This is a genomic window from Citrobacter sp. B72 (assembly GCF_016894305.1).
GTDB lineage: Bacteria > Pseudomonadota > Gammaproteobacteria > Enterobacterales > Enterobacteriaceae > Citrobacter > Citrobacter portucalensis.
The window spans coordinates 1-229,138 of the sequence record NZ_CP069802.1 but is presented as its reverse complement, the minus strand read 5'-3'; the positions used below and the strand labels follow the sequence as shown (position 1 = coordinate 229,138).

Sequence of the window (229,138 nt, the reverse complement as noted above, 5' to 3'; positions counted from 1 at the left end):
GACCAATGATGAAATGAACGATATCATCAATGCTCATGCTGACCTGAAAGAGTACCTGCGTAAGCATGCTGAGAAGATGAATAAGGGACAGGCATGATTTTCTGACCGACCCCTCCATCCGGACGGGTCGGTAACTTTTTCAGGACAAGGGGAAACAGGGCAATGAAGAAGGCTTTTATCAACGTAGACAAGACTAACCCACTGCCAGTCCTGACGGATTCGGTGACCCGGGTAAGTATTCAGTGCACGGCAAAAGATGAAAACGGGGCAGGGATCGAAGTGAACATCCTCGACCTGATTCAGGATCATGATACGGATGAAGTGAAAGTGCAGTTTGGGAGCTCGCCTGTTCAGGCTCTGGCGATGCTCCGCCGGGTTATGACAGCACTGGAAAAGCAGGCAAATGCAGAACTGCAACAGAATTCCTGCTCGCGTATGCAGTAAACGGTAAAAGCAGAATGTTCCCTACTGGATAAACCCGGTGGACCTCACGGAGAGCAAGTCACCGAATGGTTCACTGTTAAGTGATATACATCCGGATTTATAAGGTTTTGCAGCATCCGAATAGGCAATAAATAGAATTATTTTGATTTATCTCAGCAAGGAAATGGAAAGCTACCAGATTTTAGGATAGCGAAATGCCTGTATCGCTACTCTGCTGAATTAGAAATGATTTTAAACGCAATGCATAATGATAGAATAGCAATGCCTTTAATTATTTGTCACGTCTGAATTATATGTAGACTTACGGAGAGGATATGGTAATTACTTATTCATTATCGGAAACGTTTAATATGTTTTTACGCGAGATTATTGCATCTGGACTTGCAGTTTTTTGCGCATGGTGCGTTTTGTGTCTTTTCTCTGATCAGGAACGAGGTAAAGAGGTTCCTGTTTCTATGAAAAAAATAACTTCAAAGTCAGCTTTCTCCTACTTTATCAGTTCTCAAATTGCCGCTTTTATTATCTCCTTGTTGGGTTCAATCTTAAGCACGAAATGGGACAACATCGTCTGGAATGATGAAATAAGACAGTTTTATCTGCATGTAGGATTTGGGCTGGTAGCTTGTGTATTCTGTCTGCTTGTAATCTTGCATGAGAAATTTATCAAAAGAAATTTAAATGTTTATTCTGGTTATTGTGGTTCACTGGCAGTTAGTCTCACAGGAATCTTTGTACTTTGTGCGTTATATCTGACATTTTCATTACCATTTCATTATGAAGAACGTCTACTTAATGATGCATCCTTGGTGGCTTCGGATGGCGTTGAAAATTCAGTCGTTTTTGCAGACGGTCGTTACTGGGTTTTTGAACTGGGCTTACCATATTTCAAACAGTCATTGCTCAAAGAGGTAAGAAGGGGCAGGTACCAGCTAATCTGCACTACAGAAAAAAAACCAACATGCTGGTCTGGCAAAAAACTTCCCGAAAAACCAACCTCTTTGAAAGCTAGTTCATAAAGATTTAAACTGCTCGCTTAAATCCACACTGGTCCAATTTTGAAAATTTATTGTGTTTTTAAAAGAAATTACAGTGTGGGTTATTAGCCAGTAGGTCGGAGTTTTATATAATACCCAAAAACACAGGAGGTATTATGAAAACCAATCTGGCCTATGCATCTAATTGCTCCGATTCTGTCTACTCCTATATTTATCAGGCACTGCAACAACGCTCTGGTGCCGAGAATGAAAGCCTTTATCAGCAGGCCATTTCCAGCTGCTGCACAGATAAACAAAAAAAGAAACTGGCCGGGTATTATGCCGGTCCATGGCAGCTGCTATTCAACGCGTGGTGTAACAATCGCGTCCCTAACACAGCGGTGCTGGCCCTTTTACTCCAGCAGTGCTTATCTCATTTCCAGTGCGAAGAAGTGATCGCAGCCTGGCAGTAACCCTATCAAGCCCCTTCGTATAGCGGAGGGGCAGGAGATATCTCATGTACAGAAACGACAGAAACGTGGATTCCTTCAACCTGGTTAATGCTCTTCAGCCGGTCTTTCGTAACACCGGCTGTGGGATGTTTGAATATGATCGTAAAAAGCAGAATGAAACCGCTGATTCAATCTTACGAGCGTTGGCGTTAAATGCCGATTTCGCGAGGGCCTTAAAACAGTACGTCCGGATTAATTCTGTACGACGGGTTGTTCAGTTCGATGACGGCTCGGTTCGCTATGGTATTCATGCCGAATTTGAAGGGCATAATAAAATTAATTCCTTCCGTATTTTTAAAGATGAAGATACAGACGCATTTGACTCCTATTTTTATTCGGTTTGCGATAATAAAGCTGAGCTGGTGGATTTTAAAATGGACTCTCTCGATATTCAATTGCAGGCAGTTTTTGAAAAGGTGACAGGTATTTTTCTGTCACATTAAATATTCAAATTTTCAATCCTCGGGCTGATAGACAAAAAACGCACTTTAGAATATAGATGAGATGAATATGAAAAACGTAAATATTTTGGATACCGATATTGCGGCCATTAATGCTCTTTCTGGCGTAGAACTGACTGACTTTCTCACTGCCGGGTATCAGGTAAACTGGTTAGGAGAAAGGGAGGTTTCGCTGGTGGGCTTTCCGTGTTTAGCAAGCAACAAGCAGCCGGTAGAAGTTGGTCCCGGCATTTTCATTAATCGCGTGTACAGCAGAGACAGCCAGTCTCTGAGCGGGAAATTGCGCTATGACCTGTCTAATGGTCTGGCAACGAGTGCATTTTCATTTTTCTCCCAGTCAGGCTGGTATGGGGGATTCCGTGTCGTATCTTTCCGTGACAACGGGCCAGCTGCGTTAATCAACATTGGTATTGTCCATGAGAATGTTTTGAATGCATTTTGTGCTGACTTCCCCCGGGCCAATGTGAGCGTAACCCGTTTTCATTGTGGCATGACGCTTGAGCAGATCCGAATGTTCATTTCAGACACTGCTTACGATATGCCGCTTTATAACAACGAGTCTGACTTTCGCAGGCTCGCCAGTTAGCATGGAGGCTGACTTCAGTGCTTACGCCTAAAAGCCGGTGAGCGAGGTGGCGGAACCGGTTGGCTTCGCCCAGTCTTACTTACTTCTCTCAAGGTACTGCGCTGCAAGCGTACGTAAAAAAAGTAAGTAGCTAAATGGCGTGAGCGATTAGTTCTATACGGGAAGAAGTCATAGTATTCTGAAATGATAGTTATCTCATACGAACGATAGTAATGGAGTTTCTTAATGGGCGTTGATATCTGCTGGCGATTTCAAAGGGAAGAAAAGCCTGGTAAATGGATTAATTTATCAAGCAATTATAAAGGGGACCGATCATATCTCCACTTTGCCTGGCTCGGATTTGATGTAGATCGTGAAAGGGCGAGCACATCAGCAGTTTTTATCCACGCATTACGCGGATTACCTGATGATATACCGTCCGAAGATGATGATTTATTCGGTGAACATTCATACTCATGGCTGACTTCGGAAGAAATTTTGTCAGCCATACCACCCGATAACGCCGGAGAGGTGATCCAGGAATTTGTCGAAGAAGTAAAGCGTCTCCACGTGGAGAACGGCAGCGTCCGTTTCGTCTTTGGATTTGAAGGGTAACCCGTAAGAAAGTAGCTATCTTACCCGGCTAGGTCTCCAATCTCTCAGATGCTCAAAGAGGGCCGGGCATGGTGCCCACACATCCCCTACCATTCCGATTTGATATTCGTCTAATACACCCTTTAAAGAAAACAAGCAGACGGCAATGAGACGTCGGATTAGCGTCAGCAAATATGAGACGTCAGTAGTCGATGTTTGTCCTGCGGAACGTGAATCTGTTTACAAGGGGTAAAGCCGTACCATCCATGAGGGCTCAGAGAGCCGGGGTCTCCTCCAGATCACTGGAAGTTATTGACTCTGGCAGGCCTATCCCTATGACTTTTTCCCGGATGGCAAATTAAGAGCGAACAGGGCCAAATTAGTACTCTTTTCTAAACGGAAATACTGAATCACCCTGATATAACTGGTCTCTCACAAGACAGGAGATCATCAATGGAACGTGTAATATTTTCAGTAATCTTTTTTATGATGCTGGGCGTACCTTTTTACCTTCTTTATAAAATTGCCCGGGACATTTTTGGTACCGCCGGTGCTGGTGAGCCTGCACAATTGCCTCAGGGCAAGCAAAGACGCTCAGGAGGCGCTGGTTCGGGTTCGATCTGGCAAGGACACCATCTACAGGGGAGCAGCCATTTGAACCCCCTCGGAGGTGATTGTAATGGTGAAAATAGCATAGCTGGTGGTTGTGATGGTGGCGGTGGAGGAGGTGACGGAGGTGGTGGTGGTGACTGATAGCCTGCAACTTTAACTATCAGGATGAAACCTATGTCCAGCAACCGGAAAAAGAATTCATTTCAACCGAAAAGCCCTGCCTTAAAGTGAAGCGTATTAAACGTGAAGGATGCTGAATTAGAGGGTATCGGTTTTATACTGAAGCGTAACTGGAAGAAGGATCTGAAATTAACTATTACGGAAAAGTAACTTTCTGACTCACCACGTACGCCCCTCGGTTATGCCATACAGTTTGATACGAAAACAGATCAGTAAGTAGATTGCTATACGCCGGAGAGAAGTCTATTTTTCATGCACCGAACCTGTTTGGCCTGCAATGGAAGCAGGTATAATAATCACATACAAAGGAGGGCATTATGAATACATTTTTATACGTGCTTTTGGCCTGGATTGTTGTGCTTTTTATCGCCAACAAACTGCTCGCAAGACGTAAGCCCAATACGGTTAAAATCCTGGTACAGCGCAACGGGAAAGCCGCAGAGGTTGATGCTGTAGTGGTTCAGGGTTCAAAGAGAGCTAACAACAGTTCTGTTGCGGACAGCGACGCGGTAGATAGTTATTTTGAAATGAATCCTTACTCCCGCGAAAACCAGGCGAATGGTTGGGCTATGCTGGCCAGAGACGATGACCAGCTTAAATAATCAGTTGAGTGTGATGTGTAAAGCAGCTTAAAACTCTAAATGGACGAACAGGGGAGGTGACAAAGATGACAACCAATACAACAACGACCACCTACCGCTCAGAAGAAATCGTGCCGTTCAGACGGCCCAAAGGGGATCTGGATAGTCGGTATATGCCTCAGGTGTATGCAATGGTGCGGAACTGGGCAAGTAACCCTGCTCAATATGGTGAGGGTGTACTGGCCTCCTACCGCCAACCGGCAGTAAACCTTGCCTACCAGGTAAAAGGAACTCGTGTTGTTTTAATTCTGGTACCAGTAGAGTGCGAGCCACCTGGAGTGATAATGACGGAAACAGTCCTGTGGCCGTCACTATCACTTGTAGAAGTCTTGCAGACCTTGCAGGAGGCCTGGCAAAATATTCCGGCGTTAAACCCCTGACGACTTCTGTCAATATCACCGGCTAGTGATTTACCTCTCTGCTGGTGGTCAGCCCGCCTAAGTTCAAATTATCTCTTTCTAAATTAGCCCGGATAAAAATCGGTCCCTCTAAAATAGCCTGCCCTGAGTAGGCTACGTCATACAAAGCGTTGGCCAGTCACCAGCTGGCTGGTGGCCATAATGCTCCACAGGATAAACCGTATCAGAACTACGCAAAGAAAAAGCCCCAACAATTTACCGATGGGGCCTTTTGCAGACATTTTACAGCCTTACCAATGATAGAGCGCTAAGGCTTCTGCTTAGTGAACAGACTTGCCCACAGATAATGGATAAAGTTGAGCAGAATGTATGTTACTCGTTGCTCGAATTTCATCGGGGCTTTGTACTTTGTCGTTATGTTATGAATATGAGTAAGGTCCGTATAGAGCCCTGGCGACTTCCTTGTTGACTTCAACACCGAACAGATGTGCTGAACAGACTCCGGTGTGAACAACCGTAGCCCTCGTCGTTGTTTGACTTTATGGATAAAATCGTCCATCCCCATACATAACCATTCCGGCTTGATGCCATCAAACTTACAACGTCCGTTTATGATGACGACATTGATACATTCCAGTTCTCTAGCCTTAAGAGCAGACTGAATAGCCCTGATGTGCCCCTGGTTTTGCTTAAACGGGTTCTGCAACTTGAGGGTTCGGGACTGAGTCCATTTCCGCCAGTGGCTTTCCTCCAGAGTACCGTAGAGCTTGCCTACGTAGTTTTTCTGCTCTATGACGTATATACCATGTGGGGCTACGAGAATGTGATCAACCTGCGTAGTGCTATGAGCCGACAACTGAAAGGTGAGATCACTAAGTAGCCCCTGAGCTTCTTCAGGAAGCCCAGATTCAATTGCCTTTGCAGTCCGCCGTTCCGCTATGGCAGAGGTCATAAATCCCAACAGACACAGCAACACGACGAAAATAAGGATAATGAAAGCTACCCCCGTAATGCTCCACAGCAGATTGAAAGCATCCATGTTACCTCACAGAGGGGTAGCTGGTGGCATTAACAGATTCTACTAAGCGGGTAGTGGTACCGGTAAGGCTCTCAATATTTGAAGACAGGCTCATCAGCATGCCGAGTGCAGAACGGAGATTACGATGAGGCTCATTGTAGTTTTTGAACGTGTCAGTGGAGTACATTTTTGAAAGACGTGTACGGATCTCTACTGACGTAAGATCTCCATCCACCAGGCCGTACTTAACTGCCTGAGGTGTTGGCCATACACGGCCTGAATAGAGAGAAACAGCATCGGCATCATGACGCGAGAGAAGCTTTTTACCCCGTCCAAGTTCAACATCAGTTATAAATTTTTCATGCATCGTGTTCAGGATCTCCTTCTGCATGAACTCCCTCGTTGAATCGGACAATGGGTGGAAGGGGTCAAGAGCATCTTTGAACTCACCGGCCGTAAGGGGCTCATTCTTGACGCCTACTGTGCTCATGATCTCTGACAGATTCCAGTGGTCCATACGCACACCGATAGAACCGATCAGGGCATTACTGTCGGCATAAATTGCATCAGCGGGCGATACCGCGTAATAGCATGCGGATGCGCATATGCCTTTCACACTAACGATGATTGGTTTATATGAGTCTGCGATATCAGAGAAAAAACGACCGGTACCGCTGGAGAGTACTTCGAGGGAGTTTTGCTTCGACCGTGCTTCATCGCCACGTTCTGTGCTCCCGGTTTTGTTACTCTTGTCAGCGGCTACAGATGAAAGAGAGCCACCGGCATCTGATACGCGTTCAATCTGTGGCTGGTGGTTTTTAAGCGCGTTTATCTGGCGGTAAATAATGATGGCGTCAGAGGGACCACCACCACCTGACTCTGCCTCGATAATAACTGCTTTGGCATGGGGATTATTGTAAGCTTTGGCAAGAGCTGTTGCGATCACTGTTCCATCGCCCGTTTCCGAGCCGGTACCCATCTCGCCAGAAATCCGTATTACAGCTATATGGTCTTTCTTCCCTTCAGCGTCCTGCCATTGTTCGTAAAGATTGTAGAAAGAAAACCCTACAGCGGTCATGGCAATTAGCGACATAGCAACTTTTGCCGTGGTATGAATGCGAAACATCTTATAAAAACGGTCAGCGTTATCATTGAGCGATTCTTTGATATTTGTAGGGGACTTCCTTTTTTTACTGCTTAACATCTGACCACCTTTACATGAGTTTTTGAAAGTTAGACCACAAGCGATTCAATGCAATTCCCAGTATCAATAAAGCGACTGGTGGGAAAAGTTGAGCGATATTGTTAAATAGTGACATATTTGGCATGACCAGGTAGACCATCGTTAAAGCACTGATCACCCAAAATGCTCGAAACCAAATACGATAAAACTGAACTGTAACCTTACCAAATACGTACCTCTTCAATTTCCACTGGTACATTCCATCTGCTAGCATGGCAAATAGATAGGGCAGAAAAACGATTAGCCACCCCAGGATTAAGTTCCACCGGAAAATGGACTGATAAAGTAAGAGGGGTATGTTTTTGGCCATAGTGTAATTAATAGAGGTAAATTTTTCAGCAACAATGTTAATACCTCTGGCTGGTTTTTTGGTGTCAGGGATCAGAATAGTATTCAGATAGTCAATTAACTTATAGTCATGTACCAACCAATTTAAAGTCGCTTCACTATTTGCAATGACAGACTTCCAACGGTCATTTGATATGATGGACCGGCTTGCATTAACCTCCTGAGTAATCTGATATTTGAGCTCCTCAGTATTCTGGAAAGCCAAGCTGTAACCAAAATAAATGACCATGCCAAAAAAAAGCATTGTTCTGAGCACTGCTGCCCTGCTTGTATTATCCGCAGCCATTGCTTTCCCTCCATTCACGAAAAAGAGCTAGCCTCTGATCGTGATTGCAATAGTTGTTACGCCACATCGTCGGGATACCCAGGAGCCAGTGGTACTGTTTAGGTATGATTTGGTCGATGAGGCTTAACTCCGCCAGTTCTTTATGCTCTGCGCTTTTCCACTCGATCTGTCCCACATCAGGAACAAATACAGCGGTCCTTGCTTTTGCGGCCTGGCGGGAAAATTCTATAAAGTTGATGCCCCACGGCGTCCAGTATCTGTACTGCTCGTTTAGGCCGATGTTAAACACCGGCAGAGAAAGAGTTGAGTCGGCAAAAGCCGAAATCACATTTTTGCAGACTCTTGGACTATCTATTTTTTCCTGTTCGGTTTTGAGATGAGTCAGCAGTGCACGGTCAATAATGCTGTTAAAGGTGTTTGTATAAAGGCCATTAGGGTCAGGAAGCTGATCTATGGCAGTAATGATTTTAAATTTTAACCGAGAAAGAAAGGGAGAGTCCTCAATAGTAACTATATGACTATGTGTTGTTTCTGGATGAATCTGGGGTTTGATGCGCTGTACTTGTTTAAAAGAGACACTACCTGGCAAATTAATGAATGCGCCCACCGTGCGTGTTAAATCGACGAAATAAGGCAAAAGATAACAACCAAGCATACGGGCATTCTTTTTTACAAGATCACACCGTACGTCATTGTTATCGAAAGAAATACGGAAACTAACGAATTTACGTTCAGGACCTTCGCTGGTGGTCAGTGATTGAATCCATTCATGGCATGATCCTTGTGGTACCGACCAGTAGCTGGTTTCACGGTCCCCAAAGGGATCAGTCGTGATCAACTCTCCCTTTAAAAGGAAAAGCTCAGACAGGGTATTTGCCATGGAGAATAGGGAATCGATATCGTTGCTCTGACAAAATTTTCCCAAATGATGAAACGCGTTTTTTTCTATCATAGTTAGCCGATCTCGAACTTCCTGAGAATCTGCGTACTTTAAACCCAAAGACTGAAAGCGCCTTTTTACGAGCGAGCGACATTTGCTGACTTTTAGTGCAGAGCTTAAAATTTGCTGGCGCGTCAGGACAATTTTTTCATCCATCAATGCAACTTCCTTAGAAATTTATTAAGATTTTTGATATCGAGATTTTGACGCAAAGTAACTTTTCCGGCCTTCTTGAAAAGCATTTCCGACAGAGTTGTGTTTGGCTTCATTTGTTTCTCAGCAACAGCAATAGGGATTTGGCCTACAACCTTCCTGCCATCTTGAAGCCTGGCAACTATGTGAAACATAGGGACCTGACCCAAGAGATCCTTTGGAATACTCTCTTCTAAAGTTGTCTGCTTTCTTTCTGAGATTGAACCTGAGAAGTTATTATGCGGCAAAGATGTTTCTGAACCGGTCGTATAAGTGACCATATTTGTGCTTATCGCACTCTTACCAAAGTTCTCTACAACAAGCGTCTGAGTAGGAGTATCGTTGACTCGCAAGCTTATATAATTGTTGCAGAGCCCCGTAATTCGATTGGCAGTTTCAACACTTGCCGCAGCAATAAAGTCGGAGATGGTTTGGGTGCAAATAAACAGTGCAATTTTCGCTGCACGACCCTGCGCCAGAAGGTTAATCATAGGGTTGTTAATGGCTGAGTGTGCCTCATCAACAAAAATACTTATCCTGGAATTAGCTGACATATCACCATCTTGAGCGTTGTAGCGACTACCGGCACAGGAGGTCAGATCTGACATTATTAATTGAGAAATAGCAGCTGCTGTATCGGGGTTTGAAAGGCCATCAAGCGAAATGTATAGCACCCCGCCAGTGCTGAACATCCCTTCGCTTGTTACAATTTCTCTTGATGATACTGAGTTCGGGTTAGGAGATAAAAGCTCATTTAAAGGTTTTTCAATGAGCATATCGAAAACAGGCATAATACCTGCGGTCATTTTAGCCATATGCTCTGGGTCGGACATTGAGTAATCAATAAGCTGGGAAACAGTATCTAACCAGTCTATTTGTTCGGACCCCTCGTAATTCATGAAATGAGCCGTAAACCATTCAGCGAGACGCTTGAAACGTACCGGCAAGGTATCGTTAGCGACGTACTTAACTTTTTCGGTCCAGACATCGTAACCATAATATCTCGCGTAACATGACTCCATTACCTTGACTGTAAGATTCACAATAGACATGTGGCTTTTCATGTTCTTGTGAATCAGATAAATAGAAGGCTTTTTCTCTATGTAAGAAAGCCCGGAAATCACATTGGAAACGAGAGCCTTGGCATACTGAACGAATGGGTTAACCTCACCGGGAACTGTCACCAAGCTCAAAAGACGAGATGTTAGGTCAGAAACATTAGTATAGGTGTTGCAGACATCAATACAGACCGAAGATGCTGGCTGGCCAGGATGAAATTTATAGAAAGGAAGACCGAGGGTCTTAGCCTCTTCCATTAGAGATTCTCGCCACTCTGCATCGTTCTTTGGATCTATGACAACAACAACATGACCAAGATGAAGCATGCTAATGCTTAGTAAACGCTGTAGCACCGTTTTCCCGGTACCCACGTTTCCGGTTATCAGAGTATGACCAAACCAATTGTCTTCAGTTACAAATATGGGTTCCCTACGTTCCACAGCAAAAATTGCATTGCTGCCGCCCATCTTACGAGCCATTGCGTCAAAATGTCTCTTAATTGGGTTGAAGACGAATGGCAACTCGATCTCACGTTTATCACTGGAGAGGTTAGCTATTTGATATGCCCGATCCGCATGTTCCGGACCCCACTCAAACCCATCACAAAAATAGGACTTTCGCTCGGGTATATCCTTATTTTTATTTTGATAATCCTGAACCAGTTGACGATACTTTCGCTCATTGGAGAAAAAGTTACTTTTGTTAATTACACGCAGTGAATCAAGACTAACGAACATGAAATGTCGCTTGAATACACGCCAATGAGCCATCAAAAATGGCGCTGCTGTTTTGCAACGATAAAGGCACAGCAAAAAAAGCAATATTGAGGTGAACAGAACTATTGGGGCGATGTCCAGTCCGTCTGAAGAAAGTCCCATATAAAGCATAGAAACCGAACAAATCAAAAGTATTGAGGCACTACGATACTCAAGAATAGGCCGATAAAAATTCTCTTGTGCATGGAGGTTAGTCCTCTTCGAATCTGACATTATAGGTTCCCAGCCTCTTTCAGGTTATTGATAATTCGTTCAATGTCCACTTTCGCCCGGTCTGATGCGGCCAGCAAAGTAGGCATGTTAAATGCATGGCATTTTGTATTGATCACAGCACCAGAATTAACGAGGTACTGAGGAAGCTTATTGAAAAGATCTTGAGCCTCTAACTGCGACCCAAATTTTTCCACGCAAGATTGGGTCAGATAGAGAGTATTAGGAGTACTTACCATAAATCTGTTTTTGCGCTTTCTTTTAAACGCCACCTCCATTTTGGACAGAATTTGATGCAGTACTAACGCAATTTCTACAAATTCAAGCTCTGTAACGTCACCTTCGCTTATAAGCGAGAATTCACCATTTTGGTCTGATTCAGTAGATGCAAAGACTTTACTGTTCAGATTGTGACCAGAAACAGGTGATGCTGGTTTTTGTACTTCTGCTTTGTCCGATGATTTATTCCGGTTGCGCTTGGGATTTTGTTTTTCTACCGGTGCTGTTGGGGCGAACAGTCTGGCCAGTGCTGGCGAAAGATGATGCCCCTTAGCGTCTGTGGGCGCATGCTCTCCATTTGATTCTTCAAGTACAGGAGGTAAGGCGGGCTCTTCACTTGCCATCACACTGGTTGCGGCTGCTTCGGTCTGGGAATACACAACTTCAGCTGGTGGTGGGCAGTTACCCTCAGTATCTGGTTCTGAGTTTTCTTGTCCTACAGAAACATCCATAGAGCGTTCATTCGTACCCTGGGGATCAGCGTTCTGTTCTCGGTTAAGTTCTGGTAATTCTGACGGCTCGGAGAGAAGCTTTTCATTATGGACCGAAGAGCTTGTTGCACAACTACCGACTTCTGGCCGAGAAACACTAAGCTGTGAGAAATCGGTATAATCAATGATCTCATGCTCTTCATCTTCTTTCTCAAAAAGATGTTGATAATGTTCATATTCCACAGCCTCAGTTTTCAGCGGACCAGTCGCGGATGCACTATCGGTTCCATGATATTCCACGTCGCCAGAATGTTCTTCGACTGCATTTACACGTGGGGGAGGCAGCTCAAGCGTTTGCTTTGGACGTGGGGCAGAGTTTTCAACAGAAGACTCATCATTAATCACTAATGCCTGATACATAGAAGTATTGAAAAGTGACTTTAAAGTTGTTGGCCTTCTTGGCTCATGATAGGTGAGCTGGAACCCGGCGCAGTTATCGCCGAGCTGGACTAAACGCAGATCGTCAATGTCCCTTACTATCCACATTCCATCGAGAGAGCCTTCTCTGAATGTCAGTTGGAAATAGGGCTCTTCACTGAATGCTTTTTCATCTAATCCCGGCAGCAATGCCATAGTGGTATCTATGTTGAGGTAGGGGACAGCATCAACACACACTATATAGTCATTGGAAAGTGGAGCGCTTAAAAGGAGTTCATGAAGTTGGTTGACCAGGACATGGGATTCCGTGTCCTTTGCCGATTCATCTTCACTTTCTTCTATATCAGGAATGACAGGATCAGCTGCTTCCTCACCCTCAGATTTAACTATCTGCGTGTCATTATCAATTTCATTATCACTTTCGGCTTTCTTCTCAAAATCGTCGGATGAGCCTTCATTTTTCTTAGAATGTATATCAACATCAATAGAGGCAGAGGAGCGGCCTAAATCATTAACCTTAAGAACAGCCGTCTCAACAGTATCAGTAATTTTAGTTATAACGTCCCGACCGGGCACTGGTCTTCTGTATTCAGTAACTGTTTTTTGCTCGTCAATGTAAATAAAGTCTTTATTGGCATTAACGCTAAAAAGACCCGGCACTGAGTCAGGGATTTTATAGGAATCAAAGATTAAACCAATCCACCTTAGCTTAAGAAGGTTATAGAATTCTAGTTTCCCTATCCCATTTCTAAAGATGTTTGATATTTCGTTTTCCGAATAGATACCCGGAATGAAGTAGTGAACGACACGCTCATCATCATAGGGCTCGACGTAACCACGTTGAACTAGGGATTCTACCAATACGGTCTTACCAGCCTCTCCCTGAGGGAAGTTATATTTATGTAATTCGAAATCATTGAGAACAAAATCAAGGAATGCGTTCTCGTTAAGGTATACCTCACCATTTACGATAATGATGTGCATAGGCTTAGCATTGTAATTGTTGATATTGATACTGGTAAAGTTGTGCTTGATGGTACTAATGGCCCTTGCTGCTGCATCATTAGAACGCAGACCCATGATAGGGTCACGTAAAACATTAAGGTCTGTACCAGTAGAATAGAAATCAGCGGTCCTCACGCATTTAGACAAAAAGTCATTCCCATCAGTATAAACGTTTAGGGCGGTGATCATTTTTGAATAAACACGTTCTTTATTTACCCGATCCAAAAATGCAAGACATACCGGGTTTAGGATTCGCTCAAGGAAAACGCTGGACCAGATATTATGTTGATTATGAATACGCTTTCGCCAGTGGATTTCGTATTCAACCACGTCATTTTCACGTGCCCAGTCAAGAAGACTTTGTGAGCTTGGCGTCCAAATGATCGGACTAGCTAAATTCAGGCTTACAATGTCGAGATCGTAAACCTTTCCGGCATCATGGACTAAACCACAGATAAACGCAGCATAGAGATATACTTTTCTACGGACTACTTCTTCATCTTGATATCCGATTGGTCTCAGTTCTGAGTGATGCGCATTTTTTAAAGAGAGTATGGCCACTTCCAGGCTGTGAGAAAGTAACCCACCAATACCATTATGATGATGATTTTCGGAAGCTGGCAAAAGATGTATCCAGCGAACATATTCAACCAAGGGCTTTAAAACTAAATTAGTAAATGTATATGCATCGTCCCTGATGTCGCTATCGCTGATAGCTAACATCATTGAAATTGAGTGCAGCTTTTCCCGATACAGAGACAGGATTGACTGTTCATTAAATGTCTGTATGCCCGTCGGACGAGTTGGATACTCGATGAATTTCAGGACTTCTGGATTTGGATGATCAGGAACAGTGTACTTCTGATCTCCTAGAATCTGCGCAAAAGGAGAGAGGCTTGATATATCCTCAATCATTACAGAGGTTGCATCATTCTCCTGAGATGAGAATATCCCCAAAATCCGTTTAATACATAAATACAGCGCCCTGAAATTCATCATCATACCTTATCGACGTTTGCCTGACAGTTCGGCTGCAATGTATGCCTGCACACTTTTATATTGCATTACTTTGGTGATGAACTCTGCTGGACTGTATGGCCCATCCTTACGGCGAGAAACATTCAGAGTCTTTTTCACATTCTCAACATATAAATTAATACTCTTTATAATGTTGTGAGACATAACCGGATAGTCGCTTACAGCCAGTAAACCCAATGAGTTGTACTCATACATTGTGTTCATGAGCTGGTTCATCTCGAAGATGTACTTGTAAAACCTTATGGTGTTGTGGTTATTGAAGTTGAGTTGTACTGGTTCAAAACTGAAAGGTACAAACTGAGTTGATGACATGAATGAGTCATTCTTGTCGAACTCAATTGACTTAATATAAGCAACAAGATTTTCTTTCATCTTATTGTTTTCTTCATGCAGCTCGTTGAACCAATCCTGAATAGCCTGAACAAGGTCAGGATGTTTAACTGCATCAACCGTTTTAAAGAGAGAGGAAATAGCGATACTCACATCATCAAAACCTCTGATGACTGCTCCATTTCTGGCAGTTAAAAACCGGTTAAAGTCTGGGGTGCCGGGGTTAATAATAACTTTGGCCATACCCTGGTGCTCTGGTCTACGTTGAGTAGAAGTTTGAGCGTTTACGCCTTGCTTTTTATTTGAACCTTTTACCATTACATCTTTTGGTTCAATGTTAATACGCTCATTGTCCGTGATAATTGCGTCGTTCATTGTGCCACCTTAGTTTTTGAGTATTGACGGATTTTTCGTCCAAGTTCGATATATGCTGAATGATAGAGCTCAAGCATTTCTCTGTAAGGCTCCAGCAATGCTTCCGTTTCAGAAATCATTTCGTATTCCCAGCTGGCATGGTTTACAAAACAGTTCTTAGAATATTTTCCACTTTTCATTGGTTGCACCCGTTTTGACATGTGGCTAGGCGCTCTTGTTTTATAAGGGCTGAACTGATGCCAAGTGATCGTTACTTTTCTGGCATTACCAATTAGCTCAACTTTTGGTGCGTAAGAACCCAGGTACTCCCTCTTTGGAACTTTGCTATGTCGGGTAAGGTTAATCTCTTGGTGGTTTCGTTCCTTCCACTTGATCCAGTATTTTGTAATGAGATCTTCAGCCTCAACACGCAAACCTTCAATCTGAGCACGTAAATTTTTACGTGTTAGCTCTATAGAACTTATAAGATTTGAATTACTCATGACGCCTCCTGATGTGAAATTACTATACCGGAGGAAATTTCCGTTTTTTTTCACGAACAGAAGATTTTTGAATGCTCTTTGATGAGGGAATTGAACAGATGTAATGCACTCGCTGTTTCCCCCATTCGGGAGGGGCCTTCAGAAACAGTAACAGCGAGTTTAGCCTCACTTCCATCGCTACCCCCTAAAGTTACTTTTGACAGAATGACCATTGTGGATTATTGCTTTTGATAATGTGCATTGCTCTATTAAAGTTATACATATATCTAGTGCCACTTTTCCAAAAAAAATGACCCTATGGAACTTTGTCCATAGTGACACTTTTATAAAAAGTGACCCTATGACGACATTACATAGGGTCACTTTTCAAACATAAGTGACCCTATGTGAGGCATTCATAGGGTCACTTTTCTTTGTTTAGTGATCCTATGTAAGCATGAGGTTGATGAAAAGTAAAAATGTCAGTTTATGACGGTCAGTGAAAGACGTCGTTATTCTAATCCAACGTTGGGAGGGGCTGGATTTAGGTTTTTTTTTAATCGCTTCACATTTCGTTAGCATGCGCAGGAATTTTTGATAAAATTCTGGTTAGTTTGGTTAAAAAGTGTTACAAGTAAGCGGTGTGGTTGAAGGGATAGATTTAAGGCTTATTCAAGCCTTAAGAAAATACTAAAAGTTACTTTTCACCCTACCGAACACCTAACAAAAAATCCATGTTGAAGATTTGAACAATTGTAATGGCGCAAGGACAATCAGCACATGTCAGAATCTGATAATTTAACTCGTAGCTTACTCGGTAAACTTTTCCGCACTGAGATTTCGCTTATTCGTAGTTACCGTGCATTTTTAATGTTATTGCCTGTGCATGGATCTTCTGCATATCAAACTGGGACTCCTCTTCTCCAGCGTCGCCTATTTGGGAAAGGATTTAGTACAGCCGCTGATTTAGCTTTTGAAGTGGAAACACGTCCAGGTAGTTTTTTGGTTCCGCGTACACTCGGAAAGGAAATTACATGGGAGAGGTTTTTTTCTGCGGTCTTGGACGGTGATTCCAATGTAATTCGTGAATATGATACAAATGATATTGACTATGGTATTTACGATGCCGGTGAAAAAGTGACTTTTCTGAATGGTACAGTGGATATCTATAATCCCAAGAAGATTCATGAGTTGCGTTCTAAATGTGTTGATATACAGAATGACTACTTTATGCAGGTGTTCTTTATCTCAATGCTCGCACCAGAGTTTGTAAGTATTTTCTTTGGTTTAAAACCAACTACAGCTGATGCTATTAAAGACATTGGTTATTCATCGTTAAAAACAATTAACGATGTCGTTCTTTTCCCACGTACAATTGCTTTCTCACAAGGGCATATTGAAGAGAGTGTTTCACTTAAAACGAAAGTTTTTGCCTGGGCTTATGAATTGTCTGCTGACATCCGGTTAGGAAAAGTTAGTGATGATTTGATGGAACTATTACGTTATGACACTATGTTCACCAGTCACCGTCAGGATGTGTTCAACACTTTAACAAATAAAGTTATGTTAAAGGATTATTGATATGGCAAAGGTCGATCAAACAAAAGCTAATGCTCTATTGCGAGCAGCAAGAACTATGTCGCTTGGGGCAAATAAAAATACAATACGAATTTTGTACGGTAATCATGTTGCTGAAAATATCGATTTTGAGCCTGGTGCAAAAACAAAACTCAAAAAAGGTATCCGGGGCTGGAGCAAACGCACAGATAACCGCCGAGCCTTTTCTGCTGTTATTGATGTCGCAGTTAACTATTTTGGTTTTGATCCAATAAATCCGGAAGCGAGTTTTCGGCAAATTGACTTCAACCGAATAATGAGTGTCCTTCATAATCTGGGATACTTTGTATGCGCACCGGAAGTTAATAAAATAATAGAAATCCTTACTTCTATGAAAGAAATTGAAGAACTAGGTGCCTGCGAAAAATGTAAACGCCCATACATTGTGCCAGTGACAAATGATGCTCATTGTCCACGTTGCAGATTATCTTCAACTGCTTCAGCCATAGAGAGGTATTCTCAAGAAGAATTAGATTAAATTTAAAAAAGATATCGCGAAACTTGCCTTGTCTGAATCTAAATATTGACTTAAGTCAAATTCTGTTGTTTGCTTTACAATCAAATATTAGTTACAACTTAAATATCAACTCTTGACAAGTAAAGATATAATTTGATTTTTCTTTATTCAGTTTTTCTTCGTTCCAAAAATGTGCACCTTTTTTTCTGTTGAAAACGTAAAACTACTTAGGTTCTCAAAACCTTCTATGCATGACGACTTCTTAATCGCTTTCAATTAATATATTTTATATTCTTGTCTAAGTTCGCTTCTTTGATCCTTAGCTATTCCTTTTTTGAAATATAGAAACAGCATTACTTGTGATGATTTTTTTCAGCTCTAAATACACCTGTTTTCAAAGCAATATTTGCTTTTAGATATTCGATAAAACCATGTTTTTGTTACACCGGATTTTTGACAACGTGCAAGATGGATGATCTTTCCATCACCGAGACTATCTTCTTAGTCAGCACTCCTTTTCCGTCCTTTTCAACATAAAAACGACCATGCTATACGAGCTCTAACCTTTTTTTTGTATGCCATCATAACCGCATCAGAAAAGGAGAACGGTCTATGACTCGTATTGCATTAGCGCCTTCAAAGATGGTTTTGCTTATGTCTTTGGTAATTACTGGTGCCCACGCCAGCCCTGAGCAACCCCTAATAAAAGATACGCCCTTTGTATCTGGCCAGGCTTATAAGAAGGGTTTCTTCTGGTATGACGATCCTGCTAAAAAAAGCGAAGCTGAACAAGAAGAGGTTTTGCCACCAACCGGTGCTGCTAGCTCGCCTTCAAAAGAGGAAATGGTAGATTTAAATTCAAAATGGCTAAAAGAGAATATGCCTCGACTGTTAACGCAGGCAATGGATAACCCTACCGCAGAAAATCTATCACGTTATTACACGGCGCAAAGGTTAATGCTGGATATCAGTACGCGTTTTTCTGACAAATCAAAAGATTATTTTCTTAAAAACCCGATGATGTCTGAAAAACGCAGGCAACCAGTGGAAAAGGTGGCACTGGATGCTCACCGCACTGTTGTTGAAAAAAATCAGCAAACGGTAATGAAAGATATCTTTACTAAGTCAGGTTTATTTTTCTTTTTCCAGAGTACTTGCCAGTTTTGCCACGAAGAAAGCCAAATACTTCAATTTATGCAGAACTATTATTCGGTAGATATTCTTCCAATCAGTATGGATGGAAGGCCATTGCATAATGGCCTTTTTCAGGATTTTAACATCCCCAACGCACAAATTATTGATCAATTTAAAATTCGAGAGGTACCTACAATTTTCCTGGTTTCAAAGGATGGGACATCAGCTCAGCGCATTAGTGAAGGCATGATCTCCGCTGATGAATTAAAGAACACTATTATACTTGCCGCGAAGGGCATGAATCTGATCGATGACGCTTCGTTCCAGTCAACTCTAGATATTAAAAGGCAATATACCATCGGCGATGATGGCGTTATTACCGTTAATAAATCCGAAATGGAATCAGACCCATTCCTACTTCAAAAAATAATGGACCAAAAACTCGAAGGCTATGACATGCCTACGGCCGATCCGGTCAATTATCTCAATGCTGGCGGCAGTTTTGGAGGCACTTATGCGCAGTAATGCCGTTTTCAACTTCAAAAAGTTACTTTTGTCTCTTTCTGTTTGTGCTGCAATTTTAGCCCCGACTGCAAATGCAGACAACGCAATGCGTAACATTTTCAATGGCATGATGACGTCTACCAGCCCGGCCACCTTTTCCACAGCAACCCGTACAGGCATAGTTGGCGGGTCAATGTCTTACCGAACAACAAACGTTAATACCAACCTTGTTTCCATGTCGTTTCCAAAAGCTTCTGTCGGTTGTAACGGTATTGACGTTTTTCTTGGGTCCTTCAGCATGATCAACGGGGACCAGCTTGTGCAGGTGGCCCGTGGTATTGCCCAGGGTGCGGCTATCTATGCTTTTAACGTTGCTGTTTCAGCTATTTGTGCTGACTGTGCTGCAACGATTAATGACATCCAAAACAAACTGCAAGCGCTAAATAAATTTGCGAAAGATTCATGCAATGCAACTTACTCTTTCCTTTCTGAAAACGTGGGTACGCCAAGCCAGTTCGCTAACTCAGTTAGCTCTGGACCAGCCTCAATTCTGGGATCGATTAATGGTCTTATTCCTGATTTTGGCTCATCGATGACAAAGTCACCTGAAGCTGTCACTTCTCAGGTTAAAGCAAAGGATCCCGAAGAGTTCGCTGAAAAATTCAGTGGTAACCTCTTCTATATGTCGTTCATGGATATTGATAAGGGAACGATGAACATCGGAGGGGTAACGGAGTTATCCGGTTATAAACTGGCAGAACAACTTATGTCTCTCGTAGGTACTGTCATTATCAACTGGGATAGCAAAGGCGAAAAAGCGGGAATGGAAGTCCGCCCGTCTACCATGACTGTCACGGATTACATCATGGGGCCACCAGCTGGCGGATCAATTAAAATGCTCAAGTGTTCTCCGGCACCAGATCCATCATCCCCACGAAAGGCTCAGTGCCTTGTCATGTCAGAAGTTAATGACGGTGGTTTTAAGGGATTGAAGGATACCATTTCTGATCTTCTTTTAAACGTACAGAAAAAAATCATCAACGACGTTCGTGTTTCAGATGATGAATTACGCATTATCTCCTATATCGGCATCCCGACCATTATCGACTCTTTGCAAACATTCGAAGCACCGGAAGGGTACGCATACATTCAGGACATCAGCACTATTGCTGCGACGAGCCTCGTAATCAACATGTTGCGCCAGGTTGAGGCCAAAATTTCAACCATGAGCATACCGAGTGAGTCGCTGTCGGGTAAAAGGGATGATCTCAACCGATTAACAGACAATCTCTCAAAACAGGTTAAAGCCGCCTATGAGCTATCGCACAGCCAGGTCGGTACCAGCTCGGACGTCATTTCAACCTGGGATAACCGTCGCCTGCAACGGAAGGCTTTCACTGAAAGTATTCGTGGCACACGTAACTGAGGTCTGACATGGATTACAACATATATACCCTGGGTGATATTGATTTTGTCTGGTCGGCTTTTACCGGTATTGCCCTGATCTTTTCTCAATATACTGGTGTAAAAGAGTTCCTGACCACGGCCGCCGTTGTAGCAGGTGTGAGCCTATTCTATAAAACGTGGCTATGGCTTCAGGCTCCGACCAAAAATGAATTACCGTTTTTCTCCTGGTTTTTGGGGTTGATCCTTTTCATGATGGCAATGGTTCGAGTGGATGTAACTATTGAATCTGTAAAGTCGGGAGAGGTCAGAAACGTCGACGGAATTCCAATTTTTATTGCTGCGATGGCAACCGTCACCACTAACTTAAGCCAGGGTTTGCTGAAGGATTATAAAACAGCGTTTGATCCGCTTTCTCCGGTGGACCTGTCTGCAACAACTCTGGACGATGACATCACCCTCGGTCCGATGATCCGATTCGTGAAGTTTTTGCAATGGGGCGGCGATAGCCAGGGCTACTGTTCCGCATTTCCTGAACCGGCCAGCGGGCTAGGGCCAATGAACGTATGTGCTACCGTTCAGTCTCTTGCATACAACTGCCTGAAGGCTACCCAAAACTCAAGCGCAAATATTGCCGGTAAAGAAACTATTTTTAACGATATTTTCTCAGCTAATCTGGCAGATAGCATGGACCGGATTAATCAGGCGATGAAAGGCGCACTGAAGAATGCCTCTGCCAGTATTGTTGGCGCTAACGGTTCAAAATCTGGTACGTGTGATGAGGTCTGGTCAACTGTGAAACAGGTTACCAGTACAGCTGAAGCTCGCCAGACTATTTCCCTTATAGGACAGACAAACGGCATCCTTACTCCAGACGAAGCAAATGGTGCACCTACCGGCGCAAGCTTTACTGATGTTATGGCGTCAGCAAATGGTATGTACGGTAAGGCTATTGGTTCGTATGACGCCACCCTGAACCTGTTCATTATGAATGAGCTCAGAAATGGCGCAAGCAAATATAAGACCCCACTCGGTCTGGCTTCCGATATGCAGTTGTTTGAGGCTTCTCTGAAGCGAACCAACACAATGGCTTCACAGGGCCAGTTGTGGTTACAACTGTCGGGAGCAGCAATCGCATTCCTTGAAATGTTTGCTTATATGGTTGCTCCATTTGCTTTGCTTATGCTGCTGGCGTTAGGTGGTAATGGTGTTGCCGCTGCGGCGAAATATTTGCAACTTATCCTCTTCGTGAATATGTGGCCGCTTACGGCAGTAATGGTCAACGCGTATGTGAAGAAAGTCGCGACGGCCGACTTGGATACCTGGAGCACCCTCAACAGCCAGAATAATGCCGTCACGTGGATGGGACTCCCAGGGCTTGCGGAAACATACAGTTCATACCTGTCTGTTGCTTCCGCCCTCTATGCTCTGATTCCGGTACTCACATTATTCCTGATGACACAGTCGATTCACCCGATGATGAATGCGGTTAAGGGAGTGACCCCCGATGCGCCGGTGGATACTGGTCATGTAACGCCCAAAGTATGGGATGGCCCTAACAGCGGTAAATCTTCATTTGGTGACGTGACACGAACCGCCTTAACCAGTACCGGTCAGGGATACAGCGATGGCGGCGCAGTTGATTCAAGTAATTTCCGTCTTGGAATGTGGAATGCTGGTTCAAGTATCGCTAACAGCCAGGGACAAGGATCAGCTGTAACCTCATCAGTTATGAGTGCGGCAAGTAATTCATTCCAGGCTGGTTACAGTCAGATGAGCGAAATTGGAAGGTCAGGACAGTCGAGCCAGCAGTTCTCAACCAACCTGCAAACAATGAAGCAGATCTCGGATAAGATTGGTGCCTCTGTAGCAGAAGGTATTGCAACGAAACATGGGGTGAGTGCGTCTCAGATGGCCAGCATTGCTTCAAATGTTATTCTCAACGCTGGGCTTAATGGAGGTGTTGGAACTGGCAATGGAGCCGGGCTGAAAGCGGCTGTAGCAGGGCAATTGAGTAGCGGTGCATCTAAGACCAATACAGGCAGTGACTCGCTTTCAAATGACCTTTCAAAAGCAATCACGAATCAGCTTAGCCAGGATTCTGCGTTAACTGACCAGTTCAGTAAAGCGGCGTCTCAGGTAAGCAGCGATCAGATATCCAATACTAATGCGTTTAAAGAAGCATCGTCGAAAATGAACCAGGCGACACAGACGATGGCGCAAAATATTTCTACATCGGTTTCGACTAACGCAAGCTCCAATAGTGGAATGAGCCTTGATTCTAAACAAAGCATTAACCTGGACAGGTTCTCCGATTCTATTCGCAACAAAAACTTCAGTGATGATGATGTAAGGAATTTTGCTCGTAAGAATGGGCTGGATGAGAATGCGTTTATGGAGAAATTCAACTCCTATAACGATACCTTCAAGGCCAGTAATCAGCTTGGATCGCAGCTTCAACGTACTGACGCGCTTGTGGCTGCAACCCGAGATTTCAGTGAGCAAAAAATTGCGATTGATACCGCCCGGGGAGAGACGGCCGAAAGTAATAAACAGGATCTCCGTGAAACCTCCAGCCTGCTTAAAAGTCTGGTTTCCGACTTCGGTGGTAATGCACAGCAGCTGCTACCTATCACCAATCAGCTCGACAGAATTTCAGGTGACGGGTCAGGAATTAATACTATCACTCAGGCACAGGATAGAACTCCTGACAGCGTAAATACGTCTGGCGTGATGAGTGCGTCACGCGTAGGGGAACTGGGTGGAAGTGTAGATTCGCAGGCTAAACTCGGTCTTTCCTCCAACGCTCAGGACGCGACACAGCATGTCCCTGGAAAAAGTGAAGCTGGCTTTACTCCGTATAACCTTGATAACGCGGGCAAAGGCGATATTCAGGGAATACATAACAACAACGTGGGCCGCACTTATTCTGATGAAGAAAGGAATGTGCTTAATTCTCTCGAAAAGAATGGACCTGTACTGAATAATCAGGGTGTAGAGAAAGTCGTCAATTCGGGTCAGGATGTCAGAAATGCAGAAGGCACATTTAACGATCTGGAAAAGGTTGGAGGTCGGGTGGTTGGTGATGGAATGGATCAACGAGCCACTGCTTTGAACAGTATGTATCAGAGCGGGCAAGTTCGTGGCTTATCTAATAACACTGATAACTACTTTAGTCGTGTTGCCAACAACCCGAACTTAAGCCGGGACGATAAGCGAGCTGAATTGGCACAGCAAGCTGTCTTTACCTATGGTGCCAGCACCATGGCTACCGGTGCCGAAAGAGAGCAGCTCAAAGCGGATACCCAGAAGATCCTTAATGAACTGGGTAACTATAACGTTAACTGGAGTATGAATGACGTTAAGAGCATCCATAGCAGTTTCAACACTCATAACAGAGCTGATGGTTCACTTGAGTCAGTCGTACGGGCAAACCTGGGAGAAGGTGGGTCGGGCGGTGGTCTCGTTGGTAACCGCACTCAGACCGTCACAGATCGCTTGGTTGGGGAAAAGATAGAGGCCAACACTGAGCGGGGCGCGATTTCTGGTGCGCTACTCGGGGGCCAGCAATTTGTTTCGGATACGCTAACCAGCGTTGGGGCGAAACCGGTAAATGAGATGCTTACGGGAGCGGGCATCCTTCAAACCCAGACATCGATAGCAAATGATGCCTCTAACCCTGCAAATATGCCTGATTCTCTCCAGGGTAAAGTCCTTAATCACATGCAGATGTCTGATGGCGTCGCAGCTGTAAGTGACCGGTATCAGAGTATTAGCAGCGACGGCGTTTCGACTTATGCGAATGCAGCGCAGAACTCTGAAAGGGCTATCCGGCAGCAATTGACGGATGACCCACGCTTTGGGCCTCAGAAAGCAGATGAATTCATTCAGTACATGAAGTCAGAGCTGAGCAACACAAATGAGCCTTACCAGTCACGTGTCGATAAAGCGGATCAGTGGCTTAATGAAAATAAAAAATAAGGGAGGTTGAATATAACCTCCTGAAATGACTATCAATAGATTGTAAATTACTGCTAAACAATTAAGGCCGCAAAGTATGTGTTTGCGGCCTTTTTTTCAGAAGTACCGCTCTTGCGGAACATTCAACTGACGGTTTGAATCAGTGAAGACAAAAATCTATCAAACTCTGTATGAGATTCAATAACATAATCAGTAGATGCTTTGTCTCTTATCTGAAAGCAGTCGTCTGCAAAACTATAAGCGAAAAGTGACATGCCATCTTCTCCGATTAACACCTTATCAGTGAGATTTGGGTCAACGTAGATTTCATTGTCTCGTGCTTCAAAGTTGCGTATGTAAATATTTGACCACAATAGATTTTCGTTCTCTGCCTGAACAAGGTTATAAAACGTAAGTCCGTTGTACTCAAAACCATCCATAGCATTAAACACTTGGGCATAATCAAGCCTGGTTTTAATGAGTTTCTGTATATCTATATAGGCGCTCTTTTTGTGATCTGCCCACTCCACTGGAGGCGGATTGCAGATTAAGTCTTTCAAGACTTCCGGGGCTACCGGGCTGGCTAAAGGGTAGTGATCTGCAACCATCAACCTCTTTAAGCTGCTGAGTAGTTGAGTTAAATCTTTCATGAGCGCCTCTTACTTTCCTACCGGGTAGATAACACCGTTCGGCGATGGCCATAGAACTTTGGTGCTTGAATTATACGGTAGATCCTTCGTAATGATGGATTGTGCTTTCGACAGTGCTGAATGGTATGGTGAATTCTGAATAAGTACCAGGTTGTCTATAGCGTTTGTGCCACCATCATCAAGAGGGATCTTGTGGTGAACCTGCCACCCAGAGGGGACCTTGCCTGTTGCAAGTTTCATCAAATCGTTAGGTTCAAACGTAGCCAGGGCATCTGGGTGGTCTGAAAGTGATTTAAGGAAGTTAGGGCGTACAGTATTGTTGAATTGTCCACGGAGAGCTAAATATTCAGCTCTGTCTCGGCGCATGTAGTTCAATTCGCTAACATTCATATCATCGAGCAAAACGTGTGCTTTTTTGTACTTGCCGAGATAACTTGTCAATTCATCCGCAGACCTTGGATTTCGGATAACCAGAAGTGAAGCCGCTGCAACCAGCATACCTGAAGTTGTTTCGTTCAATACCTGGTCATAGCCTTCAACAGCTTCGCCGCCAAGTTGTTCAGCCGTATGTCGAAATCCCTCCACATTTCCATTATAAAGCCCGCCAGCTGCGAGAAGACGACCAGCCGCTTTGGAATTAATGGTTTTTGTTGATTGGGCGTGCTGTGCTGGTGTCGTTGATCGAACGTAATACCCCGGGCGTTTCAACTGACGAGAGATGATATCGCGCAGACGGGTAAAGAGGGACAGGGGCAGGTCATTGCGTAGGTTGCCATTTGATATAACCCCCGGCCCGGCATTGCCGGTTATGTCTTTTCTAAGCAGAACGATCTTACCGTATCTGATGTCGTCAAGCGTATCGCGGTAAGCGAGCCAGGGGCGTTGATGGTGGAACTGGTGATACCGGCTGACAAACTGTGTATATCCCTGCGGTAAATTCCATTCCTGAATAATCCGGTTTGGCAGGGCGGTATCTTCGAGGTCATGTACCGCCGTGGCCGGATGTATGATGTGGGGAATATCCTCAAGGTATATGTCATCCAGTGACTTAGCCTGACAGTGATGCAGCATAATGTCCCTTTCTTGTCGAATTCATATGAGACATTATTGCGTATGGTATAAAACAATCAATCCTAAAGTGGATGGGCGTACGAGATCAGCAGTGACAGGGTAAAAGGAAAGTTACTTTGTTCATCAGCGTCCCATGAGCTGATGGTACCTTGCGTTAAGAGCTGCAAGGTCAGATTCGGTGAGGCCCGTGTAATAATCGGTTTTGTGCAAATGCGGATAACCGGCCGGAAATAATGATTCGTCGTCATCAAGGCAGATAAATGCTTTAACTCGATGTGAAAAGACAAAGTCCTCACACTCGGCAGCCCGCACACCAGTCTGTCCGTGTTTTAAATATACCGAACCGGTTGCACCTATGATTTTGTCTCTATAAGGCACCCGGAACAGAGATTTCAGATAACTTGTATTAGCGCACTCACGCCATGAGCTGGAGATAACAATCACCATGGCAGGGCAGTTATCCAGCAATTTCTCTAACAGTGGCATTCGCTCAAAGGTTTCATTTTTACACCTGTGGCAAACCCCATCGAAATCTAAGAAAAGCACGACATGCGAATCAGGGAGAGGGGCCCATAAACCAGCTGTTGTTTCTTCATGAACACATACTTCTTCATGATGAGGGTTTTTCTGGATCAAGAAAGAAGAGAGAATCTTAAATAAATTTCTTGCAGAAGAAGACAATATATTACTCCTGAGTCAGTGTGAAATATTTGTGGTGGTTTACCCAAGCCACTCGATGATCTTCTGTAATATCGGGTTGTATTTATTTAACAACAGGAGTCGGGTTTTGCTCCGGGACATTTTTAGCTATATGGCCATTGTATCGAGGAGGTTGCTGGGTCCATTGATAAAGCTCACCCATCCCGTTACGCTGCTGGATCCGGCGATTGTACTTTACCATGAAGTTAAATATGTACTTTGCACGTACCTTTGGGGTTTTGCTGTTGTAATCTGCAATCCCTTCAAACACATTGCCCTTGCGATCAACAATTTTTCTATAGAGCCACCATGTTCCAACCCAGAAACTTGCGCAAGCATCGTAAGCCAGAACCCGCCACGTTACCGTCGGGAAATGCTTTTTTATTTCAGGTAGATTGGATGAGTTGATCTGCATTGGGCCAATATCATAAGTGCCGTTAGTATTCCTGCTGAAAGTACCAACCTTACCGCCTTCATTGTCAAACAACGTAAAAACCAGTTCAGCATCAATTCCGAAGTAGCGGGCGGCATCCGTAATGCACTGAGTGTAAATCTCATCAGGAACGGGAATAGGTTTCACATCATCTGCTGGTGGTGTAAACACAACGATTTCTCCACTGAATCTACGTTTTATCTATTCTCCCATATATCTATCGACTTTCTTTCGGCTTTACCCGTTGATTTAAGCGTTTAAGCAAAATTCTGGAATTTTGGGGCGTGATAATATTAGTGCTCGATTTAAGGAGCGGAAATGAAAAAAATTATTAAGGCATCGGTATTACTTCTTTCATTAAGTACCGCCTTCACGATGAATGCCGAGCCGGTTAATACAATGGTACTGCCAGATGCAGCCCGGGATAAGCTCAAAGCCATTGGGCTTTCAATCGAGCACGTCGAACCCTCGCCAGTAAAAGATATTTTTACGGTGATTTCCAGGGAGGGGGTAAGTTACGTGAGCAAAGACGGAGATTACATTTTTACCGGAAGCTTATTCCACGTGAAAGGTAAAGATGTGGTAAACACCACTGAGCAGGCCATTTTAATGGGCGTCCGGGAATTCGCATCCAAAACAAAATCCATCGACTACAAATCACCAAACGAAAAATACCGGCTTGCTATCTTTACCGATATAACCTGTGGATACTGCCAAAAACTGCATCATGATCTGAAGTCTTATCTTGATGCCGGTATTTCGATTAAGTTTCTTGCATTCCCACGTGCAGGACTGAACTCGGTAGTAGCCGGGAACATGGCCAAAATCTGGTGTTCAGCAAAGCCAAACGAAGCTCTGGATGCAGCGATGAATCCGGTTTCAACTATCCCGGAAGGACGTCCTGATGAGGCTTGCTTAAACATTATCAAATCGCATTTCCAGGTGGCCTCAACAATCCCGCTGCAAGGTACTCCTACCATGGTGACACTAAGCGGCAAACCGCAGTTATTTACGGGGTGGCTGAGCCCGGAAAACCTGGTGACCCAAATGGGCGCTGCGCAAAAGTAACTTTTCCGACTGTAAGAGGTGTGTATGAAATCTACTTTACTGAGTACGTTAATGCTGGTTGCTGTAGGTGTACAGCCCGTTTTCGCTGCACAATGTCAGTACGGAGCCTGTGGAACGGAAAACGATCCCGGAATCGGATTTCTGATGTCATCGGTACAAATGGATAAAGGTGAACATCTAAAGGAACTCTCTGGTGTTGCGACCACAGGTGACACCATCTCTAAAAAGATGGAAAGCTACCTGGGAAATAAAAAGCTCAAGGTAAACACCGACAGTACCCGCAAGGGGCCGGGTAATACCACCATCAGGCCTACAGATGAGCTCGCCCCAACGAGGCAACTAAAAGTTATCCGGCCCGAACTGGTAAAAAATCCCGATTCGCAGCTCGTGGTAGCTTTCAATGAGCGCCTGGCCTGATTTATTGACTGAGAGCGTCCAGAAGGAAAAAAGATGTCGATACTCAGTAGCTTCGTCATCAGAGCAACGGGGATACCTGACAAAAAGTATCTCCGGGATCCCGTAATAAAACGTTGTTATAAACGTCTGAGTCGTAGGGTGCCTGCTCTAATGACGGGGTGGCTTCTGTGCATTCTGGGTTCAGGGTATGTCAGTATGGCACTGGAACAGCCTGATAGCACTGTATTACTCAGTCTGCTGCTGTTGTATGTTATGTCAGGCATTTTACTGATGCAGTTCCAGTATATGTATTCAGAGCGAAGCATAGGCTACAAGTTCTACCTGGAAGTGCTTATGAATGCAGCTGCCAGTACTCAACATAAAGAACAGTTACAGTATCTGTTCATTAATAAGCCCAATTCCATCACGATGGGCGATCTTTACCGACTTTATGATTTTAATGGGGGAGGGCGATAGCCACGTTAATGTGCGTGTCCAAAAGTCACTTTTGAACATTCTCTTCCCGCCGTCTGCTTTCAGTTCCAGGGGATCACTGCAACATAATTTCCGGAACGCAGCGGCGCATCAAATTTATCAGTAAAGGCGTCGATCATTGCTGAATAAGCAATGCTGTCTGACGGCACAGGTGCATTGCTTTGCATACTCACTTTCAGAACCTGCTTTGCTCCTTTCGCTGACGGGTATACCTCGACATCCAGCTGTCGCATATAGTGCATCTGCGACATCGTCTCAGTGCCTATTACCCCATCGACTGGCTTGTAGTCATAGTCAGTATGCAATTCGCCATGCTTGTCAGTTCTCGTTGTCTTTTTATCTACAACGTAGCCTGTCACCCCAGTAAGAAGCTGCTCGCTATACTGCATGTTCTCCTGTGAGCTGCTGATTCGGAACCTGAGCACATAATCTGGCTGGTGAGTGGAAATAATGACTCCTTTTTTTGCTAATCCATCAGCAAAACGGCCTGAAAACATTCTGGACTGAATACTTTCGTCCGGAGGGACTATCTGAAACCTTTTATTTGTAACAGGACGAGGCATTAGATCGTACGCATCTACCTGGTTTGCGAAATGATATCCGCATCCACTCAAAAGCATTGCGGTTGTGAGTATAAAGCCCTGCCTAATCATCCTTTAATCTCCAAAAAGCATTGTTTCACGAATAATTCCGATTTACCGGGCCAGTATAATCCATCGCAGGTTAATAACTAACAGGCTGAAAAGCATAAAGGTAGCTATGTCTAAAGAATTTTATTTAAAACCGATGGCCACGATTTTAATTTCTGCGGTTATTGCTACCGCTGCCTCGGCGTTAATCACGGCAACTTATTTTAAACCGAAGGTGCTCAGTGAGGAAGAAATTGGCAAAATTGCCGCTACTTACCTGGTAAAAAATCCCCATTATTTAGTGGAAGCAGGTAAGGCGCTGGAAAATCAGAACGTGAGTGCCTCAGTGGAACGAATAATTCCATATGCGCCAGCTCTGCTGGATACCAAGGAGACGCCAAACATCGGCCCTGATGACGCCGACGTCGCGGTAATCGAGTTCTTCGACTATCAGTGTATTTACTGCATGCGGGTTACACCTGTTGTTGAATCGGTAATGAATCAGAGCAAAGATGTAAAATTCTTCTTTAAAGAATTCCCGATTTTTGCCGGTTCAAAACCTGTATCTGCCATGGGGGCCGCTACGGGTCTGCACGTCTATCAGAATTTCGGTGCTGAAGCCTATCGTAAGTACCACAACAACCTGATGGCTGTGGCTCATACCTTCATGACCTCTCAACGCAAATTCGAACTCACTGACTTTAATACTGTGGTGGAAAAGTCAGGGTTTAACAGCACGTTTTCTGACAGGGAAAAAAACCGGTATGAAAACGTGATCTCCGGCAATATGCAGCTGGGCGAAGCGCTCGGGATCACCGGCACACCCGGTTTCATCATTATGAATATGAAAAAGCCGAATGCGGCGACTACCACATTTATCCCCGGGGCTATGGACGCAGCAACTTTGCAGGGCGCAATCGAAAAAGCTCGCGGGGCCTAAAGTTACTTTCACATTTGATGAGTACGGCCATGCCGGTCATGGCCGCTACGCTTTTACAACGAGTAATTCATCCCAGCGGGTCGTATATCTCGGTGATAGCATGGCCTGCTTCATACGAAAATCCTGTTGAATGCCTTCCCCCAGTAAAAACAGAGCTCCGCGCTTTTCTTTATTGAACCGGTCCATAACTTTCATCAGTGCCTGACTGCCAGGCCTGGCCGGGCGAGTATCAAACAGGCTGAGTTGCTCTGTGCCGTCAGTCATAGCGGAGAGCATTACCCCTGCTTTCGCATACGCTATCCCGGGTCTGTAAATGCGGTTCAGGATGGTCATGGCTGCATCAACCAGATCGCGGGTGTCCTGTGTAGCGGTAAGCGGCTCGATACCACAATTGCTGTAGCGGTTTTCACCTTGCGCATAATTGCTACTCTGAATGAAGACTGTGATTTGACGGGTCCACGAGCCATCCTTGCGCAGCTGCTCTGCCGCCCGGGCGGTAAAAAATGAAACTGCCTCATGTAGCTTGCCTATCTCATTAAGGCGCTGACCAAAACTTCTGGAAACGATAATCTGTTGCCTGACAGGAGGAGACTCGTGCAGCCGGAAACATGGTTCGCCATGCAGTTCCCGCCAGGTACGCTCGATTTCAACGCCAAAGCTTTTACGTAAAAAGCGAACGTCGCTATTATAAAAATCACCGGCAGTGATGATCCCGAAAGCCGACAGGCGTTCACTAATCTTTCGACCAATACCCCATATTTCTCTGGTACTGATCAGGCTCAGGAGCTTCCTGATCCTGGCCTGATCAGTCAAAACTACAACCCCGCCTGTAGCTGCCCATCGTTTGCTCGCATAGGTGCATAATTTAGCGAGGGTTTTGGTGCTTGAACAACCCACACCACAGGTAAGGGACAGATTATGAAGAAGTGTACTTCTGATCAACCGGCCGTAATCTTCATAATCTATTATCTTGTTCATGTTTTTCAATAACATGAAATTTTCATCTATGCTATATCGACTCGATTGAGGCGCGAAGCTTTCCAGCGTTTCATGGAAGCGATTTGAGTAGTCTTCATACAAAGTAAAGTTAGAGCTCCGGACTTCGATCCGGTGTTGCTGAATCAAATCCCTGCACTTAAAAATTGGGGTCCCACGCTTAATACCAACGCTTTTAGCCAGTTTATTCATTGCAATGACGGACGAATCGTTATTGCTGGCTATGATGAGCGGCTTTTTTGACAGCTTGGGATCCATCGCACACTCAAATGCCGCATAGGCTCCGTTAATATCAACGTGCATGTACATGGCTGAACTGATTCAGTGCAAAGGTGACGACGCCCCATATCTCAAGGGATTCAGGATTTACACGTATCGGCTTATAGGCTGGATTAGAAGGCATCAAAAGCAGCTCAGGATACGTGTGTAAGATCTTTACCGTAAACTCTCCATCCACCAGCGCAACGACGATAGAGCCGTGTCGTGCTGTTAAAGACCGATCCACAACCAGTATTGCTCCATCATTGATACCGGCATTGATCATACTGAGGCCCGCCGCCCTGACAAAGAAGGTTGAGGGGCGGTTGCGGACTACATATTCATGCAAATTTAATTCATTATCTTCATGCCCGGCGCACGGACTCATCACTCCACAGCTTAGTAAATCACTGAAAAAAGGTGCCATTTCGTAAGGCTTGTTGCTAATGTGCTCAAGGATAACAGACATAGCTACACTCGAATTCTTGTACTGTATGTATAAACAGTATTGCGAGTTGAAGAGAAAAGATCAAATCTCTCCGGTAACGCTATCAAGCCTGACGAAAAATTAAGCTTTATCATAAACATCAAAAACCATCTTTTACCGATAATGGCGAGCTGGCCTACGAAGAAGGTATACAAGCTAGGATGAAAGGATTCTGATGCTCCTCCCACCAAATTTTTTATCTCCTGAAGACCAGGCTGAGTACGATGCTTATATGGCAAGGTTCAGCGAGGTAAATCACTATTATGAGCATTGCACTGTCCCCGTGATTGACTGGTTTTTTAAACAAGCAACCGAGGCGCTGCATCATGGTCTATGGTTACCGGCCTGTACGAGCTTTCTGAATGGGATCGAAACATCACTCAGGGTTACGCTGAAGTTGAAATCAACTGTTAACGTTCAGCAGTCAGTTCCTGTACTGGTGGACTTAGATGGTACGTCAGTAATGAGTAACGCTTTAATGCGAAAGGCTAAGCAGGAAGGGATGCCGATAGAATTACTGTCATTTCCAGCCGAGAAGAATATGTTGGCAAAGATAGACGCTGGTAAAAAACCTGAAGCAGATATCGTCAGGCTTAGAAATAGTCTATGCCATGGCAACATTCTGGAGTTCATTATGAGTGTTAAAGTCGGTTCTCCAGATCCCATACGAATTTTTACTCCTGGTAACTGCTGTGGTTTAGCGCTTTTACTTTCGGCCTTATCGAAGAAATGGACGGTAGGCTTGCATCAATACTGGATCGACAACAATCTGACGTCCTGCTGAAACCTCATAAATCATGCCTACTAAAGTCACGTGCAAAAAAACGTTGTAGCATGATATGTTTAAAGTCAAAACAGTGGGTTCTATGTTTTGACGGCAAACATGATATAACTAATACTTCATAAGTAGATATCAATAGTCATAATGGAGTGAACTATGAAATTAAAAAATATTCTGCTGTGTGCGATGATGTCAGTCGCTTTTGGCTCCTCTGCTAATACTACACATAAAGTTGAAAACGAACCTATCCCAAACATTATTCTTGATGGTAAGGTTGATGATATTTGTAAAGATGCAAGCATCCGAACTGAACTTAATCATGATAAAGCAAAGGAACTGGTAACCACCAACCTGAAGCAGGCATTACCATTAAATACGGTACCGGATAAGTTGGATGAAGTTGCAGAAGCCTTTGTAAACCGCGACAAAGGCGCTTCAGAAACAGCAGACCATTGCCTTGTTAATGTACGTAATAAATACTGGGAAATGTATCCCTCTGAAGATAAGTAGCATTTATTATTAAAGGCTTCACTTAAGAAGCCTTTTTTAACCCTTTGCGAAACCTGCTTTAAAAGCAATGCGCTATTCATATCTAAGAATCTATTTAATTAATGAATAATAGTGGACGGATTCATTTCTAGTGAATGCCGAAGTTGGTGTTTTTTGAGTTATTAGACGGTAAGTGCAATCTGGTATGATTCACCTAACATACGAATCTGGAAGGAAAGGTATATGGGTGACCTGGTCAGCAAAAATAACATTGACCGTTTAGAGCGATTTCATTCTTTGCTGGCGGGTCAGTACTGGACGTCCACTGACAGCATCCCTGAAGAGGGTATTGTGGCAGGGGATACGCTGCTCATTACGTCTTTGCGTTACGTTGAAGATAAGCTGCACACAGTGATTCTACGCGCCCATCCCCGCGTTTACGGTCAGACTGTAGCTATTGTCACTGAAGACAGCAGCGGCAACCGTAGGGAACGTGGCAAAGAAATGCGAGAGCATCGCTTCCTGGTTAAGGATTTTCTGTCCAGTTTTGTATTTGAACCCGACCATAAGGTAATCCGGGATGCTGAACTCAGACAAGCTCAGGAAGAAGTGAATAGCCTACAGGCATCGCTTACAGCCCTCGTGAGCGATGCTCAGGGGCTCCGTGACCTTGCGATTGAGCAATTAGGTACAGATGACCGTGAAAACCCTGTGACGGGCCTTAGCGTTGCGTTAGTGCCCCCACAAGAGCAGCAGGCGGTAACCTCACTGGCGATTGGATCAGTTCAAAATGCTCTGTCCTCTGGTATTTCAGATACCCGCATTGAACAAATCAGAGAAGCGGCCTTAAAAGAAGGGCAGATCAGCACAGCCATCAGCAAAATCATCACACAACGAACGCAGGCAATCGCTAATGCCAGCAAAAGAATGCTGCCCTATTTCGAGGAAGTTGCAGCGGCAAGTCTGGCCACTACAGAAGAAGCCATGGAATATGTGAAGAAAATCCACGATGGCGTTGGCAGTCTGGAACTGTATACCGGCAAAGACGTTGAGGTAGTGAATATCGTGAAGGGTGAATCCGCTCCATCACACCTCCCGCTCCAGGTCGTTCAGGCAAAGCTGATGGTGGATGAAGAGCTGGCCGTATGGTGCGATCTCGATAGCTGGTTCGACTTCTCTGATATGGAAAAATTTCATGAAACTTTACGAACCAGCCCCGGGCTGGTGGAGCAGATTTTTCCGTCCGAACGTTCCATCGTATGTATGGCCACAACACGACGTTATATCGATTACCGCGATCCCTGGGAAAATCATGTCCGCAATGACAGGAACCGGGTTGTATTCCTTCTGGTCCGGGACGGTCAAAATATTCATCAGGTTTACTCTTCGGTAGAAAGCCATCTTGGGGCTTCGCAGCTATTCCCTTCCGCCAGCGAACAGGAAGCACATTTCCAGGGGATTGATGGCAGCACCATAAAGTTTGAGGACGTCAGTTATACCGACCGACTGAAGCAGCATGATCTTATGGCACTTCACTACCGTCGTTTCCTGATCCTTATCTGCGGCCTCGATCACCGGCTCAAACTATTTGGTGATTTCTATGATACCAATACCCCTTACAGTTTTCTGAGCCTTGAGTTCCAGGAACGGTACTTCCAATTTCTGCACGACAAAGACGGTTCTGGCCTTTTGGGTATGGCTGAGACACGGCCGTCTCTGCAAAGTTATCTTGAACAGGCAAACTCATGCCTTCAGTCCGGATCCCGGGTAATGTGCAACTGGGATTCGTTGATGAACCCAGTGACAGCACCAGGAGCAGTTCAGGAAGACAACAGCTACTCTGGCTATAAATGGCTTGGGAGAACCCATAAAAACTATGAGCCGGTTATTGCATTCCGTCAGGGAGACGATATCTGTGTCAACGCAACAGTAAACAGATACTCAACGGATCGAGATTTCAATTGTAAGGTGAATTTGTCTTTATTTAAGGAGTCCAGCAGGAATGATGCTGAACTGGGTTTCCTGTGCATGGATACCATTAAAGCGGAGGAGCTCGAATGGTACATTCACAGACGTAAATTCAGGTCTAATCACCTGTTTTACATTCGCTTCTTCAAGATGGCTTTAAATTATATTCGTGCCGAGCGTGAGGCAGAAGAACCTTACCGGCAGATGCTGAGCCAGGCTCTGGCCGATGGAAATATTGGCCAGCCTAATCTGAGATCAGAGTTGATAGATCGATGCATTGTAGCCTGGCGAGCTGATAACAGGGGGGCGACGCTGGAAGCTGCCATGAGTACAGAGAAGGGCTCCAAAGAGCTCCTGAACCAGCTCTATATGCTCGCTGATGTGGGGCTCAAACATCTTCCCGGGGTTCGTAATTTTATTAGCAGCAAAGGCTATGAGCTGGTCAGGTTATCGGTAAATGCTTCAGGGAAACTTGTTGCATATGCCGCACCAGCAAATTTTGAATGCGACAACCGGATGGAAGGGCATGCCTGGGTTCATCGAATGGTACTTGCTACATCCCGAAATGTCTTAAACGTCACTCATCAACGTTTTGCGAAAATGAAACACTTCTTACCAGCTGAAAACACCCTGTTCGAAGATGAACAGCTGGTGGCCACATGGTCGGGCAAAAAGACTGCTTTCAAAAGCTTCGAAGAGAAGCAGCGTTATTTTGATACATGCTCCCGTGGCGCTCAGGCTCTTAAGCAGTTTTTAAAGCTGAACGATCCGGTGATTTACACCAATCTGCTTGGCCAGTGGATTGAGGCCTATGAAAGTATCAATGAAACCAGTGAGTACGTACAGCAAGTAAGCCTAATGGCTCCTGTTGCGGTCAAGAGCGAAAAAGGTAAAGCCAGCCTCATCTATATTGGCACTAAAGACCTGGCCGACTGGTTTTATCAGAAAGCGCCGACACCCGAGTTGCAGGCGCTGTTCCTTGAGGAATACCTGTCCAAATTTGAAAATAAAGAGGTCAATAAAGAAAAGCTACTTTCACGCAGAAATACCGCTCTGTCTCTCAGTTTTTACACCATGGACAACGGGGAAGTACCAGATGAAATCCTCGTCACCAAATCAGTTGATAATGCCAGACGGTGGTATTCAGGAATGTTCACAAGCATGCCAACGATGTTAAATGACCAGTGGTCCTGCCATGTTGCGCATTTTTCCCGTAACGGAAAACTCTATTTGACGCCTGATCTGGTCACTGATGAAGGGGAACCTGGTTTTGATGAAATACTCGGGTATCCGCGCCCGGAGGGGCTGGTACCGGTAACCGTGTGTGAGTTTGAAATTGACCACTTTAACCGACGTGGCATTGATGCGAATGGTGATAAGGTGAATATTACACAGTGGGTCGATATTTATCAGGGTGAGCGTGAGGTTACGGAACTGCTGGGGCCTATTTCTGAAGAAGGGGTGAACATCAAAACCTACAGGATGGACACTCTTGAGCAGGCGATGAAAAACATCTCCCGGGGCTCGACGCGCCTCAGACCGTCAACGGAGAATAGCGAGTGGCAACAGCCAGCAGAAGGTGTGAGCCGCTATGTACTTCGGTCATGGTAAAACGCGGGGGCAGGTGCCATCAAAACATCAAACAAAAAGCCATTACAGGCTCAAAGACCCCTTATCGCTCAAATTTGAAAGAGATAAGGCTTTATGATGGCAACGAGGATTATCACCCATCTCGCCGGAGTAACTGGCATAAAAATTGTTTAATCTTTATGCCAGCGCTTCGGCATTTGCTGGCAAGGAGACAGTGTTGAAAGACCATATCGTACCCCCACGAAAAACTAGCGCGAGTTTATCTTATCAACTCAAACGTATTGGGCGCATGCTCCTTCTTTTACTGAGCTTGGCTTTTATAGTTTACGGATTCGTACTGGCTTTCCATCCGCCGCTAACAACCTGGCTACTTCAACCCGGTGGACACTTTGCCCCAGATGACCGATTCATACTGGTTAGTGTTAAGGTTCAGTTTACAACCGGAATAATGGGGCTAATTGTTTGGCGCTTATGGTAAAAGTGGCAAGCAATGATGGGAGAAGGATAACGTTGCTCAGCTCAATCCGGTTTACTGATTGCTTAAATAGAAGGCAGTCATGCCTACATCAGAAAGGAGAAGCATAGATGGTAGAAGCACGTTATCAAGGCAAGCCTGTTAGCAGTCTTCCTGAAGAAGCTTTTGCTGAAGGGTTATCGCGATCCGGTTTAAGCCCCGTTCTGCTACTGGCATCCCCGACCACAGTACCCGTTACCACGGATGAGCGCTGGTGGCTCGCAAAGGAAAACGTGTCAGGACATTACGGCAGGATTTTTTATGCTGCGGTGCGGGAGTTGGTCATAAGGTCGGATATCATCTCAGTAGTGAGAAGTATTGCAGATGAGAATTTCACGTCCGAACATATGGGGTACTTCGAGCGACTTACCTCTGATGAAAAAGAAGTCGTGTTTAGTGATTACCTGCGCACTCTCGCTGAAGGCGGTCTTACCTGCACTGAGAAGAATCTCGTCAAACTGACGCAAGATTTATACCCGATTGATGCAACTCCTGACAACATTAGAAAGCTATCCACGGACAGGGATGCACTGAACGAACTACACATCGATGGTATGGTACTTTTTATTACCGGCCCTGCGCTTTGATTATGGAGATAATACATGCGGTGTTATCCCTGTTAAGGGTTAAGGTAACATTCTTCTAGAATTACAGAAAAATAGAGGTCTAACATGATAGTAAATAAAAACAGGTTTATGCATAAAAACGGGAAAAGGTTTAAGTCCATCGGAAGGTATTTAAGATTTTGGCAAGCAGTAGCGTCCTCTGGTTTACCCATGGACATGGTAATACGGGAAAAACCATATCAACTTATGGTCGCTTTGATTGCTTTATATACGGCCATCCCTGTTGTTACAATAGTAATTTTATCTGGTCAGCAATCGCATAAGTTGGAACTAATTGCTGTGCATTTCAGTACAATTATCACGATGGTGTTTGTTTTGCGTCGAAAGATGGGGAAACGTTGGCTGGATTTATTTGAAGAAAAATTAGCCATTTATAAACCTAATGATAAACTCGCGCTTAGCGAATTACACGAAAGCATACGTGAGAAAAATGGGCTAGACTTGCAGGATTTACAAGATTGGTACTGGAAAGAGAAGATGACATATGAGTATCACAAAGAACGTAAAACAACTATAAGCTATCAAAAATTCAAGTAGCGTTTTAAAATGACAGGGGAGGGCTATTGTGATTTATTAAGTCGGCAAGGTTATTAGGTAGGGGTGTTCAATATGATAAATTCTTCGAGTGAGGTTATTTCAAGAGTTGTTCTGGGCCTTTGAGATAGCTAATTATCATTACAGACTTTATCGAAAGGTATGAATTATGAACATTACCGACAAAGAACTTAGCTCAAATACAGTGAGACAGTATGGATGGAACTTAGGAGAGTTCAATCACTCAACGCCTTTTACATCTCATTTTATTTATATCACCGACTATCATAAAGATAATACATGGATGATTTCACTTTCGCAGGAGGATTTTAATACAACCAAAATTTTAACATCGTTAAGTCTAGGGAAGGTGCGAACAAGTTCCTGATATGAGATCATCATATTCATCCGGAGCGCATCCCAGAGGGACATCATGAGCCATTAACTCACCTTCGCCGATAGTGAATTCAGCACTAAGCGCCGTCAGACCCGAAAAGAGATTTTCCTCTCCCGCATGGAGCAGATTCTGCCATGGCAGAATATGACCGCTGTCATCGAGCCGTTTTATCCCAAGGCGGGCAATGGCCGACGGCCCTATCCGCTGGAGACCATGCTGCGTATTCACTGCATGCAGCATTGGTACAACCTGAGCGACGGTGCCATGGAAGATGCCCTGTACGAAATCGCCTCCATGCGCCTGTTTGCCCGATTATCCCTGGATAGCGCCCTGCCGGATCGCACCACCATCATGAATTTCCGCCACCTGCTCGAGCAGCATCAACTGGCCCGTCAATTGTTCAAGACCATCAATCGCTGGCTGGCCGAAGCAGGCGTCATGATGACCCAAGGCACTTTGGTGGATGCCACCATCATTGAGGCACCCAGCTCTACCAAGAACAAAGAGCAGCAACGCGATCCGGAGATGCATCAGACCAAGAAAGGCAATCAGTGGCACTTTGGCATGAAGGCCCACATTGGTGTCGATGCCAAGAGTGGCCTGACCCACAGCCTAGTCACCACCGCGGCCAACGAGCATGACCTCAATCAGCTGGGTAATCTGCTTCATGGAGAGGAGCAATTTGTCTCAGCCGATGCCGGCTACCAAGGAGCGCCACAGCGCGAGGAGCTGGCCGAGGTGGATGTGGACTGGCTGATCGCCGAGCGTCCCGGCAAGGTAAAAACCTTGAAGCAGCATCCGCGCAAGAACAAAACGGCCATCAACATCGAATACATGAAAGCCAGCATCCGTGCCAGGGTGGAGCACCCGTTTCGCATCATCAAGCGGCAGTTCGGCTTCGTGAAAGCCAGATACAAGGGGCTGCTGAAAAACGATAACCAACTGGCGATGTTATTCACCCTGGCCAACCTGTTTCGGGTGGACCAAATGATACGTCAGTGGGAGAGATCTCAGTAAAAACCGGAAATAACGCCAGAAATGGTGGAAAAAATAGCCTAAATAGGCTGATTCGATGTGTTTGCGGGAAAAAAATCGGCCCAGATCCGCGAAATTTTAATCAGCGAGTCAGCTTGGGAAGAAATGGGCTTTGTTGAATAAATCAGATTTCGGGTAAGTCTCCCCCGTAGCGGGTTGTGTTTTCAGGCAATACGCACGCTTTCAGGCATACCTGCTTTCGTCATTTTGTTCAGCGCTCGTACCAGGGCCATAGCCTCCGCAACCTGACCATCGTAGTCACGCAGCGTCAGTGAACCCCCGAACAGCTGTTTTACCCGGTACATCGCCGTTTCCGCTATCGAGCGACGGTTGTAATCTGTTGTCCATTTCCACCGCGCATTACTCCCGGTCATTCGCTGATTAGCCACTGCACGGTTACGGTCTGCATATTCACCGGGCCAGTAACCCGCACCTTTTCGGGGAGGGATAAGCGCGCTGATTTTCTTACGCCGCAGTTCATCGTGACAGAGCCGGGTGTCGTAAGCGCCGTCTGCCGATGCTGCCCTGATTTTTCTGTGAGTCTGCCGGATAAGACCCGGGAAGGCTTCTGAGTCCGTCACATTGTTCAGCGACAGGTCAGCGCAGATGATTTCATGTGTTTTACTGTCAACGGCGAGATGCAGCTTACGCCAGATACGGCGGCGTTCCTGGCCATGCTTTTTGACTTTCCACTCGCCTTCACCGAAGACCTTCAGCCCGGTGGAATCAATTACCAGGTGTGCGATTTCACCCCGGGTGGGCGTTTTGAAACTGACGTTAACCGACTTTGCCCGCCTGCTGACACAGCTGTAATCCGGGCAGCGTAGCGGAACGTTCATCAGAGAAAAAATGGAATCAATAAAGCCCTGCGCAGCGCGCAGGGTCAGCCTGAATACGCGTTTAATGACCAGCACAGTCGTGATGGCAAGGTCAGAATAGCGCTGAGGTCTGCCTCGTGAAGAAGGTGTTGCTGACTCATACCAGGCCTGAATAGCTTCATCATCCAGCCAGAAAGTTATGGAGCCACGGTTGATGAGGGCTTTATTGTAGGTGGGCCAGTTGGTGATTTTGAACTTTTGCTTTGCCACGGAACGGTCTGCGTTGTCGGGAAGATACGTGATCTGATCCTTCAACTCAGCAAAAGTTCGATTTATTCAACAAAGCCTCCATTTTGATAAAAAGCAGTCAAACCATCAGAACCAACTATTCCTTTATAATAGTAGGTTGAGTCGGGGGAAGCATACGTATTTGAAAGCGTATTATACATTCCCGATAGAACCCAAACAGACTCACCTGGAGCTAGAACATTATCACATACTGGAAGCTTCCAATTAGGTGGGGCTTTGACAATAGTATTTTTTTCTACTTTTAAAAGAGCGAGGTCCCGGTTCTTAGGATCATCAATATTGATAACTGTTGCTGGTTGGCTCCCATTCCTTGTTATTATACTTAGACTATAATCCTTGCTTGCATCAAGCCATAAATGTGAAGCTGTAAGAATATGTTGTTCATCGATCCAAGTACCTGAGCCGGAGATTGTCTTATTTCCAGACTTGATTTGAATTTTTACAGCTGAGTCCGAAAGCTCAAAATCATTGTGGTGCATACTTTGTTTATGAGGATTATCGGTGGAACAAGCAGAAATCAGTAAGGCTGAAAGAGCTAAAACCTTTCTATACATAGTCAGTTTCCTTCGAATAAGGCGAGTTTGGTTTCTAGAATATTTTATCCAGCGAGGAATTCTTCTAACGTGCTATCTTGGTACTGGGGATATATCTGCTTCATCATGCCAAAAGCAGCAACCGCTACGCTTTCTAAGTCGGAATAGAATTTAGGCTCCGTATTAAGATCATCACCATTCTTCAGAACGCCCTCGAAGCAGCTATAATCATTTCCGAACTCTTGAACAATAATCCAGCGCCCATCACGGAAACCTACGAGCATAACCGCTGAATTAGGATAGTCGCCAGCAGGCGTTAGCCAATCAAAGTGATAGTGCTTTATCGTATCATATTTCAGATGTACATTCATTATTCCTCCGTTGGCGATTACATTATTTGAGTTTTTTCATGGACTCTAAAGAAGCGAGGTAGGAATTATAGCGATCACCAAATTTTTCTTTCGCACGCTTAACGCGCATTTTCTCCGCGAGCTCAGTCTTGTTTTCTGCCTGGTAGGTCCTATTATTTTGCGTCTTTACTTCGGCCCCTGGGCCTGCTGCGTACGTTTTGTTTTTCTCGCTAATACACGCTCGGCATTTACTCTTGAGGCCAAACTTGCCCTTGAGCTCTTTTCCAAACTGTTCAAAGGGTTTAACTTGCTGACATGATTTGCATTTTTTAAAGCCCGGGGGGAGGTAGGTGTCAGCCATGAGCTGCTCCAGTAGGTATTGATTATAGGTGATTTTAACTTAAAGACGACGTCACTTTCAAATAAATCGACTACTTAACGCTGATCTTACATAATCATGATTATGCGCACTAACATGTGTAATGGCTCAATAGTAATGTCCGCCTGTGGCTCAATTCAGATGTCCGCGCTATGGTAAGCTTCACTGGTCCGTTTAAACTACCGGGAGGCATATCATGAGCGCAGAAAGCTCAGGAGTGTTTACTTTGAAAGAGATCAACCGGATCAAGATTATACAGGACGTCATTGAACGTCGCATCACAACGCGCCGTGCGGCCGAGCACCTCGGTATCAGCGACAGGCAATGCCGCAGACTTCTTGCCCGTTACCGTGAAGGCGGACCGCTTGGTATGGCCAGCAGACGATGTGGCATGCGTGGTAACCGCCAGTTGCCACCCGGGCTCGCAGATCAGGCTCTGGAACTGATCAAGACGCGTTATGCTGATTTCGGTCCGACTCTGGCGCGTGAAAAGCTCGAAGAACTCCACGGACTGTTTCTTGGCAAAGAAACTGTCCGGCGCATCATGGTGCGGGCTGGCTTATGGGTTCCCCGTAAACAACGTGCCGCAAGGATCCCTCAACCACGGTACCGGCGTCCGTGTACTGGTGAGCTGATACAAATAGATGGCTGTGATCACGACTGGTTTGAAGGCCGTGGCCCGGCCTGCACCGCGCTGGTCTATGTTGATGATGCAACCAGCAAACTGATGGAACTGTTGTTTGTTAAATCGGAGTCCACGTTTTCTTACTTCGAAGCCACGCGGCGCTATATCGATAAGCATGGTAAACCGCTGGCACTGTACAGCGATAAAGCCGGTGTTTTTCGTGTTAACAATAAACACGCCACAGGCGGAGACGGGCATACTCAGTTTGGGCGAGCCATGCATGAACTGAACATCCAGACTATCTGTGCAGAAACCAGTCCCGCCAAAGGGCGTGTAGAACGAGCTCACCTCACTTTACAGGATCGTCTGGTCAAAGAGCTGCGGTTACAGGGCATTTGTTCAATGGAGGCTGCAAATGACTTCGCTGAGGCCTATATGGCTGACTATAACCGCCGTTTTGGCAAAGTACCGCGACATGATTTTGACGTACACCGTGCTGTAGAACATGATGAGGACCTGGGGCTTATTTTCACTGTTCGTGAAAAACGTAAAGTCTCAAAATCGTTGACGATACAATATGATAAAATGTTGTACCTGATTGAAGACAGCGAACTGAGTCGCCGTGCAATAGGTAAATATATCGATGTGTATCACTATCCTGATGGCAGAAAAGAGCTGCGCCTGAACGGTACGCTACTTCCCTACTCTACCTACGACCGACTGTCAGAAATCGACCAGGGCGCGATTGTCGATAACAAGCGTCTTGGCCGAACCCTGGAGTTTATCAGTCTGGTGCAGAGCAAGCGGGATAACACGCGCTCTCAGTCAATTCCCGCTGGAGATGGCCCTTCCCGACGACGGCCAAAGCAGGAAGGGAAGAAATCCCAGCGCTCACTGGATAATGATGACATGCTCGAAGCACTCAAACAGCTTCAGTCACGTTCAGAGGACATTTTTGGTAAAAGAGCCCGCTGATGGTACTCACTGGCCGGACAGTGGTTGCTCACCAGTTGATATTGTCCGGCCAGACCCATGATGTATTATTCATTTCGTTCAGCATCTTTATGTCCTGCTTTTCACGGGCATACTTACCCCATAATGAATGAAAAGAACGAACAATACTGATTAACTGCTTTTTTCTTTGCTCCGGAGATAGGCTGATAAAATAGCAGCACCTGCTGTCAATATTATCCTCAATGAAATTAAAATCAGAGTCTGATGCATATTTTACTGTTAGCATAATATCATTCGACGTTGTTCTCTCAGACTCTGTTAATGCTGATTCTATCAGGTATTCAAAGGCATACATGACAGACAGCTGGTTTTTGTCTGTCTGAATATAACCCATTGAGTTTCTGAGTATTGAGGACTGTACCAGGACCAGAGGCCATAAAAGCTCAACACCATAAAGCTTATATGTATCATGTTGATCATACTGATGTTGCTCAACACGACGATTACCTTCCCGTGCTTTACGAATATCATAGGCAAGGGATAACATAAATCCGTCTTTAACTTTAATCAGTGGGCTTTCATCCACGATGTAATGAATGAGTTCATGTAATTCATTCAGGGCTTCTGAATCTCCCCACAGTATAAAACCTGCATTGTTCGGCGTTAACTCGTATCGAAGCATGGGCTCAATCATCCTGTTGTTTCAGTCGGAGGAAAGTCTATCAGTAAAGAGAATGAGAGATCAAAGTGGTCATTTTAATTGAGCTGGATAACGGACATTTCAATTGAGCCTTGACAAACATGTGTAGTAGCAAAGTTGTAATGTCCGATAATGGCTAAGTTAAGATGTCCGGCGTGTATAATCAAGTAAGGATTACCATGACGGCTCTCGCAGCGGAGTTTTTCACTTTGGATGAAGTTAACAGACTCAAGATCATTCAGGACGTCATCGACCGGCGTCTGACAACACAGATGGCAGCTCAGCAGCTTGGTATCTCCGACCGTCAGTGCCGCCGTCTGCTTGCGCGTTATCGTGAAGATGGTCCGCTTGGCATGACCAGCCGCCGTCGTGGTAAATCCAGCAACAATCAGCTGCCTCTGGGACTGGCCGCATACGCGCTGAATATTATTCGCGAGCGCTACAACGATTTCGGTCCGACACTGGCCTGTGAAAAGCTGTCTGAGGTTCACGGTGTTCATCTTTCTAAAGAAACCGTCCGTAAACTGATGACTCAGGCCAGTCTTTGGGTCCCACGTAAGCAACGTGCGCCAAAAATTCAGCAGCCGCGTTTCCGCCGTGCCTGTGCCGGTGAACTCATACAAATCGACGGCTGCGACCACCACTGGTTTGAAAACCGGGGACCTAAGTGTACGGCGCTGGTTTACGTTGATGACGCAACCAGTCGTTTAATGCAGCTTCTTTTCGTGAAATCTGAGTCTACTTTCACCTATTTTGAAGCGACCCGGGGCTATATTGAAAAACATGGCAAGCCGCTGGCACTGTACAGCGACAAAGCCAGTGTATTCAGGATCAACAATAAAAACGCAACCGGCGGCGACGGCGATACCCAGTTTGGCCGTGCGATGCATGAACTGAACATTCAGACCATTTGTGCAGAAACCAGTGCTGCCAAAGGCCGCGTTGAACGGGCGCACCTAACGCTTCAGGACCGCCTGGTCAAGGAGCTCAGGCTCCAGGGTATCAGTTCCATGGAAGCTGCGAACGCATTTGCCGAAGAGTTCATGAACGATTACAACCGACGTTTCGCAAAAGCGCCTCGCCAGGCGTTTGATGTTCATCGGGAACTGGATGTCGATGATGATCTTGATATGGTATTTAACTGGCGTGAAGCTCGTAAAGTGTCGAAATCACTCACAGTGCAGTACGACAAAGTCCTTTATCTGATTGAAGACAGCGAATTCAGTCGTCGGGCGATTGGTAAATACATCGATGTCTGGCATTACCCGGATGGACATAAAGAGCTCCGGCTTAATGGCGTGTCACTTCCCTACTCCACCTATGACAAGCTTTCTGAAATCGATCAGGGGGCCATTGTGGACAACAAACGTCTGGGGCGGGCCCTGGAAATGGCGCAGCTGGTCCAGGCCGAGCGGGATAATAACCGGTCGCAGTCCGTTCCATCCGGCGACGGTCCTTCACGCAGGCGTAAAGCCCCCACAACGAAGAAATCTCAGCGCTCCCTTGATCAGGACGATATGTTCAATGCCCTGGTGAAACTTCAGTCACGCTCTGAAGAGATATTTGGAAAGAAACCGATTTAAAGCCCGGTAATCCATCCGGGCATGCCTGGCTGTCAGATTTTGGCCTGATTGACCCGTGCCGCGAGCTCCTGATGACTCTCTTTCCTTTCGCTGTAGCGGTCGGACAGGTAGGCTGTGTGCCCTTTCAGGAGTAACGTCATTTTGAACAACTCTTCGGTAACGTCGACAATCCTGTCATACCAGGGTGAGGGTTTCATGCGCCCTTCATCATCAAATTCCTGCCATGCCTTTGGCACTGACGACTGATTGGGGATGGTGAACATCCGCATCCAGCGGCCAAGTATCCGCATCTGATTGACCGTGTTAAACGACTGTGAACCACCACAAACCTGCATGACGGCCAGCGTTTTACCCTGGGAAGGACGAACAGCACCTTCACTCAGGGGTATCCAGTCAATCTGGGCCTTCATCACCGAGCTCATGGCGCCATGTCTTTCCGGAGAACTCCAGACCATTCCGTCACACCACCTGACCAGCTCGCGGAGTTCAAGCACTTTGGGGTGACTTTCGGGCGCATCATCGGGTAACGGCAGACCGGATGGGTTAAATATTTTCACCTCAGCCCCCATCTTTGCCAGCAACCGCCCGGCCTCTTCCGCTGCAAAACGACTGTAGGACCGCTCTCGTACTGAACCGTACAGGATGAGAATTCGCGGCATGGTTTCGTTGTTGCCCGTAAGTTTGCTGGCAAGCGCATCATCAAAATAAGCCGGTTCGATTGCTGGTAAGTCGGTCATAAAAAATCTCCATTTCATAAGCTATGCTTTAAAAGTTATCACATATGAAATACCATATGTATTGTTATTTTTTTACGAGGTTAAGCATGCTACAGCCTGTTCAGCTTTTTAAACTGCTCGCCGACGAGACCCGTTCAACTATCGTGATGCTTCTCAGGGAGTCCGGTGAAATGTGCGTCTGTGACATCTGTGCGGCAACCGCAGAGTCTCAGCCAAAAATTTCTCGCCATATGGCCCTTTTACGTGAAGCCGAGCTGGTCATCGACCGTCGCGAAGGAAAATGGGTGCATTACCGACTGTCGCCACACATGCCAGCATGGGCTGCGGGTATTATTGATACAGCCTGGAACTGTGAACGAGAAAACATACGCAACAAGCTCAGTAGCGTGGCATCTGTCTCCTGCTGATGGCGATATATATATCCGAATAAACAAATGTGAATGGAGTTTCTGATGTTACTGGCTGGTGCTATCTTTTTATTCACGCTCGTCCTGGTTATCTGGCAACCCAGAGGGCTGGGGATTGGCTGGAGTGCCTCACTGGGCGCAATTCTGGCATTGCTGACTGGCGTCGTTCATCTGGGGGATATTCCGGTGGTCTGGCAGATAGTGTGGAATGCGACCGCCACCTTTATCGCCGTGATCATCATCAGTCTTCTGCTCGACGAATCCGGCTTCTTTGAATGGGCCGCGCTGCACGTTGCCCGTTGGGGGAATGGCCGGGGGCGGCTGCTCTTCACCTGGATCGTCCTGCTTGGTGCGATGGTTGCGGCACTGTTTGCCAACGACGGTGCGGCACTGATCCTGACACCTATCGTTATCGCGATGCTGCTGGCGCTGGGATTCAGCCGGGGGGCAACCTTAGCGTTTATCATGGCCGCAGGGTTTATCGCTGACACGGCAAGCCTGCCACTGATTGTCTCAAACCTGGTGAATATCGTCTCGGCGGATTTCTTTAAGCTTGGTTTCTCAGAATATGCCGCCGTGATGGTCCCGGTTAACCTGGCCGCGATTGCGGCTACGCTGGTGATGCTGCATCTGTTTTTCCGTAAGGACATTCCCGCCGTTTACGACGTTTCTCTGTTGAAAGAACCGAAAGACGCTATACGTGATATGAATACCTTTAAAACCGGCTGGCTGGTTCTGGTGTTGCTTCTGGTGGGATTCTTCGGACTGGAGCCGCTGGGCGTACCGGTCAGTTTGGTCGCAGCCGCTGGTGCATTGCTTCTGTTTGCTGTTGCGAAAAAAGGGCATGCCATTAACACCGGTAAGGTGCTGCGTGGTGCGCCCTGGCAAATCGTTATCTTCTCGCTGGGGATGTACCTGGTGGTCTACGGCTTACGAAATGCCGGTCTGACCCACTATCTCTCTTCCTTGCTGAATCAGCTGGCAGAGCAGGGATTGTGGGCGGCAACGCTGGGTACGGGCTTCCTGACGGCCTTCCTGTCATCAGTGATGAACAATATGCCGACCGTGCTGGTCGGGGCGCTGTCGATTGATGGCAGCACAGCGACCGGTGTTATCAAAGAAGCGATGATTTACGCCAACGTCATCGGCAGCGACCTGGGGCCAAAAATTACCCCTATCGGCAGTCTGGCAACGTTACTGTGGCTGCACGTTCTGTCGCAGAAAAATATCAAAATTACCTGGGGATATTACTTCCGGGTGGGCATTGTCATGACAATCCCCGTGCTGTTTGTCACGCTTGCAGCACTGGCGCTTCGTCTGTCTTTCACTTTGTAATGAGATACTGATATGAGCAACATTACCATTTATCACAACCCGGCCTGCGGCACGTCACGCAATACCCTTGAAATGATCCGCAACAGCGGTACAGAGCCGACCGTTATTCATTATCTTGAAACCCCACCATCACGAGCTGAGCTGGTAAAACTCATTGCGGATATGGGGATCACGGTACGAGCGCTGCTGCGTAAGAATGTCGAACCTTTTGAAGCGTTAGGGCTGGCGGAAGACCGCTTTACTGACGAGCAGTTAATCGATTTTATGTTGCAGCACCCTGTTCTGATCAATCGCCCTATCGTGGTAACGCCGCTGGGTACCCGGCTATGTCGCCCTTCTGAAGTCGTGCTGGATATTCTTCCCGATGCGCAGAAAAGCGCGTTCACGAAAGAGGACGGTGAGAAGGTAGTTGATGAAAAAGGTAACCGGCTGAACTAAACGTGTTCTTGTGACGAAGGGCGAGAGAACTCGCCCTTTTTTATTTAAGATAATCAGTGCTAACGGAGGATAAGAAGCGGTTGTTGCGTCTTTTGCAGCATTTCGGAGGTATGACTACCGATAAAGAACTGCCGCAACCTGGAATGACCGTAGGCCCCCATCACTATCAGATCGACAGCATTTTCCTCGGCGTAACGAATAAGCGCGTCCCCGACTGATTGCCCGGTAAGATGTGTTGTGCTGTTTTCTATATCCGCGTCACGTAAAATTTGCTGTGCGGTCAGCAGCTCTTCCTTCTTACCGTTTACCATGACAAGGTGGCACTCCAGCCCCCTGAGTAAGGGACTCATCGTCAGACGTTCCAGGTTACTCCTGCTTTCTTCACTGCCATCATAAGCCAGCATGACTCTGGAAGGCACTGAGTAGTTCTCCGGAACAACCAGTAGGGGTTTCTTTTGCAGACGAATAACGCTTTCCAGATGAGAGCCTACCGGATGCTGGCTACCCCGACGCCCCAGCACCATGAGACGAAGGTCGCTCAGCTCTGCCAGAACTTCATCCGGTGTACCGTGTTTTTGCATCAAAAGCACATCCGGGCTTCCCTGTTTTTGAAGCAGTTCAGCACAACTTTCCAGTATTGCTTTCCCCTGGGCCATCAGCAGGCGATTACGTTGCCCTTCAATTTCTACCAGCTCATCGGTCAGCAATTGCTGACTGTCTATGCCGAGAGTGCCGGTCAGGTCTGACACTACCGGGGTGCTGTCTTTTTCGATAACGTGCAACAGTGCTAGCTGTGATTGCAAAGTGCGGGCTGCCCACGCCGCATATTCACACACTGACCGCGTTGAAAGTGAACCGTCCACACAGGCTGTAACAGTATTATTCATAGTTTTCCCTCCAGTCTGTTAATGACCGCCCATCAGTTTTTCGACTTCTTCAGGTTTATCGTGAACACCAAACCGGTCAACGATGGTGCGGGTGGCTTCATTCATCCCACGTACTTCAACCCCGGCGCCCTCTCTGCGGAACTTAATGACCACCTTATCCAGGGCGCTGACGGACGTGATGTCCCAGAAATGGGCATGTGAAACGTCTATCACCACATTCTCAATCGCTTCACGGAAATCAAAGTGGCTCGTAAAGCGGTCTGCTGATGCAAAGAATACCTGGCCGGTGACGGTATACGTCCGGCTCGTCCCCTCCAGAACTGAGGTTACACGCATGAACCGGGATACTTTAGTGGCAAAATTGAGCGAAGCAATCAGTACACCGGTCAGCACACCGAAGGCCAGATTATGTGTTGCCACCACAACCGCGACGGTGGCAAGCATGACCACGCTGGTTGAAAGGGGGTGTGTCCGCAGGTTGGCAATGGAGCGCCAGGAGAATGTCCCGATGGAAACCATAATCATCACCGCGACCAGCGCTGCCATCGGAATTTGGGAGACCCAGTTGCGCAGGAACACAATCAGGCAAAGCAGCACCACGCCCGCCGTGAGGGTTGAAAGTCGTCCGCGTCCACCGGATTTTACGTTGATAACAGATTGCCCAATCATCGCGCAGCCTGCCATTCCTCCGATAAAGGATGTGCAGATGTTCGCGATGCCCTGAGCTTTGCACTCCCTGTTTTTGTCGCTTGGCGTGTCGGTCATGTCATCCACGATAGTGGCGGTCATCATCGACTCAAGCAGGCCAACCACCGCAAGCCCCGCAGAATATGGCAGGATGATGAGCAGCGTCTGAAGATTTAAAGGCACGTCCGGGAGCAGGAAGACCGGCAGACTGTCGGGAAGTTTCCCCATATCCCCGACGGTTCGCACATCCAGATGCAGCCACATGGCAATCCCAGTCAGCACCACGATGCACACAAGCGGTGAAGGAATGGTTTTGTTGATATAAGGGAAGAGATAGATGATCCCCAGCCCTGCCGCAGTCATGGCATAAACATGCCATGTCACATTGGTCAGCTCAGGCAACTGGGCCATAAAAATCAGTATTGCCAGTGCATTAACAAACCCCGTGACCACTGAGCGTGAAACAAAACGCATCAGCCCGCCAAGCTTCAGATATCCGGCTATCAGCTGGAATACCCCGGTCAGTATGGAGGCAGCCAGTAAATACTGTAAGCCATGATCTTTCACCAGCGTCACCATCAGGAGAGCCATTGCACCGGTGGAGGACGAAATCATCGCCGGACGTCCGCCAAAGAAGGCCATAACGAGAGGAATACAGAACGCCGAGTAGAGGCCCACCTGGGGATCAACACCGGCGATAATGGAAAAGGCGATCGCTTCTGGAATGAGTGCGAGCGCGACAACAATACCGGCCAGAACGTCACCACGGACGTTACCCAGCCAGTCCTTACGCGTCGAGGACAGCAACATAGTAATTTCTCAGTTTTTAGATACAGTCAGCCCTGGAGGGCTACATTTTTACGTACGGTAAAGCACATCCGCAGACGGGATGTTATTGAGTGCGTGCTGAGGCTTGCTCAGTACGACAGAGGAAGGAAAAACTCAGGGTGGCGTAATACGCATAGCGGTTGTCAGATTCTCCATAGCGGATGTGTATATATTGTCGGCTCTGTTGTCAGGAAGAACTTACAGAACACGTCGCGTTTGAACATGAAACACTTCAAAGCAGCCCAATACTACAAATAAAGCGAATACGGGGTCAACCCAACAAGGTACTCAAACGAAGAGGTTAAGATGCGATTTTTATCCAGGAATTCAATATTATCAAAGGACATTTGAACTTTGCCCCACCCCGGACATCTCTACTTAGCTTTGACAAACATGTGTAACAGCAAAGTTGTAATGTCCGCCTTGGGCTAAGTTAAGATGTCCGGCGTGTATAATCAAGTAAGGATTACCATGACGGCTCTCGCAGCGGAGTTTTTCACTTTGGATGAAGTTAACCGACTCAAGATTATTCAGGAAGTCATCGACCGGCGTCTGACAACACAGGTGGCAGCTCAGCGGCTTGGGATATCCGACCGTCAGTGCCGCCGTCTTCTTGCTCGTTATCGTGAAGATGGTCCACTTGGAATGACCAGCCGTCGCCGTGGTAAAGCAAGCAACCATCAGTTGCCTCAGGGACTGGCTGCTTACGCGCTCAATATTATTCGAGAACGCTATAACGATTTCGGCCCGACGCTGGCCTGTGAAAAGCTGTCTGAGATTCATGGCGTACATCTTTCCAAAGAAACTGTGCGTAAGCTGATGACTCAGGCCAGTCTGTGGGTCCCACGTAAGCAACGTGCGCCAAAAATTCAGCAGCCTCGTTACCGTCGTGCCTGTGCCGGTGAACTCATACAAATCGACGGCTGTGATCATCACTGGTTTGAAAACCGGGGACCTAAGTGTACGGCACTGGTTTACGTAGACGATGCAACCAGTCGCTTAATGCAGCTTCGTTTCGTGAAATCTGAGTCTACTTTCACCTACTTTGAAGCGACACGTGGTTATATCGAAAAACATGGTAAACCGCTGGCACTGTACAGCGACAAAGCCAGTGTATTCAGGATCAACAATAAAAATGCAACCGGCGGCGACGGCGATACCCAGTTTGGCCGTGCGATGCACGAACTGAACATTCAGACCATCTGTGCAGAAACCAGCGCAGCAAAAGGTCGTGTTGAGCGGGCGCATCAGACCCTTCAGGACAGACTGGTCAAGGAACTCAGGCTTCAGGACATCAGCACCATGGAAGCTGCAAACGCATTTGCCGAAGAGTTCATGAACGATTACAACCGACGTTTCTCAAAAGCGCCTCGCCAGGAGTTCGATGTTCACCGGGAACTGGATGTCGATGATGATCTTGATATGGTGTTTACTTGGCGTGAAGCCCGCCGCGTGTCGAAATCACTCACGGTGCAGTACGACAAAGTGCTTTATCTCATTGAAGACAGCGAATTCAGTCGTCGGGCAATTGGTAAATATATTGATGTTTGGCATTACCCTGACGGACATAAAGAGCTCCGGCTTAATGGCATATCACTTCCCTACTCTACCTATGACAAACTATCTGAAATCGATCAGGGTGCCATTGTGGACAATAAACGTCTTGGCCGTGCGCTGGAAATGGCGCAACTGGTGCAGGCCGAACGGGATAATAACCGGTCACAATCAGTGCCATCCGGTGACGGCCCTTCACGCAGGCGCAAAGCCCCCACGACGAAAAAATCCCAGCGTTCTTTGGATCAGGACGATATGTTCAATGCGCTTGTAAAACTTCAGTCACGATCTGAAGAAATATTTGGTAAGAAACAGATATGAAAACCCGGAGGATAACTCCGGGTATATTAACTATCGGGGTAAAATTTTCAAGTTCTCTTCAAAATAATCATCATAAATAGCCTCATTATTCTTCCGCATGAATCTGTGGAGACAATTGGGCACAGGATTCGAGGTCGATCGATGGGCATAAACCTCATCCTGAATCGATCTTAAATCATGAGATAAGATGTCATCGTTTATAATGCCACTTATCTTTATATTCTGTATTTTTTTCTCAATAAAATCTTTAACACGCATAATTCGATTAATAGATTTGTTGTTTTCAACGTATAACATTATCACATGTCTAAAAAACGGGAGCATGAAAACAATATAAAACAAAAAATCTTCCAGCGAGGATTTAGACCATAAACCATATGCAAGAAGTACCAAAAAGGAAAGTAACATAGTGATAAAATATATTTTACTCATTACATCGCGCTGTGCCTTATCCCAGCCAAAATTTTTCGCATGACATAATAATGCCAATATGTTTTCATTAGCATGATAATCTTTATTTAGATACCAGTTAATAAACTCATCATTTTTGTTTCTTTTTTTGTAATACCTTGAAGCCTTAAAGACATTTTCTCTGCCAACCGGCTTCCCTACTTTTAATTCACTCCATGGAATGTGTAAGACATCACAGTCAAACATTTCCTGAATTGTGGCTGCACATTTTTTCATTGAGGAAATCATTGTGGAAAAAATAATTGTGATGACCAACACGATTATACCGTAATAACCGAGATAAGGAGCTATAGTCAAATGAGGGAATAGCCCCATTTTCTTTATCACTGTAGTAAATATTACAATAGCGACAGATATTACGACACTAAGAAAAAACACTACCCAGTTAACAAATTTAACCTGTGAGTAAGTCCGCCTCATTGCCATTAGTAACTCAATGTTTTTACTATCATTTTGGCGCAAAAATATTTGACTCATTTTTCATCCGTATGATGGGAAGTTGACACCAAAAACATCCTGCCATTTGTTAATGGACGCTCTGTGGTTATTTTGACTTTCGTAATTACGGGCTTCCGTTGCTTTTCCTTGGTCAAGATAACAGCGGATAGATATCTTTAATTTATCATCATAACTAAGGTTGTTTATGTTTCCTTGTATGCCTTTGTGATCGTATACCGGACTAAATATAGCAGAGGCTAAGTAACCTAAAACATTGACAATCTCTAAATCGACCCATTGATAACATTCTGATCGACCGTTGAAGTAGTTAAGTAGCATTGTCTCTAACAAGTAACTACTCATTGAAGGCATGGTGGGACGTTTTTGCCAATATTTTATTACACGAATGACATTTAACATGTTTCCTGAGAGTTTAACATTAAGATCAGTAACTTTTTGCTTGTCAATTCGTGGATCTGTCTTCTTCCAATGACCATTCCCATCTGGTATTAAATAATATGTCTTGCCAAATGAATCTGGAGTAGTAATGAATGCAGGAACTATATCAAAATTCCAGTCATAGGATTTTAGCTTCAGAGTAGCTGCTTCCTGATTTCTTTTTACATCAGCCTTATCATACTGCGGAATTTGATTTAGGCTTGAGATAAAACTGTTTATTATTTTTCTAGAGTTAATAAAATTTGTGCCATCATGCTTATAGTATTTTAAACGAACGGTTCCTTCACGCGCAGTGATTATTATTTTTCCATCACTCTCGCTGTATACACAATCATCACCATCGAGACCAAACATAAGATCTATATCATCTAAAGGGCGAATTTTTGTGCGTCTAGCAAAGGAACCAAAACCTGTATGTATATCAGGGTATATTATGGGGAAATAAACATCATTATTTGGAAAAGTGTTCATTCTGCCCAATAACCAATCTCTACTGGCTCTGGCTCGATCAGTCTGAGAGCTATCTAGATTTACAATATTGCGCTGAAACTCGTTAAACGCAGCAGTCACCGTAAGAGCCATAGCATCCCTCTTCTAACAGCTAAAAGCTAATTTTACCATTAGGTTATAGGCTGTCTCCACATGAATTTACTTCTGCAATCTACTGAGTATTGGAGGACATTTGAACTTTGCCCTGCCCCGGACATCTTAACTTAGCCTTGACAAACATGTGTTAGGACCATTTAGTAATGTCACTTTTTATCCAGATAGAAACGTCACCTTAGAGTAAGCTAAACTGAATGCAATTCTAAGGGACTCAACGGATGTTGGTCACCATGTCAGATAAAGAGATCCACCGTTTGCCGGTAATACAGGCAGTTTGCGAAAAGCGTCTACGGCGTCGCGATGCAGCTTCACAGCTTGGCATCTCGGAACGTCAGGCGCAACGGCTTATCAATCGTTACCGGGTTTCTGGTGCTGAAGGACTTGTCAGCCGTAAACGCGGCCAGCCAAGCAACCGCCGGTTGACCGAATCGCTTAAACTACGCGTCCTCAAACTGATACGTGAAAACTACAGTGACTTTGGACCCACGCTGGCCGCTGAAAAACTCAGGGAACGCCATGATATCCGGCTTTCAATCGAGACCGTCCGCAACTGGATGACGTCTGACGGACTCTGGGTCCCGCATGCTCGTCGCAAGTCACGGGTTTATCAGCCCCGACATCGTCGTGATTGTCTCGGAGAGCTTGTCCAGATAGACGGCTCCCATCATGACTGGTTTGAAGGTCGTGCGCCGAAATGCTGCCTGCTTGTATTTATAGATGACGCTACTGGCCGCCTGATGCATTTGCGGTTCAGCGAGTCAGAAACAGCCTTTGATTACATGCTGGCAACCTGGGAATACATTGAGCAGCATGGGAAGCCGGTATCGCTGTACAGTGACAAACACGCAATATTTCGTGTCAGCGGTCCGGAGAACCGCAATACCACCGTTACCCAGTTCGGACGTGTGCTTTATGACATGGCAATTGAGCTCATTTGTGCCAACAGCTCGGAAGCTAAAGGCCGCGTGGAACGTGCTAATCAGACACTTCAGGATCGACTGATCAAGGAAATGCGCCTTGAAGGCATTACCGGCATTGAAGCCGCAAATGCCTGGCTTTCGAATTTCATCGAAGACTTCAACCGTCGTTTTTCGCGTCCGCCAAAGTTCCCCAAAGATTTGCATCGTCCGGTACAGGAAAGCCCCGATGAGTTAAGAGACATCTTTGCCTGGCATGATGTCCGTACCGTGTCGAAATCACTGACATTCCAGTACGATAAGATCCTTTATCTCATGGACCCAACAGAAGAAAATAGCCGTCTTGCCGGTGAAAAAATTAAAGTACTGGATTATCCCGATGGCACCCTCGCCTTCCACTATGGACACCGGATCCTCAAGTGCCAGGCATTTGATAAGCTGGCCTGTGTCGACCAGGGGCAGATTGTCGATAACAAACGTCTCGGGACTGTACTCAGACTGGCTCAGGTAAAACAGGATGAGCGGGAAAGCGAAGGCAAACGGGAACGAAGCAAAAAATCGCCCAGCCGTAAGGCTCAGGTGCGCGTCCAGGAACAGCTCCGGGCTATCAATCCCGTTCTGGCAGACCCGAGCTTGTTTGTGGCAAGTTCAAAGCGGTAGAATCGACCATCAGTGCTACAAAGTACCGGAACAGTGAGCACCCAAAAGGATACTTGAGATGATTAAATTCCCGACTAAAAAGCGCATTGATTTGTATAAAAATGCTGTCAGTTCTGAGCAATTACAGCTGGATCTGGCTGCGGCTCAGGAGTTTATGTTCGATGCCTGGGAAACTGATGACCTGGACGTTGTGCTGAAACTCATCAGAAAAGCTATCAAGAAATCCCCGCTCTGTGCTGACGCATACTCATTCTACTGCGAGATATCTCAAGAACCTCCTGAGTCAAAAATCGTTAATCTGGAGACGGCTTTGTACGCAGCCAGCATTGCTCTGGGCGAGGATTTTCAGGAATTCGCAGGCCGTTTCTGGAGATGTGTCGAAACACGCCCATATATGAGAGCAAAAGCTGCTTTGGCTGATGCCTTGTGGGTGTCAGGTAACTTCCACCCGGCCATGGCTCACTGTCGCGAAATGCTTAAGCTCAACCCAAACGATAACCAGGGGATTCGTCATTTATTAGCGAACTATTACCTTGAGCTTGAAATGGTGGATGATCTGGCCTTCCTTTTAGACGATTATCCTAGGGATATGCGACCGTTCTTTCAGTATACACGCGCCCTACTCGCCTACCGACAGTCATCCCAAGATGCTGATGATATCGCTAAAGCTGCAATTGATTCTAATAGACACATCCCGGGGTTGTTATCGAAGTGCAGATTGCAGCCCAAATCTAACAGTGGATTTATCACGTTAGGTGGAATGGATGAAGCCATTTATTACGTGAATAATAATATAAAGCCTTGGATTCGCACTCCTGGTGCAATTGAGTGGATAGTTGGATATTAACAACTGGAGCGAAAGAGGGCGTTGCTAATGACAGAGTTGGAGGTGTCGCTAAATCGGATTTATCAAAGTTTTTGGATAATGGAAGGCCTCATTGAAGAAACCGAATCCCTAATCAATAAATCCTTGCGCGACTTCGAAAAATCAGGCCCGAGAATATGCTCTTACGACCACGACTTTGGTAGTGATGAGTATTATAAATTTCGAGGTTTTGCAAGTTATAATTTTGACGAGGTTGTTGAAAATTACGCTACCTTAATGCCAAGCAGGCTTAGAGCCTCAGCATTTTTAACAATGTTTGGAATGTTTGAGTGTAATATTGAATCACTCACACAAGCGATTTTAAAATTCAACGATCAAATTTGGAGAGTTTCGGATTTTAACCAAAAGGGCTTAGAACGTTGTAACTTAATTTTAAAAAAGTTACTTCCCATCACTCATTCAGAATCAAGAAACTTGATATCTTGTATTGTTAAATTAAGAAACCTATGTGCACATAACAATCGGTATGTAAGTGATCATATTTTAAAGGATGGGAACATAAAACGGTTAATTTCAGAAAGCGGATGTATTGATACAAAAAGGTTAAATGGAGAGCATGAGTTGATTTTTAAGAGAAGCTCGCTTCACTTTATTTTAGAATGTTTCATAAACTTTCATAATGAAGTAATTAATTCTTTGAATGGCCCCGGATTTATAATGAACTATAAATTCAGACAGCTTTAAAAAATTAATTTTTAAATGGATATGCTATAAAAGGTTAGATTATGAATAATAAATTCAACCGTGCAATTGAGCACTTGATTAAATCAACTTCCTCAGAAGAGGTCATCAATGCAATTCAGGCAGTGGAAGATCTTTTTAGTTTAGCATGGCTGAGTAAACAAGAAGGACATAGACTACAAAAGTTATGGGCCAGGCGGGATGTCCTGTCCACATCTGAATTATACTCTTTAGGGAAATCTATAATTAATTTGAGTGTTAACAATAAGAAATGGCTTGATGGAACTGCTAAAGAGATAAAGAAGGATACTGATAGTTCACATGGTTTGCTTACCGAAATGATAATAATCGGGTCTTTGTCAACAAGCAACGGGACAGTTTCCCCTTGTCCTAAATCATTTAAAATATACGATTATACAGTTGATTTTGAAACTGGATTTAGACATAAGGTCTCTATAAAAAATTATGACATAACCAAACATGAAAAAGACTTCAATACAAGAAGTGAAGTAATTCGGTCCACGTTCAAAAATCATCTTAAAGCTAGGAGGTTGTCTGGAAGATTAACGATTCTACTAGAGCATGATATCCTAACAGATGAACTTACAAGAGAAATATGCTTTTTCATTGCATTTCAAATGAAAGATTATGGTTTTTACCCATTTAGTAATGGAAGCGGAGGTATTGGATTCCATGAAATAACTGAGTTTGATAAGAACAGACTAGTTAGTCCTTCCGATACAATACTTATCATTGCAAAGCACCACTTCAATGAACAGAGGAATATCATCGATAAAATAGGTAATGACTCCAACTTATTGATAGTGTTTTATGTTCAGATAATGCCCGATGACTTTGTCATGCAGCTCCACCGATTTTGAGAACGACAGCGACTTCCGTCCCAGCCGTGCCAGGTGCTGCCTCAGATTCAGGTTATGCCGCTCAATTCGCTGCGTATATCGCTTGCTGATTACGTGCAGCTTTCCCTTCAGGCGGGATTCATACAGCGGCCAGCCATCCGTCATCCATATCACCACGTCAAAGGGTGACAGCAGGCTCATAAGACGCCCCAGCGTCGCCATAGTGCGTTCACCGAATACGTGCGCAACAACCGTCTTCCGGAGCCTGTCATACGCGTAAAACAGCCAGCGCTGGCGCGATTTAGCCCCGACGTATCCCCACTGTTCGTCCATTTCCGCGCAGACGATGACGTCACTGCCCGGCTGTATGCGCGAGGTTACCGACTGCGGCCTGAGTTTTTTAAATGGCGGAAAATCGTGTTGAGGCCAACGCCCATAATGCGGGCGGTTGCCCGGCATCCAACGCCATTCATGGCCATATCAATGATTTTCTGGTGCGTACCGGGTTGAGAAGCGGTGTAAGTGAACTGCAGTTGCCATGTTTTACGGCAGTGAGAGCAGAGATAGCGCTGATGTCCGGCGGTGCTTTTGCCGTTACGCACCACCCCGTCAGTAGCTGAACAGGAGGGACAGCTGATAGAAACAGAAGCCACTGGAGCACCTCAAAAACACCATCATACACTAAATCAGTAAGTTGGCAGCATCACCATAAAATAGATGAAGCAAATGACAAACTCTTATCTGACCCAGACGACTCAAAATCATTAAAACAATTAGTAATTCGGTTGGGTTCGACAGCTAACATAGAAATGATCAATGACCACTTGACCAACTTAGGGGCTGATTGGGAGAGATGTGGGTTTGACATGTACTTTCTGTTTCAACCTCAGGTTGTATCCGATATTGAAAAAAATAGCACAATGATCACGACATCAATTAAGAGTGGGGTCAAAGGTTTTTTTCCTTCAACCTCAGATATTAAAAATAAGCTTGAAAATATGAAATGTCTAAAAATGGAATTTGGCATTGGTGCAATAAGCTCTGAAAGTTCACCCATGATTCTAATGATTAATGATACTCAAACAAATGTTTCGATACAATCACACTATGTATTTCAGAAAGGTGATGTATATCTCCGGGCAGAAAAAAAAGGAAGCGGTTATGAAGGCAGTCTAGCTAAGATGGCTCCAGGTATTATCACACATGCTGTATTTGATAATATGACAATATCTCCAATTTGTTACTCACAAGATGATAGAGTATTAATCATATAAACGAATGTTATGTAACAACAAAAATTAATACTTATTGACAGCGATTTGTGAATAGACGACTTCCAATCTTTAGCAAAGTGCCACTTCTATCTTGCAAATATAGGTGACACTTTAAAACCGCATTGACATATTGATTTATAAGGGTAAGTTGCTCATTTTTACATGAAATACGCACTAATGAATGCGTTTTGAGTGATTGCAGGAAGGCACCTAAAACCTAATAAAATAGCCCAGCCATAAGGCTCAGGCACACGTCCAGAACATAAATCCCGGTCGCAGACCCTGGTTTGTTTGAGGCAAGTTCAAAGCGGTAGAATCGACCATCAGTGCTACAAAGAACTGGGTACACTAAAATTTAAGAGCAATGAATCCGGCCATTGTTAATCTAAGTGCCAGTATGATTAAAATTTACTCGCATGGATAACATCCATTATAAATACAACTAAAGTATGAGATGCATTAACTGCGAGTCTAGCTTCGGCAACTACTATCTGCGGAGGATTTTGACCACGCCCATGAGCACTCCCTATATGTGACCGGAATGCGCCAATACCGTCGATTAGTGATGAAATTCCTTTTAAAATTTTGTGCTGGTCACCCGCTAAAGTGGGATCGGAATTAAGGTCCAAGTCTGGCTGTACGACAGACCAAAGTGGTGCAACATTCAATTTTTGTGGCATAGGTAAATTGAATTTTTCTATGTAGCATTTTAATGCAGATTCAATTATAGCGCATGCGGCAGTGACTGATGCATGTGGATCGGTTTGAATATTCTCCACTGCACGAAGAAACTCATTTTCAATGGATGAATAGTCACCAGACTTTAGATAATCCTCTAACGTCTTAGAAATCGGAGTAGACCCAGACTTAGTTATAAATCCATTGAGTCTGTAGACTAATTGGTTCTTGGATAAAGCATCAATTATTCTTTTTTGTCCACTTTCGACTGTAGACCCAGCTCCTGCCCTAGAGAATGAATTTGGAGGTAAATCCATATATTTTTGGATAATTATCCCCAGTACTGAAATTGCATCTACTGAGTCATCTTCATTGCAAGCTTTAAGCCAATTGCTGCATTTTGTTTCACAGTTTCCTAGAGGCACCTCACCAGGTGCGCCCGATTCCATAAACAGTGAATTTAAAGTTGAATGGCTAAAATAATGCTCACCCAGTACTGAAGACACCGCGCCAATTACATTGTTAGGTATTTTATTATTCATTCTTTCCTACGGGATTATTCTATTGTTAATTTCAATTAATTATTATAACCGAAAAATGAGGTACGATAAATGCCTGGTTTTTTACATAACCACATTGGCAAGCTGTTCCTGATAATTAATGCTCTGGACAAGTCCGATTGTCAGGTGGGGTTTGAGTACCTGGGCAGTCATATGACCGCCCAGGATTTGTTTAGAGATAGCCGAGGTACTTCGTAACAAGAGTCAAAAGACCAGTAATGGACACAATGACCGCCGCTACATCCACTTTTATCTCAATTTTCAGATCGATATTCATCGCTTATGCTCTGATATGATCTGGGGCCCCAGACACGTAATATCTGGCGTATTTATACTGCCGCAGCCTTGGACAGTTCGTGGTTTACATAACCGGTATTGTTCCCACGTTCCGAGTTTCCTGAAACGCTCTTTAACCCTCACCATCAGCCCTGCCAATGATAAGTTTGCCCACAGGGCAGTCTCCGAACGTCTTTTCGACCCATCAGCAACTTATGCCTAAGTCACCGGAGGCGTGCGAGCCACACATTGAACATTACAGATCTATTAGCAGCTTGTCACCGGGTGAAGATGTAAAGGTTTTGTATTAGTTCGAAGAAGAGGTTTTGATCATGAAAAGATTGGTGGCTGGCGAGGACTCGAACCTCACATCCCCTTCCAATAGATTCAGTACCTAAACCTATTGGAAGGCCCTTCAAAATTGCTTATGAAGGGACCCAGGGAGCTCTACCAACTAAGCTAACCAGCCATTAAATGCATTCCGGATTCTATCAACCTCATCTTTATCTTGCAAGTAATTGTTGATTAATGTCTTTGTGATTGCATTGTCTTTACGAGGACCAGTAAGGTGTTTATATTTTATGCAAAGTGATTTTGCGATTTTTTCAATGTCCAACATTTTTTGGCAGATATGGTGGGCGACCTGTTGGCATACCTGAGAATACAGAATTACATCACGTATTGTTAATTCAGCTTCTTTATTAACTTCATGCTTGTATTTTTTACGCATTTTAATTAAGTCAGATTCTGAAAACATTTCTTCCCAAAGATTAGTGTTTTCTCGGCTATGTGCGTTAATATTACGAACAAGTCTAAAGTAATCCAATAATTTTAAATCAAGTTCATCTATGTAAATTGACAACTCATTATGGTTTAATTTAGGATGCGTAATCTTACCATTTATTTTGTTCACATGAGCATGGTGAATTGCTCTACGTAGTATGTCTACATTATCAATATTGAATGACCGTTCATCACTATATATTTTTTTTGACAAGGAAATGTAGTCTTTCAAAAATGATTCTAGGCAGCTATATATAAATGCAATGTGACTTTGTGTTACGTAGAGAGATGTTTTGTAAATCTCTAAATGTGCAACTTTTAGTTTTGCATTTTTATGCTTTTTAGTTACGTCTTCAATTCGATTAATGTTAATGCGGCCAGATTCATCTTTGCAAAGGAGTTCCTTTACTGCTACATCAATCAGAATTAAATGTGGGTTTACTGTCCCTAAAAGTTTTCTGAATTTTGTCTCAATAGATCGTGGCTGCATATCTTCTGTCATAGGTAACGCCTCCTGTGTTGAGATTGATTTTATAAAATACACGGCAAAGATTAACTATCACTTTGATAGTCAGAGACCGTTTAAGCGAGTTGTGGGCTAAAGATAAATTATTAATGGTCTGAATCCTCAGGCCATTAATATTCAACGATATCTTGCTTCACGGAACTTAAATCAATCTCTGGCTGTAAAATCAGGACAGTATAACCCATACTCACAGGCAATTTCTCAGTTTTGAGCCCGCACTGCTCCAATAATGGAAATATCCCGTCTGGAACGCCAGTTACACGCACCTCAAGTGGCAATATAAGATTTCCTGATTCTGTAAATGAGCTATGGAGTTGAGATTTCTGTGTATACACAGCCGATACATCTGTACCGCATTTCCAACCATCCTGCCACTCGGTATCGGATAATAGGTGATCCTGCCAGCCCATTGAACGTAGCGTGTCAATCATGCAGGTGAATCTAAACAGCGTGCTCTGATTGGCTAACTCACCAGAGCTTGCCAGCCAGATATACTCCACCTTGCTGTAAAGCCGTGCTGATGGCCCTTTCAGTTTCCCTTGTTCCTGTAACCAGATTATGTCAGGCGCCAGAGATTTAGGAAAAACCTTGCGTTTCTGAGCTGTTGAAAGCCACTGCATTATGAACATGTGTGTTTGAAGAGACGTGAGAGATCTTCCCTCTTTCCGTGCAAGCTTTACCGCTACGATGATGCACCAGGCGAGATGAGCTAGTTCAGTATCAGGGCGCTTAGTAGTTAGCTCAGTCAATACTTTCTCCACGACTGTTAAGGAAAATTTTAAGGCCGGAGATTATCATGAAATTGGTTGTTGGCGAACCGGCGAAATGAGGTCAAGTTTCGAGTTTCGAAGTAGGTAGGGATGAGGTGTATGAAGCCAAACCGGCGCGTCTTCATCATTACCTGGTATGTCTAACCCAAAATCTATTTTTGGTTGTTTGACGTGGCCATGATGTAGGAGTTATTCAGTTGCCTGAGCTGTAGATCTGCCCGGTTGAGCAGGTCTCGGGACAGCGGTTGATCCTGCGGGGAATTTTGCAGTTGCCGGATTAATTCTTCAACTGGCACGCTTTCGTTTAAGGACTTTGATATAGAGAACACAGCCGTTTTAAGCTCACTAACGGTCAGGTATTTGCCCTTCTTCTCATCGAGTTGATTAAGTCTGTCCTGAAGCGTCTGAAGCTCAGATACTCCCCTGTACCAACCTGAGATGGTGGCATTGGGCAAACTGTTGGCTTGCAGCTTTGATCGCCAGTCCGCCGACAACTCCTCTGCAAATTTGGCGTTAGGGTAAAGATGGCGAGTTTGTTCTACCAACTGATTACCGTATTGCAATGGCCAATACGGTGAAAGAGTGCTCAGTTCGTTCAGACGGGAAGTTAATTGTTTGGCGTAGGTATCACTGGATTCAAGCCACGTCGGAGCGTCCTGGCGTAGCTGATCGACAGCCGGAAGAGGCATGCTGGTCGGTAAAGCTGCGAGAGAGTTGTTCAACGCATCTTCTCCGGGGTGGCTGAATACTATTGGCGTGAAAATATAGGTGACTATGCCCAGTACGGCAGCTGTTAAAATACCGCCGAAATAAGCCACTAATGGAGTGACCCTTGAGGCTGATTTTCTGATTACTTCAACTTCAACTGCTGGTTCAGAATTCACCACATATACCCAGCGCTGACTATTCTGCCTTTCTGCCTTAACCGGTAGTGCTACGTCAGTTAGATTGCTATCCGTCTGGCTTGACGTGACATCACTATTTTCCAGCCTGATAATTGTGTTTTGCAGCATCTGACGAAGCGGCTCAAAACCACTTGCTCTGTGCAGTTCGAGCCGTTGCAAGGCTTCACCAGTTGAGCTCAAAAGCCTTATTCCCTGGTTCAGGCCTAAATAGCTGCGCGGAATAGTAGATCACTGAAAGGGAACTCAGCCCGGATTGCGCGATCTGATCATTCGCCAAACCAACCAAAACCACCAACCGGACTGAGCGATGCCGATCATAGCACCAATACCCCGTGGCGAACGACGCCTGATGCAGAAAGCTATTCATAAAACGCGCGATAAAAATCATGCCCGCAGACTCACGGCCATGCTGATGCTTCATCGGGGTGAACGGGTCAGCGATGTTGCCAGAACTCTCTGTTGTGCCCGTTCATCCGTTGGTCGCTGGATTAACTGGTTTACGCACTCAGGTATTGAAGGCCTGAAATCCTTACCCGCAGGGCGCTCCCGACGCTGGCCTTTTGAACATATCTGCACCCTGTTACGTGAGCTGATAAAGCATTCTCCCGGCGATTTTGGTTATCAACGTTCACGCTGGAGCACCGAATTACTGGCAATAAAAATCAATGAGATAACCGGTTGCCAGTTACATGCAGGAACCGTTCGCCGCTGGTTGCCATCTGCGGGGCTTGTATGGCGCAGGGCCGCGCCAACTCTGCGCATCCGTGACCCACATAAAGATGAAAAGATGGCGGTAATCCACAAAGCGCTGGATGAATGCAACGCAGAGCATCCGGTATTTTATGAAGATGAAGTGGATATTCACCTTAATCCTAAAATCGGTGCGGACTGGCAGTTGCGCGGACAGCAGAAACGGGTAGTGACGCCGGGGCAGAACGAAAAATACTATCTGGCCGGCGCACTGCACAGTGGCACGGGTAAAGTCAGCTACGTGGGCGGCAACAGCAAAAGTTCAGCGCTGTTTATCGCTCTGCTGAAGCACCTGAAAGCCACTTACCGGCGGGCGAAAACAATCACGCTGATCGTTGATAACTACATTATCCATAAAAGCCGCGAAACACAGCGCTGGTTGAAAGCAAATCCCAAGTTCAGGGTAATTTACCAGCCGGTTTACTCGCCGTGGGTGAATCATGTGGAACGGCTATGGCAGGCACTTCATGACACGATAACCCGTAATCATCAGTGCCGCTCAATGTGGCAGTTACTGAAAAAGGTCCGCCATTTTATGGAAACCGCCAGCCCATTCCCCGGAGGAAAACATGGTCAGGCAAAAGTGTAGCGGTATTAGGCGCAGCTATTTAGTAAATCCGCCCTATGGAGGGATAAAGTCCGGAACAGCTGCTGAAGACGCTTACTCAGGCTGCTGAGTATTTCTATTCTGGCATGTGCAGAAGCGGGCCACATTGCTGACCATTGATAGCGTATCAGGGCATCCAGAATCGCCATACCTTCATTGAAACCCTGTATACCTGCCTGTTGTGCCCTTGCCAAGGTATACCACGCCGCCGTCTGAAGCTCGACCCCATTGATATCGAAAAGGTTTAACGCCAGTTTTTCAACATTCCCCCAGTTCACATCCGGACGGGCAGGATGGGTGAGTTTAGCTAGTTCTTCACGTAATGATGAATAATCAGGCATTGAGCGCGGATCGTTTCCAGTCTTAAGATGGCGTTCGGTAGTGTAGGACATTGTGAAATCCGTATCGAATGAGGGTATGAGTTGATTAGATAAATTGATGGTTTTCCAGATGCTGCTGTTGTTTCAAGTGCCTGATCATCACTTTTCCCTCTGGCATAAACTCGGTCCCATACCGTACAAGTCCAATACCTCTCAGTTCCGCATCGATGGCGTAACGCAACTCACCTGGTACTTGCTGTTCAAGTAGGGTCACATTGAGTGACTGCAAACGAGGTTCATACTTGAGCAGGACACCGGCCAGCATTTCGATCAGCTCGTGGGCTGTCCCGGGCATGCCTTGCAGAATTTTGGTCATATCCGGCAAACCATAATCTGGTAGATGGGATACGGTACCGGCCCGGGCGTTCAAAATTCGCTGGATGTTATCCAGTACAGATAAAATGACCGGGTCTTCTTCGTTTACAACTTCAAGGGGAAGATCTCCTGTAAAGTTGCCAGTAAGAATTTCATATAATGAAGGTGATTTTCGGTCCATATTGATTTTTTTCCACACTCTATGCTGGTAATGGATAAGGCAAATCAATTTCGGGTGCGTCTGGTAACCAACGGCCTGATTTTTTCATTAAATACCCCAAAATCTCATCATTAGTTAAATTGACGTCAGACATTGAATCAATTTTGAACCAGTATTCAGGATAGTAGAATAGGTCTGAGGCACGTGGCTCTGAGAAATTCAACTCTATCAGGCTAAGAGCATAACCTTGTATCCTCGATGTCTTCAACGATGACTTTGGCATCGCGAAGCGGGTGTGAAGCCTGGAGATCATCGCCCGGATCGGTCATCTCGGTCACCAGACCTTTCACCCAGGTATTGAGCTCCAGCTCAAGCAGGCGACGGTCTTTGGTGGTACCGATATTTTCACGCTGGATGAGCTTCAGGTAGTGCGCGATACGTGACAACAGGAAGATGTATGGCAGACGGGAATTGATGCGGCTGTTGGCGGTCGCATCCGCAGTGTCGTACAACGCAGGCTTCTGGGCGGAGTTTGCGCTAAAGAAACAGGAATAATCTCTGTTTTTATAATAGCTTAGCGGAATGAATCCCAGATTCGAGAATTCAAACTCACGGGTTTCCGGTATCATCACTTCGGACGGGATTTTTACCTGATTACCGGTACCGAGGTCGTACAGATGGATAGGCAGATCCTGAACTGCACCGCCAGCCTGAGGGCCACGAATCTGGACGCACCAGCCATTATTGATAAAACTTTTCACCATATTGGCAGCAAAGGCAAAGGATGCATTCGTCCATAAATACTTCTCGTGATCAGGTCCCTTCACTTCCTCCACATAATTGAAACTGCGCACCGGGACGGTATCCGGACCATACGGCAAACGGCCCAACACACGTGGCATAGTCAGCCCAATGTAGCGGGAGTCCTCAGAGTCACGGAACGCTTTCCATTTGATATATTCAGCTCTGTCAAAATAGTTACCGATGTCTTTGATGGCCGCGACTTCTTCCATGCTGGATTTATGGAAGAATTTTGGTCCTACAGAACCAATAAACGGCATATGAGCGGCAGCTGAAACTTTTGATATATTACGGAGTAACGCTACATCCTGAGCGGAGGAATCGAACTCATACGACGAAATGATTGCGGCAATGGGCTCTCCGCCCGGTTGATCGTATTCCATCGAATAAGTATGGTGATAAAGACCGCTCTGGATAATCTCCGGAGCGTCTTCAAAATCCTGACGCAGATCGTCTTTAGAAACATCAAGTATTTCTATTTTTACATTCTGGCGGAAATCTGTGCGATCAACCGTGTGCTTAAGCCCGCGCCAGAGTGATTCTACGCGTTGAAACTCCGGGTGGTGCATAACTTCATCGAGCTGGCGACTGATTTGATAATCAAGCTCTGCGATATGCGAATCAAGCAATGATTTATCAAGCTTCTCAACTTTTTGGCCTGATTTTGAAATAACCTGCATAAAAACCTGAATGGCTGCGGTCACTCGCTCATCTGCCGAGGCATCGGCCATGACGCTGTCGTCTTGATATTCAGTAATGTCACCCAGGCGAGAAACTGGATTCAGATTAATTTTTTCAAACAGCGAGGCATACACGCTGTCTGGGTTATTCTCAAGTACAGTAGTGTTCCCCTGCACCGATTGTGTTTCAGTATTCACAGACATCAGCATCCTCTCTGTTAATCCATTAAAAAAACATTTTGCTGTTATTCGGCGGGTGCAAGGGCATTCAGCTCTTGTCTTAATTCTTCGCTCAGAGCCGGGTCTTTCAGTATGGTTTCAAGAGATCTGCGGAACTCGGCGTTATCCAGGAGGTTAGACTTTAGGTCTCTAAGGAGATTGCGCATGGCTAACATGGCACGAAGTTGAGGAATTTGCTTTGCTATTGCTTCAGGCTCGAAATCTTTCATTTCAGAAAAGCTGAGTTTGATATTTTCTTCAGAACCATCACCTCTCAGGGTGTTAGCAACATCAATGCTGACCTCTGGGTTAAGCTCGGACAGAACGCTATTAAAGTTGTTTTTGGAAATATTTAACTTACTGCGTTCAGAAAGCGGGAGGGTTTCTTTGCCGTTACTGAAGTCTCCCAACGCGAGAAGTTTTAAGGGCAACTCGACTTTCTTTTGGGCGGAACCCGTGTGCAGGTCAAGCTGGATGTTGACACGTGCTTTTGGCACTTCATTCTGGAAGCTGGAATCTGCCATATCATTCCCTTTGTTGGACAGTGGTGATAGTTACCACAAGGTATCTTTACAAAGCGATGATAGAACATATTGCTCACATAGATCAACTTTGCAGATCAAAGATCTGCAATTGGAATTTTATTAAGAGTTTTCCTCTGTTTTGTAACAGGGTGCACCTCTAGGAATTGGGGAAAAAGTGATCTTGACCCGCCATTTCCGGACAGCTTTTGTATCTTAAGTTAACGATGCCCGCTGCCGCCGGTATTCTCTCGGAGAGTGATATCCCAGCGCACTATGCGGGTGATTTTCATTGTAATGCGTGAACGCCGCTGCAAGGTTTCGCAGGGCTGTTCTCACATCCGGTTTCGGCATGAACGCGATATAGTCTTCCTTCATCGTCTTCACGAACCGTTCGGCCATGCCATTGCTCTGCGGGCTGCTCACCGCTGTTGTACATGGCTCCAGATTCAGCTCTTTGGCGAACCTCCGCGTTTCATGCGCGGTATATGCTGAACCGTTGTCCGTCAGCCACTGCACCGCTGTGTCGGGCAGCCTGTCGCCGAAGCGCTTTTCCACCGACCTCAGCATCACATCCTGCACGGTCGAACTGTCATAGCCTCCCGTGCTTGCTGCCCAGTCTATGGCCTCACGGTCGCAGCAGTCCAGCGCGAACGTTACCCGCAGTTTTTCGCCGTTGTCGCAGCCGAACTCGAAGCCATCTGAACACCAGCGCATATCGCTTTCTGCCACCGCTATCTTGCCCTTATGTTCACGCTTCGGTCGCTCTGGTTTGTGATGCAACAACAACAGGTTATGCTCGCTCATTATCCTGTAAAGCCGTTTGGCATTCACAGGTGGCTGTCCCTCTGTGCGACGTTGCTTGCGCAGGATGCCCCACACGCGTCGATAACCATAACTCGGCATATCGCTGATAATGTTGAGGATAGCCGACAGTATTTCTGCGTCTGCTTCTTCATTACGCCGGTTACAGCGCCTGTCCTGCCAGTCGGCAGAACGGTTAATCCGCAGTGACAGTTGCGCACGCGACACGCCCATGGTCCGGCTGACCATGGCTATTCCCCGTCCTTTGGCAACAAGGGCGCGTGCGCTATCCATTTTCGCGACTGACCGTACTCCACGGCTTCTTTCAGGATCTCAACTTCCATCGTCTTCTTGCCCAGAAGGCGCTGAAGCTCCCGGACCTGCTTCAGAGCAGCAGTAAGCTCAGAAGCAGGAACGACTTCCTCTCCAGCCGCAACGGCGGTGAGGCTGCCTTCCTGATATTGCTTCTTCCACTTAAACAGCAGGCTGGGCTGGATACCATGCAGGCGGGCGACATGGGAGACATTCATACCCGGCTCCATCGTCTGCTGGATAATGGCGATCTTCTCCTGAGGAGTTTTACGTTTACGGACTTCTTGCCCTAACAGGATCCCGGTCATCTCAAAATTGGTGTTAGTGTTAGACATATATTCAAGCCTATCTCTTATCTGGAGATACAGCTACTGTCTGGTGTTTCAGGGGGCTACATCAGAATTGGGGAAAAAGTTGTTTTGTTAACTGCTTATGTCGTCATTTGCAGGGCTATTAACTATAAGTAACTGTCCTGATGGTTGAATGTTGCATATGTGATCTTTTATTGACTTAGATCAATGCAATTGGTGTGGTCCCCACCTGGTGCGGATGTGTGCATTTGTACTGATAACTAACTGTAACAGTTACATTTTTTGTTACATGTCGGTGTGATGAAAAGTCCGAAAACTGACTTATAGGAAAAACATTTTAAGTAATGGAGTGGGCTTTATTTTAAAGATAATTAAGTGTTAAGAGTTGTCTGTCTAACTACCCATGGGTTTTGGCGAACAAAATCACGTACTCCACTTATACATGCGCTTGAGATGATGTCAAAATTCGGGTGATTTGATGAGACCATATTCCCGGTATTATCAAGAAGCATAATAGTACCCAAAGACCGAACCAGTTGATATTCATTAAACTTATGCTTTAGCATAGTTTGTAATCTATAAATTGTTTCACCTGAACTGTTACCTTCTATACCTACAACGGAAACAGTGCAGTTAAGTTCCGCACTATCAGATTGATTGTCGTACCAGAAATTATCGTTATAATTGGTTTTCTTTGCTAAGTCGAGTTTACCAGGCCATTTTACCCAAGCAGAAGAATTATTTTTTGACCGGAAGATTTGCTTCAACTGTTCTATTGGTGCGATCTGTTCAACAGACCATGAAGAATTAAATTCGTTAAGCAATAACTCTGGATCAATAACAGCAATAAAATCAAATTCCTCTTTAGTAATAGAGCTAGCTCGATCTTTAAGATAAAAAAGGCCCAGTTTATAACCCTTGTCACTTTTCCAGTTTGCCCCTACAGGCTGATAGTCTGTATTTATAAATGGCTTAAATGTGTGTGTATCAGGAGAAAAAATCACTGATGGTGCCAGAGTTCGCCCTCGGTTTCGGATTGGACTTACATAAATTTTTTCTCCATCACTTAACATTTCTATGATTGCTTTTGTCACAACTACTGAAATAGAAGGAACACATTTAGTTTGATTTTCGTGCCCGACATGCGACAACCTTCCATCCTCACTCTTCAGTACCTTTGCAAGGCAAGTCGGGCAATACTGTTGGTCTCTATCATGAACAGGCATAGCAAGACGACCGGAATCGTTAAGTACCAACTGAAGTAACGGATGATCCTCTTTCATCATGGTCATTTCTTCTCTTTCACCTTTCTGGGCTTTTCGTTTAACTGTCTCCATTGCCATGGAGGGACAGGGTTGGGGTCTGCCCATAACCCCTTTGCATCCTTGCGTGCTGCGGATTCATACTTGAGGTAGCTCGGGACAATGGCGTTATCTTCGAACCGATATACCCACGCATATCCGCTGTCCACCATAGAAGCGTTAATGTCATAACCATCTAACCAAATGGTCCCTAACATTCGGCCATAGATATCTACACCATGGTCGTTCACGGTAATGATTTTGGTTGCAATAGCTGTGGTTAAGGCCTGCTTTGCTTTTTGCCCAAAAGCTTGTTTGGATTCAGGAGCGTCTATACCATACATCCGTATTTTGATGGTTGTATTTTGAGCATCCAGCGCAGTTATGGTGTCACCGTCAACAATCTTAACCACCTTTGCCTCAAATGTTGTTGAGTTCCCCCAGGACGCCGCAGGGAATACAACGATCATGATTGGCAAAAGTAACTTTTTTAGATAACCCATCATTTCACCTGAATTTGTTGAGTGCAGACATGTATACACAAGGCAATTCACAGGCACTATTTTAACAAGTCATAAATTCCTGGACGGGCTAAAAACATATCATTTTGCAACTTAAAGCCAGAAAAATCACAATGAATTTAGAACCTGTACCAAAAAACAATCCAAATTAAGAGTGTTAATCTATCTCAAAGATATTATTCCTGAGAGAGTTTGGATGAAACGTAACACTCATGATCAAGAAAAAGACCTGAAAGATGTGGGTAAAGCTCCATCTTTGATCCACAAAACATTGTTAATAGCATCGACCATTTATGATCTTAAATATCTGGCTCAGGTTTTAAATGATGAAAATGGCAGTAATTGGTCCCGTGCCTCGCTTAAGCGTCAGGTTAAAGGAAAGCCTGAGCATTGTGAGCTGAGTATCACTGATGGACGTTATCTACAGTCTTTAATTCCTTCCCGACCTACTAATTACGAGGACAGGAAATTTAGCTTTATCGATTTGTTTGCAGGGATAGGTGGACTACGAAGCGGATTCGATGCCATCGGTGGAAAATGTCTTTTCACGAGTGAATGGAATACTTATTCCAGCCGTACTTACCGGGCGAACTGGTATTGCGATGAGAACGAGCACCGCTTCAATTCAGATATCCGTGACATCACGCTTAGCAACCGGCCCGAAGTTTCTGATGAAGAGGCATACAAGTTTATCGATACATCTATCCCGGATCATGATGTACTTCTTGCGGGGTTTCCGTGTCAGCCATTCAGCATTGCCGGTGTCAGTAAAAAGAACTCTTTGGGACGCAAACACGGTTTCGAGTGCGACACTCAGGGTACGCTCTTCTTTGATGTGGCCAGGATCATCCGGGCAAAACAACCGGCAATTTTTGTTCTGGAAAACGTTAAAAATCTGAAGAGTCACGATAAGGGTAATACTTTTAACATCATCATGAAAACGCTGGAAGAGCTTGGCTACGACGTCGCAAACAGCGAAAGCATGGGCGCGGATGATCCTAAAGTCATCGACGGCCGTCATTTCCGACCCCAGCACCGTGAGCGTATCGTCCTTATTGGTTTTCGCCGCGACCTGCGCCTGAAAGACGGTTTTTCTCTAAGAGACATTAAAGACTTTTATCCGGACAAGCGCCCTTCTCTCTCCGATTTACTGGAACCGACGGTAGATAGTAAATACATCCTCTCCCCTAAACTCTGGGAGTACTTATACAACTATGCAAAGAAACATGCAGCAAAAGGCAATGGTTTTGGTTTTGGGCTTGTAGATCCTTCCAATGTTAATAGTGTCACCAGAACCCTCTCAAGCCGCTATATGAAAGACGGATCTGAAATTCTTATTGATCGGGGTTGGTCCCATGAGCTGGGAGAGTCTGATTTCCATAACCCGGACAATATGGATCGTCGGCCACGCATGCTAACGCCACGTGAATGCAGCAGGCTTATGGGCTTCGATAAACCCGGGGAAAGTGTTTTCCGTATACCTGTGTCCAATACACAGGCTTACAGACAGTTTGGGAACTCAGTGATAGTTGATGTCTTTGCAGCCGTCGCTAAATTGTTGAAGTCACGAATTGATTATGTTGCTTCCTTGCGATTGCGGAAGTCATACGATGAAGTGTGCTGAACTAAGCTCATTTATCAATTTAAATGCTTAAGATTGTTGTAATAATGTCAGAGGTCAACCATGACGTATTTCGAATCAGCTGAAGGTGAGACGGTATCTAAAGAACGAGCATTACAAGAACTGTCCAGGCATTGCGTTCCCGAAACAGATTTCGAAGAATTCTTTAGCGACATGGGCGTAAAGGAACAGTATGACGCTCAGGAAGTGTTGCTCTGGTTGGGATATTAAACTTCCTGTTTAGGAGACTACTATGAGCCAAAAATTCGCAGTGATGATTGCTTACGACGACGATCCAAACGTCAAAAGGTATTCACCTGACTTTCAAACGCAGGATGAGTTTGCTAAAGGGTGGCAGTCGGCTCTTAAAAAAGCACACCACACCTCAGGTCAAAAATCAGTCATCACCTGCGGATGTCGTGGAAAAGGAGAAAAGCGACTTTATGTTCGTGCTTTACCGAACGGTGATGCCTTTATTCTCGTCAAAGCCGCTAACACGGGCATTGAGCATGATCCTTCCTGTGTATTCTTCTCCCTTGATGCCCGGCATACCGGCCTGAAAGGATATGCGAGTGGTGTGGTCCGGATTACAACCGAAGGTGATATGGCTGTAAGGCTCGGTATCGGTATGACAGAGAAAGATCCTCCTGAAAAATCAGAAGTGCCTCCCCTGCCCCATCTTCAGCGACCAGAAGGTGGTCAGGCCTCAATGACCCTCCTGGGCTTGCTTAGTCTTTTGTGGACAGAGTCTGGTCTGAATGTCTGGTACCCGAAAATGGCAGGGAAACGTAACGATTCACTGGTACGGTATCGTCTGCTTGAAACCGCTAAACAAATTCGTACCGGCAGAGCCTGCATAGGTGACCATTTATTCATTGGTGTACCTGACCCGAAACAACCTGTCGCTCAGTCGCAGATTCAGCGTCTTTCATCACAGGCGATGAGTGATAAACGTCTCATGCTCCTGTCAGTTTTACCTCGCTACGATGCTGAAAAGCATGAGAAGCCACTTAAATTTTTACCCCTGCGGAATTTTGGGGGGCTACCGCTGATTTTTTTCAATTCAGAAGGCCATTGGGACAGCGTAAAGAAACGATTTTCATCGGAGTACGCAGCATGGAAATCCGGAGCGAAAATAGTTGTCTTTGCGTTGACGTCACCAGCTGCGGTAACCGGCAGAGGCCCTTCTGTAAGAGCTCATCAAATTGTGCTGATGCACGTTAGCGAGAACTGGATACCTCTGGACTCCTCCTATGAGGCGGTTGTTGCAGAAAAGCTGGATGCAGAGCACCGGCAGTACGTTAAGCCCATGCGTTATGATGCGAGTATTAGTGAGGTGTTCCCTGACTTCTACCTGCTCGACACAAAAAGCGATAAGCCGTTCCCGATGGAAGTATTTGGTATGGCCACTCCTGCTTATCTGGCCCGAAAGCAACTCAAAAAAGATTATTACAACCGTGAATATGGGCCTTATGGATGGTGGCACTGGGATGCGACCACAGCATCTGAAACTATGGTGCTGCCTCATTTTCCAGATTCACGCAAACCTCTTTCAACTGACACACCTGCTTAAAATGGAGAAAAAATGTCCTACATGCTTTCGCTAAGCGAACAGACAAAACTGAACGCTTTCCTGTCAGGGATCCTAGATGATTACAAGACTGGGGTTATCACTCAGATACAAGCTGTTGGTAAAATCGGTAACGTGTTTTCTGCTCTGGAAAGTGGAGACTCAAAAAAGGTAGTGCATTTGTTGACTGAAGGACGAAAACTCCTGCCGACGGGCTGAATGTCCGCAGAAGTTCTACTGTGCCAGGGGATACAGAGAAGTGTATCAACCTGGCTTCATTTATCATGATGTTTTTCTGCTACGCGGCTGTTTTGACTTTCCAGTACCTCCCCCTGCCATTGCACCAGTCAATGTATCAATGGTGCCTTTTAGGGATTCTGAGATTGTTTTCTCCGCCTCCAGGGAAGCTTCCAGCTTCATTACTTTGGCCTGGAGCGTTTTGAGTTCATTGATTTGTTCAGCCACTTCCGCTTCATAGCCCTGGCTGACCAAAGTTACTTTATTCAGGTCGGCGCTCAGCGACTCGTTTAGTTTATGGAGTTCAGTAAGCTCGGCATTCACCGCCACCAGGTCACCCTCCTTCCCGGATAGTGCACTTTTCAGCTCAGAACAAAGGGTCTGTGCAGCAATAAATTCCTGTTCAAACCTGTCCCTCTCTGCCTTTGTATCTGACACTGTCTGACTTAACTGGTCGCATTGTCTTAAAAGACCAGCATTATCAGAACGCTGAGAGTTGATCTCTTCGTTCAGTTTTTTTTGATATTCAAGGTGACCAGCGATCTCTGTTTTACGTTCAGCCAGTTGCTGGGAGAGTGAGTCATTAGACTGCTGTGCGAGGCTTAATTCATGCCGTGTGCTATCTAACTGGTGATGGCAGGTTTCGAGTTCTGCTTCGGCAACATTCAGCCTTGTTTCTAACTCCTTGACGGTACTGTCCCGGATCTCTAATCGACCCTGTAGCGCCTGATTCTCAAGTTTCAGCTCATCCATATCGGTAGCGCTTTGCTCAAGCCGCTGTAACAGCTGCGTTACCTCCTCCTCCAGCTGCATGCTACGTGCTTCAGCTTTTTTAACACTATCATTCTGTATTGCGGTATAGCTTCTACGGTAGTGCCAGGTGATGTACGAGATAATATCGCCGAGTGCAACCTTTACCTCATCGGGTATATCCAGGTAACGGGCCTCTTCAGGAACCTCTTTAACATACTTCTGGTACTCCGCGAACATCTCCTGTGACCTTGCAAACGAGCCGCCAACAGCGTTTCTGAGCCAGTGAACTTTGAAGCTCAGATCGATATTTTCCGGGTTAATTTCTTTCTCTTTGCACAGACGTTCGATTGCATTGAAGTAATCGATCATCGCGATAGATGAGTGCCTTGAACGACCCATTTCCTTTGATTTTTCAGTGGATTCGCTGCGGATGTCATTCTGCACCTCTGGCGGGGTAGCATCGTTCAGGCTTTTTTCTTTATCATTTTCGATCATCATTTTTTTCCTGCGGCCGGAAGCTGGTTTGCAAAATAAATGCTGATAAGATCGTTCAGAGCATTCAGAAGCGAGATACTGTCGATGCAAATGTGAACGTTTCCATTCTCAAACAGGCGACACCGCCAGCCATTCTCATCACTGACCTCGCCTGTGAATTCTGTATTTCTCATGGCCGTCAGCCTGTCGACCATACTCAGCCCACCGCCGGTTGCAGGTGTTGGAGTATCAGAACAGATGCATACAATATTCTCAAAGTCGCGTAAACAAAAGTGATTGTCCTGCGAGAAACCGTTGTACCTCAGCACTTTCACACCAGGAAAAATCCCCCGAAGAACAAGCTTTTTTGGCATTGTATATTGCCTGGCATTGCTTTTGAAACTTCGGTCTAGCTTGTTGAGAACATCAACGAAACCTTCTGCAAGCGTGTCTCGTCTGTTAGCCAGTGCATGCTGTAATGTTCCCTTAACAATCTCCAGGGAAGCGACGGGCGGATCCGTACGTAGGGATTCGTTAAAGGCTTCTTTTTGCTTATGGTTCCAGTACCGGTCCATACCTGTTTCTTCAAAGAGCCTTTTCCACGTTTTACGGTCAATTTCCTTACGCCCCTCCTCGATGGTGCGATCCAGTGACGACGGAAGACCAAATGCGTTGGGCTGCATAATTCTGCTGGTGAAGAGAGAGAAACCGCACAGTTCCGACGCTTCCGAGATTAACCGCATCCCTTCTTCGAATTTCTGCATGGCCATATCCCGGGCGCTGATGAGCCGCCCTGTCCGGCTCGCCGGTACTGGCTCAGAACCCTGGTTATGAGTCATTTTACACTCCATTTTGGTATGTTAGAACAATTTGAATTGAGCAAAGGTAGTTACCCTCTAAAACCTATAGAATTTACGTAGAAACGCGTTTAGTAAAGTCTTTACTAATTACTAATGACTAACATATTAGCACTTTCAGATATGCCAGCAACAACCCCAGCCAGTGAAATAATGTGATGAGCCCATTAAATGGGTGTAATCATTCTATCTGGTTGATATTTAAAGTTTTTAATTGTCAGCTTTATGTATGCCTGTGGGATTTACTCCTAATTAAATCCCATAGTATGAAAATTAGGCATTTGTAGGCTTTTACGACGTGACGTTGTCACGTATATCAATGGAATTTAGTCACTAGTAAAGAGTTAACTAGTGACAATCTGTCTGATCGGTGTGCTTGAACGGTGCACTCCAGGCCGGATATAAAAATTGATGAGAGATATACAGAAAATGATGGACTGGCTTAATAAGCCAACCTTTCTTGCGAGGATTGATGCTGTTGAACACGCTATAAAGCGAAAATGCTCCTTTTTAACCTATAGGTAGGGCACTATGAGTAAGATACAATCAAATCGCCAGACAGATGGTTATTACATGATGATCAAAGCGGGCTAATACATGCGTTATCGCTGAGACGAGGCTTCAATGACAAATACACTTGACCCATCACTCGAGCAAATCGAAATGTGGCGCAGAGCTACCGGTTCCGAAGGTGGACTCAACGAATACCGCAACTGGATTCTGGAAAACAGAATGAGATTTACAGCATACGGTATTCATACCGTTATCGTCGAAGGTGAGGCGAAGCATATAACAGCGCTTGATGATGTTACCCTCTGTAACGAGTGGGCGAAGCTTAAAAGAGAAAACAATAGGCTTTACGCAGCAAATGAAAAAATTTGCTCTGGCTGGCGTGGTTTTGTGTTGCGTTTGTTAGGAATAACACTGCCATGCAGAAAACCGGTCATCTTACTGGGGGCAGATGGGAAGAATCAAAATGATGCCGTGAAAGGGGCTGATTTGTAATTTTCAGGCGAACCCACCGTTCTTAGAAAGCTGTTCTATGGGTATGTAAGGTAGATAATGATCTCTGAACGCTCAGTACACTTAATCACTTCCTGTACAAAGGGCAAGAATCATCAGGGCCACGTCTGGCCGACATTGGACATAGATCCAAAACAAACTCCGGACGACGCAGCATATGCCTGGAGTAACATTGTAGACGACGCCAGAAGTAATCAGGCGGTACCGGCGTTGTCCTTGTATTCAGGTAATCACTGGTCTACGGCAAAGGAAATTTTAAACTCAACCAGAAATCTGGAGTTGTGGATAATCTCTGCCGGGATGGGGTTTTTAAATAGTCGAGATCGGGTGCCCTCTTACGAGGCGACATTTCATCAAGTACCATTCAGGCATGATCTCTGGTGGAAAGCCCTTACAAAATCACTAGGAAAGCATAACCGTTGCGCAACTATAAGCCAGTTAATGCAGTCCAGTCCGAATGATGAATATTTGATTGCGGCTTCGCCTGTTTATATTGCTGCCGTCCAGAATGACATCCTGAAGGGCATCGAGAGTTTGACTCATCCTCTTACGCAACTAACGATCGTGACATCAGGGGCATATGCTGGCCCACTTGAAGAATACTTAATTAAGAGTTCTTCAAGAATGATGAAAGACCTGGAGTGCAATATGGTGTGCCTGAATATAAAACTGGCTCAATACATACTTAAAAGTGGTAGTCGTTAGAACTAGCCTGTTAATGATACAATTCTCCTGTATTTTTAGGTTTATAAAAGGTCTTAAATATGTTCAAAAACAGATTCTCTTTCTTGTGTCTTACTGTCGCATCGTCACTTGCGCTTACTGCCTGCGATGTAGTTGATGCAGCTTATGACGAGACTTTCAATGATAATGCACCCGAAATTGTAATAGCTGGAGGATTCAAAATTGATATCCAAGGTAATGCAGTTCCGGTTGAGGGATATGATAATTGCTCTTTGAATACTCTTCAGGGAAGCGTTGATACGGATAAATCAAATTGTATTGTTCTGGATAGAACGCGTAAAAAAGTACCGGTTCTAGTTCATTTGTCATCCGGTCCCGTCAAAGAAGAATGGAAGATCGAGTACCTGGTTGAAAAAAACAAATCCGGAAAAAATTTCATCCAAACTCGTATGATTAGACCTGACGGTAACTTTGTAGTGCCTGCATCCTCAGAACGAGGGATCTTTAGTGGCAAGCATTACAGTCAAGCCAGCTAAGTCAAGTCTGTACGTTCAAACAGAAAAAAGGTTTCTTAAAAATGACGTTATCTGCTGCGTTGCAAGGCACTTTTAAAGAGATGAGGAAAGACAATACAGTAGGCATCTCAGTTCAAACTTGTTCTGATATTTTTGACAGCAATGTTCCTCCGGCTTATGTTTTCTGGCTTTATCGTCTCAAAGCGGGAGAAACTTTGCCGCGCGGAAGGTTTTTCAGAAAAAGAAAGCCAATCATCAATGTCATGGCAGTTGTTCATGATACTGCATCCGAAAAATAAAGGCGCTAGCAGAAAAGTAACTTTTATGAACGTAATTGCAGCTGGGATTTTTTGCTTTATTTTTTACCCTTCAGCTTTCGCTTATGCTTGTTATAAAAAGAGATGGCTAGAGTGGATTTTTCTTACTTTAATTATGATTTTTGCTTCTGCCATTTCGATTCAACAATACAATGATGCGAATTTTGTAAGTGAGTTAAATTACCCTGTGTTTATCTCCTCCATATATGGACTGTCACTGGCATGGTTTCCTTTTCCGGTTGCTTATATTGTTCTGCGCTTCCTTCTTGATGATTTACAGCATGAGTACCCTAAACAGTGAGCAGATTTTAAGACTCATGAACAACATCGAATGCACGAATCAGTCTGCAAAAGGAAGATAAGGAGTATTCTTAGCAAGATATCTTTGTACCTGAAGACATAAAGCTGGCATCTTTTTCCTTATAGAGTGTATTATGATTAAGTAAATCCTTATCAAAGAATTAGAAAGTGAGGTCGTATGTCTGAAGCACTCAAATCGTTAAACAATATTCGTACTCTTCGCGCCCAGGGCCGCGAGCTGCCTTTAGAAGTACTTGAGGAAATCCTCGAAAAGCTTAATGTCATTGTTGATGAGCGTCGTCAGGAAGAATCATCCAAAGCTGCCGAACTGCAAGCTCGTCAGGAGAAACTTGACGCCCTGCGTAAGTTAATGGAAGAAGATGGTATCAACCCGGAAGAGCTGCTGGGCTCATTCCAGGCCAAATCTACGGCTCCCAAGAAAAGCCGTGAGCCACGCCCGGCCAAATACTCATTTACTGATGAAAATGGCGAAACAAAAACATGGACTGGAAAGGGCCGTACCCCCAAAGCTCTGGCAGAACAAATTGCAGCCGGTAAAAGTCTTGATGATTTCCTGATCTAACTTTTGCCACCAGTTTTGAGAGAGGCCACTTCGGTGGCCTTTTCTCATACGGAATCAATTTTCAGGTACAGAAAATATGAAAAATTCAGAACCTAAGAGCTGTGATCCCTATGTGGACAGTTTGATTAGAAATGCAGATGCAAAGGAAGCCCGGTCATTTCTCAAAATATTGAAGCCCTTACCATTCCTTATCGTTATCATCGCTGTATTCTTTTTTTGTGTCTCGTTTTCCCGTTTATTATCCCAGGTCGCGTAAAACCTTTTTAAAGACTCTTCTTTACCAGATACGCTCCCTCACCGGGATGGTTTCAACCTCTTCAGTTTCCCATATTGGCAAAACCGTCAGGAAATAAGACGGTACCCTCCACGCTTTCCATTAAAGCGGGATGACGACGCCCAGTTCTTACGACCAGACTCCACGTTTTCGATTAGGATGCCTTTGGGCCCTTCTAACGAGGCCACCTCAACAACTCGCACTTTCCGGATCAGTCTTGGATCCACTTCTTCCCAGATCTGGCCAACTGTAATTTCTTTTTGGGTTTGCATTTAATCTCTCGCTGTCATTTAGTGAACAAGACTAATCCTCGCCGTGGTTCAGCTTATGGCTTTATTTACGCTGACGATCCTTAGCCTTAAATTTTTGCCATCGTATCCGAAGGTTTTCGATGTTAACCGGAACTTGCATGCGTGTCGTCTCTATCTCATTCCCATGCCATTTCAGGAGATCATCATCCAACTCCCGAGCCTCCCGGCTGAAGTAAATTTTCATAGTGTCAGGGTTTATGGCGCAATGGTCATTGTCGAACAGTGTATGGATATCACGGCGAAGTAAAATTCCGTTCGTTACGTCGGGAATGCCTTCTTCATGACGGGGCGTTAAGTGCGCGGCCTCAGTACGCCAGGGGGACCTTACGCCGGTGACAACACATCGCCCGTAGCAATTCAACCTAACATCCCGGGCGAAAGGGCCTTGGTCAGGACTGGTGACAGAAGTACATTCCTGGCCCTCTTTGTAGATACGCTTCGGGAAGTCGATAGTGGTTTGAGCTGTTTGGGAAAGTGACACATACGTAACCCCTTTATATCTCCTAATCCCCCCATTAAAAGTGGTAGGAATCGAGCTAGTTATGGCCACCAGTTTCACATCGCCCATTTCGACGATCTTTAGGCTCTTATTAGCGGCTACATGTAACTGGATGAATTTACCTACGAACACATCATGGTTCTCATCTTGTCTTTCAACACACAAAACGACATGGTCGAAGGTTCTCTTGTCAGAGATTACCCAGTTGCCGGTTTTCACACGGCCTGCTTCACTCACCCCTGCGGTAAGATCGGGTATGAGCGTCCCCTGCATGCCGTCAGTTCGAATTGAAAGAATTTCTCCCGATAAACCCAGCTCTGCAAGCTCACTAATAAACGGTCTTTTCTTCCGGCTTACCGGTTTTGGCTTCGTCATTTTCATCTTTGCTGTAGCACCTCAGTACCCCATTGCTCGTTCCTGGCGGGACAGCCGTTCATCAGCTGCCTGAAGACGCTCATCACGCCGCCGTGCTGCCAGAACCCGTCGTTCTGAAAAAGACATAGCCGCTACGTTTGGTACGCTGAGCTTACCGTCACCGGCACAAACGTCACAGCGAACATCAAATGCTCCGGCAAAATACTTTTCACGCATTTCTGGCTCCCACTCAGCCATTTCTGATTGGGTGAATCCATTTTCAAAGGCCGGGTTTTCCATGGTCCCGTGGCCTTCGCACTGGTGACAGATTATGTACTTAAATTTGCGCATGTAACGCTCCTGTATATGATGGATGAACCACTCTCGTTCAGGGTTATGGCGAAATGTTATCGCCGCAGCGAGAGATTCACTCTTGCTATCAATATTCCTGAAGGTTGTCCGCCTGATTTCAGGGTAAGCATTCATTCACTGGCCGGTTCTACCTTATTATTCATGCAGATTAAAGTAGTTGTGCATGCTACTGCTGTCACCTTCCTTGACAAAGTAAGCAAAGTTTGAAAAATTTAACACCGACGAAAGGCCATACCTTCGTTAGTGTGCGAAAGCCGCTTGCGAGCGACGGAATAGGTGAAAGCTTTAGTCAGGGTTAATTACCCTGTCTGCGGTGATGGGATGGCTCAGGCGTATATCATCACTCCTTCCAAAGTCCGTACACACTCTTTTAGCCTTTGCAGAAATGCAGGGGCTGTTTCATATCAGACAAGCGCAATGAAATTTTCAAATGCTTTCCAGAAATTCAAAGGCCTTAAGCTTTATCTGTATCTTACGGTCCCCGCACGGAAAGTAACTTTCCTGAACAGGAACCGCATCGCCAGTCTTAACTTTCGAAACGGTTAAAGTTACACCAGGCTGTAAATGGTGAAACGGTTTTTGAAGCCCATGTAACACCGCTGTCAGAAAGATAACTAGCCCCAAGACGTCTAACCTCTTTTTGATGAAGAGCTAATTCTTTCGGATCGGCAATATCCTCCACCACACTCATCATGGCCCTCTGAACTCCGGGAGATGCCATTGAATAAGCTGTCGAGCTTACAACTGCATTTTTCAGGATTGCCACTCTTTCTTTTTCTGGTCGTCCATTGTCAGACGTATTCGCATAAGTTGTACCGGCAATCAACAACGGAAGGCTGGCATTGGCACAGAAATGCATAACGCGTTTTTGCTGGAGCTGTAATTCAGTGGCTGCAAATGCTTTACCACATCCGAGGATCCCGATAATCATCACTAACGCTGCTTTATTCATAAAATTGAAACCGTCCTTATTAAACTTTAAATGTTGCGGTTAACACTGTGTGGAGATGTATGGACTGGATAATACTCACACGCCTGCGCCTGCCAGTATACGGGCTCAGGTATTAAACCTAAGAGATCTGGTGCACCGGTTTTTACCTTTTCATTTCGGTTTTATCTTGAGCCTGGCTCTTGAGTTTAAATTTATAGGTATGGCGCATGCAGGTTTCACTGACGGGTTTTCTCCCATCCTGGTTGTAACCATCATTGTTCCTGAGCCAGGCCCTGGTATCCTGCCCAGCGTACGGCCAGCCGCTCTAAGTCCAGATCGTACACCAGCGGTGTGATTTTACGGCCTTCGAACAGCTCGCCCAGCTCAATGCCTGGCTTAAAATGAACGGTCAGGGTGGCCGGATCTATGCCCATGAGATCGGCATCAAACAGCGCATGCATTGTCGGTGTCATCAGGATGCCGTTAGACGGATTGTACCGGGTTCCATGTTCAATGTGTGCCGCATCCAGGACACCGCCATTAACCCAACCGGTTACCGCACAACGGCCCGCGAAATTCTCGATGAGCAGAGCTTTGAATTTACCCTGTGCCACGCCACTACGTTGCGTCACTATACGCTCGCAGTGCTCACCCATGATATCTACGTCAGGTTTACGCATCGGCTCGTTGGTGGCCGTCTCAGCTTGTTTAAGGCTGGAACGTGGATAGGCCAGGTTATATGCTGCGCCTGTGGTCATTTGCTCGATAACCGCAGGCGCATATCCTTCGGCTTCGAGCTTACGATATGCAGCCCGGTAGTCTCTTTGGGTTTTCAGCGGGTAAATGTTTCCGCCTTTACCATCGAAAGCGATAAACCAGAAATCGTCCGTGCCGGTTTTCAGATTTCTGCAACGTTTCAGATGCCATCCGCCTTCTCTCGCCCAGATGGTACGGTTATTTCTGGCATTCGTTTTGTCATAACCGTTCTCGTCAAGCCAGCTGTCAAAGCTGGTCAGCCCCAGATCCTGAACCTCCAGAGAAGGCACTCGAATGACCTGCAAGGTATGGCGGGGTCTTGGCTCTCTCATCTTGATCTCTTCCTAGCGCTGGTCTGGGAAATACGGATATTGCGGGCCATATTCATAGTCATGCGGGCCTGGCTCAACTTCCCAGAATGGACGGCCGCTAATTGTCTTTGGACCGCGCTCGTTTACGATGTCTTCTACATCCTGAATATTAAATGGCATCGTTGCCAGTAACAGCTGATCTTCGGGTGTCAGCGTCACAGTTGCACCGTCGATACGGCTGTAAAGGTCGGCAAACTGTTTACCTGCACCGTGCAACCGGTGCTCCGCTACACTTCTGATTGCGTGTAAGTCCAGCTCCGCCGCTTCCATGCGATCCACGTATAGTTTCATTTCTTTACGCAAAGCGCTCAGCTCACGGGTTTTAATAAATCCGTAGGCGTACCCACCCAGGGCGATAACTGCAATGATTGCTAAAATAGCCATTTATTTTCTCTTACGTTACTGCGGCCGCCGCTTTAGTCTTAATGTGAAGCCTGGGAATTCGCTGAATGAAGAATACGTTTTCACCCCCAGACCGACAGCTGTTAAGGCGCGATCCCAACACTCCATTTGTAAGTATCAGGCCCATCTTCTCCGCTGGTGGCATCAGCTACAATTTGAGCATAACGTTCTCCAGCCAGTTCTCTTACCATCTGATCCACCACCCAGGGCGAGATCGTGAACATTTTGTTAAAAATTAAAAATAGTTTTTTGCCTACAAAACAAATACTTATAGGCCTGTGATATGCAGTTAACTTTATAGTCAGGATCGCCTTCACACTTTTTAATCGTCACTGCACGTCATTTCAGCTCAAAAAATGCGCATGAAATCCAAAAAATGATAATTTCCATGATTTCCATAGTTAACAATTTGCTCACATCCTCACCCTGAAATTTGACCTGGTGATCCGGCTGTGATCTCATGCTCCTTTTCAGGAGTGCTCTCATGTCTATTGATGCCGTTTTCGCTCAGTTCTTCGACAATATTCACGACCCTCGCCAGCATGCCAAGATTTATTATCCCTTCTACGATGTCCTGTTTCTCACCGTCTGTGCCGTGATCGGCGGGGCTGAGGGCTGGGAAGATATTGAGGATTTCGGCGAGGTTCATCTTCCCTGGTTTCAATCCAAGGGACTGTTTAAAAACGGCATTCCTGTCCATGACACCATTGCCAGGATCATCTCCGGCATCAAACCAGAGCCGTTTCAGGCCGCCTTTGTGCGGTGGACTCAAGCCATTAACCAGCACACCGATGGCGCCCTGGTCGCTATCGATGGCAAAACCCTGCGCAGTTCCTATGACCGTGAGGATCGAACGTCGACCATTCACATGGTCAGTGCCTATGCCGCCGCCAATAAGCTGGTGCTCGGACAGATAAAAACCGACGCCAAGTCCAATGAAATTACCGCTATTCCCGAGTTGCTGGCGCTGCTCGACATCAAAGGCTGCCTGGTATCCATCGATGCGATGGGGTGCCAGACCGAGATCGCCGAGACCATCCTTCAGCAAGGTGGCGATTACTTATTGGCCGTCAAAGGCAACCAACCCAAGTTGTTCGAGGCGGTTCGACAGGCCCTCGCCCCGCTGGCGGCCACCCCGTTATGCGCAGAGACGATGACGCTTGAGAAGGCTCATGGCCGCATCGATGGTCGTGAGTACCATGTCATGGCGGCGGGCGAGTTGGCCGCCCAGTTTCCTCATTGGAAACAGTTGCACAGCATTGGCGTGGCCATCTCCTATCGCGTTGAAAATATGCAAAAAATTACCATAGAGCAGCGTTATTTCATCAGTTCCAAAGCGTTGGTGCAGGATGAGTTTGCGCGAGCGGTGCGTGGGCACTGGGCCATCGAAAATAGCCTGCACTGGGTGCTGGACGTCACGATGGGCGAGGATGATTGCCCGATTTATCGCGGTGATGCCGCAGAGATTTTGGCGTGCATCCGGCACATGGGGCTGAACATGCTCAGGGCCGAGACTTCACGCAAGGCGAGCGTAAGACGGAAGCAAAAAATCGCAGGAATGAGCAGTGAATATCTGGAAACGGTACTCAATGCGGGTCTCAAAAAACTGGGTGAAATTTAACAAAATGTTCACGCTCTCACCCTGATCCACCACCCATTGCAGATGATGCATTTCATCGGTTCCGCCGTAACGACAAGCCAACTCAATAGCCCGCTCTATTCTTTTTTGTTCTTCAGTCATACTGAATCCTCACGCTTACATCAGCTATTCTGAAAACATGCCCACTATAAATTGCGGCTGTTATTTCTCAGCCAGGCGCCTGCATTGCTGCCTCATTCCATCAAAAATACTTTCCGCAAGCTGCTGGGGGAACTGGTCCGGAAGAAGCCCGCTAACACGTTCAATGACACCTGGGGTTCTGGCGATGATTTCCTCTATCATCGCCTCTGTCTGCTGTTTACTCAGGCCGGTTATCTCACCATGTCTGATCCAGTGGCGTCGTTGTATTCGATATATCTGGTAATAGTTGCTACTGCCACGTACGGCCATCGCCAGTTTGCACTTCTGCCAGGATATCTGATTGTTCCCATGACCGATCACCGGCCATGCCGACAACACATCATAGAGTGGTGTTAGGTGATATCGTCCCTGTGGCCCAATAGAAATACTGAAATTTTTAGCGTGGCCATCTGTTGCGGCCATCATCCAGAAAATTATCTGCGCCATAAAAAACTGCGCTTTGTCATGCTCAGCGCGGTCTGAATTACTCAGAACTTCCATAATTTCCGATATACCTGGCCCGCCGTCCGCCTGATATTTTCGTAATGGCGAAACGCCCAGGGCCTGACACATATCTTCCTGGGGTAAACGAATGATCCATTGTCCGTCTCCTGACCATTTTCGGTCAAAACGTTCTACCACCAGCGCTTTCTGATCTTCAAAGTGAGCAATCTGCGTTCTTGCCACGGGGAGCCCGTACTGTTCGAGAAGTACCGAGCAGAGCCATTCATTTTCAACCGACGAGCTCATGTCGGCTTTCATGTTCCCCACAAGTCCGAGCGGTAGCTTGAATATATGCGTCGTTGGTGTATTACCCTCCGGCATACACCACCGATCTTCATGCCACAGTAGGGCTGTTTTCTCCTGAGCACCGGCAATCGATAAACGTAAGTCGTCGTTATCTTCTGGCCTGCCCGGTAGCAATGTCTCCGTGGTATTACGCAAAGTTGCCGCAATTTCTGATTCAGTAAGAGGGTGATACTTCACGGAATATAAATCTGTGGGTTCGTCTCCGTCATGAAGCAGCTGTATCGCGCCCACGCAGTCTTTTCCCAGCTCCGTCAGCAGATCAAAAGGCTCCAGGCTATCGGCCTTGTAACGCATTGCCAGACGTCTGCGTATGCCTTCGCTGTCCGGGAGTAAATTATCAAAATAGTCACGTACCACATTTCCACGCCAGACCTGGTTCCCGGGAGTAAAAGGAATGGACAATGACAGCGGCCTTCCCTGTTCGTCAGCACTCCATTCAGGAAGGTATTGTAAGCTGTCAACCCCTTTACTTTTTTCCCAGTATCCGACTTTGATTCCGTTCATCCAGATTGCCAGACGCTGCTGTTTACGGCTCATATCGTTACCATTTCTCCTGTCGTGCAGGTGAGTTTGATTTAAGCGTTTCTTCCGTCTGCTTACTATCTGAAGAGGTGGCCGTCGAGGAGAAGCTGATTTTTACACCTAGGACGGAAAACACCTTGAATAGCCGTTCAATGCTCGCACTGGCAGGGTTGGCTTCCAGACGTGAGTATGTCTGTTGTGTGACGCCTAACCTTTCGGACAGGTCTTTTTGCGTCAGGCCATTCGCCTTGCGAAAACCAATGAGCAAGGGACGCAGCTGGTTGAGCGTGTTTAACGGGTATTCATTATTGATCATAAGCTGGCCTCGGTAGTTTCCTCTGATACACCTTGCAGGCTGTTTTCTAAACATACACCCTAAAAGCTGTAATATCAAATTAACAGCCTAAAAGCTGTAATATCAAATTAACAGCCTAAAAGCTGTTAAATATAGAATACAACTTTTAGGCTGTTACTAAGTGGCAGCATAGATCTTTATGACGTTTGATATGAGAGAACTATCGATAATAAGCCGTTACGCTCGAACAGCATCCGGTAAGAGAGCTGACAGGTCAGGTTCATCGGTAAACGAGAAGCGGAGTATCTTATGGCCCCTGTTGTTAGCTGTATAAGTAACTATGACCTACTCTCTGCCTCGGGGAGGAGGCAGAGAGAGAATTAAAAGCAAATGCAGACATTTTTAGCAGCTGGTGGGCTATGGGGTTCCAGAGGTGCTTCGGTGAATGTTACTTGACTGGCAAGTTTCCTGCTCTGATGGTCAATGCCTCGATGCTGTCTATATTGTTCTGAAGCCGTTCCAGTTCCGCCTTTTCAATACCGGCCCAAAGCTTTAAGTGTCGCTGATAAAGGGACCACTTGAGTGAGTGAAAACCATTCCAGGCTAACCCCATCCAGGAGGCGTAATTCGCATTGAGAATATTGCCGGTAATATACATTTTACCTGCGTTAACAGCACTGGAAGTTCCATAACCCAGGGCAAGCATCATCCGGAAGCGCGGATTTAGCCGCAAAGGCATGGTATCCAGTAAGGTCTCCCCAAAAGCTCCTTTTCCCAGCGATACCTGTTTCGCCACATAGAAAACCCGCATCAAAACTTCCATTATGGTCATCGGAATACTTGTCACGATAAACTGACGAAAGTCATACCCGTTGACATACATGTACTCTATTTGTTTGCCGAAGTTAGAACTCCCCACAGGGATCCCCTCAAGCATACGAAGTAACCCCATAAAAGGAGCCGGTAAACCCATGCCACGGTTTCCTTTTGCTGAGGGGGCATTAACATCCGATGCCAGGTGTCCAAACATTCTGGCGATGAGCCTGAAAATATTGGTTTCGTCGGTAACGCCTTTACTGGAAGGATAAACCACGATCTGTCCATTCTGAACCACCGTACAGGTCCCGTTCAGCATATCCTTTATGCCGAAAATAATGCCCAGTATGGGGTCGTGTGATAAAGCTCTTAAGCGGTGATTTGTGGGAGACAAAACGCCACCGGCTGCACCCACTAAATCGCTGCTGATCGAACTGTCTGGTGCCCCTATAGGGAACAAATCTGAGAGTTTTGTACTCAGGTCCTCCGGCAAAATGGCATTGAAGGCTTTCTGCACCTGTTTATTGAAAATACCATCCACTTCTGTCGTAAAGCTCACCGTAGGTTTTGGCGGGGCTCTGACGCAAAGTAAATCCAGCATGGATGCTATGAGCCCGCATCCGCAGGCAATAGCATAATCCCAGGCGTCGAGTGCGTAGCGATCATTAAATTCTTTAATATGATTCTGGATCCGGGCATCTACGACAGCCAGGTCATCCGTGGAGAGTATTGTGGCCAGTCCAATATCACCGCATACACGCTGGTTAGCCTCGCTATATATGGTCTTGAGACCAGTAGAATGCATGGCAGTATCTGAGGGGGTCATTTCTCGCAGATGATGTTCTTTAAGCGCCAGATGCTCCGCTTCATCAAGTTCAGTGCCGCTGATTAGCCCGGTCAACTGTGCCTTAAGGCTCTCTATATCACTGTTAATTGTCTCGTGAGCGTTCGTGATATCCTGACCACGGAGCTGAATATAACGGATGGCCCTGAGCTCATCATCATAAGGAGACTGACTCATGTGTTTACCTCACCGCGACCAGGCTACCTTTTGGAGCTTTCTTAGTAAGCATGTCGATTGTTGCCTTGATCCCAGCAATTTCTGCCTTAAAAAACTCCGCATTCGACATTAACCTTTCCTGTACTTCATAGAGCTTTTGAATGGCCTGACTGAGGGCGGCTGTCAGTTTCGTATTTTTTTTGTGTTTCACTATCGCGTACCCGCCAATCCCTAACACAGCTACAGGTGCGGCCAATACCGCAATGCCTGCAACCATACCACCACCGACGATAGACCCTGCTGTAGCGAGCCCGGAGGTTATGCCTGCTGCTGACACTCCCGTTGTACCAAGCGTATAGAGAGCACCGAAGGAAGCCGCAGCGCCTACGCCTGACCCCGCCAATGCTGCTGCGCCCTCAGTAATACCCGGGAACTTATTTTCAAGCGCCTGAAGAGCACTTGTAACTTCATCCATTGCCTTCTTGCGAATTTTTTCGAGCTCTTCAGTTTCGGTAGCGTCCATTACAGGCCTCGTATTCATAACTTGCTGTGTGGTAGGTGAAAAAAAGCACCATAAAAGTGATGAAGAAATCATGACTTACTATTGGTGCACTTTCCAGTTCACGGTGGTCAGATTCAAAGCGTTTTGCTGATAGTAAATGCTGACACCGCATTGCCCGGCCCCGAAAATTATCCAGCCGGGCACCGTCGAAAACTGGTAGTGCTAAAAATCGGTCGATGACTGAACTGACAGGGTTGGAGGTGGACCTGGATGAATTTCACCAATGAGACTACCTATAACATAATACTCACCTTCATCAGATATGATATAGGGCCCCCCTGAGCATCCTTGCTTGTTGTAATGCGAAATTTCAAAACGAGATGTGCAATGCTGGTTAGAGTGTTTAGCGCAGTAGCAGGAAGTGACACTTTGAATTTTCCCAAGGACCGTTGAAAGTGCAGTCTGGCCCAATGGATATCCGACCCCAAATGTTTGCATGTTGCCGACGGGGGGACGGCGTTTAAAATAATGTGATACAGGCTGTTTCATTCCAGATGGCAAAATCATTTTCGTACTATCTACAAACGGCATATTGCCTTGAAAGTTGCTTTGGTCATTACAGTCCTTAAGAATGAATTCAACAGGTACTGGGATGGTGTTTACTGGTCCGAGATGATTGTGGAATATTACGTAAAGCTTTTGGTTGTTGCTGCTGGGGTATTTCTTGCCAAGAACATCCGTCACAACATGGGCTGCGGTGAGAAGGTGTGCACTCGTACCGTCATCGAAGCCAAATGCCGTTGCTTCGCGAAATGAACTAGGGTTTGAATTATCACTCACATAGATTTTGCAAACGTAGTTTTCAAGCATTTTAACTTCTCCTTCAGAAGGCAGGTAACCACCAGGTCATACGACCGAAGTTATGTCTGCTGAACAAGTCAGGGCAAATAAATGCGCTGGGTGATTTCCCGCCAATTCGATTAGTCTGACCCTCTATGGTACTGCCGCTCCCCCGGACGGGTATGCACAACAGCGTAGGTCAATGACGCCCTCTATTTAGAGAGCAACAGACAAAATTATCGGCAATGTACATGAAATCATTAATCCATTTATCGGTGTACCTGGCTCAACGTATGATCTTGAACCAACCGGCGAGGGCAACGGAGTGCAAACAGAGTAGTAACCGTAAATCAGGCAGTCAGACATTCGTCAGGTCCATCGACAACAAATTATCTTCCTTCCCTGTCTGTCACTAAAATCCTCAGCTATCTATTTACTCAGCAAAGTTCTATATATTCAATTAGTTAAATCTTTGAAGAGCTGTAAGTATACAACTTTAATGTCACGACACGAAAATAGCGATACAACTTTAATGTTAGCGATACAACTTTATTGTCTCATCGCTCCTCCTTGCAATCAGATGCATACGATCATAAGTGACACAACTTAAATATGACGCGACAACCATCTGAGCAACCTCCGTCATTTCATATAGTTATCTTATTTGCATGTCCTCATCCCATAAGGGGTGGGGCCTACCCCCGGCATCGAGCAAACCTGACCACCCTGCCCTCATTAAGACCCCACATGCGGCAATGGTGCCCTGTCCACGCCGCCCGCGATTTTTGAGGAAATGGGGAGGAAATAAAAAGAAAACAATAAGTTATCGGCTTAGGTACCGGCGCAGATCGGGAATCAGGCGAAGCCTGACAGCACGTTGAGGCCTGGCAGGGGGCTTGAGGGATGAGGACATGCAATTGTGATAACCTTCCCGCCACGGGGTCGGTTAAATTCGTATCCTGCCGGTGCAATTCCAACGGCCGCGTTACCAGTTCGCCGGGTAGCATGGCCAGCAAAGCCAGGCATCGAGCACCCGGGTTTCACTGACGGCCGCTGCATAGACGCCGGTATCCGGGAAGAAATAAACCGGGGTGGCGTTGTTCAGCTGGTCGCCTTCATCGGCCAGAGCGCCGATCACCTCATGAGGCTTAAGCAGCATATCCGTTAAATATTCATCCGGGTGGATGGCATTCAGCGATATGGCCATCTCCAGAAATTCATCCAGGGTATGGCGGGTACGATACCCCCGGAAAACCTCGTATGAAGGCGTGACGCATTCACCATCCAGGGAACAGGCATCGTAACCGGCCAGCTGCTCTTCGGTGAGTCCGGAGGCATGCTTTGCCACAAGATTCGTAAATTGCTCTTTATCGTCCATCACAATCCTTACGCTGTAGGGGCCTGTTTGTGTTATCACTGCTTCCGGTTTTTACTTCGCACAACCCGGCAGGTATCCGGTCGCCCGGGCGTCCTTTGCGGTCTTGTTCGCCCTTCGCCTGAATTACGTCAAATCCCTTTCACTACCCGGCCGCAGGGTGACACCTCCCCTTTTCTCCGGAAGCGAAAGAGGAAGAACAGTTTAACAGCCCGGATCCTCAATAATTTTCGCGTAACGGACTAAATAACCGGTTTATGCAGCTTCTGATAACCACAGACCGCGATAGAATAAAACGTCTGGTGAGGAACCGGAGTGTTATGTAAGCGGGGGGTTTAACTGGGTATCTGTGTAGTCCTATTTAGCCAGATATCCCGAATAAAAACCTCAACGATTAGGTAAACGAAATGGATGGATTCTGGTCGATGTTCTGTTTGTTTGTCGTGGTAGTTTCACTGCATAAAGCCCTTTCTGTAGCAGCAGCACGAGCAGACGCAGCAAAATTAAATATGCTTCTCAGAATGAGAAAGTTTAAAAAGTAGCTTTCAAGACATCTGAGAATTCTTTTAAATCCTCAGAGGAAGTTATATGTTTAGGCTATTTGCAAACTAAGGTTGGAATTCCATCATTCTAGCCTTAGATCTTTGATCAAGTGAAGTTGCTCACTTGGTTGGATTTTACCGTTTCCTGACGGCTTTTCAGAAGCGAGGGCTGGTTGGAATGCCTTCCAGCTAGAAGTCTTGCAGATGCTCTCCGGGCATTAACTCATTGTCGAATCTGCACCAGTATCACTAGGTTGTTGAGCGGGCGATTAGCTTTTTCACTGAGCCGCTGTACACTCGACTGCTTCAAGAAGCACTACTTACCATTTGCCTGCCGTAAGGTCTGTTCTTAGCTGGATTTTTTTGGGAGGATACGCAGTCATGACAACTCAATCCAGCTCAATACAATACGCTTACGCGCTAGACGGCGAGGGCACCCTCACGCACATTGGCGCTGCCCTGCGCTCACATACTTACACCTGCCCAGGTTGTAAGAGCCCCCTGACCCCGGTAATGGGCGAGTTCAACGCTAAGCACTTTCGCCATTCGGAAGAATGCTGTGCCCTTGAAACCTATCTTCACAAGTGCGGCAAAGAAGCATTCTTCTATCGCTACCAACAAGCTCTCAGCCGTGAAATGCCTATTAGCCTTGAGCTGGAGCGCCGGGTTGCCTGTAATGGTTCTCGTTTAGCCTTGGTTAGAGACGAAGCACGTCAGTGCGTAAAATCCGTGCCTGCACGCTACAACTTGACTCAATTTTTCGATCAGGCAGAGCTGGAAAAACACGATAAGGTCACAGGGCTGCGACCAGACGTGATGTTGTATGATACGACTGGCGAAAGGCGTTGCTACGTAGAGATTTGTGTCACACACCCCTGCTCTCAAGACAAGATCGAAGCCGGTATCCCGATTCTTGAGTTTAAGGTCCAATCTGCCTCTGATATTCAGATGTTGCTTACCGGGGCCTACTCGATCAAGGAGAAGATCCTGAGAGTATTCAACTGGCTTCCCCCGTTTCAATCTGTGGACACCTGTAGCGGCGTCTGCTCAGTAGGTAACGTGGATATGTCTGTCTGGAGTTTAAGTGGTTCCGGCCGACTCAACGAACAAACGATGCCGCTCGCTGAAGTGGATTTAACAATCAATTCTGACGTGAACACATGGCCTAGATCGTTAGGGGCCGCTGAGCTGGCTGATAACTTACGAGCTTTTATCCGTCACGCCGATCCTCATTCACTATTTCCCAACTGCATTATGTGCGAGCAAGCAGGCCGATGGGAGGATGGCTATCTGCAATGTCACAGTAAGGCAAAGATCGTTCCCTACACCGAGGCCCGTCAGTGCGCCAATTACAAGGTTAAGGCATGACCAAAAGACTGACTTGGGAGCAGAAAAGTATTGTCAGCCATGACACCGGACATGCGTTGGTAAAAGCCGTACCTGGTAGCGGGAAAACAACCACACTTGTAAAGCGCGTTGAGCGGCTGGTCAAGACGGGAACTGATCCTCGCTCCATTCTGATCCTGATGTACAACAAGTCGGCGCAGGTGAGCTTCACGGAGAACTTGAAGACGGCACTGATGTCGAGCGTGATTCCAGAAATCCGCACGTTCCACAGCTTGGCCTTAAAGATTGTTGGTTACGGAGAACGCCAACAGATAATCAAGAAGAAAGACCTCATTACTCCAAGCGACTACCGCTATGAGCAACTGGTAAAGCAAGCCTACCGCTATGGCTTTGACCATGAGGCGAATTATATTGACCCCAATGAAATTGAAAACTTCGAGCTGTTTATTGCTCGCTGCCGGGCGGCGGCCGTAACTCCTGTTGATGCTGCCAATGATCCAACGTTCAGCAACATCAAACGGGAGTTTATTCACGCCTATGGCCGCTATTGTGAGCTGCTGGAGGAAAACAGTCTGCGAACCTTTGATGACTGTTTGATTGAGGCTGTCGCACTGTTGCGTAATGACAGCAGCCTTGGTGCCCACTTCAAGCACATCATTGTTGATGAATATCAGGACGTTAACCTGATACAGCATGACATGACCCGCTTGCTATCTAAGTCGGATACGTCGGTTATGGCTGTTGGTGATGTTAACCAGTGTATTTATGAGTGGCGTGGTGCTCGACCAGACTTTATCGGCGGACTGTTTGAAAGGCACTACCCGAATACGAAGGTGTTTCAACTGTCATGCACGTTCAGATTTGGCCATGAGCTTTCCTTGATGGCTAACTCGGTAATTCGGCGCAACTCTACAAAGCTGACCAAGCTTTGTGTCAGTCATCCTAGCACCCCCAAAACAGAGGTCAGATTGCACTTTGATAACTGCCTATCCAAGGTGCTATCAAACCTCTCGGTGAGCAGTGGAACACAAGCCATATTGTCCCGCACTAAGGCGAACCTTGCTGAGGCGGAAATTGCTTTACGCCTGTGTGGGCTACCTTATCGCTACCTCAATGGTTCAAGCGCATTACACACCCGCACCGAAATCGGGATACTGGTAGTTGGCGTCTTGCTGTCTGTGTACGGCGATCTGCGGCTACTGGAAAACCATCCCAACAAACAAGCGATTGTTTACGGCTTTCTGAAGGAGGCTGGTTTTAGATGGCAGAAAGGGCAATTCAAAGCGGCGCTCAGTGGATTGATGGCTCCGCACGCCGACCTATGGTCTGCTCTAGGTCAGTTATTCGAGGGCGCACAATACCAAAAAGATCGGCTGGGCAGGCTCGCCACTATCTGCCAGAAAGACGGAGAGGAAACGCCTGCTATCGATGTGTTACGACGCCTGAGTATGGAGGGTTTCATTGATAGTGTTGGCTCTGAGGGTGTAACTCGCACTGGATCGAACGACCAGCAACGAGGGGTCGTGAGGATCGGGGAGCTACTTGACTCCAGTAAGATCGATTCCCGCACGTTTTTAAACCTTATCTTGAATCCAGGCGAGGCTGCTACTGACTGCGATCCCTTCATCCTTTCCACACTGCATGGTTCCAAGGGGCTGGAGTGGGATAACGTAATACTGATCGGGGTCGTCTCAGAAAACGGAATCTATGGTCACTCCCGTTTTTGCAACACCGATTTTGACGACAAGTTGGCTTGCTTGAATCTATCCGGCGTCTGAATGGGATTTTATTCCCGCGCCTTGATGAGTTCCGCGCCTGATGAACCTCCAGAAAATATACGGCTTCAATGAGCCTTTCCGTTTTACAGGTTCCTCAACAGGCCGGTGGGCCGTTAGTATCATCAATATCAGTATTCGCAAAACCAGATCAGTAATTCTTTAAACCGGTGTATTTCTGCCGTTATGCTACATAAGTTTGCTGTCGTGCCGTTAGGGCCCAGGCTATTCTGGCCAGCTTGTTTGCCAGAGCACAAGTGACGACAAAGTTGCTTTTCCGGCACAGTAAATCCCTGACCCAATCGGCCAATTTGCCAGACTGGTGTTCCAGTTTTTGTATGAATACCCTGGCACATTGAACCAACAAAGTTCGGATCTTTTTATTACCTCGCTTACTAATTCCCAGCAATGTCGTCCTACCTCCCGTGCTGTACTGCCGAGGTACAAGCCCTGTTGCCGCCGCAAAGTCACGGCTGCTGGCGTACTGCTTCCCGTCGCCAATCTCAGTTGAAATAGTACTCGCTGTCAGTGTTCCGACGCAGGGAATGCTCAGCAAGCGCTGTCCAACCTCATCTTCGTCCAACTTTCGTTTCAACTGGGATTCCAAATCTTTAATCTGCTCAACAAGATAGTGATAATGCTGTTGTAATTTCAGCAATAACTGGCTGAGGTAAAGAGGCAAACTATTATCCTCAAGAATGGTACTCAGTCGGCTAATAACGGCAGCTCCTCGGGGAACGCTAATGCCAAATTCCAGCAGAAAAGCATGCATTTGATTGGTTGTTTTTACCTTATCCTGAACCAGGGATTCACGGACACGATGCAGAGCCCGCATTGCCTGCTGAGATTCCGTTCTGGGCTGCACAAAACGCATAGACGGACGCGATGCAGCTTCACAAATAGCTTCGGCGTCGACAAAGTCGTTTTTATTGCTTTTAACGAACGGGCGGACAAATTGTGGTGATATCAGCTTTGGGGAATGCCCCAACTCTTCCAACTTGCGTGCCATAAAGTGAGAACCGCCACAGGCTTCCATTGCGATGGTTGTAGCGGGGCATGTCGCCAAAAATTCGATCAACTTTGGCCGGGTAAATTTTTTACGGTAAACAGCCTTCCCGCGACGATCCTGGCAATGAATATGGAAAGAGTTTTTACCCAGATCGATACCAATGAGCGCAATGTTTTCCATGATAGTTCTCCGAATGAAAGCCTGTCCTCAGCATAGTACCGGGAAGGAGGGAGTGACCATCTCATTAAATAAAGCACGCTAAGCGTGCGTGGAGGCTGGCACCCAGCGGTACAGCGTCGGAATGGACACGCCGAGGTTCTTGGCCACGTCCTTGGGCGGCACCCCGCTGGCCAGCAGCTTCTTGGCCGACTCGATCTTGCTGTCGGTCATCTTCGGCTTGCGGCCGCCTTTGCGGCCGAGCTGCTTGGCGACTTCCAGCCCGGCGCGGGTGCGCTCGACGGTCAGCTCGCGCTCCATTTCGGCAAGGCTCGCCATGACGTGGAAGAAGAACCGCCCGGATGGTGTGCCGGTGTCGATGGAGTCGGTGAGGCTCCTGAACTGGACACCGTGCTTGTGCAGATCGCCGACCAGATCGACCAGTTGCTTGACCGACCGGCCCAGCCGGTCGAGCTTCCAGACGACCAAAGTATCGCCTTCGCGCAGCATTTCGAGCGTCTTGGCCAAGCCAGGCCGGTCTGCCCGCGTGCCACTCACCTTGTCCTCGAAGACCTTTTTACATCCGGCCTTGCTCAAGGCTTCGCGTTGCAGCTCCAGGTTCTGATCCTGCGTCGAGACGCGCGCATAGCCAATCAACATGGCTTGTCTCGCGCCCGGTCGATGCGTTCCTGCATCGCCTGCATCACTTCTTCGTGGGTGTACGATCTGGCGTTGGCGTCGGTGGCTTGCCGCAGGGCTTCCTCAACCTCGCGCGTCATCCGCTCGTAATCCTCCGGCCACAGCGCTTGCTCCATGCGCAGCGACGCCTGACTCAGCAGGTGCAGCAGGCTGAACAGCCGCATGTCGTTGGTGGCGACGATGCGCTCCCGAATCTGCTCCTGAATAGCTTCGCTAGCCCGATGCGCTTGTGGTGTGGCAGTCCCCTCGTAGTCAGCGGGGAATTCCGCTTCCTCGGCAATCCTTGCCCAGGCGCTGGCCAGCGCCTCGATGGTTGACGTGCTCATTTCCGCCGCTCCTGTGCTCTTTGGCGAATCAACCGGCCAAGGGGCCTCGACGCGAAAACCAGCAGCATCACGCCTATCGGATACCAGGTCGAGAAGACCACCAAGGCATCGAAGGCTGGCCGTCCGGTGTTGGTAGGCAGTACGGCGGTCACAGCCATCAACCCGCCGACCGTCCAGATGATGCGCCACACGTAGGGCATCACGCGGGGCACGTAGCCGTCATCGAAAGCGGTCTGGTAGTAGCGGCGCAGGCCGCGCTCGGCAAGCGCCTGGCGCTGCCGCTCCGACAGCGCATCCGTCCGGCCATACCAGCGCCGGAATGGTGGACAGCGCAGCAGCAAAGGGGTGAAGAGGATCATCACCGCCACGATCGCGACACCCCACGCCATGACGGCGCCGGCATCGGGCCGCTTGGCGTTCTCGATCACGGGCGCGAAGACGCCCGGAGCACCGATCATCCAGAACAGCGCAATGTGCTGATGGAAGGAGAGCTTCATTTGCTCATCCACTTGCGCAGCAGGCGCTTTTTCAGGGAGGCGCGTTCTTGCGGGTTGCGTCCCTTGTGATTGGCGATGCGATCCGCCGTGGCGGCCTGGCGCTTGACGGGCCAGTAGGAGCGGCCATCCTTGCCCATCGACCAGACGCTGCTGGCCTGGTTTTCCAGCAGGGGCAGATGGGCGCTCAGGGCTTCGGGCGACGCGCTGGTCAGCGCCGTGCGCTCACGGGTGCGCCAGCGCTGATGCCAGAGCTTCTTGTCCTCGCGCTCGCTGCCGCAGGTCGTGTGCCCGACGATGGGTGTTTTGCGGCGGCTGCGGCTCATAACGTAGTGGTCTCCAAGAACATTCAGGACTGATCCCAGGCGTCGATGGTCAAGACCTGATCGGCAGGACAGGCGGCTACGCGGTCGGGAACTGGATGGTGTTCAGTCTCATGCCGACCCCATTCGATTGATCGCGTCGCTTGCGGCACGCTGCGACGCAAGGAGGTTTGCGACCTGGTTTAGCAGCCGTGTCCGCTGCATGTCTGTTACCTATCTCCCCGACCGCTCATTGGACCAACTCCAGAGATTGGGCTCTATCGCTCAGCCAATACGAAACCGGCATTGGCTGATGCCACAACCGAGACTAACACAAATGGCTCGGTACCTGTATTTCGCGCCCCGTGCACTTGGCCCGGTCTTGCCACGGCTATCTCACCTTCCCTGAGGGCACGAACAATCCCATTGCCCTGAAAGTAATCAGCCATTCCCGACAAAACAGTCCACGTGTCTTGGCCGTGAGGATGAATGTGAGCCGCAATTTCCTGCCCGGGATGGACATGCCAAACCACGATAATTGAGTCTCGGGTTTCAAGCACAACGGAACGAATAGGCTCGCCTTCGGACGGCTGAACATACTCGGCTACAGAAAATATTCTCGATTCAACAGTCATCGGAGATCCCTCTTTCACAGTTGTCGTTACGGTCTTCATCGTCGGCATCCTGACGCACGGCGGGCAATTGCTGGAGCAACGCCGGCAGCCATTCCTGTACCGTCTCCCACACCACATCGAGGTTGATGTCGAAATAGCCGTGAGCCATGCGATTACGCATATTGCGCATGCTGCGCCACGGCACGTCGGCATGCGCCTGGGTGAACTCGACGTAGCCATCCATCACCTTTGTGGCCGCCTCGCCGATGACGATCAGGCTCATGATGACGGCCTGCTGGGTGCGCTTGTCGGCCAAGAAGTCGTCCTTGGCCATCCCTTCCACGAAGCTGCGCGCATCGGTTGCGGCCTGCTGAATGTGGTCGAGGTAATCGGGCAGGCGGTTCTCGCTCATATCGGTTGCGCCTCCGCGAGCACCTTGGCCCGGAACTTCGGCGGCAGGTCGCCGGGAGTCAGCAGATCGACGTCAACGCCGAGCAGCGATTTCAGTTCTTCTTCCAAATCGCCCAAGTCCAACAACGTGGCACCGGGCAGCGCATCGACCAACAGGTCGAGGTCGCTGCCATCCCGGTCGGTGCCATGCAGCACCGAGCCGAAGACGCGCGGGTTCGCGGCGCGAAAGCGGCCTACCGCTTCACGCACTGCGCTTCGCTTCATGTCAAGCACAACAGACGGTCGCATGCGCATCCTTTCTTATCGAAACTCGTTGAGATGATATGCAATCAAGAATAGAATTTCAAGAACTATTTTCGAGAATCGCAATGCCTTGATTCCCGTGCCGCGCTGTCGTTTTCAGAAGGCGACTGCACGAAATATCAGGAGTCGGCTGCACTGCCAGAACTGGCCGCCTGCAAGGCAGCGTAGAGAGCGGTTTTTCCTACCTTGAGGCGTGCGGCGGCCTCGCGGACATTCAAGCCGTTGGCGACAAGCTCCCGCGCTCGTTGCAACTTGTCGGCAGTGACAACCGGCTTGCGTCCGCCTTTGCGCCCGCGTGCGGCGGCAGCGGTCAACCCGGCCTTGGTGCGCTCGCGGATCAGGTCGCGCTCGAACTGGCCCAGCGCACCGAACACATGGAAGATGAGCCGTCCGCCCGGCGTGGTGGTGTCGATGTTTTCAGTCAACGAGCGGAAGCCGACGCCCCGTGCTTCCAGCTTGCCGACCGTCTCAATCAGGTGCGGCAGGGAGCGGCCAAGCCGATCCAGCCGCCAGACGACCAGCACATCGCCATCGCGCAGATAAGCCAGCGCATCGGCCAAGCCGGGCCGGTCTGCCTTGGCCCCGGATGCCGTGTCCTCGAAAACCCGTTCGCAGCCTGCATTGCGCAGCGCATCCGTCTGCAAGGCGGTGTCCTGTTCCGCCGTCGATACCCGCGCATAGCCGATGAGTGCCATTTCCGCCCATTTGTCCGTTATACCGTCCGCCTATCTTATTGTCCGTCATCCCGTTGCGCAAGATGTTTTCGGACAGGCGTCCGGTTTGGCCGCCTAATGATCGTTTGGCGGACAAGGCGACTGGCATCAGCCGAACAGCTCGCTATGGGAGCCAAGCCGCGCCAGTCGCAGGGTGTCGGCGTCGGACTTGCGGTAGATCAGCAGCAGGTCGGGCTTGATGTGGCATTCGCGGTAGCCCGCCCAATCGCCGGAAAGATCGTGGTCGCGGTATCGCACATCCAGGGGCTGATCGGTCGCCAGCGCGACCAGAACCGGCTTGAGGTCATCATTCGTGCAGCGGACTCCTGATACTGTTCGTTCAATAGACGACTGCACAACAGCCTTCAAACCGCGTTGTCTGGTGCAGTCGTCTTCTGAAAATGACAACAGCTGCACACGTCGGCTGACGGTGGATTGCGATATCGATAGGCGCTCCGCCGCTCGGCGGAAGCTGCCGGCCTCGGCGACCTGAACGGCGTACTTCAGGTATCGGAGATCAAGAGTCAGGTCGGGCATGAGACCCGTCCTATCATACCGGCGGTCTCATCGGCGAACCGCCTGCGCCCGGTGAGCGGCACCCATGCACGTCCACTTTCATCGAGCCCACCCCCGCTAGCGCCTGGGGAACGAGCACGTCCGTTGATCTCAGATGTGGAATCCGAGCTGAGCCCCTCAATGAGCATGACCATGTCCGAATCTGTCATAGATGCATGCGGCGGTCATACATTTTCACACGCTTGAAGTCTATGCGCGAAGCATATATTCTTGCGGTATGGAGCCTGAGGTTGCCAAGTACCATTTAGGTGCACTCGCGTTGGCCGTTGCAGACAGCATCGCCAGTGTCTCGGCCTCGTTTTCACCAAGCGGCCCGGGGACCGCCGTGATGGTGTTACTCAGCATGGAGCCCGGACTGCCGATCAGCGTTTTGGCTACCTCGATCGGGCTTTCTCATGCCGGGACGGTGCGATTGATCGAGTGAGGCAGCGAAGCGCGAGCCAGCCGCTCGACATATCTCGCTTATTAGTATATGCGTCGCGCATATACTGCAACGCCTGCCCGAAGCACGTAGACGACGTTCGTGACGTTCCCACGGGACCACTGTTGAGGAATTTTAGATGAGCATTTTCGACCGTTATGAATTTCTTGTCCCCGAGCACGGTCGGAGGGATCTTGGCCTGCTTAGATGGGCTCTCGTGATCGTATTTCTGTGGTTCGGCGCGATGAAGTTCACAGCGTACGAGGCCTATGGTATCGCCCCGTTTATCGAACACAGCCCGATCATGAATTGGCTCGGCATGTTCGGGACGCAGGGGCAAAGCTATTTCATCGGCGTTATCGAGTTATCGACCGGTCTCGTTCTGATCCTTGGTGCATTTCGTCCACTCTTCTCTGCGCTAGGCGCACTAATGTCAGCAGCGACCTATCTGATCACGCTGACCTTTTTCATCACCACTCCAGGTGTCGCGGAGCAGACTGCCGGCGGCTTTCCTGCGATTTCGGCTGCACCAGGGCAGTTTCTACTGAAGGACGCAGTTCTGCTAGCGGCGTCCCTCGTGCTGCTGCGTGCTTCGGTCCGCCACAGAGGGGCGCTTGTGCTCTCGTGACTGTGGTCCTCTCGTGACGGCGGGCGTGCAAATCCTGCAGAACCTCCGCGGGGCATGGATGCTCCGTCGCGATATCGAGCCCGGAGGCGCTCAGCTGCATGGCGACGCGGTCTTCGCCCGTTTCGCCGCAATCCCCGACGTCGTGGAGCACGGACTGTTCCTCAATGGGATTGATACAATCGTGATCGCGCGCGGTGACACGATGGAAGTGCGACGCCGGGGGCAAGCTAGGTCTCGCTGATCTGCACCTGCGCGGCCTGGATGACAGCGCTGACGCGGAGTGATTCTCGGGCGCGACCTACGGCGATTCCGAGCGAAAAGGCTTGCCCTATAGCCGCCAGGTATCAACGGTTCCGCGGCCTTAACGAGCCGGACCCGTTTTTTTCGGCGCGCTCGATCAGTCGAAATCCTCCGAAACCCTTCTAAAACAGGACATTTTCCACAAGCCGCGCGGAGGAAGAGGACCACGGTATGGCTTGCTGTCTATGCTCCGCGCACATATAGATGTGGCAATGGATGGACCTCGAGATCGAAACATTTTCGGGGCGTTCGCACTCATGATCAGCGACGACATCGTTCGCGCTAGTTCATCGCGGGCGCCGGAAGCTGGACCCGCCGCCTCAGCGCTGGCGTTGCTCGCGCACAAGCCCGGGCTCTCGATCCGTATGCTTGCGATCGGGGTGGGCCTTTCACATGCTGGAACTGTTCGCCTGGTGGATAGATTGGTAAGCGAGGGATTGATCGAGCGTAGGGAGCATTCGACAGACGGGCGCGCGCGATCCCTCTATCTTACTCCAACTGGCAAGGTCGCGAGCGACGAGGTCCTGGCCTCGCGCGATCAAGTGATTGCCGAAGGGCTATCGATCCTTAATCCAGACGAACTGAAAACCTTATCGGACATCGCTGAACGCGTTCTCCGAAATCGCTTGGAAAACCTCGAGCAGTCATACCGCATCTGCCGCTTGTGCTGCTACGAGGGCTGCACGAACTGCCCCGTCGATGCCGAATTGCATGAGCGAGGTGTGGACCGCGAGAAGAACGACGACGCGTAGGAGACTCGCAATTGCGGCAGCTCAACGCTGCTCAGATGGCGGGGCTTCATAATGTCAGCGAGCCTACCATCAGCCGCATTCTTTTGGCTACGCGTCAAGCCGGCCGATCGGGCATGGCGGTCTCATTCTAATATGTCGGTGATCGCCCCACTTTTAGCCGCTCAATTGATCGGAACGCGGTTTCGGAAGCGGCCGTTCAAACCACTCGCTGCATTCCCATTTCTCTATGTCCGATAGGTAGTTTCGGGGAAAAGCAGTCGGGAACAGGTTTCGGGAACGCATGCTCCGGCAGGAGCGCAGCGCGCGTCCCAAACGCGTTTTCCCGGTAGAGCTTCCCAATCGGCAAAGTGCGGGCCACCTCAGACTGCGAACGCGAAAAACCGCCTGGCTGGTCACTCAAGGCAGGGTAACGACGATTTTCGCTGCGGATACACCCGCCTTCAGGGCTTCCAAGGCAGCCTGGAGCATTTCAAGGCCCTGGCCCACGATCTTCGCCGGAGGGGCGGGGACGAACGTGCGCGCCGCGAGAGCCTGCGGCAGGAATTCGCGGTAGATCATTGGACCAACCTCGTCATCCTTGAGGCTCGTCCCGGAGATGTGCGTCGCCTCGACTCCAAATGAACGCTCGTCGGGCGGGGCCAGCGTCGCTGCCACCCGGCGCGAGCCCTCGCATCTCGCAACTACGGCAAAACAGTCTTTCATGTGACCGGTCGCGTGAAGCGTTCCAGCGAGACTGCGCCCGCGCATTGCCTCAATCACGTCTTCCACGATGGCTGGACTCGAGTGGTCAAGAACCTCGCTTGCACCCAGCTCCTTCAACAGGCCGACGTTGCGCGCCGAAGCGGTGGCGACGCACCTGTAGCCCGACGCCACCGCGAGCTGGATGGCGTTGCAGCCAACGCTCGACGATCCACCCCAGACCAGAACGACCTCTGGACGCGCGGTCGGCGAGTGTAACGGTGGCGCGAGAGCCAACTGTGTCCGTCCGTAGAGCCCGCTTGCGGCGGTGCCAAGGCCAAGCGGGAGGACTGCCGCATCAGCGAAGGCAATGTTGTTGGGGATCGGCGCCGCCATGTGGTCCAGCACGATCGTGTGGTGCTGGAACGCACCCTGCGCAGGTTGATTTACGGTTGTCCCGACCGCCTGTCCGATGACTCGATCGCCGACCTTGAACCGCTCGACCGCGCCACCGACCGCCGCGACCTCACCGGAGACGTCGCTGCCGAGAATCGCGGGATAGTCGAGCCATGGCAAAAGCGCGACGTCCTGCAGAATCCAGTCGAGTGGGTTGATCGCGATGGCCGCGTTGCGGATCAATATCTCGTTCGCCGCCAGATGCGGCAGAGCGGTGACACCGATCCTCAGTGGCTGCCCCGGCGCTTTCTGCCAGGCGGCCTGATTAGTCACGGTTTCGGTCATCATCAACTCTTTCTGTCAAGTATTACAGCTGGGCGTTCGTCTGAGCGGTCCAACCGCCAGGTCGGGCGCACGAAGTGGCAGCTATAGCCCCCAGGATAGCGCACCAGGTATTCTTGGTGCTCTGGCTCCGCCTCCCAAAAGGGTTCTTCTGGGTTGATCTCCGACACGACCGGGCCTGGCCAGCTTCCTGATGCCTCGATTTCCGCGATGGTTGTGAGGGCGACTTCCTTCTGCACTTCGGTGGTGTAGAAAATCGCCGATCGATAGCTCGGACCGACATCGCTGCCTTGTTGCTCGTAGGTCGTGGGGTCATGTATCTGGAAGAAGAGTTCCAAGAGCGAGCGATAGGCGAGAACGGAAGGGTCGAAGGTCACTTCCACTGCTTCCGCATGGCCGTAATGTCTCGCGTAGGTCGGATCAGGCATTTCTCCGCCTGTGTAACCGACACGCGTCGAAATGACTCCCCTGGCTCGGCGCAGCAAATCCTCCATGCCCCAGAAGCAGCCGCCTGCGAGAATTGCTCGCTCTGTCGCGGCCGCCCTATTGCCGGTAGGCGATTGGCTCACAGTCCGTTCGCCCTCCTCCGTGTGCGCCACGGTCAAGCCAGCCTCGCGGGATCCGCAGCCTGACTGGCGCTCAAGAGCTCGGTCTGCACGTCCGAACCCCGGATGAGACTCAGATCGACGGGACACCGATCAGCGATCGCGAGGATCCGAGCGCGCTGATCATCACTCAGCGGCCCATCGAGGACAATGGTGCGGGTGAACCGGTCGGGTGGCATCATGTCCGGCACCTTCTCGTGCTGCACGGTCGTGCTCGCCCGTTCGAGCGGAAAGCCCTTGCGGTTCGCATAGAGACGCATCGTCATCACCGTGCAGGCTGCGAGGCCGGCAGATACGAGTTCGTAGGGAGATAGTCCGGTCCCGAGGCCACCGACCGATGCTGGCTCGTCGGCGAACAGAGTGTGCTCGCCGCTGCGGACCTTGAGCTGGAACGTCCCTGCAAGAGTTTCGGTGGAGACGACGCCCTCCGCAACCTCGACCTGCGGAAGATCCGCGCTGAGTGGTGGGAGAAAGCGGCTCGCCCAAACCGCCACCATGGCCGCGGCGTAGTTCGCGTCCGCGACGTCGGTGAGAAGGTGATCCGCGTTGTCGAGCGAGATGAAGCTTTTAGGGTGCCTGGACGCGACGAAGATGCGCGACGCGTGGTCGATGCCGACCACCTGATCCAGCGGAGAGTGCATGACCAGCACCGGCCGTCGCAGGGAGGCAATGGCCTTCTCGACGTCGATCCCCTCAACCGCCTCAAGGAACCCTCGGCGAATGAGGAAGGGCCTACCGGCAATCTCCACCGAGGCCTCGCCCTCGCTCGCGATGGTGTCCAGATCATTCGGTCCGAAGAGGCGCAAGATATGCTGAAGGTCGGCCGGCGCACCAATCGTCGCTACCGCCGCAATATCAGGCATGTCGGCGGCGGCTACGATCGCAGCGGTGCCACCCAGGCTGTGCCCGACGAGGAGGGACGGTGACATGCCCGCCGCCGCCATCGCATTTGCGGCGGCCCGAAGGTCCTCGACGTCCGACGCGAAGTTCACAGGTTCTCCCGTCCCACCGCCGATCCCGGTCCCGGCGAAATCGAACCTCAAGACCCCGATGCCCGCACGCGACAGCGCGCGCGAGATGTGAACAGCGGCGCGACTGTCTTTCCCGCACGTGAAGCAGTGGGCGAAGATCGCCCAGCCCCGCGGCGTCCCTTCCGGCGGTTCGAGGTGCCCGGACAGCGGAGAGCCAGCCCCACTGACAAACGTAAATGATCTTCCTGCCATGTCCATCAAACCTCCAGCACGCGGCTTGGCGGTTGCGCTCTCAGAACCTTCGACGGAGCTGAGCGGAGCGCACCGCCAACCGGTAATCGTCATCTCAGGCTATCATTTATATGTCTGGCGCATATAGACAAGCCCCTATACCATGATTATATGCGCCAAGCATACTTCTGCGACCTGCTTTCCAAAGGCGGTCTCACGGAAGAGGTATCAGTCAGGCGCGTGGGCCAAAGGACTATGGAACTCAATCAAGTCAGCTATTTCATCAACTTGGCCGAGACGCTGAATTTCACAGCGGCCGCTCGCTTGAGCGGTGTGTCACAGCCAAGTCTGACCCGCGCGATCCGCCGCTTGGAAGATGAGCTTGGCGGGCCGCTGATCTATCGCGACGGGAAGAACAGCCGCCTGACTGGCCTTGGCCATGACGTCGAGGCAGAATTCCGGCGCATGGTGGTCGCGATGAAGAGCGTTCGCAATCACTCGGAGCACTGGGCGATGGGGGGGCACCGCGTGCTGGATGTCGCCGTCGCGCCCACCGTCGGACCAAAGGAATTTACGGCATTCTTCGAGAGCGCATTGGCGGAGATGCCATCCATCGAAATCAAGCTGCACTCGCTCCAGTCGAACGAGGACACATCGGAGGTGCTTTCAGGAAAATACCACGCGTGCATCATGCCGCGTGAAACAAGACCGGAACGCAAGCTGGATGTGCATCCTCTATTTCGGGAGCGCTTCGTGCTCGGCTGTTCTGCAAACCATCCCTTGGCTGCCAACGAGATCGTGCGCGGCGAAGACCTGCTCGAGTTTCCTTTCGTCGATCGCCTGAAATGCGAGTTTCGCGATCGGATCCTCGATCACTTCGCGCGACGGGACTTGCTCATGCGACCTCGCTTTCGATCAGATCGCGAGGACTGGGTGCAACGGGTCGTCGCTGACGGCCACGCCATATGCATTCTTCCGGAACGATCGCCGACCGTGCAAGGCCTCGTCACTCGGCCGATCGACGGATTTGTCTTGGAGCGCGAAGTCGTGATCGCGACAGTATCCGGCTCCACGGCAACGGTCGAGATACGGAACATCGCGCAGCTGGCAGCCCGGTATGAGTGGAACTGAATCACGACGTGAAGAGCTTCGGCGCTATGGAAACTATACGCGCAGCGTATTGGATAAATCTGGGGCGCACTGCTATAGTCGGCGCAATGACTGCAAAGATAAATGACAGTGTGTCGAGCTCTCTAGATTAATTATTGGAGACTATCATGAAGTTTGAGAAGTCACAGGCAGCAGTTGACCGCCTGACCCCCGAGCAACGCCGGATTACCCAGGATTCGGGGACCGAAAGGCCCTTCACGGGTGAGCACAACGACAACAAGGAGCCTGGCATCTACGTCGACATAGTGTCGGGAGAGCCGCTGTTCGCTTCAACGGACAAGTTCGATTCGGGTACTGGCTGGCCCAGCTTCACCAAGCCGATCGTTCCGGCAAACGTGAACGAGGTGCGGGACAGTGCACACGGCATGGTCCGGACGGAGGTCAGGTCGGTACACGCCGACAGCCATCTGGGCCACGTTTTCCCGGACGGTCCTTCCGACCGCGGCGGTCTGCGCTACTGCATCAACTCTGCGTCCCTTCGCTTCATCCCGCGCGACGAGATGGAGTCCGAGGGATACGGTGAATATCTCGATCAAGTAGAGGAGGCTTAACATGCATCAGCGCGCTGTTCTCGCAGGAGGATGTTTCTGGGGCATGCAGGATCTGATCCGCAAGCGGCCCGGCATCATCTCGACCCGTGTGGGTTACACGGGCGGCGATATTCCGAACGCCACGTATCGTAATCACGGCACGCATGCCGAGGGGATCGAGATTGTCTTCGACCCGACAGTGACGAGCTACCGGCACATCCTGGAATTCTTCTTCCAGATCCACGATCCGACGACGCTGAACCGCCAGGGCAATGATCGTGGGCTCTCCTACCGGTCGGGCATCTATTATGTCGACGAGGAGCAGAAGCGCGTCGCCGAGGATACGATCGCCGATGTGGATGCCTCGGGGCTGTGGGATGGCAAAGTGGTGACCGAGGTCCAGCCGGTCGGCGAGTTCTGGGAGGCCGAGCCCGATCACCAGGATTATCTGGAGAAGCGGCCGGGCGGCTACACCTGCCACTTCGTCCGTCCCGACTGGGTTCTTCCAAAGCGGCATGAGGCCGGCGATGTGAGCCCTGCGGCCGGGGCTGCAGCGGAATAGGCTTCGCTGCCGTTAGTGCCGCGCCGATCCGGTTCGCAACCTCCGACGACCGCGTCAATCGACGCGGTCGTCGAACCCGGCCTTGAAGCAGATCATTCCATTCAGCCGCCGTCGCAGTGCCAGGATCCAGATATGACAGACCTCTCCTCCTTTCCCATCACGCAGCGCTGGCCAGCATCTTATCCGGATCGCTTGCAACTATACGCGGCCCCCACGCCCAACGGCGTCAAGGTCTCGATGATGCTGGAGGAGACTGGCCTGCCGTATGAGCCCCACTTCGTCGACATCTCGAACAACGAGTCGAAGGATCCAGCGTTCGTGTCGTTGAATCCCAACGGCCGCATACCCGCGATCATCGATCCGGCTGGCCCTGACGGCCAGCCCATTGGCATATGGGAAACCGGTGCGATCCTCATCTATCTGGCCGACAAGACGGGGCAGCTCATCTCAACAACACCCGCCCAGCGGTACGAGACTCTGGCCTGGGTGTTCTTTCAGGTGTCGGGCGTTGGGCCGACCTTCGGACAGCTAGGCTTTTTCCTGCGATTTGCCGGCAAGGACTATGAGGACAAGCGACCTCGGCAGCGCTTTGTTGATGAATCCAGGCGTCTTCTCGGGGTCCTGGATCACCGGCTGGAGGGCCGCGAATGGATTGTCGATGATTACTCGATCGCGGACATTGCGACGTTTGGCTGGGTGAATGCGCTGGTCGAATTCTACGCAGCGGGCGACATCCTCGGCCTAAGCAGCTATTCGAACGTGCAGGCATGGCTCGAACGCGGGCTGGCGCGACCGGCTGTACAGCGTGGCCTGCGAATTCCTGCGAGGCCTGCATGACCATTATCGCCGCATATTATTACAACGAAGGTAAGCGAGTCCGTGAAATCAGGCTCGATGAGCACGTCGAACTAAACGAGAATCGCTCGGGCTTCTGCTGGATCGCGCTTAGCGAGCCCACCGCAGACGAACTCAGCGCGATCCAGACGACGTATAACCTCCATCCTTTGGCGATCGACAACGCCATGCACCCGCTGTGCCCGCCCAAGCTCGAGGTCTACAACGATGAGTTGTACGTCGTCGCCCAGACCGCCGAGCTGGTCGGCGACCGGATCAGCTACGGCAAGATGGCGATCTTCACCGGTCACAATCACCTTATCACCGTGCGGCACGGCAATGCCGGAGCGCTGGGCAAACTTCGGGAGCAACTCGAGGCATCGCCGACGCAGTTCGGCAAGGGTGTCGACTATGTGCTGCACGCGATCTTGCACCGAGTGGTCGACCAGTATCTGCCCATCTTCGAAATGATCGAGGACGACGTCCTGGCGATGGAGCGACGGTCGCTGCACGATTTCCTCGGGCCAGAAGAGGTGGCGCGAATCTTCGAACTAAGGTCCGAACTCACGCGGTTCCAGCGCACGCTCGGGGCTATGGCCGAGCTGGTGCGAAAGCTCGTTCGCGGCCACTTTCCCTGCATCAGCGCCGAAATGACACCATATTTCCACGACGTCGCGGACCATGTCCACCGCGTGCAGTCCATGGTCGACGGCCTCCTGCTTATCCTGTCCACGGTCTTCGAGGCCAGCAGCCTTCTGGAAGCGCAAAGGATCGGTGTGGTCACTCGCCAGCTCGCGGCCTGGGCGGCGATCTTGGCGGTCCCGACGGCGATCGCCGGAATATATGGCATGAACTTCAAGCACATGCCGGAACTGGACACGCCATATGGCTACTTCGTCGTGCTCGGAGTGATAGCGGTGTTCTGCCTTCTCCTATTCATGCGCTTCAAGAAGGCCAAGTGGCTATGAGTAACGCACTTCGCGAGCTTCTCCGTCCGCCGAGTCACAGCGCGCTTTGTGCGCGAGCGTGTCCAATCCAGTTCAAGATGAAGGTGCTTCCATGACCTCCCAGGTGACCGACGTTCTAGAAGCAGTCCAGTCATTCATCGCCAAAGGCTATGACCGCGAATACCGCGTCAAGGACGGCAATCTCGTCGATCTCGAACTAGGGTCAACCCTCGATGCATGCAGCATTCGCGTCGATGCGGCGTTGCGCCTCGAGAGCGGGGACGACGGCGAAGATGCCTCCAACATCTACGCGATCACCGATCCGGCGACAGAGCATAAAGGCCTGTTGATCGACGCCTTCGACGTGTTCCACGAAATCTGCCCCCGCGACTTGTCCGAGCGCCTTGTGGCGCATCGGGAAACAGCACCGGCAGGTGACCAGGACGCGCCGAGCAAGCACGGACTACGGAAAGTCTACAAGAGCGAGTTTCACAGCGATCCCGAGCGTTACGTTCTGCGCGAGGGCTTTCCAGACTTCCCGCCATGCCCTTTCGGCCAATCCTTCAGCATCCTCGGCTTCGATACCGCCGAGCAGGAATATGTCTGGCTCGTCACGAGCATCATTCGAGATCCTCGGCTGATCAGGGTTCCATACCAGGGCGAAGACGTCATCAGCGACGAATAGCGGTGTCGCTTAGCCGGAAAGGCTGGCCTTCCTGGCCCACACATCTGCAGGCTGAACTTTAAGAACATCGAAAATTAGGAGGTGATTATGGACTGGAACAAGGACCACATACGAGAAACTATGCTCTTGCTGGAGACAGCAGCGTTGCACAGCGCTCGCGAAAACTACCTGGACTATGTCTCTACCGCTCGGCTCGATCGGAGCGAACCGATCGAAAACGACGAACTAGCTCAGGCCGAGGTCGCGAGCGACTTCGCTGAAGCGCTCGATGACACGCTCCATGACTACGCCAATAAACTCGAAAAGCTCAGGACGATCGATTTCGGCCCCAAGTTGGCCGTCAACGAAGGCGCTGTCGTCAAGCTGTCCGGCCGCCACTTTGTGATCGCGGTGTCAACGAGCAAGTTTACCTGTCAGGGGCGTGAGCTCATGGGCATTTCCACGATGGCGCCGATCTTCGAAGCGATCGAGGGTGCCCGAGCCGGGGAGACCGTGCAGTTCAACGGCCGGGACCTCACCGTAGAAGACGTGGAATAAAGCCCTCCACCGCAGCCGGCGCGCTAGTGCCGAACGCCCTGCATCTCTTTCTGCATGCATACGGTCACTTGCAGCCGCGTTGACCTGGCTCATCAAAGGCAAACTCATGACAACACCTTCATTCTTCATCACCCCCGGATACGGGACGCGCCTGCATGACGCGCTTCATTATTCTCAGGCAATGCGCATTGGTGACCGCGTGGAGATCTCCGGACAGGGCGGATGGAACGACGATCTCGTCATTCCGGAGTCGATTGAGGAAGAGATCGAGCAGGCGTTCAAGAACGTGGAACGGACGCTCGCGACCGCCGGAGCACGCTGGCCGCATGTGGTCCACGTCAATTCCTATCACGTCGGTGGATTCCCTCCCGTGATCAACGAAACAATGGCCAAGCTGTATCGCCACTACATGCCCGACCGCGCTCCAATCTGGACGCAGTTGGGAATCGAAGCGCTGGGGCTTCCAACCATGCGTATCGAAATTCGCGTAACAGCTATCATCGCCTGACCCCGCGGTTCGTGCAGGCGCCGTGCCGCGCTAATCCCGCACGCCCTGCGCCCGCTTCTCCATGCATATCATCGTATCGAGAGATCCGGTTATCATCGGCGTGCTCGGAGAACGGGGGGCCGCCTTGGCCTGGTTGGTGCGCCTCGGCTGCCTGCGGGCGATGGCCAGCACTGCCAGGAGCGTGAGCAACGCCGCCGCATAAAGGAACAGGCCGCCAGGGCCGACGATATTCATTGCAGCTGCTCCTATTAGGGGGCCAGCGGCTGTCCCGATCCCGTTGAGCAACAGAAGCCCGCGCGCGGTGCCGAGTAGCCGACCGGCCGGAAGATCGTCGTTTGCGACGGCGAGACACAACGAATAAATCGGGATGCCAAAGCCGCCGAACAGCGCACCTGCCGCAAGGAGCAGCGGCAGAGGCGCTTCCACCGCCAACGCTACGCCGATGGCAGACGCTGCGGACGCCAGCGCCGCACCGGCGATGACAAGATTCCGGGGCACTCGATCCGAAAGCCAACCGAGTGGCCAATGGAAGGCGAGCGTTCCACCAAGAACCGCAGCCATGAAGGCGGAGATACCGCCCACATCGAGGCCGATGCTCTGGGCGAAGTTCGCGCCCATGCCCCAGAAACCACCGATAGCCAGGCCGGCCAGGAAAGCGCCAGCCGCAGCGAGAGGTGATACGAGGACGAGGTCCCTGAACGCGACCCATTCCTGTTCCACCTGGGCCGGCGGATGACTGGGCAGCAAGGTGATCGGAACCACCGCCGCTGATATCAGCAGCGACACGATGAGGAACAATGTCACGTCGGCGGGCGGTGCGATGTTGAGTAACGCCTGCCCGATTGCCCATGAGCCCATAGAGACAACTCCGAATATCGACAGGAGCTGCCCGCGTGTGGATGGCAATGCGTGGGCGTTGAGCCAACTCTCCGTTGCGAGGATCATGCCCGCGTAGGCGAAGCCGGTAATCAGGCGAAGCGGCATCCAGGCGATCGGCTCCACGAACGCCACATGGAGAAGGGCGGTCATCGAGGCAATGGCCGCGAAGCCGGCGAAGGTTCTGACATGTCCCACGGAGACGATGATCGGTGGCAACACGAGCGCGCCGATCGTGAAACCCGCGAAATAGAAGGACATCATCGCGCTGATCGCGCCGGTCGAGAACCCCTTATGGCCGGCTCTCACGATCAGGAGCGTGCTCAGCAGGCCATTGCCCAGCAGCAGAGCGGCGACGCTCAGCAGCAGCGCCGCCACCGGCGCGAGAACGAGGCCGCGCTTGCCCGCCGACCTCATGGTATCCATCGCCGGGCTCGTTCTCGGGCCTGACTTGAGGGTTGATACTCTGCCGCACTGATGAACTGGTCGAATGCTTCGCACCAGATGACGACCGTGTTGTAGTCACGGACATCGATGCCGGCAGGCACCTCGACGATGAAGCCGTTGAACGTCTTCACATCGCCCACGCGGACTGATCTGTCCTTGATTAGGAGAAAGGCCTCCTTCGTGTCGACGAAACGTGGTGCGAGGTAGAGCTTGTAGTCGGGACCAGGGGCGAGGCGCCCGATATGGGCGATACGGTCGCGCGAGACCCGGATCTCGCCTTCCCCCCAGTGAAGCAGGTCGCTGCCTTTGAGATCGCGGGCCAGACGCCCTGCGTAGAGCGTCTCGGCTGAGATGGTCCGCAAGGCCGCCGCGTCCGGGGCCTGGGGGGCGGTCAGGATCGGCAGCGTGTAGACACCGCCCGCGAAGCCCATGGCGAGCATCGCGAGATGGGTGGCAATCAGGATGACCCAGCGCCGCATCGGTTACACCAGCTCCAGTCCCTTCACGAGCTGATCGGCGTCGAGATGGAAGTCCGAGAATACGATGCGGCCGCCAGCGTCCATCACGGAGAACCAGGGCGTTCCCCGCGTGCGGTAGTCCTCCATGAAGGTGGGAAGCGTCGCGCCGGCAGGTGGCTCGTCCTGACCGAACGCGACAGGAAGCGCATACTTGAGCTGGTTCACGCGCAGCTTCTCGAAGGTGTTCTCATCCGCTCCTTCGAAGACGGTCTGGATCACCGCGAAGCCCACGCCCTTGGCGCTCAATGCACCATGCAACCTTTGTAGCGTCGGAAATCCATGCAAATGGCAGCCACGGCACCAGTGCTGGAAGGCGAAGAGGACTTTCGGGCCGGTGCCGAGATCCGACAGCTTGAGCGGCGCGATGCTTTCTCCATCCGCGCCAATCCATCTCTGCACCCGCAGCTCGGGGGCTTGTCGTTCGTCGACGCTCATCTGATCCTCCAATTCCGATGCAGAAGTCCGATGAGTGGTCGCGTGTGGCGATGGCACGCGAACCTCACCGCCTTGATCCCCTACAGGTTGTAGGATGCGAGTTCGCCGACCGATACCTCGTGGCCAGCCCCGCCGTTCTTCCGTCGGTGTGTCACCGCCGCCCCTCAATGACAAAGGCGCGATAGCGGGAACCGGCAAAACGGTGCGCAGCGATGGTTTGGTAGGCGGGGCTATGATACCAATCACGGGCGGCCTGCATCGTCGGGAACCGCAAAATTACGGCCCCTTCGACGGGCGGCCCCTCCAAATGCTCCATCGCGCCATAAGCGGCGAGAAAGGTTACGTCGTGGCCATCGAACGATGGGCCGACGCCTGCAGAATAGGTTGCGAGTTCTTCCGGATCGGTGGTTTCTTCGCGGGTGAAGACGACGAACGCTTCCATCTTAAAGTCTTTCATAAGGTCGCATCTGCAGGCCACCGCCGCTGGCGATGGCCTTAAAGTCGTCAGGCTGGCAGCTCGAACCCGATTTTCGTGAGTGCCTCGACGCACGCATCCTGATCCTGCTGATAGTTGCCTCCGGAGATGCCGATCCCGCCGATCAACTTCCCGTCTTCCAGGATCGGATAGCCTCCGCCGACAGCGACCATCCGGGGGCGATAGGCCAGCGGCGCCACTTTTGGATCGTTCGAAACATAGTCGTTCCAGACATGGGTGGGGTACCCAAACGAGGCGGAACTCCAAGCCTTGTCGATGGCAACATCGACGGTGAGAAACGGCGCGTCATCAGTGCGCTCGAACGCGCGCAGGTTACCGGTGGCGTCGACGACGGCGACCGCAGCCGGGATGCCGATTGTACGTGCCGCGGCGATCGCCGCGTCGATGAGGGCGACGGCGGTTTCGCGGTTGATCGAGGCGGTGGCAATGGATTTCGTCATGAAATTTCCTTCGCCGTGGCGTAATCCGTCCGGCGTTCTTGAGGTTAGAAAAGACGTTCGGCGGTGGCAGTCATCAGAAGCCTTCGAGGACAATCTTGCCTCTTGCCGCGCCACTTTCGATCAGTGCGTGCACCGTCTTCAGATTGGCGGCATTAATTGGCGACAATTTTTCGGTTAGCGTCGTGCGAATTTTGCCGTCGTCCACCAGCACCGCCAGCGAATTGAGGATCTTGCCCTGCTCATCCATGTCGGGCGTGCCGTAGAGCGACCGTGTGAACATCAGCTCGTGGTGGATCGACACTGCCTTGCGCTTGAACAGCATGACGTCGAGCGCCTTGGGATCGTCGATGAATCCGAACCGTCCTTGCGGGGCGATCAGTTCGGCGATGTCGGATGCATGCTGCTCGGTATGCGTGGTCGAGAACACGAAAGCGGGAGCGCCGATGTTGAGCTCGGCAATCTGTGGCGCGAGCGGCCGAGAGTGGTCGATGACATGATGAGCCCCAAGCCCTTTAACCCACTCCTGGGTTTCCGGCCGAGAGGCGGTGGAGATGACGATGAGATCCGTGCGCTGTCGAGCGATCTGGATGGCGATCGACCCGACCCCACCCGCACCACCGATGATGAGGATCGCCGCCGCCCCGGGAACGGGCTTCGTCACGTCCAGGCGATCGAACATGGCTTCCCAGGCCGTCAACGTCGTGAGTGGCAGCGCCGCCGCTTCCGCCCAGTCGAGCGACGCGGGTTTACGACCGACGATCCGGGCGTCGACGAGATGGAACTCCGCATTGGTGCCAGGCCTTATGAGCGATCCGGCATAATAGACCCCGTCGCCTACCGCGAACTGCGTCACGTCGGGGCCGACCTCTTGCACGATCCCGGCCGCATCCCATCCCAGCACTTTCCAATCGCCATCAGCGGGCGGCGTGCTGCTGCGGATTTTGTAGTCGACCGGGTTGACCGAGACAGCCTTCACCTCAACCAGGATATCGCCTCCTTCAGCGACAGGCCGAGGCAGATCAATGTCGACCAGAGAGGCGTCCTCGGCGATGGGTCCCGGAACCTTGTAACCAACGGCTTTCATCGGTGTCTCCAGCTTGCTGTATCCTGAAGTCTTATCGATCAGATCGAAATTTCTTCCGAAATATACTCAGGATTTAAAGATTTCGCGTGTCAGACTATGAAGGTATGCGCGCAACATATCCAATAGCGGTACGACATAGTTTCCATACCTCGGAGCCGGATTCAGAAGTTTATCGAAAATAGCGGTTTATTGCTGTTCGGCGGGTGAGCATCCGGATGGAGGCGATAAGCGCCCAAGCGGTTGAGGAGTCGACCTCTCAGCGGTCGCGTTGGCAGGGGCGATCTCGCCCGCCGGTCTCACACCAACGTTGGCAAGCGACGGCGTCCGCTCGAAATCCGCTGACGGGGATACGCCTGCAATGCCGATTCGAAGCTATCGAAACTATAGCTACAGGGTATTGGGAAATCATACTGGACTGACGCTATAGTCTTCACGCATAACCACGACTCAAAATGGTCCAACACTTTTCTCTACGCTAATAGGGGAGCCCGCAGAATTCGGAAAAAATCGTACGCTAAGGTTTTCCGGGCATCCGTAAGGGCCGAAACTTCCCGTCTTCCAGTCTGCGGCTCTGCCGCCAGACGTAATCGCCGGTTCATGTACAGGACCTTAAGCGGCGAGTCCATTTAAAACGCCTTCCAAGGTCCTGTTCTGTATCGACTTTCTCTGCTTGGTTCGGCAGGCGTTCTTGGCCAAATAATCGGCAGCCCATTCCAATCTTTCCCTTATTTCTGTCAGCGCCCTATGGGCCACTGCTTCCAATAGCGGTAGCCACCACGTCGCACTGTTCTTCGACGCTTTCAGCATCGATAGCGCCCCACTCATCACACTCTGCGCGACCCGTCTCTTCATCACCAGCGACAGCAGGCTCGTCCACACCAACCCCTCGGCAATCGCTTTCTCGCCCGTCACAAACCCCTTGAGCCGGTTGTGCGATTTCCACTCTTTAAATAACAACTCCACCTGCCAACGGCAGCGATACAGGCTCATCACCTGCTCTGCTGACCATGCTGCTCGCGGTAGGTTCGTCATCCACAGACAGAACCGCTTTTCCTCAGCAAACCAGCGCCGGATCAACCGGTACTCGACCTGGCCGGACTTCACCACCATATCCAGTACCTCGGCCCGACAGCGTCGCCGTCCGGCCTCTCTCAGAGATAGTCCCGCCAGCTTGGGTACTTCCCGTCCATCACCGCGCCAGGCTTGGATTATCTTGGGGTTCAGGCTTTTCGTGCCGCGCACCAGATAAAATCCGCCAGCGTCGTTCACCTGCTCAAACCAAGCCCTGTCAATGTAACCTGCGTCAGCCAGCAGCAGGCAGTTGGTCAGCGTGTGGGCTTCAGGCAGAAATTGCCGTTCCCCTGCGGTATCGGCAGACACACTCATGCACAACGGGCTCTGCTCCGACAGTGACATGGTCATATGGCACTCGATAGCTGCCGGACTGATGGTCTTGAACCGGCCGGGAAAATCAGCAGCAAGGCGCCGATGCACCGCAAAGGAGGTGCCATCGTGCAGTAACACCTGCTTGAACGCGCCGAGGGAGGCTGCTTTGAGTTGATGGTCGATACGCAAGGCGATGGCCCGCTCGACCAGGGCTTTCATAAACAGGGCAAAGCTCTCTTTGCGCAGCTGATTGTGAAACGGTTTGTAAGAAACCTGATGGGTGTTTACCAGTTGCAAGGCATTGAAATGGCGGTGTAAACCGGCAATGTCATTGACCTGGTCGCCTCCCATGGCCCGCAGCAGTGCAGGTACGAGCATGGCTGGGGTAATGGCACGCTGACGCAGACAAAACTTGCAGAGCCGAGCAATGCGCTCGAGTGCGGCGGGAGCCAAGAGTTGCTCCAGATAGTAATTAGCGTTGATAATAGTCATAGGCTTCGCGCGTGTTGATTTTGTTTGGCGATAAAATCAGATCACAAACGAAGCCTTTTTTATATCTATTTCAATTGGTTGCCGCTAAAGATCCTGTACATGAGTGAGGGTTATGGTGGCTATATGCTGGATATTGCTATTCAGATGACAGCCATATGGGGAAGATTACAGGCGCCTGAAATAACAGCAGAGTATGGAGTGACTACCACGGCTGGAGGTTGGCACGGGCTGATCCCCTCTCCCTTTGGGAGAGGGTTAGGGTGAGGGGAGCTGGCTGACCGGGTGTAGCAACCAGGCGGCATTACACCGCTGAATCTTCAGTTATTGAAATTCCACGCGATCGGCAGTTCGACGTCGAAGATAAGTGCATCCCCGTCGAGGCGAAAGGCCAGGCTGGTCTGGTGCTGGTCGTATTCGTTGATAATCAGGCAGCTCTCGGCGAAGTTGGACTCGTAGTTGATATGGGCCACTCCTTCACGGCCGTCAGCGAGTTCGATGCTGAGCACCCGCAGCGGGTTCTCCTGACTGAGGTTGACCCGGGTGTCCCCCACGTCCACCAGCCGTTCCAGCAGAGGGAAGAAATCTTGTCTGTGGGTCGTTATGGCCTGGGTGATGGCCTGCTCCAGCTCAGCCTGGGTGGCGAAGGGGCCGCCGAGTGGGTAGCGGGTCTGGATCCTTTCCTGAGTCATTGCGTTTCCTCCTGAACTGAGATGTGGCAACAGTTTGGCCGCTGCAGTGACCTGTCATGTACAGGATCTTTAGCTACAACCAATTGAAATAGATAGAAAAAAGGCTTCGTTTGTGATCTGATTTAATCGCAAAAAAAAACCGACACGCCCGAAGCCATGACTATTATAAATGCAACCCAGTACCTCAAGCAACTTCTTAGCTCTTCTGAACTCAACCGGATCGGTAAATTTACCGGTTTTTGTCAGCGACTCCGGGATATCCAGCCTGCGAGACTACTCCCGGCTCTGCTCTCAGGGCTTGGTTGCGACAAGGTGGATGGTATTGCTGGTTTGCATCGCCATTTCAATGCGTTGCAGCTCCATGATACTGACCAAATAGCGTATAAACCCTTTCACAACCAGTTACGCAAGCAGGGTTTTCCCTTGTTCATGCGCGCACTGGTTGAACGAGCCATCGCCTTACGCCTCAAGGAGTGTCTACCGGACGCCCACGGACTGGCAGGCTTTGAGCAGGTACTGCTGCAGGACGGGTCGTCATTCGCGTTACATCCGCAATTGGCAGAACATTTCCCGGGCCGATTCAATAAGCACAGCCCCGCTGCGGTAGAGTGTCATATGACCATGTCCTTGCTGGACCAGTCGCCGATATCGATGAGTATCACGGCGGATACCGAATCGGAGCGCAAGCATCTTCCGGCCGAAAATTCGTTAAATAACAAACTGTTATTGGCGGATGCCGGTTACATCAGCCGCGAGTACTTTGCTGATGTGACCAAAGCCAAAGGAAGCTATCTGGTCAGAGGGAGTCAAAATCTCAATCCCAAAGTACAGGCAGCTTACCGACAGGACGGCAGGGAAATGCCCAAGTTACTCGGAAAAAAGCTCAAGGATATCGATCGGAGAAGCTGCAGAGCCGAGGTTCTGGATCTGGATGTGAGTTCGGGAAAGTATAAATATCGACTCATAAGACGTTGGTTTGCAGAGGAAAAACGGTTCTGTATATGGATGACCAATCTTCCGCGTGAGCGATGGCCAGCCGAGAAGGTGATGGCATTGTATCGTTGCCGTTGGCAGATCGAACTGTTGTTCAAAGAGCTGAAATCACATAACCGGTTGAAGGCGTTCGCGACACGACAAAAAGCGATAGCGGAAGGCTTGATCTGGGCTAGTTTGCTGGCCTTGCTGGTCAAACGTCGGCTGGCGCTGACGCTGATTGGCAGCGCGGAGTTATCGATGCTGAAGATTGCCAAAAACAGCGCGCTTTGGTTAATGCGGGGTTCGAGGTCCAATGATGTAAAAAACCACGCTAAGAGGTTAATTCATTGTTTGTATTCAAATTTAATGGTCTTAACTCGCCCTTCAGAATATCTTCCGGTAACGAAAACGTATAATGTCCCAGCATATTTATATGGCCATGTATCAGCGGCGATAATCTTGCCAGATGCTCCTCTTCAGGTGTTTCCCCCGATTTGCGAAGATGTGACAACGCCTCCTGCATGTAAAGTGTATTCCACAGCACAACCGCATTGGTCACCAGACCCAGAGCACCGAGTTGATCTTCCTGCCCTTCACGGTAGCGTTTTCTAATCTCACCACGTTGTCCGTAGCAAATGGCTCGAGCCACTGCATGGCGTCCTTCTCCCCGGTTGAGCTGAGTGAGGATCCGACGCCGGTAATCCTCATCATCGATATAGTTGAGAAGATACAACGTCTTGTTGACCCGGCCCACTTCCATAATCGCCTGAGCCAGACCAGATGGTCGGCTACTTCTCAACAGTGAACGAATAAGCTCTGATGCATGGATGGTCCCAAGCTTCAGTGAGCCCGCCATTCGCATCATTTCATCCCATTGGGATTCTATTTTTGACAGTTCAACACATCCCCGGGCCAGCTCATTCAGGGCACCATAATGTGCCGTTTTATCTGCCCGCCAGAATATCGCCCCGCCTGCATCGGCCAGACGAGGGGAAAACTGGTAGCCCAGTAACCAGAACAGGCCAAAAATGATATCGCTGGATCCTGCCGTGTCCGTCATAATTTCTACCGGATTCAGCCCGGTCTGCTGCTCCAGAAGCCCTTCCAGTACAAAGATGGAATCACGAAGCGTCCCGGGAACTACAATGCCATGGAAACCGGAGTATTGATCGGAGACGAAGTTGTACCAGGTGATACCGCGTCCTGAACCAAAGTATTTACGATTTGGTCCGGAATTAACCGTTTTAACCGGTGTGACAAAACGCATACCATCTGCGGAGGCAACCTCACCACCTCCCCAGTACCCCGCGAGCGGCAGCGTGGACTGAAAATCAACCAGCCGTGCATTAGCGGTGACCAGCGTTTCTGCCCTGAGATAATTTTGTTTAACCCAGCTCAGACGATGGCGAGTAAGCGCGGGAATATTATGCTTTATCAGGGGTTCATGCCCTATATTGCATGCTTCTGCCAGCAGTGTTGCGCACAGACTGACCTGGAGATCCTGCGCCCGAGCACCTGATTCACTGACGTGGCTGAATTCGCGGGTAAAACCGGTTCGGGCATCTATTTCAAGCAACAGCTCCGTCAGATCAACCGGAGGGATCAATTCTCTTACCCGACGATTCAATTGTATCAGTGCCGGTGGCTCATCCAGTTTATCCAGACTGCTAATCGTCAGTGAGGGATGCTTACCTTCATTGCTTATGCTGACCGCTGCGTTGCAGGCAAAACGTGAAGCCACTGATTTCCATGTGTCATCAAGCCGCGTAGCCAGTTGTTCTGCTGCTTTAGTTCCGTCTGATGGATGACCCAGCGCCCGACATACCGGGATGCGTTGTGCCTGCCATTCAGCTCCCTGAAGCAATTTTTGACGCGGGTCCCCCCACCGATCACTGTTCTCCAGCCAGAGATCACGACGGCGCAAAGAATCTTGAAGGCGCTCGAGAAGACACAGCGAGTAACCCGCTCGTAGAATCCTACCATCTCTGTCGTAGACCAGACGTTTCCATGGGCCGGAAATGATTTGCTCTGGTGCATCGTCGAGAATTCGCTTTTTTGAGCCACTCAGTTCGGCCAGATAATGGATTGCTGACAACGTGAGCTCCCCGGCCGGGGCGGCCTGAAAGTGTAAGTCACGCAACATCGCGGACAGGAAACGCTTCACCCGTCCATATTGTTCCACCATTTCATCCTGAAACTGAGTATCTTGCGGGCGCGCCAGCTCATTTACCTTGCCGACGGATTCAGCCAGTTTGTCCTTTGGTATGCGGCGAAAAATAGCCTGCCGCAGAGCTGCTTCATCGGTGTTCTCATCAAGTAATAACGTGCATGCCCGTGCCAGTAATAGCGCGGCACGATCAAGATCTTTCAGGGTCCTGGGTAATGACTCCAACTTACTGATAGTGTTTTATGTTCAGATAATGCCCGATGACTTTGTCATGCAGCTCCACCGATTTTGAGAACGACAGTGACTTCCTGCCCAGCCTTGCCAGATGCTGCCTCAGATTCAGGTTATGCCGCTCAATGCGCTGCGTATATCGCTTGCTGATAACGTGCAGTTCTCCCTTCAGGCGTGATTCATACAGCGGCCAGCCATCCGTCATCCATACCACGACCTCAAAGGCCGACAGCAGGCCCAGAAGACGCTCCAGCGTGGCCAACGTGCGTTCACCGAATACGTGCGCCACAACCGTCCTCCGTATCCTGTCATACGCGTAAAACAACCAGCGCTGGCGTGATTTAGCGCCGACGTAACCCCACTGTTCGTCCATTTCCGCGCAAACAATGACGTCACTGCCCGGTTGTATGCGTGAGTTTACCGACTGCGGCCTGAGTTTTTTAAGTGTCGTAAAATCGTGTTGAGGCCAACGCCCATAATGCGTGCACTGGCGCGACATCCGACGCCATTCATGGCCATATCAATGATTTTCTGATGCGTACCGGGTTGAGAAGCGGTGTAAGTGAACTGTAGCTGCCATGTTTTACGGCAGTGAGAGCAGAGATAGCGCTGATGTCCGGCAGTACTTTTACCGTTACGCACCACGCCTTCAGTAGCTGAACAGGAGGGACAGCTGATAGAAACAGAAGCCACTGGAGCACCTCAAAAACACCATCATACACTAAATCAGTAAGTTGGCACCATTACCCGTGAAGCTGATTCAACTCGTGCCTCAGTTGCTCCTTCGTATATTCCTTTTCGATTTGCTGATGGAGGATGCCATTAGCGTCAATCTGAGCTTTTAACACCAGAAAGAGAAGCACTGAACCCAGAATTTGTACAAATGGGCTTGAAATACCTCCAAGAACATCTCCTATTTCGCCATAACCTTTCAAATATTGCAGCGGAAGAAGAGGTGCAAACAAAGGGATAAGCAGGCAAGCCGCACCACCAATGACTATGACCCAGAAAGCTATTTTGGTAACAGGAGAGTTATAGATATTCATTTTTACACCTTTTCAGAATTTTCTTTTCTGTACGCGCTAGGAGTTTTGCCAATTTTTTTCTTAAACAACTTTTGAAAGTGTTCATGTGCCGGATACCCAATGGCTTCACTCACTTCGGGAACAGACTTACCGGATTCTTTAAGCAGCTGCTTTGCTTTTTCAAGCCGACAATAGGTTAAATAATCAAGAGGTGTCATGCCTGACAGCTCCTTAAATTTGACGCTGTAGTTCGTACGCGACATCCCCGCAATCCCGGCGAGATCGTCAAGACCCCATTTTTTATCGAGACTATGATGAATAGCTTCCAAGGTTTTGCTGAGTTGCGGATTTTCGATCAGTTTGAAGAATCCAGCATTTTTATTGGATTTGTACATGTGGATTCTTAACGCTTGCACGAAGATAATTTCGGTCAGCTTTCTGACTAACGTGTTGCTTCCAGGAAGCCCTGATTTTGCTTCCTGCTCTATAATACTTAAAAGCATGGCAAGCCAAGGCGAGTGGGAGTTATCAGCACTCTTGATATGCACGACATTTGGCAGCGAATTTAAGAATGGATGATCGGGTCCGCCATTAAAACAAAAATGTCCGCAAACGACGTTGGCTTTGAGCTTGCTCTGATCACCGTATTCCAAAACTTGAGCTTCGGTGAGGTTGGCTTTAGCTCTAAATTCGACCGCAGGCTCGGCCTTGATTTTTGGTGCACTGGCCATGGTGTGCTCCATCCCTTTGAAAAAGATCAAAATATCGCCCTGCTCCGCCAATGCTTTAAGTTTAAGTTTTGGCACCTCATACCAAAACTCGCCATGAGTCACGATGTGAAATCTCGCTAGATTCTCTTCCTGCGGGAGGCTGATGCCCCAGTCTCCCGCAAATGAGGTTCTATACCAGTAGCTGCTAGTAAGCTCTACCTTATCTAAAATTTCACTGAGAACATCCATATGTAGCTCCTACGTAAACTGTCCAATAGGTCATGTTATACGAACTATTGAACATATTATATCTATTTTACATGCTGTAAAGTCAGTCTAATCAGTAAGTGGATGAAAACTAAGGAGGCTTTATGAAACTAGATTATGTGATCGTTGCCGGAGGGTGTTTTTGGGGTCTCGAAGACCTCCTTAGGAGTCTGGACGGTGTGACGTCAACGAAGGTGGGCTACTCTGGCGGAGATTTTGATGATCCTACCTACGCCGATATTATAACAGGGAAAACGGGGCACGCCGAAGCGGTTCGCGTGGAATACGACCAAGACGAAATATCTCTCGAAGAGATTCTACATTACTTTTTCAAAATCCATGATCCGACTACGAAGAATCGCCAAGGAAATGATGTTGGCACTTCGTATCGCTCGGCAGCGTTCTATCGTGACGATGCACAGAAAGCGATTATCGAAAACGTGATTGATGAGGTCAATGAGATCGGTCGCTTCGAGAATGAAGTGGTCACGACCGTCACCCTGGAAAAAGAATTCTACGACGCTGAGGCATATCACCAAAACTATTTGCAGAGGAATCCCAGCGGATACTCTTGCCATTTTGAAAGAGACTAAATCATGAACCAAATGAACGAGGAAAAAATGAAAGCACTTAAGAATGTTGTTATTTATACGAAAGACCATTGTCCATTTTGCGCACGCGTGAAGAATTACCTAACTGCTGAAAAGGTCGATTTCAAACAAATTCGCGTAGACGACGATCCGAAGACTTACCTGGAGTTGAAGGAAAGAACAAATCTCCAAACTGTACCGCAAGTTTTTGTGGATGGAGAATTCATTGGTAGTGCTACAGACTTCTTCTCGTGGATTGATAGCTAAAGAGTGAACCCTAAAATAAAGGAGCAAATATATGTTCAATTGGAAAAGCATTTACAACTACCTGGATAACGGCACTCCCGCGCCTCCCAAAAAAGTAGAAAAGAGCGAGGAAGAGTGGAAAGAAATTCTGACGCCAGCGCAATTTCGGGTCATGCGGATGAAAGGCACCGAACGCGCGCACACCGGAGAACTCTGTTCATTTTATGAAGCTGGAAGGTACGCCTGTGTGGGCTGCGACACCGAACTCTTTGACTCGAACCTAAAGTTCGATTCGGGAACGGGATGGCCGAGTTTTTCTGAGCCAGTCGCAGACAACGTAATTCAATATGAACTGGATACGACCTTCGGGCGCAGAATCGAAGTGCTATGCAATGTGTGCGAAGCCCATCTGGGGCACGCTTTTCCAGACGGTCCTGAGCCATCAGGGGTCCGATTCTGTATTAACTCGGAGTCATTGAAGTTTGTAGAATAATTTTTAAATCGAGGGGGTTTATGAAAGTGAACCTTTTGAAAAAAGGAGCCGTTCGTGTTGATTAAGCTGTTCGGTCATAAAGACTGCCATAAAACCAAGATTTACCATTCGTACTTGCAAGAAAAAGGGAGCCAGTTTGTTTTTTTGGATGTTCATGAAGACGACGCGGCTGCTGATGAACTGTGCTCCCTCTATTCGAACGGAAAGCTGAATTTCCCGACAATAGTGGTTGGGACAAAGAAGCTGAGAAACCCCAAGTTCAAGGACCTTGACAGGTGGTTGGAAGCTTCAATGAAATAATGAGTTTTTTAGAATTATTAATAACTTAATAAGCAGTAAGATCAATGATTACAGCAATTTTCCGCAGTTGTGTTACCAAGAAACATGCTGCGGAGTTTTAGCAAAGATACTTCATCAAGCTGGTGTTGGAAAACGTGGTCTTATCGTCGTTTGCACGGCGTGAGGAATGGGAGTGGCTTCAATTTTTGAAAGTTAGGTGAAAAATATGTCGGATCTAAAAATGAATAAAGAAGACGGTGTTGAAAGCTATGAATTTGCAACCCCTGAAGCAATCGAAGAAGCATTGAAAATCGGGAAGCTTAGTCAAACGGTTTTCGGCATGGGTTGCTTTTGGGGACCGGATTCTAATTTTGGAGGGACGCAGGGAGTAGTGCAAACACGTGTTGGCTACGCTGGAGCATCAACTCTGGATCCGAGTTACCGCAACATCAACGGACACGCCGAAGTCGTCAGAGTGATCTACGATAAAGACCAAATCAGCTACAGGGAACTTCTTGGAAGTTTTGAATCATGGTCTGTTCATGGTAGAAAGCAGGGCCAGTATCGCCAGATACTTTTTGTTTTTGATCTGGAGCAAAAACAAGTAGCTGAAGAACTGATTCAAGCGATTGGAAAGGAGAAATCTCCCGAGGTGATTGAGGCCGGAGAACAAAATGGTTATTTTTGGCCCGCCGAAGATTACCATCAAAAGCATCGTCTTCGCAGAAACAAACAGCTTGTAAGTCTTGCAGAAGTAGATTTCGGTCCTCGCTGGGATGAACATCTGTATTTTACTAAATTAAATAGTACCGATAGAAAAGGCTTCAGTCTCTCAAGCTGGCTAAAAAAGTTGTCTCCGGAAATGCAGAAAGCTTACCGAATCGGTTAATCTGAAATTGCAGCTGGCTAAAGAACTCTATTTTCTATATGTAAAGAATGTGACGATCTCCTTCACATGGAGTCCAAGAGAGCATAAAAAATCTGTGTAAGTCGCATTACCCATGTATTTGAAAGGAATAAATAATGCCAATATCAGACCAGCTTATCGACCGAAGCAAGACCTCAGTTTTTATGAGGTCTTGAGATCAGCGCAGCATGAACAGATCTCTTACAGTGTGGCGAACACACTGGTTTGATTGCGGCCTTGGGTTTTAGCTTTGTATAACATCTGATCGGCGACTTCGAGCAACTGCTTTTTGTCGTCAAATAAATCAGCGCTGGCCAAACCTATGCTGACCGTTAATTGTCGTAATAACCACTCATGGTTAGCCACTACCAGCCTTAACTTTTCCAGTGTTTTATTTGCGGACGCTGTGTCTGTGCCTGGCAGGATCAGCACAAACTCTTCACCACCATAACGGGCGAAAAAGTCATAGTTCCTGCTATGGCGCTGAAACAGAGCCGCGACTTGACTCAGTGCCTCATCTCCTGCGGCATGACCATAGCTGTCGTTAAAACTCTTAAAGTGATCAATATCAATCAATGCCAGTACAAAAGATTGTCCTGTTCTTTGCCAGCGAGCAAATTCAGCTTCAAACTTGAGGTCAAAAGCTCTTCTGTTGTTCACCCCTGTCAGCGCATCCGTCATGCTGGTATTATGTAATTGTTCGCCGACTTTTTTCAGCTCCAGTATGGCGATCACTTGTCTGGACAGAGCCTGCAAAGAGCTTATCTGCCGCTGGTTCAGCTGCTTAGGAACATGATCATAGACACAAATAGTACCAATCACTGCACCTTCGGGATCAATCAGCGGCGAGCCAGCATAAAATCGGTAGCCAGGTCCTGAAATCACCATAGCATTGGTACTGAATCTGTGATCTAAAGTAGCGTCAGGGACCACCATTACCGCATCAGGTGTTTCCATTGCATACACGCAAAAGGACTCTTTAATTAATACAGAGGTACGCGAAATACCAACTTTTGCAATTAGATTCAGCTTTGTGTCATCGGTTCGCGTCACCATAGCCACTGGTGCATCACAGATATAACACGCCAGTTCAGTGATATCCCGCAGGTTCTGATCTGCTTCAGCAGGTGCTTTTAGTGTGGTTTCTGCACTAGCTGTTTGAGCTAAACTAAAGGTCATGTACTTCTCCGTTTTTCTACTGCATTTTTCAAAGATCCTGCATAGAAAAATGAATTAAATCGTTGATTTAACTCTAAATAGCTGTTCCGAATAGTAGATCACCGGAGGAAGGGAACTCAGTCCAGTTTGTGCGATCTGATTAGTCGCTAAACAAAACAAGCCACACCCAAAGGACTGAGTTGATGCCTATCCTACCACCTCTGCCACGACCACAACGGCGCCGCATTCACAAAATCATCCATGCCACCCGTGATAAAGGACATGCTCGTCGCTTGATGGCCATCTTGCTGTTACATGAAGGACGCACGATCACCGATGTTCATCACCTTACCGGCGCTGCGCGCTCGACCATCGGTTGTTGGCTTCGGTGGTATCGAGATGAAGGCATAGATGCGCTAGAAGCCTTACCGGCTGGCCGTGCCCCAGTCTTACCTATCGCCAAGATTGTCACCTTACTGGTGCTGCTCATGCAGTTTTCTCCGCAAGATTTTGGTTATCAGCGCAGCCGTTGGTGTACTGAACTATTGGCTATAAAAATCAATCGGTTAACAGGGCTCAATGTGGCAGCCTCCACGCTCCGCCGATGGTTACCTCGTATGGGCATTGTCTGGCGCAGGCCCGTGCCGACCTTGCGGATAAAAGACCCAGCCTATCAGGAAAAAATGGCGAATATCGACGCCGCGCTGGCCCGCTGTGATGCCGATAATCCGGTGTTTTATGAGGATGAAGTCGATATAGACCTCAATCCCAAATTAGGAGCCGACTGGATGTTCAGAGCGCAGCAAAAGCGGGTTGTCACACCGGGGCAGAATGCCAAGCATTATCTGGCAGGCGTTCTCCACGCAGGCAACGGAAGGGTACTTTACGTCAGCGGGATCAAGAAAAACTCATCGCTGTTTATTGCCATGCTGGAAAAGCTGCGCCACCACTACCGACGAGCCAAAACCATCACGTTGATCCTCGATAACTACATCATTCACAAAAGCAAACAGACCGAGCGATGGTTGAAGAAGAATCCCAAGTTCTGCCTGGTGTTCCAGCCAGTTTACAGCCCTTGGGTTAATCACATAGAACGGCTATGGCACAAGTTACATGAAACCATCACGCGCAATCATCAATGCAGAGGGATGGCAAACCTGCTGGCCCGAGTGAAACACTTCATGGATACCGTGTCTCCTTTCCCGGGGAATGGCTATGGCACAGCGAAGGTGTAGCACTATTGGGATCAGTTATTTAGCTGACTGTCAATAAAGCAATCTGCAACCATGTCTTTTAACCCTTCCATCAATTTTGTTTTTTTGTGCATGACGGACGTTAAGCGTTCAATGTGCCTCATTGATTTCCCTGGACGGCACAGAGAGAATTTATCAGCAATATCCTTGAGTCCTGACTGTCGAGCTTTAATCGGGGATAGGTGCGACAAGTTGTGCTGGATAATTGCGCAGTAATCCTTGATGGTTTTGATCTGCCGGGACACTTCTGTTATCTGAGCGATGTCTTCCGAGAGCCAGCAATCAATATTTTCCGCATTATTCAGCTTCATTTTGCTCTGTTCTGTAAATAAAGTGGAATCGGCGTCCCCTTTGACAAACCTGTAATGCAACGTGTTGTTATGTCTGTAAAGCACGACACAGGAGATCTGATCTTGTCGTTGATATTCAAAAATGACAAAACTACGTGCTTTAGAAAGATAGAAATCCAGAAAGGTTTTAGGCTTTTCTCTGACCATATACTGAGGGTCAATCCCATAAAAAACAGGAACCAGAACAAGAGATGAGGTTTTTCCTGCTCCGTTTGTCCCTGAGATGTTGCTATGACCCGTCAAGGATATTTCCGTCAATGAAGGAAACGCGCTCTGGTTGGTGATGATCCGCAGTAGTGCACTTTTCATAAAAATCGCCTGCAAAATATACATTAAATCAATATATATCAGATCAGTGCATATTGGTAGTGTCAAGGTTAAATAATAGGCAATTTTGTACTAGGTAGCGTTTTAATTTGATTATGGACTTTATGCTATACCGATAAATACACAGGAAATTTTTTTCACAAAAGTGTATGAATGTTGATAGAAGCAACAAGCTACCATCGAAGGGCGTTTCCAAAGATATTGGTATAACAGAGCATCGAACAGACTCAGTTGGAAAGGATCTCGCGTAGAAGCTCTATCATCTTCACGGATAACTCGCGTTTCCAACGATAAATTAGTTTGGGATTATGTAGGGTAACGTTGTTGTATCGTTATGTGATTTTACTCACTTAGCGCGGTGTACAGAACTACTGGATCAGATCAGTTTCAACTGACGTTCTGCCGTTGCACATTTTGCCCTGATGAGTTCGTTCATTGTTGTAAGACAGCCACTCATCCTGATCATTTTGCCGCGTCTCCAGCGTTTGATTAACTTGTTGCGAAAAGCCACCTGATAAAACTCGTTCAGGATCGCCTTATCAAACTGCTCGCAGATCCCATTCGTTTGCGGTGACATCGTTTTAGTTTTCGTGTGATCGATGCCACTACTAGAGTTGGTAATCATGACGCTCGAACTTGCAGAGTAGCACAGCCTATATCGATGTTAACTCTACACCTGACTCTGTCAATTTATGCGTATCAACATAGTGGCTGAAACGTGCTAATAAGAAGGTGAGTTTTGGATGAATGTACCTTTGACAAAATGGTCTGTTGGGTGCTGTATAAAAGTAGTCGATAAGCTCAGTTTTATTCGCTTTAAAATCCTTAAAAAAATAAACCTGAGTAATGACTGGCTGCTCAAAATCAGCTCTACAGGCATCTAATATGTTTACAGCCTGGTTATACTGAACCTCATCATAAGCGTATATCGCTGAACGATATTTACCACGCATTGAGTGGTTTGATGTGCTCGCGTGAGTATGTAAATGGGTTTCGATCAAGGTTGATAAAGAAATAACAGTCGGATCAAAAACCACTTCAATGGCTTCGCTGAACTGAGCGTTGTCACCAATTGAGGCGATCCAACCTTGATTGACAGTAGCAATGCCAATAAGTGATGAAAATACGCCTTCGGTGCACCAGTGACAACCACCGCCTAAGCCGATTGTATTAAGGGTGGTTGTCGTATGCAAATTGCAAGTCTGTGTGGGCTGCTGCAAACTCATTGAGATGAGGGCAACTTCCAGTCTGGTCTGGGGAAGTGGCAGGTATAGCCATTTGGTCGGAGTTCCAAATAGTCCTGATGCATAGCCTCCGCTTCCCAAAAATCACTTGCAGGTTCGACTTCAGTCACTACTTTTCCAGGCCATAATCCCGAAGCATCCACGTCAGCAATGGTTTTTACTGCCTCAGCATGCTGTGCCTCAGAGGTATAATAAATGGCTGAGCGATAAGATGTGCCCTTGTCATTACCTTGTCTATTTACTGTACTAGGGTCATGAATCTGAAAGAAAAACTCTAAAATTTGTCGATAGCTGGTGATTTCATTATCGAACATTATTTCAATGCCTTCAGCATGGTTACCATGATTGCGGTAGGTAGCATTAGCCACTTCACCACCGGTATAACCTACTCGGGTTGAAGTGATACCGGGACGTTTGCGGATAAGATCCTGCATGCCCCAAAAGCAGCCACCGGCTAATACTGCGCGTTCAATTGCCATAATTAAATGTCCTCTACTTGGTCTAAATACTCTGCGTAACCTTTACTTGCCATTTCTTCCCTAGGAATAAAACGTAATGACGCTGAGTTAATACAATAACGTAGGCCACCCTGGTCTTTGGGACCGTCTGAAAATACATGGCCTAAGTGACTGTCGCCATGAGTTGAGCGCACTTCTGTGCGGGTCATGCCGTGCGACCTATCAGTGATTTCAATTACGTTGACAGAGTCTATCGCTTTGGTAAAGCTCGGCCAACCACACCCTGATTCATACTTGGCAGAAGACGCAAATAAAGGCTCACCTGACACGATATCCACGTAAATGCCGGGCTTGGTGTTCTTTAGCAATTCACCAGTCCCTGGACGCTCTGTACCATTTTCTTGCGTCACCCGATACTGCTCCTTAGTCAGAGCAGAAATCGCATTCATAGATTTTTGATAGGTATTCATAAATGTCCTCTTATAGAGTAGAGCCATGTGCCTTTCAGATTATAAGAGACCTTCTGTTTACAGAATTTATTTCACTTAGGCCGTTAACCCGAAAAAATGATCTGATCCAGTAGTTCTGTACACCGCGCTAAGTGAGTAAAATCACATAACGAGGTGCCTATGACAGCTAAAAAGAACTGCAAGACCTATACCGCAGAATTTAAGGCCCTCTAACTTATAGTTGTTTCGGATGCGGCTTATTTGTTTTTGTGCTCCAGTGCTGTAAGTGATGTGCCTACGATAAATATAGACACGACAAACAAGCCTAAATCTTTTAGCAAAAACTGGCCAGGAACCACAGAGATCGCAGGAAACCCAAGAGATGCCTCAAAAACACCGGGTGTAGTCAGCATGAACGACAATGTCGTAAAAAAGAGTCCGGTTGAAAGTACACCGCCCAAGATTGCGAGCTTAGGGGAGAAAACTCGTGCAGCGATTAACAGGCCAACTGAAATTTCAAGCACACCCAGAAAATTTGAGAATCCTTGAATGCTGAGGAAACTATACATCCATGAAAGCAGAGGGCTATTACTAACAAAACCATGTATACCGTTTGCTTCGTAGCTAGTGAATTTCATACCACCAAACCACAAATATATTATCGTCATGGCAACGTAGATGCCACCTATACCAAACTTAGTGACTTTTGCACCGAGATTATTACTAAGGATATTGGTAGTCTGGACACCATTTTCAATTTCGGGAATAGTCATCTTATATCTCCAATTATTTTTAGCCATGTGGACTCACTCTATGTAGCCCACTAAAATGATATGACTCTTGAGAAAAACTATATGTTTACTCGAGTCGAACCTAACTTAGGTAATTGCTGTAGTTGAGCACCAATGGATTAGACATCAATGCCTAGTGGTTGAACGGCCGGGAAGTCGACCTCGGTCTGTGTCACTTCGTTAACGTAGTTAGTGAAAGTGTTCAGGGCAACAGCCAACAGAATATCCACTACATGTGCATCACTGTAGCCAGCGTTCAGCACCGCTTGGACCTGGTCATTGCTGACTTGCCCGCGCTGGCGGACTACGGCGGCAGCAAAACGCACGGCTGCGTCGGCCTTAGGGTCATTTGATGCACCGCTGCGGTTGGCAGTGAGTTCAGCATCATCAAGCTTGGCCACCTTACGGCCTAGGAAGGAATGGCCAGCAAGGCAATAATCGCAGCCGTTGATCTCAGCGACGGCTAGGGCAATACGCTCAAGAGTCGCTGTACCCAAGCCGCCCTGTGCTGATGCTGCGCTCAATTGCAGGTAGCCAGTCAGCGCAGCAGGGCTGTTGGCAACGACGCGGAACATGTTAGGAACGCGGCCCAGTTGTTTTTCCACAGCCTTGAGTGAGGTATGGGTAGCAGTAGGCGCGGCGTCGATTGTGGTAGGGGTGTTCAAACGTGACATAAATTTCTCCTAGTGATTTGAAAGACAGCACGCTGTATTGGCGTGGAATAAATTGTATTTAAGAAGGTTCTGCTTGATAATCCGTTGCTATCAGACAGCTCATCTTCACGTCTTGCGCAGTCGCCATTTCAGTGCCACTACACACCTTCGTTGACGTCACGCCGTCCTGATTTCTAAGGAGGTCTTCGAGACTCCAAAAACACCCTCCGGCAACGATCACATTATTTATTTTTCATAAAGCCTCCTTGGTTTTTATCTATTTACTAATGGAACTGAATTTACAGCATGTAAAATAGATATAACATGCTCAATAGTTCGTATAATGTGACTTATTAGACAGTTTACGTAGGGGCTATGTCAGGGTGAGAGCGTGAACATTTTGTTAAATTTCACCCAGTTTTTTGAGACCCGCATTGAGTACCGTTTCCAGATATTCACTGCTCATTCCTGCGATTTTTTGCTTCCGTCTTACGCTCGCCTTGCGTGAAGTCTCGGCCCTGAGCATGTTCAGCCCCATGTGCCGGATGCACGCCAAAATCTCTGCGGCATCACCGCGATAAATCGGGCAATCATCCTCGCCCATCGTGACGTCCAGCACCCAGTGCAGGCTATTTTCGATGGCCCAGTGCCCACGCACCGCTCGCGCAAACTCATCCTGCACCAACGCTTTGGAACTGATGAAATAACGCTGCTCTATGGTAATTTTTTGCATATTTTCAACGCGATAGGAGATGGCCACGCCAATGCTGTGCAACTGTTTCCAATGAGGAAACTGGGCGGCCAACTCGCCCGCCGCCATGACATGGTACTCACGACCATCGATGCGGCCATGAGCCTTCTCAAGCGTCATCGTCTCTGCGCATAACGGGGTGGCCGCCAGCGGGGCGAGGGCCTGTCGAACCGCCTCGAACAACTTGGGTTGGTTGCCTTTGACGGCCAATAAGTAATCGCCACCTTGCTGAAGGATGGTCTCGGCGATCTCGGTCTGGCACCCCATCGCATCGATGGATACCAGGCAGCCTTTGATGTCGAGCAGCGCCAGCAACTCGGGAATAGCGGTAATTTCATTGGACTTGGCGTCGGTTTTTATCTGTCCGAGCACCAGCTTATTGGCGGCGGCATAGGCACTGACCATGTGAATGGTCGACGTTCGATCCTCACGGTCATAGGAACTGCGCAGGGTTTTGCCATCGATAGCGACCAGGGCGCCATCGGTGTGCTGGTTAATGGCTTGAGTCCACCGCACAAAGGCGGCCTGAAACGGCTCTGGTTTGATGCCGGAGATGATCCTGGCAATGGTGTCATGGACAGGAATGCCGTTTTTAAACAGTCCCTTGGATTGAAACCAGGGAAGATGAACCTCGCCGAAATCCTCAATATCTTCCCAGCCCTCAGCCCCGCCGATCACGGCACAGACGGTGAGAAACAGGACATCGTAGAAGGGATAATAAATCTTGGCATGCTGGCGAGGGTCGTGAATATTGTCGAAGAACTGAGCGAAAACGGCATCAATAGACATGAGAGCACTCCTGAAAAGGAGCATGAGATCACAGCCGGATCACCAGGTCAAATTTCAGGGTGAGGATGTGAGCAAATTGTTAACTATGGAAATCATGGAAATTATCATTTTTTGGATTTCATGCGCATTTTTTGAGCTGAAATGACGTGCAGTGACGATTAAAAAGTGTGAAGGCGATCCTGACTATAAAGTTAACTGCATATCACAGGCCTATAAGTATTTGTTTTGTAGGCAAAAAACTATTTTTAATTTTTAACAAAATGTTCACGATCTCGCCCTGGATCTATGCTAAATAACTGATCCCAATAGTGCTACACCTTCGCTGTGCCATAGCCATTCCCCGGGAAAGGAGACACGGTATCCATGAAGTGTTTCACTCGGGCCAGCAGGTTTGCCATCCCTCTGCATTGATGATTGCGCGTGATGGTTTCATGTAACTTGTGCCATAGCCGTTCTATGTGATTAACCCAAGGGCTGTAAACTGGCTGGAACACCAGGCAGAACTTGGGATTCTTCTTCAACCATCGCTCGGTCTGTTTGCTTTTGTGAATGATGTAGTTATCGAGGATCAACGTGATGGTTTTGGCTCGTCGGTAGTGGTGGCGCAGCTTTTCCAGCATGGCAATAAACAGCGATGAGTTTTTCTTGATCCCGCTGACGTAAAGTACCCTTCCGTTGCCTGCGTGGAGAACGCCTGCCAGATAATGCTTGGCATTCTGCCCCGGTGTGACAACCCGCTTTTGCTGCGCTCTGAACATCCAGTCGGCTCCTAATTTGGGATTGAGGTCTATATCGACTTCATCCTCATAAAACACCGGATTATCGGCATCACAGCGGGCCAGCGCGGCGTCGATATTCGCCATTTTTTCCTGATAGGCTGGGTCTTTTATCCGCAAGGTCGGCACGGGCCTGCGCCAGACAATGCCCATACGAGGTAACCATCGGCGGAGCGTGGAGGCTGCCACATTGAGCCCTGTTAACCGATTGATTTTTATAGCCAATAGTTCAGTACACCAACGGCTGCGCTGATAACCAAAATCTTGCGGAGAAAACTGCATGAGCAGCACCAGTAAGGTGACAATCTTGGCGATAGGTAAGACTGGGGCACGGCCAGCCGGTAAGGCTTCTAGCGCATCTATGCCTTCATCTCGATACCACCGAAGCCAACAACCGATGGTCGAGCGCGCAGCGCCGGTAAGGTGATGAACATCGGTGATCGTGCGTCCTTCATGTAACAGCAAGATGGCCATCAAGCGACGAGCATGTCCTTTATCACGGGTGGCATGGATGATTTTGTGAATGCGGCGCCGTTGTGGTCGTGGCAGAGGTGGTAGGATAGGCATCAACTCAGTCCTTTGGGTGTGGCTTGTTTTGTTTAGCGACTAATCAGATCGCACAAACTGGACTGAGTTCCCTTCCTCCGGTGATCTACTATTCGGAACAGCTATTTAGTCAAAGAGCTGTCACGAGAACACCGTTAGCTTAGCGTACGATTTTTTCCGAATTCTGCGGTTCCCCCTGGCAGAAGCTGGTGATGACCGACACCGGCATCGACCGGCGCTACTACGAACTGTGCGCGCTGTCGGAGCTGAAGAACGCGCTGCGCTCCGGCGACATCTGGGTGCAAGGCTCGCGCCAGTTCAAGGACTTCGAGGACTACCTGGTGCCGCCCGCGAAATTCGCCAGCCTCAAGCAGGCCAGCGAATTGCCGCTGGCCGTGGCCACCGATTGCGACCAGTACCTGCATGACCGGCTGACGCTGCTGGAAACGCAGCTCGCCACCGTCAACCGCATGGCGCTGGCCAACGAGCTGCCGGACGCCATCATCACGGAGTCGGGCCTGAAGATCACGCCGCTCGATGCGGCGGTGCCCGATACCGCACAGGCCCTGATCGACCAGACGGCGATGATCCTACCGCACGTCAAGATCACCGAATTGCTGCTGGAGGTAGACGAATGGACGGGCTTCACCCGGCACTTCGCCCACCTGAAGTCAGGCGACCTGGCCAAGGACAAAAACCTGTTGCTGACCACGATCCTCGCCGACGCGATCAACCTGGGCCTGACCAAGATGGCGGAATCGTGCCCCGGCACGACCTACGCCAAGCTGGCCTGGCTGCAAGCCTGGCACATCCGCGACGAAACCTACGGGGCGGCACTGGCCGAGCTGGTCAACGCGCAGTTCCGACATCCCTTCGCCGAGCATTGGGGCGACGGCACCACGTCATCGTCGGACGGCCAGAACTTCCGCACCGGCAGCAAGGCCGAGAGCACCGGCCACATCAATCCGAAATACGGCAGCAGCCCAGGGCGGACGTTCTACACCCATATCTCCGACCAGTACGCGCCGTTCCACACCAAGGTCGTGAACGTCGGCGTGCGCGACTCGACCTACGTGCTCGACGGCCTGCTGTATCACGAATCCGACCTGCGGATCGAGGAGCACTACACCGACACGGCAGGGTTCACGGACCACGTCTTCGCGTTGATGCACCTGCTGGGCTTCCGCTTCGCCCCGCGCATTCGTGACCTGGGCGACACCAAGCTCTACATCCCGAAGGGCGATGCCACCTACGAGGCGTTGAAACCGATGATCGGCGGCACGCTCAACATCAAGCACGTCCGCGCCCATTGGGATGAAATCCTGCGGATGGCCACCTCGATCAAGCAGGGCACGGCGACGGCCTCGCTGATGCTCAGGAAGCTTGGCAGCTACCCGCGCCAGAACGGCCTGGCCGTCGCCCTGCGTGAGCTGGGACGCATCGAGCGCACACTGTTCATCCTGGACTGGCTGCAAAGCGTCGAGCTGCGCCGCCGCGTGCATGCCGGGCTGAACAAAGGCGAGGCGCGCAACGCGCTGGCCCGCGCCGTGTTCTTCAACCGCCTGGGGGAAATCCGCGACCGCAGCTTCGAGCAGCAGCGCTACCGGGCCAGCGGCCTCAACCTGGTGACGGCGGCCATCGTGCTATGGAACACGGTCTATCTGGAGCGGGCCGCGAACGCCTTGCGTGGCCACGGTCAAGCCGTCGATGACGGCCTGTTGCAGTACCTGTCGCCGCTCGGCTGGGAGCACATCAACCTGACCGGCGATTACCTCTGGCGCAGCAGCGCCAAGATCGGCGCGGGCAAGTTCAGGCCGCTACGGCCGCTGCAACCGGCTTAGCGTGCTTTATTTAATGAGATGGTCACTCCCTCCTTCCCGGTACTATGCTGAGGACAGGCTTTCATTCGGAGAACTATCATGGAAAACATTGCGCTCATTGGTATCGATCTGGGTAAAAACTCTTTCCATATTCATTGCCAGGATCGTCGCGGGAAGGCTGTTTACCGTAAAAAATTTACCCGGCCAAAGTTGATCGAATTTTTGGCGACATGCCCCGCTACAACCATCGCAATGGAAGCCTGTGGCGGTTCTCACTTTATGGCACGCAAGTTGGAAGAGTTGGGGCATTCCCCAAAGCTGATATCACCACAATTTGTCCGCCCGTTCGTTAAAAGCAATAAAAACGACTTTGTCGACGCCGAAGCTATTTGTGAAGCTGCATCGCGTCCGTCTATGCGTTTTGTGCAGCCCAGAACGGAATCTCAGCAGGCAATGCGGGCTCTGCATCGTGTCCGTGAATCCCTGGTTCAGGATAAGGTAAAAACAACCAATCAAATGCATGCTTTTCTGCTGGAATTTGGCATTAGCGTTCCCCGAGGAGCTGCCGTTATTAGCCGACTGAGTACCATTCTTGAGGATAATAGTTTGCCTCTTTACCTCAGCCAGTTATTGCTGAAATTACAACAGCATTATCACTATCTTGTTGAGCAGATTAAAGATTTGGAATCCCAGTTGAAACGAAAGTTGGACGAAGATGAGGTTGGACAGCGCTTGCTGAGCATTCCCTGCGTCGGAACACTGACAGCGAGTACTATTTCAACTGAGATTGGCGACGGGAAGCAGTACGCCAGCAGCCGTGACTTTGCGGCGGCAACAGGGCTTGTACCTCGGCAGTACAGCACGGGAGGTAGGACGACATTGCTGGGAATTAGTAAGCGAGGTAATAAAAAGATCCGAACTTTGTTGGTTCAATGTGCCAGGGTATTCATACAAAAACTGGAACACCAGTCTGGCAAATTGGCCGATTGGGTCAGGGATTTACTGTGCCGGAAAAGCAACTTTGTCGTCACTTGTGCTCTGGCAAACAAGCTGGCCAGAATAGCCTGGGCCCTAACGGCACGACAGCAAACTTATGTAGCATAACGGCAGAAATACACCGGTTTAAAGAATTACTGATCTGGTTTTGCGAATACTGATATTGATGATACTAACGGCCCACCGGCCTGTTGAGGAACCTGTAAAACGGAAAGGCTCATTGAAGCCGTATATTTTCTGGAGGTTCATCAGGCGCGGAACTCATCAAGGCGCGGGAATAAAATCCCATTCAGACGCCGGATAGATTCAAGCAAGCCAACTTGTCGTCAAAATCGGTGTTGCAAAAACGGGAGTGACCATAGATTCCGTTTTCTGAGACGACCCCTGATCGGGCTGAATGAGCAGGAATTTCCTGGCGGCAAACCCGATGATGTTTACAGCGTTCGCACATCGATGAACACCCCTCCGGCCGAAGAGGAAATCGAGGAGGAACGTCGGCTGTTTTATGTCGGTATCACTCGCACAAAACAGCAGCTAAATCTGGTGGTCCCTCTTGATGAAGGGCTTGCGCGGTGGCTCAAAAACCGCTGGGATAGCACCCCGAAGAAGTCACCGATAGCTACTCGCTTCGTCTATGAGGCTGGCTGGACTGCTTGTGCGGTTACCAGTGATGCGATCTATAACAGCACGGTAGAGAAACAGAAGGCTGACTTCAGCAAGTTTCACCAATGGTATCTAAGAGATCTTCAGCGGCTAAAAGTCTAGGGCTACCGATACTTTTCGATTTCAGACAGGTGCTCGTTATCCAGATCAATTGTGGCTTTTCTTTCAGAAGCGAGCTTCTTCGCTCGCTTTGCATACTGAAGCCCCTTGGCTGGCTGCTCTCCGCGTAGGATCTGTTCAGCCTGCTTGCTCGTGCTGTGCCCCAGAAAGCGTTCGTACTGCTCGTCAGATACCTCAGTGCCGATCAGTCGTTCGATCCAGCCGCTTTTCGGCGGGTAACTTACGCCCAGCGCAAGCAACTGCCTTTTCTGTACCCACTATTTCCGGCGCGGCCGGCTTCAATCAAGGCTTTGGTTAGAACTACAGCCATTTGGGGACTCTCATACACAAACCTGAACCATGCGGGTCTGATTGGCGGTCAAGATAGCAGCGCATCGAAATCAACACTGAACTCTGCTTCTAAGAACTCAATCGTGGCTGGTTGGCTATCGAGCGATGCTTCCCGTGTAGACTCCAGTGCGCACTCCAATCGACGCAGCAGAGTAAACGGCAAAATGATCTTGCCGAAGTCGGTATGCTTGAAATCCCCCCCCACAGGTCTTCCGCGTTCTTCCAAATGAAATCAGCTTGCGAAGCAGCCGAACCTACGAACTCTGCCATCTTGGCCTCCAACCAACTTTTGCACGAAACGGCACATCTTCCAAAAGAGGGTTGTCAACCAAGTTTTGCACAAAACGGACTTTGATCCATTTCTAACTAAAATCTACAATCCAACCTCAGATTGCAAATAGCCTATGTTTATTACAGATGGTATGGTTCGTGTTTTTGTTTATTCGATGGCAACTGTACTCTTTCTGCCGCTTGGCTTGTTGAAAAGCACGTGGTGGTTTTCACCATTGTTTGCGATAGCTGCTATTGATTACTTAATGTTTCTGCGTCGACAAGGCTAGTTGCTGAACCTCATACCTCAGAGCAATCTGTATGTTTTTTACACCACTGGTTAAAAGGTCAGGCTACGTTCCTGACGTTTTTTAAAAAACAGTTTTATGTTTGATGCGTTACTGGTCTGTCTGGTAACCCAGTGGTACATTACCATTATTAAGGCTGGCTGGCGGTGGTGCATCATGCTTAAACGACCCTCTCTGAGCGTACTTTCCGACAGTCCTGTGCACCGCACCACTTACCCGGCAGGCCTATGTCTTGGTTATTCTTCGTTGTACCTTTTTCTTCAGCTTTATCCCTGACATGTCTGTCTGAACAGTTCTAAGCAAACCGGAATGTTGTCATGGCCAAAGTACAAGGGCTCTTTGTTGGATACCGAAAATTCGCTGTTGATCGCGACTGGCTTCGTCAGCAGGAAGAACAACGTTATCGGGATCGCCAGCGACAATTTGATGAATGGTCCAGGAAATGGGTCACTGTAACCAGGCTCAAAGAGACTCGTTTATGGACTGACGGAGCCATCAGGCGATGGTTGGGTGAACCTCAGCAGCAGGGTAAATATAAAGTTTTCCCCGTTGAAGCGGTTTTGGCTGCTGAGAAGTTGAATGAGTTTCGGCTCTGGCTTAAACCCCGACTGGAAAAGAAACGTGCCCAGCACCACCACTTTTTAATTCCATTTCTGTAAAGTAGAAACAACGGCAGTTCCGGCCGCATTCAAGGCTTCGGCATCTGGTCAGAAATAAAGCGCCATTTTTCAGTATAAGGGAGGTTAGATAGTGGAAGGTATTGAGACACTGAGTTTGCAGCTTGATGAGAATGAAACTATGGCCCTTGCTCAATTAGTTAAACGTCTGAGCTGGAGCGATCTTCGTGGCTGTGCTGTGAGTGACGAAGAAGCCTGGGTAATGAAAAGCGCAATTGAAAAATTACAACAGGCGTTAAGGGAAGAAGGTTATGCGCCTCGATGAGGCTGGCTTCGTTCTTTATTCCGATAACAAATTTGCTTAAGGACTAACTATGAGCCAGCACTGGTATGAGGTGAAAAGCAATCAGGGAATTGTTCAGGTGATTGTTGGGAGAAGATATTAATGTAATGCGTTTCTGCATTACATCAAGCAGATTAGCTTTTTCTGGTCAAAATAGACGATGTGATTTTTCTTTAGCCGAAGTCCATCCGCTCCCCACGCAACCGGTAAAGGTTCGCAGGTTTAATAAAGATAGGTTTCGTATCTCCCTAAGGGTGGGATAGGTAAACTCATAATGGCATCTGTGTTTACTATGTAAGTATTCGGGTAAAATTCATCTAATACAGTAAAGTTTAGTTTCTTACAAAAGCTTAATAAATATGGGTTTTTCACGTCTTCTATTACAACATCGCACCAGGGATTCGATTCACAGCAAAGCTTCAGAAAAGACTTAAACCATCCCTTGTTTTGTATTTCTTCCGGAAGCCGTACCACATGTATGGTCAGACAATCTCCATGATAACGATTAGTACTTTGTCTAAGCCCTACAACAATCCCCTTTTCTTGAATCTGTACACCTGCCTGATGCTCTTTCATGTCGGGCGTATAGTGCCTTGCTCTGTTTAACCAGGCCACCAGCTGCTGAGCCGTACTTGGTGATTCTTCAGCTATCCATTTCAGGTACTTGATGCGGTCCATATGCGCCTCCCTGTACGATTTCCAATGAACAAAGGCTCTACAGTATTAAGCTGCTGTAGAGCTCATTCAACCAAGCTCAAACTGTGCGTATTAAAGGATGCCTAACCTTTTTGTTTCATCGATCCACGGTCTGAATTCTTCCAGTAGATTATCATATAACTTTTCATCGCTAATCGAACCGAAATCATCCATGGCAAAGAAGTGGGTGTTATCAACCCGGCGGTCAGTAAAGTCATCCAGATTTTTGAGGATACCGTAGCTTGAACCACCCAGGCCGACAAACTTCCAGAAGATGGGGTAGTTGGCAGAACGCCGGATTGCATCTTTAATCGCCCGGGTCTTGCTGATCCCGCCATCGGTAATAAATACAACATACACCGGGATTTTCGAGTCCTTAAAGTAGTCGACTATTTCTTCCATCACAGGAGGCTCGTTGTTTGTCCCTCCGAGGCCCGGCAGGTTCTCCCAGGCTGAACGCTTTCCAGCCCCGCGAATGGACTGAATATATGTGTCCAGGTTGTCCAGTGTGACGTTTGGATACTTCTTATGCTTCTCTCCAAATCCCCAGACATCCATTTCACCGTCGTCGTCGAACTGGGCGGCAAGAACGGCGATGCGGTCCAGCACAGACTGAACGTTACCCTTACTGAACTGGCCACTCATTGAGCCGGATGCGTCAAGTACAAATGCAACCGCTGCCTCAAGGGTGTCCAGTTTATTTTTAGTAAGACTGACCGAGGCTTTTTTAGCGAGGCTTACAAGGCGCGGAGATCTGGTTTCCAGTTTCTTTTCCAGACTGATACGAGCAGGCTTTGCTGGCTGCGGAGCTGGCTGTGCGACATCAACGCCATAGCTAATGGCCAGAGGCTCAAGACCACCGTTGAAACCCTGCCCGAGCGCACGAAGCTTCCAGGCGCCATTGTGCCGATATACTTCACCCAGGATAATTGCTTTCTCACTGCGGCCCTGAGTCTCAGCCTGGAACTCAGCGATTCCTTGAGCCTGCATGCTCAACGAACTGAGCCCACTGATGGTATCTTCACCATCAATGACAACTGTGATTGCAATTTTACTGATGTTCGCAGGAACACGATCCAGTGCTATCTCAATGCTGGACTGCTGAGAACCGGTAACGAGCTTTACTGCCCCTTCAGGAGAAGACAGATTATTGTAAAAGATAAAGTCAGAATCGCCGCTGACCTTTCCCTGAGCATTAAGCAGGAACAGGCAGGTATCGGGTTCGCCTTTAAAGCCGGATTTGGTAGGGTACTGAAGATTCAGCCTGATCGCAGATTGCTGAAGTGGTATGTTTTGTCCGGATTGTAGATTCACATTAACTCTCCTGATTTTTGATTATTTTAAAGCGCAGCGTTTATATAGGTTCCCCTGGCTTAGTTCAGGACGCTGGATTTCTGGTGAGGCGTATATATGGTGTGACACCATATTTCATCACGTTGAAGTTTCTATACCTGTTGAATTGGAATTTCCATTGGTCGGGTATTTTATCTTCCAGAACCCGTGCCTTCATAAGTCGCAAACGTAACATATATCAGAGGGGCATGCTGTTGATATAAGGCACGGAATACAGGCTTTAACCAGCAACCAGAGAAAAATCCGTTTCCTGCCTTTAAAAGGCTCACGTCAGAATTAACATCTCTCTGCTTTCTGAGATTCCCGAACCCTTTCTGCCCCCCCCCTCCTGATAGCGGATCGCAACCAAAAAAAACCCCGGCATTGCCGGGGTATGATTCAGCGTTATTTTAGATGTTAACGCCGTGCTGGGAGGCAAGAGCCGCCAGGCCACCGGCAAAGCCCTGACCGACAGCTTTAAACTTCCACTCAGCGCCATGACGATACAGTTCACCGAAGACCATAGCGGTTTCGGTTGAGGCATCTTCAGACAGATCGAAACGGGCAATTTCCGTGCCGTTGTCGTTGTTGTAAACGCGCATGAAGCTGTTGCTCACCATGCCGAAGTTTTGTTTACGCGCTTCTGCATCATAGATGGTAACGGCAAACACCAGTTTTTTGATATCTGCTGAGACTTTGGTCAGATCGATTTTGACCTGCTCATCGTCGCCGTCGCCTTCACCGGTACGGTTGTCGCCCTGGTGCTCTACCGCGCCATCAGGGCTGGTTTTGTTATTGAAGAAAATGAAATGCGCATCTGACAACACTTTACCGTCTTCGCCTACTGCGAACACGGAAGCGTCCAGGTCAAAACCCTGACCATCGGTTACACGGGCATCCCAGCCTAGGCCAACCATAGCAACATTCATGGTTGGTGCTTCTTTGGTCAGAGATACATTGCCGCCTTTTACGAGAGAAACTGCCATTTTTAGCTCCTGCAAACAGTTGAATGAGGGCTGCATTAACAGCCCCGGGTAGAAAAGTTACTTTTTGATCAGGACGCGTTAATGCCGTACTGAGCACATACAGATGCCAGACCACCAGCATAACCCTGACCTACTGCGCGGAATTTCCACTCACCATTGTGGCGATACAGCTCGCCGAACAGCATGGCAGTCTCAGTGGACGCATCTTCGGTCAGATCGTAGCGAGCAACTTCAGTCTGGTTATCGTCATTAACCAGACGAATAAACGCACCGGATACCTGACCAAAGCTCTGGCGACGAGCCTGAGCATCGTGGATGGTCACAACGAAGATGATCTTGTCAACTTCAGACGGGACGGCGTCCAGTTTAATTTTCAGCGATTCATCATCACCATCGCCCTCACCGGTGCGGTTATCGCCGGTGTGCGTTACGGAACCGTCGGATGACGTCAGGTTGTTATAGAAGATGAAATCTGAATCGCCGCGCACTTTGCCGTTTGAGGCCAGCAGGAATGCTGAAGCATCCAGGTCAAAGTCCTGACCGTCTGTTGAACGCGCATCCCAGCCAAGGCCCACCAGGACGTTTTTCATTGACGGAGCTGCTTTACTTAGGGAGACGTTCCCGCCTTTGGAAAGAGAAACACTCATAAAATAACCTCTTCGATTAGTAATTGTTCAGGTTAACACTTAAGGGGATTAACTCCCCTTTTCCTCAGATTCAGGTTTGCCCGGGAACATGACGCTTGCGAGAATGCCCAGCGCCAGTACACCCAGTACAACATACAGGCTGGTTGTTGCCGCGATGCTGTAACCATGATGCCAGATGTGATCGGTCGCATTCAGGCCGAGTTTTGCCGCGATGAAGAACAGCAGCACGATAACGGCCTTCTCCAGATGAACCAGGTACTGTTTCAGTGCCTCAAGGACAAAGTACAGAGTACGCAGGCCCAGGATAGCAAACATCATGGCACTATAGACGATAAGCGGTTCACGACTGACGGCAATGATTGCCGGTACCGAGTCAAACGCGAACATTACGTCCGAGAGTTCAACCACAGCCACACACAGGAACAGCGGGGTCGCATACAGCGCCGCTTTTTTACCACGGCCAATGGTGACATCGCTGTTTTCTGGTTTCGCCAGTTCAGCATCCACTTCCTTCTGGTTAAGCAGGAAGGCATGCCCTCTGAGCTTCGGCCAGATAGGGAAGAAGCGTTTAACCATGCGGTAAGCCAGATGCTGGGAGTAATCCTCAATTTCATCATCGTCATCACCGCTTTTAAGCATCATGACCGCTGTCCAGGCAACGATAATAGCGAAGACAACTTCAACATACGGCCCCAGACTCAGCAGGCTCGTACCGATGGCGACAAAGATGCCCCTGAAGACAATGGCACCAATGATCCCCCAGTAGAGAACACGGTGGCGATAACGATCCGGAACGGCGAACCAGGAGAAGATGGCCATCATGACGAACAGGTTATCGACCGACAGCACTTTCTCCAGCGCATAACCCGTGACAAACAGACTGGCAACCTCAGCACCGTGGTGGATATAGAGGAAACCGGCAAATGCCATCGCAACCACAACCCAGAATACGGACCAGAGCGCCGCACTCTTCAGCGAAATAGGCTTGTCATCACGGTGCATAAACAGGTCAATAAAGATGGCACCGACTGAAAGCGCAATAAAAACAATGACCGTTTCAGTCGGGAAGCCGATGTGTGTGGAAACCATATTTTACCCTTAGGGATGTGGATCAGAGGCCAAATTCAGCCGGGTCGAAGCCCAACGCGATAGCGATCTCGCGGGAGGCCAGTTTCTCGTCCTGATCGAAGTTACCGTCACTTTTCGCAACGGCAATACCAACACGTAAGGCCAGCTGAGCGGCCTCAGGCTGATCTTTCAGCGCCAGGATGTATTTCATGGTTTCGCCCTTGCCGATTTCAACATCGAAATCGAAGCTTGAAACCAGTTTATTGAAGAACTCAATCACCTCATTGGTATCGAAGACCTTCAGCTCTTCTGAAGAGCGCAGAAAGCCCATCATTTTCTGCTTTTCTTCCGAACTTACGCCGTCACTCGATACGGCAATACGGGCACATACAGCAACGGTGCCCTGCATGAATTTTTTGTTTTTGAAACGGCCAACCTGGCGGGTCAGTTCGTCACGGCCTGAGTTAATGGCACCTTTAACTTTGTCGAAAAAGCTCATACCTGTTTCCTTTGTTGCTGTGTTATTTAGAACCGGCGCTCCAGCGAAATCCCCAGCCAAATGCCCGGTCCATTTCGTCCTGGCCTTTGAAGTACTGGTTAATTCGCTCGACTTTAATTGCGCCGTTTTCGTTTACGAGTCTGGCAATGGCGCACAATGTGCGACGGTTTTCACCTTCGGTCAGGCGGGTCTCAATGGGCGGTTGATCCGGCACATGAATGGTGACCACACCATCAGTCTTGTCCCAGCTGGGAACACCTTCATAAATAAAGGCGTAAATCAGCACTTCGCGGATATGCTTCCATTCACGTCCATTGATATGCAGCCACTCGCCGTCTGATACATCACCCGTCCGGTCATCGCCCTTGAGCTGAACATACGGTTCATCGCGATAATCACCGAATGCATTACCGAGCGCCTGAATGACCGATTTATACCCGTCCTGAAGCTCAACAAAGGCCCCCAGATCCAGGTCGATTCCTTTGGAGCCGAACATGCCTGCAAAGCCTGATTTGCCGCTGCCCCGGTGCCAGTTCAGGTTGATCCGGATTTCACCGAAGTTATCCCGTTTGGTCAGGCTGATTGCAGGCTTCTCTTTTGTCAGCGATACCTTGCTCAGGCTGATTTTTGTCTCAACTGGCGGAGGGGTTACAACCGGAGGAGTCGGGGCTGCGGGAGCCGGTTCGTCGGCAATATTTACGCCGAAATGCTCTGCCAGCGGTTTAAGTCCACCGTTGAACCCCTGCGCAACGAAGCGGAATTTCCAGTCATTATTACGACGGTAAAATTCACCCAGAATTAAGGCTGCTTCCTGACGGCCGCTCAGTTCGACACTGCCGCTAACCAGGCCGGTAGCCCCTTGCTCCACGTCGATGGAAAGATTACGAAGACCGGACACCGTCTGCCCACCGTCACAGGTCACGGTGAACGCAATTTTCTGGACATCAGGTTTCAGCCGGTTGAGCGCGACAGTAAAGGTTGAGTACTGGCCTTCACTGACCAGGCTGACGGTACCATCATCGTTACGTGGCTGACCATAAAACACCATGTCCGCATCACCCTGCACCTTCCCGTCGGCATACAGGCGAAACGCCGAAGCATCCACCTGGCCGCCCGAGGTGATCCGGACCCGCAACTCCTGGGCTGGAACGGGGGCATTGCCCCCCGGCGTCAGGTTCATTAGCGAATAACCGCTGAAACGATATCGGAGTGCATATCGTCAATTGTGCGGCCGCGACAGGCATGGCCAAGGGCGGTAAAGTCCCAGTTGCCGTTATTACGGCGCAGCGAAGAAATAACGATCCCGGTATGTGAGCCCTGCTCAGTCAGCTTGTAGCGAGCCAGCTCTTTGCCGGTTTGATCGACAACGCGGCAGAACGCGTTTTCGACGTCATTGAACGACTGACCACGGAAGCTGTTTACCGTAAACGCCAGGTATTCAACGTTTGCAGGCAGTCGGGAGAGGTTGACATTAATCACCTCATCGTCACCGTCACCTTCACCGGTCAGGTTATCGCCACTGTGCACAACAGCGCCGCAGGTGGATTCCAGTTTGCGGAACCAGATGGTGTCAATTGTTTTACCGGTGCTGTCCATTAATACGCAGCCAGCATCGAGATCGATTGAGTCGTTGCCTCCAAACAATCCTCCAAGAAGACCTTTTTTCTTAACCGGATCCCAACCGAGACCGAAATGAAGCTGGCTTAATGCAGATGATTCTTTGCTGAGTGATACCGTCTGGTTCTTAACTAATGAAACCATGTTTTATTCCTTAAAATGGTAATGACCGAGACAATCAAAGGTATATTTAGTAACTGACGAAGAAAATCATATCATGATGAAGTTCTCTGACAAGGGAAATTTTGGTAGTTTTCTGTAAAAACACAAAAAGAAATCCTTTTCAGGGTGTTAATTTTCTAAGTTTAATTTAAATATCAATGTGTTATCAGGAATCCAAAAAACCTGACGCACTCCATAACCACAGGAGTTATAAATCATATTATGATTGACATGTAGCTTAGACACTCATAGACTCACTTCTCAATCATAAATTTGCATGGCGTTCCGGATAATTAAAAAAAATGAACAAGAAAATTTGGTTTATGGAAGGTTTATCCTCCCAGCGAGATATTATTCAGGGGGTAAAATCATTTGCAAAAAAAAATAATTTTGCCATTACCGTTTTTGCCTCCCACCGTAACGAAAGAAATGAAATCCTTTCCGTTGCCGACTATTCTTTGACTGAACCTGAAGATCCTCAAAAACGTCTTCAGTTTATCCAGGAAACCATTCAGTCCTACGGCATCCACCATATTCATACTGGCCGTAACAGCCAGTGGTTTGAAGAACACCGTTCAGCCATTGAATCGACCGGTGCCACCCTTACTACCGGTGCAACGGGCGTCGACTGGTTAACTCTGGCTGACGAAAAAGTTACTTTTGCTCAGTTTATGGAGCAAAAGGGTCTCCCGGTCGTACCATCCTGGCGGGTGAATACGCTGGCAGAATTAAAAACACACCTCGCGGCCCCGCCGTTCACTGACAGCCCGGTATGCGTGAAGCCGGTGACGGGTATCTATGGCATGGGATTCTGGCGCTTTGATGACAGTGCTTCGCCTATGGCCGTCTTTAATCATCCCGAACATCGTCTGGTCAGTCCGCAACAGTATATTGCAGCAGCATCAGCTGCTGAGTCGTTTAAACCCCTTGTTTTGATGCCGTACCTGCCAGGCCCGGAATTTTCCGTCGATATCCTCGCGGATAAGGGCGAAATACTCGCAGCCGTGGGACGCCGTAAGGAAGGGGTTATCCAGTATCTGGTAAACGAAGGAAGCGCCTGGGAACTGGCGTGTGACTGCGCCAGGGTTATGAAGGCCGACGGGCTGGTGAATGTTCAGACGCGAAACGATGTGAATGGCAACCCGGTGCTGCTTGAAACCAACATGCGTCCGTCAGGGGGGGTGGGTTATACCCTTCACAGCGGGGTGAACCTTCCTGGGTTATTTGCTGCCTTTAAGCTCGGTCTGATGTCTGAAGATATGGTGCGCCAGAGCGCTAAAAACACCTTTTCTCCGGTTGCGGTGAGATCCATTACGGATGTAATTGCATACCCGGAATCACTCTCTAACCTTCTGAATTAAGGCGTATTTATGTCTGATATCCTCGAAGATATGATTTATCGCCGTACCCTCTCATGCGGTACGATTCAGGTAACCCGCGACCAGGGTGAAGTTTCGCTCGATGACCTGTTTGACATCGCTGAAAGACGTAACCCGAAACGCGCCTTTCTGTTTGTCAGCAAAGTACTCGGCAGGCACATTCCCGTGCCACCCTCAGTCATGCGGCAGGCCTACAGACAGCTTGCCAGCCAGTTCCCCTCGACACTGACAGGACCCGTACTGTTTATCGGTATGGCTGAAACCGCCGTTGGGCTTGGGGCCGGTGTATTTGATGAAGTGCGCCACCAGCATCCTGAATCTGTCTATCTGACCTCTACCCGTCACCCGGTTGATGGCACGTTGCTTTGCGAGTTCAAGGAAGAACACAGCCACGCCACCGATCATCTGATCTATCTGCCAGATGATGAAGAGAAAAGACGTCGTGTTACCAACGCACGAACGCTGGTTTTGATTGATGACGAGGCAACCACCGGTAATACCTTTATTAACCTGCTTTCAGCCCTGCGTAATACCGGCAAGCTTCAACATATTGAACAGGTTATAGCCGTTACGCTTACCGACTGGAGTGGCAAAGCCTTGTCCGAGCGCAGCACCTTACCAGTCACTTCGGTTTCTCTTGTAAGCGGTAAGTGGGGATGGACCCCATTACCTGATGCACCTGTCCCGGACATGCCGAAAGTCAACGTAACTTCACGAGGAGAATGGGACATCCAGGGAAAACAGTCCTGGGGCCGACTGGGGATGCTCGCACCTGCGGCCGATCTCGGCCATGAGGTCTCCGTCCACAAGGGGGAACGTATTCTGGTTCTCGGGACCGGGGAATTCGTCTGGGAGCCGTTCCTGCTTGCTGAACGGCTCGAAGCTGCCGGAGCACAGGCATTTTATGGATCGACCACCCGCTCCCCTATCGCCGTTGGTTATGCCATTGAGTCCGCCATTTCCTTTACGGATAACTACGGGCTGGGCATCCCCAATTTTGTCTATAACGTCGCCCACCAGCAGTTTGACCGCATTCTTGTGTGTACTGAGACACCCGCAGAAAGTATTGACACGCAGCTTCTTAAGGCGCTGGCTGAGGTTGCGGCCGTCGTGGAGATTGTTACCTATGAATAAACCCGTTGTTCTGAGCGACCTTGACGACACGCTCTTTCAGACCCGTCGTAAAATGGTGGACGAGCTGGCCCTGGAGCCATTCCGTACCGGTGCCGTTGATCGCACCCTGAATCCACGAAGCTTTATGACGGAAGAACAGTCCATGTTGGTGGACTGGCTCCTGGAGCAGGCTGAACTCATACCCGTTACCGCACGGGGAACTGAAGAAATCAGCCGCGTACGGATCCCTTTCCACTCCTGGGCAATCACCACTCACGGGGCCGTCATTCTCACGCCAGAAGGCAAACCCGACGAGGAGTGGAAGGCCCATATGCTCGGCCAGCTGGCTCCCTATCAGGAAAAGCTGACATCGATGCAGCGTCTGATCACTGAAATGATGGACGCAAAAGGGATCAATGCCTGGGCAAGGCTGAACTTCGAATACGGTGAAACGGCGGTTTATATGGTGATGAAGCACCGCGACAGCACCCGCCTTGACGAGCTCAATGCCATTGCAGATGAGATAGAAACGGTGTTTCCGACCGAGGGCTTCTACATCCACCGCAACAGTAATAACGTGGCCTGGCTTCCCACCGCGGTTGAGAAAGGGCTGGCAGTCAGATGGCTTCTTGAAAAACTTCGGGCTGAACGCGGAGTCTTCCCCGTAATTGGTCTGGGCGACAGCCTGAGCGATCATCGTTTTATGAAACTGTGCAGCTGGTTTGGCATCCCGCGTCAGAGTCAGTTTGCAGATGCCATTTCACAGCGAATTTTTGGAGAAAATTAAAATGCAGCCACATGACACATTTACCGGCTCATACCAGCCCGGTGACGTGGAATTTCTGCTAAAGCCGGTAGTCATTGAGATGACGCCGGTTGAGCAAAAAGAAGAGCTGATTCAGTCAGGGAAGAAACATTATTCGGACATGCTCAGTCAGGAGCCAGCGCCAACACAATGGCATCTTGATTTGTTTCACCGGGCGCTGGATCGGGGCGCAGAGAGACTTGCAAAAGAAGTCACACAGCTCGCTATTGCTCTGGCCGAACGCTTCGGTGATGAGCCCATTGTACTGGCCAGTCTCGTCAGAGCTGGCGTGCCGCTCGGCGTTATGCTGCACCAGGCCCTGCGTGACATGGGGAAAACCTCATGGCATTACGGTATCAGCATTATCCGGGATCGTGGAATTGACGGTGCAGCCCTCGACGTCATTGAAGAGCGCCATGGTACCAGCGGTATTGTCTTTGTTGACGGATGGACAGGTAAAGGCGCAATTACCGGAGAGCTTGTACGCGCACTGAAAGATCGCCCGGGCTATCCTGAGCAGCCGCGACTGGTTGTCCTGGCCGATCCCTGTGGCTGCTCCTGGCTTGCAGCCAGTGATGATGACTGGCTCATTCCTTTTGGCATCATGGGTGCGCCGGTATCAGGCCTGATCTCCCGGTCAGTATGGTCCTCTGAAGGATTACATGGGTGCATGGTTTGCGAGCATCTCAGTGAATTCGAATGCAGCCGGATGCTTGTCGATACCGTCGCCCATTTCCGTAAGAAGTTAACCCCGTCATCCCTCGCTACCCTGAGCTGGAATATGGAGTCAGCCCGGGTCTTATGGCAGACAAGTCGCGACGTTATCGCGTTCCTGGCCGATGAATTTAAAGTGGACAGCGTCAATCGTATTAAACCCGGTATTGCTGAAGCAACCCGGGCTGTATTACGTCGGGTACCGGACCATGTATTTGTGCGTTCTATTGACGACCCGGACGTTGCCTTGCTTGTAGGGCTTGCTCGTGAAAAGGGAATAGTTGTTACAGAAATGGGGGGAACCCTCGGCCAGTATCGGGCTGTAACCATTATCAAGAAGGTACTCTGATGAAAAATCGTCTTTCTCCCTGGAATCTGGGAGCCACGCTATACATGCCTGCAACACGGGAAGATATTGCTGATGCCGTCCTGCACGGGAAAATCCCGGGTTTGCGCTCTCTGGTGATTTGCCTGGAGGATGCTGTCAGTGAAGCAGACATCCCCATCGCCCTCAAAAATCTGGAGCACCTGCTGCACGAGCTCAGTAACAGCATGCGTAGCCTGGGTAAAAATGACTGGCCTCTGGTGTTCATTCGCCCTCGGCATGCCGAAATGGGCAGATGGTTAAAAGCGCATTATGATCTTTCCGCTGTCGATGGGTTTGTGTTGCCGAAATTTACCCTCAGTTCGTTAGCTGAATGGTGGGATATCATGGGCGGGACTCACCTGTGCATGATGCCAACGCTGGAAACAGAAGACGTCTTTGACGTGGTTCAGATGCGCGAGCTGGCCACTCGCCTGGTGGAACATCCCTGCCACGACCGCATTATTGCGCTTCGAATCGGCGGCAACGATCTTATGAACGTTGTGTCGCTTCGCCGCCCCCGGGACCTGACGCTGTATGACAGCCCGATGGGCTACGTCATCAAAATGCTCGTTTCAGTCTTCGGCCCGCGTGATTTTGCCCTGACCGCGCCCGTATGTGAGCATATTGACGATCATGCCGTTATGGCCAGAGAGCTGGCTCTTGATATGGCACATGGGCTTGTTGGGAAAACGGCCATTCACCCGGGTCAGATAGAGGTCATTCAAAACGCGCTGATGGTCACTCAGGGTGAGTATTCTGACGCTCTGCGGATCCTGAACTCTACCCAGGCCGTGTTTAAGTCGCAGGGAGCAATGTGTGAACCCGCCACACATCGCCGCTGGGCGGCTGGCATTCTGGACAGAGCTCGTTTTTATGGGTTACAGAACGAGCAAAGCGCTGATGGAATCAGATTACTTACCGTGACCCAGCATCATTAAGGAAATCATAATGGGGTTCAGGTTCAGAAAGTCGATCAACATTATTCCTGGCGTTCGCCTCAACCTGAGTAACGGTGCACCGAGCCTGAGTGTCGGGCCGAGAGGTGCTTCCGTTTCTTTTGGTAGCCGGGGGACCTATGCCAATCTGGGCTTGCCCGGTACCGGGCTGAGTTACCGTACCCGGCTTGACCGGGCCGCGCGTTCCGGAGGTGGAAACCGGACGGCAACCGACCCGGGGCTCAGACAGGCGCTTGAGCAGGAAGCCGCTGAACTCATGTCAGCGGTAACCGCAATCCGTAATATTCACGAGCTGACGCCGGATCCAAAAACAGGCATCAGCTGGGCAGAGCTGGAAGCAGTATACCTGCATAACAGAACGTCGCCTTTTCAGGTTCCGGCACCGGTGCGTCCAGAAAAGCCAGACTACCTTGCATTGCCGGAAAAGCCTGCCGAGAGCGAAGGCATTAGTTTTCTGGGTAAATGGTTTGAATCGGAATCAGCTAAAGCTGAGCGCCACGCCGAAAATCTTCGCCGGTGGCAGCAGGAGCTGATTGATGTGGAGCGTGAGAATACCCTTCGACAGCACCGGTACCAGCAACAACGGACGGCCTGGGCCGAACAGTATGCAAACTGGAAGTTTGAAGCAGAAGAACATGAAAAACGGCTCGCCACGGCTCAGGCAGATGCCCGGCAGCAGTTCCGGACAGACGCCGCGTTTTTCGAATCATACCTGGCGGGTGTGCTGGCAGAAACTGAATGGCCGCGTGAAACGATTGTTGCATTTGAAGTAAAGCCGGAGCTATCAGCAGTCCTGCTGGACGTTGATTTAGCTGAGATTGAAGATTTCCCTGATAAGATTTACGGCGTTAATGCCCGGGGCACGGAGCTGACGGAAAAAGCCATGACGCAAAAAGCCGTACGCGAAAACTATGCCCGCCACGTCCATGGCTGCTTGTTCCGCCTGGTCGGTATCGTTTTACATACGCTACCTTTCGACAACGTGATTGTGTCAGGCTTTACGCAACGGGTCAGTAAGCGGACCGGCTATCTGGAGGATGAGTATATCCTGTCCTGCAAATGCACTCGCAGCCAGATGTCGTCAGTAAATTTTGCAGGCATAGAACACATTGATCCGGTTGAAGCGTTAGGCGATCACCCGGTTATTCGAAAGATGAGCAGTACCTTCATTTTTCAGCCTATTGAACCACTAACCCTTTAAGCAGGCTAAATCTTACGATGCAATTAAATACCAGACAGGCCCGGATTTTTAAGCTTGCCAACTTACTGGGCACCGGCAAGCCCGTTTCCGCTGCCGACATTATAACCAGTCTGGAATGCTCAGAGCCGACATTAACCCGGGCCCTCAAAGAGCTACGCGAGTCATATTCTGCGGAGATCAAATACAGCAAGGCAGGTCATTCCTACCATCTCGTTAATCCGGGCCAGCTGGATAAAAAGACCCTTCGCCGGATGAATGAAGCGCTCGCACAGAATGCTGAACTGAAAACCGGTGAGTCTACAGGGAAGGTCGTACTCGATAAGGATAAAAAAACAGCCGTGTCCTTATCGCTACGCATGCGGATCTTAAGAAAAATTGACCGTCTGGCTGCGCTGAGTGGCTCGACCCGAAGTGAAGCGGTAGAGAAGCTGGCTCTGCACTCCGTTGACGAACTGATAAAAGAATACAGCGCTAAAAAGTCCTGACGCTAAATCTCAGACCGGGGTGAAAACCCCGGTTTTGTCATATTTTACCTCTGTATTGGCGTGACGTAGTTTTGATCTATTCTCCTCCCGCAATGCCAGCAGCGCCTTACTGACTACAAAACCTGGTGTCTTGACATCCTCTTGTGCTACACATCAATCTTTGGGCGTTTTACACTCCATTCATGCAGATCTGTGATGTATGATGAATTTCATACATAAGACAGTTTATTTGTCCGAGTTTTTTCAGAAATCTTATATTCCAGTCCGGTCTGAATTATTTTTCTGTTGATAAGAGGCCATTCACATGTCGGTAATTCTATGGTGGTTAACTTATTTCTTTAATGCCGCTTCTGAGTATTTAATCTCCACCCGACAGATGTCGTGCCGTTTTATCAAATCAACAAACCCTGGCCTCTTCCTGAAACTACTCTCCTCTTCCGATCTCTTAAGAAGGAATTACATTTGAGACGCTTACCCGTATATCTGCTACTCGACACGTCCGGCTCTATGCACGGAGAGCCTATCGAAGCGGTTAAAAATGGCGTTCAGACGCTGCTTACCACGCTGAAACAGGATCCGTATGCACTCGAAACGGCTCACGTGTCAGTGATCACCTTTGATTCTTCAGCCCGACAGGCAGTCCCCCTGACAGACCTCCTGAGTTTCCAGATGCCAGCACTAACAGCCAGCGGCACCACGTCTCTTGGCGAAGCGCTTTCCCTCACGGCCAGCTCCATTGCCAAAGAAGTACAGAAAACGACGGCTGACACTAAAGGTGACTGGCGTCCCCTTGTATTCCTGATGACGGATGGAAGTCCGAATGATGACTGGCGTAAAGGCCTGAATGACTTTAAAGCGGCCAGAACCGGCGTTGTTGTGGCATGTGCAGCCGGGCATGATGCCGATACCAGCGTCCTCAAAGAAATCACTGAAATCGTGGTTCAGCTCGATACAGCTGACAGTTCGACGATTAAAGCTTTCTTTAAATGGGTCAGTGCGAGCATTTCGGTAGGCAGTCAGAAAGTGGAGTCCAGCAAAAAAGAAGTGATCGGTCTTGAAGACCTGCCACCGCCGCCGCCAGAAGTAAATGTGGTCTTATAATTTTATTGATTAAGGGGATATCATGTCTGTCAGTCTGAGCAAAGGCCAGGGCGTAAGCCTGAAAAAAAATGAATACGATCTCTCGTCCGTTACTATCGGCCTCGGTTGGGATATTAATGAGGAAAAGAAAGGTTTTCTCGGCGGGATCTTTGGTAAAAAAGAAGAAGAATACGACCTTGATGTGATCGCTTTCCTGTGTAATTCAGCCGGAAAGGTGACCGATCTCGGCAATGTGGAAAATGGTAAACCAACGCTTGTGAATGGCGATATCATCTTTTTCAACAGCCTTCGCCATAAGTCAGGCAATATCTGGCTGACGGGCGATAACCGAACCGGAGCCGGTGACGGTGACGATGAGCAAATTATTGTGCGCCTGAATTCCCTTGACGCTCAGTACGAGAAAATTGTGTTCATCGTTCAGATCTACAATGGTGAAAAGCTCCAGCAGCACTTTGGTAAAGTTCAGAATGCCTTCATCCGGGCAGTAGATGCCCGTAATATTGAAATGGCACGATTCGATCTTTCTGGCGGACCCGCCTTCGCCAGCCAGCGCTCCATGGTCTTTGCCGAGCTGATACGCGAGGCTACAGGCTGGAAACTCAGGGCAATTGGTGAGCCTTCAGAATCAGATTCGTTTGTCTCGCACCTGAGGAATTACATGTGATGCGCCGCCTGCCTGTTTACCTTGTTATCGACACATCCGGCTCGATGCGCGGTGAGTCAATCCATTCCGTTAACGTTGGAATTCAGGCGATGCTTAGCGCTCTTCGCCAGGATCCCTACGCCCTCGAAAGCGTTCATATCTCCATTATCACCTATGACAATGAGGCGCGTGAGTTCATTCCTCTCACGCCGCTGGAAGACTTCCAGTTTTCTGACATCGTTGTGCCAAGCGCAGGCGGGACGTTCACCGGTGCTGCCCTTGAATGTCTGATGCAGTGTGTTGAACGGGATGTACGTCGCTCAGATGGTGATACCAAAGGAGACTGGCGTCCTCTGGTATTCCTGATGACTGATGGAACCCCTTCTGATGCCCTGGCGTACGGTGAAGCGGTAAAAGCGATTCGCGGCCGGGGATTCGGATCCATCATTGCCTGCGCCGTTGGTCCTAAAGCAGGCCATGAGCACTTAAAACAGCTCACCGATAAGGTTGTGTCTCTGGAGACGCTAGATTCAACCGCGTTTGCAGGTTTCTTTAAATGGGTATCGGCCAGCGTGTCTTCCGGCAGCACAAGCGCGGGGATTAATAACGGAACTGATACCCTTCCCCCTCCTCCACCAGAAATCCAGCTGGTGCTCTGACAGACAGAAAGGTGCTGTTTCCGGGCAGCACCTTTCTGTACAGCAACGTTTTCTGCTGGCCGTACCAGCCGTACGAGGAAAATTATGAGACGCCTTCCCGTGTTTTTTGTCCTGGACTGTTCAGAGTCCATGATTGGTGAAAACCTGAAAAAAATGACTGATGGTCTGCAAATGATCGTCGGAGATTTAAGAAAGGATCCACACGCACTTGAAACAGCCTGGGTCTCGGTAATCGCATTTGCCGGTGTAGCCCGTACGATTGTACCTCTTCACGAAATTGCCTCGTTCTACCCTCCCCGCCTTCCCGTTGGCGGCGGTACGAGCCTTGGAGCTGCATTGCGTGAGCTGACCGTGCAAATTGATACCCAGGTCAGAAAAACCACTCATGAGGCTAAAGGCGACTGGAAACCCGTCGTGTATCTCCTTACCGACGGACGTCCGACTGACGACACAACCGCAGAAGTGAAGCGCTGGAAGGATCACTACGCGAGTAAAGTGAATCTCATTGCCGTTGGCCTGGGGCCGTCAGCGGACCTGAATATCCTGCGGCAACTGACAGAGAATGTCATGCTGTTCACCGAATCTCAGGAAGGGGACTTTACCCGCTTCATCAAATGGATCACGGCCTCGGTTACGGCGCACAGCCGCAGCGTCGGGGACGACAAACAACCTGAGCTCAGCCAGACTGAATACATAGTCCGGCTGGCCAAGGACGAGCCAGTAAAAGCGTACGACGAAAACTGCGTTACGCTTACCGGCCGTTGCAGCAAGACCCGTCGTCCGTACCTGATGAAGTATGAACGGCCACCAGCAAGGGTTTCCGGGCTCGATTTCAGTCTGAACCTGAACAGCTTTAATATTGCCGGATGCTATCCCATCGATGAGGACTATTTTGCGTGGTCAGATGCCACCGCTACCGGTTTGCAGGTAAATACCAGCGAACTGCATGGCGTACCGGGTTGCCCCCACTGCGGTAATGCCAGTGCGTTTGCCCTGTGCTCATGCGGAAAGTTGCTGTGTATTGACGGCCCGGATGACGTGATCTGCCCGTGGTGTGAAACAGGCCTGTCATTCAGCAATGATGGCGGAAACACTAACTTCGACGTAAACAGAGGGAGAGGTTGATGTCGCAAAATGCTTTACTTGAAGAGAAGATTATCCGCTTAGTTCTGTCTGAGCTGGGCCACCCTGTTGAAGGTGAGCGGCTTTTACTTCTATCGCAGGACCCATCCCTTACCGAAGAAATTATGCGGCTTAAAGAGCGGATTGAGAGCCTTGCACAGGGTTTATCTGCGCGGGTTAGCGAAGGTGATAACGACGCAGAGATTGCCGCCTCGTCAGCATCCAGTCTTTCCGATCAGCAACAAACGGTCGTAAGTGTTGCTGATAACCCGGGCATTGACGCTACCGATACATCAGCACTGCAACCCCTGCCAGAAAATGAGCCTCATCCTCCGTTCTGGAAGCTGATGCCTTATTACGAATTTGATAAACCAGCACAGAGGGAAGACGAAAACCTGTCTTCCCTGGTATTAAAACCCGGGCAGATACCGACAGGCCAGCAGCGGGCCAGCTTAGCTGTGCCACCTGCCGTTCCCCCGAGAGCTAAAATAACGATCCCCAACGCCCGCGCAGGCGAACGTTTCTCTTCGCCGGTTGCTATCGTTCTGGGTGAGGGCCAGCAGGCTACTGTCAGGGACGTTGTCTTTCCCCGGAACATTGGCCTGTCTTTTGACAAAGAACAGGAGTTGCTGACAGGTACTCCCACCGAAAGCGGCGATATAGAGCTTTCAGTAATCTGGTCATGCACGTCGCACGACGAATGTGAAACAAAACAGCTATTTATAATCAATCCCGATCCGAGAAGCCTGTGGAAGGTGGTAGAGCCACCAGCAGACGCTCCCTACCCTAAGTCCCATCTGGACGCTGCTGGCCTGGTCAGGGGTGATATACGTATTGCTGCCGCCAGTCGCCGGGGACGCTCTCATGAGCATGCCGGAAGCTTCAGAGATGACGACTTCTACATCAACCACTGCCAGGAAACAGGATGGTCTGTCATGCTGGTCGCAGACGGAGCCGGTAGTGCGGTAAATTCCCGGGAAGGCTCCCGGATTGCAGTCAAAACGGCTGGCGATTACCTTTTAAATCAGCTCAGTGGTGTGAAAGGCGTCCATTTAAAGCAGCACATCACGGCGTGGGAAGGGAGCGATCAGCAGGCAACAATAAACGCCATGCTTCATCATTTTAAACAGGCAGCTACGCTCGCGGTCAACAGTATCCAGAACGAAGCCATTTGTGCAGAACAACCTGTGAAATCCTATTCAACAACCCTTCTGGCAACTGTAGCGCTACGAACTGATAACGAGCTGTTTGCGACTGCATTCTGGCTTGGTGATGGTGCGATAGGTGCATACAGCCCTTCCGGTAAAGTCAGGATACTGGGAAATCCCGATAGCGGAGAATACGCAGGACAAACCCGTTTCCTTGACCAGAGCATTATCGCAGACCCCTCGTTTAGCGGCCGCATCAGCGTGGGTAAATGGAATGATGTATCTCACTTGATCCTCATGACAGACGGCGTCTCAGACCCTCTGTTTGAGACGGATAATGGGCTTCGCAGTGACGAAAAATGGACCCGTCTCGTTGATGAGCTCAACCCTGTCCTTACAGACGCCAGTATTGCGCCTGAGAGGTTAGGCGACTGGCTTAACTTTTTCTCCACAGGGAACCATGATGACCGCACTATTGCGGTGTTGTGGTAAGGGATACGCTTTTTCGGTGATCAATATGGCAAATATCGTTACGTGCAAAACAAAGGACGGCGAAACAGTCCAGTATGTTGACGAGGTAATTGGTTCGGGCTCGATGAAGGATGTTTACTTTTCGCCTGATAAATCATACGTCGTCGCTTTTTATCATAAACCGCAGAACGAGCAGGCCCGGGATCGGATTGATATGATCACCGGACGCTACAGGCAAAACATTTTTGGCCAGTCCGGAGGTGAATACTGGAAGGACCTGTTTTGCTGGCCGACCCATGTTGTTGAGCATGGGCATAAAATCGGCATCGTGGTTCCAACCTACAAAAGCTACTTTTTCTTTAAATACGGCTCTAAAAACGATGATTTTCTTGGCATAAAAGGTCGTGAAAAGGAAGGCAAATGGTTTGCCAGCGCCAGCAACCAGAACAAATTTCTCGACCCACGTGAACGAGGCAATACGCTTACCTATCTCAAGGTCTGTCTGCTGCTGACAAGAGCCGTCAGAAGGATGCATGCGGCAGGTCTCTGTCACAGCGATCTAAGCTATAAAAACGTGCTTATCGATCCAGAAATGGGACATGCCTGCATCATTGACGTAGACGGCCTGGTTGTCCCTGGAAAGTATCCTCCCGACGTGGTGGGCACCCCGGATTTTATCGCTCCGGAAGTGGTGAAAACCAGTCATCTTTCCAAAGAGGATCCGAACCGCGTATTGCCAAGCATTACTACTGACCGTCATGCGCTGTCGGTGCTTATCTACATGTATCTGTTCTTCCGTCATCCGCTACGTGGCGGAAAAATACATGACATGTCGGATGAAGTACGTGATGAGACCTTATCTATGGGTGAGAAGGCACTCTTCATTGAACATCCGACAGACAAAAGCAATGCAGTCAAAGTCAGTCAGCTATCGTCCTTTTCACTGCCCTGGGCTGACCCGGAGAAAATTCCTTACACCATCATGGGCCCTTATCTGACACCTTTGTTTGAGCGCGCCTTTATAGATGGCTTACACGATGCCACTAAACGCCCGACCGCCGATGAGTGGGAAAGCGCCCTGGTTAAAACAGTCGATCTGATACAGCCCTGCCAGAACAAGGCGTGTGAACAGAAATGGTACGTTTTCTCGGGTAAGACAAAGCCGGTTTGTCCCTACTGCGGTACGCCATACAAGGGTAAATTACCGGTTCTAAATTTATATTCTTCCCGAAAGGAAGGCAGTTATCGTCCTGACGACCACCGGTTGATGGTGTGGAGCGGGCAGTCAATCTATGCGTGGCATGTGAATCGCCTCATTGCGCCAAATGAGCGTACAACCGATTTGCAAAGGAAACGAGTTGGGTATTTTGTTTTCCATAACGATCAGTGGTGGTTAGTAAATGAAGGCATAAATGGGCTTATGTCATTACCGGATAAACGACAGATTGCCATTGGGGAAAAAATTGAACTGACGAATAACGCTCAGTTTGTTCTGTCAAAGGAGGAAGGCGGCAGGCTGGTCGTCGTTCAGTTAGTAGAAAACTAACGGACGCCCATAACGACTAAAACGTTCTGGCAGCATACTGAACCTGTTTAATGAATCACTATATTAAGCTGTGTCAAATTTAAGCTGCCAGAAAAACTGACTGTCTGTGCCGGATATGCGGTACACCTCCTGCGGCAAGGGTTTAATGCGCAAAGCCCAATTTATTTATAAGAGTGAATAGTTTTGTGGCTCTACCCTGCCGCTCTCCTTTCCTGTGTCATGGTTTTTAACATCTGAAATACTGACATTGTTAAGCCGGTGATTGTATAAGGCGATGCGGACAATCTCATGAAGATATTCAAGTTCGTTTTGTGTCAAGGACTGGCCTTCCTGGGTTTTTGAAATCATTTCCTGCCAGCAGATCAGTCTTTCGTAACTGACATGTTCGCTGTTTTCCAGGCAGTGCAACCTGAAATAGCGAAGGAACAAAGGAAATTCATCGGTCTGAGCGATGTCATAAGCCCGAACCGTTAACCGACACAGACATACAATCGTATCCTGCTGTAACCTGACTAACGCGTTATGACTGCCCGGAAGGATATCAGGCAATTTCATCTTACAGTCAGCAAGGCGCTGAAGAAGAGGCCCTTCCTCTGAAGGCTCCCGTCCCCGATACTCCTGAAGAGGTTCAGATTCAAGTTCATGCATTAATGGATGATATAGCCATTCCCGGGAACTGGTCTCATCAATGATCAGGCTTTCAATGCACTCACTGTATGTTGTTTTACGTCGCCCGAGCTGCACCTGACTGATTTCATATTCAATATCTGGAAGATCGATACGCAATGCGGCAACTCTTTCGGAAGGATGAAGGTGGTCAAAGGTTAACTTCGCAGAAATGCTACGATCCCTGTCCAGAAAGACGGCCACACATAAATCATTAACCTTTACGAACAGATCAGCTGTGCCTCCGAACATACTGCCGCTTCCAATAACCTCATTCAGTGAAACCGGCCCACCATCGTCGCCAGCGAGAAGATTTGGGAAACCAAGAACCTGGTGCTCGTTGATGACTTCAATAATTTTTCCCCGGATGGCTTCCATCAGACCATCACAGTCACCGGCTACAGCAGTACTGTGTGAGAAATGCCAAAGCTTGACCTCCCCCTGCTTTGCTAACAGATCAGTTTTGCAAGCGGGGCAGATGCAGTTACAGTCGATACCCCGGCTGACCTCTGTAATATCTAAAAAGAGTCCTGATTCTCTCTGGAGTCCAAATGGAATACCAAATGTGTAACTCTTACGCATGGCTGCACCCCGTTTTTGATAATTATTCAAACTATATCCGAAATAACGGAGGAGGATTTCTGTAAAACGAATTAAAAGAAATGATTTTTTAGTTTTCCAGATTAATGTTTGACAAGAATCAAATGAGAGCCTTACAAATATGGAGAGAGAAGTTTAGGTAAAGTAACTTTTATCACAACTTCTAAAATTAAGGAGAATATCGGATGTATTTAGCAGTGGGCTTGGCTTATGATTAAAGTCTTTCTCCGAACTTAATAAGAAAGTTAAAAAGACAGGCTATTACAGTGCCTTTAGCCCCGAAAGGGGCATAAACTATTTTCAAATCCAGACACAGTCTTTTTGTTGTGCCAATATCAATAATTACTCGCGAACAAAGGTCCACACACTCGCAGGAACTTTGTCATATAACTTTTTCATTGTCAGTTCAGCTTTACGATGATCATAAGCACCAGAAATTTCAAGAGAGGCGACACCCGAGTTTTTTTCACATAACCTTTCAAATACTTTTTCGAGCGTTTCGAACGAACTACACTTACGGAATTTCATTAAATAAGACTGCTTTGTGTCAGACATAATCAACCTTCTTTAGACAGGCCTCAACTGGCCAGGGATAATCTTAATATCATTTTTCACTTAAGCCTAACGATTTCACAACCTTTTTCGTTGTTTCCACCCTGTTCATAACCAGGTACATGAGTGCTAAAATGACTGTAAATAAAACCAGTGTATCCCGGTGAGCAGGATGAAGAATCAATCAGTGATCAGACAGTTTTCGGAAAGCGAATTGCATCAGCAGCTGGAAACGTTCGGCAACCATGATAAACAGCTTTCACGCTTGATCCGTTACTTTTCCCATCTGAGATACAACACAGCTAAAACCTATCTGCACTGGCTACGAGTATGGAACGAATGGTATCAGGCGAATGCCCGGTTGCATACAGACTGGCCAGTAAGTTCGCTCCCCGTGTCTGAGGAAGCTCTGCTGGCGTTTATGGGGCATCTTGAAGGCAAATTGTCACGAAGCAGCATAAACAGCTGTCTTCAGGCCTTAAACAGTATCCATAAAAAAGGGCTTAACCTGCCCGGGATTATTACGTCTGAAGCATGGTACATGCTGGAAGCCTTAAAACAATCGGAAGCCCGGAAGCGAAAGACGACTAAACAGGCAACTCCCTTTCTTATTGGCGATCTCAAGGCTCTGATAAAGTTACGCAGTACTACAAACTCAGTTCGTAAGCTTCGTGACCTGTGCCTGATCTGGACAGGCTTTGAAACACTGCTCCGTTCATCCGAAATTCGCCGTATACGTCTGAAAGATCTGTCTCTGGATAGTATGACCGGTGAATTTAACCTGACGGTATACCGTACAAAAACGAACATCAGTACACTTCTTACCTACCGGCTGACACGTCAGTTAACTAACTGCCTCTTGAGATTGATGAACCTTGTGAAAATGGATCAGCACAGTCATCCGGATGAATACCTTTTCCAGGCCGTAAATTTCCATGATACAGGCTATATGCCACCCGGCTGGAAGCTTCGGAGTAAAGGGAATGAGCTATCTGAGCTTCTTAAACGGCATAACCTGCCCTACCGTGCTAAACAAAGTCTTCTGAACGATGAAGATGAGGAAGACACTGTGGACGATGCCGGTATGCTCAGCAAAAATTCCCTTTTACGGGCATTTAAAGAAATGTGGAATGAGCTTTATCCAAATGAGACTAAAACCCGTTACTGGACAGGGCACAGCGTTCGTGTAGGCGGTGCGATACAGCTGGATATTGAAGGTTACTCGCTACCACAGATTATGGAAATGGGGAACTGGTCGAATGAAGAAATGGTTATGCGCTACATTCGCAATATTGAAGCTGGTAAAAAAGCCATGATCAAGCTTATGCGAAATGCCTTTGATGAATAGCGCCCTCACGGGCGCATAACTTTATTTTTTCTTGAACGGGTTAAGTCTGGTGAGATTAGAGAGTGCCCCTCCCGGAGGCAAAATTCCCGTCCTTTTATATTTGTACACGCCATTTAATTTCATTGTCTGGATTCCAAGATTAATAAGCGTGACAAGTTTAAGGGTATACAGGAGTGTAAATTGGGGAGCAACCTGAATAAAAACTAATAACAAGCCTGCACACATTACACGTAGCCATGCCGCGTACTCCATGCTCAGCGGACGCTTGAAATAGAATCTTTCGAGCAAATCAACTGTCTTATTACTGATCCACGCCGCCGCCACTGAGAGTAACAACACGATGCACACCATAATGCCCAGTTCCATTTTCACTCCCTTCTCTTTTAGTCTGTTTAAGTTGAGGCTTAGCCACAGTAGTTTTGTTTTTTGCTTTTTTCTTAGGTTTGGTATGGTGAAACAGAAAACAATCCACCATTACCCAACCATTTTTATATCGAGCCACCAGCATCTTCTGGCTGGGGTAATGAGCATGAAACAGCATTTTCACGTCCATGGTGCCCATCAACGACTGTTTGCGCTTTAGCTCATCCTCAGCCATCTGAAATTCTTGTAAGAATTCTGAAGACAGACGCTGACGCAGAATTCTTATGGCACTGGAGTTTTCATCATTCTTTGCCAGGTGCCCGAAGCGTACAAGTGCCTTGTGGGTTATCTGGATGGGTCCCAGATGAGAGCTGAGCTGTTCGTACTGCCAGAAGTAGGTCAAATCCACCTTAACCCAGCTGATGCTGTCCAGCAGAGCCTCGTTCATGATGGTTCCGGACATAGGTACCATTGTCAGCCTGGCCAGACGCATATGTATGTAGTCCGTAAGCAACCTCAGCGACTCAGGAACGTTTTTATTGAGTAGGAGATGCTGAAGCACCGGGGTTGCGGTCTGCCAACACAGATTGCGCCCGTCAGGCAGGAAAGCAAACTTTTGATCGTCAGGCGCAGAGTTCGAAGCGTTTTCCTTACGAAGCAAAAAATAATGGCCGCACAGCAGCTCTGCTCTTACCTGGTCCTCGTCAGGGTCATGTCGGGCTTTACTTAGATCAACGGTTAGCACAACGCGGTTAATCGCATCAGCGTGATATTTTTTTACCCAGACGCAGACACGATAGAGACGCTCATCGATTTTCTGGCTGGCTGTGGAAATCCATTGCATTGTTGTTCCTTAATTTTCGGGGCTGACAATGAAAATGCCCAGCTCAGCCCCCGGCACGAGTTCTGTATATTTCAGGCTCAGCTTCCGTTGGTTGGACGGACCCTGGCTGTTTTCAGGAGCCCAGTCAGAGAGCGTTTTTAATTGAGGTATGTTGCCTGCTGCGAAAATGGGCAAGGATGCTTTTACTACTGAATAATCAGTCTCAGCATATTTATTCCCGTTTCGTTCCTGCCCTTCAGGCCTAAATGCAAAAATGTGAGCAATCGGAACAGGGAAAGAGTTAGTTCGACAAAGGCGATAAGATTCGCCCTGCTTCAGTGGGTGAAATTCAAGACGGTGTAAAGCCTTATCGATATTAGACACGACATTCAAATTGGTAGTTGCTACATTTTTTACTTCTGAGGCTCTCCTGCGCTCCAACAAACTCACAAGTTGCTCTGCTGTTTTAACTTCCTGGTTTCGGTTTAGCCGCCATGAAAAAGTAACTTTTTTAAGCTGGGACTTGATGAAAAGGATATTTCTTGTTGAGTGCATAGCGACAAGGCCCGGGAGCTTCTTGTGCACTTTATCAAAACGGACATTCTTTTTATTATCGATACGCCTCATTGCCGCAGCAAAATCATTTTTTGCTTCGTTTATAGAAGTGATCAAGCTTTCGAGAAGATCTGCTCTTTCGGGGACAATGATTAGACCCGGGTATTTAGTGGTTACTTTGGTGGAATCATGACTTAATGACTCTATGTCATCCACACAGATGTCAGTAAGTGCCTGAATAATTTCCTCAACCGAAGCATCGTCTTTAATACTAACCCTGATGGGTTTAACCTGCTTCAAGCGCTCTTCTGTTCTAGATACGGTGGAGACAGTCATCAGGTTTGCCATCATCGGGGGGGTGTTCGAAAGAAAACACTTGAGCGAGTCGATGCGTTCCAGAATCTGGTCACGAAAATAGGGCAAATCGTCATAACTCATACGTTTCTCCAGGCTCATGTTATTTCCAATCAATTTTGCTGCCCAGGCTGACCTTGCAGAACATAAATGTCATGTAAACCTCTAAAGAAGTCATTTTGAAACAGCTTTCACAGCATGCGATTTATGTTCGATAGGGCTCATGAACAAAGGATGATAATGGAGACGCCATGGATAGTGGATAGTCTTACCCACCTGGGTGATCCGATTGAGGCGAAAACGACCATTTATACAGTCAACTGACCAAAGCCCGGGAGAAACTAACCTCTTCCAGCGGTAAAAAGAGAAACCTGCAACACAGAGGTCATGCTCCAGGAAATGTTGAGTTTCGACGACGCGAACTTTTATCAAAAACCCCAGCATTGGCGAAAACCAGATCAACAACCATGTTGGCGGCAGGATGACTTTGTTCAGGAGATGATCTGTCATAAGCAAGGCAGATAACATCAGAAAACTGATAGTCAACCACAGGGCCATCCAACCGGCCCATACGCGGCTCTGACAGGGTTTCCATTCGAGAAGAAAAAGTTTTTTATGCATTCTGCCCCGCCTAATTTTAATGTATTGCCGAAGTATGCTGCATCATGATGGTGGTGCGGGGAAAGATTTCAAACTTCCACAATTCTGAAGCCGTGTTCCAACCATGAAAGATCCCGTCTCCACAGCGAGTGTTAAAAGCAAGAATTTCATCCCTGACCTGGTAAGCGAGCACTTCTGGCATATCAATAAACTCAGGTAAGGAAAGAAGAATTCCATGGATAACTTCTCCGGTTAACTTACTCATAACCTCTTCCTCAGACAGGGCAGCGTCCGGGAACAAACACAACGGAAGTGAAAAACAACATAGGTCAAGACCAATAGCAGCCCTTCCTGCGTCGTAGCCTTCTTCATTAACGACAAAACGAAAGAATTTTTCTGTCTCACCCCGTAATGATGACGGTCCTTCAGACGGAACTTCAATACCACTGAAGACTTTATCGGTCCAGTTGGTAAAAGGACTGGTGAAAACCCAACAAATTAAGGATAACGCCAGCTCTTCCTTAAACATACGTTCAGTGCCGGTAGTTCTGGAAAGTTGCTTTTGAGTACTCATGTTTTACCTGTTGCATGAAATTATTGATGTTATATAAACACAACCGGCATTTTATCTAATAGGTTTGAAAACACTAAAAATCGCAAATGCTGGTACCTTTCTGTTTTAAGAGATTTTCAAGGTAAAGTGAGGCTAGATCAATTGGCTGGTTCTCTTCAAGACAGGCTCGCACAAGATCTTCAATAGAGACCGAATCAACCCCCCTTCCCTGTAAAATTTCTTTAGCAGATGCCAGCGTTTTATGAACGCTTCGACTTAGTTGTAATCTGACTTGTGTGCGGGTATCAAAAAGACAATCTTCTGTGACACTTTGTGAAACGGTTCTACTCATTGAAAAATCACTCCATTTCTGGGATCGAATGAAAATTAACAGCTATAGATGTATCAGGTTTCCCATTTTCTACGATACTCAACCACGTACGCGCTGAGATTTGTTGTTCACAGACGAGTATGTAACCTGTTCCCTGTTGATGATGTAGCTCAAGAGCTTTTAGGATAGGCTCTGAATGAGGTCCGAGAGCATCACGCGTGTGAATAAGCGTTTGCTCTGGCAATACGTTGCTAAGCATAGACAGCAGAACATTACGCTCATCCTCATTATCCGACAAAACAAGAATTATACGAAAACCCGTTTTTATACGAAATCTGATTTCTGAAACTAACTTTCTTAATCTTAATTTATATATGACCAGGCGGAATCGAGTCATCAGTAAAGAGACCACTGTGAAGATAACGATTACTGCGCCATATTTTGACCTGTAGAACCACCAGTTAAGGCCTCCAGCAACTATCAGGATTAACATTAAAATTAAACTCCCATAGAAAAAAAGTGCTGGGTAGCGAGTTGTCTTTCCTTCAATTAGTGCTGAGGCAAATATCAAAATGGATATTCCGTAAATTACCCAGTCAAAAATACTTTCTCCAATCATTCTTTAGTGAACATCCTTAAAAGTGGAAATGTAGGTTTATGGGTTTATGCATTTTCCTGATGGCCTTGACAACCAAGGATTTCACAGAAATTGTCACAGTGTGAAGCTGTAACAAAGCGCTCTCCACGTTCGAATCGCTCAACCAAATCCTTTCTTACTTCACTTCCAGGTTTCTGGAAGATGTACTCAAGCTGGAGATCCTCGGCCGTTGAAAGTAGTCGTTCTATGCTGAAATCAACATGGTAAAAGCAAAACTGATTATCAACCGGGGGAAAGTTGCTTTTGGTACTGTTCTCGTTTTTGGATTTTAGTTCATTCATGAGCTCTCCTTGGTTGAGAACAGTATACAAATCTCTTTAGGGATTTTTTTTCGTTAATAGCACTTTTTTGAGTTTAAAGAGTATGTTCATACCAGAGCATTAGAGGCTACGAAAAGGATAATGGAATTAGAAAGATAGATTTTAAGTGGTGATGTAAGGTGGGATAGGTAGAAGAGGAGTAGACGCTTGTAAGCGAGGCAAAAAAAAGGCACGGAAACCGTGCCATAAGAGTATGTGAGAAAAAATCAAAATCAGGGAAAGAATCAAGCAGCTTGTGAAACTGAATCTCCAACTGCAAGATTTAAATTTCTTAGGTTATCGAAAACTTCAGATACTAAGTCATTACGGTCGTGGATTTTAATCCGCCCACCGGTTAACTCTGAAACATAAACGGTATGGCAGAGGTCAGTAACCACTTCGCCGTATTCATCAACGACTTCCAAAGATGCAATCATCGGAATATAAGAAGCCGCAGCATAGCTCTCATAAATACTTATTATGGAGTCATTGTTGCGTCGAGAAATTACCCTACCAGAAGGTAAAGCCTCATCTTCCATATAGCAATCAGATAGGTCCTCACAGAAGTCATTTTCTTTAAGTGAAATATTAAGGGTCAATTCACTGTTGATAGAGCGTGAATAAGAATATTCACTCAGTTTATAGCAAGCCAAACTTATATCACTAAAAGTTTCATAAGCTTTATAGAGGCTCGATGTTATAGACTCAGATACAAATGTTATTAGTCCAATAAAATGAGTATCCCAGAACTGTTGCAAAGCAAAACGGGCAATCATAACCTGACCATCAACCTGCATCAGTCTGTTATATTCATCCCGGTCATAACCTTTCGACTGAGAAACATCATTAGACATGCTAAGAACTTCACTACAAACATCATCATATTCAAAACGGCTAGTTGCAAAGTGTTTTCCTGAAATCTCAAGGTACTGACCAGAGACTGCGTCAAACACCTCAAGAAAGTAACAGAGTCGAGATTTTAAAGATTCTCTGTTTAAAGCTTCTATTTCATTCTCAGAGATACTATCGACATATAAATCAACAGCATTCTTGAGTTCAATAGCTTTGATATTACAGGTAAAAGAAAGCTCGTCACTTTGACAATGGCAAACACTTAATACTATATCCGCCTCATCAAAATCTATGCCAAGATAGCTCAGAACTGCTCGGACATAGTTTTTATCATCAGATGAATGTGTCATATACACTACCTCAAATTTGAGAGGAAGTGCCCCAGAAGGGAAGCGACTTCCCCACTGGGTTAGATAAAAGTTTGGTTAAGCTAAAAGAAGATGCCAGCGACAGATTTTACATTGTCATAGACAAGTGTCTTCAGCCAACCAAAGTTACTTTTTTGGACTGAAGCAAAAGGATCATTGAGACGCGTTACGAAAATCGTCAAAAGCTTCAGTTATTAGTAATGTGCGATCAGTTACTCTGTATCGGTCATTACTTTCGAGAGATACGTAAGTTGAATGCGAAGAATCACAGACAACACGCCCTCTTTTATTGATCAATCTTACTTCCATCATCACCGGCACATTGATAATTGAAGCAACATCGGTATAGAGGGATATGAGGGCATCATTGTCACAATATAACGCCCCGTTCCCATCAAATGTATCGTTAAACTTAATATATATATCTGGCATATTTGCCGGATAATCATCAGTATTGAAATCAATGCATAACTTTAAGTCATCATTAATACGGCGATTAATCTTATGCTGCCCAACACGTACAAAGCCATGTTCAACAGCTTTGATAATCCTTAAAGTTTCATTAAGACAATCTGTAATTCTTTTCTCGACAAATGAGATAAAGTCACCAAAGTCGGAATGAAAAAACTGTTTAAGTGCAAATTTCGCAACTAACACTTTCCCATCCACCTTCATTTTATCGAGATAAAGATTTCTTATAGCATCAGTAGAAGAATTAGCTTTAGATAACTCTTCACAGTCATTAATAATCATTGAAACAATATCAATAACTTTAACTGGGCTTAAAGTATTACTATATCCGCGAATATCAAACGTAAAAAATCCGAAATTCTTAAATACTCCAAGAAAATAAATTATTTTTTGTTTCAAAAGAATAGAATCGGAGTAAGATGCGTTGTGCTTTATTAGTTCAGATATGTAGAGATCCAACATACAATTTAAATTATCGATATCTACATCGTAATCAAAGGTTACTTTGTCGAACGAAGTATCAGATAATTGAACGGTTATATCGTCAGCGGGAACATTAAGGCCTAAATTTTGATAAAGAAAGGCACTAACAAATTCCACGTGGTCAGATTCTTTAAACATTTACACTACCTCATGACTAAAAAGGAAGTGCTTCCCACCGGGAAGCAAGTTCCCGGATGGGTTAGATTAATTATAAAAGAGTTCTTCAGAAGGTACATGCATTTCTGGTTTGAACTGTTTTAAGGAGTTGTTTATAGCTTTTCGATATAACCCTGAAGAGTGTGGCTTAAACATTTGATATTCCGTAACGAGCAGAGGAGACGTAAAGCATCCTAAGTTCACTAGTGAAATATTTGATGTTTCTTCACAAACATCTAATTCAGCGTATATCCGCCTCTTCATTACCCTGCCTGCTAAATAGCGACGAACATGATTTATAAACTTGTCCGCATCTGATATAGAATTAACTATATAATCAGATGTGACTATCTGATTAGATACAGTTTCAGGTATAGCTTCGGCTATTATTTTTACGTTCATTTCATAATCAACACTATGGAAGCAAGCAAGAATTTGTGGCTTCGCGCTTTCTAAAATCTTTTCAAGAACAGAAAAAATCAGAGAGAACTCGTTTAAAATTCGCTTTTGTATAAGTCCATGTAGATGTTTTATGAAAGGAGAACCGTGTTCAACAAGGCCTAGTATAAGATCCTTAGAGGCCAAATCTGAGCGGTAATAAACGTATTCTAGATTATCCCGGTTAAATCCTTTGATAAGCAAATCAGGCTGCTCTGAGACCAGTCGTAAATGAGTTGAAGCTATAGAAACTTCAAAACGAAAGTTCGCGAGATTTACAGGGCCTGCTTTTAATGTAGCCGCTTCGGAAAAATAAATGAAAAGAGGATGCAAATCATCGTTACCACAGTAAAGATGGTCTGCGCCCTTAAGATATTTCACCAAATGAGGTAGAAAAGATATTACTGGAATATCAGCCACAAATCGAATATGCCGAAATGGTTTTGAATCCAAATATATATTTTCCACTACAGCGCCAACAAAACCCATTTTAACAAGAATAGATTCAACTAACTTTTGTATCGCATTCATTTAAATACCCTCTTAATAGAGGGATTTCTCCCAAAGGGAGAAATCCCTATGGGAGAAAATAATTTTAATTAATAATTGTAGCGAAGCGCATGTTCTTTTTCACTAAGATGGTTTTCATATTCCGACTTACCAGAACTTAAACACTCTTTGAAAAAGACCTTTGAAAAATTCTTCAAGTCACTTCGGTTGTTAATTTCTTTGTCAGACATCAACTTAGCTGAGTGTGAGGTATCCACAGGCCCCAACCACCATTCATATTTAATATAAACACAATTGGTTTTTGTATGTCCATTTAGAAATCGTTTTGCATTTCTAAGTATTTTTCTACAACCGTTAAGGTCTGAAAGTAAGATATCTGGAGCAATGAGCTCTTCCAGAATATGACCAGGTAAGCCTTTCCTAAAAAGCTCAACATCGTAACTACAATACCAGTCACGATAATTAAAAGCTTTAATAAGTCTTTCAGGTGTATCCAAAGATATCTTATTCAGGATTTTTAATGCAAAGCATACAGCATCTTTTAACAACTCGTGCACCTCAACATTGATAAATGAGAAAAACGAGCTTAATTCTTTCTCTAAGGAATTATACAACTTACCGTAAATATCCTGAGAAAAAAGATACTGCAATCTTTCTTTATTATAAGTGCAATTCGAAATTGAATAGACTTCTCCTCTTTCGATTTTGCACCCTTCCCTTAAAACTATAGGAAACCTCAAATGGTTAACAATGAAAGAATGATTCTTTCTTTGCTTCAAAGCATCTAATTGAAATTTCGTAATTTCCTCCAGATTTGCATCTTCAAAACCTGGAAAGGGAATATCACAGAAACAAGAACTATATGCTTTTGCTGATTCATACATAAACTCCAGTGAAACATCAGCATCAAAAGACATACCAGAGAACATGCCCTGCCCATTGTCTAAAAATGTAATGTTTTTAACCTGTATTTTTTTATGTTGAACAACCAAAAAGGCATTAATGATTTTTTCGATAATTTTCATGTGATCCTCTCTCAATAAAAAAGGGATCACTCCCATATGGGGTGTGATCCCCACATGGGTATAATTTAATTAAAAATCTGTAAGACCTAAATCTTTATTTCTACCACAAACTGTAGAAGATATAAGACGTTTTACTCGCTTTCGAGCACTTCGGCCTGACGTATCTTTCAAGTACATCGGTAATGACAATGATGAGATTTGATTACTTCGCTTATGATGGCAGACTATATAGCCCTGCCTCCACCCCGAACGCACAAACTCACGGATGCGGTTAATATATGCCGAAGCTTGAGATTTTGTACTTATCGATTCAGAACACTTTAAGTTCTGTTCGATAGAGTAAAGCTCAGCCGCCATTAATTTCACCTCATACAGGTCATCCCCATAACTTATAGTTTTCAACAGCTCTTCCTTTTCCCGAATGAAAAATACTTGCTGCATTCCAAGGATCAGGTCATAGGCCTCTCGAAAGAGGTCGATAAGCTTATTACGAACATAAATCATAAACTCCTCAAAGTGCTGAAGCCAGAAATAAGCCGCATTACTTATTTGTGAATTGTGAGAACAAACAAGCCCTTTAGCAAGCTCGACCTCTTCCTCCCGAAAAGTAAAGTTACTTTTCTTAAACCGGCTTTGTTCAAAAATGCTTTGATGCATTTCTATCCATACAGAAACAAAACCGAGGGATTCAAATTCTTCGTTTAACAAATGTAAACTTTCGAAGATTTTCTGAATTTCGATCCCGATGTCATATGACAGTGGACATTCTTTTATAGAATAAACATAACCGGGTAGGAAGTGAGATAAATGCTCAGTTCGCAAATATAAACTGAATTTAAGTTCTGTCAGTGGTTGTTTCAAAGATAATTTAGATGATTCGCTTATATTTACTGGTTCAACACCATTTCTAATCAAAATAGCTTTTACCAGGTCCGTAGCTAACTTCATACAGCCTCCAGTCGTTATTGAGGCCTCCCTGATGCAGGTTGGCCATCAGGGAAAATATGTAAATCAATTAGCAACCAATCAGACCGTTGCCATTACATTGTCAATGTATCTGACAAGGGATGGGCGGTCGTCCTGTAAGGCAAAACGGCGAAGGTCATCAAGATTATACGCAGGAAGATAATCAGCGTAACCTCGAATACGAAGGTCCTCAACCACAACTTTTATATACTCAAATCGTCCAAGATTTCCTTTTAATGGGGGTTTTCCTGGACTAGACAGCATATCGTCTGCTTGCTCCCATGTGATTTCTTTAGCTTCACCACTATGTAGATCAAGATGGACATATATGAATGACTTATAATCTCCACGGCAACGAAGATAATATTTCGGATAGAAATATTTGTCACAACGCAACAAACACGTTCCTGAAGGACGAACTACGTACAACAGGTTTCTGTCATTTTCTAATATGCCATGTTTCAAAATCGTTATATCTATCTCATTATCATGCAGCAAATAGCATGACGATGGTTCATTGACGATGCGCGATTTTATAACAGCAGCAAATTTATTAAAAACTTCGTTAGTTTGAAAATTCATTAAAATGCTCTCCGATGTAAAACGACGAGCATCACCATAACGGTAATACTCCCGTTATGGGTTTTAATAGTTTATGGAATAACCATGTCATACAACCGACCATAGCCAGTAGTACCGCACATTTATTTAACTGAGCAAGCATCTCAGCCGTGAAAAGACCTTAAAGGCAGGTAATTATCACGAAGGAAAGCGGTTATCTTATCAATACAATTTAAAAAATAATATTGATAAGATAACCCCCCCCGCAAAATGCGGGGGAGTTATCGTTGTTACAGCTGATTAAGACATTCAGGAGCCCAGTGAATCGGGAATCCATCCTGCCCTGTTAACTGGAGAACATCGTTCCAGTCGATACCCTTTTTCCCATCAGGAATATCTTGTGCTGGTTCGAAGACTTCAATTGTCAGCTTTGATGCGGGATATCGTTTAGCCAAAAACTCAACCATGCGGCTTTGAAGTCGCTGAGCAGCTTCGATACCGGCACGAGTGCCTTGTGAGTTAGCAATATCCTTATCCGCCCAGATATAAAAGTTTATATATTTTACATCCGGCGGAGGCAGTAAAAAATCAGGAACAGTAACGTTTTCAAGGCACCATGCGGAGCTGGCTGCCCAGCATGGTGTTGAAGTCGCTTCTACAACAGAAAGCGCATTCTCGATCCCTTCAGCCACTCCCAGTGTCCAGGTCGAACTACCTGAATCATAGTGAGGGTCAAACAACTGAATTGAGCCACCTGTCATATCGGCAGGAGGCTTCATCATCAGCTTTGGATTTTCTACAGGTGCCTTATCACCGTTTTTGTCTACGTATGTTCTATGGATAGTCAGAGGCCGACCTCGGGTGTCACGATAGATTGCAATCATTCCCGGATAGATAATCGATTTCTGCTTATCTTTATCCCAATAGTAGATCCGGTTATTAAAGCCTAAATCCTTTGGTAAGTGACTCAGTAAGCGGGAGATCCCACGATTACGGAGGTACAAAGCAACAGGAGTATTAGGCTTTATTTCACCGGTATAGTGATACATCACATCAAGTTTTCGCATTCGCTTTGCCACTTCCTCTCGGTCAAGAGTTTCTGTGGCACGAACTGCTGATTTATAGCGTCGTTCATTTTCAATGTCGGCGTCAGTTAACGGAGCATGCAGATCCATCCCGAAAAAATCTGAGAGAATCTTTTTGCAAGTCTGCGTTTTACTTAATTCATAATATTTCGCCAGAACATCAATTCCGTCGCAAAACTCATTTACCGGAAAGTCATTATGGATCGCACATCCGGTATAAAGGTCTTTTTGCCGGAAACGAAACTTCGATTTCCCTGCGCCAGTAAACGGGCAAGGAACCTGGCTCGGGGCTTTTGCACAAGCGTCTTTGAAAGCAGGTATTCTTTCGAATATATACTTCCAGCCAGACACTTCAGCAATTCGAGCATGAACGAGTTTAATAAAGTGTTCAGATACTTCCTGTGGTTTACGACGAAGAGCCGGGGATGCATAAGTCATGATGATCTCTCTTATCTGGCATTGTGAGTTTCTCAATGCCTTCTGCGGTGCAGAAGACAGGGAGAAACCCACAACGCAGAATTTAAGAAAGAGGGCCCGGGGGCCCTCAACATTTATGCTTCAGTCGTGAAGCCATTATTCTCAAGACGCTGTATGTAGTTATCTACAAGTAACGCAGCCTGCTGGCTATTACCCTCCGCTATAGTGACTTCGCGGAAGATTCTTTCCTGAGGGCTATCATTGCTTATAACTTCACCAACACGTCCGAAAATACGGACTTTATGCATCGCACCGACTTTTTCATGTTCTACACGGTAAGTTTTTATCTGAGTCATATTTTGCTCCTTATTCCTTCATGGAGCAAAAAGACCCACCGGGGCCTTTTTGCCCCGATTGGGTAGAGTTTATTAAGAAAGTATTTGATGAACTAGCTTACTGACTTCAATAGACAATAAAGAAGTATCATCAACTGTTACGAAAGTGTCCGTTTCAAAACCAATTATTTCATCAGTCTTAATACCAACACCAACGATTTCTATTCCATTACATTTAGCCTTTTCCATAACTTCGACGATAGTAAATTCCGATTTATTCGGATAACCATCAGTTATAAGAAAAATTATTTTCCTATCGAATTGGCTGTCAAGTAACAGATCAACAGCTGCCATTAAAGCAGATCCCGTAGGGGTATAATAACCCTTACATCCAAGAGTGAATTTCGATAGAGATTCCTCAACGCTTTGATCAAACGTTTTGATAATCTCAAATTCACTTTCCTTGAAGGGAAAAACTATATTGGAGACATGCATTTTTGACAAACTTTCAGCGGCCATCGATAAAGCAAGATCTGACTTAATGGCATGAATATATCTTTCATCATTAGCCATTGACGCTGAAATATCACGAACTAATACGAGGCCAACATGCCCTCTATTTTTAGATTCGCTTTGAGCTCTGAAGACATCACGAACTCCCATTTGTGACAGAATTAATCGATTTCCATCGAAGGTAATTCCACGCTCATGAGTTTTGTTTCGGCCACGCATTTTAACCTGCTGTAAAACAGACAAGTCGCTACCGATTGAATGACTCAGAGACAAAGCCTCATTGTAAACATTCAAATCGATAAGGAGATCAGGGATATCCCATTCAGAAGCACCGAATTCGGCTTTCACGTCATCGGATACTTTTGATGCAATACCTTCAATCTCTTTAGCCAAAGCATCGTGATAATCTTCGCTATCCTCATCACTGCTAAGAAAGGCATCCAACAAATCTGCCAGTATCTCCCATTGAGCCGATGAAAAGTTACTTTCATCTTCAACGTTAGTCGAACTGGCTTCATCTGATTCACTCTCGGAAGGGTTAATCGCATCAGTATCGTCTTCAATAATGTTATCACCCGTGGGATTGCCACCGGTGGGTTCATTATTTCCCTCGTTATCTTCAGCAAGTTCTGAAGGCTCAGAACATCCCTCTTGAGCAAGATCAGCGTTATCGGAAGTATCTGCCTGACCTTCACTATCGTCCTCAGAATCATCCTCACGACTATCAGTCGACGTAAGCGATTTATCTTCTGATTCGGTATCGGTATCGGTCTCGGATTCATCATATGCCTCCTGCTCCTCCTGCTCTGTCTGCTGCTGTTGTTCCTTTGCCTCATCCCGCAGTCTCTCTAAAAGAGCCAGGGTCTTACGAGCAAGGGATTCACAGCCCTGAGTATTTTCACAACCAAGAGCATCATGAAAAATTTCCTCAACATCAGAAATTACTGGAGAAAGTATCTTTTGGGCATAGTCAAAAAACGGATCGAGGGTTTCTTTGTGACCTACCTGCTGAAGGACTTTTACTCGCAATGAGTTAAGCAGATACCACTCAATAAATAGGACAGGATTTTCCGGACGAGAAGATATATCAGGAGTCATCCTTCCGGCTTTAACCATCAGTGCGTAAGTGGCTGCAAGCCGCCGCTTTGCATCCGGATAATCGTTACCAACCTTCTCTTCCATCTGTACATCATCGAACAGATTTATAAGCCCGGTAAGACGTTTTGCCCTGCTATAAGCTTTACGTTTCTCAGCGAGGCTCTCAAACTCTGCATTCATTCCGTCATCGAAGCGTGTAAACCCTTCAGATGACATGAGAACACTATTAAAGGCGTCACTGTAAACCTCACTGACGGTATAGCGACCATGACCAGCTTCATGACAGGTAAAACCTTCAATCAGACTGACAAAGTCATCATCGCTATAATCGCCGTTTGGTAAAACACAAACTTTATTGACAGGATCAAAATACGGTCCTTTGGTATTGTCGTCTATTACAACTCTTACATCGCCTAAGCCGCTAATGACTTTTGCTATATTCTGTAAACGCTTAATATGGCGCGGCGATGATTTAAGATCTAATTTCATAGAATACCTCTTTATAAAAAAGGGGTACTCACCCAGATGGTGAAGTACCCATCTGGGGTTTTTAATAAAGCAAACAGTTACCAGCCTTTGAGCTCGATATCAAAACCATTTTCAGCATTGTCTTCCTGTTGCGAAACTGATTTCTCAGGTTCAGCTACAGAATCAGTGTTTGAAAACGTGCTGTTTTTTATATCGTTCTCTACGACAGGTTCAACCTGAAACACATTTGTTGAATCTAAAATAGCTTCAATACCTGTGTTCTGTAGCGCGTTCGGTTCTGTTTGTGAGCTTTGATTAAATGATCTGGTAATAGATTCCAACCAGTCAGTAACCTTTTGCTCTCCTGAAATAATACGCTTTAACATTGAAGCATCACTCATGAAATAAAACCACTGCTGTAACACCGCAACGTCGCGAGGTTCAGAAATGGCACCTTTAGGTAAATTATTCATTATGTGTTTTATAGCTTCTGCAAGTACTGCCGCCTCTTTATGTATAAACATGAAGCTAATGATCTTATTTTGCATTTGCTTCAGTCGGTCAATAGTACTTGAGCGCAAATTATTATTTTTACTAATTTTTTCATAAACCCTCATTGCTTCTTCTGCCAGATCTGTTATCAATTGTTCCTGATAGTAGTCCTGGGTTTCATCACCTTCAACGCTAATAGGCGTAAAAGGAATAAAGTGAGCAATATTAAATCTAAAGGATTTTATGAAATCATCTTTAGTTAATTTCAACTGATCAATCAAAGAAGACATTCTTGGGCTTCTATTTTTTTCAGCCTCAATATGCATCTCATAATTGTCTACAACGTTTTGAATACCTGCCTGAAACTCTCGTTCAATCTCTTGGGCCCCTTCCAGAAACTCTTCCATACTGGAAACTGGTAAAATCCACATATTGCTATAGCGGATGCACAAGCGTGAGCAAAGGGTTGATATTCTGCTGGTAATCGTACTTTTGAAGCTAAGGGCTTTTATGTCAATCCAACGTACTTCGCTTTTAGATACGCTTTTTTGATCCGTAATATCATCTCCATCATAAGACAAATCGATTTTATCGGTTCGACGCGATCCTTGACAGCCACTTATTTCAATTTTTGTTATAACTGCACCTTCCAGTAAATCTGGATATGATTTTGCAAAATTCTCAGAGATTTGTTTTGCAGATACTTTGTTAAGCATTGAAGTATTTAAAGTCATGGGTTTCTCCAAAAAAAAGGGGAAACCCTCCCCAACGGGAAAGATTTCCCGATAGGGTTGATATTAAAGCTTCTCTGGTGCAATTAAAAGAATACCGGGAAACTCAGCGGCAACATCATCATTGCCCATTGCTCCCTGATACATATAACCTTTTAATTCCATTTCTTTAATTAGACCTTCCATATTTATTTTACCATCATGATAAAACAATAAAGAATAGTCGTTATTCAGTTGCATAAGTCCAGTAAAATTAGTTCCGTTTTTTGCTATAGCAATGGTAGCAGCACCATCCGTACTTAAAAACGCACTAAATTCAAGATGGGATAACTCTGAGATACAAATATCAGAGGTTTCATAACAAATCCCATCTAACTCGACTTTTTTGCTGTGAAATACTCCAGCGATTTATCCTTGTCTTCGCCAAGAGAAAGATCTATAGCTTGAAGAACAAGATCGACCACATGTAAAGGTAAAGCAGAAGCAAAAGCTATTTTGAAAGTGTCAAGAAGACTAAAGGTTTTTAACGTCATCGACGTGCCAACCCAAGCTACTAATTGACGAATATCCATCACACTGTCTTCTGTACCAGAGTCATTTACTGCAATCGCTACTCTTACGAACTTCTCAATGACCTGAAAAGGCAAAGAGCTATATCGTTTAGTAAGCACATTGGTTAAAGCAACTTTGTCGGGCTTCTCCATTTCAACTATCAAGAACCGCTTTATAAAAGCTGCATCTTGACGTTGAGAAGAAACGAACCGGCGAGCGCCTCCACTCATGTTTGTGTTTGCAGTACCAATAAATCGCGTGTAGCCATTAGCAGTTATAACCTCACCACCATTAGCACTGAGTGACCAGGGCTTACGTTCAATGGGCATGTGAAGTTTTGCTGCCGTATCAGGATCGATTTTGTCCACTTCATCCAGAAGAATGAGGTGACCATTACGAAATCCCGTTACCAAATCGCTGTGTACAAAACCTGTATTACCACCATTAAGACTGCGCTCACCTTCAAGCTCATCAACTCGAATATTGCTGTTGATCTGCTTAATTGTCAGCGGCCAATTCATCATGTGGCTAATGTACATTACCATTTCAGTCTTGCCAGAACCGGACTCACCTTTAAGACACACACTTAAATCTATATCCGGACTGATAAGCAGTTTAACCACTTGTTCAAGTATTCGGGGATTTGGTATGTAGTCTTTGTTCAGCGGAGCTCGATACGAGGTTTTAGTTTTGAAAACAGGCACAGCCATCTTTGGATCCATTTCTGGAATACCAAAAAGGTCCTTTGCTAGAACTAAAAGATACTCACCTTTATCCACATAATGTTTTAACTTTATAACATCCGGGGAAAGAAGAGCTTCTAATTTTTCATAAGCATCAGAAGATGTTTCATTTAACTTCATAGCGGCATTAGACATTTTTAACTCCGGTAAAATGCAAACACCGCCCTCTGGCAGATGTTTGCCAGTGGCATTTTATTTGAGATTCATTTGGCAAATAGTTGCCATCAGTTTCCTGATTTGAGGCACATTATAACCAAGATGATTTCCCACTATTTCAAAAGCTTCAGACATGATCCATTCAAAATGATTTTCGAATATTGGATTTATTTCTAACTTGCCAAAAGCGTTTCGTTTAGTTAACAGATCACATGAAACAAGCTCGTCAAACAACTCTAATGTGGATTTAAAAGCTTTTATGTAAACATCCATAATTTCCCTGTCAGTCCATTTAACAGCCAGTTTTTTTTCTGACATTAAATAATCCTGATCAAAGAAGATGTCCCAGCCCATATCGTCATTGCAATCATGCAAAATGATTTCATCATCATTCCTGCATTCAGCTAATTTCGTGTTTTCACTAATCGAACGATGCGAATGATAATAGAGCCATGATTTTAATTCCGCTCTAAATTCACATGCATCAAGTCCATGAGATAAACAAGTGTATTCAAATGATTTTGACATATACCACCGTGTTTCAGCTTCTAAAAGTGGATTCACTGTGATATTACCATTGTCATCTTTGAAGAATAACTTTCTCCTCAACACTAGTTCTTTAATGATTTCCAAAGACTCTTCCATAGCGGATAGAAAAACAACATACACATCCTCAGGGGTCCATTCTATTACCAGACCACCCAAATCTGGGTTATATTCTTCAACCGAATATAGATAATCTGTTTCTGCTGCAAAATTAATTGTATGCAAAATCTGATTTTTAAGTAATTTGGATTTTTCATAAAGGTGATTTTCACGCCTTTCAGAATCATAATTTATCTCAGAAATGTTACTTTCATCTGATTTAAAGTTTAATCCGGACGTGTATGCATCATTTAAATGCTCTTTGGGTGAATCAACTATTTGCGTTATTTCATCTTCATCTATATCGAATATAGAAAAAAAACTAAGTTGATTACTACTTATTGCAGTAGCCCTAAATTTTTGTTTCATGGGGACTCCAAAAGGAGAAATCCCATGAAGGGATTTCTCCCCTTTAGGGTGGGTTTAATGTCAGATCTGATTAAAGCTACTTTGTCCAAAACCTTTTAGAGGTTTAGGTATGTGAGCCAACTTACTTGTTGCTACCACTCTCATGTAGTCAAGAGGATGTTCTCTCCCTTCAATCATAATAGTATCGACAACAATATAACCGGAGACCATCAACTCATCACCCTGATTTATACCAGTGAAACAGGTTGAATACATTTCAGGCGACACCTTGATTTGAACTGAAAATTCTCTCTCAGTGATTTCACCATCAACTTCTGTCTTCATCCTATTTTTGAGCTTTATTAACAAACCTATACTCTGGTCAGTCATTTTTTTCTCCACAGCACTGATAACTATCCCGGACACTTTTACTTCATTGATATATTCAAGATATGACATTTTCCGCTCCTCGATTTGTTCAAAGAGAAGCCCCGTTAGGGTTCCCCCTTAACAGGATTAAATAAATTTATTAGTTACATACATGAACGTGCAGACTACCAAACAGGCAATTCCGGCAATATGTAACCAATTTCTTGTTGGTTTAGTTGGTGCAATCGCTAAAGAGTTCTCCAACTTCTCTGTTACAAGACGTCGATTCTCTGCTTTAGCCGCATCATCTAAATATTGAGTTTCACGCTTAGCGAGAGTCTCAATTTTCGATTTTATTGCATGGTCCCATCCTTTAGTTTCAAAAACGCTTAACTCACTAAAGGTGTGCGTCATGAGATCTTCTGGGAAACCCAGTTTTTTCATTAACGGACGAATGGTATCATACATTTTTTCTACATTTTCGTAGTGGGCCTTTACTGCGACATCAAAACGCTTACGTAAAGTTAATTTTTCACGTTTGCAAATGATGTCCGAAACCCAATTTATTAACTGCTCATTTTTGAGTTCACTGGCTTTTTCAAGTGAGTAATCCAGATTATCCACGTCAAGAAATGAATTTAATCCGTATTTTTCAAACTCCTCAACAAGATATTTATCCAGTTCAGTTAAGCTTTTAAAAAGTGGTACATCTGGGGAAGCTTTAAGAAGCTTATAAGCTCCTTCGAAATCAATTTTCTTGACCACGAGCTCCACAACATCCACATGATAATAGCTTGAATAAGCAGAAAGCTTTTCGGCCAACAAAGACACAGGCTTAAGAGACTTAAGTTCAATGATATTTGGGCCGTCCTCATTCAAAATAACAATCAGTTCATTATCACGTTCTGTATATTTCATCAGAACTTCTAAGAGCTGTTTGTTTAGCGCCTTATCCATCTCTGGAATAATTTCACTAAAGGTTTGATGAAGGGCTTTACTGCGAGCTTTATTTTTAGACATTTGGGGTCACCTATATATAGTAAGAAGGAAGAAACAAATTTTTGTTTCAACACGAAGGCAAAGCCTGTCATTCATCTCCCGTAAGCTATGAACCGCCTGATTTATACTATCTGGCATTAGAAGTACGCAACAAAAATAGCCCCAGGAGGAGCTAAATTAGTTACGGTTTGGTAAATTCAGATTGCCTTTTGCAGGCATGGGAAGTGCACCAGCGACAAAGGTGACATTTTGCCGGTGGTGTCTTACAGCTTGTTTAAGCTGGCCGCTTTTCACGGCTAAATCAACGCTTAACGCGAAAGTAACTTTAAGCAAAGTTACTCAAATTTGGGAGCTGATATTTAAGCTCATTGTTTTTATACTATAGCTTTAAGCATAAGTAAATGCCCATATCGAATTATTCTGTATAAAGTGGAGAAATTCGAATATTAGCTGCTTCTTTTATCTTTTCTTCACTGCATTCTCTTAAAAAGAAAGAAGGATCACCATACCACATTACAAAAAGTTGCTTTTCTGCACGCGTAAATCCAACATAAAGCAAACGTCTTTCTTCTTCTATTGCCTCCTCCCCAACTGATCTTTTACTTGGTATCTGATCCGCATTACAACTCATTATTATTACTTTATTCCACTCAAGACCCTTTGAACCATGCAAGGTTGATAGGACTACTTTCTCTGGGCTGTATTCCTCGTCCTTCTTCCTAGGGCCTAATGACATTGCAGCAGCACGATTTATCATATTCATCCAACCAGTCTTTTCTGCCCACTGTTTACAAGTGTCTAAAGCAATTTTTGTTAAGGTTGCTGTACCTTTATTACTCCTCATCTTGATTGACGACGATTCCATCCATTTCGTAAGGTTGGCGAAACGTTTTGCTATCTCAACTTTATCAGAACTTTCCTGGGTAAAGCGCACGAAGTTTGAATGTAATGTTTTTGTTTCGAGAGAACTGTCCTCCGGGATGGCAAGGTCGCCAAAAGTAACTTTTCTTCCTCTCATACTCAATGCCACTTCATCCAAAACTGATTCCTGTTCTCCAAACAATGCCAATACTCTCTTCATTAAGCGAGGATCATTTGATTGTCGGAAAAAGGCCATAAGGCTTAACACATCGCTTGTTTCTTTTTCATCCCAGAATGATTTACCTCCGTAACGAATTACTGGCTGTTCGATCAAACTTTCTAGCTCATCCAAGTGAGCATTATTGCGGCTTAGAATTGCCCATCCATGTGGATCCTGATTTATAAGGCTTAAAATACCCTGTATCTGTTCCTCCATATCTACATATGAACGAAAAGTGACCTTTCCCCCTCCCTTTTTTGCCGAGCGTAACTCTTTGGCATAACGGTAAACATTCTTTCCTATCAGTGCTCCGGCCACCTCTAAAATTTCAGGTTCACACCTAAAGCATGTGTTTAAGTAAAATATGTTAGGTCTGAAGTGTTTTTCAAACTGTTGAAATATTTTGACTCCTCCTGAGGATCTGAAGGAGTAGATGGCCTGATCATCGTCTCCAACTATACTCGTATAGACTCCAGCTCTTGTATGCAATGCTATCCATGAGAATTGTATAGAGTCAGTATCCTGAACTTCGTCTACTATCAAATGTGTCAAATCTAACGTGCGCATTTTTCCCGAATGCATTTGACCGACAACAAATTTTGAAAGAGCATTGAGGTCCGCCACATGGTCTTTCTGGCATAACGCCTGATAGGTATTAAACAAATGGATCTGTTGTCTGTTATGCCGAACTGAAATCACATCCGTATCCATTTCTCTGCCGATAGCATCAATAACGAATTCAGCTTCAGCAAACTTCATCGTTACACCGGATTCTTTCAAAGCCCGGTGAATGACAGATCTCTGTGCTGGCCCTATCAACATCTTTCCCGGCCAGCGAATCATGTCCAGTTGCTTCTTAACGAGTCCGTGAAAAGTATCCACCAGCACCCGGTCAAGATCCTTCTTGCTCAATCGCTTTTGTAACTTTGCTGCAAGTGCGTTTGTTGCAGCGCGAGTAAAGGTCACCATCCCGATTCTTGCATATGGATACTTTTTGAGAATCGATATAACCGCTTCTATCATGGTGAACGATTTGCCTGATCCAGGCGCTGCTATCACCATATTGTTTGCGCTAGCATTCTCGATAACAGGTCTTTGCTCTTCTGTTGGCTTACCCATTTCAACCTCATTACTTCGTTTTAATAATTATACATTTTTATAAAAGCGCTTTTCTTGTGTACTGCTGGTTCTACTGGAAATCACTTTTTTTCCTTTTTTATGCAATCAGGTTGTTTGTGAAACGCGTGACTATGGAATAATGGTTCCATCTCCAAAAGACATTACAAAAAGGGCTTTAAATGAAACTTTTACGTTTAGTATCTCTGGTCTCTTCTGTCGTCATTGGTTTTTCCCTATCGGGTTGTGCCGGTGACACCGGCACTACGCCAGGCACCGCTCTGAATGCGTACAGTCACGGCCAGTACTGGCATGCTAATGCAAATGATTCTGTCGCCAAGAATGCCTATTCGTTTGCTGGTTTCGACGTTAATTTTAAGGAGCAAGAGGTTACTCCTGGAGGGGATGCCGACAACTTTCTTTCTAAGTATCTCATCAATAGTTCGATGGGCTACGTAACAGGCGGTCTAAAAGGTTTTGGGATCATGAGCCTCAGCTCTTTGTACAGTTCTTCTGACGCCGAATACATCCAGGTCAATCAATACCTAGTGTTCGTCCCCAATCCAAAAAAATTGCCTTACAATGATGAAAGTTTGGTACGTGAGGGAGCTAAGTATGTTTTTGAGCATACAAAAGCAACTCAGGCCTCATTTGGATACAACCCTGAAAAACAGAAAGCAGCTCTGGCCACATGTAAAATTGATATGGCAGTCGTCAATAAATGGAGTACCTGTGATCTGCCCTCTAAGCCTGATGCTGATGTTTTCCCTACAGATTCAATGTACAGCTTTCAGGCGATTCGCCCCGCAACAGGAACCGAAATTCCTGAGCTAAACCTTCCCGCTGGTGATTACGCTGTAATTCGTTATGTGTTCATCCCATTTAAAGGAAACGAAACAAGCGCTGATTTTTCGGGTATCATTTTCCGTTCTGATAGCCCAAATACAACAACTCCAGGGGGTGTTGCAGCCTCCATCAACGGAAAAGATTATTACCTCTTTACCGGTGAATACGGTAAAAAAGGCTTCCCAGAAAAAACATTGAAAGCCAAGTAATTAAAAAAGGGGCCTAACGGCCCCTTCTTCAATATTTCGGCAACTGCTTGCCCGTAACCGGATCCAGCGTAGTTGAACCTACCTCACATATGGCCGGTCGAGGTAAATAGCTACAATCTACATTTTCCTCTTTTATAGCCTGAGCATTTTCTTGTCTGGCCTTTATCATATTTTCTTCACCGCCCATTGCTTCCTTGGTACGTTCTGATGGAAGTTGATAGTTCTCATTCTGGAATGGTAAGTTTTCCACAATTGATTCTTCGGAGAATTTTGAATATTGATCAGGAACTTCTCCTACCTGAACTGCATCATTAATCCACTCCGTCAGATCAATTTTATCGAAATCCAGTTGCTGTATTTGCTTTATTGATAGCCCCACGCAATTAGAGGCGACAGGGTCTATTCCTAATTGCGGATAAGCTTGTTGCATAATAACGCGTGACAACATGGAATTATAACAGCACATGTCTGTTGCTTTTTTAACGCATTTCTTTGTGAAACCAACATTCAGATATTTGACGCATCGTTCCGTATCTAATGTAAAACAGGATTTTTGATTCTTATGAATAGAAGCTTCCATCTCTTTCTGGTCGCATGCTACCAACATTTCTAAAAGCATTTTAGTGACCTGATAGGCTGTATAAATCCAACCGATCACGTTTAATGCAAGCATAAAGTTTTGAACCGCAGCCGAGAAGACAACCTCTCCTCCGGTAGTAGCAACGTTCTTAAAGACAAAGTCACGAACTGTATCTGGTAGCAATTCGTAGGCTTTCTTCATTGCCATCTGCTTAAGCTGACCTATACCGAAGCTGGACATTGTTTCCTGTGCCAACTGGCCAGCACCTCCTGCCCCTCCAGAAGTTGCGGAAGACCCAACTGCCCTGCTTAGATTACCAGCGACGTTTTCATATACGCTCGTTAAGGAGCTCGTGACGTTGTTCCACATTTGCCCTACTGTTTTACCAGCTGATGCAGTCCACTCTCCGACCGCATTAGACATAGAAGCCCATGTACCTGTATCACCGCCGGTCCATTTTATTAGCTGAGCATTAACTCTGGTCCAGTTTGTGTTTCTGATCATAGATCCGGCAAGCATGATACCTTCAAGTGCTCCTGCGGTTCCCTGTGGTGCTTCGCAGCAGTCCGTCTTTGCCAGGCCATTTACAAAGCCTACTGAACGACCACACCATTCAGGTTTTCCTTCAAAGACGGAACATGAATTGGCATCGTTAGGGTCTTCGCATTTGGCTTCGCCCTGCATGTACTGAACCATGTTTGAATAAGCCGCAACTTTTCCAAAATCGTTGTTCTCTTCCTTTGGCCCAGTTTCGCATGTTCCACCTGAACATGGGATCATGCCAACACAGGCATTTGTAGAAGATTCAACCTCCCGAACTACATCCTTCCCTCTGTCACAGGTGTATTTCTGTTCATACATGTAGCAACTGTTAGTGCCCTCATCGAACCAACCCTCTGCACATGTTTGTTTATCGAGTACACATGCTGCATCATTTTTATAAGCACTACATGCATCAGGCATACTCTTTATTTCTTCATAGTTGTAACAGAGGTCCTTTCCATTAGCGTCTTTCATAATTTTTCCACTAGCGTCATAAGAGCAAATTTTGTCTTTGGCCAATGGATCACAAAAGTAGCCTTCAAGGTTTGTCTTCCAGGTAAGAAATCCTTTATCACCTTCATACAGAGGCTTTGCCAATGAAAGCACGCTTTCCGGAAGCCGTTTTGTGCCAACATCCATATCTTTAAACCGATCGAAACGGCAGAATGTATTCGGAGCTTGTACAGCATCGTAACAACCAGCTGGTTCCTGGACGTGCTTATCTTCGAGCTTCATATTTTCAAAAGTCAGCTCAACCTCAAAATACCCTTCACCCTTCCCACCAACCCATACTCTGGATGCCATTGTCACTTCTCGATCAGGCTCCTCATACACCGATTTTCTGACCTTATCAGTCACATCGTAAACCTTGTCGAGTTTCCACGATTTTTTTAACTCCCAAGATCCCTTAGGAGCCGGATAGTCACTTTCTCGATATGCACCATCTATGTGAGCAAAAATCTGCGTGCCATCAAGTGTTACCCGCATGTGGTCATCCCACTCCGCGTTAACAATCTTTGCTGAGGCCAATTTTGCATCCGGATGGAATTTTAATGTCAGTTCGTTATCATATACCCCGTCACTCCAGTAGTTGTCATCACGGCGACCAAACCATATACGCACACAATTATCGCCGCACATCGACATGTCTCCGTTTCCGCCTGAAATGTAAACAGGGACTGAAAAATCACGGGTTATCGTGCAGCTGCTGAAGTTATCTTGCTTAGGCGAGTTACAGTAGAACTCTTTGTAATCAGGATAGTGTGTGGTTACTGTTTTTTTAGAGGTCTCAACATTACAGTTCTGAAGCCAGTTTCCAGTACCAGCAACAGCATTTGTTATCTCATTTCTCCCCGCAGTAAACATGGGATCGTTAGGCTTTATAGATGATGCCGGGTTGTCCTTGTTAGCATTTACGAGGGTGCGGTAGGCAACGCCATCATAACTTTGAGCATCAAATAACTGGCTTTTCCGATTCTTTATATCGTTTACAAAGCCATCCTCATCCCCATAACGATCTGCGGCATTGAACTTAATATCGCTGTGCTTTTGCTCTGAGCTGAAAATCTCTCCGGTATTTGTTTTGGTTCCAGGAGTAGTATTGGGATTACTGCTTATACCAATGTTGCCATTAGCATCCCGAGAGAGCAGCTTTGCCCCTTCCTTGGTATAGTTTGAATTGATTGTCCCTCCAGACATACTCGGCAGTTGTACGGCGCTACCAATGGACTTTCCATCGGATGCGGCATTTTTCATGACACTTTCATTTGAGTTCCCTGCCCCATACTTTCCGAGATTAAGATTAGCGGATTCGGCTTTACCCACGTATTTCTCGGTGATCTTCCCACTGACATTCTCGCCTGAATCCGCATTCTTGTACTTCTCAACAATGTCCTGAGCACTGGTTGTCGCATTGCGATTTGCGTTAGGATTAGCAAGATTAAAGTTACTTTCGAGCTGGTCAAATATAGCGTCTGCCGCATAAATACGAGGAGTCATTACCATATTTATGAGAGAGATATAAAAAGCCCAACTCATAGTATTGGCAATCATTGATGCAATAATAGTTGAAGCTATCGTTTTTCTAAGTTTCATTATTTTTACCCTTAGAAATCAAGCGCCTGGTATATATCTGACGCAACAGTCATTGTAACGCCACAACATATAGACATAATTATCATTGCCTATTTTTTTGCGCCCACCTTTAAGGGTTGACCAGTCATGTACCGAATCACCAAGACGATGACAGCAATCCGGCCCTTTCGCCTCAGGAGTTGGGAAAAGCATTGAAAGCCGATACTGGGAACGAGGTGTAAAGTATTCCCACGTTTTCTCACACATTGCGTCTGCTCCCATCGTTCGCATCAGCATTCCCTGGCGATGTAGTTTAGTCAGAAGACGCTGGGTTATCAGTGAACTCGTCCTTACAGCGTCATCATTTGCGTAAATGTGGCCGGTTAATGGATAAAGGTTGCCATCGCATCCGGCACAAAAGTATGCAGCGAGATTATCCTTTCCTGCTGTTACTGCTACACAGTCAGCAGCGCACACCATTGAGGCAATTGGGTTTGCAAAAACTACTGCCTCTGGATTCAGGACGAGTGTAAGCAGATCACTTTCCCACATAGGGTCCACTTCGCTTATATAGGTCAGGCTGGCATCTATATAGGGTTCAGCAGTGCACTCGCCAATAATCAGTAATTTGAGCATTGTCATGATTGGGAACTCCCAAAGATGAACATCGTAAAATCCGGCTTCAGTTGCTGTCATTGGCTGATTTGTGTTGCTTTTACCAATATCAAACTGCGATTTTTGAAGCATCGTGCCTTCAAGAAAGGGGCTGCACCAGGGGCTCTTTACAACTTCAACAATCTTCACCGGCTGAAAGAAGCTCAATTGCCAACCTATTTCCGGTACGCCGTTCTGATCTGTGCAGTAGCAACCCGGACGTGAAGGAGCAGCGCCTTCTGGAGCTGCCCCTATGCCCATTATCCTCATGGGAAAAATGCAGCTCCAACAGATATTCTTAATCAAGCCCTGCCACACTCCAGCTGACTGACACATAGCCCCAGGGACTCCAGCATCTGCTGCCATAGCCATACCCGGTATAGAAAGCGAAAGCATAACTGCTACAATGAACTCTAAAAGTAACTTTTTGAATTTTTTCACCATCATGCTCACTTGGATGTAATAAATGTTGCAACACTTTCGATATAGTCGACGGCTTTGGTAAAATAACTTCTCATCTGGTCCGGATAATTTAGCGTCAGCCATGTTGCAAAGAGAGCGCCTATAATAAATCCGAGTTTCATCTTATTTTTCCTCTGAAAGATTTGGGGCTCCGATACCACGGACTTCTGCCTCGCTAAACAGGGTGATCCGGAATTTATCTTGGTCAGTAGTTATAAGCGCAGGTGTGTTTTTAATCTGAAAGCGTGAGATGATCTGTTCGTTAACTTTAAACACCTTACCGTTAAATTTTTCACGTAAATCATTTAGGTGATCCCATCCATTATCTTTTTGGATACGGGTAAACATTGGCATTACTTTTCCACTACCCAGACGTTGTCGATACTGCTGCTCAGCCCATACCAGCTGGCCCGGATTGAGTGGATCGAAAATTATCATCGTCAGGTTTTGAGGAAATCTCGAAAGTGGATTAATCAACTCACCGGCGGAAGCTATTACACGGCCCTGCTTATCTTTTACGTCCTGAGTGACCCTCACTGTAGGGTCAATTAAAAATTCTTTGTGTTCCTGGGCAGGAGGGAGGTCGACCATCCATTGATTTTTCCATGTGTCAGAAACGGCCCTTTTTTTTGCACCTTCCCAGGGCTTTGTTGAATAAATCGAACTTTTGCTGAGTTGAAGGATCAGATCACGTATCTTCCCGACAACGCAGACCGTTCCGTGGCAAAGCAAAAGTTCAAAATCACCAACTGGCCCACCTACAATAAAGCCCTCATCAACCGTGGCTCCATAACTTTCTGGCTGGATGATGAAGCTATTCAGGCCTGGTATGAGTCAGCAACACCTTCTTCACGAGGCAGACCTCAGCGCTATTCTGACCTTGCCATCACGACTGTGCTGGTCATTAAACGCGTATTCAGGCTGACCCTGCGCGCTGCGCAGGGCTTTATTGATTCCATTTTTTCTCTGATGAACGTTCCGCTACGCTGCCCGGATTACAGCTGTGTCAGCAGGCGGGCAAAGTCGGTTAACGTCAGTTTCAAAACGCCCACCCGGGGTGAAATCGCACACCTGGTAATTGATTCCACCGGGCTGAAGGTCTTCGGTGAAGGCGAGTGGAAAGTCAAAAAGCATGGCCAGGAACGCCGCCGTATCTGGCGTAAGCTGCATCTCGCCGTTGACAGTAAAACACATGAAATCATCTGCGCTGACCTGTCGCTGAACAATGTGACGGACTCAGAAGCCTTCCCGGGTCTTATCCGGCAGACTCACAGAAAAATCAGGGCAGCATCGGCAGACGGCGCTTACGACACCCGGCTCTGTCACGATGAACTGCGGCGTAAGAAAATCAGCGCGCTTATCCCTCCCCGAAAAGGTGCGGGTTACTGGCCCGGTGAATATGCAGACCGTAACCGTGCAGTGGCTAATCAGCGAATGACCGGGAGTAATGCGCGGTGGAAATGGACAACAGATTACAACCGTCGCTCGATAGCGGAAACGGCGATGTACCGGGTAAAACAGCTGTTCGGGGGTTCACTGACGCTGCGTGACTACGATGGTCAGGTTGCGGAGGCTATGGCCCTGGTACGAGCGCTGAACAAAATGACGAAAGCAGGTATGCCTGAAAGCGTGCGTATTGCCTGAAAACACAACCCGCTACGGGGGAGACTTACCCGAAATCTGATTTATTCAACAAAGCCCCTTCCCAGTCATATTTTTGTGCACGTTCTTCCAGTTCTTTAATGATGCTCTTTTCTTCAACGGGATAAGTGGTACCAGCAACCGGGAAAATATCCTGATCGGGTTTTTTAGCAAGTTCTCGCTGAAAAAACTCAACGTTGAAGGAGCCTACCATTTTTGCAAAACGAGCTTGCTCCCTAGAAATAATTGTCGGTACTTGAGTTACTTGATACTGACTGAAGCTATCAGGATCAATTGTAATCAAAGGAGATTCAAATTTTCCTTTGACAATCATTTGGTTTATTGCTGCCTGTGTCTCTGGTAGCCGAGTAGTTCCTTTCTTTAGACCATTGAAAACTACACGAGCTTTATGCTCTGAGGCCGTACGTAGAAGGTCTTCCAGTACATAATCCGGCAAGCTAAATGAAGCAAAGATCGTTATTCCATTTTCAGTTGATAGTGCTTCTTCACGTGTGCTATCCATTTTTCTTTCGAAGTCAGCAGCTGTGATGCCCGAGGAACCAAACAATTTTTCGATATTTTTAGATTGTCCTCGCATGACTTCCGGCTTATTTTCCGCAGCTTTCAGAGCCGCTTCATTAAGGCTGGCGTTTTCTTGAATTTCATCACGTCTTCTAATTATATCGTTGACAGCTTCAGAGTTATTACTTTGGGCCCTGATAGCCTGGGTATGGTCTATAACTGCTTGAACACTATCCGCATTCATACCGGGGACGTAACCACGGTTTATTTGCTTGCTCAGGTCCTGGTTTTTTTGGAGTGCTTCAGCTTGCGCTATGTACTTCTGCACATCTGGTGATTTTAGCGTAGCATCAAGGCTAAGAGCCCCATCTGGCTGCTGTGCACCTTTAGCCTGTGCCCCAAGCCCTTTTGCTTGCTGAGCGATTAGGTCAGCATCATGTTGATACTCAGTGCTTGCATTTGTATTACTTAAAACTGCACATAACGCAAGTCCAGGAAGTATTGGTAAATATTTTTTATTTACATTAAAAGATCGCATATGTTTTCCCAATTACTGAATTCAGCTTTACTGTTCCCCAAAAACGGGAATCCCATGAGTGATCGGTTTGCCCAATTAGGAAAACTTCGCCTTCAGGAATTATCAATTCTTTTTCAATCAAAATGGACGGAATATTGTATTTCTTCGAAATACGACGTGCATTAGCTTCAAAAAATTTGTCCCCGTTATAAACCCCATCCATTGTTACTTTAAGTTTGTCACCGCCCACACCGGCAACAATTTTTATGACTCGTTCATTTTCTGGGATAAAACGTACCGATTTCGGCATGTTAAATGCTATGAGTTCACCAGTTTTAATACTTTTATCCGAATGATCAATCATATAAAAATCAGCAGGCAGGCACCCATTCAATAAACCGTATCCAAATGTATAACGGGTGAAAAAGACACACATAACGAGAATCAGCAATAAAATATTAAGGGGGACATACCAATCCAGTATAAGCAGCCCTCTCTTTTTAGGTATGTAGTCGCTCATATTTTTCTCACTGGCACTGAAGAATATTTTTACTAGGCAGATGCACCTCTATCCAAGTAACTATTATCCATGTTTTTCAACGCTCGGAAGTCTGCAAACTAACCTAATATTCACCTATAAGAATGTTAATTCCTCAGCATGTATACGCAGCTTTGTTAGCGGCCATGAAAGATGCCTTTGGAGCAAAGTTACTTTCCGACATTAATTTTTCAAAGGTCCAATTATTGGGTATAAAAAAGCCGGGACATAATGTCCCGGCTTTATATTTAAAAATTAACTACTCACTGCTTGGTATTGATACAGTGTTTTCAGACTTACTTGCCTCTTCAGCCGGTCCGAAAACTGTCACGTGCTGTGTTGCAAAGTCTCCACTATCATCATAAGCAATTACTTTTATGTCCTGCTTACCACGGTTAAGGTTTTTAGAAAGTGTAGCCGTACTACCGAAAACGTTCCTTAATTCGCCGTTGATGAACCATTCATATCTAACCATTTTTCCATCAGTATCATCACATTTATTGGTAAAGCTCCAGCTTAGGTTGGTTTCCGTGTAGCTCAATGTACAATTAGGCACTGCGTTTTTAACGACATCAAACTCAACAGATGCTGAACCTCTCTGTCCAAGTTTACTAACAACATCAATTGTAATCTCGTATTTCTTTTCTTTTAAACCCGAGATCAGTTGAGCCCAATAATTTTTGCCGCTGGGTATTACTTCACCGTTCACCTTGTATGTGACCGTATCTATCGAGTCCGCCGAATGAAATAGCTTGATGTTTGACCTTAAGGTTACATCGAGTGGAGCTCTCATATATTTGTTAGAGAACTTGGGTGTCATCTCAACGTTCATTGGCGTTTGTTCATCGACAACAAAGGTATTTTCGATACGCTGTTCATTGTTTCGGTTATCTTTGAAAACAACCATCAATGTATATTTGCCAGGATTTTCAATTGTAAATTCTTTGGTGTCACCTTCATCTTTAGTGATTACCAGATTCTCTTTGTCGTAGATCCATTCACGGGAATAAGTAACACCAGGATAGTCTCCATCCTTAATACCGCTCAACGCAACGCGTAGGGTGGTCGGTGCCATGTCGTATTTAAGTTTGGAGCTTATTTTCATCTCGGGAAATTTATAAACCCACGATTTGACAGAAACTCTACGGGTAGAAACCGTATTCTCCTTATTGTCCGCTAACCATGCACTGTATTCAAAAGCAGCATATCCCTGTTTATCCAACATTTGCTCAGTAAGGGTAACAGACAGTGAAGAGCCCTTAAATGTCTGGCCATCCGGTGTTTTCCATTCTTCAACTACGTTATTACCATTCTGGTACTTACTGTTAGGGTTCGTGAACTTACCTTCCAAAGTAACTTTTTGACCAACCTCTACCTTTGAAACCCCCGTTACCGAGACAGAAAGGCGCTTGGGTTTTGCGGCTGCCAACCGAGCAGACGTTTCCTTCCATGAAGACTCCTCTGCCAGTTCATCGGAATCAAGGTAACGCATCCGGGCATAAATCGTAGACGGTAGGGTATCAGCTGAAGCCACAGTGTAAGTTGTATCTCCCTGCACCCAGTTGACTTTATCCTCTGACCAGAGAACCTCAGCGGTGCCTGCTGGTATAGGTTCATCGTTATCAAGCAGGGTTACAGGTATATCTGAGCCCTGAAGAATGTCTGTAACATCTATACTGAGCTTAGGCTGCTTGTAGGTAACTACCGTTAAGGCATCTGTGTAGGAAATCTTGGATGTGAATTTATTAGTCATTTTTGCCCTATAAAGCCACTTTCCTACTTCTGTCTTTTTGATACTTACACTTCTCTTTCCGGTCATGTCGGAAAGCATGGTCCAGGTTTGACCATTATCAGAGGACTGCTGCCATTCGGTGGGGGCGAGTGCATCAGAGTTAGCCGTACTGGCAGATTTGAAGCTTACCAGAGTACTAAGTGGGATCCTTCCGATAATAAGGCTTTTCGACAGGTTACCCTCCAGTTCCTCACCTTTATAGATTCGAATGCCTACAGCACTGGTCTCACGTTTCATTTCAAAATCAGAGAATGGCGATCTGACCTTAGCCACACCAACCAGACGCATATTACCCAGATCCATATTTTCAATTTTAATCTTGGTTTCGACAATGCCCGCATCATTGACCGGCAATGCTTCAGTCAGCGCAGTTCTTTCGTATGTAGTTTTATAACGGCCTGTTTCTGGATCTTTGCCGTATACACTTTTTTGAGAGTATATCGTGACGTCCCATTCTCCCATTGTTTTACGGTCAAATGCACTTTTACGTGTGGAGTTGTTATAACGCCCCACTGTTACCTTTAAGGGCACTTCAAGAGATGTGGCTGTTTTTTTGTCATCCACTTCCATCGATGCTCGAATATTGAAATCAGGCACCGTATATACGTTGAGGGTGTCTGTAGTTCTTAATTCTGGATCCTTTGAGTATTCTACAGCTATGTCAAAGACGTTCTTTGTCCACAATGGTGCAGCAGCAACCTTGACCCTTTGTACAAAGGTCGTTGCATCGTTGTTTGAGGAACGATTTTTAAATGACGTTTTGACAGCCTCAGAGCCGTTTTGAGAGACGATCATCGTAACGTCAGCTGGTACCACCTTCGCTAATATTCGAGCGGCCTCCCCCCCGGTCGTATAAGCCAGAGCAGTGTTCGGATTGATGCCTGCTATGACTTTATTCTTTTTGTAAGAGATGATCGGGTTGTATGGTAATTGTGTGGTCAGAGTACGGCGATTCCTTGCGGAAACCGCTTTAGAGCCCTTCCCGTTAATCATATAGACTTGATAGTCGAGCAGATTCTCACCTGTTTTATTAAAGAATCCAGTTAGACCCGGGGTACGTCCTTTAAAATAGAACTCCAACCCATCAGGGACATTGTTCCACTGAGGGTAGCATGCTGTAACATCTGATTTTTCCCCATACCAGGCGAGGTAAGCATTCGCATTTTCCTCTGTGGTAAACAGAGTGCATTTATCACCAGCTGTTTGACTAAGCAGGTCCGTATACTGACGTACGCGCGAGTAAAGAGTTACGTTTTTTTCCAGATTCTTAAGAGTGAATCCAGTAGGTTGATAAGTGAACACGGTACTGAAATTTACGTTTTTTCCATAAAGGTTTTCAGCCACCACAGTAATCTCGTGATCCGAATTAACTGCTAAATCGTCTCCAACCGGCAGGTAGTAAATACCTTTATAATTTGTAGGTGTTAACGAAACTACTTTGTTGTCTATTGTTACTGATTTTATGTCAGCAACCCCAGCCTGCCCCTGGAAAGCTGCAACGATAATCTCGTTCAGGAAGTATACGGGTGCTCGTTTAGTTAATACCTGCCCATCTTTGAGAACCATAAGCGTTGGGTTATCAGACAGCATCAGTTTGCTTTCAGGCTCAGTGTACGTAGAAGAGTTTTTGCTCGTATTTTCTACTGTAAAAGTCGCTGCGTAGGACCCGTTTATAAGATCCGTTAAGTCAAAGATATAGAGGTACTCATCACCGACTTTTTGAGGTCCACTTACCGGCTGTAAAGTTCTACGTAAAGGGGTTGCCCAGGACTGTTTGAAATCAATCTCAGTGCCATCATCTAAAGTCACTTTAGTCGTCGGCTTAAACACGCCATCCGGAGTCATAGTGAGCGACATAGCTGTTGGGAGCCACCATTCACCTTCTGTTTCTTGCTGGGGTACCTTAACGGCCACAGCAACGGTTTTGGCTCCGGTATAGATGTCCTGGCCACCTACTTTGATTGTTTTAGCCTCATCGGTAAAATTCCAAAGTGTATGGTCTACTACAGGAGGCCGATAATCCCAGTTAACAACAAGCTTTTTGGATTCAGGAGGTGCGAAATAATTATTCTTAGAGTTTGCTGTAATTGTGATATCACGTGAACCCAAAAGTTCATCTGTATCACTGGCCTTAATGCTTCCAACTTCAATGGTACAGGAAGTTCCGCCAATAGGTACTTCACAGGCGGAGCCTGAACCTATTGAGATGTATTGAATATAATTGCGGGGTTCAACAGAAACAGCGATATCTTTGATCGCTTCATCCTTTAAATACGATTTGAAAGAAAAGCCGTCATAGACTAATCCGTTCAGGGATGATTTAAGACCGGTGATAGTTGGTTTTACCGGTGCCACACTTTTGATTGAATATTCACCTTTTACTATTTCAACTTTTTTCCGTTCAGAACCAGAGAAGTAAGAAATCTTGTAAGGTAGTTTTAAATCACCGGTGGTGTTGGGAACGCCTGAAAGAGTGAAGCCGTTAGAAGTTAATCCCAAGGTATTGGGTAACCACTCAAAAAAACAAACGAGGTTATCAACAGAGGAAGTCGCTCGATCATCAACCGTTACATTACAGGCTGTGCCTGCACCTGAGGCAGTGATAGTGTTAGAATTAACGTATGCAACAAAGTCGCCCGGCCCCGGGTCAAAGGATACGGCTGGCAAATCAGCCTGTAGCTTTCCTGAAATCATAATCGCTTCAGCATAGACCGCTTTAATCGGAGCAATTAAAGAAAACAACAGGGCTAAACCTAAACCTGATTTTCTCATGACGAATACCTGTTTTTCTGAGCAAAATTAAACTCACTTTACGATGAAAAACAGAAATATCCGTTCGTATAACATTTAAAAAAACCTGTATTTTTCCGTATATTCCGTATGTTAATGCGCTATTTTGAATTCTTGGCTTCAGATAAGCGAAGCGCGGTAATTATAGACTCGGAGCTTACCCAGGGCGTTTTTTGAGCAAGATATCCAAGTATGTAGAGGCCAATTTTAACGCAATCCATTTGTGAGACGGGGACCATGTGCATGAAGGGTTTTAAGCCATCTTTATCGACTGGAACTATCCCTGCGGATAACAACAAACCGCCCCTCTCGTTTGGGGTAACGCTTATATTTTTGTATACGACGTGGCCATGATGTGAGGTTTTCCTCTTATCAATCTTTAAAGTATGCATGATTCTAAGAAATACAGATGCCATCTGCATAACTTCATTCGTCGACAATTTTAGAAGTACAGAACGGTTTGAGCCCCAGTCATAATCTTTTTTTGCGTTCCTTGGAGCGACGTGCAATGTAAGATAATAATTATCAATCTCATTTGAAAAAGGTGAAGGTTTTGATGAGCTAACATCTTCATTGTTCATCTCAATGACAAGGGCTGCATCCTGACCAAATGCTTTAACATTATGGTTTTTAAGAGCGAAGTCTGAAGTTGCCATATAAAAAGTCACTTTTGATAAAACCACATACCGCCTAATGATTCATCATCGGCAAGATGCTTGAAATTTGATAGTGTAAATCCTGTTTTGGTTTCAGAAATCACCAGGCTGTAAGATGCCGTATGTACAAGGCGAGAATTGTTTAGATCAAGATCATCACAAAAACCAGGGCTTTTGACGGGGTCAGCCTTTTCAACAAAAGTTACTTTTGAAGCGATGCCGTTGATCACGATTTTCTCGTTATCAGCAATTTTAATGTTTAAAGAAGGCGAGCTTTTATCACATGGCAGGAAGAGTGATGTCTTTTTAAATGTGTTTCCAGTGAAGTCCAAAAGGTCAGGTTTAACCGGAACATTGTTTAGGATTTTATAAACTCCAGCAAATGCACATAACACAACAAAACCAGATAAAACATATCTAATCTTAGACTTCATCCCCCAGTTCCTCTCCTAAAAGTTTTAACGCGCTTACGCACATAAGCCTCAACTGATACAGTAAGTTATCAGCGGTTATTCCACCAACGAAGGTAACTGTACGTCGTATTGATGCTCCGCCAGGCTCGCACTGGATATGGCCAATACCAGAATCACGGAGGAAGTCATTTTCTGCACTTACAAGGTCTGACTCTACAGGTGGAATGATAACTTCAATGAGTATTGTATCAACTGGGGCCCACTCCCAATCGAACTTAAGAGAGGAAATTGGGGATATAGAAACAAGAAGCTCATCAATATTAAAAATTACGGGTTTTATTCCCATAACCTCAGACTGAATGAAGTGGCTTTCTACCATAACTACCGGAAACTCTGAAATAGTCAGAACTCCGATTAACTGGTCTCGGCGTAAACCATGTATTAGTGAGTTGCGAGATAGCATTCGATCAGCCTTTATTATAATAATCAATCATTTGGGACAAGGACAAAAGGGATTACAGAAACGAAGATTCTACATGAACATCGTTGTCAGTGACCTTAGGTCCATCGGGTATAAGGGTATCAAAAAATCCTTACATAACCATTAAACCACAAAGACTTTTTACGTAAAATAATAATTAAGTACCAGATTTATTAAGATAATTCTTAGGTTTTTTACAAATTTAGGAAAAATCCGCACTTCCTGTAACAGCATCCAAATTAACCTAAAATACCGTTTCATTAACAGTAATTTTACAGATTCAGCTGAAGCCTGAGTTTATTATAACAAAAAAAAGGCCAGCAAGTATGCTGGCTTTCCTGGTAAGACAAGTTGAACTCAGAAGTCGATTGTACTGTCTCTCACCTATCTTGCCAAAGTCGCTAGTCGCTTGTTTGCCTTAGCTTTAGATTTTATGCTTATGGAGGCGGTTTGATTTTCATCCGATACTTTTTCTAGCACTGGCACCACAGAGGAAATGGACTTTTCTTTTGAAATTTTGGATGCACCTGGGCTTTGTTGAATAAATCAGATTTCGGGTAAGTCTCCCCCGTAGCGGGTTGTGTTTTCAGGCAATACGCACGCTTTCAGGCATACCTGCTTTCGTCATTTTGTTCAGCGCTCGTACCAGGGCCATAGCCTCCGCAACCTGACCATCGTAGTCACGCAGCGTCAGTGAACCCCCGAACAGCTGTTTTACCCGGTACATCGCCGTTTCCGCTATCGAGCGACGGTTGTAATCTGTTGTCCATTTCCACCGCGCATTACTCCCGGTCATTCGCTGATTAGCCACTGCACGGTTACGGTCTGCATATTCACCGGGCCAGTAACCCGCACCTTTTCGGGGAGGGATAAGCGCGCTGATTTTCTTACGCCGCAGTTCATCGTGACAGAGCCGGGTGTCGTAAGCGCCGTCTGCCGATGCTGCCCTGATTTTTCTGTGAGTCTGCCGGATAAGACCCGGGAAGGCTTCTGAGTCCGTCACATTGTTCAGCGACAGGTCAGCGCAGATGATTTCATGTGTTTTACTGTCAACGGCGAGATGCAGCTTACGCCAGATACGGCGGCGTTCCTGGCCATGCTTTTTGACTTTCCACTCGCCTTCACCGAAGACCTTCAGCCCGGTGGAATCAATTACCAGGTGTGCGATTTCACCCCGGGTGGGCGTTTTGAAACTGACGTTAACCGACTTTGCCCGCCTGCTGACACAGCTGTAATCCGGGCAGCGTAGCGGAACGTTCATCAGAGAAAAAATGGAATCAATAAAGCCCTGCGCAGCGCGCAGGGTCAGCCTGAATACGCGTTTAATGACCAGCACAGTCGTGATGGCAAGGTCAGAATAGCGCTGAGGTCTGCCTCGTGAAGAAGGTGTTGCTGACTCATACCAGGCCTGAATAGCTTCATCATCCAGCCAGAAAGTTATGGAGCCACGGTTGATGAGGGCTTTATTGTAGGTGGGCCAGTTGGTGATTTTGAACTTTTGCTTTGCCACGGAACGGTCTGCGTTGTCGGGAAGATGCGTGATCTGATCCTTCAACTCAGCAAAAGTTCGATTTATTCAACAAAGCCATGCACCTGAAGAAAGTGGGCTTTCAGATGGTATAGAGGTATCGCTTCCCTCATTTTCAATCTTCACACCAAAGCAGGCATGTTCCTTTTGTACAAGGAAGGTTTCTTTTACAGAAACAGAATCCTGCTTTGAATTATCTAATTGTAGAGGTGTTAAATACTCCTTAAACTTTTGATCTAAGACATTCTCTAGCAATACATTAATAGGAGGCTTAGGTTCAGTATCTATAGTATTTCCATCATTCAGAAACCTATTAAGATCTGCAAGTGTTAATCTTTCGTTTAAACCATTTATAAAATTTGCCAAGTCAGGAAATAAATTATTTAATACCAACCCGGTACTAATAGCCGACCTAATTAAATCCAGTTGGTCACCCCTATGACAAAGTTCTGTTTTTTTCAAGAAACTATAAACATAGGGTGCTTTTCTTTCGGATATCCAGAAAGACCGGATCTGAATCCGGTCGTTATCTGCCTTATTTGAGATAGGGTATTTAGCCATGTTCTAGCTCATTATTCTGAATAAATAGTATCAGCAATTGCCAAAGATAATGCGAACTGCGGATTGTCTACCATGATAACTTTAGCCGTTTCAAAATGTTTACGAATAGCTGTTTCGATGAGATATGAACCTCCCCCAACAAGGAAAACATTATGAGGCCTCTCTTCGACTTGTGTAACCGCTCTGATTACTTTACTTTGCAACTTCTGTACCGCAGAGTTTACCGCATCAAAAACACCGTCACGCTTGTCCTCTGCAACCTTCAAAGCTGATTTATCATGACGATTATCAACAAGATGATGAATGTAAGCATTACTCGTATTCAGTTTCTCAGATTCAAGATACCTGCTGATCTCATCGTAAACAATAGAACAACCAATACGGTCAAAACCTTTTACTTTCGAAATCTGTTCTAATTGCCCAGTAATACTTGCAACATCAAGAGTAGTACCACCAAGATCAATTACCAAACTTGATTCAAATGAAGCAATATCCTCAATTTCATCTGCCCGGGTCACAGCTGGTAAAGATTCAGGGAAAACAGTCACAGACAAAACGTTAAAAGAATAGCGTTTACCGTCAAGATAACGCTCTACTGGTTTCATCAGATTATCTTTTTTTCTCTGAATATTTTCAATATTCGTTTCCCCTAAAGCAGTATAGAACTGGCTAAGTGGTAAAGTAACAAAGAGGTGAACATCCTGAGGAACTAAACCAGAAGCATGAAGTGCATGGTGAACATTTAACCGGCTAATTTCATCGTATTGGTGAGATACATCAGTCGATTCCAGTGAGTTACTAGATTCGCTGTGATGCGAAAACCTTTCCAGCCCATCAATAAGATAGTTAAAAGGATTGAGACCCTCATGGCGAACACGGAAATCTGGAACAAAACTATTTTGTGTAAGCAAGGGAACTAATTCGTTTCTTTCATTAAGACAAACCAGTTTTGCAGCTTTACTTCCATCATCGACAACGATTTTTAAAGCTTCAGTGATATCCTGCACTGATGGTGAAACAGGACTTTCAGATTTTAATAGTTCAGCCATAAAAACTCTCTTTTATTAATAGGACCATATTAGATATTAACTTTATACATTAATGGTGACCTATTATCAACATTAACACTATTAAAAAAATACGTAAGTCTATGTTATTTCAGCATCCTTCCATTTTAAATACCTTACCGTTAAATTTCCTGTATTCATGTATTAACCATGTTTATAAAGGAGCCAATTATAATCAGAAAGTTACTTTGCATCCTAAGTATGAACTGTTTGAGAGCCAGGACTGGGGCCTTTACCTGTAAGTAACAAAGGTCCTTAGGCTTAGAATCCAAAATGACGCCTTTTTGTAAAAAAATCATAGTTCGAAATACCGTATCATCGATGTAAACATACGTAGAGGAATTTATGGCAGCTGAGCACGTCCAAACTATAGACCTTACAAACTTCTCCGGAAGGATTTTCTTTCTGGCAGATCCTCATGGACATTACTCTGCGCTGTGCAACTTGATCCAATCAGTTACAAAGCCAGAAGAAGAGATAGTAATTTTCTCTACTGGAAATTTGTTTGACTATGGGCCGGAACCCATAGAATTGATGAAGGCGATAAACAGTGGCTTTTTCGATGGACGTTTTGTGAGGCATTTCTCAGCTGCCGGAGCCGGAGAAGAAATGTTAAAAAAATTGTTACCATTAAACAAAGACCGGAGAACATTTTACCCCAGCACATACCTCAATGAGAGATGGTGTGTAATGGGCGGAAAGTGGCATAAAGCTGTGAATCGTTACTATTTAGAGGAAGAGGTAAAAAAACTTCTTAATACCCAGCTTGGTACGATGATGCAGATTTTACTAAAAGGCGATATAAAAATTGGGGTTTGCCCTTCTGATTACGCCCCTATCCGCACATCATTCACTGATACTTATAATGCGCTTCAAGCATTCAACTATGCCAATGTGAATATTTTTCAGAGCCAGTTTCTATTCGGTATGGACCATGCCGTAATACCAATGATGATAAATGACGTCAACCTTATGGTCCTAGGTAGGAATCCTGTAAACAGCATTCGAAAAGCCCATGGTCGTACTCAAAACAATCTTCCAGTACTGATCGGTAATTGTTTGCATATAAATACTGGATCACTCTATATGTCAAAATTAGAAGACCAGGTAATAGTTGCTCCGGGTATACCGCAAACTGACTCACCAGCACTTACATTAGTAGAAATAATCATGAAGAACAATCCAGTTTTATTGTGTCATCAGCTAATACAAACAACAAACAAGTTTTATTCACTTAAAACCTATCCTTTAGAACTCGATTCGATTGAAAACAACATTGAGGTAACAAGATGAAGATAAATTGGAAGATTATCTCAATTTCAACATTACTTTTGCATCTTCACGCAGCAGCTGCACCACATCAAGAGAAAGAGCATAGAAAAGATGCTTTTTCTTCTGCCGCACAGAAAAGTGATTCACTTATATCTGCTAAAGCGGAGCTTATAAACGGAAGGTGGTTTATAAATGGTAAATATAGGCCTGTTCTAAAGACCAGCATGACCAAAACCAATTTCTTAGAAATCATGAATGTTTCAAATAAAGAATCACTTTTTATTGTGATACCAAAACTTGAGTATAATATCATTGCCAAAAATAAAATCTTACTAAATGAAAAAATTGCATTAAGCGAAGGCACATCCGGAAAAAGCATTGTTTGGGTCGAGCCAAAATCAAGTCTAACTATATCGTTTATAAATGACCTTGCTAATACGCCCCTTCAGGCTATCGTTTCGATCACAAGAAACAACAAAGATATAATTGCCATCTTTGGACCGGATCAGGGTAAAGGGTTTACTCTTCCCGGAAATACGTCTAATGATCAAGTGTCCGTTCCTGACTATTCTGACCTAAATATAAAAAAACTTAACATACCTCAAAGTGTTGGTAATCCAGTAACCATCAATCCTAAAGAGAAGAATTACCTCTTAGTTGGACAAGGAAAATATGAAATCTTATCTCTTCCTAAATATCAACATTTAGTATTTTCTGAACCCGTTTATATTGAGAAAAGAAAAAATATCCTCGGTGGTTATGGTTATTGGACGAAAGAAACAATTCTCTACCCCGGTGAATCATTATCTTTTATAACGAGCGCCAAAAACAATCTAAGGAAGCGGGATGATTAAAGTTATCACACTTTTATTGTTTGCATTACTGACTGGTTGTCAGTCAGTAGAAAGTAAAATCGAAGAACTCCCGACAGTTGGTTTTGACCCTATTCTATACAATAAAAGTGAGGCCTTTACTGACGGAAAAGTTACTTTACGTGTCGAAAGTTCAGGAACTGATGTTTGGCTTGTCGCCAAGAATGGAACCAGAAGTTTTATTGAGCTTTCAGGCCTAACGCTAGGTGGTAGTCGTTGTGCTTACAATGCCCGTAGTAAGCAACTTTTGCCCCCAGGCAGCGTAAGCACATTCGTAGTTCCTACGGTTGGAATGCTTGGACTTTGCTTCAACAATGAAGATCAACTTATGTTTATTAACCGTGCTTTTAGCAGAATCTCTCCCAAAGCAAAAGGAAAAGATTCGCTTTCGCTTTTATTTTCTGTTAGTTACGATTTTCCCGGAAAAGCGGACCTAATTACTAACCACGATTTTCAAGAGTTATATCTTTTATTTTTGAATGAGGATAATCTATGAAACAAACATTAATTGTTATTTTAATATGTTTTTGTCACACGGCTTTAGCATATCCATACCGTATCTATACTGTCCCGGAAGGGGCATTAGTAAAAAACATACTAACTAATGAATATCTAGGAAAAACCCCTGTGGTTGTGGACGTGAGCAATACCGAAGCTGGTTCTACTTTTGGGATTTCATTATTTAGACATGAAAATGTTGCTATAAAGATTTTTACAGTAATGCCTTCAGCAGAAAATAATTTTGCTGTTTCTGGACCTGACGTTGCAACTATGTCATTGCCGGGAAAAGCACCTTTAAACGTAGTAAATGATGGGAATGGCGCTTCTGTTCATATAGAACTAAGACCTTATATGTCTGAACCTGCGCACACCCCATATTAATATAACAAGAAATTAAAAATATAAATCATATGAACTGCATCATAAAGATGCAGTTCAATATTTATTCTGATACTTTTAATTTTTCTTTTATGAACTCCTCTAGTTCCTTAATAAAACCCGCATTTATCCTATTGAATTCAAAGCGAATTTTTCTACCAGTATTGTTTTTACTGATTCTTGCATACTTATCTTTGTTATCAAAAGTAATAAGATCACTTGTTTCCCATTTTGTGGAATAAGTTTTTTCACAAACACTTTCCACAGATTGTGTGATTTTTTCCATTACAACTTTTTGAGCAACCTGGAGATCTCCAATGTCTAAATCTTTTGTTTCCTCTTTAACATTATCTATTACTTCATCTAAAGGAAATAGATTTTTTTGCACATATTTCTGTAAACGAGACAAGCGACTATAATAGGAGTTCGGGATTCCTTCATAATCCGGGAATAAAGAGATCAATGTTTCGTCAATACGGGCCGCCTGGATTCTTTTGGCTACCGATACATGACTAATCCCAAGATATGCTGCGAGTTCTTCATTAGTAGAAAATCCTTTTTCTTCCATTTTTTTGATAAATTGAAACCCAACTTCTCTATATGAAAATTTTCGAGATGTTTGTGCTGCGGATATAATTGAATTTATATCATCTTCGGTTAGTTCATCCGGAAGAACCCACAGGGGGAGATCCTTTTCTGCCTTTATACAGCAGAAACGTCTGCGACTTCCTTCTATTAATAAATAAACCCCATCTCTTTTTACAGCGATCCCTTCGGTATCGACCCCTCTTTCTTCAATCTGCTTAAGAATATCTCTAACAGAATAATCTGTAAGGGCTTCTTGATTTCGTGGGTTCGCTGGATGGACTAAGGTCTCCTTCTCCACTCTCTGGGCTGGAACAATCACATGTTCCGCTTCAAGTCTCCGGCCCTTATGAAGAGTGAATAACTTTTTTATGCGAGGTGCTGTTTTCAAACCCGCAAGACCTGAACGGTGACCGACTTCTGTCCGCTTTGGTGCGTTTAAATATCGAGATTTATCATTCCCGATATGTTGCTCATCGCTCATGCGTTAACTCCTTGCTTAGCTGAAAAACTTTTTATTTCATTTATAAATTGCTGATATACCTGTAATACAGATTCTTCTGCGACATCAAGCTGCTTTGCGGAACAAAGTTCCTCTGATTTTTTGATATCAAGCACTGTACGCCCTTTGGAAGCAGCTGCCTTAAATGCTTCAGAATTTTTTATGTTAGCGGACATCAAAAGGTCCTGAACAGTTCTGATTAATTTATCCAAAACTATTCTTTCATATGGACTTTTGTCATCTACATTGACAGCAAGAACTTTGAACCATTTTAAATTGTCGCCCTTACTTGGTGATTGTTTAAACCTTTCACTTATTGTAAGCATGAAGTCTGTAGTAGAGGCGTAATCATATTCACGTGGTGACACTGCGACAAGAATCCCATCGGCCGCTTCGTCAGCAGCCCAGATCAAAGGTGAATCTTCAGGTGGAGTGTCTATAATAATCAAATCATAGTTCTGCTTCAGTACCGGTAAGATAACTTCCTTGAAACGTAGTAACAAAGACGTACGTTCTTCTCTAGAACATTGCCAGTATTTATCTTTAAAACGAGCATCTGTCGGAAAAGCCGTTATTACGTCCAAGTTTGGCAGATGCGTTGAAAAAGGCATATTAGTGATGATTTCTTCTTCAGAGAATCCTGAATCTAAATATTTTTTATACTCAGAATTTTCTTCATAAATTCCAAGGATTGCATCAATTGCTGTAAGGAAGACATCATCTTCTGAGACACTTTGAATCATGCTGCTTCCAATCGAACCTTGTGGGTCCCATTCGATCATTAATACACGTGCATTGAGTTGTAGATCTAAAGCAGCTGCTACTGCTAAAGCTACAGATGTAGTGCTTTTCCCTGTACCGCCTTTATGATTCTGAGTAACAATAGCTCTGCTAAAGTAATGATCGCGGTACTTGGGATAACCCAGGGCATCCATTATTTTTTGAACATCCCAGCGGGTGTAAAGATGATTTTTGTTTTGATAAATAGGTGCACCAACAAGTTCTTTTTCTTCTAAGTCCGAAAGTATTTTATTGAACGTTACTCGTGACTTCCCAAAAAAATCAGAGAGATTTTTTTTATTCAAACAGTGGTTATAGATCAGTCTATCAACACCATCAACACTATCATCAGAAACAGATACTCTTGATGAAGCCATCAGAGATTCCTTTAGAGAAATCTGCTCGCTTTTCATGCGCTGACCAACGAGGGCGATCTTTTCAAGTAAATTCATGGTTATGACCTTTTTGCACTGAAAACCGACTTTTACGCATATATGTAAACTTTACGTATAATGCGTCCATTTCCTTGTTATGCGTACAATTCTATCCTTAGTTTCAATCTTAAGCTAATGTTTGTTTACTTTTTTATGATTTTTTGTGAGCTTAACTTGCAGATGTGAGCTCAGACTCTCTAGTCCATACCTAATGCACAACCTGTTTAAACCACGATTCTTGTCTCCTTCTCTACGCTTTGAAGTTAAGAGCTCCATTAATGAATCTTCACGCCTACCCTATTTCTTGCTTAGACCCTAAAATCTATCTCACCGGTGTGCTGATATACGTTTCCTAACTGTGAACCGTTGTCGTCAGTCCAGTCTAAAGATATGAGGTGTTAATCTCTTGAGGAGGCACACTACGAATTATGGGAGCAGAGTTAGCAACCTCACCCCGAAATGAAACCCAACTTAAGGAGGCAACCCCAGTGTGGAGATTAAGGGGGTTAAATCTGCCAGCGGCTGACAGTGTCCCAGCTGCTGCTCAGTCACACCACGCCCTGATTTAATCCCCTGCCCGGTATTGTAATGACCGAAAAAAACCCGTGCACTGGTGTCGGCAGACCGGCATGCATGAATATGACGTTAATCTGTATCAGCAGGCACTTTTCGCATAATGGGAGCAAGTGATAGCAACGCCGCCCAGAACGGAATGCCAACATCAGGACTGAACCCAAGTTTGGCGATTAAGGGGGTTAAATTTGCAAGCGGATGACAGTGCCCCCAGCTGCTGCTCAGTCACACCACGCTTGATTAAATCTCTCGCCAGGTCTTGTTTTGACCGAAAATAGCCCAAGCACTGATGTCGGCAGACCGGCATATAGGAATATGACGTTAATCTGTATCAGCAGGTACATTTCGCATTATGTGAGCAAGTGATAGCAACCCAGCCCGGAACTGAAGGCCAGCATGAGGACAGAACCCCAGTTTGGCGATTAAGGGGGTTAAATCTCACAGCGGCTGACAGTGCCTTCAGATGCTGCTCAGGCATACTACTCTCCCTGATATAATCTCCCATATGTTCTTGAGATCGTCGGAAATCGCCCATGCACCGGTGTCGGCAGACCGGTATGCAGTAATGTGAATTTAATCTGCATCATCAAGCACATTTCGTATTATGGAAGTAAGTGTTAGTAAACCAAAGCCCGCCCAGAACGGAAGGTCAACATCAGAACAGAATCCCAGTTTGGCGATTAAGGGTGTTAAATCTGCAAGCTGCTGACAGTGCCCCAGTTGCTGCTCAGTCACACCACGCCCTGATAGAATCTCCTGCCCGGAAATGTGATGACCGAAAAAAGCCCGTGCACTGGTGTCGGCAGACCGGCACGCAGGAATATGACGTTAATCTGTATCAGGAGGCACATTTCGCATTATGGGAGCAAGCGATAGCAACCCAAGCCCAGAACTGAAGGCCAGCATCAGGACAGAACCCCAGTATGGCGATTAAGGGGGTTAAATCCGCCAGTGGCAATAAGATCCCGAGCGGTGTTTAAGAAATATTTCCCGAAGGACAATCTTCCGCTCGTACGATGAATATAGTGTTCAACCCGGGAGAGGGATCACTTAACCTGCTTAGCCTAAATCTTACGTCATTCTCTAAACGGAGTTTAAGCTTAATGGTCCTGAGAAAGTTAAAAGGACTACCCATAATGACGGTTTGAGATGGCGAATAAGGGTTTTTCTGCCAGCGGCTGACATTGCCCCAGCTTCTGCTCAGTCACACCACGCCTGATTAAATCTTCCGCCAGGTCTTGTTATGACCGAAAATTGTCCGTGCACTAGAGTCGTAAGACCTGCATACAGGAATGAGGCGTAAATCTTTATCAGGTGGCAAGGTTCGCATCATGGGAGCAAGGGTCTTGAACTGGAGGTTAACATCATAAAATCCCAGATTGGCGATTAAGGGTGTTAAATCTGACAGCGACTGAAAGTGCCTTCAGATGCTGCTCAGGTATATTACACCCTGAAAAAATCAAGCATCTGTGCTTGCGAATATCGGAAAAGGCCATGCACCGGTGTCGGCAGACCGGCATGGGCAATGAGACGTTAATCTGTATCAGCTGGCGCATTTCGTATCATGGGAACAAGTGTTAGCAACCCTCTCCAGGACGGAAGGACACTATCAGGACTGATCCCAGTTTGGCGATTAAGGGGGTTAAATCTGCCAGCGGCTGACAGTGCCTTCTGATGCTGCTCAGACATACTATGCACAGATATAATCACCCGTCCGTCCTTGTGATTATCGGAAAAGGCCATGCACCGGAGTCGGCAGACCGGTATGCAGTGATGTGACTTTAATCTTTATCAGCAGGCGCATTTCGTATTAAGGGAGCAAGTGTTAGCAACCCTGCCCAGGACGGAAGGACACTATCAGGACTGAACGCCAGTTTGGCGATTAAGGGGGTTAAATCTGCCAGTGGCTGACAGTGCCTTCTGATGCTGCTCAGACATACTATGCACAGATATAATCACCCGTCCGTCCTTGTGATTATCGGAAAAGGCCATGCACCGGAGTCGGCAAACCGGTATGCAGTGATGTGACTTTAATCTTTATCAGCAGGCGCATTTCGTATTAAGGGAGCCAGTGTTAGCAACCCTGCCCAGGACGGAAGGACACTATCAGGACTGAACGCCAGTTTGGCGATTAAGGGGGTTAAATCTGCAAGCGGATGACAGTGCCCCAGCTGCTGCTCAGTCACACCACGTCCTGATAAAATCTCCTGCCCGGTAATGTGATGACCGAAAAAAGCCCGTGCACTGGTGTCGGCAGACCGGCACGCAGGAATATGACGTTAATCTGTATCAGCAGGTACATCTCGCATTAGGGAGCAAGTGATAGCAACCCCGCCCAGAACTGAAGGCCAGCATGAGGACAGAACCCCAGTTTGGCGATTAAGGGGGTTAAATCCGGCAGCGTGAGTAAGTGCCCGTGCTGTGTTAAAGAAATATTCCCTAAGGACAATCTTCCGCTCGGCCTTTTGTATAAAGTTGTCACCCCGGGAGCGGGGATCACTTTACCTGCTTAGCCTAAATCTTACGTCAATCGCTATCCGGAATTTTAGCTTAATGGTCCTGAGCAAGTTAAAAGGGCTACCCATAATGACGTCCCCAGATGGTGATAAAGGAGTTAATTCCGCCTTCGGCTTACAGTGCCGCAGCTGTTGCTCAGCAACACCACGCCCTGATTAAATCTCCCGCCTGTCCTTGTGATGACCAAAAATAGTCCGTGCACTGGCGTCGTAAGACCGGCATACAGGAATGAGGCGTTAATCTTTATTAGGTGGCAGGATTCGCATCATGGGAGCAAGGGCCCTAGAACTGTAGACTAACATTAGAAAATCACAGTTTGGCGATAAAGGGGGTTAAATAAGTTAAAAGTCTTCGGTGAGCAAATTGGATAAATTTTCAGAAACCAAACCGTTAATAATAAACTTTTAGAAGAATGATTAAAGGATATTAAGTTTTGTATGCAAAATGACACCAGTGATCTGTTTTCACTAATAATGCCGCGCTACTTTGATTACCTTTGGTAAACAAAAATGTAATTTACGTGATTTTCATCTTATAATGTCAGTATTGAAGTTATAAATTTTGTTTACTTAATGCGTACACAACCTAACTGCGATTTGTATTTATGTCACTGTTTTTACACCACATTAATTATAAAACCAAAATTTGCAGCACAGTGATGAACTCATTAAGTCACAACCTCATTTGTTTACTTAAGGCATACAATAAAAAACCAGATTCTTATGAGACATCTGGTTTAATTATTTTTGCTTGAAGATATTTACTCTACGCGGCCAAACCCGCTGCTACTTCTTGAGCATAGAGAATTTCTATTGCCTCGCCATAGCTACAATTCTCGCGGCTTTGAATTTCCCATAATTTACTCCTGTCAGCACTATCCGTAGTAAAACAAAGCTCCATTTTCCGGTCTACGTATAACCGACAGATCTCTTGGAAGTTTTCGAACCTGACTAACATCTCTGAAAACACCTTTTTGACTGTACGAATATTTTTCATACGTTCATATTCTGCATCTGAAGTAGAAAAATATTTATTAGCCTTCATTGCTTCAATGCTTTCTTTTTCTTGTTTCATGATTATCTTCCAAGGCGAGTTAGCAGTCAGGGCCCGGCCAACAGAAGAAGTAAAATAATCTTCAAACGACTGTGTGATACAGATGCCAGCGCAGTTTGTTTTCCTGAACCTACGCCATGCCGCTTCGAGGAAGGAAGAGAAGAATTGGTTTGATTGATTTCCGGCACCTGATGAATTATCAGGACGAATGTACTCCCATGCTTCATCAAGGATGAACAAGCGACGACGCCCATCTTTTTTGATGAACATTGCATGCTGAGCAGCCTGAATGATAGACATTAATACAACTGTCTGAAGGTGGGGGGTGCCTTTTAGCTCCTCCAGTTCCAAAACAATAAATCTGCTGTCGAAGTTGATTGGAGGCAACGTATCGGTAAACCGGTGCCCATAAATTCCACCTTCGCACCATGCTCCGAGTTGCTCCCCAATATCCTTTATACGTTTGTCTTCATGCTTCTTGCAACGCAGAGCAAAGCCGGTTATTGAACCGGTCCGACCTGATTTTCTGGATTCTTGGTACTCTTCTGCAATAAGCTGAAGCATCACTGATTGTTGATAATCATCGATAAGGCCTTTCTCTGAAGCCATAATTTTTAGCTGATTCAAAACCATTATGGTCTGAGCAACTTTGTCTTTTTCTGCATCGTTTGAAGTTGATTCACCGGTAAATTCAGGTGCTTCGTTAAATACATCGTCGTTAACAGTGATGTCAGTTAGGAAGGCAAAGGGATTTAGGGTGAAGTCAGGGGTTTTACCGAAATCAATAAATTGACTGTTTGTATATTGTTCCGCAATCCCCTGGTAAGAACGGCCCACGTCCACAACAAATACTTGAGCACCGTCAGGATCATCATCTGGGTATTCGTTTTCTAAAAAATGCTTAAATGTTGAGCGATAATGAACGAGGTTATTAGATCGCGGTCCAGCTCCAAGATAGTTATTGATTAGATATGCTGTCCAGAATGACTTCCCTGCACCTGACGTTGCACCAATAACCATGTTATAGCTTGCAGAAGTCTTGAAAATATCAAGTCCCATGAGTTGACCTTCACGAGAAACTAAACTCAGTACTGGTCTATCTGTATTACCTTTCCAGGGCCCAAAGATCGGTGTCATATGAGCCGCTCCGGTGTTGCTCACTACTTCGGAACGGTCAAGGTCGAAAATTGTCTTTGGGTCATTGCACATTGGCAGACATGACATAAATGACGGGAAAACGATAAAGGAATCATCTGCTACTTTGACCCGGCTTTCGAGGTAAAAGGATTTGAGATCGTTAGCTGCTGTCTGCACAGAATTGGCATTACTACCCATAACAGTGAAAGTAAGATACCCTCTTAAAAGCTTTGCGCCATCCTCAAGCTCGCGAGTTACGGCCATGTAGTCATTATCCATATCCCGCAGGCGAGGGCAGAATGTGACAACTGAAGGTATACTTGCCTGTTTATTAGTGATTGCTTTGTAGCGGACGTTTTCTTTTGACAACTTGAGCGGATCGGCAAACTGAACAGTCTGAGTGATCATAAATGGGCTGAAAATTGTCTTACGTCCATGCATCCAGTTAACTACTAACTCATACATACAACCGAAATTGACGTATTCAGGAAACTTTACAACGGAAAGTTGTTTGAAGTAACGATGCTCAGATTCGTCGTCACTTTGTGTGACTGATGAGAAATGATTTTCTGTGACTGTATACTTACGGCCGGGAACGTTAACTTGTTCATTAAGCCTTTTCATAGTGTTAACGTCTATGAAACCTTCAGCCCACCGGGAGTTCTTTCCGGGGTTTACGACCTTATCTATACAATAGAGCCAGTTTTCTGCATCGACCTTAAACGGATGCAATCCAATCGTAATTAACTTACTTACAAGTTCAGAGTAAAGTGAATCGATACGCGAATGTTCCAGCTCGGTAGGAAGGGCAGACTGTAAAGGAATCGATAGCGAGATCCATACCTGAAAATCCCTCAACATAAGGTTATCATGATCAGGTTTTAAAGGCTTATGCATACTTCTGTCGTAGTAGTCCAACTGATAACCATTAAGCAGATCTGCTTTAAGCTTATCGTTCCCAGTCATACGCCCACCTCGCACAGCTGACCAAGCACTAAGCTGTAAAGTCAGGTCTGGCAATGCAGTCAGAGATATTTGACAGACAGTATCTGTAGGGAAATCCATTTTGAACATTTCAGCAAGAACATCTTGCTGATTATCAAAAACTCCAGGGGATGGATTACAGATAAACATAAACCCTAATCTGTTGCCATCAATCAAAAAATAGTGAGTCCCTGCTAATTGATCGTAAACAGGGATAAACCCACCTAATTGATGGCGATTTAAACCGCTATTGTAATTATTGATAGCTTCCATATTTGACCTTACAGTTGTCTAACAATGCCGTTCGAAGAGACAGCTTTAGTTGCTTTTTGTTGCTGCTGCATATTTTCCCGGGCCGCATCCTGTACTTCTAAAGGAACTATGCGAGCTGGGTTTGAGGTCGAATTCTTGCCAGCAATCCATGTTTGCGGTTTTACGTTGACATAAACGTAGCCGGGAAGATTAAGCGCATCGTTATCATCGGTATAAGGTGCAAAAGTAATTCTCATTACTTTCCCCTGTTGCAGAACAGCAAGTGGTTCAGGAGCCACTACAGCTTGTTTATAACCTTGCGAACGGTATTGCTGGATCTGCCCAGGGTTGAGAGTCGGGTTAACGGGCTGGCCATTGTAAAGAGAGTACATATCCTTACCAGGGCTGATATCAGAATTAGGTGCAACGTAGCGTGGGGCATTTCCAGCAGAAACCGGATAGCTTGTTTGTTTAACGACTTCCGCAGCCGGATGAACGAAAGGGTTACCAGTTGAAGAGGCAGTGCTATAACTGCTAGTCATCCTTACGTTTGAATTAACCGGTACACCAGAAATAGGCCGTGGTCCAATGGATGAAGTAGGGGCACCCATTTTTAAAGTTTTATCGTACATGACAGGTAACTGACCAACTGGCTTAATTTCGGTTTTTGAATAAGCCACAGGCTGATTTTTAAGGGTAGTAGACTGTGGATATTTGACTTCCCCTGGAGGGCTAATTTCAGTTGGATAACGGCTGTCATTGACAGCCGATTTCTCCTTTCCCGATTCCGACTCTTCCCCCGCCAGTGCAGACAGATCATCTCGATTATTAGTTAACTCCATAACTTCGCGAGGACCTTTACAGATAACGCCCTTTTCAATGCCTGGACATTCGGATTCGGAACTACCGATGGAGCACCCCGTAAGATATGAGGATGTACCTACAACCAGAGCACTGAGTACCAATCTTTTGATGTTCATAAACTAGCCTTAATTTGTCTCAAATGGATTTTTTAAGAGAGGTTCAACGCTTTGGTTCAACCAGTAGTCGAAATCTTTTGGAATGCCATTACCAGCCAAACCATCCTGTCTGACAACTGAAGGTACACCCTGCAATTTATAAATTCCTGCGAGCATCAATGACGCTACCAAAGGTTCCGCCGGACATTCTTCTGCTTCTTTTTGAGAGAGCAATCTTTTTTCAATGTCGGATTTGCTTCCCATTAGCCAACGAAGAATATCGAGGTTGTTTATTTTTCCTTTTTCTTTACTACACCAGAGCCTTCTAAGCTCTTCTTTTGGCTCACCGGGTGAGGGAACTAAAACAATATCTATCCGATACTTGTCCCGATCTGCATAGAATTTCTTAACAAGTTCCATGCAACCGTCACAATCAAGTGTTATGAAAATGGCTGCTTGTCTTTTAAGCTTTGAATTTCCCAGAGGAATGGACGCTACAGTTTCCAGAGGGAAGGGGGCCTCATCAAGACTAATAAAATAGGAATTCCTGATTTCTTCTACAGTCAGAACAGGTTTACGTTTAATTACATCAACAAGGCTTCCCCCAGTAAGGGAGTATCGGCCATCGGTCGTTACTGCCATTAGCTGCGAACGTTCGTCCTGAAAGAGGTATAGCCCACCAGAAGGAATGTATATGGCATCCTTAGGTTTATATCCTTTCATTTTTGATAACACACCCGAGATCTGACTGGGTGAAACGCCACCTTCCTTTGCCTTTGCCATTAACGCAGCAGCATCACTATTAGTTAGGACCTGCTCTGAAGCATAAGTGACCGTATTCGCCATAATGGCGAAAGCCGCCATTAAAGGGAAAAGTAACTTTTTCACTATTGGGTGCCCTCTACTTCTTTGCATTATAAGAACTTGATTGTACCGCTTCAGAGCTATCTTCAAGTTCCATATAAGTGACGATTTCAACACTATCCGGTACAGTAACGGCAAGCGTTGCATCAATAATTAAATAGCCACGGTCACGGTAGATCTTCATTAATGTTCTGAAATATTCTTCGAATTGAGATCTATCATTGTCAGCAGTACGGCCTCCGTGATGCTTGAAAAATTCCTTACGTAATTCAGGCATGTCAAGCACTGCAATCTTGTACGAAGGCTGGGATTGTTTATTGAAGTAATCGTAAACATTCATAAAGCCTTTATAACCATAAATAATGACCAATACGGCAAAGGCGAAGAAAAATAAATACTTCAATATTTTTTCAATATCAATTTCGAAGGTAATTTTTTTTGTTGTCCTTTCTCGCACCATTTTTTTAGTGATTTCAGGTCCAGCTGATTCAGGCGATTCTTTTTTTTCTAAACTATCCATTTAAACCTCAGCGACTGGTCAGATTCGTTGGAATTGTAGTTCCGGTCTGAACGACAAATGTAATAGCTCGGCCAGGGCTAATTTCTACGATTGGCCACTGTTGTTCTGCAATTGCGGTGTAGTAATCGACGAGTCGATTAAGACCACCTTGAGCTGCACCAGCCCCGGCTAATGCCCCAAGTGCACCAAAATTAGGGGACTGATACTGAGCCTGTGAATTAGGGTCGATGTTAAGTGAAGATACCTTACTGGGACTTAAGCTACCGGCAAGTGAAGAAAGTCCACCGGCAAATGCAGCTCCTGCAATTGCGTTACCATTTCGGCTGATAAGCGTGCCTCGGATCCCATTTTTTCCGTCATTTTCACTTACAGCATATGCTTCCAGTTTTACGTCAAAAGCTTTCCCTTTTGAATTAACACAAGAGATAGAAGTGGCACGTATGTAAGCACGCTGTGACGCCAGATCACCAACAGCTGAACCCAGAAGGTTACAGTCACGCAAATCCATGGTGAAATTATTGGGCATGATGACATCTTTTTTAATACGCATCGTTACTGGCATTGGTTCTGATTTGGAAGAAAGGCTTGTAGGCGCTTCAAGCCCGGTAATCAGAACACCAGTGATAATAGATGTTGCCGGAAGAAACATTTCATCTTTTCGGGCAGCATGCCGCGCTTTGCTATCAACTGGCGCAGTACCATCACCTCGTACAGTCCGAGTTGGCGCTTTATCTCCTGCAATGACCTCTCTGCCTTCCTTGATTCTGTTTTCAGACACGGGCATAACCTGAATGACACCATCGGTACCATTAGTCTTAATGGAACTTTGTGTGATTGTTCTCATTGGGCTATTACGCGTAGGTGTGATAGAAGCGTAATTAGGGTTTACGCCATTAATCGGCGCATTAGCATTAAGCTGATAAGGAGCTGCCGGTGCCTGCTCATTAATCGTTTTACGCGAACTACCAGCATCCAAGTTACGATTGCCGTTTCGATTTGTCTGCATATCATTAATTTGCTGAGACAGCTGCTGAAGTTGAGAAGTTAAACTTGCAACTTGGGCTTTAGTTTCCTGTTGGGCTTTTTCTGCTTTTTCGCGGTCCTCTTTCGCCGCATTTTGGTCAAGTCGGTTTTGCTTAACCATTTCTTTATATACTTTCTGGCTTTCTTCATTACTCAATTTGTTCATTTGCGAATCATCTAACAACAAATTGGTCTGCATGTCTTTTTTCTGTGTTTTCTTTTCTTTCTTAACTGGTGTGGAAAAAATAGACTGGCTAATAATATAAACAATCACTACCAGCAGAGCGCCAATAACAGAAAGTCTGACGGTCTTATTTTCCCAGGCCTTTTTAATGTCCATGATTAGCTCCACTTGTAGGTTTCTGGAATCGTTTAATTTTTAGATTTCGTTCGCTGTCAGACATCTGAGGAACGATATAGGGTTCACCTGCTCTGGCCCAGTTTTCACGAACAGATGGATGATTCATTTCAGCTTTATCTATCTGGCTCGTTCTAGATATTTCATGTTTGTAATTAGGTTCCAAAACGTTACTTTTGTGATAGTCAAAAGCATTCTCCTCATTAATATTGCCCTCTCCTACAAATTTATCAATAAGAGTTGGATCGTTCATTATTACTGTCTGAACGGGAAAAGCGTTACTGCCATCTTCGATACTAATGGGTGCGTCCGGAACGATTAATACACTCCTTTTTGGTATATATTCTGACCTGTAGTAAAAGCTGGTTAAAGCAAATACGACAAAACCAATCACGGTGGCCCCAAGCAGAGCAGGCAAAGTAACTTTTCCCATATTATTTTCTGATTAGACTTGGTCTGGTTGTAACCCGGGCCTCGCGTTCCTTGAACAATTTATCCCGGACTATGTAAAGCTCTGTTTCTTCTCCCGGTTGCAGGTATGCTTTATCAAATAAAGCACTTGCAATAACGCCTTCTGCCATACACTGCTGATCAGCAACGATTTGACCGTATGGTTTATCGTTTTTCACAAGAATTACATCAATAAGTTCACGTGAGCCAACCAGTCTCTGACCGAGCTTTGCATACATATTAAAGTTACATGGTGACTGCTCTGGCGCAGGAATACGAGAAAGTCGGTCCTGTTGTAAACTGAATCCTGAAGGGACCTCACCAAGAGCCACAGGAGTCAATAAATCAATGATTCTTTGTTTATGATCGTCTTGTTTTGGATCCGTTGGAGCCAGTTCTTCTGACTGGGAGCGGGCCAACATTTCCTCATAGTTTTGCTTATCCAATGAGGTTTCACGTTTGGCTTGCATAGATGGGCTTAAAGATGTAGTAACTGAAATCATCGCACCGGGAACATCAAGCGGTACCAGGGTCAGGTTATAGGTCGATTCAGGTACCTGATCTTCAGACAACATAATCCCGATTGGTTTATCGGTATTAGTTGAAATAAAGACATCGCCACCATTAACAAATATGCTTGCCTCTTCAGCAGGGGTAGAAGTACTGACAGAAGCATTCTTGAAGCTGGTCGATATTCTGTTTTGAAGTCCTCGTGAAACTGGCAGTACCACATTCCCACCAGGCGGCACATTTACACGCTGAACTTCTTTATATCGGTTACGAGCTTCGACATAAAGTTCATCGGCTTTTGACGTGGCGGTCGCATTGGTTGCATTCTGCTGGGAAGAGGTACCTGTTGGTCTCCCATAGCTATCAATTGCACCAGATCGGGTCTGTGCGTCAAATCCGGGGAGACTAGGATTATTTGATAATGCTCCAGTAATAGCGCTTACCGCAGGCGAAGCATTGCTGGCTGGGGAAAGTTGCACGGTAGGGAGATCAGTTGTAGGTTTTTGTCCCTGCGCATTACCGGCTTCACTAAGGTTTGTTTGTGCACCTGACTGTTCAGAACCAGCTTGACCCGGAATAATGGCTTTTGCAGCTCCATTCTGAAATCCGTCAGCACCAACTGGCATTACAACCGGGTTATTAATTGTTGCTGGCAATTGGTATTCTTCAGCGATTACGCAGTTCGAAGTCGTGAGCATGATCAATGCTGTAATTGCGTTGAAGCCTAAGCCCTTTTTTTTAATCATCACTTGTTACCTGTAGACGGTGGCGGATTATCCAGCGTTGCCAGTTGCTCTTTGCCGTTTATCGTAATTTTTTTAATATTCGGTGTTCCGGAATATTGATTTACATATGCAATTCTTGGGCGACCATTTTTCATCCCGAGAACCCATTCATAAGTCCATTTCGATGATTCAGTTTTGTCCGGAACATTTACAAGTCGAGTCGTTTTGGTACCCCAGACATAGACCATGTCATTTTTTGGATCAAAGTAAATATCATTAGGCTTAAAGGTCTGCTCAACACCACGAGCCTGCATGATATTTATCTGCTCCTGTAAAGACTCACTCGTTTTAGCCTGTAGTTCAGGTGAAAGGGCATCGAGGACATAGGCCGTCACAAAGGAAATATTAGTTGGATTAATATTCCCTAAAAGGGTACTAAAAAAGAGAGCCCATTGTGTTTTATAAGATTCCGATGCTTTGTTACCAACAACCGTGATCTCTTCATTCATGTTTGGAGGGGTAACAATCGTCACTGGGTCAGTGAAAAAAAGAATCTTTGCAACCAATAACCCAATGACGGCTATTGAAACAGTATTAATTCGGATAAGTTTTGTATCACGATTAATCAGGGCGCTGTATGTAATTCCAGCACCTGACGCTTCAGCTTGTGGGCTAAATCGTTTTTTAATGTCCAAAAAACGTCCCTTAGCACTTTCATCTTTCTTTACGTATGACTGTTCAAGATCACCGTTTTCATCCTTTTTAGATTTTTTGAAAAAAGGGATGTTAATGCCACTTAGCATTTTCATTCATAGCTCCATCAAGAATACAAATCTCTGATAAATGGATCGTTGAAATAACGGCTACTAAAAACTGCTTTACCTGGCAAAAAACCGAGCCACCAGAGTTTGTGTTTTAGCAATCCTCTTATTCCTGACTCAGCTGCTTTGTTATACGCAATCCAATACACAACCGCTGCTACAACAGAAAACCCGAAGCATTCGAAGATATTCCCAAATGCAACCAGAATGAATGCAAGCCCTAATTTTTTGGCATCCCAAAACAAAATCAGTAGAGGCATGTTGATCCTGAAAGGGAATCTATAGGTATGCTGAGGAACGTCGTTCTGCTTACTCATTAAAAATCCAGAGAGGGGGATGAACCCCCTCATGCATGATTAACAATAAATTACAGCGGTACGCCAGCATCCATAAAGGTGCTGATAATTTTCTCGCCGTTGGCCATTACCAGCATCATGAATAATGAAACCAGTGCCAGGCCCGGGTTAGGCTTAAGGACAGAGAAATATACGCTTGAGATCAACATCGCGGCTGCCAGAATTTTGCCCGGAGCTCCAGTCATACTTTCACTCATGTATGACCAAATATCTCCCAGTGCCCCATCATCTGAACCCGCATATGCCAGACCGCAAAAAAGCACGGTCAGCAGAACAAACAAAATCACTTTTGCGCTTTTTGTTTTAAAAAGTGCAGCCGTGTTAGATTTCTTTTCACTAAGGCCAATATTTAAAGAAAGTTCCATAATTACTCCGTGTAGATTTGAGTTCACGTAAACGCGAATGAATAATACTTTTTTATTCCGATCCTTCCGTTCGCATAAACCCCCTTTTTTTAACGTTTAGCGATTGGTGAATTTTTAAGCAAAGGGCCTAAAGCATAATCTTTGAAAGGTACCAGTGAACGCTTAGTAAAAGTTTGAAAGAGGGGAGGGGGTAAGATTACGTTAAGCTCAATCCTGAAGCTGATGAGACTCCTCAAGCATAAAAGTCACTTTTGATGGTTTGAAAAGCTCTAACTAGATATCGGGCAGGTAACTAAGCTTCATATCTAATCTTTTTTGTTCCCTTATTATCTATCTCTTGATTCTGAGAAGGCCGCATATCACTGTGCTCCCTGGTTCGGCAACTATCAGTTGGAGAAACTACATACAATCCTCGGGCCGGTGCGTCATTCATCTAAATGCCTTTTACACCTCTGGGCGTGAGTGGGACTTTGTCTTGTCCATACGAACATCATTCATTCGAATGCTTTTGGCCAATGCTATTTAAGCAAATGCTTTCTGGCTGAGTCCTTTTGCGAATGAGTCTTTGATATAACTGCATGAATTTTGGGTTGTTTGGTGTACTAACAAAACAAAGGCATTTCTTTGAATGCCATTGGAGTTGTGATGCTTCTGATATTTTTTTGATCTCATATCAAGCACATAGTCCTTCTGATGCCCAATGTCATAGATGTCTTGGACCATTCTCGCTCTTAACAAAGCTGAACTGTGTGTCATTCGACCTAATGCCATTCACCAAAATGCCTTTTTATACCACTGCATAGCTATGCTCGGGATACAGTGGCAAACAAAAGCATTTCAATGAATGAATTTTTGGGATACCGACATCAAAAGCATTTGTATGAATGTAAGAGGCGTAATCCACAAAAGGCATTCACGTGAATAGAGTGCGCACGAAACCATCTTGCTCAACGGCATTTAATGAATGGGCTAGCATGTACGCTTGAGTCAGAAAGGCATACAGATGAATAGTCAGGAGTTCGTTTGAAAAGTTACTTTTTTGCACATTAAGCCGAGATGTAAGACCAGTAGTAAAAGAAGCACTAAGCATAGCACTGATAAATAACTTATTTTTCAGCAGGTTATAACCAGTGCATACCAGATAGCTTTCAACCTTGTTTGGCAAGGGCCAGCTTAGGGCTTCTTTTGAAGATCTGAAATTGTATGTCGCGACCTTTCTTAACTTCTTGATAATCGAGATATCCGATAGATTCAAGTTCCCGCATTGCTTTACGAATTATCTGGTTTTGCGTACGAATAGGGGTTGTAAGAAGCAACCTTTCCCTCAACCGTTTCATATTAACGAACAACGTACCAGCTGGCATTGCTTCAAAATAAATATAGAGAGATTGCGCAGCTTCTTTTTTAGCCAAAATGTATAGAACCTGAAGGCTTAACAATGTCTTATGGTCGTAACGATACAGTTCCCACATAGAAGGATCCCCAACCAGCTCAACAGTATCGCTTTTTGGATCAATCATAGCCTTCTGCACCAGATGCGTTACTGTGAACCGACCACTACGAGAGTCTGAGAAGGCAAGCACTACCGATGCAAGGTTCATTAATGACTCTTTAAAGCGCGCACGAGTTCGTTTGTTGATGTTTGTTGAACTGATACCACACATCTTCGCAAACTCGTTAAAAGTCAGGCTAATCTTCTCGGAAGTAAAACCATATTTACTGAAAGCCATGATGATCCCGAGCCAGCACTTAAAGTCGGTAGACATAGATAGTTTGACACCAGTTATCTTGATGTCGTCATAACCCTCCGATCTTGCAATTTCCATACACGAAAGCTCATCAGAGGCATCAACTTCAAAGTTTCGGTCGCGGTTTTCTTTTGTGCCGACAGGGGTAAATACACTCAATCTCAGCAGGGCCACGGGCTGAACCGACTTGGACGAGTTAGGCGTCAGTTGATAAGTCTTACCTGATTCATTACTGGTTACGTCAAAAGGATGGATTAACTCGTTGTTTTTAATCAT

233 protein-coding genes, 1 tRNA gene and 8 pseudogenes (1 of these 242 cut by a window edge) are annotated in these 229,138 nt (G+C 46.8%); 92 read left to right on the top strand and 150 right to left on the bottom strand.

The features are described 5' to 3' along the window. The 10 genes from JQN59_RS25270 to JQN59_RS25225 form a co-directional block, all read left to right on the top strand. On the top strand, positions 1-97 hold the 3' portion of the coding sequence (locus tag JQN59_RS25270; RefSeq protein ID WP_001272971.1) for a hypothetical protein. Its footprint begins 1,088 nt before the window's first position; 97 of the gene's 1,185 nt are visible here — the last part of the coding sequence; the start codon falls outside the window, past its left edge; it ends in the stop codon at positions 95-97. A 65-nt stretch (positions 98-162) separates the two neighbouring features. Next, positions 163-444 (top strand): hypothetical protein, encoded by a 282-nt coding sequence (locus JQN59_RS25265; protein WP_000708863.1) that lies wholly within the window; start codon positions 163-165, stop codon positions 442-444. A 314-nt stretch (positions 445-758) separates the two neighbouring features. Continuing rightward, positions 759-1,460, top strand: coding sequence for a hypothetical protein (locus JQN59_RS25260; protein WP_000237191.1), 702 nt, complete (start codon positions 759-761; stop codon positions 1,458-1,460). Between the two features lie 134 nt (positions 1,461-1,594). Next, positions 1,595-1,891, top strand: a complete 297-nt coding sequence (locus JQN59_RS25255) for a hypothetical protein (RefSeq protein WP_000856246.1) — start codon at positions 1,595-1,597, stop codon at positions 1,889-1,891. A gap of 44 nt (positions 1,892-1,935) precedes the next feature. Further along, positions 1,936-2,373: a hypothetical protein gene (locus JQN59_RS25250; RefSeq protein ID WP_000286108.1), complete on the top strand. Its 438-nt coding sequence runs from the start codon at positions 1,936-1,938 to the stop codon at positions 2,371-2,373. Between the two features lie 67 nt (positions 2,374-2,440). Continuing rightward, positions 2,441-2,977 (top strand): hypothetical protein, encoded by a 537-nt coding sequence (locus JQN59_RS25245; protein WP_000800251.1) that lies wholly within the window; start codon positions 2,441-2,443, stop codon positions 2,975-2,977. Between the two features lie 225 nt (positions 2,978-3,202). Further along, complete coding sequence (locus tag JQN59_RS25240; protein ID WP_000537761.1) at positions 3,203-3,571, top strand: hypothetical protein; 369 nt, start codon at positions 3,203-3,205, stop codon at positions 3,569-3,571. Between the two features lie 432 nt (positions 3,572-4,003). Continuing rightward, positions 4,004-4,303: a hypothetical protein gene (locus JQN59_RS25235; RefSeq protein ID WP_000442693.1), complete on the top strand. Its 300-nt coding sequence runs from the start codon at positions 4,004-4,006 to the stop codon at positions 4,301-4,303. Positions 4,304-4,659: 356 nt separating this feature from the next. Then, on the top strand, positions 4,660-4,944 hold the full coding sequence (locus tag JQN59_RS25230; protein WP_001091367.1) for a hypothetical protein: 285 nt from the start codon (positions 4,660-4,662) through the stop codon (positions 4,942-4,944). A gap of 65 nt (positions 4,945-5,009) precedes the next feature. Continuing rightward, on the top strand, positions 5,010-5,363 hold the full coding sequence (locus JQN59_RS25225; protein WP_000210769.1) for a hypothetical protein: 354 nt from the start codon (positions 5,010-5,012) through the stop codon (positions 5,361-5,363). 286 nt (positions 5,364-5,649) lie between these two features. On the opposite strand, the gene JQN59_RS25220 is transcribed toward JQN59_RS25225, so the two are convergent. From JQN59_RS25220 to mobI, 8 genes are read right to left on the bottom strand one after another with little or no spacing between them, the layout of a single operon-like run. Continuing rightward, positions 5,650-6,381 carry a nuclease-related domain-containing protein gene (locus tag JQN59_RS25220; protein ID WP_000338612.1) on the bottom strand — a complete coding sequence of 244 codons (732 nt, stop codon included), beginning with the start codon at positions 6,379-6,381 and terminating at the stop codon, positions 5,650-5,652. A 1-nt stretch (position 6,382) separates the two neighbouring features. Then, positions 6,383-7,564 carry a S49 family peptidase gene (locus tag JQN59_RS25215; protein ID WP_000952985.1) on the bottom strand — a complete coding sequence of 394 codons (1,182 nt, stop codon included), beginning with the start codon at positions 7,562-7,564 and terminating at the stop codon, positions 6,383-6,385. A 10-nt stretch (positions 7,565-7,574) separates the two neighbouring features. Further along, positions 7,575-8,237 carry a DUF4400 domain-containing protein gene (locus JQN59_RS25210; RefSeq protein ID WP_000718549.1) on the bottom strand — a complete coding sequence of 221 codons (663 nt, stop codon included), beginning with the start codon at positions 8,235-8,237 and terminating at the stop codon, positions 7,575-7,577. Then, a complete protein-coding gene (locus JQN59_RS25205) occupies positions 8,224-9,333 on the bottom strand; it encodes a hypothetical protein (RefSeq protein WP_000343600.1) in 1,110 nt (369 codons plus the stop codon). Before JQN59_RS25205 ends, JQN59_RS25210 begins: the two co-directional genes overlap by 14 nt. Continuing rightward, complete coding sequence (gene traD / locus JQN59_RS25200) at positions 9,333-11,417, bottom strand: conjugative transfer system coupling protein TraD (protein WP_001284073.1); 2,085 nt, start codon at positions 11,415-11,417, stop codon at positions 9,333-9,335. The genes JQN59_RS25205 and traD overlap by 1 nt, the downstream gene beginning before the upstream one ends. Next, positions 11,417-14,563, bottom strand: a complete 3,147-nt coding sequence (gene mobH / locus JQN59_RS25195; RefSeq protein ID WP_001011152.1) for a MobH family relaxase — start codon at positions 14,561-14,563, stop codon at positions 11,417-11,419. The genes traD and mobH overlap by 1 nt, the downstream gene beginning before the upstream one ends. Positions 14,564-14,572: 9 nt before the next feature. Beyond that, positions 14,573-15,310: a hypothetical protein gene (locus JQN59_RS25190; RefSeq protein ID WP_180260334.1), complete on the bottom strand. Its 738-nt coding sequence runs from the start codon at positions 15,308-15,310 to the stop codon at positions 14,573-14,575. Next, positions 15,307-15,792 (bottom strand): conjugative transfer protein MobI(A/C), encoded by a 486-nt coding sequence (mobI, locus tag JQN59_RS25185; RefSeq protein WP_000071885.1) that lies wholly within the window; start codon positions 15,790-15,792, stop codon positions 15,307-15,309. Before mobI ends, JQN59_RS25190 begins: the two co-directional genes overlap by 4 nt. A 759-nt stretch (positions 15,793-16,551) precedes the next feature. Between mobI and JQN59_RS25180 the strand changes: the two genes are divergently transcribed. From JQN59_RS25180 to JQN59_RS25160, 5 genes are all read left to right on the top strand, one after another. After that, positions 16,552-17,352: a hypothetical protein gene (locus JQN59_RS25180; RefSeq protein ID WP_000004208.1), complete on the top strand. Its 801-nt coding sequence runs from the start codon at positions 16,552-16,554 to the stop codon at positions 17,350-17,352. 1 nt (position 17,353) lies between these two features. Continuing rightward, positions 17,354-17,866, top strand: a complete 513-nt coding sequence (locus JQN59_RS25175) for a hypothetical protein (protein ID WP_001140952.1) — start codon at positions 17,354-17,356, stop codon at positions 17,864-17,866. 591 nt (positions 17,867-18,457) lie between these two features. Further along, positions 18,458-19,504: a thioredoxin family protein gene (locus JQN59_RS25170; protein ID WP_094935607.1), complete on the top strand. Its 1,047-nt coding sequence runs from the start codon at positions 18,458-18,460 to the stop codon at positions 19,502-19,504. Continuing rightward, positions 19,494-20,909: an IncHI-type conjugal transfer protein TrhH gene (trhH, locus tag JQN59_RS25165; protein WP_001257292.1), complete on the top strand. Its 1,416-nt coding sequence runs from the start codon at positions 19,494-19,496 to the stop codon at positions 20,907-20,909. The genes JQN59_RS25170 and trhH overlap by 11 nt, the downstream gene beginning before the upstream one ends. 8 nt (positions 20,910-20,917) lie before the next feature. Beyond that, positions 20,918-24,868, top strand: a complete 3,951-nt coding sequence (locus JQN59_RS25160; protein ID WP_000386160.1) for a conjugal transfer protein TraG N-terminal domain-containing protein — start codon at positions 20,918-20,920, stop codon at positions 24,866-24,868. Positions 24,869-24,990: 122 nt separating this feature from the next. On the opposite strand, the gene JQN59_RS25155 is transcribed toward JQN59_RS25160, so the two are convergent. The 4 genes from JQN59_RS25155 to JQN59_RS25140 form a co-directional block, all read right to left on the bottom strand. Further along, positions 24,991-25,497 (bottom strand): YrhA family protein, encoded by a 507-nt coding sequence (locus tag JQN59_RS25155; RefSeq protein ID WP_000654195.1) that lies wholly within the window; start codon positions 25,495-25,497, stop codon positions 24,991-24,993. 9 nt (positions 25,498-25,506) lie between these two features. Further along, on the bottom strand, positions 25,507-26,568 hold the full coding sequence (locus tag JQN59_RS25150; protein WP_000902297.1) for an HNH endonuclease signature motif containing protein: 1,062 nt from the start codon (positions 26,566-26,568) through the stop codon (positions 25,507-25,509). A gap of 123 nt (positions 26,569-26,691) precedes the next feature. Continuing rightward, positions 26,692-27,249: an HAD domain-containing protein gene (locus JQN59_RS25145; protein WP_001371950.1), complete on the bottom strand. Its 558-nt coding sequence runs from the start codon at positions 27,247-27,249 to the stop codon at positions 26,692-26,694. A gap of 82 nt (positions 27,250-27,331) precedes the next feature. Then, entirely contained in the window at positions 27,332-27,871 is a 540-nt protein-coding gene (locus JQN59_RS25140) for a lytic transglycosylase domain-containing protein (protein WP_000494968.1), read from the bottom strand. A gap of 147 nt (positions 27,872-28,018) precedes the next feature. On the opposite strand from JQN59_RS25140, the gene JQN59_RS25135 reads away from it, so the two are divergent. The 3 genes from JQN59_RS25135 (at position 28,019) to JQN59_RS27090 (ending at position 29,641) form a co-directional block, all read left to right on the top strand. Then, positions 28,019-28,768: a thioredoxin fold domain-containing protein gene (locus JQN59_RS25135; protein ID WP_000720274.1), complete on the top strand. Its 750-nt coding sequence runs from the start codon at positions 28,019-28,021 to the stop codon at positions 28,766-28,768. A 24-nt stretch (positions 28,769-28,792) separates the two neighbouring features. Beyond that, positions 28,793-29,185: a hypothetical protein gene (locus tag JQN59_RS25130; RefSeq protein WP_000843243.1), complete on the top strand. Its 393-nt coding sequence runs from the start codon at positions 28,793-28,795 to the stop codon at positions 29,183-29,185. A 195-nt stretch (positions 29,186-29,380) separates the two neighbouring features. Then, positions 29,381-29,641: a hypothetical protein gene (locus JQN59_RS27090; RefSeq protein ID WP_001439466.1), complete on the top strand. Its 261-nt coding sequence runs from the start codon at positions 29,381-29,383 to the stop codon at positions 29,639-29,641. A 59-nt stretch (positions 29,642-29,700) separates the two neighbouring features. Here JQN59_RS27090 and JQN59_RS25120 read toward each other — a convergent pair whose 3' ends face one another. Beyond that, positions 29,701-30,156, bottom strand: a complete 456-nt coding sequence (locus JQN59_RS25120; RefSeq protein ID WP_223230168.1) for a hypothetical protein — start codon at positions 30,154-30,156, stop codon at positions 29,701-29,703. 262 nt (positions 30,157-30,418) lie between these two features. On the opposite strand from JQN59_RS25120, the gene JQN59_RS25115 reads away from it, so the two are divergent. After that, positions 30,419-31,228 carry a DsbA family protein gene (locus JQN59_RS25115; protein WP_000031378.1) on the top strand — a complete coding sequence of 270 codons (810 nt, stop codon included), beginning with the start codon at positions 30,419-30,421 and terminating at the stop codon, positions 31,226-31,228. Positions 31,229-31,273: 45 nt separating this feature from the next. Here JQN59_RS25115 and umuC read toward each other — a convergent pair whose 3' ends face one another. Both umuC and umuD read right to left on the bottom strand, forming a co-directional pair. Further along, entirely contained in the window at positions 31,274-32,527 is a 1,254-nt protein-coding gene (gene umuC, locus JQN59_RS25110; RefSeq protein ID WP_001371894.1) for a translesion error-prone DNA polymerase V subunit UmuC, read from the bottom strand. Beyond that, complete coding sequence (gene umuD / locus JQN59_RS25105; protein ID WP_000111290.1) at positions 32,517-32,951, bottom strand: translesion error-prone DNA polymerase V autoproteolytic subunit; 435 nt, start codon at positions 32,949-32,951, stop codon at positions 32,517-32,519. Before umuD ends, umuC begins: the two co-directional genes overlap by 11 nt. Positions 32,952-33,144: 193 nt before the next feature. On the opposite strand from umuD, the gene JQN59_RS25100 reads away from it, so the two are divergent. The 6 genes from JQN59_RS25100 (at position 33,145) to JQN59_RS25075 (ending at position 40,885) form a co-directional block, all read left to right on the top strand. Further along, a complete protein-coding gene (locus JQN59_RS25100) occupies positions 33,145-33,753 on the top strand; it encodes a hypothetical protein (RefSeq protein WP_000926374.1) in 609 nt (202 codons plus the stop codon). A 153-nt stretch (positions 33,754-33,906) separates the two neighbouring features. After that, positions 33,907-34,260 (top strand): hypothetical protein, encoded by a 354-nt coding sequence (locus JQN59_RS25095; protein ID WP_000769182.1) that lies wholly within the window; start codon positions 33,907-33,909, stop codon positions 34,258-34,260. A 222-nt stretch (positions 34,261-34,482) separates the two neighbouring features. After that, the gene (locus tag JQN59_RS25090; RefSeq protein WP_000502666.1) at positions 34,483-37,818 is read left to right on the top strand and encodes a hypothetical protein; all 3,336 of its coding nucleotides are present in this window, start codon (positions 34,483-34,485) and stop codon (positions 37,816-37,818) included. Between the two features lie 564 nt (positions 37,819-38,382). Continuing rightward, entirely contained in the window at positions 38,383-38,898 is a 516-nt protein-coding gene (locus JQN59_RS25085; RefSeq protein ID WP_000228894.1) for a hypothetical protein, read from the top strand. An 84-nt stretch (positions 38,899-38,982) separates the two neighbouring features. Further along, positions 38,983-39,474: a hypothetical protein gene (locus JQN59_RS25080; protein WP_000636790.1), complete on the top strand. Its 492-nt coding sequence runs from the start codon at positions 38,983-38,985 to the stop codon at positions 39,472-39,474. 496 nt (positions 39,475-39,970) lie between these two features. Next, positions 39,971-40,885 carry an IS5 family transposase gene (locus JQN59_RS25075; protein ID WP_101430419.1) on the top strand — a complete coding sequence of 305 codons (915 nt, stop codon included), beginning with the start codon at positions 39,971-39,973 and terminating at the stop codon, positions 40,883-40,885. A gap of 182 nt (positions 40,886-41,067) precedes the next feature. Here the strand turns inward: JQN59_RS25075 and JQN59_RS25070 are convergent, their stop codons facing one another. From JQN59_RS25070 to JQN59_RS25055, 4 genes are read right to left on the bottom strand one after another with little or no spacing between them, the layout of a single operon-like run. Next, a complete protein-coding gene (locus tag JQN59_RS25070; RefSeq protein WP_013815099.1) occupies positions 41,068-42,036 on the bottom strand; it encodes an IS5-like element IS903B family transposase in 969 nt (322 codons plus the stop codon). 17 nt (positions 42,037-42,053) lie between these two features. Beyond that, complete coding sequence (locus tag JQN59_RS25065; protein WP_223290065.1) at positions 42,054-42,584, bottom strand: trypsin-like serine protease; 531 nt, start codon at positions 42,582-42,584, stop codon at positions 42,054-42,056. A 44-nt stretch (positions 42,585-42,628) separates the two neighbouring features. Next, positions 42,629-42,934, bottom strand: a complete 306-nt coding sequence (locus tag JQN59_RS25060) for a hypothetical protein (protein ID WP_001100610.1) — start codon at positions 42,932-42,934, stop codon at positions 42,629-42,631. A 22-nt stretch (positions 42,935-42,956) separates the two neighbouring features. After that, positions 42,957-43,274, bottom strand: coding sequence for a hypothetical protein (locus tag JQN59_RS25055; RefSeq protein ID WP_000785965.1), 318 nt, complete (start codon positions 43,272-43,274; stop codon positions 42,957-42,959). 214 nt (positions 43,275-43,488) lie between these two features. On the opposite strand from JQN59_RS25055, the gene JQN59_RS25050 reads away from it, so the two are divergent. After that, positions 43,489-44,892 carry an ISNCY-like element ISKpn21 family transposase gene (locus tag JQN59_RS25050; RefSeq protein WP_001567368.1) on the top strand — a complete coding sequence of 468 codons (1,404 nt, stop codon included), beginning with the start codon at positions 43,489-43,491 and terminating at the stop codon, positions 44,890-44,892. 28 nt (positions 44,893-44,920) lie between these two features. Here the strand turns inward: JQN59_RS25050 and JQN59_RS25045 are convergent, their stop codons facing one another. Continuing rightward, positions 44,921-45,553 (bottom strand): DUF6904 family protein, encoded by a 633-nt coding sequence (locus tag JQN59_RS25045; RefSeq protein ID WP_001567369.1) that lies wholly within the window; start codon positions 45,551-45,553, stop codon positions 44,921-44,923. A 197-nt stretch (positions 45,554-45,750) separates the two neighbouring features. On the opposite strand from JQN59_RS25045, the gene JQN59_RS25040 reads away from it, so the two are divergent. Further along, positions 45,751-47,154: an ISNCY family transposase gene (locus JQN59_RS25040; protein WP_058687697.1), complete on the top strand. Its 1,404-nt coding sequence runs from the start codon at positions 45,751-45,753 to the stop codon at positions 47,152-47,154. A 32-nt stretch (positions 47,155-47,186) separates the two neighbouring features. On the opposite strand, the gene arsH is transcribed toward JQN59_RS25040, so the two are convergent. Further along, the gene (gene arsH / locus JQN59_RS25035; RefSeq protein ID WP_000130816.1) at positions 47,187-47,891 is read right to left on the bottom strand and encodes an arsenical resistance protein ArsH; all 705 of its coding nucleotides are present in this window, start codon (positions 47,889-47,891) and stop codon (positions 47,187-47,189) included. Between the two features lie 86 nt (positions 47,892-47,977). Here arsH and JQN59_RS25030 point away from each other — a divergent pair, with 86 nt between their 5' ends. Genes JQN59_RS25030 through arsC form a run of 3 tightly spaced genes read left to right on the top strand, consistent with a single transcriptional unit; the run spans position 47,978 to position 50,071 of the window. Beyond that, entirely contained in the window at positions 47,978-48,298 is a 321-nt protein-coding gene (locus JQN59_RS25030) for a transcriptional regulator (protein WP_000941305.1), read from the top strand. Between the two features lie 45 nt (positions 48,299-48,343). Next, the gene (locus JQN59_RS25025; protein WP_054628791.1) at positions 48,344-49,633 is read left to right on the top strand and encodes an arsenic transporter; all 1,290 of its coding nucleotides are present in this window, start codon (positions 48,344-48,346) and stop codon (positions 49,631-49,633) included. A gap of 12 nt (positions 49,634-49,645) precedes the next feature. Further along, positions 49,646-50,071 carry a glutaredoxin-dependent arsenate reductase gene (gene arsC, locus JQN59_RS25020; RefSeq protein WP_000065802.1) on the top strand — a complete coding sequence of 142 codons (426 nt, stop codon included), beginning with the start codon at positions 49,646-49,648 and terminating at the stop codon, positions 50,069-50,071. A 59-nt stretch (positions 50,072-50,130) separates the two neighbouring features. On the opposite strand, the gene JQN59_RS25015 is transcribed toward arsC, so the two are convergent. Next, positions 50,131-50,958, bottom strand: coding sequence for a universal stress protein (locus JQN59_RS25015; RefSeq protein ID WP_001066652.1), 828 nt, complete (start codon positions 50,956-50,958; stop codon positions 50,131-50,133). 18 nt (positions 50,959-50,976) lie between these two features. Then, the gene (locus JQN59_RS25010) at positions 50,977-52,455 is read right to left on the bottom strand and encodes a SulP family inorganic anion transporter (RefSeq protein ID WP_054628790.1); all 1,479 of its coding nucleotides are present in this window, start codon (positions 52,453-52,455) and stop codon (positions 50,977-50,979) included. A gap of 489 nt (positions 52,456-52,944) precedes the next feature. Between JQN59_RS25010 and JQN59_RS25005 the strand changes: the two genes are divergently transcribed. After that, positions 52,945-54,348 carry an ISNCY family transposase gene (locus tag JQN59_RS25005; protein ID WP_008786701.1) on the top strand — a complete coding sequence of 468 codons (1,404 nt, stop codon included), beginning with the start codon at positions 52,945-52,947 and terminating at the stop codon, positions 54,346-54,348. A 30-nt stretch (positions 54,349-54,378) separates the two neighbouring features. On the opposite strand, the gene JQN59_RS25000 is transcribed toward JQN59_RS25005, so the two are convergent. After that, a complete protein-coding gene (locus JQN59_RS25000) occupies positions 54,379-55,296 on the bottom strand; it encodes an S-4TM family putative pore-forming effector (protein WP_008786702.1) in 918 nt (305 codons plus the stop codon). Between the two features lie 3 nt (positions 55,297-55,299). Next, complete coding sequence (locus JQN59_RS24995; RefSeq protein WP_008786703.1) at positions 55,300-56,298, bottom strand: hypothetical protein; 999 nt, start codon at positions 56,296-56,298, stop codon at positions 55,300-55,302. A gap of 254 nt (positions 56,299-56,552) precedes the next feature. Between JQN59_RS24995 and JQN59_RS24990 the strand changes: the two genes are divergently transcribed. From JQN59_RS24990 to JQN59_RS24975, 4 genes are read left to right on the top strand one after another with little or no spacing between them, the layout of a single operon-like run. Continuing rightward, positions 56,553-57,899 (top strand): ISNCY family transposase, encoded by a 1,347-nt coding sequence (locus JQN59_RS24990; protein ID WP_080398136.1) that lies wholly within the window; start codon positions 56,553-56,555, stop codon positions 57,897-57,899. 58 nt (positions 57,900-57,957) lie between these two features. Next, on the top strand, positions 57,958-58,746 hold the full coding sequence (locus JQN59_RS24985) for a tetratricopeptide repeat protein (RefSeq protein ID WP_008786705.1): 789 nt from the start codon (positions 57,958-57,960) through the stop codon (positions 58,744-58,746). Positions 58,747-58,773: 27 nt separating this feature from the next. Further along, positions 58,774-59,469 carry a hypothetical protein gene (locus JQN59_RS24980; protein ID WP_020996173.1) on the top strand — a complete coding sequence of 232 codons (696 nt, stop codon included), beginning with the start codon at positions 58,774-58,776 and terminating at the stop codon, positions 59,467-59,469. 41 nt (positions 59,470-59,510) lie between these two features. After that, positions 59,511-60,347 (top strand): hypothetical protein, encoded by an 837-nt coding sequence (locus JQN59_RS24975; RefSeq protein WP_204528224.1) that lies wholly within the window; start codon positions 59,511-59,513, stop codon positions 60,345-60,347. Here the strand turns inward: JQN59_RS24975 and JQN59_RS24970 are convergent. Next, a protein-coding gene (locus JQN59_RS24970) for an IS1-like element IS1B family transposase (RefSeq protein WP_095033700.1) occupies positions 60,282-60,979 on the bottom strand; the annotation gives its coding sequence in 2 pieces (ribosomal slippage) (positions 60,282-60,730 and positions 60,730-60,979; 699 coding nt in all). The genes JQN59_RS24975 and JQN59_RS24970 overlap by 66 nt on opposite strands. Before the next feature lie 213 nt (positions 60,980-61,192). Here JQN59_RS24970 and JQN59_RS24965 point away from each other — a divergent pair. Beyond that, positions 61,193-61,600 carry a hypothetical protein gene (locus JQN59_RS24965; RefSeq protein WP_204528223.1) on the top strand — a complete coding sequence of 136 codons (408 nt, stop codon included), beginning with the start codon at positions 61,193-61,195 and terminating at the stop codon, positions 61,598-61,600. Positions 61,601-62,001: 401 nt separating this feature from the next. Here the strand turns inward: JQN59_RS24965 and JQN59_RS24960 are convergent, their stop codons facing one another. The 5 genes from JQN59_RS24960 to JQN59_RS24940 form a co-directional block, all read right to left on the bottom strand. Next, a complete protein-coding gene (locus tag JQN59_RS24960) occupies positions 62,002-62,820 on the bottom strand; it encodes an abortive infection family protein (RefSeq protein ID WP_008786707.1) in 819 nt (272 codons plus the stop codon). A 636-nt stretch (positions 62,821-63,456) separates the two neighbouring features. Continuing rightward, positions 63,457-63,583: transfer RNA gene (locus tag JQN59_RS24955), tRNA-OTHER, on the bottom strand. Then, on the bottom strand, positions 63,569-64,399 hold the full coding sequence (locus JQN59_RS24950) for a hypothetical protein (RefSeq protein ID WP_008786708.1): 831 nt from the start codon (positions 64,397-64,399) through the stop codon (positions 63,569-63,571). Before JQN59_RS24950 ends, JQN59_RS24955 begins: the two co-directional genes overlap by 15 nt. Before the next feature lie 134 nt (positions 64,400-64,533). Further along, positions 64,534-65,172, bottom strand: coding sequence for a DUF2913 family protein (locus JQN59_RS24945; protein WP_008786709.1), 639 nt, complete (start codon positions 65,170-65,172; stop codon positions 64,534-64,536). 173 nt (positions 65,173-65,345) lie between these two features. After that, positions 65,346-66,257, bottom strand: a complete 912-nt coding sequence (locus JQN59_RS24940; RefSeq protein WP_226856280.1) for a VasL domain-containing protein — start codon at positions 66,255-66,257, stop codon at positions 65,346-65,348. A 148-nt stretch (positions 66,258-66,405) separates the two neighbouring features. Here JQN59_RS24940 and JQN59_RS24935 point away from each other — a divergent pair, with 148 nt between their 5' ends. Continuing rightward, positions 66,406-67,437, top strand: a complete 1,032-nt coding sequence (locus tag JQN59_RS24935; protein ID WP_003033020.1) for an IS630-like element ISEc33 family transposase — start codon at positions 66,406-66,408, stop codon at positions 67,435-67,437. Positions 67,438-67,460: 23 nt separating this feature from the next. On the opposite strand, the pseudogene JQN59_RS24930 reads toward JQN59_RS24935, so the two are convergent. The 7 genes and pseudogenes from JQN59_RS24930 to JQN59_RS24900 form a co-directional block, all read right to left on the bottom strand. Then, positions 67,461-67,847: pseudogene (locus JQN59_RS24930) on the bottom strand (type VI secretion system ImpA family N-terminal domain-containing protein); the annotation flags it as partial. A 34-nt stretch (positions 67,848-67,881) separates the two neighbouring features. After that, positions 67,882-68,331 carry a type VI secretion system baseplate subunit TssE gene (gene tssE, locus JQN59_RS24925; RefSeq protein ID WP_008786711.1) on the bottom strand — a complete coding sequence of 150 codons (450 nt, stop codon included), beginning with the start codon at positions 68,329-68,331 and terminating at the stop codon, positions 67,882-67,884. Positions 68,332-68,543: 212 nt separating this feature from the next. Then, entirely contained in the window at positions 68,544-70,001 is a 1,458-nt protein-coding gene (gene tssC / locus JQN59_RS24920) for a type VI secretion system contractile sheath large subunit (protein ID WP_008786712.1), read from the bottom strand. A 35-nt stretch (positions 70,002-70,036) separates the two neighbouring features. After that, positions 70,037-70,534, bottom strand: a complete 498-nt coding sequence (tssB, locus tag JQN59_RS24915) for a type VI secretion system contractile sheath small subunit (RefSeq protein ID WP_047748139.1) — start codon at positions 70,532-70,534, stop codon at positions 70,037-70,039. 213 nt (positions 70,535-70,747) lie between these two features. Next, positions 70,748-71,955, bottom strand: a protein-coding gene (locus JQN59_RS24910; protein WP_087776199.1) for an IS3 family transposase whose coding sequence is annotated in 2 segments (ribosomal slippage) — positions 70,748-71,634 and positions 71,634-71,955 — 1,209 coding nt in all. Because the reading frame shifts where the segments join, the coding sequence is not laid out codon by codon here. 374 nt (positions 71,956-72,329) lie between these two features. Further along, positions 72,330-73,244, bottom strand: a complete 915-nt coding sequence (locus tag JQN59_RS24905) for a hypothetical protein (RefSeq protein ID WP_058687698.1) — start codon at positions 73,242-73,244, stop codon at positions 72,330-72,332. Positions 73,245-73,246: 2 nt separating this feature from the next. After that, positions 73,247-73,762 (bottom strand): thermonuclease family protein, encoded by a 516-nt coding sequence (locus JQN59_RS24900; protein ID WP_058687699.1) that lies wholly within the window; start codon positions 73,760-73,762, stop codon positions 73,247-73,249. A 214-nt stretch (positions 73,763-73,976) separates the two neighbouring features. Between JQN59_RS24900 and JQN59_RS24895 the strand changes: the two genes are divergently transcribed. From JQN59_RS24895 to JQN59_RS24880, 4 genes are read left to right on the top strand one after another with little or no spacing between them, the layout of a single operon-like run. Beyond that, the gene (locus JQN59_RS24895) at positions 73,977-75,404 is read left to right on the top strand and encodes a DNA cytosine methyltransferase (RefSeq protein ID WP_058687700.1); all 1,428 of its coding nucleotides are present in this window, start codon (positions 73,977-73,979) and stop codon (positions 75,402-75,404) included. 60 nt (positions 75,405-75,464) lie between these two features. Further along, a complete protein-coding gene (locus JQN59_RS24890; protein ID WP_000220758.1) occupies positions 75,465-75,632 on the top strand; it encodes a hypothetical protein in 168 nt (55 codons plus the stop codon). A 22-nt stretch (positions 75,633-75,654) separates the two neighbouring features. Continuing rightward, complete coding sequence (locus tag JQN59_RS24885; RefSeq protein ID WP_058687701.1) at positions 75,655-76,974, top strand: DUF1173 family protein; 1,320 nt, start codon at positions 75,655-75,657, stop codon at positions 76,972-76,974. 12 nt (positions 76,975-76,986) lie between these two features. Further along, on the top strand, positions 76,987-77,190 hold the full coding sequence (locus JQN59_RS24880; RefSeq protein ID WP_058687702.1) for a hypothetical protein: 204 nt from the start codon (positions 76,987-76,989) through the stop codon (positions 77,188-77,190). A 63-nt stretch (positions 77,191-77,253) separates the two neighbouring features. On the opposite strand, the gene JQN59_RS24875 is transcribed toward JQN59_RS24880, so the two are convergent. After that, a complete protein-coding gene (locus JQN59_RS24875; RefSeq protein ID WP_058687703.1) occupies positions 77,254-78,459 on the bottom strand; it encodes a hypothetical protein in 1,206 nt (401 codons plus the stop codon). Then, on the bottom strand, positions 78,456-79,274 hold the full coding sequence (locus JQN59_RS24870; protein ID WP_058687704.1) for a DUF4942 domain-containing protein: 819 nt from the start codon (positions 79,272-79,274) through the stop codon (positions 78,456-78,458). The genes JQN59_RS24875 and JQN59_RS24870 overlap by 4 nt, the downstream gene beginning before the upstream one ends. A gap of 642 nt (positions 79,275-79,916) precedes the next feature. On the opposite strand from JQN59_RS24870, the gene JQN59_RS24865 reads away from it, so the two are divergent. The 6 genes from JQN59_RS24865 (at position 79,917) to JQN59_RS24840 (ending at position 82,714) form a co-directional block, all read left to right on the top strand. Further along, positions 79,917-80,297 carry a hypothetical protein gene (locus JQN59_RS24865; protein ID WP_049827792.1) on the top strand — a complete coding sequence of 127 codons (381 nt, stop codon included), beginning with the start codon at positions 79,917-79,919 and terminating at the stop codon, positions 80,295-80,297. A 57-nt stretch (positions 80,298-80,354) separates the two neighbouring features. Then, positions 80,355-81,020 (top strand): hypothetical protein, encoded by a 666-nt coding sequence (locus JQN59_RS24860; protein ID WP_020833815.1) that lies wholly within the window; start codon positions 80,355-80,357, stop codon positions 81,018-81,020. Positions 81,021-81,079: 59 nt separating this feature from the next. After that, positions 81,080-81,535, top strand: coding sequence for a hypothetical protein (locus JQN59_RS24855; protein WP_020833816.1), 456 nt, complete (start codon positions 81,080-81,082; stop codon positions 81,533-81,535). Between the two features lie 41 nt (positions 81,536-81,576). Beyond that, positions 81,577-81,813, top strand: a complete 237-nt coding sequence (locus JQN59_RS24850; RefSeq protein ID WP_024143026.1) for a hypothetical protein — start codon at positions 81,577-81,579, stop codon at positions 81,811-81,813. A gap of 25 nt (positions 81,814-81,838) precedes the next feature. Beyond that, a complete protein-coding gene (locus tag JQN59_RS24845) occupies positions 81,839-82,132 on the top strand; it encodes a hypothetical protein (RefSeq protein WP_024143027.1) in 294 nt (97 codons plus the stop codon). A 177-nt stretch (positions 82,133-82,309) separates the two neighbouring features. Further along, positions 82,310-82,714: an H-NS family histone-like protein gene (locus JQN59_RS24840; RefSeq protein WP_204528222.1), complete on the top strand. Its 405-nt coding sequence runs from the start codon at positions 82,310-82,312 to the stop codon at positions 82,712-82,714. A gap of 607 nt (positions 82,715-83,321) precedes the next feature. On the opposite strand, the gene JQN59_RS24835 is transcribed toward JQN59_RS24840, so the two are convergent. The 6 genes from JQN59_RS24835 to JQN59_RS24810 all read right to left on the bottom strand — a co-directional run bounded on the left by JQN59_RS24835 (position 83,322) and on the right by JQN59_RS24810 (position 87,301). Next, positions 83,322-84,179 (bottom strand): HNH endonuclease signature motif containing protein, encoded by an 858-nt coding sequence (locus JQN59_RS24835; RefSeq protein ID WP_020833820.1) that lies wholly within the window; start codon positions 84,177-84,179, stop codon positions 83,322-83,324. 15 nt (positions 84,180-84,194) lie between these two features. Continuing rightward, positions 84,195-84,503 carry a hypothetical protein gene (locus JQN59_RS24830; RefSeq protein ID WP_001224686.1) on the bottom strand — a complete coding sequence of 103 codons (309 nt, stop codon included), beginning with the start codon at positions 84,501-84,503 and terminating at the stop codon, positions 84,195-84,197. A gap of 547 nt (positions 84,504-85,050) precedes the next feature. Beyond that, entirely contained in the window at positions 85,051-85,476 is a 426-nt protein-coding gene (locus tag JQN59_RS24825; RefSeq protein ID WP_020833821.1) for a hypothetical protein, read from the bottom strand. 251 nt (positions 85,477-85,727) lie between these two features. After that, a complete protein-coding gene (locus tag JQN59_RS24820; RefSeq protein WP_024143028.1) occupies positions 85,728-86,543 on the bottom strand; it encodes an HNH endonuclease signature motif containing protein in 816 nt (271 codons plus the stop codon). A gap of 12 nt (positions 86,544-86,555) precedes the next feature. Further along, complete coding sequence (locus JQN59_RS24815) at positions 86,556-86,966, bottom strand: hypothetical protein (protein ID WP_000985911.1); 411 nt, start codon at positions 86,964-86,966, stop codon at positions 86,556-86,558. A gap of 101 nt (positions 86,967-87,067) precedes the next feature. Then, entirely contained in the window at positions 87,068-87,301 is a 234-nt protein-coding gene (locus tag JQN59_RS24810) for a hypothetical protein (protein WP_204528231.1), read from the bottom strand. Positions 87,302-87,468: 167 nt separating this feature from the next. Here JQN59_RS24810 and JQN59_RS24805 point away from each other — a divergent pair, with 167 nt between their 5' ends. Continuing rightward, positions 87,469-88,605 carry an ISAs1-like element ISAs12 family transposase gene (locus JQN59_RS24805; RefSeq protein WP_021141311.1) on the top strand — a complete coding sequence of 379 codons (1,137 nt, stop codon included), beginning with the start codon at positions 87,469-87,471 and terminating at the stop codon, positions 88,603-88,605. A gap of 180 nt (positions 88,606-88,785) precedes the next feature. On the opposite strand, the gene JQN59_RS24800 is transcribed toward JQN59_RS24805, so the two are convergent. The 6 genes from JQN59_RS24800 to JQN59_RS24775 all read right to left on the bottom strand — a co-directional run bounded on the left by JQN59_RS24800 (position 88,786) and on the right by JQN59_RS24775 (position 94,927). Beyond that, the gene (locus JQN59_RS24800; RefSeq protein ID WP_020833823.1) at positions 88,786-90,111 is read right to left on the bottom strand and encodes a type II toxin-antitoxin system HipA family toxin; all 1,326 of its coding nucleotides are present in this window, start codon (positions 90,109-90,111) and stop codon (positions 88,786-88,788) included. Positions 90,112-90,115: 4 nt separating this feature from the next. Further along, the gene (locus JQN59_RS24795; protein ID WP_024143029.1) at positions 90,116-90,409 is read right to left on the bottom strand and encodes a helix-turn-helix transcriptional regulator; all 294 of its coding nucleotides are present in this window, start codon (positions 90,407-90,409) and stop codon (positions 90,116-90,118) included. A gap of 430 nt (positions 90,410-90,839) precedes the next feature. Then, complete coding sequence (locus JQN59_RS24790) at positions 90,840-92,228, bottom strand: hypothetical protein (RefSeq protein ID WP_008786875.1); 1,389 nt, start codon at positions 92,226-92,228, stop codon at positions 90,840-90,842. Between the two features lie 4 nt (positions 92,229-92,232). Continuing rightward, positions 92,233-92,730, bottom strand: a complete 498-nt coding sequence (locus tag JQN59_RS24785) for a membrane protein (RefSeq protein WP_008786874.1) — start codon at positions 92,728-92,730, stop codon at positions 92,233-92,235. A gap of 201 nt (positions 92,731-92,931) precedes the next feature. Next, a complete protein-coding gene (locus tag JQN59_RS24780) occupies positions 92,932-93,579 on the bottom strand; it encodes a hypothetical protein (protein WP_204528228.1) in 648 nt (215 codons plus the stop codon). Positions 93,580-94,534: 955 nt separating this feature from the next. Further along, the gene (locus JQN59_RS24775; RefSeq protein WP_000341066.1) at positions 94,535-94,927 is read right to left on the bottom strand and encodes a hypothetical protein; all 393 of its coding nucleotides are present in this window, start codon (positions 94,925-94,927) and stop codon (positions 94,535-94,537) included. A 920-nt stretch (positions 94,928-95,847) separates the two neighbouring features. Between JQN59_RS24775 and JQN59_RS24770 the strand changes: the two genes are divergently transcribed. Then, on the top strand, positions 95,848-96,834 hold the full coding sequence (locus JQN59_RS24770) for a hypothetical protein (protein WP_000211823.1): 987 nt from the start codon (positions 95,848-95,850) through the stop codon (positions 96,832-96,834). Beyond that, positions 96,831-98,591 (top strand): ATP-dependent helicase, encoded by a 1,761-nt coding sequence (locus tag JQN59_RS24765; RefSeq protein WP_031942310.1) that lies wholly within the window; start codon positions 96,831-96,833, stop codon positions 98,589-98,591. The genes JQN59_RS24770 and JQN59_RS24765 overlap by 4 nt, the downstream gene beginning before the upstream one ends. 181 nt (positions 98,592-98,772) lie before the next feature. On the opposite strand, the gene JQN59_RS24760 is transcribed toward JQN59_RS24765, so the two are convergent. From JQN59_RS24760 to JQN59_RS27085, 11 genes and pseudogenes are all read right to left on the bottom strand, one after another. After that, entirely contained in the window at positions 98,773-99,777 is a 1,005-nt protein-coding gene (locus JQN59_RS24760; RefSeq protein ID WP_000427623.1) for an IS110-like element IS4321 family transposase, read from the bottom strand. 78 nt (positions 99,778-99,855) lie between these two features. Beyond that, on the bottom strand, positions 99,856-100,413 hold the full coding sequence (locus JQN59_RS24755) for a recombinase family protein (protein ID WP_003100847.1): 558 nt from the start codon (positions 100,411-100,413) through the stop codon (positions 99,856-99,858). Then, positions 100,407-100,778 (bottom strand): hypothetical protein, encoded by a 372-nt coding sequence (locus JQN59_RS24750; protein WP_021243030.1) that lies wholly within the window; start codon positions 100,776-100,778, stop codon positions 100,407-100,409. The genes JQN59_RS24755 and JQN59_RS24750 overlap by 7 nt, the downstream gene beginning before the upstream one ends. Then, positions 100,775-101,275, bottom strand: a complete 501-nt coding sequence (locus JQN59_RS24745) for a hypothetical protein (RefSeq protein WP_003100856.1) — start codon at positions 101,273-101,275, stop codon at positions 100,775-100,777. The genes JQN59_RS24750 and JQN59_RS24745 overlap by 4 nt, the downstream gene beginning before the upstream one ends. Next, positions 101,272-101,598, bottom strand: coding sequence for a hypothetical protein (locus JQN59_RS24740; RefSeq protein ID WP_003100858.1), 327 nt, complete (start codon positions 101,596-101,598; stop codon positions 101,272-101,274). The genes JQN59_RS24745 and JQN59_RS24740 overlap by 4 nt, the downstream gene beginning before the upstream one ends. A gap of 254 nt (positions 101,599-101,852) precedes the next feature. Further along, entirely contained in the window at positions 101,853-102,209 is a 357-nt protein-coding gene (locus JQN59_RS24735; RefSeq protein WP_000215515.1) for a cupin domain-containing protein, read from the bottom strand. Then, a complete protein-coding gene (locus JQN59_RS24730; protein ID WP_001293886.1) occupies positions 102,199-102,600 on the bottom strand; it encodes a HepT-like ribonuclease domain-containing protein in 402 nt (133 codons plus the stop codon). The genes JQN59_RS24735 and JQN59_RS24730 overlap by 11 nt, the downstream gene beginning before the upstream one ends. Continuing rightward, positions 102,597-102,887, bottom strand: a complete 291-nt coding sequence (locus JQN59_RS24725; RefSeq protein WP_001247892.1) for a nucleotidyltransferase family protein — start codon at positions 102,885-102,887, stop codon at positions 102,597-102,599. Before JQN59_RS24725 ends, JQN59_RS24730 begins: the two co-directional genes overlap by 4 nt. Before the next feature lie 134 nt (positions 102,888-103,021). After that, a complete protein-coding gene (locus tag JQN59_RS24720; RefSeq protein WP_001173919.1) occupies positions 103,022-103,597 on the bottom strand; it encodes a recombinase family protein in 576 nt (191 codons plus the stop codon). A 126-nt stretch (positions 103,598-103,723) separates the two neighbouring features. After that, positions 103,724-103,972, bottom strand: coding sequence for a type II toxin-antitoxin system YafQ family toxin (locus tag JQN59_RS24715; protein WP_012585400.1), 249 nt, complete (start codon positions 103,970-103,972; stop codon positions 103,724-103,726). Positions 103,973-104,071: 99 nt separating this feature from the next. Next, positions 104,072-104,152 (bottom strand): annotated as a pseudogene (locus tag JQN59_RS27085) (hypothetical protein); the annotation flags it as partial. Positions 104,153-104,751: 599 nt separating this feature from the next. On the opposite strand from JQN59_RS27085, the gene JQN59_RS24705 reads away from it, so the two are divergent. Together JQN59_RS24705 and JQN59_RS24695 are read left to right on the top strand one after the other, a co-directional pair. Continuing rightward, on the top strand, positions 104,752-105,240 hold the full coding sequence (locus JQN59_RS24705) for a YkgB family protein (RefSeq protein WP_004099027.1): 489 nt from the start codon (positions 104,752-104,754) through the stop codon (positions 105,238-105,240). A gap of 557 nt (positions 105,241-105,797) precedes the next feature. After that, positions 105,798-106,292, top strand: coding sequence for a MarR family winged helix-turn-helix transcriptional regulator (locus JQN59_RS24695; RefSeq protein WP_004099028.1), 495 nt, complete (start codon positions 105,798-105,800; stop codon positions 106,290-106,292). Positions 106,293-106,688: 396 nt separating this feature from the next. Here the strand turns inward: JQN59_RS24695 and JQN59_RS24690 are convergent, their stop codons facing one another. The 3 genes from JQN59_RS24690 to JQN59_RS24680 all read right to left on the bottom strand — a co-directional run bounded on the left by JQN59_RS24690 (position 106,689) and on the right by JQN59_RS24680 (position 109,542). Beyond that, positions 106,689-107,714 carry a zinc-binding alcohol dehydrogenase family protein gene (locus JQN59_RS24690; RefSeq protein ID WP_004357654.1) on the bottom strand — a complete coding sequence of 342 codons (1,026 nt, stop codon included), beginning with the start codon at positions 107,712-107,714 and terminating at the stop codon, positions 106,689-106,691. Continuing rightward, positions 107,714-108,202, bottom strand: coding sequence for a peptide-methionine (S)-S-oxide reductase MsrA (msrA, locus tag JQN59_RS24685; protein ID WP_045269765.1), 489 nt, complete (start codon positions 108,200-108,202; stop codon positions 107,714-107,716). The genes JQN59_RS24690 and msrA (JQN59_RS24685) overlap by 1 nt, the downstream gene beginning before the upstream one ends. Before the next feature lie 107 nt (positions 108,203-108,309). Then, the gene (locus tag JQN59_RS24680) at positions 108,310-109,542 is read right to left on the bottom strand and encodes a bifunctional alpha/beta hydrolase/OsmC family protein (RefSeq protein ID WP_004357650.1); all 1,233 of its coding nucleotides are present in this window, start codon (positions 109,540-109,542) and stop codon (positions 108,310-108,312) included. Positions 109,543-109,770: 228 nt separating this feature from the next. On the opposite strand from JQN59_RS24680, the gene JQN59_RS24675 reads away from it, so the two are divergent. The 8 genes from JQN59_RS24675 to JQN59_RS24640 all read left to right on the top strand — a co-directional run bounded on the left by JQN59_RS24675 (position 109,771) and on the right by JQN59_RS24640 (position 115,288). After that, positions 109,771-110,646: a LysR family transcriptional regulator gene (locus tag JQN59_RS24675; RefSeq protein ID WP_011191349.1), complete on the top strand. Its 876-nt coding sequence runs from the start codon at positions 109,771-109,773 to the stop codon at positions 110,644-110,646. A gap of 146 nt (positions 110,647-110,792) precedes the next feature. Beyond that, the gene (gene msrB, locus JQN59_RS24670) at positions 110,793-111,236 is read left to right on the top strand and encodes a peptide-methionine (R)-S-oxide reductase MsrB (RefSeq protein ID WP_004099035.1); all 444 of its coding nucleotides are present in this window, start codon (positions 110,793-110,795) and stop codon (positions 111,234-111,236) included. A gap of 1 nt (position 111,237) precedes the next feature. Then, a complete protein-coding gene (gene msrA, locus JQN59_RS24665; protein WP_004099036.1) occupies positions 111,238-111,777 on the top strand; it encodes a peptide-methionine (S)-S-oxide reductase MsrA in 540 nt (179 codons plus the stop codon). A 132-nt stretch (positions 111,778-111,909) separates the two neighbouring features. Next, positions 111,910-112,614 carry a glutathione S-transferase N-terminal domain-containing protein gene (locus tag JQN59_RS24660; protein WP_004099038.1) on the top strand — a complete coding sequence of 235 codons (705 nt, stop codon included), beginning with the start codon at positions 111,910-111,912 and terminating at the stop codon, positions 112,612-112,614. Then, positions 112,611-113,579 (top strand): magnesium and cobalt transport protein CorA, encoded by a 969-nt coding sequence (locus tag JQN59_RS24655; protein ID WP_011191347.1) that lies wholly within the window; start codon positions 112,611-112,613, stop codon positions 113,577-113,579. The genes JQN59_RS24660 and JQN59_RS24655 overlap by 4 nt, the downstream gene beginning before the upstream one ends. Positions 113,580-113,670: 91 nt before the next feature. After that, positions 113,671-114,243: a hypothetical protein gene (locus JQN59_RS24650; protein WP_004099040.1), complete on the top strand. Its 573-nt coding sequence runs from the start codon at positions 113,671-113,673 to the stop codon at positions 114,241-114,243. A gap of 87 nt (positions 114,244-114,330) precedes the next feature. Next, positions 114,331-114,780 carry a hypothetical protein gene (locus tag JQN59_RS24645; RefSeq protein ID WP_004099042.1) on the top strand — a complete coding sequence of 150 codons (450 nt, stop codon included), beginning with the start codon at positions 114,331-114,333 and terminating at the stop codon, positions 114,778-114,780. Between the two features lie 106 nt (positions 114,781-114,886). Continuing rightward, entirely contained in the window at positions 114,887-115,288 is a 402-nt protein-coding gene (locus JQN59_RS24640; RefSeq protein ID WP_004099044.1) for a RidA family protein, read from the top strand. A 30-nt stretch (positions 115,289-115,318) separates the two neighbouring features. On the opposite strand, the gene JQN59_RS24635 is transcribed toward JQN59_RS24640, so the two are convergent. From JQN59_RS24635 to JQN59_RS24600, 9 genes and pseudogenes are all read right to left on the bottom strand, one after another. Continuing rightward, positions 115,319-116,590, bottom strand: coding sequence for an MFS transporter (locus JQN59_RS24635; RefSeq protein WP_094935733.1), 1,272 nt, complete (start codon positions 116,588-116,590; stop codon positions 115,319-115,321). Beyond that, on the bottom strand, positions 116,578-117,090 hold the full coding sequence (locus tag JQN59_RS24630; RefSeq protein ID WP_004357637.1) for a DM13 domain-containing protein: 513 nt from the start codon (positions 117,088-117,090) through the stop codon (positions 116,578-116,580). Before JQN59_RS24630 ends, JQN59_RS24635 begins: the two co-directional genes overlap by 13 nt. A 3-nt stretch (positions 117,091-117,093) precedes the next feature. Beyond that, positions 117,094-117,564, bottom strand: a complete 471-nt coding sequence (locus tag JQN59_RS24625) for a TlpA family protein disulfide reductase (protein WP_011191345.1) — start codon at positions 117,562-117,564, stop codon at positions 117,094-117,096. 151 nt (positions 117,565-117,715) lie between these two features. Further along, on the bottom strand, positions 117,716-118,006 hold the full coding sequence (locus JQN59_RS24620) for a DUF1330 domain-containing protein (RefSeq protein ID WP_011191344.1): 291 nt from the start codon (positions 118,004-118,006) through the stop codon (positions 117,716-117,718). Positions 118,007-118,068: 62 nt separating this feature from the next. Further along, a complete protein-coding gene (locus JQN59_RS24615) occupies positions 118,069-118,500 on the bottom strand; it encodes a GlcG/HbpS family heme-binding protein (protein ID WP_004357630.1) in 432 nt (143 codons plus the stop codon). A gap of 73 nt (positions 118,501-118,573) precedes the next feature. Further along, complete coding sequence (locus JQN59_RS24610; protein WP_204528227.1) at positions 118,574-119,584, bottom strand: zinc-binding alcohol dehydrogenase family protein; 1,011 nt, start codon at positions 119,582-119,584, stop codon at positions 118,574-118,576. Positions 119,585-120,098: 514 nt separating this feature from the next. Further along, a pseudogene (locus JQN59_RS27295) lies at positions 120,099-120,179 on the bottom strand (hypothetical protein); the annotation flags it as partial. Positions 120,180-120,193: 14 nt separating this feature from the next. Beyond that, positions 120,194-121,462 carry an IS4-like element ISApu1 family transposase gene (locus JQN59_RS24605; protein WP_011191342.1) on the bottom strand — a complete coding sequence of 423 codons (1,269 nt, stop codon included), beginning with the start codon at positions 121,460-121,462 and terminating at the stop codon, positions 120,194-120,196. A gap of 317 nt (positions 121,463-121,779) precedes the next feature. Then, positions 121,780-122,151 carry a hypothetical protein gene (locus tag JQN59_RS24600; protein WP_004099020.1) on the bottom strand — a complete coding sequence of 124 codons (372 nt, stop codon included), beginning with the start codon at positions 122,149-122,151 and terminating at the stop codon, positions 121,780-121,782. A 156-nt stretch (positions 122,152-122,307) separates the two neighbouring features. On the opposite strand from JQN59_RS24600, the pseudogene JQN59_RS24595 reads away from it, so the two are divergent. Continuing rightward, positions 122,308-123,417, top strand: a pseudogene (locus JQN59_RS24595) (IS4-like element ISApu2 family transposase); the annotation flags it as partial. Between the two features lie 40 nt (positions 123,418-123,457). Here JQN59_RS24595 and JQN59_RS24590 read toward each other — a convergent pair. The 4 genes and pseudogenes from JQN59_RS24590 to JQN59_RS24575 all read right to left on the bottom strand — a co-directional run. Then, positions 123,458-125,503 (bottom strand): annotated as a pseudogene (locus JQN59_RS24590) (Tn3 family transposase); the annotation flags it as partial. A 16-nt stretch (positions 125,504-125,519) separates the two neighbouring features. Then, positions 125,520-126,217 (bottom strand): IS1 family transposase gene (locus JQN59_RS24585; RefSeq protein WP_223274117.1). Its coding sequence is split into 2 segments (ribosomal slippage): positions 125,520-125,968 and positions 125,968-126,217, totalling 699 coding nucleotides; the frame shifts between segments, so codons are not numbered across the junction. 50 nt (positions 126,218-126,267) lie between these two features. Continuing rightward, positions 126,268-126,570 carry a hypothetical protein gene (locus JQN59_RS24580; RefSeq protein WP_223878984.1) on the bottom strand — a complete coding sequence of 101 codons (303 nt, stop codon included), beginning with the start codon at positions 126,568-126,570 and terminating at the stop codon, positions 126,268-126,270. A gap of 2 nt (positions 126,571-126,572) precedes the next feature. Further along, the gene (locus tag JQN59_RS24575) at positions 126,573-127,508 is read right to left on the bottom strand and encodes an AraC family transcriptional regulator (protein WP_002123001.1); all 936 of its coding nucleotides are present in this window, start codon (positions 127,506-127,508) and stop codon (positions 126,573-126,575) included. A 122-nt stretch (positions 127,509-127,630) separates the two neighbouring features. Here JQN59_RS24575 and msrA (JQN59_RS24570) point away from each other — a divergent pair, with 122 nt between their 5' ends. The 5 genes from msrA (JQN59_RS24570) (at position 127,631) to JQN59_RS24550 (ending at position 130,023) form a co-directional block, all read left to right on the top strand. Then, positions 127,631-128,119: a peptide-methionine (S)-S-oxide reductase MsrA gene (msrA, locus tag JQN59_RS24570; RefSeq protein ID WP_069785042.1), complete on the top strand. Its 489-nt coding sequence runs from the start codon at positions 127,631-127,633 to the stop codon at positions 128,117-128,119. Between the two features lie 3 nt (positions 128,120-128,122). Continuing rightward, positions 128,123-128,383 carry a glutaredoxin gene (locus JQN59_RS24565; RefSeq protein ID WP_005403706.1) on the top strand — a complete coding sequence of 87 codons (261 nt, stop codon included), beginning with the start codon at positions 128,123-128,125 and terminating at the stop codon, positions 128,381-128,383. Between the two features lie 31 nt (positions 128,384-128,414). Next, positions 128,415-128,855 (top strand): peptide-methionine (R)-S-oxide reductase MsrB, encoded by a 441-nt coding sequence (gene msrB / locus JQN59_RS24560; RefSeq protein WP_005403705.1) that lies wholly within the window; start codon positions 128,415-128,417, stop codon positions 128,853-128,855. A 54-nt stretch (positions 128,856-128,909) separates the two neighbouring features. Then, positions 128,910-129,155: a glutaredoxin family protein gene (locus JQN59_RS24555; RefSeq protein ID WP_011711656.1), complete on the top strand. Its 246-nt coding sequence runs from the start codon at positions 128,910-128,912 to the stop codon at positions 129,153-129,155. A 220-nt stretch (positions 129,156-129,375) separates the two neighbouring features. Then, positions 129,376-130,023, top strand: coding sequence for a peptide-methionine (S)-S-oxide reductase MsrA (locus JQN59_RS24550; protein ID WP_223846397.1), 648 nt, complete (start codon positions 129,376-129,378; stop codon positions 130,021-130,023). Between the two features lie 219 nt (positions 130,024-130,242). Here the strand turns inward: JQN59_RS24550 and JQN59_RS24545 are convergent, their stop codons facing one another. Beyond that, entirely contained in the window at positions 130,243-131,220 is a 978-nt protein-coding gene (locus tag JQN59_RS24545) for a sensor domain-containing diguanylate cyclase (RefSeq protein WP_002119794.1), read from the bottom strand. Between the two features lie 182 nt (positions 131,221-131,402). Here JQN59_RS24545 and JQN59_RS24540 point away from each other — a divergent pair, with 182 nt between their 5' ends. Next, complete coding sequence (locus tag JQN59_RS24540) at positions 131,403-132,434, top strand: IS630-like element ISAhy2 family transposase (RefSeq protein ID WP_094935932.1); 1,032 nt, start codon at positions 131,403-131,405, stop codon at positions 132,432-132,434. Positions 132,435-132,445: 11 nt separating this feature from the next. Here the strand turns inward: JQN59_RS24540 and JQN59_RS24535 are convergent, their stop codons facing one another. The 10 genes and pseudogenes from JQN59_RS24535 to JQN59_RS24490 all read right to left on the bottom strand — a co-directional run bounded on the left by JQN59_RS24535 (position 132,446) and on the right by JQN59_RS24490 (position 139,607). Further along, positions 132,446-133,111 (bottom strand): ATP-binding protein, encoded by a 666-nt coding sequence (locus JQN59_RS24535; RefSeq protein ID WP_163138160.1) that lies wholly within the window; start codon positions 133,109-133,111, stop codon positions 132,446-132,448. A gap of 386 nt (positions 133,112-133,497) precedes the next feature. Next, positions 133,498-133,767, bottom strand: a pseudogene (locus JQN59_RS24530) (IS481 family transposase); the annotation flags it as partial. Positions 133,768-133,782: 15 nt separating this feature from the next. Continuing rightward, the gene (locus tag JQN59_RS24525) at positions 133,783-134,355 is read right to left on the bottom strand and encodes a peptide-methionine (S)-S-oxide reductase (protein ID WP_094762227.1); all 573 of its coding nucleotides are present in this window, start codon (positions 134,353-134,355) and stop codon (positions 133,783-133,785) included. Next, positions 134,352-134,852, bottom strand: a complete 501-nt coding sequence (gene msrA, locus JQN59_RS24520) for a peptide-methionine (S)-S-oxide reductase MsrA (protein ID WP_011711652.1) — start codon at positions 134,850-134,852, stop codon at positions 134,352-134,354. Before msrA (JQN59_RS24520) ends, JQN59_RS24525 begins: the two co-directional genes overlap by 4 nt. Positions 134,853-134,854: 2 nt before the next feature. Next, on the bottom strand, positions 134,855-135,301 hold the full coding sequence (msrB, locus tag JQN59_RS24515) for a peptide-methionine (R)-S-oxide reductase MsrB (RefSeq protein WP_011711653.1): 447 nt from the start codon (positions 135,299-135,301) through the stop codon (positions 134,855-134,857). 236 nt (positions 135,302-135,537) lie between these two features. After that, on the bottom strand, positions 135,538-136,053 hold the full coding sequence (locus tag JQN59_RS24510; RefSeq protein ID WP_011711654.1) for a YkgB family protein: 516 nt from the start codon (positions 136,051-136,053) through the stop codon (positions 135,538-135,540). Positions 136,054-136,190: 137 nt separating this feature from the next. Further along, a complete protein-coding gene (locus tag JQN59_RS24505) occupies positions 136,191-136,745 on the bottom strand; it encodes a carboxymuconolactone decarboxylase family protein (RefSeq protein ID WP_011711655.1) in 555 nt (184 codons plus the stop codon). Positions 136,746-136,803: 58 nt separating this feature from the next. Continuing rightward, the gene (locus JQN59_RS27075; RefSeq protein WP_223290059.1) at positions 136,804-136,965 is read right to left on the bottom strand and encodes a peptide-methionine (S)-S-oxide reductase; all 162 of its coding nucleotides are present in this window, start codon (positions 136,963-136,965) and stop codon (positions 136,804-136,806) included. 162 nt (positions 136,966-137,127) lie between these two features. Continuing rightward, positions 137,128-138,264, bottom strand: a complete 1,137-nt coding sequence (locus tag JQN59_RS24495; RefSeq protein ID WP_021141311.1) for an ISAs1-like element ISAs12 family transposase — start codon at positions 138,262-138,264, stop codon at positions 137,128-137,130. A 311-nt stretch (positions 138,265-138,575) separates the two neighbouring features. Further along, positions 138,576-139,607 (bottom strand): IS630-like element ISAhy2 family transposase, encoded by a 1,032-nt coding sequence (locus JQN59_RS24490; protein WP_094935932.1) that lies wholly within the window; start codon positions 139,605-139,607, stop codon positions 138,576-138,578. A 170-nt stretch (positions 139,608-139,777) separates the two neighbouring features. Here JQN59_RS24490 and JQN59_RS24485 point away from each other — a divergent pair. The 3 genes and pseudogenes from JQN59_RS24485 to JQN59_RS24475 all read left to right on the top strand — a co-directional run. Beyond that, a pseudogene (locus JQN59_RS24485) lies at positions 139,778-141,427 on the top strand (Tn3-like element ISPa38 family transposase); the annotation flags it as partial. A 78-nt stretch (positions 141,428-141,505) separates the two neighbouring features. Beyond that, positions 141,506-142,510 carry an IS110-like element IS4321 family transposase gene (locus JQN59_RS24480; RefSeq protein ID WP_000427623.1) on the top strand — a complete coding sequence of 335 codons (1,005 nt, stop codon included), beginning with the start codon at positions 141,506-141,508 and terminating at the stop codon, positions 142,508-142,510. 111 nt (positions 142,511-142,621) lie between these two features. After that, entirely contained in the window at positions 142,622-143,167 is a 546-nt protein-coding gene (locus JQN59_RS24475) for a 3'-5' exonuclease (protein WP_306307854.1), read from the top strand. 2 nt (positions 143,168-143,169) lie between these two features. Here the strand turns inward: JQN59_RS24475 and JQN59_RS24470 are convergent, their stop codons facing one another. Both JQN59_RS24470 and JQN59_RS24465 read right to left on the bottom strand, forming a co-directional pair. After that, positions 143,170-143,424: a hypothetical protein gene (locus JQN59_RS24470; protein ID WP_000880375.1), complete on the bottom strand. Its 255-nt coding sequence runs from the start codon at positions 143,422-143,424 to the stop codon at positions 143,170-143,172. Positions 143,425-143,564: 140 nt separating this feature from the next. Beyond that, positions 143,565-143,785, bottom strand: a pseudogene (locus JQN59_RS24465) (type I restriction-modification system subunit M N-terminal domain-containing protein); the annotation flags it as partial. A 625-nt stretch (positions 143,786-144,410) separates the two neighbouring features. Between JQN59_RS24465 and JQN59_RS24460 the strand changes: the two are divergent. Both JQN59_RS24460 and JQN59_RS24455 read left to right on the top strand, forming a co-directional pair. Then, positions 144,411-144,752, top strand: coding sequence for a hypothetical protein (locus JQN59_RS24460; protein WP_001151572.1), 342 nt, complete (start codon positions 144,411-144,413; stop codon positions 144,750-144,752). Positions 144,753-144,843: 91 nt separating this feature from the next. Continuing rightward, positions 144,844-145,035, top strand: coding sequence for a DUF7706 family protein (locus JQN59_RS24455; protein ID WP_000398479.1), 192 nt, complete (start codon positions 144,844-144,846; stop codon positions 145,033-145,035). A 240-nt stretch (positions 145,036-145,275) separates the two neighbouring features. On the opposite strand, the gene JQN59_RS24450 is transcribed toward JQN59_RS24455, so the two are convergent. The 8 genes from JQN59_RS24450 to JQN59_RS24415 all read right to left on the bottom strand — a co-directional run bounded on the left by JQN59_RS24450 (position 145,276) and on the right by JQN59_RS24415 (position 152,042). Next, positions 145,276-145,731: a hypothetical protein gene (locus JQN59_RS24450; RefSeq protein ID WP_000374058.1), complete on the bottom strand. Its 456-nt coding sequence runs from the start codon at positions 145,729-145,731 to the stop codon at positions 145,276-145,278. A gap of 90 nt (positions 145,732-145,821) precedes the next feature. Beyond that, positions 145,822-147,063, bottom strand: coding sequence for a vWA domain-containing protein (locus JQN59_RS24445; RefSeq protein WP_001053340.1), 1,242 nt, complete (start codon positions 147,061-147,063; stop codon positions 145,822-145,824). 428 nt (positions 147,064-147,491) lie between these two features. Further along, a complete protein-coding gene (locus JQN59_RS24440; protein ID WP_000301247.1) occupies positions 147,492-148,067 on the bottom strand; it encodes a TerD family protein in 576 nt (191 codons plus the stop codon). A 68-nt stretch (positions 148,068-148,135) separates the two neighbouring features. After that, positions 148,136-148,714, bottom strand: coding sequence for a tellurium resistance membrane protein TerD (gene terD, locus JQN59_RS24435; protein ID WP_000116680.1), 579 nt, complete (start codon positions 148,712-148,714; stop codon positions 148,136-148,138). 48 nt (positions 148,715-148,762) lie between these two features. After that, the gene (gene terC, locus JQN59_RS24430) at positions 148,763-149,803 is read right to left on the bottom strand and encodes a tellurium resistance membrane protein TerC (RefSeq protein ID WP_000255079.1); all 1,041 of its coding nucleotides are present in this window, start codon (positions 149,801-149,803) and stop codon (positions 148,763-148,765) included. Between the two features lie 22 nt (positions 149,804-149,825). Next, on the bottom strand, positions 149,826-150,281 hold the full coding sequence (locus JQN59_RS24425; RefSeq protein ID WP_000007449.1) for a tellurite resistance TerB family protein: 456 nt from the start codon (positions 150,279-150,281) through the stop codon (positions 149,826-149,828). A gap of 22 nt (positions 150,282-150,303) precedes the next feature. Beyond that, positions 150,304-151,461 (bottom strand): TerD family protein, encoded by a 1,158-nt coding sequence (locus JQN59_RS24420; RefSeq protein ID WP_001054786.1) that lies wholly within the window; start codon positions 151,459-151,461, stop codon positions 150,304-150,306. After that, positions 151,461-152,042: a tellurium resistance-associated protein TerZ gene (locus tag JQN59_RS24415; protein ID WP_000254137.1), complete on the bottom strand. Its 582-nt coding sequence runs from the start codon at positions 152,040-152,042 to the stop codon at positions 151,461-151,463. Before JQN59_RS24415 ends, JQN59_RS24420 begins: the two co-directional genes overlap by 1 nt. 320 nt (positions 152,043-152,362) lie before the next feature. On the opposite strand from JQN59_RS24415, the gene JQN59_RS24410 reads away from it, so the two are divergent. From JQN59_RS24410 to JQN59_RS24350, 13 genes are all read left to right on the top strand, one after another. After that, entirely contained in the window at positions 152,363-153,421 is a 1,059-nt protein-coding gene (locus tag JQN59_RS24410; protein WP_012695441.1) for an ATP-grasp domain-containing protein, read from the top strand. Between the two features lie 9 nt (positions 153,422-153,430). Beyond that, positions 153,431-154,573, top strand: coding sequence for a phosphoribosyltransferase domain-containing protein (locus JQN59_RS24405; protein ID WP_001280115.1), 1,143 nt, complete (start codon positions 153,431-153,433; stop codon positions 154,571-154,573). Then, on the top strand, positions 154,566-155,339 hold the full coding sequence (locus JQN59_RS24400) for a hypothetical protein (RefSeq protein WP_001040058.1): 774 nt from the start codon (positions 154,566-154,568) through the stop codon (positions 155,337-155,339). The genes JQN59_RS24405 and JQN59_RS24400 overlap by 8 nt, the downstream gene beginning before the upstream one ends. 1 nt (position 155,340) lies before the next feature. Then, positions 155,341-156,420 (top strand): cysteine protease StiP family protein, encoded by a 1,080-nt coding sequence (locus JQN59_RS24395; RefSeq protein ID WP_001585166.1) that lies wholly within the window; start codon positions 155,341-155,343, stop codon positions 156,418-156,420. After that, positions 156,420-157,376 (top strand): HpcH/HpaI aldolase/citrate lyase family protein, encoded by a 957-nt coding sequence (locus JQN59_RS24390; RefSeq protein ID WP_011152965.1) that lies wholly within the window; start codon positions 156,420-156,422, stop codon positions 157,374-157,376. Before JQN59_RS24395 ends, JQN59_RS24390 begins: the two co-directional genes overlap by 1 nt. A gap of 10 nt (positions 157,377-157,386) precedes the next feature. Then, complete coding sequence (locus JQN59_RS24385; protein WP_011152964.1) at positions 157,387-158,595, top strand: DUF4236 domain-containing protein; 1,209 nt, start codon at positions 157,387-157,389, stop codon at positions 158,593-158,595. A gap of 17 nt (positions 158,596-158,612) precedes the next feature. Continuing rightward, complete coding sequence (gene terW / locus JQN59_RS24380; RefSeq protein ID WP_001176767.1) at positions 158,613-159,080, top strand: tellurium resistance protein TerW; 468 nt, start codon at positions 158,613-158,615, stop codon at positions 159,078-159,080. Positions 159,081-159,542: 462 nt separating this feature from the next. Continuing rightward, positions 159,543-160,181, top strand: coding sequence for a vWA domain-containing protein (locus JQN59_RS24375; protein ID WP_001253657.1), 639 nt, complete (start codon positions 159,543-159,545; stop codon positions 160,179-160,181). 22 nt (positions 160,182-160,203) lie between these two features. Further along, entirely contained in the window at positions 160,204-160,845 is a 642-nt protein-coding gene (locus tag JQN59_RS24370) for a TerD family protein (RefSeq protein WP_000116681.1), read from the top strand. Further along, complete coding sequence (locus JQN59_RS24365) at positions 160,845-161,483, top strand: vWA domain-containing protein (RefSeq protein ID WP_001253658.1); 639 nt, start codon at positions 160,845-160,847, stop codon at positions 161,481-161,483. The genes JQN59_RS24370 and JQN59_RS24365 overlap by 1 nt, the downstream gene beginning before the upstream one ends. A gap of 84 nt (positions 161,484-161,567) precedes the next feature. Beyond that, positions 161,568-162,608, top strand: a complete 1,041-nt coding sequence (locus tag JQN59_RS24360; RefSeq protein WP_001253656.1) for a TerY-C metal binding domain-containing protein — start codon at positions 161,568-161,570, stop codon at positions 162,606-162,608. Beyond that, complete coding sequence (locus JQN59_RS24355; RefSeq protein WP_000081060.1) at positions 162,608-164,245, top strand: PP2C family serine/threonine-protein phosphatase; 1,638 nt, start codon at positions 162,608-162,610, stop codon at positions 164,243-164,245. The genes JQN59_RS24360 and JQN59_RS24355 overlap by 1 nt, the downstream gene beginning before the upstream one ends. Positions 164,246-164,270: 25 nt before the next feature. Further along, on the top strand, positions 164,271-165,770 hold the full coding sequence (locus tag JQN59_RS24350) for a helix-hairpin-helix domain-containing protein (protein ID WP_001284318.1): 1,500 nt from the start codon (positions 164,271-164,273) through the stop codon (positions 165,768-165,770). A gap of 165 nt (positions 165,771-165,935) precedes the next feature. Here JQN59_RS24350 and JQN59_RS24345 read toward each other — a convergent pair whose 3' ends face one another. Continuing rightward, on the bottom strand, positions 165,936-167,018 hold the full coding sequence (locus JQN59_RS24345; protein WP_001232447.1) for a competence protein CoiA family protein: 1,083 nt from the start codon (positions 167,016-167,018) through the stop codon (positions 165,936-165,938). Positions 167,019-167,378: 360 nt separating this feature from the next. Next, positions 167,379-167,591 (bottom strand): Hha/YmoA family nucleoid-associated regulatory protein, encoded by a 213-nt coding sequence (locus JQN59_RS24340; RefSeq protein WP_001285422.1) that lies wholly within the window; start codon positions 167,589-167,591, stop codon positions 167,379-167,381. A gap of 169 nt (positions 167,592-167,760) precedes the next feature. On the opposite strand from JQN59_RS24340, the gene JQN59_RS24335 reads away from it, so the two are divergent. Beyond that, complete coding sequence (locus tag JQN59_RS24335; protein WP_000795949.1) at positions 167,761-168,936, top strand: tyrosine-type recombinase/integrase; 1,176 nt, start codon at positions 167,761-167,763, stop codon at positions 168,934-168,936. 301 nt (positions 168,937-169,237) lie between these two features. Here JQN59_RS24335 and JQN59_RS24330 read toward each other — a convergent pair whose 3' ends face one another. The 22 genes from JQN59_RS24330 to trhI all read right to left on the bottom strand — a co-directional run bounded on the left by JQN59_RS24330 (position 169,238) and on the right by trhI (position 190,453). Continuing rightward, a complete protein-coding gene (locus tag JQN59_RS24330) occupies positions 169,238-170,143 on the bottom strand; it encodes a hypothetical protein (RefSeq protein WP_001198595.1) in 906 nt (301 codons plus the stop codon). A gap of 9 nt (positions 170,144-170,152) precedes the next feature. Further along, positions 170,153-171,115, bottom strand: a complete 963-nt coding sequence (locus JQN59_RS24325) for a DNA replication terminus site-binding protein (protein ID WP_000119428.1) — start codon at positions 171,113-171,115, stop codon at positions 170,153-170,155. Positions 171,116-171,205: 90 nt separating this feature from the next. Then, positions 171,206-171,652: a hypothetical protein gene (locus JQN59_RS24320; protein WP_000549069.1), complete on the bottom strand. Its 447-nt coding sequence runs from the start codon at positions 171,650-171,652 to the stop codon at positions 171,206-171,208. A gap of 16 nt (positions 171,653-171,668) precedes the next feature. Next, positions 171,669-172,205: a hypothetical protein gene (locus JQN59_RS24315; RefSeq protein ID WP_000107167.1), complete on the bottom strand. Its 537-nt coding sequence runs from the start codon at positions 172,203-172,205 to the stop codon at positions 171,669-171,671. A 338-nt stretch (positions 172,206-172,543) separates the two neighbouring features. Beyond that, on the bottom strand, positions 172,544-173,134 hold the full coding sequence (locus JQN59_RS24310) for a hypothetical protein (RefSeq protein WP_000578891.1): 591 nt from the start codon (positions 173,132-173,134) through the stop codon (positions 172,544-172,546). Between the two features lie 44 nt (positions 173,135-173,178). Beyond that, complete coding sequence (locus JQN59_RS24305) at positions 173,179-173,454, bottom strand: hypothetical protein (protein WP_001004201.1); 276 nt, start codon at positions 173,452-173,454, stop codon at positions 173,179-173,181. A 263-nt stretch (positions 173,455-173,717) separates the two neighbouring features. Next, a complete protein-coding gene (locus JQN59_RS24300; RefSeq protein WP_000149830.1) occupies positions 173,718-174,674 on the bottom strand; it encodes a hypothetical protein in 957 nt (318 codons plus the stop codon). A 171-nt stretch (positions 174,675-174,845) separates the two neighbouring features. Next, a complete protein-coding gene (locus JQN59_RS24295; RefSeq protein WP_000472041.1) occupies positions 174,846-175,784 on the bottom strand; it encodes a hypothetical protein in 939 nt (312 codons plus the stop codon). 66 nt (positions 175,785-175,850) lie between these two features. Beyond that, the gene (locus tag JQN59_RS24290; protein ID WP_000991697.1) at positions 175,851-176,771 is read right to left on the bottom strand and encodes a hypothetical protein; all 921 of its coding nucleotides are present in this window, start codon (positions 176,769-176,771) and stop codon (positions 175,851-175,853) included. Positions 176,772-176,839: 68 nt separating this feature from the next. Next, the gene (locus JQN59_RS24285) at positions 176,840-177,775 is read right to left on the bottom strand and encodes a hypothetical protein (protein ID WP_000691119.1); all 936 of its coding nucleotides are present in this window, start codon (positions 177,773-177,775) and stop codon (positions 176,840-176,842) included. Positions 177,776-177,844: 69 nt separating this feature from the next. Next, the gene (locus JQN59_RS24280; RefSeq protein WP_000762003.1) at positions 177,845-178,723 is read right to left on the bottom strand and encodes a hypothetical protein; all 879 of its coding nucleotides are present in this window, start codon (positions 178,721-178,723) and stop codon (positions 177,845-177,847) included. 78 nt (positions 178,724-178,801) lie between these two features. Further along, positions 178,802-179,323: a hypothetical protein gene (locus tag JQN59_RS24275; RefSeq protein WP_001011130.1), complete on the bottom strand. Its 522-nt coding sequence runs from the start codon at positions 179,321-179,323 to the stop codon at positions 178,802-178,804. Between the two features lie 269 nt (positions 179,324-179,592). Next, positions 179,593-180,825: a DUF7146 domain-containing protein gene (locus JQN59_RS24270; RefSeq protein ID WP_000220379.1), complete on the bottom strand. Its 1,233-nt coding sequence runs from the start codon at positions 180,823-180,825 to the stop codon at positions 179,593-179,595. 113 nt (positions 180,826-180,938) lie between these two features. Beyond that, positions 180,939-181,160 carry a hypothetical protein gene (locus JQN59_RS24265; RefSeq protein WP_000192120.1) on the bottom strand — a complete coding sequence of 74 codons (222 nt, stop codon included), beginning with the start codon at positions 181,158-181,160 and terminating at the stop codon, positions 180,939-180,941. 72 nt (positions 181,161-181,232) lie between these two features. Continuing rightward, on the bottom strand, positions 181,233-183,239 hold the full coding sequence (locus JQN59_RS24260) for a VWA domain-containing protein (RefSeq protein ID WP_000762700.1): 2,007 nt from the start codon (positions 183,237-183,239) through the stop codon (positions 181,233-181,235). A 77-nt stretch (positions 183,240-183,316) separates the two neighbouring features. After that, positions 183,317-184,444, bottom strand: a complete 1,128-nt coding sequence (locus JQN59_RS24255; protein ID WP_000174396.1) for a DUF3150 domain-containing protein — start codon at positions 184,442-184,444, stop codon at positions 183,317-183,319. Between the two features lie 63 nt (positions 184,445-184,507). Continuing rightward, on the bottom strand, positions 184,508-184,681 hold the full coding sequence (locus JQN59_RS24250) for a hypothetical protein (RefSeq protein WP_001176645.1): 174 nt from the start codon (positions 184,679-184,681) through the stop codon (positions 184,508-184,510). A gap of 131 nt (positions 184,682-184,812) precedes the next feature. Further along, on the bottom strand, positions 184,813-185,871 hold the full coding sequence (locus JQN59_RS24245; RefSeq protein WP_000063335.1) for an ATP-binding protein: 1,059 nt from the start codon (positions 185,869-185,871) through the stop codon (positions 184,813-184,815). A gap of 57 nt (positions 185,872-185,928) precedes the next feature. Further along, positions 185,929-186,906: a hypothetical protein gene (locus tag JQN59_RS24240; protein ID WP_000810361.1), complete on the bottom strand. Its 978-nt coding sequence runs from the start codon at positions 186,904-186,906 to the stop codon at positions 185,929-185,931. 60 nt (positions 186,907-186,966) lie between these two features. Then, positions 186,967-187,344, bottom strand: a complete 378-nt coding sequence (locus JQN59_RS24235; RefSeq protein WP_000120822.1) for a hypothetical protein — start codon at positions 187,342-187,344, stop codon at positions 186,967-186,969. 57 nt (positions 187,345-187,401) lie between these two features. Continuing rightward, positions 187,402-188,274: a hypothetical protein gene (locus JQN59_RS24230; protein ID WP_000041927.1), complete on the bottom strand. Its 873-nt coding sequence runs from the start codon at positions 188,272-188,274 to the stop codon at positions 187,402-187,404. A 394-nt stretch (positions 188,275-188,668) separates the two neighbouring features. Continuing rightward, a complete protein-coding gene (gene trhI, locus JQN59_RS24225; protein ID WP_000517885.1) occupies positions 188,669-190,453 on the bottom strand; it encodes an IncHI-type conjugal transfer helicase TrhI in 1,785 nt (594 codons plus the stop codon). Between the two features lie 179 nt (positions 190,454-190,632). Here trhI and JQN59_RS24220 point away from each other — a divergent pair, with 179 nt between their 5' ends. Beyond that, the gene (locus tag JQN59_RS24220; protein WP_000771834.1) at positions 190,633-191,505 is read left to right on the top strand and encodes a hypothetical protein; all 873 of its coding nucleotides are present in this window, start codon (positions 190,633-190,635) and stop codon (positions 191,503-191,505) included. Positions 191,506-191,533: 28 nt separating this feature from the next. Here JQN59_RS24220 and trhN read toward each other — a convergent pair whose 3' ends face one another. From trhN to JQN59_RS24205, 3 genes are all read right to left on the bottom strand, one after another. Next, positions 191,534-194,722 carry an IncHI-type conjugal transfer protein TrhN gene (gene trhN / locus JQN59_RS24215; protein WP_000776701.1) on the bottom strand — a complete coding sequence of 1,063 codons (3,189 nt, stop codon included), beginning with the start codon at positions 194,720-194,722 and terminating at the stop codon, positions 191,534-191,536. Positions 194,723-194,740: 18 nt separating this feature from the next. After that, positions 194,741-195,796 (bottom strand): IncHI-type conjugal transfer protein TrhU, encoded by a 1,056-nt coding sequence (trhU, locus tag JQN59_RS24210; RefSeq protein ID WP_181231580.1) that lies wholly within the window; start codon positions 195,794-195,796, stop codon positions 194,741-194,743. A gap of 144 nt (positions 195,797-195,940) precedes the next feature. Beyond that, positions 195,941-196,408 carry a hypothetical protein gene (locus tag JQN59_RS24205; protein ID WP_276182536.1) on the bottom strand — a complete coding sequence of 156 codons (468 nt, stop codon included), beginning with the start codon at positions 196,406-196,408 and terminating at the stop codon, positions 195,941-195,943. 84 nt (positions 196,409-196,492) lie between these two features. Here JQN59_RS24205 and JQN59_RS24200 point away from each other — a divergent pair, with 84 nt between their 5' ends. Then, positions 196,493-197,461, top strand: coding sequence for an IS5-like element IS903B family transposase (locus tag JQN59_RS24200; RefSeq protein WP_013815099.1), 969 nt, complete (start codon positions 196,493-196,495; stop codon positions 197,459-197,461). A 25-nt stretch (positions 197,462-197,486) separates the two neighbouring features. Here JQN59_RS24200 and JQN59_RS24195 read toward each other — a convergent pair whose 3' ends face one another. The 9 genes from JQN59_RS24195 to parM all read right to left on the bottom strand — a co-directional run bounded on the left by JQN59_RS24195 (position 197,487) and on the right by parM (position 208,305). Continuing rightward, positions 197,487-198,518, bottom strand: a complete 1,032-nt coding sequence (locus JQN59_RS24195) for a TrbC family F-type conjugative pilus assembly protein (protein ID WP_326929026.1) — start codon at positions 198,516-198,518, stop codon at positions 197,487-197,489. Next, entirely contained in the window at positions 198,505-199,017 is a 513-nt protein-coding gene (gene trhF / locus JQN59_RS24190) for an IncHI-type conjugal transfer protein TrhF (RefSeq protein WP_001286760.1), read from the bottom strand. Before trhF ends, JQN59_RS24195 begins: the two co-directional genes overlap by 14 nt. A gap of 277 nt (positions 199,018-199,294) precedes the next feature. After that, positions 199,295-203,599: an IncHI-type conjugal transfer protein RSP gene (gene rsp / locus JQN59_RS24185; RefSeq protein WP_204528226.1), complete on the bottom strand. Its 4,305-nt coding sequence runs from the start codon at positions 203,597-203,599 to the stop codon at positions 199,295-199,297. Positions 203,600-203,718: 119 nt separating this feature from the next. After that, positions 203,719-204,273: a plasmid transfer protein gene (locus tag JQN59_RS24180; protein WP_000235773.1), complete on the bottom strand. Its 555-nt coding sequence runs from the start codon at positions 204,271-204,273 to the stop codon at positions 203,719-203,721. 8 nt (positions 204,274-204,281) lie between these two features. After that, the gene (locus JQN59_RS24175) at positions 204,282-204,707 is read right to left on the bottom strand and encodes a hypothetical protein (protein ID WP_000836981.1); all 426 of its coding nucleotides are present in this window, start codon (positions 204,705-204,707) and stop codon (positions 204,282-204,284) included. Next, positions 204,697-205,149, bottom strand: coding sequence for a H transfer determinant A (hdtA, locus tag JQN59_RS24170; RefSeq protein ID WP_000952689.1), 453 nt, complete (start codon positions 205,147-205,149; stop codon positions 204,697-204,699). Before hdtA ends, JQN59_RS24175 begins: the two co-directional genes overlap by 11 nt. A gap of 604 nt (positions 205,150-205,753) precedes the next feature. Then, positions 205,754-206,722 carry an IS5-like element IS903B family transposase gene (locus JQN59_RS24165; RefSeq protein WP_004099053.1) on the bottom strand — a complete coding sequence of 323 codons (969 nt, stop codon included), beginning with the start codon at positions 206,720-206,722 and terminating at the stop codon, positions 205,754-205,756. Between the two features lie 21 nt (positions 206,723-206,743). Further along, on the bottom strand, positions 206,744-207,256 hold the full coding sequence (locus JQN59_RS24160) for a hypothetical protein (protein ID WP_001151875.1): 513 nt from the start codon (positions 207,254-207,256) through the stop codon (positions 206,744-206,746). A gap of 11 nt (positions 207,257-207,267) precedes the next feature. Further along, the gene (gene parM / locus JQN59_RS24155; protein ID WP_000818954.1) at positions 207,268-208,305 is read right to left on the bottom strand and encodes a plasmid segregation protein ParM domain-containing protein; all 1,038 of its coding nucleotides are present in this window, start codon (positions 208,303-208,305) and stop codon (positions 207,268-207,270) included. Between the two features lie 363 nt (positions 208,306-208,668). Between parM and JQN59_RS24150 the strand changes: the two genes are divergently transcribed. The 4 genes from JQN59_RS24150 to JQN59_RS24135 are packed head-to-tail and all read left to right on the top strand — an operon-like array spanning position 208,669 to position 211,349. Continuing rightward, positions 208,669-209,616: a metallophosphoesterase gene (locus tag JQN59_RS24150; protein WP_000718595.1), complete on the top strand. Its 948-nt coding sequence runs from the start codon at positions 208,669-208,671 to the stop codon at positions 209,614-209,616. Next, entirely contained in the window at positions 209,613-210,449 is an 837-nt protein-coding gene (locus tag JQN59_RS24145; RefSeq protein WP_000700976.1) for a hypothetical protein, read from the top strand. Before JQN59_RS24150 ends, JQN59_RS24145 begins: the two co-directional genes overlap by 4 nt. Beyond that, positions 210,442-210,963 carry a hypothetical protein gene (locus JQN59_RS24140; protein ID WP_000598517.1) on the top strand — a complete coding sequence of 174 codons (522 nt, stop codon included), beginning with the start codon at positions 210,442-210,444 and terminating at the stop codon, positions 210,961-210,963. Before JQN59_RS24145 ends, JQN59_RS24140 begins: the two co-directional genes overlap by 8 nt. Next, the gene (locus tag JQN59_RS24135; RefSeq protein ID WP_000815011.1) at positions 210,960-211,349 is read left to right on the top strand and encodes a hypothetical protein; all 390 of its coding nucleotides are present in this window, start codon (positions 210,960-210,962) and stop codon (positions 211,347-211,349) included. Before JQN59_RS24140 ends, JQN59_RS24135 begins: the two co-directional genes overlap by 4 nt. 61 nt (positions 211,350-211,410) lie before the next feature. Here JQN59_RS24135 and JQN59_RS24130 read toward each other — a convergent pair whose 3' ends face one another. The 14 genes from JQN59_RS24130 to JQN59_RS24065 all read right to left on the bottom strand — a co-directional run bounded on the left by JQN59_RS24130 (position 211,411) and on the right by JQN59_RS24065 (position 229,138). Continuing rightward, entirely contained in the window at positions 211,411-212,415 is a 1,005-nt protein-coding gene (locus tag JQN59_RS24130; protein WP_001278838.1) for a ParB family protein, read from the bottom strand. Then, a complete protein-coding gene (locus JQN59_RS24125; protein WP_001050364.1) occupies positions 212,412-213,665 on the bottom strand; it encodes a ParA family protein in 1,254 nt (417 codons plus the stop codon). Before JQN59_RS24125 ends, JQN59_RS24130 begins: the two co-directional genes overlap by 4 nt. 1,128 nt (positions 213,666-214,793) lie before the next feature. Then, positions 214,794-214,955 carry a hypothetical protein gene (locus JQN59_RS24120; protein ID WP_001371949.1) on the bottom strand — a complete coding sequence of 54 codons (162 nt, stop codon included), beginning with the start codon at positions 214,953-214,955 and terminating at the stop codon, positions 214,794-214,796. Positions 214,956-217,502: 2,547 nt separating this feature from the next. Continuing rightward, positions 217,503-220,184: a TraC family protein gene (locus JQN59_RS24115; RefSeq protein ID WP_000387412.1), complete on the bottom strand. Its 2,682-nt coding sequence runs from the start codon at positions 220,182-220,184 to the stop codon at positions 217,503-217,505. Positions 220,185-220,192: 8 nt separating this feature from the next. Beyond that, the gene (trhV, locus tag JQN59_RS24110; protein WP_001022588.1) at positions 220,193-221,143 is read right to left on the bottom strand and encodes an IncHI-type conjugal transfer lipoprotein TrhV; all 951 of its coding nucleotides are present in this window, start codon (positions 221,141-221,143) and stop codon (positions 220,193-220,195) included. A gap of 9 nt (positions 221,144-221,152) precedes the next feature. Next, the gene (gene htdT, locus JQN59_RS24105) at positions 221,153-221,905 is read right to left on the bottom strand and encodes a protein-disulfide isomerase HtdT (protein ID WP_182911723.1); all 753 of its coding nucleotides are present in this window, start codon (positions 221,903-221,905) and stop codon (positions 221,153-221,155) included. Between the two features lie 118 nt (positions 221,906-222,023). Then, the gene (locus JQN59_RS24100; protein ID WP_000377632.1) at positions 222,024-222,506 is read right to left on the bottom strand and encodes a hypothetical protein; all 483 of its coding nucleotides are present in this window, start codon (positions 222,504-222,506) and stop codon (positions 222,024-222,026) included. Positions 222,507-222,513: 7 nt separating this feature from the next. Next, positions 222,514-223,869 (bottom strand): IncHI-type conjugal transfer protein TrhB, encoded by a 1,356-nt coding sequence (gene trhB, locus JQN59_RS24095; RefSeq protein WP_000351841.1) that lies wholly within the window; start codon positions 223,867-223,869, stop codon positions 222,514-222,516. Next, complete coding sequence (gene htdO, locus JQN59_RS24090; RefSeq protein ID WP_000521242.1) at positions 223,859-224,320, bottom strand: plasmid transfer protein HtdO; 462 nt, start codon at positions 224,318-224,320, stop codon at positions 223,859-223,861. The genes trhB and htdO overlap by 11 nt, the downstream gene beginning before the upstream one ends. Position 224,321: 1 nt before the next feature. Then, the gene (locus tag JQN59_RS24085; RefSeq protein WP_000592092.1) at positions 224,322-225,593 is read right to left on the bottom strand and encodes a TraK domain-containing protein; all 1,272 of its coding nucleotides are present in this window, start codon (positions 225,591-225,593) and stop codon (positions 224,322-224,324) included. Beyond that, positions 225,593-226,381 carry a TraE/TraK family type IV conjugative transfer system protein gene (locus tag JQN59_RS24080; RefSeq protein WP_000783153.1) on the bottom strand — a complete coding sequence of 263 codons (789 nt, stop codon included), beginning with the start codon at positions 226,379-226,381 and terminating at the stop codon, positions 225,593-225,595. The genes JQN59_RS24085 and JQN59_RS24080 overlap by 1 nt, the downstream gene beginning before the upstream one ends. 11 nt (positions 226,382-226,392) lie before the next feature. Next, the gene (locus tag JQN59_RS24075) at positions 226,393-226,743 is read right to left on the bottom strand and encodes a type IV conjugative transfer system protein TraL (protein ID WP_001447770.1); all 351 of its coding nucleotides are present in this window, start codon (positions 226,741-226,743) and stop codon (positions 226,393-226,395) included. Positions 226,744-226,760: 17 nt separating this feature from the next. Continuing rightward, a complete protein-coding gene (locus tag JQN59_RS24070; RefSeq protein ID WP_000423602.1) occupies positions 226,761-227,114 on the bottom strand; it encodes a hypothetical protein in 354 nt (117 codons plus the stop codon). 1,148 nt (positions 227,115-228,262) lie between these two features. Continuing rightward, positions 228,263-229,138 carry a RepB family plasmid replication initiator protein gene (locus JQN59_RS24065; RefSeq protein ID WP_000594611.1) on the bottom strand — a complete coding sequence of 292 codons (876 nt, stop codon included), beginning with the start codon at positions 229,136-229,138 and terminating at the stop codon, positions 228,263-228,265.

What these genes read in the sequence shown, in the direction of transcription:
- JQN59_RS25265 (WP_000708863.1), top strand. Translation starts at nt 163, where the DNA reads ATGAAGAAGGCTTTTATCAACGTAGACAAGACTAACCCACTGCCAGTC.
- JQN59_RS25260 (WP_000237191.1), top strand. Translation starts at nt 759, where the DNA reads ATGGTAATTACTTATTCATTATCGGAAACGTTTAATATGTTTTTACGC.
- JQN59_RS25255 (WP_000856246.1), top strand. Translation starts at nt 1,595, where the DNA reads ATGAAAACCAATCTGGCCTATGCATCTAATTGCTCCGATTCTGTCTAC.
- JQN59_RS25250 (WP_000286108.1), top strand. Translation starts at nt 1,936, where the DNA reads ATGTACAGAAACGACAGAAACGTGGATTCCTTCAACCTGGTTAATGCT.
- JQN59_RS25245 (WP_000800251.1), top strand. Translation starts at nt 2,441, where the DNA reads ATGAAAAACGTAAATATTTTGGATACCGATATTGCGGCCATTAATGCT.
- JQN59_RS25240 (WP_000537761.1), top strand. Translation starts at nt 3,203, where the DNA reads ATGGGCGTTGATATCTGCTGGCGATTTCAAAGGGAAGAAAAGCCTGGT.
- JQN59_RS25235 (WP_000442693.1), top strand. Translation starts at nt 4,004, where the DNA reads ATGGAACGTGTAATATTTTCAGTAATCTTTTTTATGATGCTGGGCGTA.
- JQN59_RS25230 (WP_001091367.1), top strand. Translation starts at nt 4,660, where the DNA reads ATGAATACATTTTTATACGTGCTTTTGGCCTGGATTGTTGTGCTTTTT.
- JQN59_RS25225 (WP_000210769.1), top strand. Translation starts at nt 5,010, where the DNA reads ATGACAACCAATACAACAACGACCACCTACCGCTCAGAAGAAATCGTG.
- JQN59_RS25220 (WP_000338612.1), bottom strand. Translation starts at nt 6,381, where the DNA reads ATGGATGCTTTCAATCTGCTGTGGAGCATTACGGGGGTAGCTTTCATT.
- JQN59_RS25215 (WP_000952985.1), bottom strand. Translation starts at nt 7,564, where the DNA reads ATGTTAAGCAGTAAAAAAAGGAAGTCCCCTACAAATATCAAAGAATCG.
- JQN59_RS25210 (WP_000718549.1), bottom strand. Translation starts at nt 8,237, where the DNA reads ATGGCTGCGGATAATACAAGCAGGGCAGCAGTGCTCAGAACAATGCTT.
- JQN59_RS25205 (WP_000343600.1), bottom strand. Translation starts at nt 9,333, where the DNA reads ATGGATGAAAAAATTGTCCTGACGCGCCAGCAAATTTTAAGCTCTGCA.
- traD (WP_001284073.1), bottom strand. Translation starts at nt 11,417, where the DNA reads ATGTCAGATTCGAAGAGGACTAACCTCCATGCACAAGAGAATTTTTAT.
- mobH (WP_001011152.1), bottom strand. Translation starts at nt 14,563, where the DNA reads ATGAATTTCAGGGCGCTGTATTTATGTATTAAACGGATTTTGGGGATA.
- JQN59_RS25190 (WP_180260334.1), bottom strand. Translation starts at nt 15,310, where the DNA reads ATGAACGACGCAATTATCACGGACAATGAGCGTATTAACATTGAACCA.
- mobI (WP_000071885.1), bottom strand. Translation starts at nt 15,792, where the DNA reads ATGAGTAATTCAAATCTTATAAGTTCTATAGAGCTAACACGTAAAAAT.
- JQN59_RS25180 (WP_000004208.1), top strand. Translation starts at nt 16,552, where the DNA reads ATGTCAGAATCTGATAATTTAACTCGTAGCTTACTCGGTAAACTTTTC.
- JQN59_RS25175 (WP_001140952.1), top strand. Translation starts at nt 17,354, where the DNA reads ATGGCAAAGGTCGATCAAACAAAAGCTAATGCTCTATTGCGAGCAGCA.
- JQN59_RS25170 (WP_094935607.1), top strand. Translation starts at nt 18,458, where the DNA reads ATGACTCGTATTGCATTAGCGCCTTCAAAGATGGTTTTGCTTATGTCT.
- trhH (WP_001257292.1), top strand. Translation starts at nt 19,494, where the DNA reads ATGCGCAGTAATGCCGTTTTCAACTTCAAAAAGTTACTTTTGTCTCTT.
- JQN59_RS25160 (WP_000386160.1), top strand. Translation starts at nt 20,918, where the DNA reads ATGGATTACAACATATATACCCTGGGTGATATTGATTTTGTCTGGTCG.
- JQN59_RS25155 (WP_000654195.1), bottom strand. Translation starts at nt 25,497, where the DNA reads ATGAAAGATTTAACTCAACTACTCAGCAGCTTAAAGAGGTTGATGGTT.
- JQN59_RS25150 (WP_000902297.1), bottom strand. Translation starts at nt 26,568, where the DNA reads ATGCTGCATCACTGTCAGGCTAAGTCACTGGATGACATATACCTTGAG.
- JQN59_RS25135 (WP_000720274.1), top strand. Translation starts at nt 28,019, where the DNA reads ATGAAAAAAATTATTAAGGCATCGGTATTACTTCTTTCATTAAGTACC.
- JQN59_RS25130 (WP_000843243.1), top strand. Translation starts at nt 28,793, where the DNA reads ATGAAATCTACTTTACTGAGTACGTTAATGCTGGTTGCTGTAGGTGTA.
- JQN59_RS27090 (WP_001439466.1), top strand. Translation starts at nt 29,381, where the DNA reads ATGGCACTGGAACAGCCTGATAGCACTGTATTACTCAGTCTGCTGCTG.
- JQN59_RS25120 (WP_223230168.1), bottom strand. Translation starts at nt 30,156, where the DNA reads ATGTTTTCAGGCCGTTTTGCTGATGGATTAGCAAAAAAAGGAGTCATT.
- JQN59_RS25115 (WP_000031378.1), top strand. Translation starts at nt 30,419, where the DNA reads ATGTCTAAAGAATTTTATTTAAAACCGATGGCCACGATTTTAATTTCT.
- umuC (WP_001371894.1), bottom strand. Translation starts at nt 32,527, where the DNA reads ATGCACGTTGATATTAACGGAGCCTATGCGGCATTTGAGTGTGCGATG.
- umuD (WP_000111290.1), bottom strand. Translation starts at nt 32,951, where the DNA reads ATGTCTGTTATCCTTGAGCACATTAGCAACAAGCCTTACGAAATGGCA.
- JQN59_RS25100 (WP_000926374.1), top strand. Translation starts at nt 33,145, where the DNA reads ATGCTCCTCCCACCAAATTTTTTATCTCCTGAAGACCAGGCTGAGTAC.
- JQN59_RS25095 (WP_000769182.1), top strand. Translation starts at nt 33,907, where the DNA reads ATGAAATTAAAAAATATTCTGCTGTGTGCGATGATGTCAGTCGCTTTT.
- JQN59_RS25090 (WP_000502666.1), top strand. Translation starts at nt 34,483, where the DNA reads ATGGGTGACCTGGTCAGCAAAAATAACATTGACCGTTTAGAGCGATTT.
- JQN59_RS25085 (WP_000228894.1), top strand. Translation starts at nt 38,383, where the DNA reads ATGGTAGAAGCACGTTATCAAGGCAAGCCTGTTAGCAGTCTTCCTGAA.
- JQN59_RS25080 (WP_000636790.1), top strand. Translation starts at nt 38,983, where the DNA reads ATGATAGTAAATAAAAACAGGTTTATGCATAAAAACGGGAAAAGGTTT.
- JQN59_RS25065 (WP_223290065.1), bottom strand. Translation starts at nt 42,584, where the DNA reads ATGTATAGAAAGGTTTTAGCTCTTTCAGCCTTACTGATTTCTGCTTGT.
- JQN59_RS25060 (WP_001100610.1), bottom strand. Translation starts at nt 42,934, where the DNA reads ATGAATGTACATCTGAAATATGATACGATAAAGCACTATCACTTTGAT.
- JQN59_RS25055 (WP_000785965.1), bottom strand. Translation starts at nt 43,274, where the DNA reads ATGGCTGACACCTACCTCCCCCCGGGCTTTAAAAAATGCAAATCATGT.
- JQN59_RS25050 (WP_001567368.1), top strand. Translation starts at nt 43,489, where the DNA reads ATGAGCGCAGAAAGCTCAGGAGTGTTTACTTTGAAAGAGATCAACCGG.
- JQN59_RS25045 (WP_001567369.1), bottom strand. Translation starts at nt 45,553, where the DNA reads ATGCTTCGATACGAGTTAACGCCGAACAATGCAGGTTTTATACTGTGG.
- JQN59_RS25040 (WP_058687697.1), top strand. Translation starts at nt 45,751, where the DNA reads ATGACGGCTCTCGCAGCGGAGTTTTTCACTTTGGATGAAGTTAACAGA.
- arsH (WP_000130816.1), bottom strand. Translation starts at nt 47,891, where the DNA reads ATGACCGACTTACCAGCAATCGAACCGGCTTATTTTGATGATGCGCTT.
- JQN59_RS25030 (WP_000941305.1), top strand. Translation starts at nt 47,978, where the DNA reads ATGCTACAGCCTGTTCAGCTTTTTAAACTGCTCGCCGACGAGACCCGT.
- JQN59_RS25025 (WP_054628791.1), top strand. Translation starts at nt 48,344, where the DNA reads ATGTTACTGGCTGGTGCTATCTTTTTATTCACGCTCGTCCTGGTTATC.
- arsC (WP_000065802.1), top strand. Translation starts at nt 49,646, where the DNA reads ATGAGCAACATTACCATTTATCACAACCCGGCCTGCGGCACGTCACGC.
- JQN59_RS25015 (WP_001066652.1), bottom strand. Translation starts at nt 50,958, where the DNA reads ATGAATAATACTGTTACAGCCTGTGTGGACGGTTCACTTTCAACGCGG.
- JQN59_RS25010 (WP_054628790.1), bottom strand. Translation starts at nt 52,455, where the DNA reads ATGTTGCTGTCCTCGACGCGTAAGGACTGGCTGGGTAACGTCCGTGGT.
- JQN59_RS25005 (WP_008786701.1), top strand. Translation starts at nt 52,945, where the DNA reads ATGACGGCTCTCGCAGCGGAGTTTTTCACTTTGGATGAAGTTAACCGA.
- JQN59_RS25000 (WP_008786702.1), bottom strand. Translation starts at nt 55,296, where the DNA reads ATGAGTCAAATATTTTTGCGCCAAAATGATAGTAAAAACATTGAGTTA.
- JQN59_RS24995 (WP_008786703.1), bottom strand. Translation starts at nt 56,298, where the DNA reads ATGGCTCTTACGGTGACTGCTGCGTTTAACGAGTTTCAGCGCAATATT.
- JQN59_RS24990 (WP_080398136.1), top strand. Translation starts at nt 56,553, where the DNA reads ATGTCAGATAAAGAGATCCACCGTTTGCCGGTAATACAGGCAGTTTGC.
- JQN59_RS24985 (WP_008786705.1), top strand. Translation starts at nt 57,958, where the DNA reads ATGATTAAATTCCCGACTAAAAAGCGCATTGATTTGTATAAAAATGCT.
- JQN59_RS24980 (WP_020996173.1), top strand. Translation starts at nt 58,774, where the DNA reads ATGACAGAGTTGGAGGTGTCGCTAAATCGGATTTATCAAAGTTTTTGG.
- JQN59_RS24975 (WP_204528224.1), top strand. Translation starts at nt 59,511, where the DNA reads ATGAATAATAAATTCAACCGTGCAATTGAGCACTTGATTAAATCAACT.
- JQN59_RS24965 (WP_204528223.1), top strand. Translation starts at nt 61,193, where the DNA reads ATGTACTTTCTGTTTCAACCTCAGGTTGTATCCGATATTGAAAAAAAT.
- JQN59_RS24960 (WP_008786707.1), bottom strand. Translation starts at nt 62,820, where the DNA reads ATGAATAATAAAATACCTAACAATGTAATTGGCGCGGTGTCTTCAGTA.
- JQN59_RS24950 (WP_008786708.1), bottom strand. Translation starts at nt 64,399, where the DNA reads ATGACAGAAGATATGCAGCCACGATCTATTGAGACAAAATTCAGAAAA.
- JQN59_RS24935 (WP_003033020.1), top strand. Translation starts at nt 66,406, where the DNA reads ATGCCGATCATAGCACCAATACCCCGTGGCGAACGACGCCTGATGCAG.
- tssE (WP_008786711.1), bottom strand. Translation starts at nt 68,331, where the DNA reads ATGGACCGAAAATCACCTTCATTATATGAAATTCTTACTGGCAACTTT.
- tssC (WP_008786712.1), bottom strand. Translation starts at nt 70,001, where the DNA reads ATGCTGATGTCTGTGAATACTGAAACACAATCGGTGCAGGGGAACACT.
- tssB (WP_047748139.1), bottom strand. Translation starts at nt 70,534, where the DNA reads ATGGCAGATTCCAGCTTCCAGAATGAAGTGCCAAAAGCACGTGTCAAC.
- JQN59_RS24905 (WP_058687698.1), bottom strand. Translation starts at nt 73,244, where the DNA reads ATGATGAAAGAGGATCATCCGTTACTTCAGTTGGTACTTAACGATTCC.
- JQN59_RS24900 (WP_058687699.1), bottom strand. Translation starts at nt 73,762, where the DNA reads ATGGGTTATCTAAAAAAGTTACTTTTGCCAATCATGATCGTTGTATTC.
- JQN59_RS24895 (WP_058687700.1), top strand. Translation starts at nt 73,977, where the DNA reads ATGAAACGTAACACTCATGATCAAGAAAAAGACCTGAAAGATGTGGGT.
- JQN59_RS24890 (WP_000220758.1), top strand. Translation starts at nt 75,465, where the DNA reads ATGACGTATTTCGAATCAGCTGAAGGTGAGACGGTATCTAAAGAACGA.
- JQN59_RS24885 (WP_058687701.1), top strand. Translation starts at nt 75,655, where the DNA reads ATGAGCCAAAAATTCGCAGTGATGATTGCTTACGACGACGATCCAAAC.
- JQN59_RS24880 (WP_058687702.1), top strand. Translation starts at nt 76,987, where the DNA reads ATGTCCTACATGCTTTCGCTAAGCGAACAGACAAAACTGAACGCTTTC.
- JQN59_RS24875 (WP_058687703.1), bottom strand. Translation starts at nt 78,459, where the DNA reads ATGATGATCGAAAATGATAAAGAAAAAAGCCTGAACGATGCTACCCCG.
- JQN59_RS24870 (WP_058687704.1), bottom strand. Translation starts at nt 79,274, where the DNA reads ATGACTCATAACCAGGGTTCTGAGCCAGTACCGGCGAGCCGGACAGGG.
- JQN59_RS24865 (WP_049827792.1), top strand. Translation starts at nt 79,917, where the DNA reads ATGACAAATACACTTGACCCATCACTCGAGCAAATCGAAATGTGGCGC.
- JQN59_RS24860 (WP_020833815.1), top strand. Translation starts at nt 80,355, where the DNA reads ATGATCTCTGAACGCTCAGTACACTTAATCACTTCCTGTACAAAGGGC.
- JQN59_RS24855 (WP_020833816.1), top strand. Translation starts at nt 81,080, where the DNA reads ATGTTCAAAAACAGATTCTCTTTCTTGTGTCTTACTGTCGCATCGTCA.
- JQN59_RS24850 (WP_024143026.1), top strand. Translation starts at nt 81,577, where the DNA reads ATGACGTTATCTGCTGCGTTGCAAGGCACTTTTAAAGAGATGAGGAAA.
- JQN59_RS24845 (WP_024143027.1), top strand. Translation starts at nt 81,839, where the DNA reads ATGAACGTAATTGCAGCTGGGATTTTTTGCTTTATTTTTTACCCTTCA.
- JQN59_RS24840 (WP_204528222.1), top strand. Translation starts at nt 82,310, where the DNA reads ATGTCTGAAGCACTCAAATCGTTAAACAATATTCGTACTCTTCGCGCC.
- JQN59_RS24835 (WP_020833820.1), bottom strand. Translation starts at nt 84,179, where the DNA reads ATGAAAATGACGAAGCCAAAACCGGTAAGCCGGAAGAAAAGACCGTTT.
- JQN59_RS24830 (WP_001224686.1), bottom strand. Translation starts at nt 84,503, where the DNA reads ATGCGCAAATTTAAGTACATAATCTGTCACCAGTGCGAAGGCCACGGG.
- JQN59_RS24825 (WP_020833821.1), bottom strand. Translation starts at nt 85,476, where the DNA reads ATGAATAAAGCAGCGTTAGTGATGATTATCGGGATCCTCGGATGTGGT.
- JQN59_RS24820 (WP_024143028.1), bottom strand. Translation starts at nt 86,543, where the DNA reads ATGAGAGAGCCAAGACCCCGCCATACCTTGCAGGTCATTCGAGTGCCT.
- JQN59_RS24815 (WP_000985911.1), bottom strand. Translation starts at nt 86,966, where the DNA reads ATGGCTATTTTAGCAATCATTGCAGTTATCGCCCTGGGTGGGTACGCC.
- JQN59_RS24805 (WP_021141311.1), top strand. Translation starts at nt 87,469, where the DNA reads ATGTCTATTGATGCCGTTTTCGCTCAGTTCTTCGACAATATTCACGAC.
- JQN59_RS24800 (WP_020833823.1), bottom strand. Translation starts at nt 90,111, where the DNA reads ATGAGCCGTAAACAGCAGCGTCTGGCAATCTGGATGAACGGAATCAAA.
- JQN59_RS24790 (WP_008786875.1), bottom strand. Translation starts at nt 92,228, where the DNA reads ATGAGTCAGTCTCCTTATGATGATGAGCTCAGGGCCATCCGTTATATT.
- JQN59_RS24785 (WP_008786874.1), bottom strand. Translation starts at nt 92,730, where the DNA reads ATGGACGCTACCGAAACTGAAGAGCTCGAAAAAATTCGCAAGAAGGCA.
- JQN59_RS24780 (WP_204528228.1), bottom strand. Translation starts at nt 93,579, where the DNA reads ATGCTTGAAAACTACGTTTGCAAAATCTATGTGAGTGATAATTCAAAC.
- JQN59_RS24775 (WP_000341066.1), bottom strand. Translation starts at nt 94,927, where the DNA reads ATGGACGATAAAGAGCAATTTACGAATCTTGTGGCAAAGCATGCCTCC.
- JQN59_RS24770 (WP_000211823.1), top strand. Translation starts at nt 95,848, where the DNA reads ATGACAACTCAATCCAGCTCAATACAATACGCTTACGCGCTAGACGGC.
- JQN59_RS24765 (WP_031942310.1), top strand. Translation starts at nt 96,831, where the DNA reads ATGACCAAAAGACTGACTTGGGAGCAGAAAAGTATTGTCAGCCATGAC.
- JQN59_RS24760 (WP_000427623.1), bottom strand. Translation starts at nt 99,777, where the DNA reads ATGGAAAACATTGCGCTCATTGGTATCGATCTGGGTAAAAACTCTTTC.
- JQN59_RS24755 (WP_003100847.1), bottom strand. Translation starts at nt 100,413, where the DNA reads ATGTTGATTGGCTATGCGCGCGTCTCGACGCAGGATCAGAACCTGGAG.
- JQN59_RS24750 (WP_021243030.1), bottom strand. Translation starts at nt 100,778, where the DNA reads ATGAGCACGTCAACCATCGAGGCGCTGGCCAGCGCCTGGGCAAGGATT.
- JQN59_RS24745 (WP_003100856.1), bottom strand. Translation starts at nt 101,275, where the DNA reads ATGAAGCTCTCCTTCCATCAGCACATTGCGCTGTTCTGGATGATCGGT.
- JQN59_RS24740 (WP_003100858.1), bottom strand. Translation starts at nt 101,598, where the DNA reads ATGAGCCGCAGCCGCCGCAAAACACCCATCGTCGGGCACACGACCTGC.
- JQN59_RS24735 (WP_000215515.1), bottom strand. Translation starts at nt 102,209, where the DNA reads ATGACTGTTGAATCGAGAATATTTTCTGTAGCCGAGTATGTTCAGCCG.
- JQN59_RS24730 (WP_001293886.1), bottom strand. Translation starts at nt 102,600, where the DNA reads ATGAGCGAGAACCGCCTGCCCGATTACCTCGACCACATTCAGCAGGCC.
- JQN59_RS24725 (WP_001247892.1), bottom strand. Translation starts at nt 102,887, where the DNA reads ATGCGACCGTCTGTTGTGCTTGACATGAAGCGAAGCGCAGTGCGTGAA.
- JQN59_RS24720 (WP_001173919.1), bottom strand. Translation starts at nt 103,597, where the DNA reads ATGGCACTCATCGGCTATGCGCGGGTATCGACGGCGGAACAGGACACC.
- JQN59_RS24705 (WP_004099027.1), top strand. Translation starts at nt 104,752, where the DNA reads ATGAGCATTTTCGACCGTTATGAATTTCTTGTCCCCGAGCACGGTCGG.
- JQN59_RS24695 (WP_004099028.1), top strand. Translation starts at nt 105,798, where the DNA reads ATGATCAGCGACGACATCGTTCGCGCTAGTTCATCGCGGGCGCCGGAA.
- JQN59_RS24690 (WP_004357654.1), bottom strand. Translation starts at nt 107,714, where the DNA reads ATGATGACCGAAACCGTGACTAATCAGGCCGCCTGGCAGAAAGCGCCG.
- msrA (WP_045269765.1), bottom strand. Translation starts at nt 108,202, where the DNA reads ATGGAGGATTTGCTGCGCCGAGCCAGGGGAGTCATTTCGACGCGTGTC.
- JQN59_RS24680 (WP_004357650.1), bottom strand. Translation starts at nt 109,542, where the DNA reads ATGGACATGGCAGGAAGATCATTTACGTTTGTCAGTGGGGCTGGCTCT.
- JQN59_RS24675 (WP_011191349.1), top strand. Translation starts at nt 109,771, where the DNA reads ATGGAACTCAATCAAGTCAGCTATTTCATCAACTTGGCCGAGACGCTG.
- msrB (WP_004099035.1), top strand. Translation starts at nt 110,793, where the DNA reads ATGAAGTTTGAGAAGTCACAGGCAGCAGTTGACCGCCTGACCCCCGAG.
- msrA (WP_004099036.1), top strand. Translation starts at nt 111,238, where the DNA reads ATGCATCAGCGCGCTGTTCTCGCAGGAGGATGTTTCTGGGGCATGCAG.
- JQN59_RS24660 (WP_004099038.1), top strand. Translation starts at nt 111,910, where the DNA reads ATGACAGACCTCTCCTCCTTTCCCATCACGCAGCGCTGGCCAGCATCT.
- JQN59_RS24655 (WP_011191347.1), top strand. Translation starts at nt 112,611, where the DNA reads ATGACCATTATCGCCGCATATTATTACAACGAAGGTAAGCGAGTCCGT.
- JQN59_RS24650 (WP_004099040.1), top strand. Translation starts at nt 113,671, where the DNA reads ATGACCTCCCAGGTGACCGACGTTCTAGAAGCAGTCCAGTCATTCATC.
- JQN59_RS24645 (WP_004099042.1), top strand. Translation starts at nt 114,331, where the DNA reads ATGGACTGGAACAAGGACCACATACGAGAAACTATGCTCTTGCTGGAG.
- JQN59_RS24640 (WP_004099044.1), top strand. Translation starts at nt 114,887, where the DNA reads ATGACAACACCTTCATTCTTCATCACCCCCGGATACGGGACGCGCCTG.
- JQN59_RS24635 (WP_094935733.1), bottom strand. Translation starts at nt 116,590, where the DNA reads ATGGATACCATGAGGTCGGCGGGCAAGCGCGGCCTCGTTCTCGCGCCG.
- JQN59_RS24630 (WP_004357637.1), bottom strand. Translation starts at nt 117,090, where the DNA reads ATGCGGCGCTGGGTCATCCTGATTGCCACCCATCTCGCGATGCTCGCC.
- JQN59_RS24625 (WP_011191345.1), bottom strand. Translation starts at nt 117,564, where the DNA reads ATGAGCGTCGACGAACGACAAGCCCCCGAGCTGCGGGTGCAGAGATGG.
- JQN59_RS24620 (WP_011191344.1), bottom strand. Translation starts at nt 118,006, where the DNA reads ATGGAAGCGTTCGTCGTCTTCACCCGCGAAGAAACCACCGATCCGGAA.
- JQN59_RS24615 (WP_004357630.1), bottom strand. Translation starts at nt 118,500, where the DNA reads ATGACGAAATCCATTGCCACCGCCTCGATCAACCGCGAAACCGCCGTC.
- JQN59_RS24610 (WP_204528227.1), bottom strand. Translation starts at nt 119,584, where the DNA reads ATGAAAGCCGTTGGTTACAAGGTTCCGGGACCCATCGCCGAGGACGCC.
- JQN59_RS24605 (WP_011191342.1), bottom strand. Translation starts at nt 121,462, where the DNA reads ATGACTATTATCAACGCTAATTACTATCTGGAGCAACTCTTGGCTCCC.
- JQN59_RS24600 (WP_004099020.1), bottom strand. Translation starts at nt 122,151, where the DNA reads ATGACTCAGGAAAGGATCCAGACCCGCTACCCACTCGGCGGCCCCTTC.
- JQN59_RS24580 (WP_223878984.1), bottom strand. Translation starts at nt 126,570, where the DNA reads ATGAATATCTATAACTCTCCTGTTACCAAAATAGCTTTCTGGGTCATA.
- JQN59_RS24575 (WP_002123001.1), bottom strand. Translation starts at nt 127,508, where the DNA reads ATGGATGTTCTCAGTGAAATTTTAGATAAGGTAGAGCTTACTAGCAGC.
- msrA (WP_069785042.1), top strand. Translation starts at nt 127,631, where the DNA reads ATGAAACTAGATTATGTGATCGTTGCCGGAGGGTGTTTTTGGGGTCTC.
- JQN59_RS24565 (WP_005403706.1), top strand. Translation starts at nt 128,123, where the DNA reads ATGAACCAAATGAACGAGGAAAAAATGAAAGCACTTAAGAATGTTGTT.
- msrB (WP_005403705.1), top strand. Translation starts at nt 128,415, where the DNA reads ATGTTCAATTGGAAAAGCATTTACAACTACCTGGATAACGGCACTCCC.
- JQN59_RS24550 (WP_223846397.1), top strand. Translation starts at nt 129,376, where the DNA reads ATGAATAAAGAAGACGGTGTTGAAAGCTATGAATTTGCAACCCCTGAA.
- JQN59_RS24545 (WP_002119794.1), bottom strand. Translation starts at nt 131,220, where the DNA reads ATGACCTTTAGTTTAGCTCAAACAGCTAGTGCAGAAACCACACTAAAA.
- JQN59_RS24540 (WP_094935932.1), top strand. Translation starts at nt 131,403, where the DNA reads ATGCCTATCCTACCACCTCTGCCACGACCACAACGGCGCCGCATTCAC.
- JQN59_RS24535 (WP_163138160.1), bottom strand. Translation starts at nt 133,111, where the DNA reads ATGAAAAGTGCACTACTGCGGATCATCACCAACCAGAGCGCGTTTCCT.
- JQN59_RS24525 (WP_094762227.1), bottom strand. Translation starts at nt 134,355, where the DNA reads ATGAGTTTGCAGCAGCCCACACAGACTTGCAATTTGCATACGACAACC.
- msrA (WP_011711652.1), bottom strand. Translation starts at nt 134,852, where the DNA reads ATGGCAATTGAACGCGCAGTATTAGCCGGTGGCTGCTTTTGGGGCATG.
- msrB (WP_011711653.1), bottom strand. Translation starts at nt 135,301, where the DNA reads ATGAATACCTATCAAAAATCTATGAATGCGATTTCTGCTCTGACTAAG.
- JQN59_RS24510 (WP_011711654.1), bottom strand. Translation starts at nt 136,053, where the DNA reads ATGACTATTCCCGAAATTGAAAATGGTGTCCAGACTACCAATATCCTT.
- JQN59_RS24505 (WP_011711655.1), bottom strand. Translation starts at nt 136,745, where the DNA reads ATGTCACGTTTGAACACCCCTACCACAATCGACGCCGCGCCTACTGCT.
- JQN59_RS24495 (WP_021141311.1), bottom strand. Translation starts at nt 138,264, where the DNA reads ATGTCTATTGATGCCGTTTTCGCTCAGTTCTTCGACAATATTCACGAC.
- JQN59_RS24490 (WP_094935932.1), bottom strand. Translation starts at nt 139,607, where the DNA reads ATGCCTATCCTACCACCTCTGCCACGACCACAACGGCGCCGCATTCAC.
- JQN59_RS24480 (WP_000427623.1), top strand. Translation starts at nt 141,506, where the DNA reads ATGGAAAACATTGCGCTCATTGGTATCGATCTGGGTAAAAACTCTTTC.
- JQN59_RS24460 (WP_001151572.1), top strand. Translation starts at nt 144,411, where the DNA reads ATGGCCAAAGTACAAGGGCTCTTTGTTGGATACCGAAAATTCGCTGTT.
- JQN59_RS24450 (WP_000374058.1), bottom strand. Translation starts at nt 145,731, where the DNA reads ATGGACCGCATCAAGTACCTGAAATGGATAGCTGAAGAATCACCAAGT.
- JQN59_RS24440 (WP_000301247.1), bottom strand. Translation starts at nt 148,067, where the DNA reads ATGGCAGTTTCTCTCGTAAAAGGCGGCAATGTATCTCTGACCAAAGAA.
- terD (WP_000116680.1), bottom strand. Translation starts at nt 148,714, where the DNA reads ATGAGTGTTTCTCTTTCCAAAGGCGGGAACGTCTCCCTAAGTAAAGCA.
- terC (WP_000255079.1), bottom strand. Translation starts at nt 149,803, where the DNA reads ATGGTTTCCACACACATCGGCTTCCCGACTGAAACGGTCATTGTTTTT.
- JQN59_RS24425 (WP_000007449.1), bottom strand. Translation starts at nt 150,281, where the DNA reads ATGAGCTTTTTCGACAAAGTTAAAGGTGCCATTAACTCAGGCCGTGAC.
- JQN59_RS24420 (WP_001054786.1), bottom strand. Translation starts at nt 151,461, where the DNA reads ATGAACCTGACGCCGGGGGGCAATGCCCCCGTTCCAGCCCAGGAGTTG.
- JQN59_RS24415 (WP_000254137.1), bottom strand. Translation starts at nt 152,042, where the DNA reads ATGGTTTCATTAGTTAAGAACCAGACGGTATCACTCAGCAAAGAATCA.
- JQN59_RS24410 (WP_012695441.1), top strand. Translation starts at nt 152,363, where the DNA reads ATGAACAAGAAAATTTGGTTTATGGAAGGTTTATCCTCCCAGCGAGAT.
- JQN59_RS24405 (WP_001280115.1), top strand. Translation starts at nt 153,431, where the DNA reads ATGTCTGATATCCTCGAAGATATGATTTATCGCCGTACCCTCTCATGC.
- JQN59_RS24400 (WP_001040058.1), top strand. Translation starts at nt 154,566, where the DNA reads ATGAATAAACCCGTTGTTCTGAGCGACCTTGACGACACGCTCTTTCAG.
- JQN59_RS24395 (WP_001585166.1), top strand. Translation starts at nt 155,341, where the DNA reads ATGCAGCCACATGACACATTTACCGGCTCATACCAGCCCGGTGACGTG.
- JQN59_RS24390 (WP_011152965.1), top strand. Translation starts at nt 156,420, where the DNA reads ATGAAAAATCGTCTTTCTCCCTGGAATCTGGGAGCCACGCTATACATG.
- JQN59_RS24385 (WP_011152964.1), top strand. Translation starts at nt 157,387, where the DNA reads ATGGGGTTCAGGTTCAGAAAGTCGATCAACATTATTCCTGGCGTTCGC.
- terW (WP_001176767.1), top strand. Translation starts at nt 158,613, where the DNA reads ATGCAATTAAATACCAGACAGGCCCGGATTTTTAAGCTTGCCAACTTA.
- JQN59_RS24370 (WP_000116681.1), top strand. Translation starts at nt 160,204, where the DNA reads ATGTCTGTCAGTCTGAGCAAAGGCCAGGGCGTAAGCCTGAAAAAAAAT.
- JQN59_RS24365 (WP_001253658.1), top strand. Translation starts at nt 160,845, where the DNA reads ATGCGCCGCCTGCCTGTTTACCTTGTTATCGACACATCCGGCTCGATG.
- JQN59_RS24360 (WP_001253656.1), top strand. Translation starts at nt 161,568, where the DNA reads ATGAGACGCCTTCCCGTGTTTTTTGTCCTGGACTGTTCAGAGTCCATG.
- JQN59_RS24355 (WP_000081060.1), top strand. Translation starts at nt 162,608, where the DNA reads ATGTCGCAAAATGCTTTACTTGAAGAGAAGATTATCCGCTTAGTTCTG.
- JQN59_RS24350 (WP_001284318.1), top strand. Translation starts at nt 164,271, where the DNA reads ATGGCAAATATCGTTACGTGCAAAACAAAGGACGGCGAAACAGTCCAG.
- JQN59_RS24345 (WP_001232447.1), bottom strand. Translation starts at nt 167,018, where the DNA reads ATGCGTAAGAGTTACACATTTGGTATTCCATTTGGACTCCAGAGAGAA.
- JQN59_RS24340 (WP_001285422.1), bottom strand. Translation starts at nt 167,591, where the DNA reads ATGTCTGACACAAAGCAGTCTTATTTAATGAAATTCCGTAAGTGTAGT.
- JQN59_RS24335 (WP_000795949.1), top strand. Translation starts at nt 167,761, where the DNA reads ATGAAGAATCAATCAGTGATCAGACAGTTTTCGGAAAGCGAATTGCAT.
- JQN59_RS24330 (WP_001198595.1), bottom strand. Translation starts at nt 170,143, where the DNA reads ATGCAATGGATTTCCACAGCCAGCCAGAAAATCGATGAGCGTCTCTAT.
- JQN59_RS24325 (WP_000119428.1), bottom strand. Translation starts at nt 171,115, where the DNA reads ATGAGTTATGACGATTTGCCCTATTTTCGTGACCAGATTCTGGAACGC.
- JQN59_RS24320 (WP_000549069.1), bottom strand. Translation starts at nt 171,652, where the DNA reads ATGCATAAAAAACTTTTTCTTCTCGAATGGAAACCCTGTCAGAGCCGC.
- JQN59_RS24315 (WP_000107167.1), bottom strand. Translation starts at nt 172,205, where the DNA reads ATGAGTACTCAAAAGCAACTTTCCAGAACTACCGGCACTGAACGTATG.
- JQN59_RS24310 (WP_000578891.1), bottom strand. Translation starts at nt 173,134, where the DNA reads ATGATTGGAGAAAGTATTTTTGACTGGGTAATTTACGGAATATCCATT.
- JQN59_RS24305 (WP_001004201.1), bottom strand. Translation starts at nt 173,454, where the DNA reads ATGAATGAACTAAAATCCAAAAACGAGAACAGTACCAAAAGCAACTTT.
- JQN59_RS24300 (WP_000149830.1), bottom strand. Translation starts at nt 174,674, where the DNA reads ATGACACATTCATCTGATGATAAAAACTATGTCCGAGCAGTTCTGAGC.
- JQN59_RS24295 (WP_000472041.1), bottom strand. Translation starts at nt 175,784, where the DNA reads ATGTTTAAAGAATCTGACCACGTGGAATTTGTTAGTGCCTTTCTTTAT.
- JQN59_RS24290 (WP_000991697.1), bottom strand. Translation starts at nt 176,771, where the DNA reads ATGAATGCGATACAAAAGTTAGTTGAATCTATTCTTGTTAAAATGGGT.
- JQN59_RS24285 (WP_000691119.1), bottom strand. Translation starts at nt 177,775, where the DNA reads ATGAAAATTATCGAAAAAATCATTAATGCCTTTTTGGTTGTTCAACAT.
- JQN59_RS24280 (WP_000762003.1), bottom strand. Translation starts at nt 178,723, where the DNA reads ATGAAGTTAGCTACGGACCTGGTAAAAGCTATTTTGATTAGAAATGGT.
- JQN59_RS24275 (WP_001011130.1), bottom strand. Translation starts at nt 179,323, where the DNA reads ATGAATTTTCAAACTAACGAAGTTTTTAATAAATTTGCTGCTGTTATA.
- JQN59_RS24270 (WP_000220379.1), bottom strand. Translation starts at nt 180,825, where the DNA reads ATGACTTATGCATCCCCGGCTCTTCGTCGTAAACCACAGGAAGTATCT.
- JQN59_RS24265 (WP_000192120.1), bottom strand. Translation starts at nt 181,160, where the DNA reads ATGACTCAGATAAAAACTTACCGTGTAGAACATGAAAAAGTCGGTGCG.
- JQN59_RS24260 (WP_000762700.1), bottom strand. Translation starts at nt 183,239, where the DNA reads ATGAAATTAGATCTTAAATCATCGCCGCGCCATATTAAGCGTTTACAG.
- JQN59_RS24255 (WP_000174396.1), bottom strand. Translation starts at nt 184,444, where the DNA reads ATGACTTTAAATACTTCAATGCTTAACAAAGTATCTGCAAAACAAATC.
- JQN59_RS24250 (WP_001176645.1), bottom strand. Translation starts at nt 184,681, where the DNA reads ATGCAACTGAATAACGACTATTCTTTATTGTTTTATCATGATGGTAAA.
- JQN59_RS24245 (WP_000063335.1), bottom strand. Translation starts at nt 185,871, where the DNA reads ATGTCTAATGCCGCTATGAAGTTAAATGAAACATCTTCTGATGCTTAT.
- JQN59_RS24240 (WP_000810361.1), bottom strand. Translation starts at nt 186,906, where the DNA reads ATGAAACAAAAATTTAGGGCTACTGCAATAAGTAGTAATCAACTTAGT.
- JQN59_RS24235 (WP_000120822.1), bottom strand. Translation starts at nt 187,344, where the DNA reads ATGTCATATCTTGAATATATCAATGAAGTAAAAGTGTCCGGGATAGTT.
- JQN59_RS24230 (WP_000041927.1), bottom strand. Translation starts at nt 188,274, where the DNA reads ATGTCTAAAAATAAAGCTCGCAGTAAAGCCCTTCATCAAACCTTTAGT.
- trhI (WP_000517885.1), bottom strand. Translation starts at nt 190,453, where the DNA reads ATGGGTAAGCCAACAGAAGAGCAAAGACCTGTTATCGAGAATGCTAGC.
- JQN59_RS24220 (WP_000771834.1), top strand. Translation starts at nt 190,633, where the DNA reads ATGAAACTTTTACGTTTAGTATCTCTGGTCTCTTCTGTCGTCATTGGT.
- trhN (WP_000776701.1), bottom strand. Translation starts at nt 194,722, where the DNA reads ATGAAACTTAGAAAAACGATAGCTTCAACTATTATTGCATCAATGATT.
- JQN59_RS24205 (WP_276182536.1), bottom strand. Translation starts at nt 196,408, where the DNA reads ATGGTCGACCTCCCTCCTGCCCAGGAACACAAAGAATTTTTAATTGAC.
- JQN59_RS24195 (WP_326929026.1), bottom strand. Translation starts at nt 198,518, where the DNA reads ATGCGATCTTTTAATGTAAATAAAAAATATTTACCAATACTTCCTGGA.
- trhF (WP_001286760.1), bottom strand. Translation starts at nt 199,017, where the DNA reads ATGAGCGACTACATACCTAAAAAGAGAGGGCTGCTTATACTGGATTGG.
- rsp (WP_204528226.1), bottom strand. Translation starts at nt 203,599, where the DNA reads ATGAGAAAATCAGGTTTAGGTTTAGCCCTGTTGTTTTCTTTAATTGCT.
- JQN59_RS24180 (WP_000235773.1), bottom strand. Translation starts at nt 204,273, where the DNA reads ATGGCAACTTCAGACTTCGCTCTTAAAAACCATAATGTTAAAGCATTT.
- JQN59_RS24175 (WP_000836981.1), bottom strand. Translation starts at nt 204,707, where the DNA reads ATGAAGTCTAAGATTAGATATGTTTTATCTGGTTTTGTTGTGTTATGT.
- hdtA (WP_000952689.1), bottom strand. Translation starts at nt 205,149, where the DNA reads ATGCTATCTCGCAACTCACTAATACATGGTTTACGCCGAGACCAGTTA.
- JQN59_RS24160 (WP_001151875.1), bottom strand. Translation starts at nt 207,256, where the DNA reads ATGGCTAAATACCCTATCTCAAATAAGGCAGATAACGACCGGATTCAG.
- parM (WP_000818954.1), bottom strand. Translation starts at nt 208,305, where the DNA reads ATGGCTGAACTATTAAAATCTGAAAGTCCTGTTTCACCATCAGTGCAG.
- JQN59_RS24150 (WP_000718595.1), top strand. Translation starts at nt 208,669, where the DNA reads ATGGCAGCTGAGCACGTCCAAACTATAGACCTTACAAACTTCTCCGGA.
- JQN59_RS24145 (WP_000700976.1), top strand. Translation starts at nt 209,613, where the DNA reads ATGAAGATAAATTGGAAGATTATCTCAATTTCAACATTACTTTTGCAT.
- JQN59_RS24140 (WP_000598517.1), top strand. Translation starts at nt 210,442, where the DNA reads ATGATTAAAGTTATCACACTTTTATTGTTTGCATTACTGACTGGTTGT.
- JQN59_RS24135 (WP_000815011.1), top strand. Translation starts at nt 210,960, where the DNA reads ATGAAACAAACATTAATTGTTATTTTAATATGTTTTTGTCACACGGCT.
- JQN59_RS24130 (WP_001278838.1), bottom strand. Translation starts at nt 212,415, where the DNA reads ATGAGCGATGAGCAACATATCGGGAATGATAAATCTCGATATTTAAAC.
- JQN59_RS24125 (WP_001050364.1), bottom strand. Translation starts at nt 213,665, where the DNA reads ATGAATTTACTTGAAAAGATCGCCCTCGTTGGTCAGCGCATGAAAAGC.
- JQN59_RS24115 (WP_000387412.1), bottom strand. Translation starts at nt 220,184, where the DNA reads ATGGAAGCTATCAATAATTACAATAGCGGTTTAAATCGCCATCAATTA.
- trhV (WP_001022588.1), bottom strand. Translation starts at nt 221,143, where the DNA reads ATGAACATCAAAAGATTGGTACTCAGTGCTCTGGTTGTAGGTACATCC.
- htdT (WP_182911723.1), bottom strand. Translation starts at nt 221,905, where the DNA reads ATGGCAAAGGCAAAGGAAGGTGGCGTTTCACCCAGTCAGATCTCGGGT.
- JQN59_RS24100 (WP_000377632.1), bottom strand. Translation starts at nt 222,506, where the DNA reads ATGGATAGTTTAGAAAAAAAAGAATCGCCTGAATCAGCTGGACCTGAA.
- trhB (WP_000351841.1), bottom strand. Translation starts at nt 223,869, where the DNA reads ATGGACATTAAAAAGGCCTGGGAAAATAAGACCGTCAGACTTTCTGTT.
- htdO (WP_000521242.1), bottom strand. Translation starts at nt 224,320, where the DNA reads ATGGGAAAAGTTACTTTGCCTGCTCTGCTTGGGGCCACCGTGATTGGT.
- JQN59_RS24085 (WP_000592092.1), bottom strand. Translation starts at nt 225,593, where the DNA reads ATGATTAAAAAAAAGGGCTTAGGCTTCAACGCAATTACAGCATTGATC.
- JQN59_RS24080 (WP_000783153.1), bottom strand. Translation starts at nt 226,381, where the DNA reads ATGAAAATGCTAAGTGGCATTAACATCCCTTTTTTCAAAAAATCTAAA.
- JQN59_RS24075 (WP_001447770.1), bottom strand. Translation starts at nt 226,743, where the DNA reads ATGAGGGGGTTCATCCCCCTCTCTGGATTTTTAATGAGTAAGCAGAAC.
- JQN59_RS24070 (WP_000423602.1), bottom strand. Translation starts at nt 227,114, where the DNA reads ATGGAACTTTCTTTAAATATTGGCCTTAGTGAAAAGAAATCTAACACG.
- JQN59_RS24065 (WP_000594611.1), bottom strand. Translation starts at nt 229,138, where the DNA reads ATGATTAAAAACAACGAGTTAATCCATCCTTTTGACGTAACCAGTAAT.